Here is a 186765-nt window from a genome sequence, read left to right as displayed (position 1 = left end):
TGAAACGCTTGCACGGAAATCGAAAACCAGCTAAATAACCCTTAGTCCTGCTTCACAGGGTGGGGGAATTTGCGCGACCATAAGTGGGGGAGTTTCAACTGACCGTCCGGGGGAAGTCTGCCATCACGTTTATTCAAGCCATTTTTTTGGCGTGTACGGTCCTTTACGCAACGGACTTCACTGTCCCTGCGCATTCTTTCAAATGTCACGTCGGAAGAGCTGCGCCCACGCAAGCGCAACCTTTCAGCTTTGAGCCGAAATGCTCGAAATGGTGAATTTCGCCGCCTGACGGAGCGACGCGAGCGCGCGGCCGATGTCTTCAGCGGACTGGCGATTTGTATGTGTTATAGGTCAAAAAAACATCGGGAAAATGGCTTTTTTTGCCCGCCACCCGCTTTATGTCAGTCGATATCGGACAAAGTTGAAGCACGTTGAATTGCCGTGTCTGCAATAAGCGTTCGAGCGTCGCAATTAACGCTTCGTGCGCAGCTTATCGGCCTCCAATCGGCGGGTAATCAAGTGAATCAGAAAGGTGGCGAAATCCGGATCCTGGTAATAAAGTCGCATCGCGTCGGTCGCCGAGACCACCAGTAATTCGCATTCGCTCTTGCAACGCGCCGTGCACGTGCGCCGATGGTCCGGAGAGAAGAGCCCGATTTCGCCCAGTATCGTGCCCTGCCCCACCTCGATGCCGATCTCCTCGAGCATGACCGTTCCGCGCACCATGTAGTAAAGCGCATCGCTTCGGTCATCTTTATGAAAGAGGACATGGCCGGATTGAAAACGGGTGGGCGCCGTATAGGCCAGCAGCCGGCTGATTGAAAGCTGGCCGTCCAGCGCGTGGTGAAGTTGCACATCGCCGACCTTCTGCAAGCGCGCCGCGGCCACGCTCGCCTGGCCGCGACTTCCAACCTTGAGTGCTTTGTACACCGTATATAAGTGCACTTTTACGGTCCCTTCCGTAATGTTCAACTGTCGCGCGATCGACTTGTTCGAATCGCCGCGCGCCGCGAGCGCCAGCACCTGCAGTTGGCGAGGCGTCAGGAAGTCGGAATTGGGATCGGCCGCGCCGGTAGATTTTGGCAGCGCGTCGGTGGAAGCGGTACCGGCGGTAGCCGCGGTAGGCGCTGACACGCGTATGTCCGATGGCCGATGCCGGCCGCCGGCAGCGAGCAGGCGCAGCGCACTGATCAGTGCATTGGCGGACTCCGATTTACCCAGGTGACCTGCAACGCCTGCCGAGATGAATTGCTCGACGGTCTGGGGATCGACCGAGGTCAGCAGCGCAAGTACGGGCAGATTGGGCGCACCGTGGCGAGAAGCGCTTGCGGTAGTAAGCGCTTCCGGCAGGTAGTCGCCGTCGAGCACGAGTACGTCGACCGTTTGCCCGCTATCGACAGGGCTCAACGTGTAGTCCGCGCATTTCACTTCGGCGCCGTCCGCCATGTCGCCGAGCAGACGCGCGACGCCATCGCGAAACAAACCTGCGGGCGCAATGAAAAGGATCAGCATGAGCCGTGCACGCCACACGTGGCGCCTCGGACTGATCGACGTCTCTTCACGACAGCGAGGCAAGCATGATCGACAACCTTTTCATGTGTGCCTTGAACGCGTCGCTCGCTTCCCGATCGGTTGTCGGATTCAGGTGCGAAGTCCCGGCGAGTTCGACCTGCTCATGAAAATCGTTGGCGACCGCGCGTCTGATATCCGGGGGTAACGACCGTACGATGGAGACCAGTAAAGCCTCTTCGGCGTGAATCATGCCCAGAATCGAATGAGTATCCACGGCAGAACCTCCGTTGAAGGCGTCGTTAATACACTCTAGTACACGACGGTCAATCGCTTCAGGCTACCTGGGAGTTTCCTACAGATGGTGTCGGGCAGTCAGTGAATATCACCGCCCGACATCGTTACGGGGCGCAAAGGTTATTTTTTCCTCCTCGTACAACCGATAGATGAGTTCAAGCATTTCCCGAAGGTCCCGCGACTCGTCGAGCATTCGCGTGCTCATGATGATTGGGGAAACCAGCGTGGGGTCGTCCAGTTCCTTGTAACTCACGTCGTCTCGCTTCAGGCCATACACGCTACTCGGAACGACGGAAATTCCTTCCCCCGCTGCGACGAGGCCTAGTGCAATCTGCAACTCCCGTACTTCATATATCCGACGAGGCTTGAGGCCACGGTCTGCGAATGCCGACAGCACCTGGTCTGCATAACTGGGCCGCGGCGCCTTGGGGAAAATAATCAGGGTCTCGTTGACCAGATCGCTGAGCGCGAGGACGGCTTTGCCCAATGAGAGTGCATGGCCCTCCGGGAATGCAACGATCATCTTCTCCTCGCGAAGAATCACCCGGCGGATGTTTGGGTCCTCATGCCGGATGCGGCCGAACCCGACATCGATCTGACCGTCTTTCAGCGCGCGAATCTGGTCCATCGTCGACATCTCATGGAGGCTGAGTTCGACCGTCGTGTTCTCGTCGCGAAAGCGCCGGATGATTTTTGGCAGCATGCCGTACAACGTCGAACCCACGAAACCAACAGAGAGACTGCGTTCGATGTTGCCCACGCGCCGCGTCATTGATTCGAGTTCGGACGTCTGAGCCAGCAACTGGACGGCATGAGCATAGAAAAATTTACCCGTCTCCGTCAGCTTCAACGGGCGCGAGTCGCGCTGGAATAACTGCACCTCGAGAATCTCTTCAAGTTGCTGTATCTGACGGCTCAAAGGCGGTTGGGCCATGTTCAGCCGCTGCGCCGCGCGCGTGAAATTGCGCTCCTCGGCTACGGCGACGAAATAGCGAAGATGGCGCAGCTCCATTTCAATACCTTGTAGATATAGACCGATACTAAATCAGTGTTGGACGAGCCCTTCCGGCGTCCACTATTCTGCATTCACACTCTGTTTCAGCACCCATTATACCTTTCAAGCATATCCAAGAGGGCGCTAAACCAAGGGTTTACCCCCAAATAAGAGAGATTCAGGAGCAGACATGAGCGTCAAAGTGTTCGATACGAAGGAAGCGCAGGACCTGTTAAAGGCCGCTGCTAACGTCGGCAGCCAGGACGGCAGTGCTCGCGCCCAGCAGATTGTCCTTCGCCTGTTGGGCGATCTGTTCAAGGCCATCGATGACCTTGACATGACGCCCGATGAAGTCTGGGCCGGCGTTCATTATTTCAACAAGCTCGGCCAGGACGGCGAAGCAGCGTTGCTTGCTGCGGGCCTGGGTCTCGAGAAGTATCTCGACATTCGCATGGATGCAGAGGATAAGGCTGCTGAAATCACTGGCGGCACGCCACGTACTATCGAAGGTCCGCTGTATGTCGCCGGTGCGCCGGTGCGTGATGGCGTGTCGAAGATTGATATCAATCCGGACGAGGATGCCGGGCCGTTGGTCATCCGCGGCACCGTGACCGGCCCGGACGGCAAACCCGTCGCAGGTGCGGTGGTCGAATGCTGGCACGCTAATTCAAAGGGCTTCTATTCGCACTTCGACCCGACCGGCGCGCAGAGCGATTTCAATCTCCGTGGAGCGATCAGCACGGGTGCCGACGGCAAGTACGAATTCCGTACGCTCATGCCGGTGGGCTACGGCTGCCCGCCGCAGGGCGCGACCCAGCAATTGTTGAACGTGCTCGCCCGCCATGGCAACCGTCCGGCGCACGTGCACTTCTTCGTCACCAGCGACAAGCACCGCAAGCTGACGACGCAAATCAATATCGAGGGCGACCCGCTGATCTGGGATGACTTCGCCTACGCGACCCGCGAGGATCTGATTCCGCATGTCGTCGAAAAGACCGGCGGTACTGCGTTGGGCATGAAGGCTGACGCGTACAAGGAAATCGAGTTCAACATCGCGTTGACTCCGTTGGTTCAGGGCAAGGATAACCAGTTCGTCCATCGTCTGCGTGAGTCTGCTAGCGCCTGAGCGCTGAAAGCGGCAGCTACGCCGTACCCCTGCTGCCGCTCAATCTTTCGCAAGAATCTTTTGACACCGATGCGCGCGTGCCATGACCTGGCGCACGCGTAGGGAGAGCACTCATGTCTGCAATTATCGACAAAGCCTCGCAACTGGATGAACTGCTGCATACCGCCGTTCAGGACGACAAGCAGAACGGTGTATTCCGTTGCCGCCGCGACATCTTCACTAACGCCGATCTGTTTGAACTCGAGATGAAACATATCTTCGAGAGCAACTGGGTGTACCTGGCTCACGAAAGCCAGATTCCCGATAACAACGACTACTACACCACCTGGATCGGCCGCCAGCCCATCGTGATCACGCGCGACAAAAGCGGCGAACTGCACGCGGTCATTAATGCCTGTGCGCACAAAGGCGCCATGCTTTGCCGGAAAAAACACGGCAACAAAGGCACCTTCACCTGTCCGTTCCACGGCTGGAGTTTCGCCAACACCGGCAAGCTGCTGAAAGTGAAGGACGTGAAGACCACCGAATACCCGGTGCAGTTCAACACCAACGGTTCGCACGACCTGAAGAAAGTCGCGCGCTTCCAGAGCTATCGCGGCTTCCTGTTCGGCAGCCTCAACGCAGACGCGATCCCGCTGGAGGACTTCCTCGGCGAGACCAAGGTCATCATCGACCAGATCGTCGACCAGGCCGCAAACGGACTGGAAGTGTTGCGCGGCAACTCCTCCTACATCTACGACGGCAACTGGAAGATGCAGATGGAGAACGGCTGCGACGGCTACCACGTCAGCACCGTGCACTGGAACTACGCGGCGACGATGGACCGGCGCAAGGTCGATGGCACGAAGGCTGTGGATGCGAACAGCTGGAGCAAGTCGGTAGCCGGCGTGTACGGCTTCGACCACGGCCACATTCTGTTGTGGACCAAGACGATGAACCCGGACGTGCGACCGGTTTATCAATATCGCGAGGAAATCAAGGCACGTGTCGGCGAAGTCAAGGCGGATTTCATCGTCAACCAGACCCGAAACCTGTGCCTCTATCCGAACGTATTCCTGATGGACCAGTTCAGCACCCAGATTCGCGTGGTACGCCCGCTGAGCGTAGACAAGACCGAAGTCACCATCTTCTGCTTTGCCCCCAAGGGTGAGAGCGCAGCCGACCGCGCTACCCGCATTCGCCAATACGAGGATTTCTTCAACGTCACGGGAATGGGCACTGCGGATGACCTCGAAGAGTTCCGCGCCTGCCAGGCCGGCTATGCCGGCACCGCAGCGATGTGGAACGACCTTTCGCGCGGCGCGCCGTTGTGGGTCGAAGGTGCCGATGCAAACGCGAAAAGCATGGGCATGAAGCCGCTCATCTCAGGCGAGCGCAGCGAAGACGAAGGTCTGTTTGTGTGCCAGCACGAATACTGGGTTCAGGTGATGCGCGGCGCACTGAAGAAAGAACACGAGGAGACCGTGGCATGAGCTTCGACTACCCAAAAATCTGCGCCACTCTGTACCGCGAAGCGCGCCTGCTCGACGACCGCCAGTGGGACGATTGGCTCGCCTGCTACGCCGAGGACGTCACCTACTGGATGCCCGCGTGGGACGACGACGATCAGCTCACCGATGATCACGAGAGTCAGATCTCGCTGATGTATTACCCGGACCGCGGCGGCCTGGAAGACCGGGTGTTCCGCATCAAGACCGAACGCAGTAGTGCCTCGATGCCAGAACCGCGGACCAATCACAACGTCACCAATGTGGAAGTGCTGGCTGAACGCGGCAACGAAGTGGACGTGCGCTACAACTTCGACACGCTCAGCCACCGCTACAGAATCAACGACCATTTCTTCGGCACGATGTTCGTTACCTTGCGAAAGGTCGACGATGCCCTGTTGATTGCCAGCAAGAAAATTGTGCTGAAGAACGATTACATCCGCCAGGTGCTCGACATTTACCACGTTTGATGTCGAACCCCGGGAGGAAACCGGAAGTAGAGGAGACAACATGTCCACTTACAACATTGCACTGAACTTCGAAGACGGCGTGACCCGTTTCGTCGCATGCAAGCCGGGCGAGAAGGTGCTCGATGCCGCCTTTCGCGCGAAGATCAACCTGCCAATGGATTGCTCCGATGGCGTGTGTGGTACCTGCAAGTGCCGCGCCGAAAGCGGCAGCTATGACCTTGGCGACGATTACATTGAAGACGCGCTGAGCGACGACGAGAAAGACAGTGGCCTTGTACTCACCTGCCAGATGGTGCCGCAAAGCGATTGTGTGATCGCCGTGCCCGCCTCTTCCACTGCATGCAAGACTGAACAGAGCCGGTTCGCCGCGACGGTATCGAAGGTGGAGCCGCACAACGATGCGGCTGTCGTACTCGAACTGGACGTGGATGCAAGCGCGCCGGTATTCCTGGCGGGCCAGTACGTCAACATCGATGTTCCCGGCAGCGGCCAGCATCGCTCGTATTCTTTCTCATCCGCGCCGGGGCAATCGAAAGTCAGTTTTCTGATCAAGCGAATTCCTGGTGGCGTGATGAGCACCTGGCTCGATTCCGCGCAGCCTGGCAACAAGCTGGAACTGATCGGGCCGCTCGGTAGTTTCTATCTGCGCGCCGTGGAGCGGCCGTTGCTGTTCCTCGCCGGCGGTACGGGCCTGGCTCCGTTCCTTTCGATGCTGGAAGTGCTGGCGCGTGCCGATTCGCAGCAGAAGGTCCATCTGATTTATGGCGTGACCCGAGACCTCGATCTGGTGCTGGTCGATGCAATCGAAGCGTACCTCGCGAAGCTGCCGAATTTCACCTACACCACCGTCGTGGCTGACACGGATTCGCCCCATCCCCATAAAGGTTGGGTGACGCAGCACATGCCGGCCGATGTCCTGAATGACGGCGATGTCGACGTTTATTTGTGCGGGCCGCCGCCGATGGTCGACGCGGTGCGTAAACATTTCGACGATAACGGCGTAAAGCCCAACAGCTTCCACTACGAGAAGTTCACTCCTAACGCAGCACCGAGGACCGCATGAGCACGCAACGATTTGCCGGCAAGGTCATGGTGGTCACCGGCGCTGCACAGGGCATTGGTCGCGCCGTAGCGCTGCGTGCGGCCGCCGAAGGCGGCAAGGTGCTGTTCGTCGATCGCGCGGAGTTCGTCTCTGAAGTTGCTGCTGAAGCAAGTGGCGCGGAGACGGCAGGCTTTGTTGCCGACCTCGAGACGTACGAAGGCGCGGCATCGGCGATGGCTTTTGCAGTGAGCAATTTTGGCGGCATCGACATATTGATCAATGGCGTCGGCGGCGCGATTCGCATGCGTCCATTCGCTGAGTTCGAACCTGAGCAGATTGACGCGGAAATTCGCCGTTCACTCATGCCCACGCTGTATGCCTGCCATGCGGTGTTGCCGCACCTGCTCAAGCGTGGCGGCGGCACCATCGTCAACGTCTCCTCGAATGCCACGCGCGGTATTCGCCGCGTACCGTATTCGGCGGCCAAGGGCGGTGTCAATGCAATCACGCAGTCACTGGCGATGGAGTACGCCGAGCACAACATCCGTGTGGTTGCCACTGCGCCGGGCGGGACCGATGCACCGCCGCGACGCGTCCCTCGTAATACTGCTGGCGACAGCGAGCAGGAAAAGGTCTGGATGGGCGACGCGGTGAAGCAGGTCACGGAATCCACCTTCTTCAAACGCTACGGCAGCATCGACGAACAGGCCGCGCCGATTCTGTTCCTCGCTTCAGACGAGGCAAGCTATATCACCGGCACGGTGTTGCCGGTGGCGGGTGGTGACACCGGTTGAGGCGTGAGTGAACAGGATATTCCTTCAGCCCACTCCCCGCGAGTCCGCCGTCTACGCACACGTAGGCATCGCCGGGGAGACATCCGCGATACTTGTGCTCGACGAATAGACGCTGCGAAACGATTCAGTGAGAGCCGGTGAGGCGCCCGCCGAGCCACACGCGCAATGCCGCGATCTCCTCCTCACACACCGAATGCGGCATCGGATATGCACTCCAGGCGACGTTGCAACCTCGCGCGATCGCAAAGTCGCGCGCGGCCTCCCCTAACCGGATTGGCAACACGTCGTCGTGTATGCCATGCGCTGCAAAAATCGGCGTGCTGCTGTTTGCGGCGCTCAACCGGCTGTCCACAAAGCCTTGCGACGGTATATAACCCGACATCACGATCAGGCCGGCGAGCGCCTCAGGGTGCGTCAGTCCTGCTGAATAGGTCATCGCTGCGCCCTGCGAAAAACCCGCCAGAAAGATGTTCGAAGTCGGAATGCCGCGCTGGTTCTGCACTTCGATCAACCGCCGCACGGTCGCGCAAGACGATTCGATACCGGCTTCGTCAACTTGTCGATTAACGTCCTGAAACGACCGTATGTCGTACCACGCGCGCATCACGTAGCCATCGTTTGCCGTAACGGCAATCTCAGGTGCATTGGGAAACACGAAGCGCACAGCGGGCCCGCCGGTGAGGCGCAATTCGGGGACAAGCGGCACGAAGTCATTGGCGTCGGCGCCGAGACCGTGCATCAGGATGACGGCGAATCTGGGATCTGGCGCGGTTTCGATTTCGATGGCTGGTGATGGCTCGGTCATGTTTCGCAACTCCTCGGCTTCGGAAAACGTTCAGATGATCGGGATCGATACAAGCAGGATACCGCCGGGCGGCACCAGCGCTTCGGTTGGTAGTCGATACGGCTCATCCCGTGGGAGATACCGTAGTGCAAGAGCTGAGGCTTGCTCCTGCAACGCTAACGACCACCAATCCTGTTTGCACCGAAGCCTGCCGACGGAAAGCGGACCGCACCATTCTGTGGATCAATGGTCCGCACTGGACGGCCGGGCGTCGCGGGAACGGCATTGGTGGGCGTGCTGCGCAGCCCCGGCGCGAGGTAGATGAATTTCCACCCGCCGTAAGTCTGCTCGGTCTCGAAGTCTACGTATCGCCGCGGGAACTCCGCGCGCTTGATCGTCGGCGCCTCCGAGCTACTATACACACCATAAAAGCGATCGCCCTGCCGCAAGAAGAGCCAATCGGTCTTGCCGGTGACCGGATCCGGGTATGCCTGACGCAGGTGATGCATCGGAACCGGGAAGCGCGCGTCGTCCAGCAGATCGTCGACCGACGCGGGGTAGACGCGACCGACGCGGTAATACCGCACGATTGCCTGCCGGTACTGGTCGCCGACGAACAACAGTTGCTTCTCCTGCTCGCGCCGACGTTCCAACGACCAGACATCCAGCGCGCCCGCCAACGCGATCGACATCAACATCAGCGCGATCAATAGCGCCAGCATCACGAGTCCACGCTGGCGCGCGGCGCAACGCCTGGTTCGACGCCACGCAGCCCGCTTCGATGCCGACGAAATGCGCGCGCCGCCTCGCGCTGAGAATGCGCCGCGACTCACTTGCCTGCTCCTGCCGGATCGGCAGGCGTGCCCTGCGCACCACTCGCCGGCACGACGTCGTACACACCCGTCTTGCTTTCATCGGGCGAGGCGATTACCGCCCACTTGTCGTCGCCGTTGACCGGATCGACCGGAACCGCCCGCAGATAATGCTTCGTCACGAGTTCATCGAGCGTATCCGGGTACTGGCCGTTGTCGCCGTAGTATTTATCGATCGCATCGCGCATCACCGCGACGTTCTGCTGCCGGACCTGCTCCTTGCCGCGTTCGATGCTGTGCATATAACGCGGCAGAGCGATCGTCAGAAGCAGGCCAATGATCGCCATCACGACAACCAGTTCGATCAGCGTAAATGCGCGGAATCTGCGCGTATGAGCGGGTTTCATGATGCACCGTCACCATTGTTTGTACGGAACGCCGTTGATGCCGGCACGATCGGATTTCGACGACACATCGAACACGTCCTTGCCGGCCTGATCATTCCCGGACGGCCCATCGGCGCCGGCCTGATCCGGCGGCACACCATAGGACCGCACGTTCCAGGTGTCTTCCGCGGCCGTGTCCGGATCGCCGGAAAAAAACGGATCGCGCGGCACGTGGCGAAGGAACATCAACAGACTGCCTTTCGGATCCTTCGCGTTGGGCACACCCGTCACGAGCACGGTCAGCGACGGCGGATAGCCGGACGCCTCCGCCTCCTTGTCGATCAAACCCACGTCGCTCGAATCCTTGTATGCGTCGAGTGCCGTGCGAATCTCGCGCAACGCGGCGCTCAACTGCTGTTCCTTCTGACGCTGCACGATCAGTTCGGAGAACGGCATGATCGCGAGCGACAGGATGGCCACAAGCGCGAGCGTGATCACCAGCTCGATCAACGTGAAGCCACGCTGATCGGACCGGCTTGCGCCACGCGAGCGGACTGTGGTCGTCGGCATGGCTACGGCTCAATACCCGTTTTGAATCGAGCGAAGCGGGTTATCGTTGCCCATGTCACCCGGCGGCATCTGCAGGATCGACGGAGCGGGTGTGGGCGCCGGTGCGGGTGCCGGCGGGGAAGGCGCGGGCGGCTGGGTGGCCGCCGGCGCCGCGTTTGCCCCAGCGCCCGTTTCGGCCTCTCCTCCCGCCTGCTCCGCTGCCGGCGGCGCATTGGGAACCGGCACCGGCGCCGGCGCGGTCGATTGCGGCGCAAAGCGTCCGCCGTAGGGTGCGGGCGGCGGCGTCGTGCGCTGCGGCGGAGGTAGTTGCCCAAACGAACCGGTCGCGGGCGCCGTCGTCGAACCGTTCGCCGCCGCACCCGCCTGTGCGGACTTGCCGCCCACCGTGCCACCGCCTACGCTGCCGGGCAGCGCCTTTACAGCAGGTGCTCCGGGCACCGCCGCGGCGGCCATGACGGGATCGAGCCGAAGCTGGTCGGCGTGCACATTGACGTCGGTGCCGGACCAGACCTCCTGCGTGTCCACATCCGCCGCGAGCTGCGGCCGCACAATGTGCGGTGTGATCTGCAATACGATCTCTGTCTTCACATGGTCGCCGTTGTGGTCCGAGAACAGGCGCCCGAGGATGGGTAACTGCCCGAGGCCAGGCACCTTGTCGGCCGACCTGCGGTCCTGATCCGAAATCAGGCCGCCGAGAATCTGGCTTTCACCGTCTCTCAGACGCAGGCTTGTCGACGCGCTACGCGTTCCTATCTGATAGGCGAGCGAACTCAGACCTGTTTGCGAATTGCCGCTCTGAATCGTATTGGTGATATTGCTGACTTCGAGATTCAGTTTGATACCGACATCACCATCCCGATACACCTGCGGCTCCACTTCGAGCTTGATGCCGACATCGATGTACTGAATCATTTGCGTGTATGACGGACCGCTCGTGCTCGGCGTGCTGGAACTCGAAATCACCGGCAACTTGTCGCCGATCAGGATCCTGGCCTTCTCCTTGTTCCGGGTCCGGATACGTGGACTCGCCAGCAAATTCGCGTCGGTATCGGTGAGCTTGAAGTTCGCCGTCGCGGACAGACCGCTGACATTCAGCGCATTGATGGGAAGATGGTGCAACGCGCCCCACGTGTCCACCGTGGACGGCGTCGACATCGTGAACGAGTTCGGCCATTCGATTCCGAGATTGGACAGGCGTTCATGCGACACCTCCAGCACCTCAACTTCCAGCATCACCTCCGGTTCCGGCAGATCCTGTGCGGCGATCATCTCTTCGGCCACCTTGATAGTGTCCGGGGTGCCGCGGATCGTCACGGTATTCGCGCGCTCGTCGATCACGACTTCCTTGATCTTCAGCAGGCTCTTCAGCAGCGACTGGACCTGTTTGGCTTCGACGTTCGACAACTGGAACGTGCGTACTTTCAATTCCTGATATTCAAGCTGCTTGGCCGGAGTCGCCGGGTAAATAAAAAGCGTGTTCGCGTTGAGTTGCTTCTTGTCGAGCTGATTCTGCATCAGGATCATATCGACCGTATCCTGCAGCGACGCGTTCGTCACGAAGATGGTCGTCTTCAAATCCGCACGAACGTCGCGGTCGAAGATGACGTTCAATCCCGAAGTGCGCGACAACGCTTCGAAGACCATGCGCACGTTGGCATCGCGAAACTGCAGTGTGATCGGTGTGCGCATGATCGACGAAGCGGCGAGCCCCTCTTCCCTGTCCGCGCGTTGCTGCCGGATCTTATCGTCGATTTCCTTTTTCATCTGCAACGCCAGCGCATTGGTCGGATTCCTCAACAACACGCGGTGCACGCGATCGGACGCCGGTGCAAGCGAGCCGCGCTGCATCATGCGGTCCGCTTCCTGCAGGGTCGTAAGATCCCGGCGGTCCTGGTCGATCAGCGCACCGATCTTGCGGCCGCGTTCGCTGGTCGGATCGATCTGGCTTGCCGCGTAGAGCTTCTGGATCGCGGCATCGAACTGGTAGCTCAGACGGAACTGGTCGGCCTGATCGAGCAGCGCGTTGACCTGACTATTGCGGTCGTTCAGATAGTCGACTTTCGCCTCGGCGCCGGTCGGATTGTCCTGCCGGGCCGGCATTTGCATGCAGCCGCTGACGGCAAGCATGGCGATAGCGACCGCGAGCGCACGCTTTCTCGCGATCCCTCCGATTGGGGTGCACTGAGCACGGAACGGGACAGGTGGCAAGAGATGGTTCGCCGAGCCGCTGTCCCCATTGCGGCTCGCACCCCGTGTGCGTGAGGTTTTCATCTACTTTGCCTCTCTTGGAATGGATACGGACTGCGTCTGGTTAAGCGGTAGATAGGTCAGCACCACGTCGGACTCCGAAACCGACTCGACGCGGTACTGGTCATCAACCACTTCGCCCGGCGAAACGATCAGCAACCGCTCACCGTTGCTGAGAAATACCTGCGGCTTGGCCGCTTTCGCATCCAGCTCGCCCACGTACGTGAAAGGCACGGGCGGAGCAGTCGGCGCCGGTGCTCGCACCTCGGGTACGACCGGCACCTCGACTGGAGGCGGCGGCGGAAGCCACGAAGAGGCGGCGAACGGATTGTTGGCCGATTCGACGGACAGCGGCGCGCGCAGGGCGATCAGCTTCGCGCGTGGCGTCGCCGCTATCGTCGGCTTCGCGTTGGCAGCGCCGACGTGCGACGCTGGAACCGGGGCCGCCGCAACGGCGTGCGTCGTTGCTGGCACGGCAGATGCGGCGGACTGGAGATGAGCGGAAGCAGGCCGCGCCCGCACGTCGTCATGCCCCTTGCCGTGGAGCGCGGCAAGCACCAGCGGCGTCTGGGTCGCCGCCACCTGCGCGCGATACCCGAGGCCCACGACGGCGATCCCGCAGAACGTCAGCAACACGCGTGTGACCAGAGCGGGTTTCATGGCTGCGCTGTCCGGCAGATGCGCTCGAACGCGTTTGACCAGAGCGAGGTTCATGGCTGTGCAGTCCGGTAGATGAGCTCGAAGCGGACCCGCGCATCGAGAATATTGCCGTCGACTGCGGGACGTTCGACGTGGATCGCCTGGAGCGCCGCATTGGGCACGTTGTTCAGGACTGCCGCGAGAAAACGCCGGATCGCACTGTACTGGTCCTTGACAGGCAACAGCACCTGATACCGCGTAAAGGGCGCACCGGCTTCGGTCGTCACCTGGTATTCGGCTGAGCCGAGCGTCAGATTGCTGTCGCGGGCCTGCGCGAATATCACCGCGATATCGTTCGCGCTTTGCGTGAAACCCGGGAACAGTCCCGGCAAGGTATCGAGTGCGACTGGATCCACCGCCGCGCTACGCTCGCCGGCAAGGTGATGCGCGTTCGCAGTCCGCGCGGCTCGCGCGGGATCCTGCATCTCGCCCACTCCGTGCGTCCCGGACTCCACACTGGGCGTCGAGACGGCCACGATGGCGGCAACACCAATCACCAGCACGCCGAGCAGTCCCGGCAGGCCGAACGAGCGCTGCATCTCGAAGCGCAGCGTCAACAGCATGTCCTGCAACTGATCTGCTTTCATCATTTCCTCCAGACGGCAGTGATCTGGAAACGCACGGGTTTGCCCGGCACGTTCGTCTCGATCAGGTGATCGTTGAGCACGGCTTCCCGCAACAGAACGCTGCTCTGCAGATACTTCAGGTAGGCAATCATCGCGTCGAAGTTCTTCGCCTCGGCCGTGATACGGATCTGGCTTTGCGCGGGGTTCTGATCGATGCCGATCAGCGCGACATCGTGATCCGGATAGTCTTCGACGATCGAGAAGAGGTCCTGCCACGGCACGGTCAGTTCCCGTAGAACCGACTGGCTCTGCTTTTCCGCGAGCCGGGCAGCCGGCGTCAGCGGCGCCTTCGCCACGTGCCGGCTTGCCATTGTCTGCCGCTGGACGGCCTCCAGTTGTGCCTGCGCGCGCTCGTTTTCCGAGTGCGCATGCCAGAGCCGCGCGCCGCTTGCGAGCAACAGCACGGCAGCGGCGCACAGCAGGATCACCCCGCCCGCCGCGGGGGTGGCGCGGCGCCGGCTGAAGTCGAGGTCAAGGCGCGGGATCATTGCGCACACTCCATCAGCCGATGCGCGGGCGAGTGGTCCGCCGGCGGCGCCTGCCGGATTGCCGCGGCGAAACGCGCTTCGAACGGTGCCAGCTCGGTCTCGATTCCGAACAGAAAGATTTTGCAGTCTTCGTGCTTCAGGTTCGCCCGGGTTGCCGAGCGTTCGAACAACTGCTCGGCCAGTTCGGCCAACCGGGACGCGTCGCTCGCATCACCGGGAAACAGGCGTTGTGCATCGTAGGCGACCCAGCGATTCTGCTCGATCATGACCGCCTGCATCTGCTCGTCCGCGACGAACAACAGCAGCGCCTCACCGCCCTCGGCCGTATCGCCGATGCGATTGAGCATCTCTGGAAGGCATAACGTCAAGCGGCTAATCCCGACATGTTCGGCCGCGCTCACGTCGTGGATACCGTCAAGCAGTTCGCGCGACATCGCGCTGGCAAACAGAGCCCGGCCGCCGCGCTGCACGCCGAAACGCACCACCAGCGACGCACCGTCAATTCCATAGGTATCGGTGAAATGCGCTAACGCGATCTCTTCGAGTTCGCGCGCGCGCAGCGCGCGGAAATCGCCACGCAAGATCGCGTGATTGCCCCAGAAATCATCCAGCACCACGTGCGCGCTGCGCCTCTGCACCAACTCCTGAGGCACTGGCACGGCATCGGCGGCGGGCGTCGTGATGAGCGTGTCTGCAAGCGCTCTGCGCAGCGTATCGAGTGCACCCGGTTCAGTGCAGCACTGCTCCTCGGGAATCGCAACGCTGGCAGGCTCAGTGGCCGATGCCGATTTGCGCAGGCGTAACGGCCAAGGCACTCGCGCACCGACGACAATCTCACGTGTGCCGACTCCGATTGCAACCGGACTATTCAACCATGGTGACACGGTTAATCTCCTCGAGAGTCGTTTCGCCGCGCTTCACGAGCTCGACTGCAGCGGTACGCAGCGACTGCATGCCGTAGCGCATCGCTGCCGTCTTGATCGCCCCAAGCGGTGCGCGTTCCGACAGCAGTTGCCGCAACTCGTCGTTCATGCGTAAAGCTTCTGCGATTGCGCGGCGTCCGCGATACCCGCTGCCGCGGCACGCCGCGCAGCCCGTGCCGCGATGAAACAGGTAGCTGCCGGCGGTATCCGGATCGATGCCCGAACGGACCAGCGTGTCCGCGTCGACCGCTTCATCGGTTGTGCAATCCGGACAGCACTGCCGCAAGAGACGCTGGGCAACGACGCCGTTGAGCGCGGACACGAAGCTGTACGGATCGACCTCCATGTTCGTGAAGCGGCCGATCACGTCGAACACGTTGTTCGCGTGCACGGTGGTGAACACCTGGTGACCGGTCAGCGCTGCCTGCACGGCGATTTGCGCTGTTTCCGGATCGCGGATTTCGCCGACCATGATCTTGTCCGGGTCATGCCGCAAAATCGACCGCAGTCCGCGCGCGAACGTCAGTCCCTTCGCTTCGTTGACCGGAATCTGCAGAATGTCGCCCAGCTGATATTCGACCGGGTCTTCGATCGTCACGATCTTCTCGAGACCGTTGTTGATCTCAGTCAGAATCGCGTAGAGCGTCGTCGTCTTGCCGCTGCCAGTCGGCCCAGTCACGAGCAGCATCCCGTAGGGCATTGACGCGACCGAGCGCATGAAGCGTGTATCAGCCTGCTGAAAGCCCAGCGCCTCGAGCGTCAGACCGCCGGATGCCTGAGAAAGCTGATAGCGGTCAAGGACCCGCAGCACCGCGTCCTCGCCGAACTGGTTCGGCATGATCGACACGCGAAAATCGATGTCACGTCCCGCGTACTGCGCTTTGAAACGCCCGTCCTGCGGAACGCGGCGTTCGGAAATATCGAGTTCCGAAATCACTTTCACGCGCGACAGGACCTGGTCCGCGACATCGCGGCCCTCGACCCGGCCGACCACAGTCAGCACACCGTCCACGCGGCACTTGATCATTAACCCGTTGGCACGGCATTCGAGGTGGATGTCGCTCGCCATCATCTTCAGCGCGTCATAGATCGTCGAGTTGAGCAACCTCACCACCGGGCTGTCGTCACTACTGATGCCCTGCAGCGTCAACGCAAGCGAAGACGGATCGACTGCACTCTGGATCGGGTCGTCGAACGCGAGCGAGTCCATCGCCCGCACGTCTTTTTCGCGCACCGCGAGATACGCGCTGATGTCCCCCGCGCTCGCGAGCGCCCAGCTGTACGGCACGGTCGGCCGCGAGCGCATGCGGTGTTCGACGCAGCCTCGCGTGCGCGCGTCGAGCGGATCAGCGATGACGAACAGCAGACCCTTGCCACTGTTTGTTCCGCTTGTTCCGTCTGCCTCGCGAAAACACACGCACAGGCGGGTCGTCGCTTCGACAAACGACATCACGTCGAAATCCGGCTCGTACTGATTCAACTCGCGCATGCTGATCGGCTTCATGCGAAATTGCACGGCCAACTGGGCGCGCATCTCGTCCGCGCTTAGCGCCGTCTGCGTCATCAACTCTTCCAGCGCGCGAATACCGGAACCATGCCGCTCGCCGAGCGTTCGCAGTGCGTCGCGCAACTCGACACGCGGTTCGACTCGTGGTTCGACATTAAGGCTTGCCGGAATCGTGCTGACGGTATCCACGTGTTTTCTCCAGTGGGCCTATTGAATGCTCGATGCGATTTCGAAAATCGGCATGTACATCAGCACGACAATTCCACCGATCACCACACCGATAAAAATCATCATCGCGGGTTCGATCAAACGCGAGATCAGATCGATCGTGCGAGACACCTGCGCCTCCTGAAACGCGGCAATTCTGTCGAGAACGGGTCCAAGGCCGCCGGTCTTCTCCGCCACTGTCAGGAGTCGATAGGAAATCGGGTTGGCGAGTCCGCCCTGCTGAAACGCGTCGGATATCTTTGTGCCGTTGCGCACCTGCTGCAGGGCATCCGCGAGTGCGGCCTGGTCCGCGCGGCCGACTAGCCCGCGCGCAAGATCGAACGCGCGCACAGCGGGAATACCGCCGTCGACCAGCATGGCGGTCGTGCGATAGAACTGCGACTGGCGAAAGATACGAAAGTGTTGCCCAATGCCCGGCAGGGCAAACATGCGATCGGCAATCCAGCTCCGGACCGCCGGTCTGCGCAGCGCGAAACCGGCTGCCACCGCCAGCACAGCGAGGCTCGCGCTCAACTCCGCCCCGTGGGCGTGCACCATGCTGCCCCAGGCGATCAGCAAGCGCGAGAGCAACGGGAGCTCACGCCCGCTGTGCTCGAGCAAGGTCGCGAACCTCGGCACAACGAAACCCAGCAGGAACAGCACGACCGCCGCGCCCACCAGCAGCAGAACGGATGGATAGATCGCTGCCGACACCACCCGGCCGCGCAGTTCGTGCAGCATCGCGCTGTTGCGCGAATAGCGGGTCAAACTATCCGCGAGGCCGCCGGTTTGCTCACTGGCTTTCACGCAGGCGACAAGCACGGGCGGAAAGATGTGGCTCGCGTGTTCGAGGGCCGCGGAGAGTGACTGCCCCTCTTCCAGTAGCCGCAGCAGTTCGCGATAAACCTGTGCCGAAGCCTCGCGGCGCTCGTTGCCGCCGAGCGTGCGCAATGCGTCGACGACGCCGACGCCTGCATCGAGCAATGCCGCGAGTTCGCGCGCGAACAGTTCGACGTTGAACCTGCCGCCGGGCAAAGCCGCCCAGCTTTTCCCCTGGCGCCGCCGTCTCTCGTCGGCGCGAACCGATACGACGCGAAGGCCGCGGGCACGTGCAAGCGACGCCGCAGTCGACGAAGAATCGCTATCGATGCGAAGCGTCTGAACCGCACCACTGGTATCGAAAACACGCAGCACGAACTTCACGTCGACTCTCCTTGCAAACCACCCACTACTGCCCCGGCATCGCGTCAACCGCGCGGCGCACCGTTACCACGAAGAGACGGTCGTGTTCTCGCCGACGCCACCGCCTCGTCCATCCTTGCCAAGCGAAAACAGATCGTAGTCGCCGTGCTCGCCCGGCGAACGATACTGATAGGGGCGATCCCACGGATCCACCGGCACCGCCTTCGCCAGGTACGGCCCGCTCCAATGCGCCGCATCCTGCGGTTTGGCCACGAGCGCCTGCAGCCCTTCTTCGGTCGACGGATAGGACCCGACATCCAGCCGGTATTGATCGAGCGCCTGCCCCAGCGAGACGATCTGCGCGCGCGCGATCTTCGTATTCGACTTGCCGACCTGTTCGAAATATCGAGGGGCAACGAGACCCGCCAGCAAGCCGATGATGACCATCACCACGAGCAACTCGAGCAGCGTGAAACCGCGGCTGCGTCGCGCGCCCCTTTCAAGGCGGACGCACTGCCACGGACGCCCGGGCATGCCGGGCTTGATAGAGGACAATTCGTTGTACACGGCTCCCCCTGTAACGACCCACCGCTTCGGCGTTGCCGAAGCCGTTGAATGCATTCTTGTTCAGGTCGATACGCGCAAGAAGTAGGGAGAGCCGTCCAAAGACATGGGTAAAGACCCTCCAGTTGCGCCGCGCTTATGCGGAGGGGTAATGCACGTGCTCTTCGTCCGGCAGCGTCAGCACGCCCATGTCGATCGCGATGCGCACAAGACCTGTCACGTTCGTGATGCCCAGCTTGCGCATCAGATTCGCGCGATGCTTTTCGATCGTTTTCGGGCTGAGCTTCAGGTGCTCGCCGACCTGCCGGTTGGTGTGCCCCTCGACAACGAGTCGCAGCACCGACCGCTCGCGGCCGGTCAGCGTGTCCCAGAGGTGAGTTTTTTGCGGGGTACCGGGAGCAAGATCCAACGAAGCGGCACAGCGACCGCAAATGTCGAGACGCGTGTTGCGCTTGCCCTGCATGACAAGCCGCATCTCACCGACGAGGTCTTCGAATGACGCGTCCTTGATCACATATCCGTCGGCACCCGCGGCGAACGACTCTCGCACGTGTTCTTCGCTGCGATGAACGGTGAGGACAATGATGCGGATCTGCGGCGCGCGCCGCTTGATTGCGGCGATCGCCTCGAAACCGCTGCCGCCCGGCATCGACAGGTCCATCAGGATCAGATCGGGCATCGTCGCAAGCGCAAGACGGTATGCCTCGAGTCCGTCGCTCGCCTCGCCGACGATGCTGTAGTCGCATAGTTCGGACACCATGCGACAAAGGCCGCTGCGCAAGAGATGCTGATCCTCCGCAATCAGCACACGATGCTGTTTAGCCAATTTCGTCGCTCCTGTCTGCACCGTACGCCGCTAGTTGGACGCGACAGCGTCATGGTAGGCGCTCAGCAGTTCCGCCGGCGTCGCGAAGCCGTCAATTCGCAGCCACGGCTTTCCAGGGGCCGCTCGCACGAATGCAACCGGTGTGTGGTCCATCTTGTCGCCCCGATAGACGTTGAAGGCGCGTTGCGTCGCAACGCTGGCCTCGACGGTGCCGGTGTAGTGCTGCCACTCCGGGCCGGCGTCGAATCGGGCTGCGTACGTTCTAAGACGTGCCGGCGTGTCCTGCTCGGGATCGATCGAGATCGACACGATGTGCACCTTGTCCCGGTCGCTGCCCAACTCGCTTTGCAACTTCTCGAGCGTCTGGCTAACCATCGGGCAAATAGTGGTGCACGTGGTGTAAATGAAAGTCAGGATCACCGGCCGGCCGTCATTCAATTCATCGATCAACGAGACCGCCTTGCCGTCGTCCCTGACCAGTTTCACCGGCGGCAGCGTGTAGTCGACGGTGGAGCGCATCGTCCCCGACATCATGTGATGATGCATATGCGCGTCGGCGCCATCGGCCGCGTCTGCGGCAGACTCGCACCATGCCGCGGAACCTGCCAGTCCGGCGCCGGCTAGCAGGACCGCGCCGATCAGGACTACGTTGGTCGTTTTCATCGCTGGCTCCGGAAGTGTCATGAGCACGGCCTCGATACCCGCGTGAGCGCATGGGAGGCGCGCCACCGTGCATGTTCAGTCTCATGAATTTGCGAGCGAGCGTCATTGGATGAGAGTCCCCAAAGCGCGGTAGGGCATGTCCGCCTGCGGGAAAACCCGCCTCGTTCAGCCGGGGTGTCCCCACATCGCGACTCAGTACTTGCCCGGTTGCAGCGAGCATCGGTCGAGGCCTACAATCACTTATAGCCTTAAGGTTTCCTTAAGAAAACGCATCGGGAGCTCCAATGGATGCAAACGAGCCCACGGGATTGCAGATGAAGCTGGCCGACCTGATCGAGGCTATGCGCAAGCTTTGCATTGCAGCCCGGACCCACGAGCCAGCTACCGCCAACGTCACCGACGCGCGCGGCGCGGCACTTGCCATTCTCACGCCAGATGGAACATTTCTGTCGGCGAACCGCACTGCGGCGGCCCTCCTCGGCTACTCGAATGCCGACCTGGTCGGCAAGCAACTCGCCGACATGGCGCCGGACAGCTTCTGTGCGGCGCTCGCGAGCGAATTGGCGGCGAGCGCTCATCGAGAATTTCACTCCTTTCCTACGGTAGTCAGCGACCGCACCGGCCACCCGATCCAGCTCACGCTGCACCAGCAGTCGGTCCCCACCGGCCAGACCGGTCGCAGTGCGTTGCTGACGCTATTTGAGGAGCCGCTGACTTCCGCACCCGAACTTGCGAATGTCACGTGTTTGCCCGATGCGAGTGCGCGGGACCACCTGACGTATCTAACCATGGGGCAACAGAAAGAACGTCAGCGCCTTGCGGCGGAACTGCACGACGGCCTCGGGCAAGCGTTAACGCTCGTCAAGCTGATGGCTGAGGACGCGCTGATGCGGATACGCCGCGGGCAGGTCGACGACGCGGCCCAGTTGCTGGATGCAACCGTGCTCAGAATTCGCGAGACGATCGGCGACGTCAGGCAGATATGCGGCGAACTGCGCCCGCTGATGCTCGATCAGCTCGGTCTACCCGCCGCGTTGAGTTCGCTATGCCGGCGCACAGAGCGTAGCGCCGAAAATGTCTCAGTTGTGTTCAACTGCGACGTCGACGACGAGGACGTGCCGGAGCATCTGAAGGCCGACATATTCAGGCTCGCTCAGGAAGCGCTGAACAACACCGTCAAGCATGCGGCGGCCACGGAAGTCACGCTCGGGTTCCGGCGTATTGCGGGCGGCCTCCTGATGACGATTCAGGACAACGGCATCGGCTACGAAACTCGTCCTCTGTCAACAGAAGACGCCTGTACAACCGGGCTTGGCCTCATCGGCATGCAGCACCGGGTCGAATCGCACGGCGGCACGTTTTCAATCCAGTCGGTCGATACGAGCGGAACGCTGGTCTCGGCGGCATGGAACGCCTAATGCAAGTTCCGTTCGCGCTCAGCGCGCCCCGCCCAGCCCGTACTTGGGTTCTCCCGTGTATTCAGACGACTCGGGCGGTCTATCCGGCTCGGCCTGCAAGCGGACAGGCGTATCGTCAACGTTCGGCTCGGAGCATTTCTCGGCGAGAGAAGTCAGCAGGCCCATGCTGATAGCGACCAGGACCAGTTCCGTCAGATTGGCGATATTGAGCTTGTGCATCATGCTGGCGCGATACTTCTCAATCGTCTTCGGGCTGAGATTCAGGTACTGCCCAACCTGCCGGTTGGTGCGCCCTTCTGCGATCAGTTTCAGAACGCTGCGCTCCCGCGCCGTCAGAACGTCCCACGCCTTCTTTGGCGCGGGCGCTTCGCGGCCTGTGACGAACGAGTCGACCATGTACCCATACACGTCGGCGCTCAGATGCTTCTTCCCCTGCATCACCATACGCATCGCGATCAGGAGTTCATCGAACGAGACATCTTTCAGCACGTACCCTTCGACGCCGGCGCGCAGCGCCTCACGTACGTACTCTTCGCTCTGGTGAACCGTGAGCACGACGATTCGTATGTTCGGCGAGCGGCGTTTGATCGCCGCGCTGGCATCGATTCCGTTCATGCCTCGCATCGACAGGTCCATCAGCATCAGATCGGGATTCAGCGTCATGGCCATTTGACAGGCTTCCTTGCCGTCTTTCGCTTCACCGACGACGTCATAGCCCCCTTGCGCCGAAAGCATCGAGCGCAGACCGTTCCGTAGCAGATCGTGGTCTTCGGCGATCACGACGCGGCAATTGGTATTCATGTTTTTACCCCTGGCAGCCAGGAACCGGTCGCGACAAGGCTGTGCAGCCGTTAAACGGCGCCCACCGCATGTCTCGTCTTTTTTTACATCCCTTACCTTCGAATTCCTAACTTTCACTTGCTATGCAGCCACGCTGCACGCGCCTCCCCTTCGCAAGGTTCGCGCCATGTCTCTGCGAGCCAGCATGGATCAGTATGTGAAATTCGTACGACATTTGAAATGGCTGAAGATAGCTACGTGTATGTTTCAAATTTGAACAATTTTTCCCCGGACAGGAGATTAGTAGCAATACCGATGAAGTAGACATTACGCGCTGAATTGGGCAACGGGACAATACTTACCGATTGTCAATTCAAATCGGGAATATTTCCCCTCAACGTTTACAGCAGGCCGTAGCGTCGTTGAATTCCCACGGTTACCGGGCATTACGAATGTAACGATTTTGTACAGCCCTCCGGCGTGTCCGTTTTGCGTTTCAAAGTGTAGGGAGGTGCCCCATTGCAGATGCGCATTTCTCCACACCACAATTGAGATGCGGGGGAATACGACCATGCGCTATAGCCTTTCATCCGGACCAGGACATGCGATCCTCATTGCATGCGCGGTGCTTGGCATGGCATCACCGGGTTTGGCATGCGCAGAAATTTTTGGAGCGGTTGCGAGTAACGGGGCGATCGTCCTGACCAACGTACCGGGCAAAGCAGGGATGGCCGTCATCGTTGCCGGCGATCCGCCTTCCGAACGCGATGCGAAGCGTGCACCAGCCTCAACGTCCGAGAGCGGCGACGCGTCGCGGTTCGCCGATGTGATCGACGAAGCAAGCCGCACCTTTCGCGTTCAACCCGAACTCCTGCGCGCGGTGATCGACGTCGAATCCCGATACAACCCGAAAGCGGTTTCAGACAAAGGTGCGCTAGGGTTGATGCAAGTCATGCCGGAGACAGCACGGCGCTTTGCAGGTGGAGACATGCTCAATCCGCGAGACAACGTGCTGACTGGAGCACGGTATCTGCGCTTCCTTCTCGATCTCTTCAAGGACGATGTCGAACTCGCCCTGGCTGCGTATAACGCGGGGGAAAATGCCGTGATTCGGGCCGGCTATCGCGTGCCCTCTCTGCGGGAAACGCGTGCTTACGTGCCACGGGTTCTGGAGCGCTATCGGCGCATGCTAGCGGCCGGTTAACGTTGCGCGCTCGGCGGCAAGCCGGCGCCGGTATCGATGACATCCGGGCGTGACCAGCCGCCTGCCTCGTCGTACTGTTGCCGGGTGCGGGAACAGATTACGGAAATGCGGGAATGGTCGGCTCCGTTCCCCGGATTTCGGCCTCCGCGTGGTGGAGCTTGATCATCTCTTCAATTTCTTCGACGCGATCCTTTGGGACGTCGATCATCATCAGCAGTTCACCCCGCTCGATCGCCGCTTCGAAACGTTTTAGCCGCGTATTCGGTACATCGACACCGATCATCGTCGCCGTCCATGCGCCAAACCCGGCGCCCGCGAGCGTGAGCGCAACGACAACGCCGCCCGCAATGGTCAGGCCCGCCGGCGGATAAACCAATGCAACCAGGCCCGTCAACATGCCGGTCGCGCAACCCGCCGCCGTACCTCGCGTCAGTGCGTGAAGCAAGTCGCTGCTCTGCGCAAGCGTGGCCTCCGGCAAATCGTCGAGCCGTACGCTATGGTTGGCAATCACGTGGATATGCCGCCAGTCGACTCGCCTCACCAGAAGCTCGTCAACAATCATCCGCGCACATTGCGTGCTCGGCAGCAAAAAGTATATGCGTCTCATGGCGACCTCGCTGACCGTAGATCGGGGTCCGTCCGGACCCGTGACTACATTCTTGTGCGGAGTGGCAACGAGAGAAAGTAGGAATGCTCGCCGAACGGAATGGGTAGAGACCCGCAGTGTGTATGGCTCGTCGAACCATGCTCCGCCAAGCTGAAGCTTCGGGCGAACGATGCGGGCGCTCCGGCATTCTTTTATAGCTTGCCGTAGCTATGCAGCCCCGACAGGAACATGTTGACGCCGAGGAACGCGAAGGTCGTCACCAGCAGGCCGGTCAGCGCCCACCATGCCGCCACCGCACCGCGCAGGCCCTTCATCAGGCGCATATGCAGCCAGGCCGCGTAGTTCAGCCACACAATCAGCGCCCACGTTTCCTTCGGGTCCCAGCTCCAGTAACCGCCCCATGCTTCCGCGGCCCACAGCGCGCCCAGAATCGTCGCAATCGTGAAGAACGCGAAGCCGACGGCGATCGACTTGTACATCAGGTCGTCGAGCACATCGAGCGGCGGCAGGCGGTCTGCCAGCACGCCGCGCTCTTTCGCCAGATACGCGACGCCGACCATGGCCGACAGCGCGAAGCTGCCATAACCGATGAAGTTAGCCGGCACGTGGATCTTCATCCACCAGCTCTGCAGCGCCGGCACGAGCGGCTGGATCTGCTGGGCGTCGCGCGCGACCGAGTACCACATCAGGAAGCCGACCGCCGCGCTGATCACCAGCAGCACGAATGCGCCGAGCGCACGCGTGTTGTAGTGCTGCTCGTAGTACAGATAGAACAACGCGGTGATCAGGCTGAACAGCACGAACACTTCGTAGAGGTTCGAAATTGGAATATGGCCGACGTCCGCGCCGATCAGATACGACTCGTACCAGCGCACCATCAGGCCGACGAAGCCCATCACCACCGCAGCCCACGTCATTTTCGAACCGATCGCGGCGCCGGTCGGTGAACGCGACAGCAGGCCGATCCAGTAGAAAACGGTCGCGAAGACGAAGAGCGCGCTCATCCACAGAATCGCGGATTGGCTCGACAGGAAGTATTTGAGGAAGAACGCGTTATCCGCACGCGTCAGATCGCCGTGATAGATCTGGATCGCCAGCAGCGACAGCGCGGCGATGCCCACCATCAGCGGACGCACCGGCTTCCAGCGCCAGCCGAGTACGACGAACACCGGCACCGCGAGGCACAGCACCAGTTTGTCGTAGTAATTCATGAACGGGTGATAGCGCGACAGCGCAAACCCCGCGCCCGCGACCATCATGACGGCGAACAGCCAGTCGACGATACCAAGCCGTTTCAGGAAGGAGCGCTCGTCGAGCGGAGCCAACGTTTGAGCCGCGGTCTTTGAGACATCCCACTTAAGCACGGGCACCGGGTCCGGCGCACCGGCGTCAAGAGACGATTGGGTCAGGTTCATGGTGCTCTCCGTTGTGCCGATCGCGTCGACAGGATGCCGCCGGCACACAATTGACCGCTTTCCAGACGCGCTTCGTTCGACGGCTGGGCCCCAAGGCGCGGTTATCCAGTGTTGGTCGCCGCCCCACTAACGCGTTGCCGGACGTGACCGGGAGACCCGTTGCCGCCTTGAGCGCCCGCCTCCCGATTCGCTCCGTAAGTTTCCACTGCAGGTTGAAAAAAAAGCGCCCGCCGGGGGGAGACGGAGCGCAAACTTTCCGCCACATCGCTGCTGATGCCCCCACCCGGGGCGATCTCAACAACGACGCAGGCGTTCTTGCAGGTGCCGCTGCCGTGCAACGGTGCATCCGCGTTGCACAGATCAGACGGACGGCCTGGACTCTGAATCGCCACGCCCACGGGCGCAGCGACAGGTAAGGTAACTTGCTCATTGATCGGCCGGCGGGCTGGCCGCTGCCTCCGTCTCTGGCGGAAACGCTTCCACAAAGGCCGCTACGGCGCGCATATCCTGCGCCGACATATTGCCGCAGACCGCCTTCATGACCTCACCGCGAGGTCTTTGATCGACGTGGCTCTGGAAAACCAATAGCTGCTTGATGATGTAGTCGGCGTGTTGACCGGCAAGCCGCGGAAACTGATTCATTCCCTCGCCATGCTGGCCGTGGCACGAAACGCATGCCGCGACGCCCTTGTCCGGCAACCCGGACGCATAAATCGCTTTCCCTTCGCCAATCAGCGATTGATCGCCGGGTTCACCCAGAACCGGCTTCTGACTGGAAAAATACGCTGCGAGTTCGTCGATTTGCCCCTCGCTCAGGTGCGTAAAACCCCACATAAACCTCTGGGCGTTCGGGTCCGATCGGGCATGCACCTTGAAGTCCGTCAATTGATCGACAAGGTACCCCTTTCGTTGCCCCGCCAGCTTGGGAAAGGCCGGCGATACCGAAACGCCGTTCACGCCATGACAGTTCGAGCAGACCTGCAGAGCAATGGTCTTGCCGGCGACCGCCGGGTTATCGACCGCCCTTGACCGATCCAATTCGTGACAGCCCGATCCTGCAAGCAGCATCCCAAGGGAGATGATTTGCGCCATCTTTTTCATGTCACGAACCTCCTTACCACCAACTGTCACCAGTACGCGGCCCATAAGTAGACAAACAGTGTGTCGTTGTCCGACGCGTTGCGTCCGTTACCGTCGTAGTTAGACCGGGATCCAAGGTACTTAGTGAAATGCGTGTACTGCAGGCCGACCCGGATGTTCTGCACCGGAATCCAGAAGATCTCGGGTATCCATCCCTGCGTGGCAGGAGAAAAGTTCGCGCTGCCGGCGTAAGCCACGCTGTCGGTGCTGCCCGTCACATTGAAGAAAGCGAGGCTCACGCCATACTTGGCCTGATAGATGTACGACATTTTCAGCAGCATCGATTTGAGATTTGCCGACTGGCTGTCGCCTAAGACGAAATTATTCGGATCACTGATATTCTCATGCGTGTAGCGCGCCTGCGCAGTAATCGTATGCGGTTCCAGAAGGTACTGATACTGCGCATCCACACCGATATCGCGATAGCGGGTCACACCCTGCGTGAAGATCGGGAAAGCGTTTGGATCGTTGGGATAGACATCGGCAAGCAACCCGAACGTCCCCAGCATGATGTTATGCGGGCCCCATTCGCGAGTCAGCGCAAGCCGCCAATACGGGTTGTAGCCTTTCAGGTAGGTCTGCGGATGGGCCAGGTCTCCGGCCTTGCTGCCATGACTCAGAAACGACCAGATTCCGTCGGCGGTGCTGTACGCGGTCAGTTCCGCGTATACCAACTTGTTCCAGTACAGGTAGCCGCCAATGCCGACGACCTGCTGCGCCAATGCGCCCTCGATGAGCGGCGTAAACTGCGGCGACCCAACCGCGCTCGTCGACGAAGAAAGGTAGGGGTAGCTCCATGCAGGGGCGGTGTTAAAGACGTCCTGCACAGTCGGATTGTTGTGCAAGGTCACGCCCAGTATGAAGTCGCTCGCTTCGCCGATGATCCGTTCCACGTAACGGACATCGGTGTTGTCGGATGCCCATTTACCTATCCACCTACCGTCGCCATTCTGGTGATCGTAGTTCGTGTAGGTATATTGAGCGAACGCACCGATCTTGTCGGTGATCTTCCCCGCGAGGAAAATGCTGGCCGCATCCCATGTCAGATTGCCGTCTTTGGGCGAGATGGGATTCCCGTTAGCGTCGTTGTTGCGCCGGGTTTTGGTCACATCGACTGTTCCCATCACAGCGAGCGGGATGGTGCGCTCGCCGAGCGTATATCCGTTCAACTTGAACATGCGCCCATACGGCGTGAGCTCGGGAAACTGACCGCCTGCGTGGCACGCCACGCAGCTTTGTCCCGTTTGGCGTGCGAATATAGGCAGAGCATGTGCGGTAGATGCATGGAACAGACAAAGCGCCACGAGGGCCACCATCCAGCCATGGCGAAGCATCTGATGAAATGCAGGAATACTGATAATAGTCTTTGCCATGGCTATCTCTCCCTGCGCCGTGCTTCACCCATTTACCAACGGCGGAAAAATTCAATGACTGCGTTGCTGTGTCGCGCCTGACGGCAACAAGCGAAAAGAGAAAAAATTCTTGCGACTACGGCGACCCATTCGGGTGAGGCATTCGCGCCCCTCGCCACGTTTATATTGTGCAAACCGTCGACAGGAAACGACATGGGTCAACGTCCTATTCTTGCGGTAGGGGAGCCGCTCAACCGCGCCGACGGAAACGTCTCGTGAATTCTTGCGCGCCGGTCCACGCTTCGTCTCACGAGATCGTCACGGCACCATCCAGTCCCCATCGGCAACGAGCCTGACTCGATCGGGCCCGGCAAAGCGGACGATGTAACCGCCTTTGGATGCGAAGCGCTGCCCTGGCGCCAGCGTCAGGCGCGGGTAGTAGCCAGTCAGGATGCGTCGCTCAAGCATGTCCTGAATGCGCTCGATCAGGTAGTCCCTCTCGAACGCATCGACCATATGGCTAAGCGTCTCCGCCAGCAGACCGCACGCGAGATAGGTGTCCGCCTGGACCTGCGGCGCGACCATCGGGATTTTGCGGATCGAGAACCAGCCGAACGCATAGTCGACACGGACACGCCGTCCGTCCGGCAAGTCGAATGGATACGCGAGGCGCGTGACGCCGCGCCAGCTCGCCGACAGCGGTGTGCTATCGAGCCCGCCCAACAGCCCCGACATGAACACAGTGTCCGACGGCGGTGGCAAATGCCCAAGCGCCTCGACATCGGGCGGACGCAGCCATAGCACCAGCACGTCCGCACGCGAAATTCCGCGCAAGGAACGCGCGACGCTGTCGCCTGGCGCAAGAGCGCGGCTCGACACCGCGATGCCATGGCCCTTCAATGCGGCGGCAAGCGCCTCTGCACCCCGCTCGCCGCTGTCGCCCGTGCGATAGACCTGCCAGACCTTGGGCTTCGCTTGCATGGGCTTGCCACTGCCTTCGTCGAGAATCCGCCTCGCGAGCAACGCCGCCTCGAGCAGCACGCCTTTCGAAAAATACACGGAATAGAAATCCTGGTCGGTTTCGACCGGCACTTCCACGTTGGGAAAAAGGCACGGCACGGACTCCTGCTCGCAGAACTCGTGAACCGGCGCCCAGTTCTTGCCGCCGAGTCCCGACAGCACCGCAAACACCGGCTGCTCCGCCAGATAGCGCTTCAACTGCTCATGCCACGTCGACGGCGGTCCGCTCAGCTCCCACACATGCAACTCCCAGCGACGATTGACCATGAACATCATCTTGCGCGATGAGCGCAGCGGCGGTGTCGCACCGAGCGGAAATACGTTCTTGTCATCGAAGTACTGTTTGAGCACATCGAGCATGCCGCGTCGCTTCACGGGGTCTGCATCCGGCGTGATGATCGTCGCGAAGTGCAGCACCGTGTCAGTGACACCCGTTGCCGCACGTCGATCGAGGTGCTTCAGATAGCCGATCAGCGCTGCCATGTCGGTGTCGTTCAGCGCGTACTGCGGCATCAGATTGCCGAGCGGCTTGCCTTCCGAGTCAAGCCCTTCGCGTATTGCTCTTGCAATCGTCGCATCAGTGTAGGGCTCGCGATTGGTGCGCATGCCGGGAATGTAGGGAATATCGAGATCATCGGGGCTGTCCGCACGAGGATGGACCAGATACCGGTCAGTGATCGGCGGGATGTTGCTATTGCCCTCTCTGGATCCGAGGCCGCTGCGCCGATGGCAATTCATGCAGGCCGCGGCGGCGCCTCGCAGGTTCACGCCACCATCGTGCATCGCCTCGAGTTGGTCGCCCGAACCCAGCACGCCCTTCTGGAAGATCGCTTCCCCCGTGTTCGCTGATGTAACCTGCGGCGTTGACGGGGCAGCGTTCGCCTTGCCCACCGGCACCGTCAACGCGGCGAACAAGGCACATTGAACGAGCATGAGCACCGCGAGCGATCGTACCCGCGCGATGGCACGTCGGCTGACCCGGGCGCGGTCCATGGCTAGGGGCTCGGCCGGCTCAGGGCGGGCGGCGTCGACGGCGACGGCTCGGCGTTGATCGAGACCGAACTGTGCCAGCCTTGCGAGGCCGGCCTCGCGAACATCCCATCGTCAAGCGGCGGATTGAGCGACACCTTGTCAATCGTCAGCTTGTCGCTCTTGCCGGCCGCCACCACACCGCTTTCGATCGTGAACGGTATCTGCAAACCCTCGACGTCCTTGTAGTTGCTGTACTTCACTTCCACGGTGATCGGCCCGCGAGGGCCCCGCGCCGCGCGATCGTACTTCACGTCAAGAAAGCTCTGTGCGTCGACCCACACGTGACGGGTCACACCGGAAGGCAACTTCACGCCGAGGCGGTAAGCCTCGTGTCCGTCGACCTTTTCGATACCTTCAAGCGCGACATCGACACCCTTCGCCTGATGGTCGATCAGCAAGCCGTCGATGACCTGCTCGTCGTGCGCCGACCTCAGTTCGTCCATGGTGTACGGCCGGGCTTCCCCACTGCCCGTGGCGCTCGGACTCACTTTCCAGCCCTGTTTGCCGTTGAACATTCTGACAGCCCGCCGGTTGAGCACGGTTATCTCGAAGCGTGTCATGTTCGGACGTTTTAGCGCGAGGACAAACGGCAATTCCTCCGCGGGTGTATTCGCGCTATCGACGTGCCCGACCCAGACCATCGTCTGAATCTTCCTCCATGCGTCGAGCCCGCCCCTCGCGGCGGCGTTCTTCTCGACGATCTGATCCGGGCTCAGATCGTGCTCCGGTATCTGCTCGCTCGCGTACACCGCCGCCGTCAGGCAGCCAATGAGCACCCACAGTGCGATTCGTGTCATGGCAGTGGACCTCGCACGGATGTTGGCTAGTGGCTAGTCGCTTGTGGCTGTTGGCCCGGCACTTTGGCCATGGCCAGTTGCGGTTTCGCGAACAGGGTGTCGTCCGCCGGCGGATTCACCGTGACGTGCTCGATCATCAGCTTGTGCGTCGGCTTGACACCGCTGACTGCGGTTTCCAGCGTGTGCGGAATGACGAGCCCATTTTCTTTCTTGTAATCGCGGTAGAAAATGGCGACGTTGTGCATCCGCCCGTCGAGCTTGCGGGGTTCGCCATCGATCTTCAGTTCGAGAAAACTGCTTGCGTCGATCCAGATGCGGCGCGACGTATTGTCTTTCTCCGTCAATTTCAGCACGTACGCGCGATGTCCTTCGACAGATTCCATGCCGAGCGCTTCGACCCGCGAGCCCTTACTCGCATAGTCGATCAGCGGCCCTTCCAGGTCAGCCGATGCCGCTGCCGATTTAGCTTCTGCAGGGGTATACGGTTCGACTTCGTTGCGTCCGAGGAAGGGCCTGACCTTCCAGCCCTGCGCGCCGTCGTATACCTGGAACGCCGTCTGCTCCTTGAAGCGAATCTCGAAGCGGCTCTTGTTCGGCCGCTTCATCGTCATCGTGAACGGCAGCCTGGTGTTCTTCGTGCCACCTGCTTCGATCTGCCCCGACATCGTGATCGTATTGACCGCGTGCCACGCCTGAAGCCCACCGCGTGCCGCGACGTTCCGCTCGACGATCTGCGCCGCACTCAAGTGACTCGCCGCCGCGGCTTGTGCCGTTCCTGCGGTCGAGGCCGCGAATGCAGCCGGGCCGGATGCCAGAACACCGGCCACTGAGGCCGCCGAAATCGCCTTCAAAAGAAATCGAGACATGAGTCACCTCCCCCATTTGTGTTGCAAATCGCCGTGCCGCGATCATTCGACAATCAGTCCGTCGACATGAAGCGAACCGATGAATACGTCGACGCGCTCGCCGGGCTTGATCGGATAGCCCTTGTTGGAAAACACCATCCAGTACTCCTGCCCGGCTTCAAGCGGACCGCTCTGGCGCAGTTGGCCGATCTTGTCCATGACCGGAATCTCGAGCAGCGCGTGACTCGCTTCGCCGTATAGATAGGCGGTGGCGGTCTTCTCGCCGAGCAGATGTGCCGCCACCGGATCCGTCACGCGATAGCTGAAGCGAATCAGATTGCCCGATGCGGTGCTGCGCACGCTCAGGTTGTCGATGCCCTTCATCATCCCGTAGTAGTTCTTCGCATGCTGCGACATGTTCACCGGCAAATACGGCGAGTGCCTGAGCTTAGGCGCTGCCGGTGGGCTCTGCTGAGCCGAGGCCCCTTGAACCAGGGCCGCGGCCAGACAGACGCTGCTCGCAAACCGCAGCGCCGGCCTCATCACGGAGAAGCAAAGTTTCATTGCTGTGCCCCTCTCACTTGACGACCGGCGGCTGCGTCTGCGCCGGGATCAGCGGTGCCGCCGCTGGCGGTGTCACGGCCGGCTTCGGCGTCAACACCTGGACGAGGCCGAGCAGACTGAGCAGGCCGTCCGACGAGCCGCCCAACGCAAGCGGATCGATCGGGGTGCCGCCGCCGAGCAGGCCTGGCTGCACGAACTCGACTGCGCCGATGTCGTATCCGAGCCCCTGCGGCCGCGACGTGCCGAAGATGTCATGATTCGGCGCACCGGTCGCCGTGCCGGCATTGATTGCCGGCGAACCGGTATTGATCGAGTAGTTGCCCAGTACTACGTTGTAGCCGGTCATGCCCGACGTGAGCGCTTCGTTGAACAGCGACAACGGACCGTACGACATGTTGATCCACTGATTGCCTTCATCCGGTGTCGCCGACGGCATCAGGGTGAACAGCGGATTCGGAAGAACCGTATCGGCAATGCCCGGAGGCACCGTGATACCGATTCCGCCGGCTTCCGGCGGCACACGCGAACCGTTGCAGTACTGGTGCACCACTGCCGGATTCAGATTGCTGTTGTGCGCCCCCGGGTAGTCGGCGGCGTCAGTCAGAATCGAGTACTGCGGGTGCATCGTCAAAGCCGCTTGACGACTGCTGGCCGAGGTGTCGCCGAACGCGCCAATGTCCCAATAGACTGCGTTCGGATCGCAGAAGCCAGTCGCCTTGCCTGCCTGATTCAACGACGGGTTCAACGTGACCGCGTTCTGCAAGCCCGCGATATTCGGATTCTTTCCTCCCACGGTGATATAGAACGTACGGTTCTGCCAGAAGACATCGTTGGTCAGCACCGGGTTCGAGAACGTCGTGCAGTTGGGCAACCCCGCCGGACACGCCACGCCCGGATTGGTGAACGCGACAATGAAATTCTGCGTGTGGCGCGCGGTCTCCAGCCCAGCCGGCTCGAAAGTCGACGTCGTGATCGGCGAGCAAGTCGTTTCCGATCCCACCGTCGTGCAGTTCGGCGGCCCGACGTTGGCCTGGGTGGCCGCGGGCGTGTTGAACAGCACACCTGCGGACGCTGTCGAGTCGTTGGCGACGACCGTGTTGTTGACGAAGTTCACGGCCACCGCATCCTGCAGCGAGACACCGCCTCCCGCCCAACCGGCTACGTTGTTCGCGATGATGTTGTTGGTCACCTGAACCGAATACCACGCGCTCGGGTTACTCGGGCTGCGCTGCACATCGGTACCGTTGACGTTCTGAAGTCGCAGGCCACCGCCCTTGCCGCTTTCCGCCGTGTTGCCGACAATCAGATTGCCGTCGATCACAAGCTTCGGGCCAACGCCGTCTGACAGCTCAGGCGCGCAATCGGTGTCCACCGCAGCGTTCTCGCAGAACGTGCCGTCAGGCGGTACGCCCTGGGCGATGATGCCGCCACCGTAGGTGGGCAGCGTCGGGTTGTTGCTCTGGTTGAACAACACCCAGTTGTGCGAGATGTCGCCGTTGTAGCTGAACCCGAAGTGCGCGACACCGCCACCGTCGCCGGCACTCATATTGCCGCAGACCCAGTTGTAGTTGAAGTGATAGTAGTCGGCACCGTTACAGAAGGTCACGCCGCCCGCTGATGAAGGCGTATTCGAGTTGATTTCATCGCCGTACGACGCATTCGACGTCACCGAGTTGTGGTGAATGTTCACATGCTGGTTGAGCAGGAACGGCAACTGCGTGACGCCGTCCGCAGCGATGGTCGCTTCGGCGGTTTCCACCTGGCCTACCGTGATACCGCCTGTGAGCGTGCCTGCGTTGGCGAAGACCCGGTTGTTCGAGACCTCCGTGTAATGGTTCCAGCCGTGCAGGAAGATCCCGCCGCCGCCTTGCGAACTGTTGGTGAAGGTCATGCCGTCGATACGCGACGGATTGCACAGGAAGTTGCTCGGGTAGTTCGTACAATCCGGCGGGTTCGGCTGAAGCAGGGTCGGGCCCGCGAGCGGCGTGCAAATGCCGTTCGCGGTGCAGTTCGGGTCGGGTTGCACCACGCCGCCCACCGTCACGTCCTTTACGCCCTTGGCGAGCACGGTAATGGCCGCACCTTCATACGCGCCCATCAGCGTCGGCTCGATCAGCAGTTCAGCCAGGTTTCCGTTGAGGTTGAAATCCCATCCCGAGGCGGGTTCGAACGGTATGGCATCCACCTTGCGCTGCATCGCGGTCGAACAGGAATACGTGCCGGTCGGATCGTACGGATTGCTTGACGAAATCAGGCCGCCGTTCAATGCATCGCCGAAGAGACAGCCAACCTGTCTGCGCCACGGGTCCATCTTGCCCGACGGGTGGGTATTCGCGTTGACGGTCACCGCGGTTGCGCCGACACCTTGCAAGCGGACTGGCTTCCACATCAGCAGCATTTCGTTATAGACGCCCGGACCGACGACGATCATGTCGCCCGGGGTCGCCTTGTCGATCGCCGTCTGAATCGCGTTGCTCGTCGCGTTCTCGCCACTCACATAGGTTGGCGTCTTGCCGCCGATCGTGACCGTGACCGTGTCGATCGAGCGCTTGCCGTTGCCAGCCGTGATGACGAGTTCACCGCAGAACGTGGGGTTCAGCACATTGCGCTGCTGGATCGTGCAGCTCGACTGCGTCGGCAGCAGGATCGGCACCAGCACCTTGATCTGTGTATCGCTCCATGACTGCACGATTGCATTCACGCCGCCGATCGTCACCGATCCCGTTCCCTTTTGCGCCCCGAAGCCATAGTGGCGCGTGAGGAACTTCTGGTTGAACGGCGCGGTGGTTGCGGCCGGACCCGTGTAGGCATGGTTCGGCACCTGCGCATTGCCCTGCGCGTTGATGGTCAGCGTGTGCAGTGGAGCGCTGACCCACGGTCCGGAGCCACCGCTGATCGGATCGCCCGTTACGCTGGAGATCGCCGGCGTGGCATCCGGGTACGCGCAGTCCGGCTGGTTGTAGCCATCCGCGAAGGCCGAGACCGGCACCACGGGCGTATCCATGTACTGGGTCTGACCAGGCATGAACGGAATCTCGTAACAGAACTGGCTGTATGCCGGGTTGAACAGAGGATCGCGAATCGTCTGGCCGGGATGCGCCGGATCGGGCATATCAGGATCGTTCATGCAGGCGACCATCATCGTCGGTGCATAGCCGGTCGGGTTCGGCGGATTGACTTGCCAGGTCGAATAGTTCAAGCCGTTGAAGATGCCCCATTGATCCGTATAGGTGCGAGCGACTTCGTTGCCGCCAAAATCCTTCATCGAGATCGGCACGTTCGGCACCGCGAACTTTTCGCCGAATTGCGGCGAATACGGATCGAACTCCGAAGAGAAGTCATCCAGCATGAAGCCGGTATAGTGCGCGGCGACGTGCGTCGAACTGAAGATCCAGAACTTCGCCAGCACTGTTGACTGGTTCGTCAGGTTCACTTCCTTGCGGTCGCACAGGTGCCGGGAGGCGCCCGCGAACGGCGCGACTTCCTGCGAACCCGGGAACAAGCTGATGTAGTCGGGCACGATGCGCAGCTCACCGACGCAAGGCCAGGAAGTTTCGATGCTGCCCGTGTCGCCCTCGCCTCGCGAGTAGGTCGTGGAGCCCAGGTCCTGGGTCGGATTCTGCGGATTGTTCCGGTTATAGGTGGAGTTCACCGCAGCCTGGTCGGGCAGGATGAAGATGGCGCCAATGCCGGCGAACTGCTGCGTGACCGGCGCAATATAGTTGTCGCCGATCAGGATGTTCTTGTCTTCCTCCTTCACCAGTTCGTAGCCCGGCGGCACGATCACTTCGACCACGTACTTGCCGGCAGGCAGCATCTGCGTACCGTCGCCCGAAGGATTGGCCACACAGACCGTGCAGTTCGTCGCGGTCGGCTTGCCGGTCGTCGTATTCCGGCCCGTCACGCTGGGGAATTTGTACATCCCGTCGTATGGCGCGGGCTGCAGCTGGTTGAACGCGTGCATGCCGTCGTAGCACTTGAACTGCGAATGCGCCGGCAATGCACGATGCTGCGCATCGAGCCATTGCGGGGTGTCCTTCAACGTGAAGAAGAACGGGTCAGTGGTCTCCTGTCCCGGACAGTTCATGTTCGGCACGCCGTCGGAGCGGAAGCCCTGCGCCCAGTCATCCCAGCTGGCGGTCTTCGTCGTGTCGACCAGCGTCAGGCTGGTGGTGCCGTCCGCCGCGACGCCCTCCTGATACAGGTTCACCGTGACGTTCGGCACGTCCGGCGTCCACTTTGTGTGGATCAGCAGCGAAGGATCGTCGAACGGCCGCGTCGAAGCATAGATGACTTCGCCCCGGATGCCGCCGTTTTCAGTCGCGCCAAACTGCGCCTTGCCAAACTCGATGAAGGAACTCTGCCCGGAGAAGCCCTGCCAACCCATCGTGGTTACCCACGGCGGATCGACTCTGCCGGTCGAAGGAGTCGTACCCGAGCGGTCCTTGCAGTCCGCATCGTTGCAATACACCGCCCCCGGCACCCGTAGATTCGTCGGCAGGTGCGCGGTCGCGGATTCCAGCGTGTTGGCGTAATTGGCAGCGATGGTCGAGGTGCCGCCGCCGGGTGTGCCGTCGGGCGGGCCGCCCGCGTCGTACACCACATGTACGCCAGTCTGCTTGAAGCGCGTTTCGTCGGTGTCGACGACATACCAGTTGAACAGCGGGAACACTTCGTTAAACGACGCATAGCCGTTCAGGTCCGTGTTGTTGAAGTTCGAATAGCTGCCGTCACGGAAGCGGATATTGGTCGGAACCAGCGCGAGCCCCGGGTCGCTTGCCTGCGAGACACCCGAGCCGTTCAGATCCATGAAGGTCCGGGTGTAGAGATTCGTATGCCATTGGAGCACCGAAAGATCCCCGACATCCACGGTCTGGCCACCCGCCAGTTGTACCGCCGTCGCGAGCCCATCGACGATCTGATCGTTCCATTGATCGAAGATCGTGATTCTGAACGTGCCTGCGGGCAAGCCGCTAAAGCTGAACGTTCCGTCCGCGTTGCACTTGGTGAACGCCATATCCTCGCCGTCCGGGTCGCCGACGCTGATATAGCATTGCGTGAAACTCAGTGAGGTTCGCGAGCCGGCGCCAAACAGATTCTCGTTCGGCGGACGGCTGTAGTGCAGGTTCGTTACTCTGCCCTTGAGTCCGTTGTTGCACGTCGCACCCGCGCACAGGAGCGGCAAGCGAGCATTGATAATTTTCGGATTGGCAAAGCCGATCGCCACGTGAAAGCCTGCTGGCCCGAACTCCTGGAAGTATGCCGGCCCACCCACCTTGATGAACGCGTCGTGTGCCTTCTGTCCGTCCAGCGTGTTCGTCTGCAGCCATTCCTCTCCCCTGCCGATCCGGTCGGCTGCCGGCGTCGCGACGATACCGTAGCGGCCGGGCATCAGGTTGGCAATGATGGCCTGGCCGACGAGCGGCGAAATCGTTTTGCCGTCCGACTCGAATTTCGGACACGTCGGGACCATGCCGACGAGGCCGTCGGTCGACGTCGAAATCGGGCAGGCGTTGAGCCCCGAGATCGGATCGATGGTTCCCTGCAAGGAATTGGACAGCGGCATGTTGAACATGTCGTAAGTCATCTGTCCGGTTGCATCACCAGTGCCGCCCGCGTCGTCCCATAGCTTGATTTCGAACCCACCAAGTCCTGGCTCGCGCGCGGTGCCGAACGTATCGGTGCCGCCACTGACGTCCACCTCGCCATTCAGCGGGGCGTCGTCCTCGAAGACGAACACCGAGACCTTCGCGGTCGCCATCGGCGTCTCCTGCAACAGCACGTTGACGCTGGTCTGTCCGGGCGCGATCGGGGCGCCACCCATGGTGTGGCCGCACTTACCCGTGCCCGGCGCAAAATCCGCGCCGCCGGGACCCGACGGGCAGTCCTTGGAAATGTCGAACTGTCTTTGCGGCCCGCTCGGGTTCGCCGGATTGACCGGCTGCGGCAAGCCCGCTCCATTCCCAAAGCTGTTACCGGCGTCCCCTGGCAAGATCGAGATGTAGTAGTGCTTTGTCGGATCGAGCGCAACCTGGCTCGGATTGACCGGCACCTGTTGCGCAGCCGTCGTGCGGCACACGCCGTTGCCGATATCGCACACGGCCGGCAAGTGCGAGTTGCTCGCCGGGTCATATACCGTTTGCCCCGACTCGCAGGCGACCTTGCCGACACAACCTGCTGCCACCACCGGCATGTAGCTGGTGTGGAAATTTGCGCCGAGGCTGGGAACCGGCAGCGGCGGGCAGCTAGCCGGGCGCGTTGTCGCGGTGGTCTGGCATGCGGGATCGATCTGGAACGTACGGTCTTCCTCGATGATCCAGCGGTAGTCGGCAAGCTGAACCGCGGTCTTGCCCGGCGCCGTGCTCGGTGCGTCCAGCGGCTTGACGATAAGTCCGCTGCCGCCCTTGAACGTCACCGTCACGGTCGCGGCGGTGCTCGACGTGTTCTGCGAATTCTTTGCCGTGTATTTGAACGTCATGGTGGCAGTCGCACTGCTGCCCACCGGCGGCGTCGTCGGAATCGCGGTGAACGATCCGTCCGGATTCAGCGTGACGGTCCCGCCTGTCACTGCCCCCGAAATCGCTGCCGTAAGCGGCAGCCCCTTCGGATCCGAGGCATTGGCTAGCACGCCGGGCGCGCCGATCTGCAGCCGCGACGCGATGTTGCTGACGTAAGTGCCATTGCTGGCCACTGGCGGCCCAGACAGACAGCCGTTGCCGGCGCTGCAGGCTGATAGCGTGACCGTCGCCGATACCGCGGGATTGCCGTTGGCCTGATACACAAAGCTGTCAGCTGTCGTACCGGCATTCGGCACATAGACGAACGTGCCATCCGGGTTCAGCGTCAGTGCGCCGCCGGTGGTCGTTGTCTTGACCTCTACGCCGTAAACATTCACGTCCTTGGCTTTCACGCCCTTGGCCGGGTCCGACACGGTCAGCGTGGTGCCAGGGACAAAGAAGTAGGTGGAGGAATTGGCAATCGCATTCTGATTCGCCGCACCCGACGTCGGCAGCGCGCCGCCATTGACGGCAACATAGCCCTGCATCCCGCCGTCACGCTGATTGTTGGTGGACAGGCTCAGTTCGCGGTCAAATACCGGAAGCGCCGTTGCGCCTGTGGCCGGTGCGTTCATCATCACATCGTAGGTCTTGCCGGCCGCCAGAAACACTTCGGACTGGACTCGCGGATTGCCGGGCAACACATTGCCGTCCTCGGCGATCAGCGAGAAACCGGAAGCGACAGGATTGCCGGTTTGTGCACCGACTACGGACGGAACGTGCATCCGCAAACCTGCATTCACGAAACGCACGAGCACCTGGCCCGTAGCAACGGGCGCGGTAGCGGCAAACGAAGAGCCGCCGGGATTGGTCCGGTCGAAGGCGACGCCGTTGATCAGGTAGTAGCGCGGATCGTAGTTCACGGTCGGCGGATAGCAGGTGCCGAACGCCGTCGACTTCGAATCGCCGCAGCCGCCAGGCTGCCCCGACCATGCCAGGGTTTCGCTGAAGCCCGCCGTCGTCACCGCCGCTGCGACGGCCGTGTTCTGCACCGGATCGATTTCGCTCAGCACGAGCGGTACGTCGGCGTCATAGCAGATAGCCGGATTCGTATAAGCCTGATACAGCTGCGACGCTACCGGGCAGCTTACGGTGCCGCCGACCGGCGCTTTCACCACCAGCACGCCGTATAGCCCCATCGGCCCCTGGATTGACGGATGCGTTCCCGACTCGATCAGATAAGTGCCAGGGCTGAGATTGCTCCACGTAAGCGAGGTTGTCTTGCCAGTCGCCACTTCGGTGGCAAACGACTGGACACGTGGCCCTTGCGCGGGCGGTGTGAAAGTCGCGCCGCTCGCGGTAGTGGCAATCGGCCAGGTTGTCGCGGTTTGCGTCGGATGCGGCGGACTCGGCATGCTGGTCGCCGTCGTCCCCAGGCCGCCGCCCAACTGCCCCACTACGACGAGCGAGGTCGGCACGGCACCGGGCAAGCTATTGGTGAGGTTGACCGTCAGCGGTCCTGGCGGCACGGTGATCACGACAGGCGACCAGTTCGCTCCGGCGCCCGGGTTCGCCGCCGCACAGGTCGCCGGCGCAACCGCGGCCGGCGTACACGTGTAGCCCCACATCGGCACCGCTTGCCCGTCGGGCAGCGTGGCAGTCGTCGCCTTCGCTGTCAGACTGACGACTTGAGCACAAGATATGCTGCTGGCAGTCAGCAGAATCGACGCCATGACCCCTGCCTTGAACACGTCGAAGAGGGTCGCCTTAAACTGAGTGGATCTCATCGCGCTTCTCCCCGCCTCTAATTGGATTCGTCAATCAGGAAAACCTGTGGATCGACGAGCATCATCATCATCATTCCGCCTGGGAAGATGTTGTTCGTGGTGATCTCGCGCTCGTTATGCGAGTGCCACATGAATGCGAACCCTGCTTCTGTCGTGGGTGGATTCACGACCGTCCCGCTCGGCGGCGTGGTCCCGGTGGGCGCAGTGGCGCGTACGGTCGCGTCGGGCCCAAGATAAGGACTGCCGCCATACCAGAAGCCGTTGGTCAGCACGTGCGAGTCCGGCAGGGTGACCGGCCCGCCGCTACCCACGTTGCCGAACGGATGCGCTTCGAGTGCCTTGCCGTGATCGGCGCACCACTCGTAGTAGTTCGGCGCCAGCGGGTCGGCCGTGTAGTAGCCGTTCACGTCCGGGATGCAGACAACCGGCTTGCCGAGATAAGCCGCGTATTTCGGATCGGTATCGGTGTACAGATCCCCAGGCTTATGCCCATAGACATCCCAGTTCAGGCCCTTGCCCGTCCAGTAGAAAATTCCGTCCATCGTGAGACCCGGCGTCGTGGTCGTCGTGAACAGCAGCGGTCCGGCCACCTTGGTCGGGTCCGTCTTGCTCAGGATCATGTTTCCATCGCGCGCCAACACCCGCACGTGATTGCCGTGCTCGTGGAACGGATGCTGCCAGCGGCCGGTGCCGATAATCCGCAACAGAACCAGTTCACCCGGGTGCATGTGCGGATTGCCGTTGTAGGGCTGATGCGGATACTGCACGGCGTAGTTCGGGTCCATGTCGTCCGGCATCGAGCGGCCGTTGACCATGAAATAGGCCGGGTGGTAAGGCTCTGTCTCGACGGTCATGCAGCCGTTCGGTGCCGTGCACGCGTTCGCCGCCTGCTGTTCCGCCTGCGCATGAATGCGCGGATCCATTTCGGAGAACTGAAAAAGATACTCACGGTCGTAGCAGGCTGCGCTGTGGTTATAGGCCGCGCCGGCATTGCGGAAGTCGGGTTGCCCATCCGGCAGCGTCGCCGCGACTGCCCGGCAACCAGTAGGCACCGCAACCGTGCCGGGTGAGGAGGTCGGCAAAACGATGATCGCGCCATACAGGCCCATCTCGATCTGCAGATCGCCTTGCGTGCCGCTGTAGTAGGCATGCGTGCCAGGTGTCGCCGCAACGAAGCTATACGTGACCGTGCTGCCGTGGGCGGCCTCGCGGGTCAGCAATCCCGGCGAGCCGGTGAGCGCGGCAGGACAGGTCCCGTCGGGGTTCAGTGCCGCGGCGCAGACCTGGAATCCCGGAAAGAGGATCGACGTGTTGCCCGCCGCCGCCGGCAGGTTATTGGTGAGCGTCACCGTGACGACATCGCCCTGCTTCACGATTAGCGTCGGACCGGGAATCTGCATGCTCGGACAGTTCGCGCCTGCGATCGTGGACGGCGAAAAGCCGGCCGGCGCCGTGCGGCATCCATAGCCCCACGAATAAACGCTCGCGCCGTCGGGTTGGGTGATGCGGTTCGCCTCGGCACTCAGGTCGAAGTGCGTCCCCGTGATGCCGGGCGCGGCGGCTTGCGCGTGCATGCAGACAAGCGTGGCGAGCATCGCCGCACCGAACCGTGCAAGCCGCCCAAGACGCGCGAGCGTGGCGATCCATGTGTTGTGATTGATGTGTCCCACGGCTCTTCTCCTAGGTGCAGGACTTCTTGGTCGGGTCCACTGCGTTGCAGATGTGGACCTCGGTCATCAAGCCGCCGAAGTTTTCCTGGTCGTTGGCCAGGTGATCGAGATTCGGGGTGTACAGGTAAAAGATCGCACCCGGCTTATATTTCGTCGTGTCGCTGGCGTCGAGGATCACGTCGATCGATTCGCCACCGCCCAGCGTGATCGAGTTCGTGTTGTAGGTCATGTCGTTGCCGGACATGTCGCGCAGCAAGCGGGCGTTGATACCGACCACGTGCATCGGAATGCCAAGCGACGCCAGCGTCTGATACTCGGTGACGTCCAGGTCCGAGATCCGCAGCAGCGCCCTGCCGCCAGCCGGAATGTTGATCAGCGTCGGCAGCGGTTGCGAAAAATGCGGTGTACCGTCGGCGACCTGTGTCGACAGCGGGTTCGGATTCACGGTGTCCGGATAGCTGCGTCCGTTCAACATGAAGAGCTTGTCCTTCATGTCGGTGAACGGCTCCGGATTGAACGTCATGCCAATGAAGTGGAAGTTCGGATCGAAGCCGTGTATCTGCACCGGGTATTCGACATCGTAGGCCGTCGAGCCATCGCCGTCGTTGTACGCGTAGAGCGTCGGCTTGCCGCTCTTGTTGTTGACGTGGAGAACGCTGTTCGCAGGTGGCAGCGGTGTCGTGCACAGAATGTCAGTGCCGCATTTCGTGCGCAGATCCAATTGCTGCTGCTGCAGCGAGCTGTACAGCGACGCACCACCGGGAACGCGATTCTGGCGCGGTCGCACGAAGATCTGGCCGACCATCCCCATCTGCAAATGTTCCGGCGGCGTGATGTGGCAGTGCCAGAAGTAGGTGCCGGCATCCGGCGCGAGATAATAGTACGTGAAGCTCGCGCCGATGTTGATCGCCACCGACGCATCCGGCACACCGTCATAGAACGACGAGGCATTCGGATAGCCGTGGAAATGCACAGTGTGCCGCTCGAACAGGTCGGGGCGCATGATCATCCCGACGTTCGTCAGCGTGAGGAAGAACTCGTCGTCCTCGTCGATCGCCATCGTCGGCGCCGGCTCGTTGCCGTTCATCACGCCGATATCCATGATGGGTCGTGGATCGACGTGGCCGGTCAACTGGCCCGGCGGCACCGATTCCGGATCAGGCACGAGGCCGACCGCGCCGTTGTAGGTCGGGTCCGACCTTGGGTCGCCGACGGTGTTGAACACCGAGGCGAACTCGGTGCCCGGAAGGCCCGCCTTGATGTCGGCGAGCCCGGACAACGGGCCGAAAGCGAACAGGTAGGTCTGCACGCCGTTCGCCATCGTTGCGTAACCATCACCGCCCGAGATCTGCTGGCACTTGATCGCGCCGTTGACGACGCCGGTCGACGTGGAGGTCTGTCCGGTGTAGGACGGCCCGGTGTAGGCGGGCTCCCCTGTACCAGGCGGCAGTGCCGTCGGATGCGCCGGCGTGGTTGGCGGGCATTGCACCCGGAACGACTGGCCGAACGAAGGAACTGCAAATAGCAGGAACAGCAGCGCGACAACACTGCTGCGATAAACGCGGGTACTGAACATATGACCTCCGTCCCAGGGGTCAGCCGGTGCGATACGCGCCGGACGTCATGCTCTACTGCGAATGCGGGCTGGTTACGTTGTTACATCAGCCCGTATCTGGATTCTGAACAAGAGCGACGGAGCCTGGGATGGGTCACCCCCCTACACTTGCGGTAGGGCAAACCCAGTGACGTTCTTCGGATTTGGCCGGCTAGAGTGGGCTCAGAAAGAAATTGCAATTTATGTGTGCTCTTCCTAATATCCACCAAACGTCCGGATGGGTAGAATTCCTACCATCAGCATGCTGCATTGCAATATGCAACCGTCGGCGCTTTGACCACGCGCTCAGACGGACAACACCCACGTCCTTGGCCTTTATCGCTCAAGGGCTTGACGCAATCACGAGTGGGGCGCGCCATGGAGTTTCTGGAAAAAAACGCCGCGACGGAATTAATTGAGCGGAAGGATCACGCCCTCGAACATGTTGGGTTGGATGGCGAGAAGCGCACGTATTTCCCAGCTCGGTCAATGTGGTTGAGGTTGGAACAGCTTCATGTGGCGCAACAGCTCGCAGAGCCTCTGGACGCAGACAAACAGCCAACACTTTCCACGTCGCTGCACGGAGTGGCGCATCTCGATGGCCAGGAGCTGTCGATCATTGGCGACGCTGAACACGCGATGCACGCCGTTGAGGTGTCCTTCGAAGCACGCGACGTCAGCAAGGCTGACCGGTTAGGTCTGCGCGAGTTGGAGGACGAACTCGGTATTTCGTTTGCCGACGTGCCGCTCGGTACTGCTCGTCTCGGAGTCAATCTGGCCGACGCGGAGACGGGCGAACCCGATCAGTGGTGGCTCGCCTGCCACATTCCCGAAGCCTGTATACATGCGCTTTCGAAGGCGATGTCAGATGGCCAGTTTGGCGCAGTCGAGTTGGGACTGGCGCTGCGACACCTCTACACGGCCGAAAGCGCTATGGCTAACCCTCGGCGCGAGCCCAACTTTTTTCTCAGGCCCAACAAAAGCGACGGCGCAATCGAATGTCCGGAAATCGCAATTGGCTACGTCACCCACCTTCGTATTGACCTCGCAACTGCTCAATTGCGTACCGCGACGGCGAGCGGCGACCGCGGTGATGAATTAACGGCGAACCCTGTCGCGGACGCCGTGAACTCGCTCGCTGTTCGGCTCACCAGCCTCATGACCACGGTGAGATGGATTGGCTTCTTCATCGGCATATTGCTCTTTCTTGAAGTTCTCGAGAGGCTCTGATTCGCCAGAATTGAGCTCGCAGAGCTCCCAGAAAAGTCAGATGAAATAGAAAATCTCCAAATTTTCCAACAGGTTACTGACCGACCTTCGCCAATTTAGAATTCGGCGATCGCTCTTTATCAGTCGCCGTAACTCGTTGATTTAAAAAATAATTACCCCCCTATTCCCACTCGATCGTCAATCCGGTGGCTATACCCTTGCGCTGCCGGATGGCACGCGGTCATGATCTACCCCGCATGAACTCCCACACCAGCCGGGAACGGCATGCAAACCTGCCGGCAAACTCCGGACCGTTATCAACGGTGACAGAAGCAGGCAATCCACGAATCTCACTCACGCGCTGCATTAAGCGAGACACCTGAAATCACGGTCGAGCTTTTTGAAAATAGAGTCTCCTGGGCGCAAGTACGCAGCAGAAAACATTTTGCTTGCCTCTGTCCCTGAAGAGCGTTCAAACCCCTCGATTGGCGCATCGACGATCTGTACGCGCTAGAACGTATAGGCGACGTTCAGGAAGACGTTAAGCGGATTGAGCCGGAGCGTGGATTTGGAAACGATCTGCGTTCCCGTTGCGGTCTGCCCGTATAACGTAAGGTGGGTTCTCACCGGAACGTAGCCAAGAGAGGTTCCGACCGACCAGTGTTTTGTAATCGCGTAATTTGCCCCGACCTCGAATACAGGATTCCACGATGAACTGAGTGTCGCACGTGCCGAGCCGCCTGGACCAAGGCTATCAGTGACAAATTGGCTATTGGTTGTCCGAACCTGGGTGAACCACGTATAGTTCACGCCGAGCCCCAGGAACGGACGGAATTTCGATTCGGCTGAAAACAGGTGGTATCGAAGTTCGATGGCGGGCGGCATGGGCCTTGTTGTGCCGAGCTTGCCATACTTCTGCAGCGTCCCGTCGCCAATGAGATTCACCTTCATTGGTAGTCCAAAAAGCATGGCGACACCCATGTTGTCCGTGACGTAGTACTCAGTGGTAATTCCCACCGTATCTGTTGAGCTCGCATGCGCTCCGCTACCAGATAGCTGCTGATTCACCGCTACCCCGCCAATGCTTTCCACGGTTAGTGGCGTTGCGTCGCCCTGCGGCGCAATGTGAAGCCATCCTGTCGACAGCGTTATGCTTCCAGCCGACTGCGCATTGGCATTGTCGATAAACCCAGCCGAGCAGATGCAAGCCGCCATACCGACCGAACTGATCGTGCGTTTGTAATCCTTCATGTCTCTTCTCCTGTCTCTTTGTCTGGAAAATCTTGTTGATCAGTGTGCTTCCATTCGAACTGCTAAATTTATTACTGTCCGTCTTTCGTATAGCTAGACCGCCGCCTACCCCCATCGCCCTTCACTCTAGTAAGCGTGCATAGCCAGGCGTTCCGTCTCGATGCCGGAAGAAAGAGAATTCCAAACGAATAGATGTACTAAATCAAATACGCTGGTGGCCATCTCAACGCGGCATCGCGGCGGGTACTTCCGATCACCCTCTAATCCGGTCGCACGACCGAACACGTCCCTATGATGTCGTGGTTCGTGTCACGTTGGCCTGCCCTACGCATCTGTTGCTGCTGGGTCCGTCCCCGTCGGTTGCTCCGCCCGTACTGGCCTCGCGGCGGCCGAGATCGAAAATGCGAACGGAAAGCGTCCGAGCGCGGAAGTCGCCAATGCTTCGAACGCGGGGTCGCCAAGTTCGACGTGAAGTGAAATTCCACGCGAGGTGTCATCAATGAGGCTAATGGTTGCATCCTCTACACCAGCCTCTACGAGGGCCGACTCCAGGGCGTCTGCCATTTCTCGCCGTTTTAGCGCAGGCTTGAAGATCTTGCCGACGCCCGTCAGCGGCATCGCATCCACGATCCGTATCCCCTTTGGCAACGCGGCGCGTTCGTTTATCTGATGGCGCAGAAACTCGGCCAATTCCGCTTCCGTTGCCGTTGTACCCGGCTTTAGCTGGACATAGGCAACCGGCAGCTCGCCTGCGTGCATATCGGGACGGCCTACGGCTGCCGCGATCTGGACTGCGGGATGGCGATGCAGTGGTTCTTCGATTGCCGCAGGGTCGATGTTGTGCCCGCCCCGGATAATCAGCTCCTTCTGCCGGCCGGTGAGCCAGAAGTAACCGTCGGGGTCGCACCGTCCGATATCTCCGGTATTGAGCCAGCGGCCGCCGTCGCCACTTTCCATCCAGATGCCACTGTTCTGCTCCGGCCGGGTATAGCCAACGAACACGTTTGGCCCGGAGATAACCAGCTGGCCGACCTCATCCGCAACGCAATCCCGTACATACCGGCCGGTTTCATCGACCACCACTGCTTTCATTGCCTGACCTGGCAGACGAAGACCAATCGAACCGACCCTGCGCTCGCCAAGCGGAGGGTTCACGCTGCTAACGCAGGTACCTTCCGTAAGGCCGTAGCCCTCAAGGATTCTTATTCCTGTACGATCCTGGAAAGTGCGAAGTAATTCCACCGGCATGGGGGCGGCGCCACACAGTCCATACTCGAGCGAGCTGATATCGTGCTCGCCAACTGGAACGTCCAGCAGCGATCCGTAGAGTGTCGGGACAGCGCTGAAGAAGTTGATGCGGTAATGCTCGACAATTTCCCAGAAACGCTTTACAACGCCTTCGCCCCGATAACCTTGCGGTGTGCCGAGCACGACGTGGGCACCACGCGAGAACGCCAGCAGACCTGTCACCATCACGGCGTTCACGTGGAAAAGCGGTAGTCCGCAAAAAATCGCTTTTCCCGGACCAATGCTTTCGCCGAAGAATTGCCCCGCGTTCCACGCATTGGCCACTTCGTTGCCGTGCCGTCGAACCGCAATCTTCGGCAGCCCGGTGGTACCGCCCGTGCAAAAGAACGACGACACATCATCGATGCTCAGTCGACGCGTGCTGCTGAGCGCCACCCCGGACTCCCCCGCGATGGCGGTGCTGAAATCGTGGATGCCGACATGCGCAGGAACGGCACCGTGAACGCCGCCAGGCCCATGCAGTTTCGAAGACTCGCCACGTTGAAGCATCCGGGCCGCAAATCCCTTTTCGCCCGGCATGCGGTCGGCCGGATTCACCAGCACCAGATGCTGAAGGGAAGGCACCGTGCGCAACACCGCTTGCACCTTTTGCCAGAGGTCAGTTCCGGGAAACGGCGCCAGGGTCACGAGCACGCTCACACCTGAGGCGTTGAGCAGTTCGCCGATGGCTTCACTCTCAAGCAGCGGATTGATCGCGCAGACAATCCCGGCGGCTTCCCCGCCCCAGATCACCAGGTGCGTTTCAGGGAGATTGGGCAGAACGTATGCAACAACCGAGTCGCGCTGTACTCCCAGGCGCGCAAACATGTTCGCGGTTCGCGTGACATCGCGCACGAGTTCACCATACGTCCAGCACTCAGCGTTCCGGTGGTCGTCGGCCGTTGCAAAGAACGAAAGTGCGGGTGCCACTGGATTGATGGCGGCGCCCCGGCAAATCATCTCGTAGGTACTCGACGGAAGATCCGCCAGTTGCCCCTGCGTTTCAATGGCAAGGACATCGTGTACGTTTGCGACGCCTTTCATGCCGCCTGTTCCATAACGACGTTATGCTGTACGCCCAGATCGATCGAGCGGTCATTGCTGACGATATTTGCCTCCACGACGTCCCCCACCCTCAGGTACTGCGGCCTTTCCTCCTGCATCTTCAGGAAAAGACGCCATTTTTCCGCTTCAGGCAGCTGCGCCGCGGCGCGCATCTTTTCCGGTGACGGAATGCTCAGGGCACAACCGGAGGGCGTGCCGGTCGCGAGCAGGTCCCCGGCGCGCAGGTCGTGTATGGCGGAAATCTCCGTCAAGGTCTCTGCCGGGCCGTAGACAAGGCCCGCCGTGGAGTCATTCTGGCGAACGGTTCCGTTTACCGTCAGCGTCAGCACGAGCTCCTTCAGCTTTGGAATATCCTGTTTCGCGAGGAGGCAAAGGTAAGGGCCGACAGGGCCAAAAGTGCGATAACTCTTGCCCTTGTAGAACTGCATCTGTGGAATCTGGATATCGCGCGCGGAATAGTCGTTGACGATCACGGCGCCCGCGATGTAGTCATGCAGGTTGTCGTCGGTGACGATCTCGCGGGACGTAACGTCGCGTTTGAGGACAAGACCGAGTTCGATCTCATAGTCGAGGAACTGGACTTCATTTGGCTTCACGACGGGCGAATCGGCTGGAACGATGCAGCTCGTCGCCTTCGTGAAGATCATGTTGAATTTCTTCACATCCGGGTCCATGCCGGACTCGATCATATGCTGGCGATAATTCGCGCCCTGGCAGATGAACTGCTGATTGGCGGTCACTGGCGACAACCATTGCACTTCCGATTCGGGAATCGTCGGAGCGCTCAGCACGAACAGCCGTTCGACCGGATTGGCCTCGATAAACTCGGCGGTCGTCTTGAACTCGCCGGGAATCGGCGTGATAGTGCCATTAGCGACCACGCCCCACTGGGCGCGGCCATGGTGCAGGTAATGCAGAACGTGAAGTGCCATTTATCTATCTCCGGATTCTATGGAAAGGGTTGGTTCAAGCGAAAAGCTTTGCCAGCGTCCGCAGCTTGCTCAGCGTCAGGTCGGGGCTGCGGCGCAGGTTCCTGAAAAGCGCCACGATGCTCGAAGGTGTGAATTTGGGCTTCGTGAAACTGCGCGGCATTGTTGGTCCCCATTGCGCCATCGCCTCACGACTCACGCCATGGACACCGGTCGGTGCATCGGCCGTAAAGAGATCGCCGTCGCAATAGTGCTCATGTTTGTCGCCCCACGGGTCCTGCCAGTAGTCGAAGATCTGGCTGCCCAGGATATGGCGTCCGATTCCCCACGCGTGCGTCCACCCCCTCTCGCGCAGGACGCGCTGGCCCATGCCGACCGCGTCTGCATCGACGACTTCGTAGGCGCTATGGCTGTAGGTGGGCAGGAAGCCTTGTGCGAGCGCCAGCGTATGGTGATCGGCCGGTTTGTCACCAAGATCAAGCCGCATGAACGCGACGACGGGCGAGCCATCGGGAAGCACCTGCACATCGCTCGGGATAAACCCGAAATGCTGCGTATACCATGCGCAGGTTTCCTGATAGTCGGCGAGTTCAAGCACGACATGTCCGAGCCGGATAACTTCGGGCGCGCGCTCGGGTGGTCGCTGCGTCCCGTTAATCCGGACGGCCGCATCTACGGAGTTAAACGCCAATGGCGGCCGATGGGACAACGTCGCGACTGGCGCCTGGCCCCATATCGCATCGACACGAAAGCCGGAAGGGTCGGTCAGCCGTACCATATAGCCGCCGCCTGGCAATGGCGAGCGTTCGACCTCAGATGCGCCAGGCACTCTTGCAAGCGCATCAAGATCGGCCCTGTCGTCGACCTGTAGCCCAAAGCCAATGAACCGGGATTTCGACGCCTTCCGGATGACATAGCAGAAGTGCGAAGCACTCGTTCCCCGCAGAAGCAATAGTGCTTTACCGCGCGATACGGTTCGTAGCCCGAAATCATTGAGAAATTGCTCGGCCTTCCCGAGGTCCGGCCGCTCGAATATCAGATAGGCCAATGCCGACGCTTTCGTCGTGGGATCAGGGTGACGAGCCGGCTGTGCAGTGGTCAGTTTCATAACGAATAAGAAATCAGGCGGTTCGAATAGCGGTTTCGACTTCCGGCGTCCGCAGGCTCAAGGGATTACCCAGCAAGGCGAGACTCTCGCGCACAATACGGTTTGCATCGGTTGCCGGGCCGTCGTGGACGATCGTCTTGTCGGGCCGCACTACGGCAGCCCACCCGAGGGGCACCAGCCCGGGAAGAAATACGCCTTCGAGATCTTCCCAGCTGTCGCGCGGGGCACGATGCAGTCGTTGCCCCCGGTGGGCAATCTGGACAACGCGCCCTCCGGCACGCGCAAAGGCTGCGGCCGTCGCGTGCTCGAGCGTAGCCGCCGCGTCCACGCCAAACCCGATCAACGCGAGACCCGGCCCGAGCACGTCGTCGCTCAGACGCGTGGTGCCATCCGAACCTCTCACCCAGCCTTGCGCGATGACTGCGCCACGAACGAGCTTCGTCGACGAGCGGCCCTTGACGAACAGCCCGCGGCGGAATGCATTCTTTGGCTTGATCTGCAGCTCCTCGAATTGCGCGCGTAGGCGAGGTACCAGTCTCGACAGACGCATCAACCCGTGGGTCAATAAGGCGACGACGCCACTCCGGGGCATGACGAGCTTGCCCATGAACTTCGCGAGGTTGATCATCGCCTTCGCGTGGGGGCGCCGCTCCTCGTCATAGGTATCGAGAATCTCTGGATGGGCACGTCCTTGCACCACCCATGCGAGCTTCCAGCAAAGGTTGGCGGCGTCCCGAAGACCTGCGACCAATCCCTGCCCAACGAATGGGGGCGTGATGTGGGCCGCGTCGCCCGCCAGGAACACCCGGCCCTTGCTAAATGCATCGACAGCGCGCGCATGGAAGCGATACACGGCCTTGCGCTCGATGATCATGTCTTCCACCCTGCCCCAGGGGGAAAGCAAATCCCGGATACACGTCTCGGATTCCATATCCTCGCGGCGCTCGCCGGGCCGAAGCATGAACTCCCAGCGTTCGCGACCGCCAGGCGCGACCATATGCGGGATCGGCCGGCGGTGATCGCAGATGAACTCGATGTGATCGATCGGACGCGGTACGTTGCGGGCATCGATGATCAGCCAGTCCTCGGCGAATGTCTTGCCCTTGAATTCCTGCCCAATGAGCTGGCGTACCAATGAACTCGCCCCGTCCGCGCCGACCAGATAGCGGGCCCGGACCACATGTGTGCGCCCCTGGCCAAGATCTAACGCTGCGAGCACATGATCCCGTTCTTCTGTGAAGCTCTTGAGCTCAACCCCCAACGCGACATGCGCACAGTCGTATGTCGCGAGCCGGGCGCGTAGGCACCGCTCAAGGTCTGGCTGGTAGAAGGTGACGAGCTTCGGATGACCATCCAGGCTGCCCAGCGAATTCACCCTACCGAACAGTCCCAGCATTGGCGACCTCATGCGGACGTACGGTATGGCGATCGTCTCGAAATCGCTCTCCGCAACGCCGGCAAGCTGAAGGATGCGCAGCGCTTCGTTGTCGAGCGCGATCGCACGGGGCGCCATGAATACTTCAGTCGACTTGTCGACAACCATCACGTTCACGCCGTGCTGTGCCAACAGATTGGCAATCGTTGCACCCACCGGTCCGCAACCCACCAATAAAACGTCTACGGCTCGCGGAAATGCCCCGATCGGCGCACAACCCTCGCCATCCCGGCTGTGCGGCGCGGAACCATCTTTTGCTGCTGTCTCCACAGTCACTCCGTCTGTTGTTTCTTAGACCGGCGCTACATGGCCGTTAGTGACATTAAATTCATAAATGATGATTTTGTCAACATAGACAATAGCATCTATACTTCGGCATGGCCAAAACTGGACCGATCATGCCGAACACTTCAAATCGCCCGACAGCAAAGCGCCCTTCCCGTGCGGCGTCAGTTGCCCCGGTTGCCGTTCCCGAAGAACGCGAGCCGCGTGGTGCCCGTCGTAAGCGCGAGACGCGCGCCCGCCTCCTCGACGCGGCCCTCAGGCTGATGGCCGAAAAGGGCATGGAAGGCGTAGCCATCAACGAAATCACCGAGGCCGCCGACGTCGGGTTCGGATCGTTCTACAACCACTTCGAGTCGAAGGAAGCCATCTACGCGACGCTTGTAGACAACGTGTTCGAGGAGTTCGCCGACATGCTCGATCGACTCGCGGGGGGCCTGTCCGACCCCGCAGAAGTGATCGCCGTCTCGGTGCGTCATACCCTGATGCGTGCGCGGCGCGACCCCGTATGGGGACGCTTCCTGATACGCGAAGGGTTTTCTGCGGGTGTGCTGAGCCGCGGGCTGGGTCAGCGGCTGCTGCGGGATATCGGAAATGGAATCGCCGCCAAGCGCTTTATAGTCGCCGACCCCTTCATCGGCTTTCTTTCGGTTGGCGGCACGGTGCTCGCGGCAGTTGCAGCCGAGCTGAATTTCGTCGCGCCGAGCGCGCCGGCGGCGCAGTTACTCGACGAACTTGGCTTCAGCGGAGAGCACTTCGCCGAGCGCACGGCGGCAACGCTTCTGCAAACACTCGGACTCAAGCGCGCCGAGGCGGAGAAGATTGCAATGCGAGCGTTGCCGCTCATCGAGACGAAAGTCGATGGGGAATGAGGCCGGCGACGACAACGTAGGTTACGGAATTGGGGTCACCAACCCGATACGATGAGTAAATGTGTAATCAACGCCGCGGATAGCGGATAGCAGATCGCACTCGCAGGCTCTCCCCGACCTCACGAAGTCAAGGTCATTCCCTTGACGTCACGTGCAGCTGATCGTCCGGTAATTCGCCCATCGCCTGGAAGAGTGCGGCGGTATCGCTCATGCGCTGGCTCCCGGCGCGTACAGCGCCAAGCTGCGCGTTGAGAAACCGCTGCTCGCTAGCGTGCTGCGCCGTTGACGGCAGGGAACCCAGACGGGCGCGCGACGCCGTTTCGTCGAATGCGGCATGGGCTGCCTGTGCCGATCTTTCGGCAGATGCCAGCGTCTGCGCGTCATTATCCAGTGCGGCAAGCGAATCGGCGACATCCTGGAATGCCGACAGAACTGTCGACTTGTAGTGCAGAACCGTCGCAGCGTAGGTATCAATCGAGGCTCTGCGTTGCGCGAACAACGCCCCACCATGGAAGAGCGGCTGGGACAGGCCCGCACCGATCGCCCAGAGCCCGCCTGCACCTGAGAGCATCGCGGGCCAGCTAAAGCCCCCGCGGCCCATCGAGGCCGTCAGTGACAGGCTCGGAAAGAGTTGCGCGGTCGCAGCGCCAACGTCGGCCGCGGCGGCCTTCACGGCGGCATCGGCTGCCTGAATGTCCGGACGCGAACGCAGGAGCTCCGAAGGCACGACGACCGGCACGTGGTCAGGCAACGCCATGCTGTCGAGGTCGGGAACGGTCGGTGCGTTATCGGGCGTCCGGCCCATCAGTACCGCCAGCGCGTGGACGGCTGTGGCGCGCTGCTGGTGTAAGGCCGGAAGACTCGCCGCGATCGAATCTGCCTCCTGCGTCGAGTTGAGCGCCTGCACGTGCGAAATGGACCCGAGCGCGTACCGTTGCTGATCCTCGTTTGCAGTTTCGCTCGCCACGGCGACGAGCCGCTCGGTGAGCGCGATCTGGCGATCGAGCGCCGCCACATTGATCGCCGTGCCGACGATGTTGGCGGCGAGCGCGCGCCGAGCCGCTTCCAGTTCATATGCCTGCACATTCACGCGATCGGTAGCCGCCGCATTGGCGTAGCGCGTCGCACCGAAGAGGTCGAACGTGTAGTGCGTTTGAATCTGCCCGGCAAAGAAGTTATAGCGGACCTCGCTTGGGCCGATGCCGGGCACGACCGGTGAACGCGCGCGCTCGACCTGGGCGGCAGCGTCGACCGACGGAAGCGTGGACGAACCGATTTGCCCGCGCAGTTCTTCTTGCGCGGCGGAGAGCGTCCGCTGCGTGGCCGCAAGCGTCGGGCTGTTGCGCAGGCCTTCGTCGACGAGCGCATCGAGCGCGTCGGACCGGTAAAGCCGCCACCATTGCGGAACGGCCGTCGAGCCGATATCGAATTGCTGCGCAACGCCATCCGCCACGACTGTCTTCGACGGCTGCGCCTGCGCGCCGTAATGCGTGGGCGAAGGCATCACCGGGGGCTCCCCGCTGGGGGCAAACGAGCAGGCCGTCAGTGCGAGCGCCGTAGCCACGGCGATAACGGATGTCTTATAGCCAAAGTTCATGATGAAATCTCCGTATGCTCGACGACGACCGGGTGCATCCCGCGCTCGTCGCGCCGGATCCTGAAGCACGTCGCGTAGAGCGCCGGCAGGAAGAAAATGGTCAGTGCCGTGGCAATCGTGATACCGCCCATCAGCGCGGTCGCCATGGGCCCAAAGAAAGCTGAGCGCAAGAGCGGGATCAAGGCGAGCACGGCGGCGGCGGCCGTCAGCATGATCGGCCTGAAGCGCCTCACGGTTGCACCGATAATCGCGTCGAAGCGCCCATGCCCCGCCGCGATGTCCTGGTCGATCTGGTCGACCAGAATCACGGAGTTGCGCATGACGATGCCGAACATGGCAATCACGCCGAGCAACGCGACGAACCCAAAGGGTTTGCCGAACAGGAGCAGCGCGGCCACGACGCCGATCAGCCCGAGCGGTGCCGTCAGCACGACGATAAACGTCCGCAGGAAACTCTTGAGCTGGATCATGAGTAGCGTCAGCACGGCGATGATCATGAGCGGCATCTCGGCGTTGATCGAGGTCTGGCCTTTCAGGCTTTCTTCGACGGAGCCGCCCACCTCGATTCGATAGCCGACTGGAAGCGTGGCTTTCTGCCCGGCGAGCGCGTGCTCGATATCGCGGGTCACGTCGATGCCCTGCGCGTTGCCCCGAATGTCGGCCTGCACGGTGATCGTCGGTTGCCGGTCGCGCTGCCAGATCACCCCATACTCAAGCGTGTTCCGAACATGTCCGAGGGAACCGAGAGGAACCGGGCCGTTCGGCGTCGGAATCGCCAGGCTCATGAGTTGCGCAGGATTGACACGTTCGCTCTTCGGCGCGCGCAGATCGACGTTGATCAGCTTGTCCTGCTCACGGAACTGCGTGACCGTGTAGCCAGAAAGCGTCATGGCCAGGAAGTTCGATACGTCCTCCGACGACACGCCAAGCTGGCGCGCCCTGTTCTGATCGATCTCGAACGAGATCGACCGTTCCGCCGGCTCGTCCCAGTCGAACTGGACATCGCGCGTGCGGGAATCGGCGCGGACCTTTTCGGCGACCTTTTCAGCAATTGAGCGCACGGTCACAATGTCGTTGCCGCTCACCCGGAACTTGATCGGAAAGCCCACGGGCGGGCCGTTCTCGAGTCGCGCCACACGCGTGCGCACGCCGGAGAACTCTCTCCCAAGTTTGGCATCGAGCCAGTGCATCAACTCATCACGGTTTTCAACGCTTCTGGCCGTGATCACGAACTGCGCGAAGTTTGGCTGCTGAAGCTGCTGGTCGAGCGGCAGGTAAAAGCGCGGTGCGCCGGTGCCCACAAAGTCCACGAAATGCTCGATCGCAGGCTGGCCGTCGAGCGCCTTTTCGAGGCGCTTCGCCTCACGCAGGGTCGCCTCGAACGAAGCACCTTCCGGCAGCCGCAGGTCCACAAGCAGCTCCGGCCGTTCAGAGTTGGGGAAGAACTGTTGCGGCACGCGCGTGAAGGCCGCCATCGCGATCGCAAAGAGCATGGCAGTGACGCCGAGCACGGCCCAGCGACGCTCGATACACCACGCGACCCACCCCGACAGGCGCCGGTAGAAGCCGGTGCTGTAAACATCGTGCTCGTGATGGTGTCCGCCACTCTCGTGGCTCTTGCGCTCGGGCAGCATGTGGAAGCCCAGCAAGGGGACCAGCACGACGGCAGCGAACCACGATACGATCAGCGCAATGGCCGACACTTCGAAGATCGAACGCGTGTATTCGCCCGTACTCGATTTCGCGAGTGCGATCGGCAGGAAGCCCGATACCGTCACGAGCGTGCCAGTCAGCATCGGGAATGCCGCGCTCGTGTAGGCAAAGGCCGCCGCGCGCTTGCGACTCCACCCCTGCTCGAGCTTCACGGCCATCGTTTCGACGGCGATGATCGCGTCGTCGACGAGCAGCCCCAGCGCGAGCACGAGCGTGCCAAGGGAGACCTGGTCCAGTCCGATATTGAACACATGCATGCAAAGCGCCGTCACGGCGAGCACGATCGGAATCGAGATCACGACGACCATGCCGGTGCGCAGGCCGAGCGAAACGAGGCTCACGACCAGTACGATAGCTACCGCTTCGCCGACCGATCTGACGAACTCGTCCACTGAATGCTTGACCGCGTGAGGCATGCTCGAGACGGGAGCCAGCTTGAGGCCCGCCGGCATGGCCGCCTGCAGTTCGGCGGTTTTAGCGTCGAGCGCCTTGCCGAGGCTGATCACGTCGCCGCCTTTTTGCATCGTCACGCCGATGCCGAGCACCGCCTGCCCCCCGACGCGCATCTGGGTGACGGGCGGATCGTCATAGCCGCGCGTGATCTTCGCGATGTCACCGAGCCGGAACGTGCGTTTGTTCACGGTGATGAGCGTGTCGGCGAGCGCCTGCACATCCTTGAACGCGCCGCTCGGTCGCACGAACACCCGGTCGTCCGCCGTCGTAATGGTGCCAACGGGCGTAACGGTATTTTGTGCATCGATTGCCAGGGCGAGCTGCTGCGGCGTGATAGAGAGCCCCGTCAGCTCTGCATTCGATATCTCGACGAAGATGTGTTGGTCCGGGTCGCCAAAGTAGTCGACCTTGGCGACGCCGGGCACGCGCAGCAGGATCGTGCGCAACTGGTCCGCGTAGTCGTGCAGTTGCGCAGGCGTAAAGCCGTCACCTTCAAGCGCGTAGATGTTTGTGTAGACGTCACCAAACTCGTCGTTGAAAAACGGTCCAACCGTCCCCTTGGGCAGCGTCGCCGAGATGTCGCCCACTTTCTTGCGCACCTGGTACCAGGTCTCCGGGACCTCCTTGACGGGGGCCGAATCCTTCATGGCGAAGAAGATCATCGACTCGCCGGGCCGTGAGTAGCTCTTGATGTTGTCGACATACGGTGCCGCCTGCAACTGGCGGCCGATCCGATCCGTGATCTGTTCTTGCACCTCGCGGGCAGTCGCGCCCGGCCAGTAAGTTTTAACCACCATGGTCCGGAACGTGAACGGCGGGTCTTCCGACTGGGCAAGCTGCGTATAACCGATCACGCCGAACAGGGTTGCAAGCCCGATCAGAAAGATCACCAACTGCTGATGGCGCAACGCCCACGCGGAGAGATTGAAGCCACCTTCGCCATGTGCCTCGGAGTCGGACGTGGTGACGGTCGCGCTCTCTTGAGCGGTTTCACTGTCGCGTGCGTTCATGACGAAAAATCCTCGGGATGCAACGGGGCCACCACCTGGACGTGTTGGTCTGCGCTCACTGCGTGCACGCCCTGCATCACGACGCGGTCGCCGTCGTGCAAGCCGCCGGTGACAGAGACCGTGCGTTCGTCGTAGCGCGCGATGCTGACAGGGCGCAGCTCAAGGGTGTCGCTGCCGGCGCGCACCACCCACACAGCGGGGTCCTCGCCTTTGTGAAAGAGCGCCGTCACAGGCAGCGCGAACGGACGTGCCGTGGCCGCGTCGCTGGCGGCATCGAACGCAACATTCGCCGTCATGCCGAGGCGAACGTCGGGGCTCGGCGCGGCCAGCGTGAGCTTCACGCGCCAGGTGCGGCTTTGCGGGTCGGCGGCAGGCGACACCTCGCGCACGCGCGCCTCGAAGGTCTTACCAGGCAGCGCAGACAGGCTCACCCGCGCATTGCTGCCGACGGTTAATGCGCCAAGCGTCCGCTCGGACGCGTCGCAGACAACATCCACGTCTCCCGTCCAGTCGAGGTGATAGACGGCTTGATCTGCCTGAATGTTCTGGCCGGTGTCGGCGTCCTCCGACGTGATGACGCCGTCGTGGTCTGCCGTAAGCGTGGCGTAGCGCAGGTGATCCGTGGCGAGCGCCATCTGGGCGAGCGCCGAATCGCGCTGCGCGAGGGCGGAAGCGTAGGCGTCCTGGGTCTGCTCCATCTGCGCGGGTGCAATGAGGTTGGCCTGCGCCTGAGCGCGGTCGCGATCGAGCTGCTGTTTGGCGTACACGAGACGATGTTCGGCGGCGTCGAGCTGTGCTCGCGCGTTGAGCAGGTTGTTGCGCAGGTCGGTAGGGTCGAGCAGCGCAACGGTCTGTCCGGACTTGACGGTATCGCCGATGCGCACCCGCCGTTCGGTGACCTTGCCTCCAATCCTGAACGAAAGAGGCGTCGAATACCGCGCCTGTATCTGAGCCGGCAACGAGGCGCTCGCCGTGCGCCCGTCGGGATGAACCGTGACAGCAACGACGGGCTTGGCCTCGGGAGCGACGATTTCGCGCTGGTGGCAGGCCGCTAGCAGCATTGCGCCGCAAGCCGCAATGAGAAGACGTCCTCGGTGAGATGGTCGGGCGGCGGACGACAGGAAGGGGCGCGCAAGCATCTGCGCGTTAAGACAGGAAAGTTTCACGATGTTCACAAAGCAGGTGATGGTCTAGCAATAAAAATGGGCGAGGCATCGGAAGACACGGTGCATCTAGCGGCATGCCTTGCCAAGCGCGTTAGCGCTCGATTCGGCATCCCTATAACTTAGTATTCCTACTCGCTGCGACTGATACAAACCGCTTGCAACTCTTCGTACTTCGTCATCGCACGCGGCCACTCCCCACGAAACAGCTAGAGAACGAACATAAAAATAGATCCTCGCCCCGAGCCCGGCGCTGGTGGATCTGAACGGCAATGGACGGCCCATCTTCAGCGCTGCAACACGCTGCTCCGGGCACCGTCGGAATTCAATTCGTCTGTCCATACGGTCGCTGATCCGTCCGCGACAGTGACATTACACCCCATAACTGATGATATTGTCAATTATGACACATAAATCTACAATACGACGTTACAGAAATCTGGAACCGAGATGCCTGATACCCCGAACTCCCGTGCAACCCGGCAGCACACACAAAAGCTGCCAGCTCCGGCCGAAGCGACCGAAGGACGCCAGCCGCGCGGCGTCCGCCGCAAGCGGGGGACCCGAACCCGCCTGCTCGACGCTGCGCTCAGGCTAATGGCCGAAAAAGGGATGGTTTCAGTGGCCATCAACGACATTACCGAGGCCGCGGACGTCGGTTTCGGCTCCTTCTACAATCACTTCGCGTCGAAGGAAGGGATCTTCGCCGCGGCTGTCGAGTGGGTATTCGAGGAGTTCGCCGGTACGCTTGATCGCCTGGCCAGCGGACTGTCCGATCCGGCCGAAGTGGTCGCTGTCTGTGTGCGCCATACGCTAATGCGCGCCCGCCGCGAGCCGGTGTGGGGACAGCTCCTGATTCGCGAGGGTTTTTCGGTGCATGCGCTGAACTGGGGTCTCGGTCAGCGTTTGCTGCGTGACAGTCAAAGTGGCATTTCCGCGAGACGCTTTGTCGTCTCGGACCACTTTCTGTGTCTCATTTCCGTTACGGGCATCATCTTCGCGGCGATCGCCGCTGAAATGCACTTTTCCGCCTCCGTCACACCAGCCGTCCAAGGGCAGAAGCCATCTGGACTCGGAGAACAGCATTTCGCGGAGCGCGCTGCGGCGGTCGTGCTACAGGCACTTGGACTTAAGCGCGTCGAGGCGGAGAGAGTTGCGCGGCTGCCGTTACCGGGTTAACCGGGAATCCGATAGAGGGCGGCGAGACCAAGGGCGAGGCAGCCGTGATCGGGAGAAGCGGCGCTGACAACGAAGGAGGAGTGGGGAGACGTCTGCCGGATCGTGTGTCGCCCGGCACCGTGACCTCTTCGCCCCATACTACGGCGCTTCGAACATCAGTCAGCCATGGCCTTTCGCCCTTCGCCTTTGGATTCGTAGCAATCCAGCCGTCCAGCATATCTGCCCACGCCTGGAGCATCGTCCTCCGCTGCTCTGCATACTCCGCCTTGTTGTAGACCGCGCGCACGCCGCGCTGTTCGTGAGCGAGGCATTTCTCGATCCAGTCGGTGTTGAACCCTGCTTCGTGCAATAGCGTGCTGGCCGTCCGACGCAGATCGTGCACAGTGAGTGGATCAAAATCTGTCCCGTCGTCGCGTATCAGCTTGTCTGTTCCAATGCACTGAAAAACACGCGGATTTCGGCAGGCGACAGTGCCCGATCACGCGGCTTGAAGCTGGCGATGACAGCCGGGTGGATGGCCTCCGCAGGATTGTCCACCTTTAGTCCCCGCGCCTGCACGAAACGGTAAACCTGCAGAGCGATGTCACGCGCCTGCACGGCAGGGGCCGCGGCGCCCCTCCCCTTGATCTTCTCGCAGCGCGCCATCAATCGTGCTGGCGTGATCTCTTCCAACTTCAGCCGGCCAAATTCCGACGCGAGATTCCGCTCCTATAACAATTTGCGCATCGCTCGTGTGGAGTCGGCAGGAGCAGTCTCCATAAAGTATTTCTCCGCCCACTTACCAAACGTTAGCGTCTCCGTCGCGTCGACCCGTTTCTCGACTTTCGCACGTGAAAGACTCTCTCCGCGTTGGATTGCTCCGTAGGCTTGGTCGCGTCGAAGCCGGGTTTCCGGGAGGCTATAGCCATTCCGAATCCGAGTTCGTCTGGCTTGCGTGGCTTCCGTGCGGAAAGTGATGGATCGTACCGGCCGATAACCAGGGTTTCCCGGCGACCCTTCACCCGGTAGCAGTACCGGGAAGCTCACCCCGCCAGACGGCGTCACTGCCGCATAGAGCCCCCACTGATCGGCAACCTTGTAGATCTTCTTGGCCGGCTTCAGCGCTCGCAACTGCACGTCTGTGAGCATAGGGGCTCCTCGAACGCATATCGTCAGACTGATTTGAGCCTGAATTCAAGAAGGATTCGCCAGGCACAGTAGCTCGACACGGATACACGCCGGCACAAATGGCCGCTCTGATATCGAACATGCGTTTGTGCCGGGGGATGAACAGCATCATCGCATCCAGCCATGATTCGTAACCCTAACCGGCTGTAGCCGTCACATTGGCCCGCGCCTTATGCAGTTTTTTGTAGCTGTCGATCAGGCGGTGGTGCCTATCGAGACCCTCCAGTTTCATACTCGTTGGCGTCAATCCATAGAAGCGCACGCTGCCGTCCACTGAGCCCATTACCGCGTCCATCCGAGCGTTGCCAAACATCCGACGGAAGTTGACCGCGTAGTCGTCCAGTTCCAGGTCGTCATCGAGCAGCACCTCCAGCACCACATTCAAGGCCTGGTAAAACAATCCGCGCTCGACCGTGTTGTCGTTGTACTGCAGGAAAGCGCCCACCAGTTCTTGCGCTTCCTCAAATTGTTGCAAGGCGAGATGAATCAGCAGCTTCAACTCGAGAACTGTTAGCTGCCCCCAGTCCGTATTCTCGTCAAATTCGATGCCGATCAAAGTGGCAATATCGGCGTGCTCGTCCAGCTCGCTGTTCTCCAACCGCTCAAGCAGTGCTGCCAGGCCGGCATCGTCCAGGCGATGCACGTTCAGAATATCGGCGCGGAACAACAGCGCCTTGTTTGTGTTATCCCAGATCAAATCTTCTACCGGGTAAACTTCCGAATAATCGGGCACCAGAATCCGGCAGGCTACGGCACCCAACTGGTCATACACCGCCATGTAAGATTCTTTGCCCATGTCTTCGAGAATGCCGAACAAGGTTGCTGCTTCGTCGGCGTTGGAGTTTGCACCCTGGCCAGAAAAATCCCACTCGACAAACTCGAAATCCGCTTTTGCGCTGAAAAAGCGCCACGACACTATGCCGCTGGAATCAATGAAGTGCTCAACGAAGTTATTGGGTTCAGTCACGGCGTTACTGACGAAGGTGGGCTGAGGTAAATCGTTCAGGCCTTCAAAGCTACGCCCCTGCAGCAATTCCGTCAGACTTCGTTCCAGCGCCACCTCGAAGCTTGGGTGCGCGCCGAACGAGGCAAAGACACCGCCTGTTCGCGGGTTCATCAAGGTGACGCACATCACCGGGTAGGTCCCACCCAGCGACGCATCCTTTACCAGCACCGGAAAGCCCTGCTCTTCCAATCCCTGAATCCCGGCCAGAATGCCAGGGTATTTCGCCAGCACTTCGTGCGGCACATCAGGCAAGGCGATTTCGCCTTCCAGAATTTCGCGCTTTACCGCCCGTTCAAAAATTTCGGACAGACATTGCACCTGCGCTTCGGCCAGCGTATTACCGGCACTCATGCCATTGCTGACATACAGGTTTTCGATCAGGTTGGACGGAAAGTACACCACTTCGCCGTCCGACTGCCGCACGAACGGCAGCGAACAGATACCGCGCTCTACATTGCCGGAGTTGGTGTCGATCAGATGCGAGCCACGCAACTCCCCATCCGGGTTGTAAATCTCCAGGCAGTACGCATCCAGAATCTCAGCCGGCACCGCGTCCTTACGGCCGGGCTTGAACCAGCGCTCGTTCGGGTAATGGACGAACTCCGAGTTGGCGATGTCTTCGCCCCAAAACGCCCCGCCATAGAAATGGTTGCAATTCAGGCGCTCGATAAACTCTCCCAACGCGGACGCCAACGCGCTTTCTTTGGTCGCGCCCTTGCCGTTGGTAAAACACATCGGCGAGTGTGCATCGCGGATATGCAGCGACCACACATTGGGAACGATATTGCGCCACGAAGCGATTTCAATCTTCATGCCCAAGCCCGCCAGAATGCCCGACATATTGGCGATGGTTTGCTCCAACGGCAGATCCTTGCCCGCAATATAGGTGCTGGCGTCAGAAGCCGGAGTCAAGGTCAGCAAGGCCTGTGCATCGGCATCCAGGTTTTCTACCTCTTCAATGACAAACTCGGGTCCGGCTTGCACTACTTTTTTGACCGTACAACGGTCGATAGAACGCAAAATACCTTGCCGGTCTTTGTCGGAGATGTCCGCCGGCAACTCAACCTGAATCTTGAAAATCTGCTGGTACCGGTTTTCCGGATCAACAATATTGTTCTGCGACAGACGGATATTTTCGGTGGGAATATTGCGAGTTACGCAGTACAACTTCACAAAGTAAGCCGCACACAAGGCCGATGAGGCCAGAAAATAATCGAAGGGACCAGGCGCCGAGCCATCGCCCTTATAACGGATAGGCTGGTCGGCCACGACTGTGAAGTCATCGAACTTGGCTTCAAGACGCAGCTTGTCGAGAAAGTTGACTTTAATTTCCATGGGGAAATTCCAAAAATGGTACTCAAAACAAAATATAAAGCCCTGTAAAAAACAGGGCTTTAATAGTCAGTCAATTAGCGAATGATGTTTCCTGGCGGGAGTTCTATTCCCACTCGATCGTTGCCGGCGGCTTCCCCGAGATGTCATAGACAACCCGGTTAATCCCGCGCACTTCATTGATGATGCGGTTCGATACATGCCCCAGCAACTCGTGCGGCAGATGCGCCCAATGCGCGGTCATGAAGTCCAGCGTCTGCACAGCGCGCAGCGCCACGACATACTCGTAAGTGCGGCCGTCGCCCATCACGCCCACGCTTTTCACCGGCAGGAACACCGCAAAAGCCTGGCTCGTCAGGTCGTACCACGACTTGCCGGTTTCCTTGTCGATAAAGGTACGCAGCGTCTCGATGAAAATCGCGTCCGCGCGACGCAGCAGATCGGCGAAATCGCGGCGCACCTCGCCGAGAATCCGCACGCCCAAACCCGGGCCCGGGAACGGGTGGCGATACACCATTGCCGGCGGCAAACCGAGCTTCACGCCGAGTTCGCGCACTTCGTCCTTGAACAGTTCGCGCAGCGGTTCGAGCAGCTTCAGATTCAGCGTCTCCGGCAGGCCGCCCACGTTGTGGTGGCTCTTGATGGTCTGCGTCGCCTTCTTGCCCTTACCGGCCGATTCGATCACGTCCGGATAAATCGTGCCTTGTGCGAGCCACTTCGCATCCGTCAGCTTGTTAGCTTCGGTCTGGAACACTTCGACGAATTCCGCGCCGATGATCTTGCGCTTCGCTTCCGGATCGGTCACGCCGGCCAGCTTCGACAGGAACACTTCGCTCGCGTCGACGTGGATCACCTTGACGCCGAGGTTCTCAGCGAACGTTGCCATCACCTGCTCGGCTTCGTTCAAACGCAGGAGGCCGTGGTCGACGAACACGCAAGTAAGCTGATCGCCGATAGCGCGATGCAGCAGCGCCGCTGCCACCGACGAATCCACGCCACCCGACAAGCCCAGAATCACGTGCTCATTACCGACCTGCTCGCGAATCTTCGCGACGGCTTCGTCGATGTAATGGCCCATTTCCCAGTCGGGATTCGCGCCGCAAATCTGCAGCACGAAACGTTCGAGCATCGCGCGGCCTTGCACCGTGTGCGTCACTTCCGGGTGCCATTGCAGGCCGTAGAAATGGCGTGCTTCGTCGGCCATTGCCGCGATCGGGCACGAGTCCGTCGAGGCCATCAACTGGAAGCCCGGCGGCATTTCCAGCACCTTATCGCCGTGGCTCATCCACACCTTCAGCATGCCGTGACCTTCCGGCGTGGTGAAGTCGCTGATGCCTTCGAGCAGGCTCGTATGGTTGCGTGCGCGCACTTCGGCGTAGCCGAACTCACGCAGGTGGCCGATATCGACCTTGCCGCCGAGCTGCTCGGCCATCGCCTGCATGCCGTAGCAGATGCCCAGCACGGGCACGCCGAGTTCAAACACCGCTTGCGGCACGCGCGGCGTATCCGTTTCGGTGACGGAGCTCGGGCCGCCGGAGAGGATCACGCCCTTCGGTGCGAAATCGCGAATGAACGACGCATCGACGTCGTACGGATGAATTTCCGAATACACGTTGGCTTCGCGAACGCGACGTGCAATCAGTTGGGTGACTTGCGAACCGAAGTCGAGGATCAGGATCTTGTCATGCATGGCAGCGGACGGAGTCAAAAGTGAACGGATACGGGATACCGCGCATGACGCGCGGCGTTGAATTCAAAGCTGTCCACGTGGGGACGATCGAGCATGAAGCGTGACGATGAAGCGCGCTGGACCATTCAGCACCGCAGACACTTGCCTGCGGCGCGTGCGAACGGAATCCGGTTGCTTCGGCAGGCGTTCTGGCGCTGGGCGCATCAACCATGAAACGGCGGCCGGGGCGCACCAGGTGCGTCGGCAGCGGCGTTACGGGCATCGTCGCGCGCAACCGAGGCCTCGGCCCGTGCGGCGCGTTCAGAAGCCGTCAGACCCGGTTCGTCGACCGCCGGGTAGACCGGCGCAGCCGAAACTGGACTGACGGGCCGTGTGACCGGCACAACGGGCTCGACGACCGGCTCGGCGCGATAGACCGGCTCTGCCGTCACGCGACCGGAGTCGCGCCTGTTGGCAGCGTCTTTGGCGGCATCTTTCGCGGCCTGCTTTTCGGCGCGCTCAGCAGCAGCGGCCTCAACCAGCCGCACCCTCTCACGCCGCCGCACCGCGCCCGACAGGCGCACACCACCGAGGCCAACCACGAGCAGCACGACACCGGTCAGCACCGCGATGATCTGCCCGAAGCCGGTCAGCGCCGGCGTATGCAGCCCGAGCAGCCAGACCAGCATCAGCACACCAGTCAGCCAGTTCACATGGCCGACGACCTTGGCGACCGTCGACGTGAGCGAACCGTCGATCGACGCGTGCAAAGCAAGCCACGCGAGTCCGATCAGCGCCACGCCAAACCCCTGACCGACCAGAGCCGGCTGGGTTTGCACCAGAAGCAGCGCGTTGTACAACGAAGTCCAGGGCGTCAGCAGAAACAGCAGGCCGAACGCAAGCAGCAACAGTGCATCGAGGATGAGTACAGCGCGCAGCAATGGCTTCATTGGCGTTTAGTCCACGTGGTAGTTGGGCGCTTCCTTAGTGATCTGCACGTCATGCACGTGCGACTCGCGCAAGCCCGCGCCCGTGATCTGCACGAACTCGGCCTTGTCGTTCATCTCCGCGATCGTGCGGCAACCGCAGTAGCCCATGCTGGCGCGCACGCCGCCGATCAACTGGAACAGGATCGCGTTGACCGAGCCCTTGTAGGCGACGCGGCCTTCGATACCTTCCGGCACCAGCTTGTCGATGTTCGCGGAGTTGTCCTGGAAGTAGCGGTCTGCCGCGCCGTCTTTCATCGCGCCGACCGAACCCATGCCACGGTACGACTTGTACTGACGGCCCTGGAACAGGAACACGTCGCCCGGCGCTTCTTCAGTGCCGGCGAACATGCTGCCCATCATCACGGAATTCGCGCCGGCGGCCAGCGCCTTGCTGACGTCGCCCGAGAAACGCACGCCACCGTCGGCGATGACCGGCACGCCCGTGCCCTTCAGCGCTTCCGACACGTTCGAGATCGCGGTGACCTGCGGCACGCCCACACCGGCGACGATACGCGTCGTGCAGATCGAGCCCGGGCCGATACCGACCTTCACGCCGTCTGCGCCGTACTCAACGAGCGCCTTGGCTGCCGCAGCGGTAGCGATGTTGCCGCCGATCACTTCGACGTGCGGGAATTTCTGTTTGACCCACTTGACGCGCTCGAGCACGCCCTTGCTATGGCCGTGCGCCGTGTCGACGACGATCACGTCCACACCCGCCTGCACCAGCAGCTCGACGCGCTCTTCGTTATCTTCGCCCACGCCGACCGCCGCGCCTGCGCGCAGCTTGCCGTGTTCGTCTTTACACGCATCCGGGTGTTCGGTTTGCTTGGTGATGTCTTTTACCGTCATCAGGCCGCGCAGTTCGAATGCGTCGTTGATGACCAGCACGCGTTCGAGGCGGTGGCTGTGCATCAGCGCCTTGGCTTCGGCGAGCGGCGTGCCTTCCTTGACGGTGACGAGGCGCTCACGCGGCGTCATGATGTTGCGCACCGGCTCGTCCAGACGCTCTTCGAAGCGCAAGTCACGGTTCGTGACGATACCGATCAGTTGCGAACCTTCGACGACCGGGAAACCCGAAATGCCATGCTGGCGCGACAGCGCAATGACGTCGCGCACCTTCATTTGCGGCGGCACGGTGATCGGATCGCGCACGACGCCCGATTCGAAGCGCTTGACCTTGGCAACTTCACGCGCCTGTTCGGCCGGCGTGAGATTCTTGTGGATGATGCCCACGCCACCCATTTGCGCCATCGCGATCGCGAGACGGGCTTCGGTGACGGTGTCCATAGCGGCGGACACGAGCGGCATATTCAGGGAGATGTTGCGGGTCAGCCGGGTCTTGAGGCTGGTGTCGCGCGGCAGAACATCGGAGAAAGCCGGGACGAGGAGCACGTCATCGAACGTGAGTGCTGTTTGGATCAGACGCATGGCAAATCCTATAGGCGCAAAAGCGAATTATACGCGATACCTCCCTGGTTTTCACTGCACTAACAGCAGCTTAGCGAATTTCAGGGGATTTTTTTCGTGACTTTGCACCCTTCGATTTCGCTTCTGCGTTCGCCTCGAGTTCGATCCGGTTTCGTTTGCGCGTTCGGGCGCATGGACGCCGCACCTGGCCCGGGAATGGGTATTTCGGGGCACTTGCGTGCCGCCGGGCCAGCGTTCGGAAGTTAAAAAGCGCCTGAACACGCCGGATAAAACCGCCGCATTGCAGAATCAAACAAGACGCCCTGCCCGTCGAACGGCTATTCTGCCGACCATTCCAGTTTTTCTTGCAGGGGCAGTCGATGCAGCGCGGTGTGGCATATGGAGTAATGGCCGGGGCCTTATGGGGCATGGTGTTTCTGGTGCCGCGCGTGCTGCCCGATTTCTCGCCGCTGTTGCTGAGCGCCGGCCGCTACACGATGTACGGCATCGTCTCGCTGGCCGCCGCGCTGCCGATGGCGCGCTCGCTCGTCAAACGCCTGACCCGCGAGGATCTCGGCGCACTGGTCAAACTGGCGCTGGCCGGCAACCTGCTCTACTACCTGCTGCTGACCGCCGCGGTCCAGATGATCGGCATCGCGCCGGCCTCGCTGATCGTCGGCGTGCTGCCGGTCACCGTGACGCTGCTCGGCCGGCGCGACCACGGCGCCGTGCCGCTCGCCCGCCTCGTATGGCCGCTTGCGCTGGTGGTGGCCGGCATCGTCTGCATCAATATCGACGTCTTCACGGTAGCCGACAGCACGCCCGTCAGTATCGCGACGAAACTCCTCGGCCTCGGCTGCGCAGTCGGCGCGCTCGCCTGCTGGACCTGGTTCGCGGTCGAAAACGCCCGCTATTTGCAGCGCCAGACGCATTTCAGCGGCAACGAGTGGTCGGTACTGTGGGGTGTGGTGACCGGCGCGCTCGGCGCGGGATTGTGGCTGGTGGTCGCCGTCATGCCGCCTGGCAGCCTGCAGGGCCCGCTCGGCGACGAGCGCTGGCACACCTTCTGGATGCTGAATCTGGGCCTCGCCATCGGCGCGTCATGGCTCGGTAACGGGCTATGGAATGCCGCGTCGAAACGGCTGCCGCTCACGCTGTCCGGCCAGATGATCGTGTTCGAGACGCTTTTCGCGCTGCTCTACGCGTTTATCTACGACCAGCGCCTGCCGCGCCCACTGGAAACGGCGGCGATCCTGCTGCTGGTAGCCGGGGTGTGCTGGTCGGTGCGCCAGCATGCGGACGACGATACGTCCGGGGCGGCGTCGTTTGAGGAGAAGGCGCAGCCTTCGGTGCATTGAGACGATTGGGAACGATTCAGACGGGTTACCCTCGGCGTTGCCCTGCCACAGCCGCGGCCACGGGACGAGCCTAGCGCGAATCCTTGTTCAGCCAGCGGCGCCCTTCGATCGAGCCCGCCTTCCGGGTCTTCTCGACGCGCCGTTGGCGCGACAGCTTCGGATCCACCAGCAACGGCCGGTAAATCTCGACACGATCATGGTCGGCAAGCACCGTATCCAATGGCTTGAGCTTGCCGAACACGCCGACCTTCTGCATGCCCAGATCGATCTGCGGATAACGCTGCAAGATACCGCTCGCCTCTATCGCCTGCTGCAGTGTGGCCCCTTCCGGCAAGTCCACGGCAATCAGCGCCTGCTCACCAGCAAGCGCGTAGCAGACTTCAATCGACAAGCGCGCGCTCATGCCTTACCGTAGCGCTGATCGGCGCGCTTCACGAACGATTCGACGAAGGTATTGGCAATGTGGCTGAACACCGGCCCAATGATCTTCTCGAGAATGATGTTGGTGAATTCGTAGTGCAACGCGAATTCGATCTTGCAGGCGTCGGCCCGCAGCGGCGTGAAACGCCAGAAGCCGGTGAATTTGCGAAACGGGCCGTCCGCGAACTCCATATCGATGCGCGTGGGCCGCTCCATGCTGTTGCGCGTGGCGAAATGCTGCTTGATGCCCTTGAAGTTGATATCGATCTTCGCCTCCATGCCGGTTTCGTCCTGGCGGCGGATTTCGACTCCCCCGCACCAAGGCAGGAAGTTGGGGTAATCGGCGACGTCGGTGACGAGGTCGAACATCTGTTCCGCCGAATGGCGGATCAACACGGTTTTCTGGACATCTGCCATAAATTGAACAGCGCGTGGCAAGGGTGGACAAGCGCCGCGGGCTTTCCTTGCCCCGCTTTGCTAAAATCGTGATTTTAAACGAGTTGGGCACTTTCCATTCATGAGCATCATTGACAACAGAAAAGCCTTCTACGACTACTCGGTCGAAGAACGCTACGAAGCGGGGCTCGTGCTCGAAGGATGGGAGGTCAAAGCCTTGCGCGCCGGCCGTGGCCAGATCAAGGAAGGCTACGTGGTCATCAAGAATAACGAACTGTTCCTGATCGGCACGCACATCAGCCCGCTACCCGAAGCCTCGACCCACATCAATCCGGACCCGGTGCGCACGCGCAAGCTGCTGCTGCACGCCGAGGAAATCAGCAAACTGATCGGCAAGGTCGAACAGCGTGGTTATACGCTCGTGCCGTTGAACTTTCATTACAAGGGCGGTCGCGTCAAATGCGAGATCGGCCTCGCCAAGGGTAAGAAGCAACACGACAAGCGCGAAACCGAGAAGAAGCGCGACTGGGAACGCGAGAAGGCGCGCCTGATGCGCTCGCCGTCGTAAAACTGCGATTCAACGAAAAATGGCCCGCAAATTCGCGGGCCATTTTCATTCGGCAAGGAAGAACGTCAATCAGCGCGCGTCGACCGCGCCCTTCCCCTTGTTCACGATGGTCAGCGCCGAGGCGATCATCGAACTCATATCTGCCAGGTTGCCCGGCACGATCAGCGTAGTGCCCTGCTTCGCCAAGTTGCCGAATGCATTCACATACTGCTCGGCCACTTTCAGGTTCACCGCTTCCATCCCGCCGTTCGATTGAATGGCCGCGGCGATCTTCTGAATCGCCTGTGAGTTAGCCTCAGCCACCGCCAGAATCGCCGCAGCCTGACCCTGCGCCTGATTGATCGCCGCCTGACGCTCGCCTTCGGACTTCTGGATCGACGCCTCACGCCCGCCCGAGGCAATATTGATCTGTTCCTGCTTACGCCCTTCGGATGCCGCGATCAGCGCGCGCTTTTCGCGCTCGGCGGTGATCTGCGCCTGCATGGCGTGAAGAATTTCCTTGGGCGGCGTCAGGTCCTTGATCTCGTAGCGCAGCACCTTCACACCCCAGTTGGACGCCGCTTCATCGAGCGACGACACGATGCTGTGATTGATGAAGTCACGCTCTTCAAACGTCTTGTCGAGTTCAAGTTTGCCGATCACGGAGCGCAGCGTGGTCTGCGACAACTGCGTAATCGCGAACACGAAGTTGCTCGAACCGTACGACGCCTTCATGGGATCGGTGACCTGAAAATACAGCACGCCATCCACCTGCAATTGCGTGTTGTCGCGCGTAATACACACCTGGCTCGGCACCTCGAGCGGGATTTCCTTGAGGATGTGCTTGTAGGCGATCCGGTCGACGAACGGAAACGCGAAGCTCAGGCCCGGCGTCAGCGTGCGGTGATAACGGCCGAGCCGCTCCAGCACCCACGCATGCTGCTGCGGCACGATCTTGAGCGTCTGCGCCGCCAGCACGATCACGATAAGCAGAAGCACCGCCCCGACAATGGTTGAATCCATGACTGACCTCCGGTCCGTAGTTCGAATAGTTATGCATGGCGCTGTGCGCGCATTGGCGCGCGCTCAGGCCGCGGTTGCTCTTGCTTTCGCCTGCCGGCTGGCCACGACGACAAGGCAACTGCCGCGCATCTCGGCGATTTCATAGAGCTGAGCATCTTCGGGCTCGCCCGCGGCCAGTTCGACGTCCCATGCAGCCCCGCGGTAGTTGACACGCGCCCGGCGCTCGTGCCACGCCGGCACGTTCAACGTCTGGCCGATGTCCAGATTGACGTCAGGGTTCTTCGACGCCTCCTTACGCGTCCTGCGGCCAAAGCGCGAACGCCGCAGCACCAGGACCGCCGCCAGCGCCACCACAGCCGCAACCGCGAACTGCACATCGGAAGCGGCGCCCGCCATATGCGCAATGGCGGCCGCGACACAACCCAACGCGATCATCAGCAAATAGAAAGTGCCGCTAATCAATTCCAGCACGATCAGCACACCGGCCCCGATCCACCAGAACAATCCACCTGGCGCCATGTTGATCTCCACAAAGCAAAACACCCCGGATCTACCGGGGTGTTTATAGCACGAAGCAGGTGCATATTACCGGGCGGTGCAGCACGCTTTTACGTGCTTTTGACATACCGCACCACCCTTTATGCACACTGCTTATTGGGCTCGATTACTTCACCAGCGATTTCGCCAATTGCTGCCACGTCTCGACGATCGAGTCCGGGTTCAGCGAGATCGACTTGATGCCTTCATCGGTCAGCCATTGCGCAAAGTCCGGATGATCCGAAGGACCCTGGCCGCAGATGCCGACGTACTTGTTCAGTCGCAGACACGTGTCGATCGCGCGCTTCAACAGGAACTTGACGGCCGGATCGCGTTCGTCGAAATCGACTGCCAGCAGTTCCATGCCGGAGTCGCGGTCGAGGCCGAGCGTGAGCTGCGTCAGGTCGTTCGAACCGATCGAGAAGCCGTCGAAGAATTGCAGGAATTCTTCGGCGAGAATCGCGTTCGACGGCACTTCGCACATCATGATCAGGCGCAAGCCCTTCTCACCGCGCTTCAGGCCGAACTTCTCCAGCAGACCAACCACGCGCTCCGCCTGCTTCAGCGTACGCACGAACGGCACCATGATCTCGACGTTGTCGAGGCCCATCTCTTCACGCACCTTCTTCAGCGCGATGCATTCCATCTGGAACGCTTCGGCGAAGTCGTCAGCGATGTAGCGCGATGCGCCACGGAAGCCCAGCATCGGGTTTTCTTCGTCCGGCTCGTAACGCGAACCGCCGATCAGCTTCTTGTACTCGTTCGACTTGAAGTCCGACAGACGCACGATCACGGGCTTCGGATAGAACGCCGCTGCGATCGTGGCGATGCCTTCGGTCAGCTTGTCGACGTAGAACGCGCGCGGCGATGCATGGCCACGCGCCACGCTTTCCACGGCCTTCTTCAAGTCCTGATCGATGTTCGGGTACTCGAGAATCGCCTTCGGGTGAACGCCGATGTTGTTGTTGATGATGAACTCGAGCCGCGCCAGACCCACGCCTGCGTTCGGCAGTTGCGAGAAGTCGAAAGCCAGTTGCGGGTTGCCGACGTTCATCATGATCTTCACCGGAATCGACGGCAGTTCGCCGCGCTGCACTTCGGTGATTTCGGTTTCGAGCAGACCGTCGTAGATCTTGCCTTCGTCGCCTTCCGCGCAGGACACGGTCACCAGCGCGCCGTCCTTCAGCAGGTCGGTCGCGTCGCCGCAGCCGACTACCGCCGGCACGCCCAGCTCACGCGCGATAATTGCCGCATGGCAGGTACGGCCGCCACGGTTCGTGACGATTGCGGAGGCGCGCTTCATGACCGGTTCCCAGTTCGGGTCGGTCATGTCGGCCACCAGCACGTCGCCCGGCTGCACACGGTCCATTTCCGACGGATCGTGAATCACGCGCACCGGACCCGCACCGATCTTCTGGCCGATTGCGCGGCCGGTAGTCAGCACGTTCGATTGGCCCTTCAGCTTGAAGCGTTGCTCGGCCTTGCCCGCTGCCTGGCTCTTCACCGTTTCCGGGCGCGCCTGCAGGATGAAGATCTTGCCGTCGCGGCCATCTTTGCCCCACTCGATGTCCATCGGACGCTCGTAGTGCTTTTCAATGATGACGGCGTATTTCGCGAGTTCGATCACGTCTTCGTCGGTGATCGAGAAACGGTTGCGCTGCTCGTGCGCGACGTCGACGGTCTTCACGCGGCCTTCTTCGCCCGCCTTGGTGAATTCCATCTTGATCAGCTTCGAGCCGATCGAGCGGCGGATGATCGGGTACTTGCCTTGCGCGAGCGTGGTCTTGAAGACGTAGAACTCGTCCGGATTCACGGCGCCCTGCACGACCGTTTCGCCCAGGCCGTAGCTCGACGTGATGAAGACGGCGTCCTTGAAGCCCGATTCCGTGTCCAGCGTGAACATCACGCCGGCCGCACCGACATCCGAACGCACCATGCGCTGCACACCGGCCGACAACGCGACTTCAGCGTGGGTGAAGCCCTTGTGGACGCGATAGGAGATCGCACGGTCGTTGTACAGCGACGCGAACACGTGCTTCATGCGATCAAGCACCTCGTCGATGCCGACCACGTTGAGATAGCTTTCCTGTTGACCCGCGAACGATGCGTCCGGCAAGTCTTCTGCCGTTGCCGACGAACGCACGGCAAACGACAACTCTTCAGGCGAGCTGTTTTGCAGGGTGTCGAAGCCTGCGCGGATATCCGCTTCGAGACGCGGCTGCATCGGGGCGTCGACGATCCATTGACGGATCTCCTTGCCCGCTTCGGCAAGCGCTTTCACGTCGTCGACGTCGAGCGTTTCGAGACGTTTGGCGATGCGTTCGGTCAGATTGTTGTGATGCAGGAAGTCACGGAAAGCCAGCGCCGTAGTGGCGAAGCCAGTCGGCACGCGCACGCCTGCCTCGGCGAGCTGACTGATCATCTCGCCAAGCGACGCATTCTTGCCGCCGACAATCTCCACATCGGTCATCCGCAACTGCTCGAACGGAACTACATACGCCTCTTCCTTTGCGACGGTAACTGCGTTAGTCATACAAGCCCCTAAGTGTGAAAGAAATTCACGGCTGTGCAAGTGGGCTTGAACGCGAGACGCCCATTGGAAGCGTGACCTCGCGTCTTGCACAACCTGTTGGAGAAGCAATCGCTGCAAATGGCCGCACGTGCCAAAAAGTGCCGGATGCGCGACGTAGAAAGCGGTTGGACGAAATTACCGATCGATCCAGCCTGATCTCTCAATTTACCGCAAGTTACCAGCGCAAAGCGTGGCGTTGACCGACCGTTCGCGGTAAGTTAGACGCCAATCGCCTGCAATTGCTTATCCAACAGGTTGCCGCTATTCTACCGTGCCGACTCTCAAAATGTGACAGTCGGACGAGAATTGCGCCTCGAATCGCGCCCCGGACCGGTTGACGGGCTCTTGCGAGGCTCTCGCGAGGACCCACCACCTTCCGGACGCAATTGCGGTGCCCACGGCGCGCTGACATGACGCCGCTGCAATCTCCGGTTAGCCACCGTGCAGCGACATCCATGCAGCGATGTTTCATTCGAGCGCTTTTTTCCGCTCACGTTCCCCAGCCCCACTGATGCCGCCCACCGTATTCATCGTCTCCGACGGTACCGGGATCACTGCCGAAACCTTCGCGCATTCGATCCTCTCCCAGTTCGACCAGAAATTCCGCCTGGTTCGCGTGCCCTTCGTCGACTCGACGGAAAAGGCCTACGCCACGCTAGAAAAGATCAACGAAGCGATCCAGCAGGACGGCCGCCGTCCGATCGTCTTCACGACGCTGGTGGACAGCGCGTCGAATCAGATCGTCAAAGGCTCGAATGCGCTCGTGCTGGACATGTTCCAGACCTTCGTCGAGCCGCTCGAGCAGGAACTGGAGCTCAAGTCGAGCCACGCGATGGGCCGCGGCCACCAGAACGCCGATACCGAGGAATACAAGAACCGGATCGAAGCGATCAACTTCTCGCTCGCCCACGACGACGGTCAATCGAACCGCAATCTGGCCGATGCCGACGTGATTCTGGTCGGCGTGTCGCGCAGCGGCAAGACGCCGACGAGCCTGTATCTGGCCATGCAGTACGGCGTGAAAGCGGCCAACTATCCGCTGATTCCGGAAGACTTCGAGCGCGGCAAGCTGCCTACGCCGCTATTGGCGCATCGGCAGAAGATGTTTGGTTTGTCGATCGATCCGCAGCGATTGTCGGAGATCCGTAACGAGCGCCGCCCGGGCAGCAAGTACGCCGCGCCGGAAAATTGCCGTTACGAGATCAACGAAGCGGAAGCGATGATGCGGCGCGAAGGGGTCAAGTGGTTGTCGTCGACGCATAAGTCGATCGAAGAGATCGCGACGACGATCCTGCAGGAAATCAAGCTGGATCGGCCGGCTTATTGAGCGACGACCAGTTTTGCCGGCGTGCGTGCTTGGTGCTGAGGTGAGCGCGGAGATCGCCTCAGCCCTGAAGTCAGCGCACTGTCACGCGCGGCGCTGCTGGCGGCACTGTTCGAACACGCAGACAGCCGCGGCGGCCGCCACATTCAGCGATTCCATGCCGCCCGGCTGAGGAATCGTCACCCGCAACGAAACCACATCGCGCCAGGTCTGCGAGACGCCCGCCCCTTCGTTGCCGAACACCCACGCGAGCGGCCCGCTCAGATCGCAGTCGTAGATCGCCTCGGCACCGTGCGAATCCGTAATGACGATGGGCACCGCGAGGCGCTCGATCAATACCTGCGCCTCGACATCCTCGTGGATTTGCAACAGGAAATGCGCGCCCATGCCCGAGCGCAATACCTTCGACGACCACGCGTACGCGGTGCCCGGTGCGCAAAACACCTGTTGAATACCGGCGGCCGCCGCGCTGCGCAGAATCGACCCGACGTTGCCGGCATCCTGCACGCCATCGAGTACGAGGCAGGTTTCTCCGACCTTTTCCGGCAACGGCGTATCGAGCTTTTCGACCAGCAGCAGAATCCCGACCCCGTGCACGACGTTCGACAGCTGGCCGAACAACGCATCGGGCAGCGTGACGATACGGTGCTCGTCGATGCGCGACACGATCGCCTGCGCTTCGTCGTGGCGCAACGCGCCCTCGGTGACGATGCACATTTCCGGCTGCCCGGCGACGTCGAGATACGCGCTCGCGAGATGGAACCCTTCGAGCAACGCGTGACCGCTGCGACGCTGCTGATGCGTCGAGCCGGCCAGTGCCTTGAGGCGCTTGTAGAGCGGATTGTCCCGCGAGGTGATGGCTTTCACAGGCAGCGCAGACAGTGAGATTGAGGAAAGAGTGGGCGACGCGCCGGACCACGCGCAGCGCTTACGCGCCGCTGCGTTCGCCGAAGGCGTCGTCGTCGAGCATGGCGTCGGTGAGCGTTCCGGACACGATGATCATGTCGCCCGCCGGCAGTGGTTTCGAAGCCATGCCAAAACGCTGATGCGCTTCACGCACCGGTGCGAACGAACGCCGATGATGCTCGCAGGGCCCATGTTCACGCAACGCCGCGAGATGCTGCGGCGTGCCGTAACCGGCATGCGCGTTAAAACCGTAGACCGGATAGGTTTGATGCAACTCGAGCAGCATCCGGTCACGCGTGACCTTGGCGAGAATCGACGCCGCCGAAATGCTTTTGATCAGTGCATCGCCGCCGATCACAGCCTCGCTGCGAACGCTCAGCGTCGGGCAGCGATTGCCGTCGATTTTCACGAGCGTCGGCACGACCGAGAGGCCTTCGACCGCCCGCTTCATCGCCAGCATGGTGGCGTGCAGGATGTTCAGCGTATCGATTTCTTCGACGCTGGCCGACGCGATGCAGTACGCGAGCGCCCGGTCGACGATCTTGTCGTACAGCTCGTCGCGCTTTTTCGCGGTGAGCGCTTTCGAATCGTCGAGGCCGCGGATCATCGGCTTCGACGGGTCGAAAATCACCGCCGCAGCGACCACCGGGCCAGCCAGCGGCCCGCGCCCTGCTTCGTCGACGCCGCAGACGATGTCGTCCGGCGTCTCGAAGTCCAGACCGACCTGCCGCGCTGCCGCGCCTGCAACGGTCGCAGCCTTGCGGCGTGGCGCGCGTGCGCTAGTCACGGCCGCGCCTTCCGCTTTTCAACGACGCTCGCCACGACTTCCGCTGCCCGCTGCGCGGTGTTCTGCTTCAGCACGTGATGCATCTCCGTGAAGATTTCCGTCAGCGTGCGCCGGTTGGTCTCGTCGCGCAACTGTTTCAGCGTCGCTTCGGCAAGCGCCTGGGGCGTCGCGAAGTGCTGCAGAATTTCCGGCACGACGAAGCGCCCCGCCAGAATGTTCGGCAAGCCGACATACGGCAGATAGCCCTGACGGCGCATGATCTGGCCAGTCAGCCAGGGCACCTTGTACGAGATCACCATCGGCTTTTTCAGCAGCGCGGCTTCCAGCGTCACCGTGCCGCTCTTGACGAGGATCGCATCGGCCGCCGTCATCGCGATTTGCGCCTGACCGTCGGTAATGGTCAGCGCGAGACCGGGATGCGCATCGACCAGCGGCCGCAGCATTTCGCGCAGTGCGGGCGTGGCTGCCGGCATCACGAAACGCAAACTGGGCTCCTGGTGCTGCATCATTTCCATCGCGGCAAAGAACGTCGGACCGATCAGATCGATCTCCGAGCGCCGGCTGCCCGGCAACACAGCGATGATCGGACCGCTTTCGGCGAGGCCGAGCGTGCGGCGCGCGCCAAGCGTGTCGGGTACCAGAGGAATTTCGTCGGCAAGCGGATGGCCCACGTATGAAGCCGCGATGCCGGCCTTTTCCAGCAGCGCCGTTTCAAACGGGAACACGCACAGCATGTGGTCGACCGCTTTGGCGATCTTCTTGATGCGCCCACCTCGCCACGCCCAGATCGATGGGCAAACAAAGTGAACCGTCGGAATACCCGCATCGCGCAACGGATGCTCGAGGCCGAAATTGAAATCGGGCGCGTCCACGCCGACGAACACCGACGGCGGTTCCGCCAGCAATTGGCGCTTCAGTTCCTTGCGGATGCCGAGGATCTCTGGAATATGCCGCAGTGCTTCGACATAGCCGCGCACCGTCAGCTTCTCCATCGGCCAGTGGGCGTCGAACCCCGTGGCGATCATGCGCGGGCCGCCGACCCCATAATACTGGGTACCGGCGGGCAAACGGCTCGCGAGGCCGTCGAGCAGCGACGCCGCCAGCAGGTCGCCGGACGGCTCGCCTGCCACCATCGCGACGCGCAGGGGACTCGGGTTCAAAGCCATCGGTTAGCGGATGATGCCGCGTTGCGACGCTTCGACAAACGCGAGCAGCGTTTGCACCGGCGCATCGCCATCGCCACCCGCGGATGCGAGTTCGCGCAACTGCACCTTCGCTTCTTCAAGCGACAGGCCGTTCTTGTACAGCAAGCGATACGCGGAGCGCAGCGCCGAGATCGCATCTGCGGAGAAACCGCGGCGGCGCAGACCTTCGACGTTGATACCGTGCGGCTCGGCCTTGTTGCCGGCAGCGATCACGAACGGCGGGATGTCCTGCACGAGTGCCGAAGCGCCGCCCAGCATCGAATGCGCGCCGATGCGCACGAACTGATGCACGCCCGACATGCCGCCGATAATCGCATGGTCGCCAATCGTCACATGGCCGGCCATCTGCGCATTGCTCGACAGAATCACGTTGTTGCCGACGTGGCAGTCGTGGCCGATGTGCACGTAGGCCATGATCCAGTTGTCGTCGCCCAGTGTGGTGACGCCCGAGTCCTGCACCGTGCCGGTGTGGATCGTGGTGAATTCACGGATCGTGTTGCGATTGCCGATCACGAGCCGGGTCGGCTCGTCCCTGTACTTCATATCCTGCGGACGGCCGCCGACCGATGCATAGTGGCCGATGCGGTTGTCTTCGCCGATCGTGGTGTGACCTTCGATCACGCTGTGCGAACCGACCGTGGTCCGTGCGCCGATCGTCACATGTGCGCCGATGACGGCATACGGTCCGATTTCGACGGATTCGTCGAGTTGTGCGCCCGGTTCGACGATCGCAGTGGGATGAATCCTGCTCATGCGTCCTCGCTTCTGATTCTGTTGCGTTGTCTGGATGGGCGTAGCCGGAGTTCGCAGCGCTCGGGATAAGCCGCTGACCGTCCGGACACCGGCTTCAAGCGTCTTTGTCCGTGTGCCGCACCGCGCACATCAGATCGGCTTCCGCCGCCACGACACCATCCACTTCGGCGCGCGCCTTGAACTTCCAGATGCCGCGCATATGACGCTCGAACGTGCAGTTCAGGATCAACTGATCGCCCGGTTCCACCACGCGCTTGAAACGCGCGTTGTCGATGCCCACGAACAGATACAGCGTGTTCGACGGATCGCTCGGCTCTTCAGAAAACGTCAGCAGGGCTGCCGTTTGCGCGAGCGCTTCGAGGATCAGCACGCCGGGCATCACCGGACGGGTCGGAAAGTGACCCTGGAAATACGGCTCATTGATCGACACGTTCTTCAACGCTTTGATGCTCTTATGCGGCTCGAGTTCGAGCACCCGGTCGACCAGCAGGATCGGGTAACGATGGGGCAGCAGCGTGAGAATCTTATGAATGTCGAGATTGATTTTTTCGGTGCTCATGGTGTTTCTACTCACGCATTGACTGCGCGATGATGACTGCGGATGCTGGTGCAGGTGGGTTGGTAACGCGTGCTGCCGACGCTTGCCGAAACCCGGCGGCCATGCCACCCGGTCACGGCAACCGACTTTGCTTCCTGATGCTTGCCCGCTATTTTACGCGGTACCGGCCGGTTGGCCCGCGGATTGTTGTGCGGGTTGACCCGCGGGTCAGCGTGCGGGTCTGCCTGCGGGTCTGCCTGATACCTCAGGCTTTGTCGCCTGCGGAATTGCTTGCCGCGCTGGCTGGCTGGCCCGCCGAGGCGGCATTTTCAAGCGCCTTGATACGATCGCGAAGTTTGTCGATGTTACGCAGCAAAGCAGCGCTCTTGTTCCAGTCGGCGTGGTTCACAGCCGGGAATGCGCTGGTGTACAGGCCAGGCTTCAGCAAGGACTTCGAGACGCCCGACTTCGCCGTGACGATCACATAGTCAGCCAGCGTGACGTGCCCGGCGATCCCAACCGCGCCGCCAATCATGCAATGACGGCCGATCGTGGTACTGCCCGCAATGCCCGCACAGCCGGCGATCACGGTGTAAGCGCCGACCTTGCAGTTGTGGCCGATCTGCACGAGGTTGTCGATTTTCACGCACTCTTCGATGATCGTGTCAGCCATCGCGCCGCGGTCGATGGTGGTGTTCGCACCGATTTCAACGTCCGCCGCGATCGACACACCGCCGACCTGCGGAATTTTGACCCAGCTGCCGGTACGCGCGTCACCTTCACCCACGAAATCCGGCGCGAAGCCAAAGCCGTCAGAGCCGATCACCGCGCCGGCGTGCACAATCACGCGCTCACCGATTTTGCAGCCGTAATACACCGCGACGTTCGGATACAGATGTGAGCCTGCACCGATTTTCGTGCCGCGGCCGATCACCACGTTGGCGTCCAGACGCACGTTTTCGCCGATCACCGCGCCCGCTTCCACCGTGACGTGCGGACCGATCACCGCGCTTGCAGCAATCTGGGCCGACGGGTCGATCGTCGCGCTCGGGTGCACACCGGGCACCGCCTTGGGCGCTGCCATGTCGATGAACGTCTGCGCGACGCGCGCGAAGTAAGCGTACGGATTCGGCGTGACGATGAAGTTACGGCCTGTAAGAGAGCTGAGTTTCGAGAGATCGTCGGCATTGATCAACACCGCGCCTGCACGGGTCGTCTCGACCTGCGACAGGTACTTCGGATTGGCGAGGAACGCCAGCTGGTCCGGGCCTGCCTGGTCGAGCGGCGCCAGACTGCCGACGCGCTGCGAACCCTCTCCGACTACTTCACCGCCGAACCGCTGGACGATGTCCTCAAGCGTAAATGCCATGCCTATCCTCTGTCTCCGATCCCATGCGAGATGGTTGCTGCACAATCAGTCCAACTTGTCAGTTCTACGGCCTTGCGCTACAACCCGGCCGGCGCCCAGCGCGCGGCGCGTGCGTTCAGTTGCCTGAGGCTGCCAGTGCCTTGAGCACCTGATCGGTAATGTCGATGCGCGGGCTCACGTACACCGCTTCCTGAACGATCAGGTCGTAGTGCTGCTGCTCGGCGATCTGTTTGATCACCTTGTTGGCCCGGTCGAGCACCGCCGCCAGCTCTTCGTTGCGGCGCTGGTTCAGGTCCTCGCGAAACTCGCGCTGCTTGCGCTGAAAGTCCGTATCCAGCTGCGACAGATCGCGCTGCTTCTGCGCGCGATCGGCGGCCGACATCGACGCACCGTTCTTGTCGAGCGAGTCCGACATCGACTTCAGCTTCTGCGCCATGTCGGCCAGATCCTTGTCGCGCTTGGCGAACTCCGCCTCGAGCTTGACCTGCGCAGCCTTCGCCGCAGCCGATTCACGCAGGATACGGTCCGAATTCACCGCAGCGATCCTGGCTTCCTGGGCGTGCGCGACCCCTGCTACGCCGACACCCAGCGTCATTGCCAGCGCCAGCGCGCAAGCCACACGTTTCGAAAACATACCGGTTCGCAAAGTCATCCTCTCGATACTGTAGTTTGGCCGGGCCCACCGCCGGAAGCCGCCCGTAAAGGCCCGGGCCGCCCTCCGCCGGATCAGAATGCCGTCCCGATCTGGAACTGGAACTTCTGATACTGGTCGCCCGTGTGCTTCGTGAGCGGGAAGCCCAAGCTGAGCTTGAGCGGGCCGATCGGCGAGATCCACGCAAGACCGACACCGTAGCCATAACGCAGGCCGTTCGCGCCGATGCTGTTGCCTTCCGTACCCCAGACGTTACCGCCGTCCAAGAACGTGAAGACACGCAACGTGCGGTCGTAGCCGGTGCCCGGCAGCGGGAACGTCAGCTCGACGTTACCCACCAGCAGCTTCGAGCCGCCGATCGGGTCGTTCGTCTTCGCATCGCGCGGACCCAGCGAGCTCGGCTCGTAGCCCCGCACCGAACCGATACCGCCCGCGTAGTAGTTCTTGAAAATCGGATATGGCTTGCCGCCGAGGCCGTTACCGTAACCGCCCTGGAAGTTGAAGCCCAGCACGAAACCGCGCGAGAACGAATAATAGTACTGCGCGTTGATGTCGGCCTTGTAGTACTGCGTGCCGCCGATCGGCGTGCCGTATTCGGCGTTCGCCTGCGTGAAGTAACCACGGCTCGGCACCAGTGCGCTGTCACGCGCGTCGCGCGACCAACCCACCGTGATCGGCACGTTGTTCGACACACGGCCGAATTCGTGCACGTAGTCGATATAGCTTTGCGGCGTGTTCGCGTCGATATCCAGCTGGTTCTGCTCGAGACCCGCGCCGAAGTACACCGTGTCGACTTCGGAGAACGGAATACCGAACTTCAGGTCGCCACCGATCGTGACGATCTTGAAGCTCGAATCCGTCGAGTAGTACAGCGGCTGGTACGTACGGTAGTAGACGTCGGTAATCCGCTTGATGCCGTCGACCGTGAAGTACGGGTCGACCTGCGTGACCGTCAAGGTACGGTAGGTCTTGGCGGTATTCACGTTCACCGCGAGACTCGTACCCGAACCGAACACGTTGTCCTGTGACACGCCGGCCGAGAGCACCACCTTGTCCGTCGACGAGAAGCCCGCACCCAGCGTGATCGCGCCGGTCGGCTTTTCAGCCACCTTGACGTCCACATCGACCTGGTCGGGCGTGCCTTCCACCGGCACCGTGGTCACGTCCACGTCGGTGAAGTAGCCGAGACGGTTGATCCGGTCTTTCGACAGGGCGAGGCGGTTCGAATCGAACCACGAGCTTTCGAGCTGGCGCATTTCGCGGCGCACCACTTCGTCGCGGGTGCGCGTGTTGCCGACCACGTTGATGCGGCGCACGTACACACGGCGGCTCGGGTCCACTTGCAGCGTCAGGTCGACCTTATGGTGCTCCTGATCGATCTGCGGCTGCGCGTTGACCGTGGCGAACGCATAGCCGTATTCGCCGAGCTTATCGACGATCGCCTTGGTGGTGGCTTGCAGCTTTTCAGCCGAGAAGCGGTCACCCGGTTTGATCTTGATGAGCTTGCTCAGCTCCGGCTCGCGGTCGAGCAGGTTACCAGCCAGCTTGATGCTGTTGATCGTGTACGGCTCGCCTTCGTGCAGCGTGACCGTCAGATACATGTCCTTCTTGTCCGGCGAAATCGACACCTGCGTCGAGTCGATGTTGAACTCGAGGTAGCCTCGATTCAGGTAATACGAGCGGACGTTTTCGAGGTCGCCGGTGAGCTTGTCTTTCGCGTACAGGTCGTTCTTCGTGTACCACGAGAACCAGTTCGGCGTGGACAGCTGCATTTCGTCGCGCAGCGTACCCGTGCTGAACGCCTTGTTGCCGATGAAGTTGATCTGGCGGATCTTCGCGCTCGGACCTTCGGCCACCGAGAACAGCACCGACACGCGATTGCGGTCGATCGGCGTGATCGTGGTGGTGACTTCAGCGGCGTAGTAGCCGCGCGTCAGGTACTGGCGCTTCAGTTCCTGCTCGGCCTTGTCGACGAGTGCCTTGTCGTAATAACGGCCTTGCGACAAACCGACCGCGCGCAGCGCCTTGGTCAGGTTTTCCTTGTCGAACTCGTGAATGCCGGCAAAGTCGATCGTGCCGATAGCCGGACGTTCCAGCACCTGCACGATGACGACATTGCCTTCCGTCGCGATCTTGACGTCGTTGAAAAAGCCCGTGGCGTACAGCGCGCGAATGGCTTCGGAAGCCTTGTCGTCGCTAAAGGTGTCGCCTTGCTTGATGGGCAGGTACGCGAACACGGTACCGGGTTCGACGCGTTGCAATCCCTCGATCCGGATGTCTTGCACCACGAAGGGCGTCGTTGCGTGAGCAACCAGCCCATGCGCGGCAAACGCCGCGGCTATAACCGTCTTTGGAACAAAGCGATGAGGTTTAAACAACGTGCTTCCCCAGTGTGTATAGCTGCATCAGGTCGGGCGGTCGCCATCGTGAACGCCGCCAGACACTTTAAAAATGGATTAAACGAGCCAGATCGTTGAACAGCGCAATCGCCGACAACGCGACGATGCAGGCGAGACCCGCCCTCTGAAAAACGAGTTGCCAGCGATCGGAGACAACTTTGCCGGTTACAGCTTCAACCAAATAATATAACAGATGACCCCCGTCCAATACCGGAATTGGTAACAGGTTCAGTACGCCGAGGCTAATACTGACAAGGGCCAGGAACGACAGGAATGCAGAAGGACCTAGACGTGCGCTCTTTCCTGCGTAATCGGCGATCGTCACGGGGCCAGAAAGATTCTTGAGCGATGCCTCGCCGACGATCATCCGTCCGAACATCCGCACCGAATAAACGGCCAGATCCCACGTACGGCGCGCGCCCAGTTGCAGGCTTTCGACCGGCCCGTAACGCACGTCGATCGACGGCACCTGGGTGGCGAGTTCCGCACCGATACGGCCGATCTGCTGCCCGGTCGCGTCATCGCGCTGCGACTGCGGGACGATGCGAACGTCTTCCAGCTTGCCCGCGGCTTGCCCATCACGCTCTACCTGCAGCGTCACGGGTGTGCCCGCGTGCGATTTTACATAAGCGATGAAGGCCGTGGCATTGTCGGTAGGGATACCGTTGATCGCGCGCAGACGGTCGCCCACCGCAAGGCCTGCCTTTTGCGCCGCGCTACCCGGCTGCACCCCGGCGACCGTCAGCTTGCCGCCGCCCGGCTCGAAACCAAGGCGCGACATAAAGTCGTCGTCGACGTCTTTCTCAGTGATGCCACGCAGATCCAGCTGGAAATCCGAGGTGCCGTGAGCATCTTTTGCGCTCAGCACGACGCGCTTGTGATCGAATGCCGCGCCCAGCAATTTCCAGCGCAGGTCGGACCACGACCGCACTCGCTCGGATTCGCCGGCGTTCTCTGCACGCACCGCAACAATCGTTTCGCCACCGTCGAAACCGGCCAGCGCGGCCGGCGTATTCGGTGCAGGCGCAGCCACTACGGCCGCCGGCTCCGTCACGCCCGTGGCGAACACAAGTGCGAACAGCACGATGGCAAGCAGGAAATTCGCGACCGGACCGGCCGCGACGATCGCGAAACGACGCCACACCGATTGCCGGTTGAACGCGTGCGGCAAGGCTTCAGCGGGAATCGGCGCCCCGCCGGTCTCGCGCTCGTCGAGCATCTTCACGTAGCCGCCCAGCGGCAGCGCGGCAATCGTCCATTCGGTGCCCGTCTTCGGGCTCACCCATTGGAACAGCGGCTTGCCGAAGCCGATCGAAAAACGCAGCACCTTGACGCCGCACAAACGCGCGACGCTGTAATGCCCGTACTCGTGGACGACCACGAGTACGCCAATCGCGACCGCGAAGGCAAGCAGTTCGATCAGCAGGTTCATAGGCGCCTCACTGGACGGCGCGTTCCGTGCGACGGGCGCCGTCAGGCAGGCGCGCGATGAAGTCGGCAGCGGCGCGGCGCGCGGCCGCGTCCGCTTCGATCACGTCTTCCAGCGCGTGCGCGCTGCGGTTCGGCAACGCATTGAGTACGGCGTCGACGACCTGAGCGATTGCCATGAAACCGATCTGGTGCGACAGGAACGCCTCCACAGCGACTTCGTTCGCGGCATTGAGCGCCGCGCTCGCGAGGCCTCCCTCGGCCAGCGCCTTCACCGCGAGCGCAAGACACGGGAAGCGCGTGTAATCCGGTTTTTCAAACGACAGCGATGCGACCTGCAGCAGATCCAGTTGCGCCACGCCCGAATCGACGCGGTCCGGAAATGCCAGCGCATGCGCGATCGGCGTACGCATGTCGGGATTGCCCAGTTGCGCGAGCACCGAGCCGTCGGCGTACGACACCATCGAATGGATCACACTTTGCGGGTGAATCAGCACTTCGATACGCTCGCCCGGCAGATCGAAGAGCCAGTGCGCCTCGATCACTTCGAGGCCCTTGTTCATCATCGTGGCCGAGTCGACCGAAATCTTACGGCCCATAACCCAGTTCGGATGCTTGCAGGCCTCGTCCGGCGTGACGTCGACCAGCGTGGCCGGTTCGCGCGTGCGGAACGGGCCGCCCGAGGCGGTCAGGATGATCTTCGAGACGCCGCCATGCTGCGCGGCTTCGCGGGGCAGGCACTGGAAAATCGCGTTGTGTTCGCTGTCGACCGGCAGCAGCACGGCACCGTTGTCACGCACCGCGTCCATGAAGATTGCGCCGGACATGACCAGCGCTTCCTTGTTAGCGAGCAGGATGCGCTTGCCGGCGCGCGCGGCAGCGAGACTCGGCGCGAGGCCTGCCGCACCGACGATTGCCGCCACCACCGTATCGCAGCCGTCACTCTTCGACACGTCGACGAGCGCCTGCGGCCCGTACGTGACCTCTGTCTTGCAACCCGCTTCGCGCAACTTCGCCGCGACCTGCGCGGCCGTGTCGGCGTCGCCGACTACCGCGACTTCAGGCTGAAAGCGCAGGCATTGCTCGACGAGCTTGTCACCGTTGCGATGCGCCGTGAGCGCGTAAACCGAAAAGCGTTCGGGATGACGCGCGACGACGTCGAGCGTGCTGTCTCCAATCGAGCCCGTGGAACCGAGCAATGTCAGACGTTTTTGCATATCTCTTTCTCTAGCCGAGCAGCAGCATGGCAAGCGGCAGCACCGGCAACAATGCATCGATGCGGTCGAGTACGCCACCGTGCCCAGGCAACAGGCCGCTTGAATCTTTCACTCCGGCCTGGCGTTTCATCATGGATTCGAACAGGTCGCCCACCACGCTGAATGCCACCAACAGGGTCAGTGCGAGCAGCGTACGTACGGCGCCCCATTGCGCCAGCAGCGCAGAATACAGGGTCGGCTCGAACGCGTGCAAAAAGACCGCCGCCGCCGCGACGATCATCACCACCAGCCAACCGCCGATCGCGCCCTCCCAAGTCTTACCCGGGCTGATGGCAGGCGCCAGCTTGTGTTTTCCGAAAGCTTTTCCGGAGAAGTATGCGCCGATATCGGCCAGCCATACCAATAGGAGCAGCGACAGCACGAAGGCCACGCCCTGCATGCGCGCGGCGACGAGAGCATGCCAGCACGCGACGAATACCACAATGCCGGCAACGAATAGAAACGCGCGCCATGCGCCTTGCGCGAGGGTCGGCTTGCGCAGGAGCACATACGGCCCCGCGATCACCCAGAAAATAGCGGCCGCCTGAAAGAGCGGCCGGGGTTCCTCCACGCCGGTGCCGAGTCGCGTGCTCGCGACCAGCGCCACCGCTGCGACCAGCGCGTAAATGACCGGGCCCGCGCCGCCGAGCTTCAGCAGACGCGCCCACTCCCACGCGGCGAACACGACGACGAAGGCGATCAGCGCGCCGAACGCGCCCACCGGCGCGAACAGCGTGACCGGCAGGAAGATCGCCAGCAGGATGATCGCCGTGATGACACGGGTTTTTAGCATGGAAGCGAATCGACGTTCTGCGATTGCGGCTCGAGCTGAGCACTGGTGCGGCCGAAGCGGCGCTCACGCTCCGCGTAGGATGCGATGGCGTGGCCGAGCGCGTCGGCGTCGAAATCCGGCCAGAACGTGTCGGTGAAGTAGAACTCGGTGTAGGCGAGTTGCCAGAGCAGGAAGTTGCTGACGCGGCGCTCGCCGCCGGTGCGGATAAAGAGGTCCGGCTCCGGCGCATAGGCCATCGACAGGTGTTCGGCGAACGAGTCCTCGTTCACCTCGACCGCCTTGCCCGCCAGCGCCGATTGTTCGGCGAGCTTGCGGGTGGCCTGCATGATGTCCCAGCGACCGCCGTAGTTGGCAGCGATGGTGAGCGTGAGACGGGTGTTGCGCGCGGTTTTGGTCTCCGCGCGCTTGATCAGATCGCGGATGCGGGTATCGAACTTCGACAGATCGCCAACCACGCGCAGACGGATGCCGTTCGCGTGCAGCTTGCCGATCTCGCGCTCCAGCGCGGTAACGAACAGGCGCATCAGGAACGACACTTCGTCGTTCGGGCGGCGCCAGTTTTCCGAGCTGAAGGCAAACAGCGTCAGGTATTCGACGCCCTGCCGGGCGCAGGCCTCGACGGCCGCACGCACTGCGTCGACGCCGCGCGTATGGCCGGCCACGCGCGGCAGACGGCGCTGGGTCGCCCAACGGCCGTTGCCGTCCATGATGATCGCGATATGTCGCGGCACCGCGGCGACATCAGGCACGCGCACGGTTGAGCTGGTATAGGTCATGGCCGTCGGGACAGTGACTGCAAAAAAAGAAGTGGAGATCTGAAAGGTGCTGAGCCAACCGGCCTCAGACCGTCATGATCTCGGCTTCTTTGGTCACTACAAGCTTGTCGATTTCCGTGACGAACTTGTCCGTCAGTTTCTGAACGTCGTCACCTGCACGGCGCTCGTCATCCTCAGAAATTTCTTTGTCTTTCACGAGCTTCTTCAGTTGCTCGTTTGCATCACGGCGCAGGTTACGGACAGCAACCTTGGCCGTTTCCGCCTCGCTCTTGACCACTTTGGTCAGTTCGCGGCGGCGTTCTTCAGTCAGCGCGGGCATCGGCACGCGGATCACGTCGCCCTGCGTAGCCGGGTTCAGACCGAGGTCCGACTCGCGGATTGCCTTCTCGACGACCTGGACCATCTTCTTTTCCCACGGCTGCACGCCGATCGTGCGTGCGTCGATCAGCGTCAGATTCGCGACCTGCGAAATCGGCACCGGCGAACCGTAGTAGTCGCACTGGATGTGATCGAGCAGGCCCGTGTGTGCACGGCCCGTGCGGATCTTCGACAGGTCGTTCTTGAACGCGTCGATGGAACGCTGCATCTTTTGTTCAGCGCCCTTCCTGATATCAGCCACAGACATTTTTAAACCTCCGAACCTTCAAAACGGTGCGAGCCGGCCAGCGCGCGCACTATGCGGCGGCCTGGGCTCGCGTTAAAGCCCACGTTATGTGAACGAGAGTTTACACGTGGACGAGGGTGCCCTCGTCCTCGCCTTGTACGATGCGCTTGAGCGCACCCGGCTTGACGATCGAAAACACCCGGATCGGCAGCTTCTGGTCACGGCACAGCGCGAACGCCGTGGCGTCCATCACCTGCAGATTGCGGCCGATGGCTTCGTCGAAGCTGATCGTGGTGTAACGGGTCGCGCTCGGGTCTTTCTTGGGATCGGCCGAATAAACGCCGTCCACCTTAGTGGCTTTTAGCACGACTTCCGCGCCGATTTCCGAACCGCGCAGCGCGGCGGCCGTATCGGTCGTGAAAAACGGGTTGCCGGTACCGGCGGCGAAAATCACGACTTTGCCTTCTTCGAGCTGGCGAATCGCACGCGGGCGGATGTAAGGCTCGACCACCTGGTCCATACGCAGCGCGGATTGCACGCGCGCTTCGATGCCGGCGTGGCGCATTGCGTCCTGCAGCGCCAGCGCGTTCATCATGGTGGCCAGCATGCCCATGTAGTCGGCCGTGGCGCGATCCATACCGGCCGCGCCGCCCGCGACGCCGCGGAAAATATTACCGCCGCCGATCACCACGGCCAACTGCGTTCCGAGACGGACCACTTCGGCCACGTCCGCTACCATTCGTTCGATGGTCGCGCGATTGATGCCGAAGGCATCGTCGCCCATCAGAGCTTCACCGGAGAGTTTGAGCAGGACGCGTTTATAGGCAGTGGGCATAGAGGTATCCAGATCGCGCAGAACAGGGCAACAACAAGGGACTAATGTAGGGGTGAAATGCTGATTCGGGCAAGCGTCGCCAAATTGACGAACCCTGGGGTCCGCCAGCGGCGTGCGCCGCGAGGGTCACCCGCGTGCAGCCTTGCGGCGCTGCCGACCGCGGCAAAGTCTTGCTCCGCCGCGGGTCCAACAGTACTAACTGAAGCTTAAGCGAGACTTATTGTTGCTTTGCAGCAGCGACTTGAGCGGCCACTTCAGCTGCGAAGTCGTCCTGCTTCTTCTCGATGCCTTCGCCGACCACGAACAGCGCGAACTTCTGCACGCTCGCGTTGCCAGCCTTCAGCATCTGTTCGATCGTCTGCTTGTCGTTCTTAACGAACGTCTGGTTCAGCAGCGACACTTCCTTCAGGTACTTCTGCACGCTGCCGTCGACCATCTTGGCGACGATTTCAGCCGGCTTGCCCGATTCAGCAGCCTTCTGCTCAGCAATGCTGCGCTCCTTGGCGATCAGATCCGCCGGGACGTCGTCCGACGACAGCGAGACCGGCTTCATGGCGGCGATGTGCATTGCCACGTCCTTGCCGACCTGCTCGTCCGCGCCGGTGTACTCGACCAGCACGCCGATACGCGTGCCGTGCAGGTACGCTGCCAGCTTGTTCGAGGTTTCGAAACGCACGAAACGGCGGATCGACAGGTTTTCACCGATCTTGCCGACTAGCGCCAGACGCACTGCGTCAACCGTCGAGCCGTCCAGCGGCAGTGCCGACAGGGCAGCGACGTCAGCCGGGTTTTGCGTAGCGACCAGTTCAGCGACCGTCTTCGAGAAAGCCAGGAAGTCGTCGTTCTTCGAAACGAAGTCGGTTTCGCAGTTCAGTTCGACCAGCGAACCAGCGTTGCCGCCGATGAACGATGCAACCACGCCTTCAGCCGTCACGCGCGATGCTGCCTTGCTGGCCTTGTTGCCCAGCTTCACGCGCAGCAGCTCTTCAGCGCGCGCCATGTCGCCTTCAGCTTCCGTCAGCGCCTTCTTGCATTCCATCATCGGCGCGTCGGTCTTTGCGCGCAGTTCTGCAACCATGCTTGCGGTAATTGCCGCCATCATTTGCTCCTTGAGTTCCGTCTTGTCACACGCCGCCCGGACTTCGATACCGGCGGCAAGAATTCGTTTCAACGTCGCACGTATTTTTTACGGACTACGTTTCAGCACTACTCACAGCACACCACTACTTTGTCGCGGCTTAAAAAAAGGGGGCCTGTAGAAAGCCCCCTTTTTTGCCGGACACGGGGCAGCTTTACGCTTCCGAGTTGACCTCGACGAACTCGTCGCCGTCACCACCGCGAGCAGCTTGCACCACTTCGTTGACCGCGTTAGCACGGCCTTCGACGATTGCGTCAGCCACGCCAGCCGTGTACAGAGCGACAGCCTTCGAAGCGTCGTCGTTACCCGGGATCACGTAGTCGATGCCTTCCGGCGAGTGGTTCGTGTCGACCACGGCGATGACCGGAATGCCGAGCTTGTTCGCTTCGGTCACGGCAATCTTGTGGTAGCCGACGTCGACCACGAAGATCGCGTCCGGAATACCGCCCATGTCTTTCACGCCGCCGATCGACTTTTGCAGCTTGGCCATTTCGCGTTCGAACAGGAGCGCTTCTTTCTTGCTCATGCGTTCGGTTTCGCCGGCTTCCAGCGATGCTTCCATGTCCTTCAGGCGCTTGATCGAGACCTTCAGCGTCTTGAAGTTGGTCAGCATGCCGCCGAGCCAGCGTGCGTTGACGTAAGGCATGCCAGCGCGTTGCGCTTCTTCAGCGATCGTGTCGCGCGATTGACGCTTCGTGCCGACGAACAGGATCGTGCCGCGATTCGCCGCCAGTTGACGCGCGTACTTCAGCGCATCGTTGTACATCGGCAGCGTCTTTTCGAGGTTGATGATGTGAATCTTGTTGCGATGGCCGAAAATGAAGGGGGCCATCTTCGGGTTCCAGAAGCGCGTTTGGTGACCGAAGTGGACACCGGCTTCCAGCATTTGACGCATGGTAACTGCCATGAAAATCTCCGCGAGGGTTGGGTCTTAAGCCGGCTGCCGTATCTGCCGCGCTGCCTTTTTTGGCTGAACGCGACGGACACCCTGGGTGCGCCGGCTTGCGAGTCTGCTGCCTTGGTGCTGCCTTACCTGTAGCGCAGGCAACTATCGCTACGAGGTGCCTTTCCTGTCAGTTTGCGCTCATCAGAGTGACCAATGGAGCAACAAAATAAGACAGAGATCGACTTAGCCAAAGATTATAGCACGTGACTATCGGCCGACTCAACCTGCGCGGTAGCTCCCGTTTGCCGCAGGCGGGTTGCACCTCCTCGCCCACCACCATATTGCAAAACCATGGCAAAACCCTGCGGCAGCTGGAATATGGTGCGATAATCTTGCAATAAATCGCATTTCAGGCCCGACTCATGGCTATTACGCTCAACCATCGAGGATAGTATTTCGATCTGGCGCGTACTGGCGCTAAACCCTTGCCAATTAGGGCTTTCTGGGTAGACAGCTAAATCAATCTGGCGCGTTCTGCGTTAAAATTTGGTGGAATTCTGGTGGAATTTTTCCAAGGAACCCCGCCATGCCCGCCGCCCCTGTCCTGTCATTAGTAACGCCCACGCAACAATCGAAGTTGCAACCGGACAGCCCCAAGGAACTCACCAAGGCCGACATTGAAAAGGCCCTGCCCGGTTCAAAGCTGGGGCATCGAAACCGCCTCTATCTGTATACGTCCCTCAAGGGTGTGCGGACGTGGCGCTGGGCGTACCGGCTGTTTGATCCTGCCAAGGGCGCGGACGGTCAATATGAGGTCAAGGTGGGCGTGTGGCCCGCCATGTCGATCAAGCAGGCAGAAGCAGCACAGGCCAAAGCATGGGCCGATTACGTGCAGAAAGGCCAGCACCCGCCCCAGCACCGCACCGCCAAAGCCGCAGACAAGGCCAAAGCCGTTGAGGCGACAAAAGCCGCCACGGTCTGGACTACGGTCGAAAGCTGGTTCAAGGCCAGCCGCTCGGGCTGGGTGCCGTCCTACGCGTTGCAGGTCGAGACCTATCTAACCCGGTACTGCGGCCCCGATACGGCCTTGGGTGCGCGTCCTGTCGCACAGGTCACCCGCAAGGAAATCAAGGACGCCATCGTGGCGATTGCCGCGAACACCCCCAGCGTGGCGCGGCTGATCAAGCAGTGGCTGAATGCCTCACTCGAACACGCGGCAGACGGCGGCGAGATAGCAGTAAATCCCATGGCGGGCATGAAAACCAAAACCGCCGCCCCTGCCCCTGAAACCGTCAACAGCCCCGCGCTTGGCCCGTCCGAACTGCGGACCCTCGTACAGTCCGTGAATGTCTACAAGGGTGATCGGCGCATCCGGTTGATGCTGCTGTTGCTCGCTCACACGTGCGTGCGGTCGTCGGAGTTGCGGTGTGCCGACTGGTCGGAGTTTGATCTACCGGGCGCACGGTGGACGATCCCAGCGGCCCGTATGAAAATGAAGCGCCTGCATATCGTCCCGCTCAGCCGTCAGGTGGTGGCGCTGCTCGGAGAGCTACAGCACGTCAGCGGAACAACCGGCCTGCTGTTCAAGAATGAAAACGACCCGGCGCGACCCATGCCGCAATCGTCGGCGCGTGAGGCCGTCTACCGGCTTACGGCGAAGGAATTTACCCCACACGGTTTCCGCAGCACGTTCAGCACTCAGGCCAATGAAGCGGACATTGAACCGCGATACGTCGAGGCGGTACTGGCACACGGCAAAAAGAACAAGGTCGAGGCGAGTTACAACAAGGCGACATACTACGGCCAGCGTGTGGAGTTGATGCGCTGCTGGTCGGATTATCTGGACGCACTGGTAACCGGCCCCTTCCTGCCATAACGGCTCGATATGACAAGCAGCGCTATTAATAACGCGCTAGAATGATTCACTTGTAGTTAGATCGCGCTAATTATTTTCCGGCGCGTGTTGCTTGCTAACGACGGAATGGAGTCCGGCCAGTAAGGGGACTCGTATGTCCGTGAAATTTGTAACGCCAGCCAAGCCAGCGCCTGCTGCTCCGCAGACAGACGCACCGGCCTACCGGGTTCAGCCGAAACCCGTCACTCTCGAATACCTACGCGGTCCGGGTAGCGTACGCGTCCAGCACCTGATGTACCTGCTCCACTGTTCGTATAGCACGGTGTTCAAACGACTGGCACGCGGCCACATTCCCGCACCCACTGGCGGCGATCCACGGCCTTACTGGTCGAATGAGGTCATCCGCAAGCACTTGGGTATCGAATCTGCTGCGCGGTAACTGCTTGATCGCACAGACAGCGATACTCATAGCGTGGTCACGCCCGAATCATGCGAAGGGTTTGCGATGTTCTTCTCCATTTCAAATAATGTAGCCGTGGCCTTGATAAAACGAGTGCAATTTTCGTTGGTGGCCCGGTCGTCCTTCGCCACGTGCATAATTTTATTTCTGGCATCGAACAGCGAGTTAAGATGCGCCTCGTTCAGTTTTTTAAGCGCCACCTGCCCTTCTTTAGTTAATAGATTGGGAAGAAATTTTTTACGGTACTGGTTAATGTTGGCTTCCTCGATCATCGCACGCATATCGGCATCCAGATTTTTCGGCAGGGTCCTCAGCACTATCGTTCTCATAAAAACCTCGCAGGCAATGGCGAGGTCGATTATCGCGCGACGATATTCGTGTCGAAGAAAATATTCCCGCGCATCATTTAGCAGAAGGATATAAACAGGCACCTCCTCGCAGGCCTGAAGAGAGGCCTGCGTGTCGGCCCATCCCGTGGTAGTGACTTCTCTATGCGAGACAATTCTGATTTGCCCGGCAATCGACCACACTATTTGCTTCGATTCGGCATCAAGCAGAAAATTCTGCCATAGGATATTGGGACCTGGGAGCGGCGGTCGGCCAATGCGATGGTTATCGCATCGCCATCTCATGACCGTAAGCCAGTATTCAAATGCGTTACTGGCAATGTCATCGGTACGTTCGCCAATTTCTTTCAGCCGGGGTTTAACGTCTTCTGGAATCAAAGCCGCACCAATCGGATTTTTGCCTAACACCACCGAGGGCAGGGCAACACTTTCACCGGGTTTCACGCTCACGTTGACGACCCCGACATTCACCGTGAGAAGGACTTTTTTTTCGCCCTCCATCCGGTATGAAGATGTTCCCGCGATATAAAATTCATCGGGGTGTTCAGCAATACTTTCGGCCTTCGGCAGGGTAATGGTGACGGTCGCATCTTTATAAGGGAATACATGTGACTTTCCCATTAACGCGAATTCGACCGTCAAATTGTTTATCTGGAATCGATGCTTTGATTCGAGTTGTATTTCTTTGGACTCTTCCATACTTTCTCCGGTGCCATTGACAGCGCGGGACTGGCAGGTCACTGCTGCACAGACTAGAACGGCAACCACGAAAGGTCATTGCAGGCCCATATCCGTGGTAGCCGGTGTTCGGTGTCGCACGACAGCGCGCATTGCTTCATTGCTGTAGCCGGATCAACGTTCGGTGGTGTCGTGCAGCGCGAAGTGCACGCGATCATATCGGGATCGGTGATTACCTTGCTGTCGGTCTGTCCGCGTGCACGTGCAGCGGCGGGCCCCAGCGGATCGACGTACTGCATGCGGGGCACCAGATACGCCTGCAAGTGGTTAAGCTGGTCCTGTCGGCTTTGCGCTATGGATGCGGGCATGCCCTGCGGGATTTGAGCAATTTCCTGCTGCATCACGCCGATGCAGTACGCGGCCTTAAGGTCGGTGTCTGTCGGCGGCTGCTGCGCATACGCGGTAGCAAACAACCCCATACAGAGCATTCCAACTGCCACTGTCCTGTTGTTCATCGCCACCCCGCCTGTGCTTGTTGGTCTGCCTTAATCATACAGCGCACCATCCACGGTGATCCCGTGTGGTTCGGCGGCGGGTAGCGCCTGCGCAATTCAAACGCGTGGGCTGTGCTATGTTGGCCGTTCGTGTATTCCCAAGGTGTTGATCATGTCCACCGCCGAAGAACAGCGCGCTGAAGAACAGCAGGCCATCGCCCGCGAACGCCAGACCTTTGATCGACGGCAGAAGGCGTTCATCAACGTCACCAGACAGTTTGCACCCCATGGCAACGGATCACCGTCTCAGGATGATCTGGACGAACTGGACGCGGCTGATGCCGAATGGCAGGCCGCTACCGCAGAGATGGACCGTATCAGCGAGGAAATACGAACAGGCAAACGGCGGTAGCTGCGCAATTGATTGCGACGCCGTGCACGGTTTACCTTTTGACAATTCCTCTGCATAGTTGGCGAACATCTGACTGTGCGGGGGCGGAGCGTGAAAACTGCAATAGTGTGGGTAACGACAGAACAGAAGGCCGATGCAGACCTAGCCTGCGCGGGAATACAGGGGCTAGAACGGCCCTTTCAAGTGGTGGAGAACCCCGCGCAAACCACCACTACGCACAGCGAAACCTACTGGCGCTATGAAGTCCCGGAAAGCGCACTGGAAAAGCATCCGGAATGGCGAATCGTAAAAGGCTAACGCTTCGCGGGTAGTTCTACGCAATCAATTGCGCAGCCATTTCATCCGTCTGTTGTCCAGCATAATGAACATCAACGTCTGGACCGCCTTACCCATCAAGTCCCCGGCACTTTCGCCGGTTGTCTGCGCGTGAAAATTCCACCAGCACTCCACCAGACACCACCAAATGCATATGGGTGAAGCTCGCGACAAGTGTTGTCGGCGGCTGGCTGAAAATTTCTTCAAGCGCACGCACGGGGCTGGTCCGCTTTCCGGCCTTGCAGGACAGATGGACGAACATGCACCTATGTACTCTGCGGTGCATGAATGCTGCTGGTGCGCCTATCGTGTGTGTTTCGCTGATCGAACTGCAAAGGCGCGATTCAGGAACAACCGTTGAACGTGTTTGCACTGCGTACCTGTTTAGTGCTGTTTGCACGTGCTTAACTGCCCTTAGTGGGTCTCTTTGCTCTCCCCTATGTGTGCGTGAAACTTCACATGCTTCCGGCTTCGCCGCCCGCCCCAAAAATTGAGTTTTGGCCTGTTTAACGGGCTTTTAGGGGTCTACTGTCGATGTTGATTTATCAACGCCTGTACTTCGCTCTCCCGCGCACGGTCACTGCCGATGTACCACACGTAGCAATCTGCGTCCGGGCGGTAACAGCACGTGATTAGGTGGCCGTGCAGCAGGTGGATTATTCCCCGCTGGCCCTCTGGGTGTTGATCGTCGTATAGGGTGGACGTGCGTGCCTGCTGTCTGATCTGTTCTAGGCTGTACATGTCTCTCTCCATGCTTGCTCAACATTCAAAACCTTCTCGCCCGCAAAACCCGCTGGCGCTGCTGGTGCTGCTGCGCAATTGATTGCGCTGGGGAGTACGCGTGTATGTCCTCGCATTTCCTCGCGTAGCTGTCCGTGTGTCATGGTGCTAACGCGCTTTGGGCGTTTCTTCGGCAGACAGTTTGCGGGCGCACTGGTGAACTCCATACGATCAAATTTCGCTTTCCAGTCGATAACAAATGTACGTACTGGCTCTTGATAACCCAGTTGTGGTCCACATGTAGTGCTCATGGCTGGCTCGTCTGCCTTCGGGCTGGCTATGGCAGGGAAAGGCAGGTTTGGCGAGGTGGGGCGCGGCCCGGTGGGGTCAGGTGGGGCAAGGCCCGGTTTGGCAGGCATGGGCAGTGCAGAAAGGGGCGCTTCGGCGTCCTTTTCTTTTTCTGCCGCCCGCATTTTCTGCCCTATTCGGGTCACCGTGCTGGGTGACAGTCCCATGGAGTGCGCAATCTGCCCAAGCGAATCACACGCGCTGATGCGCCGCCGTACTTCTGCGATTGTCCCGGCTGATAACACCCATCGGGCTTTTCCTCTTGGCGTGATTACCCGCGCCAGATTGGGATTGTCGTGCGCGGGTTTCCTGTCGGCCTTGGTTTTTTTCTTTGCTGGCTCCGCTGGCGGCGGTAGCGAATGTGCGCCGGGACGGTCCCATGGGCGGTATGGCTGGCCTTCATACACCCGCGTCTGTGCCTGTTTCACGCACGACAAGGCAAATACTCTTAGCGGCTCCATGATGCCTCTCTAGACTATGCTAGGGTGATCGGTGTGGCGTGCTACACGGGCTTTTTCGAGCGAGATACTTACCTGCTCTGCCGTGGATCGGCGCTCATTGATGAACCAGATTGTCTGCCCCCGGTGATACTCGGCATCAATACGCAACCTGCCGGATACAAAGACGACATACCCTAACTGCTCGGCTTCTGCTGCCAGCATTGCCAGTGTTTCCGCTACCGTTTTGAGCATGGTTGTTCTCCCTGCTGTATCACGTCGAGCAAGTGCGAGATTTTGCTGGCAGGCACTTCAAAATTATCTGCAAACCACCGCAGACCGGATGGTCTTAACGGGCAGACTTCACACAGAATTCGCGTGTTGTCTGGCCCCAGCACGACGACTACCGAACCGTTACGGCGTGCAGCTACTGCCAGTGATAACACTGACTCCTTGGGTTTTCTGATATTCATGTTCTTTGCTCCCTCGCGCAATTGATTGCGTGCTCATGCACTGACTGATGACATATCCAGCCGCTTGCACTCAGCCATAAAGCGCTCTGCCACGTCGAGTAATGCGGCCTCTGCGGCATCCTGCTTACCCACCAGCACATTCAATGGCACTGGCCCATGCCCCAGTTTTGCCGTTCGCTCGATAGCTTCGAGTAACTGCGTATAACCACCGGGTGCGTAATACAACGTGCCCCACTGCTCACTCAATCTCACCAGCGTCTCGTACTGCTCCCGGCCTTCGGTCTGTACGTGCGTCGCGAGTACCGGCAACAGGTCCGCCCTATACCGGTCGAACTTGGCTAGTTCATCGGATACACTGATTTCCTTCGGGGTGGCCGGTGGTTTGCCTTCATCCAGAAACGCCCGCACTTCATCCTCATGCACGAACTGCCCGTACACGATCCATAGGAATGAATCTGCGGGGCTGTCGTACAGGCAGGTGATAGGCGTGGACTCCACCACTACGGTGACCCCGCGAATACTCTGCGCTGCTCCGGTCGTACCGCACACCATCGTGCAGGTAAAGCGCTGGGCCTTCTGTTTAAGCCCCTCCAGCGAATGATTTTTCATTGCCGACTCCCTATGCGGTAATGACGATGCTGCTGGCGCTGCGCTGAATGCAGTACAGGCCATGCGTGTACGCGGCATTGGGATTGACAGGCGCGTAGCCATTCGCAGAGCGCACCGTACAAATGAGGGCGCCGGGATTGGCGAGCGTGCCAGCGGTGGTGTCATAGAACGAAACATCAATCGGCGCACTGCCGGTGAAAGACCCGGTGTACAGCGGCCCCCCATTTACTGGCGGGATTGCATTACCGGGATTGCTCAAAATCGGCATGATGTTCGCTACGCTGGTAAGCGTGCCGCTTCCATCTACTAGCTGGCTGGCGGCTGGTCCGTTGATCGGAGTCGGAATGTTGATGGTTGCCATGATCGCTCCTTATTTCACTGCGCTACGTTGATCGGCCTTCGGCGGTGTGCCGTTGCCAACATATCCACTAGATAGCTTGCCAGTCACAGGCGTAGCTGCACCCGGTGCAGGCGCGCTGCCGTATTGCTGGCTGGCTGTGCCCTTCTGGTGGATTGCCGAATCTGAACCGGCATTGGTTGCCGGGTTACGGCCAGACGATTTGTCGCTCATGATGTTCTCCAAATAAGTACAACTAAAACATCTGCTCAAAACAACACGGGTGATTCACCTTCAAAGGTAGCCATGACGCCGTAGAAAAAACAGTCTGCGAGATCATCAGCGCGCTTGTATGCTTCCTTGTCGCCCAGACGAAAGCCGGTCACCTGCGTGAGCAAGTGATTTCTGGTGCTGCCTTTGAATTCAACTACCTTGTCAAACGCGTACTGGCTCAGTTTCACTTTCTGTTCAAAGACCGGACCCATGGCGATCTGTGCGCGCCCACTCTTGCCTATCTGCGTAAATTCAGCAGGAATCCCATGGGTGTTCCACCCTGCACGCTCGCCGTGTTGAATCAACATAGAACCGCTCTGCTTGTCTTCGATGTAGATGCCCATCAACGAGCCAAAGCGGGCTTTAGTCTCCTTCGCCAGCGTTTCAAGACGCGCAAAGATCGACGGTATCCACGCAACCTGTAGGTCACTCCTGATCTGCAATAGCTCATAGTCCAGAATCGTCAGCGGCGCACCCGATCCATACTTGTTGATTGCCCAGTAGATAACGCCAGTTCCATCGTTTTCCTGTCCGTCCTTCACGGCGGTGTCGATAGTCGCAAACACAAATTCACAGTTCTGCGGGTAGGCCACACCCTGACCGTCAACCAGTAAATCAGTGGCCCTGAACAACGATTCGCCAGTCCAGTTGACGAATTCCGCCATGTATTCCTGCTGATACACCAGCGGCGGCTTGGTACGCTTTAGCGCTGCTACTTCTTCAGCGGGAAGAAATGGATTGGTTGATGTTGGCTGGTGGAACTCCCGCCACACTGTCGGCCAATTTTCACTAGCAATCTTGTTGTTGCATAGCTTGTAGAAAAAATTATCCTCGGTAATGTCCTTCGGCGTCCCGCACACAATCGCGCTGCCGCCGTAGTCCAGTAACGTGGGCTCGATTGCCAGATTAAAAATTTCCTCAAGTCCCGGAATGAAACCCGCTTCATCAACAATGGCCTTGTGATACTTGCGGCTACGGCCCGCGTTCGGGTCAAGGCATGTCCAGATATCAATCTGCCCGCCAGTGATTAGCTCAATGGTGAGGTCGGTCTTGTTGGATGACTTGGTAGCCGGTTTGAGTGTCCGCACAAGATTCGCGTACATTTCCGTGACACGCTTGTAGTCCGGTGCAAAAACGCCAACACGCTGCCCCCTCAGTGCGTCATAACCTGCAATCACCTCTATCAGCGCACTCTTGCCCCAGCGCCGCCCACAACGAATGACGGTGCGTTTTGCCAGACCCCGATATACGTCTAGCTGGGTGTGGTGCAGCGGCATTAGCTGAACAGTGCGCTCAGTCATTGCCCTGCTCCCCATCCTGCGCAATTGATTGCACAGGCGCACCAACGATCTTTAGAACAGGCTGGCCCGGTGGCGTATATGGTTTGCTGGGCGTGCCTGCTGGCGCTGGCGGTGCATCGGGTGCGCCAATGATATTCAGCGTGACCGTCCCGCCACCATCCTCAAGCCCTTGGAATTCAGACAGCAGGCGCGCGGCCATCCACTTGGTGTTATCGCTATCCAGTTTCGCTGCTGCCAGCCGGTCTGCCGTGCTTACCTTCTGCTGGCCTTCGAGCGCACGTGCGCCAGCAGTGGGCAAATCCTCAACCATCGCACGAACCTTGATAGACTCGGCCCGGCGGTATGTATCGAACAGTTTGTCGTCTACCTGCATCCGACGACGCACGGTAGTCACGTTAGGCAAGCCCGGTCGTCTGCATGCTTCTGCTAGTGTCTCGCCCGCTGCAACATACTGGAAAATTCGCTCGAAAATCTCCGGTGCATAACCAACATTCGTGATTCTCTTGCGCGTCCGCTTGGCCTTAGCCGGTGGCGTCTGCGCTTCCGGTTTCTGCGCAATTGATTGCGTGGCAATCTGTGATTGCGCGGACTTGTTCGTAAATTTCACTGGCACGGCTCACCCCATCAATCATAGTGGCCTCCATGCCGGGTTAGTCATCGGTGCTGCTAGTCTTTACGGCTCTTCACCAATTCGGTTAGCTCGTCAGCGGCCAGGCGTAGCCAGTAAGCTGCGCAACGCACATTAGCATCTGCCTCGGCGGGGTCGCCTGTACGTGCACGCTCTACCAGCTTGTGTACGCCGATGATTGTCGCCTGTACGTTGGCGAGATGTTCGGGGCCACTTCTGCTGCGCCCTTGGAAAACTGCTTCATGTTCGGTCGTCACTTCGCGCCCCCATCTCTGCAACAAAATCGCACCCAGCCCAGTTTTCAATGCTCACTGCTTCACCCTCTGTAGGTTCCCTTCGAGGGTTACCAGATTCGCGGCGATGAAATCGTGAAGGTGCGCAAGCTCCAGATTGTTCGGGTTGTCGCGCAACATCAGTTCACACGCCAGCTGTACTTCAATGAGTAGCGCTTCACAGTCGGCTAATCGTTCGGCACGTGGAGAACGCACGCGCCACACGCCTCGCTCTGCGAGGTCCATCGCGGCGGAGAACAGGTTCATTTGCCTAACCTCCGCATGCTTTGCGAAGCCGGTCTAGTTCGGCCTGCTGCGCACGCTTGTACTCTATGAGAGACAGTCGGCCCTTACTTTTCGCTGGCCGCGAACGGCCACGAATTGAGTGGCCCTGTCCACGGTTTGGCCGGTTTTTGCTTGCGTTCATGATCTGCGCTCCCCTTGCTGTGCTGTCCTGTCTTGCTTGCCTGATACCGCGCCTTGTCTCGTTCGTTGAGCCGTTCTTTATTCCTCTGGTAGTACTCGCGGTTCAATGTTGACTTGCATACCAAGCAATAGCTCGTCAGACGGTCTGACGACTGTCGGTCGAACCCGAACTCGTAAGCAGGTTTCGTGAAGCCGCAGCGGGTGCAGTGCTTAAGCATGGTCGGCTCACAGAATTATCGGCAGTTTCACAGGTGCGCCGCCGATTGTTTTCGTCAGCAGCGCAGGCGCTTTATAGGCGTTCATCCAGCTAGATTTCCTGCCGAAAAATTCGGTTTGCTCACGACCCACTTGGTCTTTCGTCGTCACGGCTCGCAACGTGTCGGACTGGTGCGCCTGCTCAAAGGTTGCGGCCTTCACCAGTTCCGCAGTTCTGGCTAGGCATTCAGCGGAACTCTGAGGGGAGGGTTCGGCACGAACTGACAGTGGCACTGTGCGTGGCATCGCGCGCTGTAACTGCACCACCAACGAGCGGCGGAATTCGCTAACCGTCGCCGCATCGTTCCGGCAAACGTCGATAAGCGTCGTACGCAAGCCAGCGGCCTGAATCGGCGCTAGGTACTCATTGGCCACACGATCAAATTCAACGGTTACTGCTAGGTCTTGGCGAGCGGTCATATCAAACCTCCGGCAATTGGAAATCGCCTGATGCCAGTTGCTCGGCGGTCACACGTCGCGCGACCCATGCAGCCTGCTGCTGGGGTGTTTGCGGCGTCTTGCAAATCCGCTGTTGCTCGAACATTTCGCCGCAATATGGGGCCATCCACGTGCTGCGCTTCGTCGCACCCGGCGCAAGCTCAAACGTGCGAATCGGTCGATTGCTTTCGTCCATCTTTTCGACCATGCGCAGACCATCGCCGCTATCAGCGCGTGCGTCATCGCGCGGCGGCGGAACTTTATTTCTAACCAAATACTCCACGCCCGTTGCTGTGAGTCGTTCGCGTGGTGGGTCTTCGGGATACAAGCCCGAAACAACTTCCCAATATCGTTGACGGGTTGCCATTACTAGCTCCTAGAAAATCTTGAACGGGTTTGCTGTTGCACCGCTTGCGCGTAGTCGTTCACCAATTGCTGATCTGTCTGTAGCCACGTGTAGAACGCCCGGCGACTCACTCCCGCGCTTTCACACGCTGCGATTAGTGGCTGGCCGTTCGATACGCTCGCCAGAATCAGCCGGATCGTTGCATCCGATACGAATCTGCGCGGGCTGATCATGGTTTCCTCAATCACGGCGTACTCCGATGCTCACTTGTGCATATCCTATTGTGCTGGCTCATAAATCGTTTGTACAACTATCTATAGCGCAGTTATGGCGATAGTCAAATCAGCGTGCCTCTGCAATTCAATTGCGCAGAAGCGCCACCTGTAAAACGCTCCGTACGCCATTAGCACTGCTTACCCCCACACACCCATCAACCGTACCCCACCGTGCCCGACAAAAGTCCAGATTCAAGCCGCTATAGCCTTGGGGACGTTCAGCAGTTCTTCTACGCGCTCCCTCACCGCTTCGTTGTCGAGCCATTCAATCATCGCGGGCGTGATCCACGACCAGCTAGTGAGGTACTGACGCAACGTCCTGCCATCTAGCTGGCCGTCTGTCTGCTGTGCGTGCCAGTAGTCCGCGTGTCCGAACATCGCGGCCACCAATCCGGGATTTTCCTCATAGAGCGGAATCGACAGTTTCATCGCCTTCGGGGCCATGGCGTTTAACTTGATCTGCTGGCTGCTGCTGAATTTGCCTTGCTCGGCGACGTAGGCCCTGTACTTGCCGAAAAACATTTCCCTGTGGCTCACGATGACGAACACGCTCCAATCTGCGTCATTACCGATACCCAGCGTGTACTTTTGGTAACGCTGCAAGGTTAGCCAGCCCATGAACGCCAGCGGGTCTAGTCCGGCCTTGGTCAATTCGAATTCCAGACGCTGGGCGGTCTTATGATCGTCCGGCGTCAACTCAGCCAGCACACAGGGGGTGTTCTCCCCGTTGTCGTTCGCTTGAATGAATTGCAGTTTCTTTTCAAGGCAGGCATTCAGGAAAGGTTCAGAGGCTTGTTCTTTCTTCGGGTCTACGCCTTTCCCTGACTGCTCGCTGATCTTTTCAGGGCTGATGCTGGCGGGGGTGTTTCCTGCCCCCGCGTTTTGTATATTTCCTTCTTCAGTATCTGAAACTACTAAAGCATCTTGTACTAATGCTGGGGGTTTATCCCCACTGCTCAGTGGGGGTTTATCCCCACCAAGAATGATTCTCATCTGGATTAGCTGATCTACAGTAGGCCAGCAATCAAGCCCATTGCCGCGCGCACACACACCAAGGCGAAAATGTTCAATGGTCTTGCCGTAGTACTTCTGAATACGTCCGTAATACCGGCCACGCTGATGCACGGCCACATCTGCCCGTTCAAGTGCGCCCATTGCACTGCGGAACTGATCTTCGGTTAATTCGCATGCGCGGGCGATATCTTTGCGTGTCTGAACCCACCAGTAACCCCGATCACCCCAGCGGCCCCCTTCCCTGATTACTTCGAGACGCGCGGGATTAGGTCCGGGTTTGTTGCGCTGGGCGTGGTACACCAGATAGGAATACAGCTTCGCGGCGTTGTATGGCGAGCGGGTGTACTTGCTGAAGAACTCGATATATTCGAGTCGAGGGCGAACGAATGTAGGCTCTTTGGCCGGTTTAACGCAGTTATCCGGTTTGTCTAATGCCGGACTGGCGTTTGCAATCAATTGCGCAGCATCTTGGGAAAGGTGCTTTTGAATAGCTTCGTTACTCATGATGACCGCCAATAGCTCAGGTTAGTAAAAACTACTACCGTTCTGTGTGCTAGTGGCATATACTATTGCCACGACATGATTTTTTTAGCCGCGAACTCCTCTTACCGGGAATCGCGGTTTTTCTTTTATGCGTGCTGGTACTTCGATGGCATGCCGTAAATCACGGCCACCAGCCCGATAAACAACAATACAGCGATGGCCGATAGCAACATCGTTACCGGCTGTAGTCCACCTGAAAGAGCTAGGACAATCCATACGGCTAATGCCTCTGCTCCCAGAGTCAGCACGAATGCCACCAGCGTGCGTTTAAAGTTACTCATGGCACACCTCCTTGGCTTGCGCGTTGTTCTGTGAAGCGAAAAACTGATTAAGGGCAATACGCACCGTTCCGGCCAGCGTTGCGCCTGTCCGTTCGGTGTAGTCGATAATCTGTTTCTTCTGATCCAGCGTCAGTACCAAGCTGGTTTGAATCTTGTTCGGATCGAGTGCCACGGTTTCACTCCCTGAAGTGGGGTTGCGGTTTAACCATCGTATAGGTATTGAAACCAAAGAAAAGCCCGGTAATCCGGCTCTATCTCACCTAAAAAAACTCGCTCGCACGAATAACCGAATAAATCACGCAAAACTACCCCACTACCAGCGTAGTACTAGGATAGATATTTATTTTGTAACAGAGCTAGACCATGTAGGTCGTCGGCATCGCTGCGCAATTGACTACACGCGCTCGTCAGTTTCCGACTGCTGATAGCAGTCTTCACAAGGCCGGAAACTGAATGGTTTCATCGCTCTTTCTGATACGGTGAAGGCTCACCTAACAGCCTGACTGGAGAACAACATGATTGAATGGCTAGGGCTTTTTTACGGGATAGCCAAAGACGTGAAAGATTGGCTGAAGTGGGAAGAACAGACCAAACAGATAGACGGCCAGTGGCTAGACCGGTCAGGGTTTGCAAACCACATGAAGGCGTCTGGAATTGATCTCTACTGGAGCCGCCCTGACAGCATCCCCACGCGCGAGCTAGATGGCTGGTCGGTGCTTTGCGAGTTAGACCAGAAGAACCGCATCCGTTACCGGCTGGTTCGGTACGATGGCACGACACTGCTGGGCAAACCAGCCAAAGGCGATTGACCCGCGCAATTGATTGCGCCAGCGTCAGCGGTTATGCAAGGCGCATAAAGTACCGTAGATGCGAGGTGGATACTTGATTACGTCATTTTTGCTGGGTACGCTCATGCGTTCCGGGAGTTGATACCCCCGGCGTGTGTTTGCTGGCCTATCCCCCGGTGGGGGTGGGCTATTTTTTTGCCGTGTGCCTTGTCCGCCCGCGCAATCAATTGCGTGGACGACCGGCACATTATTCACTGCGCATGAACTGCTGTGCGGTCGAAAAACTGCGCTATTTGTCGGTTAAAATCGGCTCTCCCTAGTTGAGTACAGAGCATGCAATGGCGACTACCTGCGGTGACTTCGGCAAGGCTTTCACGGCAAACATGAATGCACTGGGCTTGCCTGCCCCTAGCAGTCTGTTCGGCTCGATTCAGGCGGCGGCGTCGAATGTCGCCACCATGCTGGGTGCGCTCAAGACACTGGGACCGGGTGCGACCGTTGCAGAGTTGATCGGCGCGACTACTGCACTAGAGGTGCTATCGGTCGTCGGCGCGCTAAGTGCATCGTTCTACGTAGGCGCGTGCATCGGCTCGCTGGTTGTCGCCGCGAATGCCGCCATGAAGTGCACCAGCGGGACCGCTGCGGCTACTGCACGGGCTACAGCGGCCCGCGTGGGGCTGGTCATCCCCGATACGATGCTGGCCTTCATTCAACGTCACCCCGAAGTCATGATAGATAGCCCGTCACGCGGTAACTACGCGTTTCTGGCATCGCGTGCGCAACCGTCCAGCCAGAAGGCCGCAGCATGAAGTGGGCACTAGATAAGGTGGCGCTTCTGCTGGCGGCTCTCGCGTGCGCCGGTGCCGCGTGGGGGCTGATTCACTACAGCGGGCAATGGTTCTATCTGCTGCTGTTCGTGCTGGCGTTTGCGGGGCTGTACGCCGATAACCAGCGACTAAGGAACCGGTTGAAAGAACTGGGCGAAGACCCCAGCCAACGTGATCCTAGCCGCCGCGCTCGTCGTTGATTCCCGCACATGGCACTATCGACAAGCGGCCCACCGTTGAGTACGCATGTGCCGGTGCTACGCCGCCAGCGGATGCGCTTGAGTGTTACCGGCCCTCTCGTTGATCACCCATGGCTGTTTGTTCGGTGGCAGTCGCATAGATGGATTCGAAGCTCTTGCCCACGTAGCTCTCCGAATCAATGAGATAGAATTTGTGCAACAAACGTCGGCTAAGGTACCTATATGCCACCATCAGAAAGATTCCGGCCGACAGAATGGGCGCCACCCCCGCAATGACTGCCCCCGGTTGTTTCATTACTATCGCGGCGAAAATCCCCAGATGACTCCCGTTGTTCATGAGGGCTATGAACAGAAACCACGCCGAAAAGGCGAGACATAAGTTCCCTACAAATCCGTCCGTCTCCATTTTCATTCGAAAGCGCCGGTTGTATTGGCGGTCGTTCGCGAGCATGTGTATCTGTCGCCAGTGCCTTTCCGTGCGCCGGGATCGTGACTGCGTGGCACGCCTACCCACGGTCACTATCGATCTATCTATCCCGTCTTTCAGATACCCGCTAACGATGTTCAGCAATATCCCAACTACCACCGTTGAAATGAGCCACGCCGGGGTGAGCATTGTTGCTAGAAAATTTTGCATGACGTCACGTGGGTTTTCGAGATAGGCAAATAGATTACCGGCTGACTGCTTTTGAAATAAAGCCCTTGCATACCATCAAGGTGCGCGTTGAACACTGTCCAGCGACTTCGCGAGCATGCTTAGAAAGCTTAGATACTCCACGGTACGCTCCGGATGATCGGTTACCAGCCCGTGCGCCCGTGGGTTGCGTAGCGCCATTACCGCACCTTCGAACAGGTGCATCATTCCCTCCTGCTCACTTTTTTCGCTTTCAGTTTGCAGTTCGTTGTATCTGAGAATCGGGGATTTCAGACTGAACACCGTCCGCATAAGCGCGGTGCCGCTCAGGTCGTTTTTCAAGCTTCGGCGCTGCACAAGCATTTCCAGCACCTTGCAGGCCGTTTCCACTGCCGCTGAATAATGGCCGTTTTCGAAAAGCTGGGAGCACTCGCTGGCAATGTCGGGGTGTAGGTCGAGGTCACCGAAAGCGCGGCGAGCTTTGGTCGCGGGCGTGTCGCCGCCGTCCTCCAGATTTTCTTCAAATAGCTCAATGATCGTTCGGAGGTTTGCTAACTGCCTCTCCTTGCCACGGACAAGGCCCGCAATAACTTCTCGATTCGGAATCTCCCCTTGCCCCAAGAACAAACCCGCAGTATCCAGTCCACTTGTCTTAAACCGGCTGTACTCAACCGTGTCAATACCAAAGATGCTCGCCACGGTGTCTTCCAGCTTGGTATCAAGGGCTTTAACCTGTGGATCAAATCGCTGCCGGATAGCCTGCGGATTGAACGCATCAAGGTCTGCGATGCGCCGCTGTAGCTTGGGAATTGCCGCGCGCATCTGCTCCGGCGTCAGGTTGGCGGGTCGTAGCTGCGCTGCGGGAACTGCTTTTCTGGTCACCATGTTTCCCCCGGATCGTTATCGGTGTATCAGCAGCAGATTAGCTCAATTTGATCCCTTTTTTATCGGATCGTCCCCTCCAACATCAACAGCGGATGCAATTGATTGATTGCTGGAACTAGAGAATGCCGGTCGCACGTAAGGCGAACAGCACGACTCGCACGACCCCATAGACGATTGTCAGCGCGCCTACGACGATGCAAACCCGCACGCCAAACAGTAGCGGCTTCGGATATTGGGGAATAACCTGAAACTGCATGGACTTGGCGGGGCCATCTTTCGAACGCACGCCAGCTAGATTAGGCGGCGTGATGTGACTGAACACCTGCATCTGTAAAAACTCTTTCGGCCCGAGCGAACCAATGTTGATCGTATAAGTGCCGTCCGCTCCTGTCGTTTCTTCAAAGGTGCGCGGAGGGTTCAACTGAAAATGGTCGGGTTTGGTCCGATGGATGATTTCAACGTCTTCAGCGGTCTTGCGTCCAAGGTTTTGGACAGTCAGGGTGGCCGTTTGGACGTTTATCGGTTGCGGCTGGTCGGGCAGAGGCACACGAAAGATAAAGTTATGGGGAATCCAGTAGCGAAGTTTGGCTCCCGGCGCAAACAGGCGTTGGATTCCCAGAAACACCAGTCCCACAATCCCGGTAATGATCGCCCCAACTATCTTGTCCGATACCCCATCCAGTCCGGTCATACCGGCCCCTCGCTTGTGGTTTTGATGGCTCGAAGTCTGCCACAAACGCAGACCGACCCCGAGCAAGTAAAAAACAGGACTGGCGAGTTTCGGACGGCTTCAGGCCCCATACAGGCGCGGCCCACCACCTACGTCCGGAATTTGTGCAATTGATTGCGCAAGCCCGTCAGGCAGTCCAGACGACCGAACCCAGCTTATAATACGTTTTTGGCCCCAAATGCATGGTGTAGCGTGGTCTGACTGTGGAAATTTTCGTTTCACGGCCCCGCTAAAACCCTGCTGGCTGGCGGTTTCGCGTCGTCGCGGTGGAATTCTGGTGGAATTTTCGTAAACCCAGACCACCCGAAATTCGGAAACCCCTATTCCACAAGGCTTCTGAGGGATTTATGGCTATTACGCTCAAAAACGAACACGATATCGCGCAGATGCGCGTCGCCTGCAAGCTCGCTAGCGAAGTGCTCGACTACATCACGCCGTTCGTCACGGCCGGCATCACGACCGGCGAACTCGACCGGCTGTGTCACGAATACATGCTCCAGGTGCAAGGCACGGTTCCGGCGCCGCTGAACTATCAGCCGCCCGGCTATCCGCCTTACCCGAAAGCCACCTGCATTTCGGTCAACGACGTGATCTGCCACGGCATTCCGGGCGACAAGACGCTGAAGAACGGCGACGCACTGAATATCGACGTCACCGTGATCAAGGAAGGCTATTTCGGCGACACCAGCCGGATGTTCATCGTCGGCGAAGGCTCGATCATGGCCCGGCGCCTCGTGCAAACCACCTTCGAATGCATGTGGCTCGGCATCGATCAGGTGCGCCCGGGCGCCCATCTCGGCGACATCGGCTACGCCATCCAGAAACATGCCGAAGGGCAAGGCTACAGCGTGGTGCGCGAATATTGCGGCCATGGCATCGGCACGGTGTTTCACGAAGACCCGCAGATTCTGCACTACGGCCGCCCCGGCACCGGGCTCGAGCTGCAGACCGGCATGATCTTCACGATCGAACCGATGATCAACGCCGGCCGGCGCGACATCCGCACCATGCCGGACCAGTGGACCGTGAAAACCAAGGACCGCAGCCTGTCGGCACAGTGGGAACACACCGTGCTCGTCACCGAAACCGGCTACGACGTGCTGACTGTCTCGGCCGGCACGCCCGCGCGTCCGCCGGTTGTCGCAGCCACGGCCTGAACGACTTCCGACCCCACCCGCCCGCCTGCCAATGAGTAGTGTTCCAGCCGTCGCCCAATCCCATGCCACGTCGCTCAAGGCGGACTATAAAGTGGCCAAAGCCCAGTTGCTGGAACGCTTCAAGACAGCCTCCAACGTCGACTCGCTGATGGCCGCTCTCGCGCGCGCCACGGACGAGTCGCTGCGCGCCGCGTGGAATACCTGCGAGTTGCCGCCCGAACTGGCGCTGCTTGCGGTCGGCGGCTACGGGCGAGGCGAACTCGCGCCGCACTCCGACATCGACATTCTGGTGCTGCTGCCCGACGCGCCGATCGCGCACCTGGAAGCGCGCATCGAGCGTTTTATCAGCCTCGCGTGGGATTTGGGGCTCGAACTCGGCAGCAGCGTGCGCAGCGTGGTGCAGTGTGTCGAAGAAGCCGCGAACGACGTCACCGTGCGCACCTCGCTGCTCGAAGCGCGGCGCATTACGGGCAGCGCCCCGCTCTTCGACGACTTTGCGAAGCGCTACCGCGAAACACTCGACCCGCGCGCGTTCTTCCAGGCCAAAGTGCTGGAAATGCGCCAGCGGCACGCCAAGTTTCAGGACACGCCGTATGCGCTCGAGCCGAACGTCAAGGAAAGCCCAGGCGGCCTGCGCGATCTGCAACTGATTCTGTGGATTACCCAGGCGGCCGGGTTCGGCAGCAGCTGGCGCGAGCTCGAAGCACGCGGCCTGATCACCGAGCGTGAAGCGCGCGAACTGCGCCGCAACGAAGGCTTCCTGAAAACGCTGCGTGCCCGCTTGCATGTGATCGCCGGCCGCCGCCAGGACATTCTGGTGTTCGACTTGCAAACGCCGGTGGCCGAAAGCTTCGGCTATAAGCCGACAGCCACCAAGCGCGCTAGCGAACAGCTGATGCGCCGCTATTACTGGTCCGCCAAAGCCGTTACGCAGCTCGCCACCATCCTGATCCAGAACATCGAAGCGCAGCTTTTCCCAAACACGAGCGGCATCACGCGCGTGCTGTCGGACCGTTTCGTCGAGAAACAGGGCATGCTGGAGATCGCCAGCGACGACGTCTTCCAGCGCGAGCCGAACGCGATCCTCGAGGCTTTTCTGCTCTACGAACAGACGCCGGGCGTGAAGGGTTTGTCGGCGCGTACGCTGCGCGCGATCTACAACGCCCGCGACGTGATGGACCAGCATTGGCGGCGCGATCCGGAAAACGGGCGCCTGTTCATGGATATCCTGAGGCAGCCGGCCGGCATCACGCACGCGCTGCGCCTGATGAACCAGACCAGCGTGCTCGGGCGCTATCTGCTGAACTTCCGGCGCATCGTCGGGCAGATGCAGCACGACCTGTATCACGTATACACGGTCGATCAGCACATCCTCATGGTGCTGCGCAATCTGCGCCGCTTCGCGGTCGCCGAGCACGCGCACGAATATCCGTTCTGCAGCCAGTTGATCGCCAATTTCGACCGGCCGTGGGTGCTGTACGTGGCGGCGCTGTTTCACGACATCGCCAAAGGCCGCGGCGGCGACCATTCCACGCTCGGCATGGCCGACGCGCGGCGCTTCTGCCGCAACCATGGCATCGAGGGCGAGGACGGCGAACTGGTCGTCTGGCTGGTTCAGCAGCATCTGACCATGAGCCAGGTCGCGCAGAAGCAGGATACGAGCGACCCCGAAGTCATCAAGCGCTTTGCCGAACTGGTCGGCAACGAGCGCCGGCTCACCGCGCTTTACCTGTTGACCGTGGCCGACATTCGCGGCACCAGCCCGAAAGTCTGGAACACGTGGAAAGGCAAGCTGCTCGAGGATCTCTACCGCGCAACGTTGGCGGTGCTCGGCGGCGCACGGCCTGACGCGCATTCGGAACTGAAATCGCGCCAGGAAGAGGCGCTTGCGCTGCTGCGCCTCGAAACCGTGCCGGAAGGCTCGCAAAAGGCGCTATGGGACAAGCTGGATATCGGCTATTTCCTGCGCCACGACGCCGCGGATATCGCGTGGCAGACCCGTGTGCTGTACCGGCACGTCGAAACTGCGACGCCGATCGTACGGGCGCGTCCTTCGCCGATCGGCGAAGCGCTTCAGGTGCTGGTGTATGTGAAAGACCAGCCCGATCTGTTCGCCGGCATTTGCGCGTATTTCGACCGCAATGGCTTGTCGGTGCTCGATGCGCGGGTCAGCACGACCCGTCACGGGTACGCGCTCGATAATTTCCTCGTCGCGCATACCGAAGAAGACGTGCATTATCGCGATATTGCCAATCTGGTCGAACAGGAACTGACCGCACGCCTCACCGGTGACGGCACCCTGCTTCCGGGACCGTCGAAAGGCCGTTTGTCACGGCTGTCGCGGACCTTCCCTGTTACGCCGCGCGTCGATCTTCGGGCCGACGAGCGCGGCCAATATTACATCCTGTCCGTGTCTGCGAACGACCGGCCAGGCCTTCTTTATTCAATCGCGCGCGTGCTGGCCGAGCACCGGGTCGGCGTCGCGTCGGCGCGGATCAATACGCTCGGCGAACGTGTCGAAGACGTGTTCCTGCTGGATGGACACGGTCTGTCGGACAACCGCCTGCAAATTCAGGTCGAGACCGAACTGCTGCGCGCGATTGCAGTGTGAGATTTCATGCGAGTCAAATTAACAGCCAAGCACCCGCGGCCGGCTTCGTCCGAACGCGCCCCTGTCCGTACCGGAAGCAACTCGGCGCGTAAGCCGACGCGTCCGACCGGGCCACGGCCGTCTACGCCGACGGCCGGGTTTAACGGGGCGCGGGGCGAAGGCGCAGCGGGTGGTGGCAAGCGGCCGGCGGGTGCAGGTAAACCGGCAGGCGCCGGGGCGCGTGCGCCGCGGGCTGAAGGATCGTTTTCCCGCGAGCGGGATGCTGGCGCCGCGCGCCGGGCGCCGTCGGATCGGCCGCCGCGGCGCGAAGGGGCCGGCGGTGCGCCGCGCCGGTTTGAGGGCAGTGGCGATCGTGCTCCGCGTCGGGACGAGGGTGAACGTGCGCCGCGCCGGTTTGAAGGTGGTGGCGATCGTAGCGAACGTGCGCCGCGCCGTGCTGATGGTGAACGTAGCCAAGGCGCTCCGCGTCGATTTGAAGGCGGCGGCGATCGTGCGCCGCGTCGGGACGAGGGTGCTCGTGCGCCCCGTAAGTTTGAAGGTGGCGCTGATAGGAGCGAACGCGCTCCGCGTCGCGCTGACGGCGAACGTCCTCAAGGCGCTCCGCGCCGGTTTGAGGGCAACGACCGCGCGCCGCGTCGTGACGATGGTGAGCGTGCGCCCCGCCGGTTTGAAGGTAGCGGCGATCGTAGCGAACGCGCTCCGCGTCGCGCGGACGGTGAACGCAGTCAAGGTGCTCCGCGTCGGTTTGAGGGCAGCAGCGACCGTGCGCCGCGTCGTGACGTTGGTGAGCGTGCACCTCGCAAGTTTGAAGGCGGTGGTGATCGCAGTGAACGTGCTCCGCGTCGCACTGACGGTGAACGCAGCCAAGGCGCACCCCGCCGGTTCGAAGGAAGCCCGGACCGAAGCGAACGCGCGCCCCGCCGCTTCGAAGGCAACACCGATCGCAGCGAACGCGCACCGCGCAGTTTCGACGGCAACCGTGCCCCGCGCCGCGACGACGGCGAACGCCGCTCGTTCAGTGGTCCGCGCCAGGGTGCAGGCCGTCCGTCGGAAGGTGGACCGCGTGGCGAGCGTCCGGCGCGTGACGCCTCGGATCGGCCCCGCTTCGGCAGCGACCGCGGCGCCCCGCAGGAGCGCCGTACCGGCGAGCGCGGCCCGCGCAGCGACAGCGCAGCACCGCGCCGTTTTGAAGGCGAGCGTGGCGCCTCCGAGCGTGGCGAGCGCACTTTCGCGAAGCCCGTCAAGAGCGGCTACGGTGACCGCACGGACCGTCCGGTACGCGCACCGCGCGACGACCGCGGCGAACGCGCCCCAGCCAAACGTGAATTCGGCGATCGTCCGCCGCGTGCCGGCGAACGTAACGAACGTAGCGACCGGGGCGAACGCCCTGCTCGCAGCTTCGACAAGGCGCTGCCGGCTGCCGGCCGCCGCTTTGGCGACGACAACCGCCCCGCCCGTGCCGACAAGCCGCGTGGCCCGGCGTCCGCAGCCAGAGCCGAACGCGACGATGACGCCGATGCCGCTCCGCGCACGCCGCGCCGCGATTACGAAGACGCGCCGGGCACCCTGCGCCTGTCCAAGCTGATGTCGGAACTCGGCCTGTGCTCACGCCGCGAAGCCGACGAGTGGATCGAAAAAGGCTGGGTACTAGTCGACGGCGAGCGGATCGACACGCTCGGCACCAAAGTTCGTCCGGACCAGCGCATCGAGATCGACCCCGCCGCCGAAGCCGCGCAAGCGAGCCAGGTGACGGTCCTGATCCACAAGCCCGTGGGCCTCGTATCGGGCCAGGCGGAAGACGGCTATCAACCGGCGATCACGCTGGTCACGCCGGAAAACCGCTGGGAAGGCGACAGTTCGGACATCCGCTTCTCCGTCTCGCATCTGCGCCAACTCGCGCCGGCCGGGCGCCTCGACATCGATTCGACGGGCTTGCTGGTGTTGACTCAGGACGGTCGCATCGCCAAGCAGCTGATCGGCGGCCATTCGGAGATCGACAAGGAGTATCTGGTGCGCGTGTCGTTCGGCGAGCACACCACCGACGTCGAAAGCCACTTCCCGCCGGAAAGCCTTGCGCTCCTGTGCCACGGCCTCTCGCTCGACGACGTGCCGCTGAAACCCGCCCAGGTCAATTGGCAAAACGGCGAGCAACTGCGCTTCGTGCTGCGCGAAGGCAAGAAACGCCAGATCCGCCGGATGTGCGAGCTGGTCGGCCTCGAAGTAATCGGCCTGAAGCGCGTGCGGATGGGTCAGGTAATGCTGGGCGCACTGCCGCCGGGTCAATGGCGCTATCTGTCGGCGGACGAGTCGTTCTGATGCCGGGAGCTTGACGCTCAAACAGCGAGAGACTCAGGGTGCCCGCGCACTGTGACGCTCGCCCAACAAAAAACCCACGTGAAAACGTGGGTTTTTTTATACCTGCGGCGCACGCGCGCAGAACACGGCAGCATCAGTCGTCGCTATTCGGATCCATATCCGGAAACAAAACTTCCGTGAAACCGAACTTCGCGAAATCGTTGATCCTCATGGGGTATAGCTTGCCGATCAGGTGATCGCACTCATGCTGCACGACACGTGCGTGAAAGCCCTCGGCGACGCGGTCGATCGGCTTACCGTACTGATCGAAGCCGTGATACTTGATCATCGAAAACCGGCTCACGGCGCCGCGCAGGCCCGGCACGGAAAGGCAACCTTCCCAGCCCTCTTCCATATCCTGCGACACCGGCGTGATGGTCGGATTGATCAGCACCGTCTCCGGCACCGGCGGCGCATCCGGATAGCGCTCGTTGTGCCCGAAGCCGAAGATCACCACCTGCAGATTGACGCCGACCTGCGGCGCGGCGAGCCCCGCGCCGTTCGCGTCGTGCATGGTCTCGAACATGTCTTTGATGAGTTCATGCAACTCCGGGGTGTCGAAGTGATCGACCGGATCGGCAATTTGCAAAAGGCGCGGATCGCCCATCTTGAGAATTTCGCGGATCATAACTGCCCCTCCAGGAGCTTACGCATACCATCTTCGTCGAGTACGGGAACGCCGAGTTCCTCGGCTTTCGCCAACTTGCTGCCCGCTTCGGCCCCGGCCACCACGTAGTCCGTTTTCTTCGACACCGAACCGGCCACCTTCGCGCCGGCCGCTTCAAGCATTTCTTTCGCCTCTTCACGGGCGAGCGTCGGCAACGTGCCGGTCAGGACGACCGTCTTGCCGGCCAGCACGCCTTGCGGCGCCTTGGGCGCGGGCGGTCCTTCCGGCCAGGTGACCTTGCCCGGTGCGCGGAGTTGCTCGATTACCGTGCGGTTGTGTTCTTCGGCGAAAAACTGATGAAGCGACTCGGCCACCACAGGACCCACGTCGTTCACCTCCAGCAATTCTTCGACCGAGGCGTCCATGATCGGATTCAGCGAGCCGAAATGCTTGGCGAGATCTTTCGCTGTCGATTCACCCACATGTCGGATACCGAGCGCGTAAATAAAGCGCGCCAGCGTGGTGTGCTTGGCCTTTTCGAGCGAGTCGAGCAGATTCTGCGCGGACTTTTCAGCGAAGCGGTCGAGTTCAGCAAGCGTCGCGAAGCCGACGTTGAACAGATCGGCCGGCGTGCGCACCAGGTTCTGCTCGACGAGCTGATCGATGATCTTTTCGCCGAGACCGTCGATATCCAGCGCTCGCCGCTGCGCGAAGTGCCACAACGCCTGCTTGCGCTGCGCCGGGCAGAACAGCCCACCAGTGCAGCGCGCAATCGCCTCGTCCGGCAGCCGTTCGATGCTCGAGCCGCACACCGGGCAGTGTGTGGGCATGACGAACTCGCGGGCGTCGTCCGGGCGGCGGTCGAGCAGCGCGCTCACCACTTCGGGAATCACGTCGCCGGCACGCCGCACGATCACCGTGTCGCCGATGCGAATATCCTTGCGGCGCACTTCGTCTTCGTTATGCAAGGTTGCGTTCGTGACCGTCGCGCCGCCGACGAACACCGGCTCCAGCCGCGCAACCGGCGTGATCGCACCGGTGCGGCCGACCTGAACGTCGATTGCGACGAGCTTGGTCAGCGCTTCCTGCGCGGGGAATTTGTGCGCGAGAGCAAAACGCGGCGCGCGCGAGACATAGCCGAGCGCGTCCTGCTCATCGCGCCGGTTGACCTTGTAGACGACGCCGTCGATATCGTAAGGCAGCGTATCGCGCTTTTCGCCTACCGCGTGAAAGAACCCCAGCAAACCTTCGGCGCCCTGCACCACCGCGCGCTCGCCATTCACCGGCAAGCCGAGTTCCTTGTACCAGTCGAGCAGTTCGCTATGCGTGGCCGGCATTTCGATGCCTTCGACCACGCCGATTCCATAGGCAAAGAACGACAGCGGCCGTTGCGCGGTGATCTTCGAATCGAGCTGCCGCAAACTGCCCGCCGCAGCGTTACGCGGATTAGCGAATTCCTTCTGCTCAGCAGCCCGCTGGCGCTCGTTCAGGCGCTCAAAATCGCGCTTGAACATGAGCACTTCGCCGCGCACGTCGAGCACCTGCGGCACGCGTTTGCCCTTGAGCTTGAGCGGAATGGAACGGATCGTGCGGACGTTTTCGGTGACGTTCTCGCCCGTGGCGCCGTCGCCGCGCGTGGACGCCTGAACGAAGTTGCCGTCGACGTAACGCAGCGAGATGGCAAGGCCGTCGAACTTCAGTTCAGCGGCGTATTCCACCGGCACCGGCGGTTCGCTCGCGTTCTTGCCGAGCGCGTCGCCGACGCGCTTGTCGAACGCGATGATGTCTTCGTCGGCAAAACCATTGTTCAGCGAGAGCATGGGCTGATCGTGCACGACCGGCTCGAAACCGCTCGACGCCTCGCCGCCCACACGCTGAGTGGGTGAATCCGGCACGATCAGGTCCGGATGCTCCGCCTCGATTCGCTCCAGCTCCTTGAACAGCTTGTCGTACTCCGCGTCCGGCAGGTCGGGCTGGTCGAGCACGTAGTACGCGTAATTGGCGCGTTCGAGTTCCGCGCGCAGCCACGTGGCCCGCTCGGCGGGCGTGCTGGTTGCAGGGTTGGAGGCGGGGGTTCGGGCCATGCTGTCGGAAGCTTCTTCAAAGGAATTCAGACATTGGATTATCGCAGGAAGCGTGCCCCTTTACATCGGCCGAATGGCCAGTTTCGTGCGTTCGTTATTCCGCCCCAAACGCCGCCTCAAACGCCAACGGCCGCACAGTGTGCGGCCGTCGAATACTGCGCGATTGCGGAGCCCTTACTGGCTGAACAGACGCCGCGTGGCCGGCGAACCCGCCGGAATACCCGCCTGCTCGAGCTTCGCGTAAAGCGTCATCAACTGCTTTTCGATCGCCAGCAGCGCGGTTTCCGGCAGCGGACGGCGCCCATCGTCGACCACCCGGCCGCCAATACGCTCAGCCAACGATTTCGCGTAGTCGCACATCAGGCGGAACGGCAGGATGTCTTCGTCCGCGACCGGCACGTCGAGCACCAACGTGATCATCTGGCCGCCCTTGTAAGTCAGATCGTCGCGCAGGAAATTGGTGTCACCGAATTGCAGCATGAACACCGGGCTCTGCTTCGCGTCGAGTTTGACGAAGCGCGTGCCGTCGCGCGAGAGCAGCAAGCCGTCTTGCGAAGCGACGGCCTGGACATAATTGGCCGACCACGGCGCGCCGTCGGAGAGCACGTTGATCGACAGTTGCGCATCGCACTGCGCGGCGAAGCCGTCAAGCTCACGCGCCATCGCGACCGTTTCAAGCATGTCGGGAAATTCCGGCGACGCGTCGAGCGCGTCGGCAAACTGCTGCACGCCGGTCACAAACTCGGAGAACTCCAGTTCGTTGAGCGCGCCACTCCGATTGGCCAGTTGCGCGGCCGCGCGGAGCTCTTCATAGCGCGCGCCGTTCTGCAGCAATTCCCACGCGCCGCCTTCGAGCTTGCCTTCGATATGCACCGGCTTGCTGCCGGCGCGGCGCAGACGCTGCGCAAGCGGAATCACCTTGTCGCCGGCCACCGGGCCGTTCAAACGAATCGGCACGATGCAGTCGATGCGGCGATCCACGATAGCCGGCGGCGCCGACGAAATCGTCGTGGCGGCGGGCAGGATCGGCTCATCGACGGTCGCGGCGTGGCCGCTTTCCGCTTCAGCAATGCCTTCCGCTTCGGGATAGCCATTCGGCGTAGTCGTCTCGGCCTGAATATCGGCCGGCGTATCGAGCGGCGCGGCGGTTGCGCCAAAAGTCGGTTCGACGCGCGCCGCCGCGGTCTCCGCCGCCTGTTCCGAACCCACCACCGGCTCGCGCCGCGTGGTCGGCCGGGCCGGTTCGATAAACGGGCTCTGCTCCTCCTGATCGTCCCGCGCGAAACTTTCGGCGGTATCGGCCGGCATTGGACGCGGCATCTTGCGGCGCACCTTCGCGCCTTGCCATGCGTTGTACACGACCACGCCCCCGACCACCACGGCACCCGCGCCGATCAAACCGAGTGTCAACTCGTCCATGCATGCTCCATCAGCAATTCTTCTGTCTGCGCGGCTTTGCGCCCGCCCCACGTGTCGCGCGGCCGATGGCCGCAGCGCTGAACGCGGGCGCCCGCGATGATCAACCTAAACGAAAACTTAAACGATATTCTGGGCGAAACCAGCCGCTGTTTCCATGTCGACCGCGACGATCCGCGATACGCCCTGCTCCTGCATGGTCACGCCGATCAGTTGCTGCGCCATTTCCATCGCGATCTTGTTGTGCGAAATGAACAGGAACTGCGTCTTGTCCGACATCGCGCGCACGAGGTTCGCGAAGCGTTCCGTGTTGGCGTCGTCGAGCGGCGCGTCCACTTCGTCGAGCAGACAGAACGGCGCGGGATTCAGCTGGAACATCGCGAACACCAGCGCGGTGGCGGTCAAGGCCTTCTCGCCGCCCGACAGCAGGTGAATCGTCGAATTCTTCTTGCCCGGCGGCTGCGCCATCACCTGCACGCCGGCGTCGAGAATCTCGTCGCCGGTCATGATCAGCTTGGCCTGGCCACCGCCGAAGAGACGCGGGAACAGCTCACCGAAATGACGGTTCACTTCGTCGAAGGTGCCTTGCAGCAACGTGCGCGTTTCGCCGTCGATCTTGCGAATCGCGTCTTCGAGCGTTTCGATCGCGTTGTTCAGGTCGGCCGATTGCGAATCGAGGAACGTCTTGCGCTCGGTCGCCGCCTTCAATTCGTCCAGCGCAGCCATATTGACCGGACCCAGCGCCGTGATGGCGTTGTTGATCCGCGTGACTTCGCCTTGCAGGTAGGACGGCTTCATGTCCGGCGTGAGTTTGGCCTGCAACTCCGCCTCATCGACGCCGGCTGCCGCCAGTTGCTCGATGAACTGCTCGCCGTTCAGGCGCGCGGCCTGTTCCTTCAACTGCAATTCGTTGATGCGGTCGCGCAGCGGTTGCAGCGCACGCTCGGCGGTCAGACGGGTTTCGTCGGCGGCACGCAGCTTGGCCGTCAGGTCGTCCAGTTCCAGACGCGTGGCGTGCAGCGCTTCTTCCTTGACCGCACGAATATCGAGCGCGTCCTGCAAACCGGTATGTGCGGTTTGCTCGTTGATCGTTTCCAGTTCGGCGCGCGCATCTTCCAGCGACGCGGCGACACGCTCGCTCTGCTCGTGCGAGACCTGGATGCTGCGCTTCAATTCGTCGATGCGGTTCGCCATGTTGCGCGCGGCGAAGCGCGCGTCGGTGGCGGCCCGATCGAGATCGCGCGATTGGGCGCGCGCGGCAGTAAGCGATTCGTCGAGCGCTTCGAAGGCCATCTGGTGATCTTCGAAACGCGCCTGCAATTCGGCGAGTTCGGAATCGTGACGCTCGAAGTTCGCTTCCGATTCGCCACGCAAAGCGCGCTGCTCTTCGATCTGCGCGGTGATTTCTTCGAGCTCTTCGCGAATTTGCGTGCTGCGCTGCGTGTAACGCTCATGCGCTTGCGCGAGCTTGAGCACGTCCATCTGCAAGGCGTGCACGCGTTGGGTCGCACGCTCCGACTGTTGACGCACATCGGTCAACGCTTGCGCGGCTTGCGTGTGCGCGGCTTCGGCACGGATCGCGGCAGCCTTGGCCTCATCGGCGAGCAAGGCCTGCGCGCGCACCTGACGGCCCAGGTTTTCGATTTCCTGCTGACGGGCCAGCATGCCGGCCTGTTCGGAATCGGCGGCATACAGCTGGACGCCGACGCGCGTCACTACATGGCCGGCCTTGACGACGAACGAGCCGCCTTCCGGCAATTGCGCGCGCATAGCGAGCGCCTGCTGCAGATCGTCAGCAACGAAGGCGAGGCCAAGCCAGTCATTCAGCACGGCGCGAATGCCCGCGTCGTCGATACGAACCAGCGACAACAACGGACGCAAGCCCGCCGGCGCAGCAGCCGGCTGACCAGCTGCGGGCGGCGCGTAGAACGCGAGCTTGGCGGGCGGCGCGTCAGTAGCGAACGCCTTGACCCAGTCGAGGTTCGACACTTCGAGGGCGGCGAGGCGCTCACGCAGCACCGCTTCGAGTGCGGCTTCCCAACCGGCTTCAACGTGCAGCTTCTTCCACAGACGCGGCAAGCCGCTCAGCTCGTGCTTTTCGAGCCACGGCTGGATCTTGCCTTCGGTCTGAACGTTTTCCTGCAGTTGCTTGAGCGCGGCAAGGCGTGCGTCGAGCTGATGAATCTGCGCGCTTTCCGACTGCACGCGCTCCTGAGCGGCGCGCCGTTCACCGTCGAGACGCGGCAGCGTTTCCTGCGCGTCGGCAAGACGGGCCTGCGCGTCGTGCAGGATTTCTTCGTGTTCGGCGAGCTGCGCGCGCATGTCTTCGAGCTGCGCTTCGTCGGGGGCATCCAGACCGCCCGCTTCCGACTTCAGCCGTTCGTGACGCTGCTGCAACTGCTGCAATTGCTGATCGGCATTGCGCTGATGCGCGGCTTCGAGCTTGAGTGCCTGTTCGGTCTGCGCGATACCGCCGCGCTCGGCGTTCAGTTCGGTCTGCGCATCGCGCCAGCGCGCTTCGAGCGCCGGCATCGCGTCATGCTTGGCGGCGGCCTCGTCTTCGGCCAGCGCGGCCTTTTCGTCGGCGACGGCCAGTTGTTCTTCAGCGTCTGCGAGATCGTCTTGCGCCTTCTGCGCTTGCGACTGCCACTGCTCGCGCTGCGCGGTCAACGCGGCAATCTGCGCCTGCGTGCGGTTGCGCGATTCGACGATGAACTTGATCTCGGCCTCGAGGCGGCTGACTTCGGCATTCGCCTCGTACAACGCACCTTGCGCGCCCTGCATCGCGTCGCTGGCGGAGTAATGCGCGACGCGCAGCGTTTCGAGTTGCGCTTCGACTTCGCGCAGCTTCGCGGTTTGCGCTTCGAGGTCGATCTGCGCCTGTTCGATCGCGCGTTGCTGGCGTTCCTGCTCGCCGCCGGCTTCGTTCTTGCGCAACAGCCACAGCAGGCGCTGCTTCTCTTCGCCGTCGGCCTGCAAATCCTTGTATTTGGTCGCCACGATTGCCTGCGCCTCGAGCTTCTCGAGGTTCGCACTGAGTTCGCGGACGATGTCTTCGACGCGGATAAGATTCTCGCGCGTGTCGTGCAGACGGTTCTCCGTCTCGCGGCGGCGTTCCTTGTACTTCGACACGCCCGCGGCTTCTTCGAGGAACACGCGCAGCTCTTCCGGCTTCGCCTCGATCAGGCGCGCGATCATGCCCTGCCCGATGATCGCGTACGCACGCGGCCCGAGGCCGGTGCCGAGGAAGATGTCCTGGATGTCGCGGCGGCGCGCCGGCAGGTTGTTGATGTAGTAGCTCGAGGTGCCGTCGCGCGTCAGCACGCGCTTGACGGCGATTTCGGCATACTGCCCCCACTGCCCGGCGGCGCGGCCGTCGGCGTTGTCGAACACGAGTTCGACGCTGGCGCGGCTACCCGGCTTGCGCGCGGTCGAGCCATTGAAGATCACGTCCTGCATCGACTCGCCGCGCAGCTCGGAAGCGCGCGATTCGCCGAGCACCCAGCGCACGGCGTCGATGATGTTGGACTTGCCGCACCCATTCGGTCCGACCACGCCGACTAGCTGGCCGGGGACCTGGAAATGCGTGGGATCGACGAATGACTTGAAGCCAGCGAGTTTGATCGAGGTCAGACGCACGGCGATTTCGCTGTTTGAAAAGGGAAAATAAAAGGTGGCTCGTGAAGGCCGCGCCAGCCGTTCGCCGATGCAGCGAAACGGCCCGCGAACCCCCGCGACACGGGCGCCAACTGCACGCGATGAAGCATGCGCCGGCTAATGAGGGGCAATCATACCATCGCGCGCGAGCGGTTCTTAGCGTCCTTACGGTCCGCACCGAGGTCGGCATCGCGGTCGACGTCTCGGTCAACATCAAGACCCGCATCCTGATTGGCCGGATCGGGCGGTAAAGCCTTGGTCCGGTGCACCCAACTGGACAATGCCGACGCCAGTACGATGCACGCGCCGCCTGCCCATTCGCGCGGACCCGGCGACTCGCCGGCGAACAGCCACGCCGACAGGGCCGTCACCACGATCTCGAACAGCATGATGATCGAGGCCCGATTGGCCGGCACGCGCGCGAGTCCGTACTGCACGAGCATATTGTTCGACGCCAGCAGAAAACCGAGGCCGAGCACCAGTAACGCGGCCGTGCCGAGATGCGCGCCGGTGGGCGGTGCGGGCATCGCCTCGAACAGCGATGCACAGGCGCTGAAAATCGCCGCGCCGCCGAAGATCGTCGCGGTGCGCATTTCGGGCTTCATCTCAGGCAGCACGCGGCTCGTCTTGAGGATCAGGACATTGCTCATCGCGAAACCCATGCCGCCCGCGAGGCCAGCCCATTCGGCGAGGTTGCCGGGCACCGGGAGGCCCAGTTGCGGCGACCACAGCATGGTCATCGCGCCGGCGAGCGACAGCGCGGCGAGGCCTGCGCCCGACCAGGTCAGCCGTTCGTGCAGGATGAAGTGCGCAAAGAGCGCGGTCCAGGCAGGCGTGAGATAGAACAGCAGCAGGACGCGCATCACCTCGCCGTGGATCGAGCCCCACACGAAACCGAGATTGGTCACGCCGGCGGCCAGTGCAAGCGCCGGCAGCAGCCAGTGCCAGCGCACCGTCTTGAGCGCACGATAGCGCACCAGCAGAACGAACAGGCAACCGGCGGCGCTCGTCAGTGCGCTTGCCGCCGTGCCGGTCACGCCGAGCGCATTCAGCATGCGCAGCGGGTACCAGATCATCCCCCATACCGAGGCGCCCAGCATGATCGCAAGCGTCGGCCAGCCTGTGCGAAGCCAGTTGCTCATGATGTAAGGCTCCCGCGGCGGTTGCTGCTCCTGCGGGCGATGCTGCTGACTTTACAGACGGCGGGGTTCTTGCGCCCGCTTCGTCCGAATCGTGCGGATGTCTCCATTGCTGCTACAAACATTGCTGCTCCTGCTTCTTTTTTGCGCGAACCGTCTGCGGTTCGCGTCGTTCCCGCTGCGTCGCATTGCCTGCGCCGCCTGGCGGGTTGCGCCGCGTCTTACACGCCGGGCGCCACCATGAATTTCCCGTGCGCGCCGCCACGCTATAATCATTCGCTCGCCGCCGCTGCCGCCCTTTTCGCGTGTTTCATGCGTTTTACGGTCAGCATGCGTGCCAGCATTCCTCTGCGCCCATCTTCGATCAGGCTCGATCCGCCCAGTGAACCCGCTACTCGACTCCCTTCAGCCCTATCCGTTCGAAAAGCTGCGTGCGCTTTTCAAGGACGTCACGCCGCCGGCCGGCCTCGCGCACATCAGCTTCGGCATCGGCGAACCGAAACATCCCACGCCCGCGCTGATTCGCGACGCGGTGATCGCCTCGCTCGGCGGTTTGTCGGCGTATCCGGCCACCATCGGTTCGCCGGCACTGCGCGAATCGATCGCGAAATGGGCGACCCAGCGCTACAACCTGCCACCGGTCGATCCGGCCACCCAGGTACTACCGGTAGCGGGCTCGCGTGAGGCGCTTTTTGCGCTCGCCCAGACGGTCATCAACCCCAAGCTCAATGCTGACGGCGAGCCTGCGATCGTACTCTGTCCGAACCCGTTCTACCAAATCTATGAAGGCGCGGCGCTTCTGGCCGGCGCGCAGCCGTACTTCGTGAATAGCGACCCGGCGCGCAACTTCGCCTGCGACTATTCGGTGATACCAGCCGACATCTGGGCGCGCACGCAGCTGCTGTACGTGTGCTCGCCGGGCAATCCCACGGGCGCCGTACTCACGCTCGACGACTGGCGCGAGCTGTTCGCGCTGTCGGACCGTTACGGCTTCGTGATCGCCTCGGACGAGTGCTACTCGGAAATCTACTTCGACGAAGCCAATCCGCCGCTCGGCGGCCTGGAAGCGGCCCACAAGCTTGGCCGCGGCTTCGAGCGCCTCGTGATGCTGTCGAGCCTGTCCAAGCGCTCGAACGTGCCAGGCATGCGTTCGGGCTTCGTGGCCGGCGACGCCGCGATCCTGAAAGACTTCCTGCTATACCGGACATACCACGGCACGGCCTTGTCGACGGTGTTCCAGAGTGCCAGCATCGCGGCCTGGAATGATGAAACGCACGTGCGGGAGAACCGCGCGAAGTACGTGCAGAAGTTTTCCACCGTGACGCCGATGCTCGCCGAGGTGCTCGACGTACGCTTGCCGGACGCCGCGTTCTACCTGTGGGCGGACGTCTCGCGCACGGGCCTCACGGACACCGAGTTCGCCCAGCGCCTCTACGCCGACTATAATGTGACGGTTCTGCCGGGCTCGTTCCTCGCGCGCACTGCGCATGGCGTAAACCCCGGCCGCAATTTCGTGCGCATGGCGCTCGTCGCCGATGTCGACGAATGCACGCAGGGCGCACAACGGATCGTCGATTTTTGCCGCGCGCTCGCGGGTTGAGTTTTTCGCGAATTTTCATATTCGGCAACCCCGCGCACCGCACTCCCTTCTTCAGACTTCAACTCTTCAGAAAAGCACGCATATGTCGCAACAACTTCAGCAGATCATTGATACCGCCTGGGAAAACCGCGCCGACCTGTCGCCGAAGGCCGCCCCGGCCGAGGTGCGCGAAGCCGTCGCCCACGCCATCGAGCAACTGGACAAGGGCGCGCTGCGCGTGGCCGAAAAGAAGGACGGCGACTGGGTCGTCAATCAATGGCTGAAGAAAGCCGTGCTGCTGTCGTTCCGCCTGGAAGACAACGTGGTGCAGCCGGCTGGCGGTTACTCGCAGTTCTACGACAAGGTGCCGTCGAAGTTCGCCAACTACACCGCTGAAGACTTCGCCGCCGGCGGCTTCCGCGTGGTGCCGCCCGCCATCGCGCGCCGCGGCTCGTTCATCGCGAAGAACGTCGTGCTGATGCCGTCGTACACCAACATCGGCGCCTATGTCGATGAAGGCACGATGGTCGACACGTGGGCAACTGTTGGTTCGTGCGCGCAGATCGGCAAGAACGTCCACCTGTCGGGTGGCGTCGGCATCGGCGGCGTGCTGGAGCCGCTGCAGGCCAACCCGGTCATCATCGAAGACAACTGCTTCATCGGCGCGCGTTCGGAAGTGGTGGAAGGCGTGATCGTCGAAGAAAACTCGGTGATTTCGATGGGCGTGTACCTCGGCCAAAGCACCAAGATTTACGACCGCGAAACCGGTGAAGTGACGTACGGCCGCATTCCGGCGGGCTCGGTGGTGGTGGCGGGCAACCTGCCGTCGAAGGACGGCTCGCATAGCCTCTACTGCGCCGTGATCGTCAAGAAGGTCGACGCCAAGACGCGCGCGAAGGTCGGCCTGAACGAGCTGCTGCGAGGCGACTGATGGCACGCGGCACCAAGACCGTCGTCTACGGCATCCCGAACTGCGACACCGTGAAGAAAGCCCGTGTGTGGCTGGAAGAACATAACGTCGAGTTCGAGTTCCACGACTTCAAGAAACACGGCGTAACCGAGCCGCTGGTTCAGGACTGGCTGAAGGACGTGAAGCTCGACGCATTGCTGAACCGTCGCGGCACGACCTGGCGTGGCCTGTCTGACGACATGAAGGCGGCGGCGGAAACGCAATCGGGCGCGATCGCGTTGATGATTCACAAGCCGTCGGTGATCAAGCGGCCGGTGCTGGTGGTCAACGGAAAGGTCAAGTCGCTCGGCTTTTCCGCGGACGAATACACGGCGCTGTTTGCCTGACGCCGATTGTTAGCGCGCAGTCCCGCTTGCGTGACTCGACGCGCGGGACTGAACGCCAGGCTCAGCGCCTCGCTCGAGCGCAACGGGTAGTAAAACGCGGCCTCGCCGCGTTGCTTAAAAGCTGTTGCCGGCTGCGGTGTCCAACCGCCAGCCGGCATTTTTTCATTTCAAAGTGGCTTGTACTGAATCCATGTCCGGCACCCTCGCCCTTACCGAACAACTGATCGCGCGCGCGTCTGTCACGCCCGACGACCAGCATTGCCAGCGTCTCCTGATCGAACGCCTGTCCGCGCTCGGCTTCGAGCACGAGACGATCGAATCGAACGGCGTGACCAACCTGTGGGCCGTCAAACGCGGCGTCGACGGCACGCGTGGCAAGCTGCTCGCGTTCGCCGGCCACACGGACGTCGTGCCGACCGGCCCGCTCGAACAATGGCACTCGGCGCCGTTCGAGCCGACCCATCGTGACGGTAAGCTCTACGGCCGCGGCGCGGCGGACATGAAATCGTCGATCGCCGGCTTCGTGGTGGCAAGCGAGGAGTTCGTCGCGGCGCACCCGGCGCATCGCGGCTCGATCGCATTCCTGATCACGAGCGACGAAGAAGGCCCCGCCACCGACGGCACCGTCAAGGTCGTCGAGGCGCTGCAGGCACGCGGCGAGCGCATGGACTACTGCATCGTCGGCGAACCGACCTCGAGCGCGCAGTTCGGCGACATGGTGAAAAATGGCCGGCGTGGTTCCATGTCGGGCAAGCTCATCGTCAAGGGCGTGCAAGGCCATATCGCCTATCCGCATCTGGCGAAAAATCCGGTGCATCTGCTCGCGCCCGCGTTGGCCGAGCTGGTCGCCGAACGTTGGGACGACGGCAACGAGTACTTCCCGCCCACCACCTGGCAGGTGTCGAACATCCATAGCGGCACTGGCGCGACCAACGTGATTCCGGGCCATGCGGACGTGATGTTCAATTTCCGCTTCTCGACGGCGAGCACGGTGGAAGGCTTGCAGGCTCGCGTCCATGCGATCCTCGACAAGCACAACCTCGAATACGACCTGCAATGGACCGTGAGCGGCCTGCCGTTCCTCACACCGCGCGGCGACCTGTCGAACGCCCTGGCTAAGGCCATCAAGGACGAAACCGGCGTCACGACCGAACTGTCGACCACCGGCGGCACCTCGGATGGCCGCTTCATCGCCCGCATCTGCGAGCAGGTGATCGAATTCGGCCCGCTGAACGCCAGTATCCACAAGATCGACGAACATATCGAAGTCGCACACATCGAGCCGCTGAAGAACGTGTATCGCCGCGTGCTCGAACAACTGATCGCCTGACCAAGGAATTTCTGCGATGACGCTCCCGTTTTCCACTGTCCGCGACCTGCTGCGTTTCGCGGTGTCGCGCTTCAACCAGGCCGAGTTGTCGTTCGGCCACGGTTCGGCCAACGCCTACGACGAAGCCGCTTATCTGATCCTGCACACCCTGCATCTGCCGCTCGATCTGCTGGAGCCGTTCCTCGACGCGCGTCTCTCCCCGGCCGAGGTCGACGCCGTGCTGAACGTGATCGAGCGCCGCGCGGGCCAACGCGTGCCGGCGGCGTACATCACGCAGGAAGCATGGATGCACGGCTTTCGCTTCCACGTGGACGAACGCGTGATCGTGCCGCGCTCGTTCATCGGCGAGTTGCTGCAGGACGGTCTGCAGCCGTATGTCGAAGATCCTGAACAGGTCGGCGCCGTGCTCGAACTGTGCACCGGCTCCGGCTGCCTCGCGATCCTCGCGGCGCACGCCTTCCCGAATGCGGATATCGACGCCGTCGATCTCTCGGCGCCCGCTCTCGAAGTGGCCACGCGCAACGTCGCGGACTACCATCTGGACGACCGCATCGCCCTCTTCGAAGGCGACCTGTACGCGCCGCTCGCCGAGCGCCGCTACGACGTGATCATCAGCAATCCGCCGTATGTGAACGCCACTTCCATGCAGGAACTGCCCGCGGAGTACAAGCACGAGCCGGATATGGCTTTGGCAGGCGGCGCGGACGGCATGGATATCGTGCGCCGGATCATCGCCGAAGCGCGCAACTGGCTGACCGAAGACGGCGTGCTGGTGGTCGAGATCGGCAACGAGCGCGCGAACGTCGAAGCGGCCTTCGGCGGCCTCGATCTGGTCTGGCTGTCGACGAGTGCCGGTGACGACAACGTGTTCCTGATTCAGGCCGCGGATCTGCCGGTATAACGTTTATCGCTGAACCGCCGGTTGCTGGATCGCTGGTTGCCGGACTACCGGACCGCTTTATCGCACGACACGCGCGGCAGACGTTCATTGCCTGCCGCGCGTGTCGCAGCTCATAACCAGCCCACGCCAGCGCCGCCCGCACACGCCGGCACCACCCGTCTCTCCCCCGCCCGCACACCCCGCATTCGCGGAATCCCCGAAGAAGCTGAACCATCACACCACCCCAACGCACGCACGTTCGGTAAGATGGGCGCGGTCAGCTGCACGCTGCGCCGTCAGGCAGCAGCGGCGGCGCCCTGCCAACCCTTCGTCCGCCTATGGAATTCGACCTGCTTCACATCGGCACGCTGGTCGCCCTCGCCCATATTCTCGGCGTGGTGGCGGCGTGCCACGCGATTCTGAACACCCGCACATCGCAAGGCGCGGTCGCATGGGCCGTCTCATTGGTCGCCATGCCGTATCTCACGCTGGTCCCGTATCTGTTCCTCGGCCGCAGCAAATTCCAGGGTTACGCGGACGCTCGCCGCATCGAAAACGAATTGCTGCGCACGCGCGCCCATCCTCAGGCATGGGACACGCTGGCCTCGTCGGCCGGGCTGCCTACCCAGGAACTTGGCGCAAGACTCGTGCATTCGCTCACGCGCCTCGGCGGCATGCCGTTCCTGCCGGGAAATTCCGTGCGCACGCTGGTCAACGGCGCCGCCACTTTCGAGGCGATCTTCGAGGCGATCGAAGGCGCACGCAATTACGTGATCGTGCAGTTCTTTATCGTGCGTGACGACGCGCTCGGCGAGATGCTTAAAGACGCTTTGATCGCGAAAGCGCAGCAAGGCGTGCGCGTCTATTTCCTGTACGACAGCATCGGCAGTTTCGATCTGCCCCACCGCTACGTGGCGGCGCTGCGCGCGGCCGGCGTGGAGACGCACCCGTTCGCCACCAATCGCCGCTTCGTGAACCGCTTGCAGCTGAACTTCCGCAATCACCGCAAGATCGTCTCGGTGGACGGTGAGCGGGCGTTTGTCGGCGGACATAACGTCGGGGTCGAATATCTCGGCAGCAAGCCGCCCCTGTCGCCATGGCGCGATACGCATATCGAAGTGCGCGGCCCGGCTGTCGCCAGCATCCAGTTCGTGTTCACCGAGGACTGGCACTGGGCGACCCAGCAGTTGCCCGAGTTCGCGATGCCGGCTTTCCAGCCGGACGACGAAGGCATGCACTGCCTCGTCGTGCCGAGCGGTCCGGCCGACAAACAGGAGACCTGCTCGCTCTTCTTCGTCGAAGCGATCAACGCGGCACGCGAGCGGATCTGGATCACCACGCCCTACCTCATCCCCGACGAAGCCGTATTCTCCGCGTTGCGCCTGGCCGTGCTACGCGGCGTGGATGTGCGCATTCTGATTCCGTGCCGGCGCGATCACCGCGTGGTGTTCGCCGCCTCGAAACTGTATGCGTACGACTCGCTGCGCGCGGGCATCCGCATCTTCCGCTACCAGCCGGGCTTCCTGCATCAGAAGGTCGTGCTGATCGACAGCGCGGCGGCGGCCATCGGCAGCGCCAATCTCGACAACCGCTCGTTCCGCTTGAACTTCGAGATCATGGTGCTGACCGTGGACCGCGGCTTCGCCAAAGATGTCGAAGCAATGCTGCTCAAAGACTTCGCGGAGTCGCTCGAAATCGACCGCACCGAGTACCGCAACGCGAGCGCGCTGCGGCGCGTGTTGATGCACGTGGCGCGGTTGTTCTCGCCGATCCTGTAGCGTCCCTGCCACCGCGCCGTGCGTTACAACTGCTTTTCGATGTCCTCGACAATCGCCTCGGGCTTGGTCAGCGGCGCATAGCGCTTCACCACGTTGCCGTCGCGGCCGATCAGGAACTTGGTGAAATTCCATTTGATCGCTTCGAGCCCCAGCAAGCCCGGCGCTTCGCCCGTCAGGTAGCGGAACAACGGATGCGCGTTGGCGCCGTTCACATCGATCTTGTCGAACATCGGAAAGGTCACGCCGTAATTCTTTTCGCAGAAACTGCCGATCTGCGTGGCGTCACCCGGTTCCTGCTTGCCGAACTGGTTGCACGGAAAACCGAGCACCGCGAGTCCGCGCGCCGCGTAAGTGTCATAAACCTTTTGCAGACCCGCGTACTGTGGCGTGAACCCGCATTCGCTTGCCGTATTGACGATCAGTAAGACCTTGCCCTGATAGCGCTCGAGGCTCACTTCCTCGCCGCCGAGCGTGCGTGCAGAAAACGAATAAATCGATGTCATATGCTCTCCCCGTGAAAGCCGTCAGTCTATGCCAAAAGCCGCGCCGGTACAGTCGGCCGAATGGCCAATCCTGGCCGGGCGCCCGGTGTCAGCCCCAGCAGTCTAAAATAGCGTTTTTCTTCAGTCGGCCTCTTCGTGATCCGCTTTAACCAGTTCAGCCTCGCGCGCGGCACCAAGCCGCTCTTTGAAAACACCACGTTCACCCTCAATCCCGGCGAGAAGGCCGGTCTGGTGGGGGCGAACGGCGCGGGCAAGTCGACGCTGTTTGCCGTTCTGCTCGGCGAACTGCACGCCGACGGCGGCGATTTCTCGATCCCGCCGAACTGGCAGATCGCCCACGTGGCGCAGGAAACGCCCGCCGCGGACAAAACCGCCCTCGCCTACACGCTCGACGGCGACGCCGCGTTGCGCGCGATCGAAGCCTGCATCGCCGAAGCCTCGGCCGCGCATGACGGCGCCGCGGAAGGCGAAGCGCACGCCGCGTTCGCCGACGCCGACGGCTACACCGCGCCCGCCCGCGCCGAGGCCTTGCTGCTCGGTCTCGGCTTCACGCTCGAACAGACGCGCGAGCCGGTCAGCAGCTTTTCGGGCGGCTGGCGCATGCGGCTGAATCTGGCGCAGGCGCTGATGTGCCGCTCCGACCTGTTGCTGCTCGACGAACCGACCAATCACCTGGACCTCGACGCGATCGTCTGGCTCGAAGACTGGCTGCACCGTTATCCGGGCACGCTGATCGTGATCTCGCACGACCGCGAATTTCTCGATTCGGTCTGCAACGTCACGTTGCATCTGGAGCATCGGCAGATCAAGCGTTACGGCGGTAACTACTCGCAGTTCGAAATCCTGCGCGCGCAACAGATCGCCTTGCAGCAAAGCGCGTATGAGAAGCAGCAGCGCACGGTCGAACATCTGCAGAGCTACATCAATCGTTTCAAGGCGCAGGCCACCAAGGCACGGCAGGCGCAAAGCCGCGTGAAGGCGCTCGAAAAGATGGAGATGATCGCGCCGGCGCATGCGTCCTCGCCATTCACGTTCGAATTCCGCACGCCCGATTCCGCACCGAATCCGATGATGGTGATGGAAGACGTGCGCTGCGGCTATCGCGGTGAAGACGGCGAAATCCCCATCGTCGACCATGTGATGCTGTCGATCCAGAACGGTCAGCGCATCGGCCTGCTCGGCGCAAACGGCCAGGGCAAATCGACGCTGATCAAGACGCTCGCCGGCACGCTCGAAGCGCTCGGCGGCCATGTGCGCGAAGGCAAAGGCCTGCGCATCGGCTACTTCGCGCAGCACCAGCTCGAAACGCTGCGTCCGGACGACACGCCGCTGCAGCATCTGGCGCGTCTTGCACCGGATACGCGCGAACAGGAATTGCGCGACTTCCTCGGCAGTTTCAACTTTTCCGGCGAGATGGCCACCGCGAAAATCGCGCCCTTCTCGGGCGGCGAAAAAGCCCGTTTGGCGCTCGCGCTGATCATCTGGCAAAAGCCGAATCTGCTGCTGCTCGACGAGCCGACCAACCACCTGGATCTCGAAACGCGTCACGCGCTGACCATGGCGCTTGCGCAATTCGAGGGCACGCTGATTCTGGTGTCGCACGACCGGCATCTGCTGCGGGCCACCACCGACGTGTTCATGCTGGTGGCCAAGCATCGCCTGCAGGAATTCGACGGCGATCTCGACGACTACCGCGACTGGCTGCTGCAACATGCCGCCGACCAGCGCGCGGCGCTCAAGGCGGGCACGGCGTCGAGCGCCGCTGACAGCGCAGACGGCGGCGTCAATCGCAAGGAGCAACGCCGTCTCGAAGCGGAAACGCGTCAGAAGCTCGCACACCTGAAAAAACCGCTACAAAGCCGCATCACCAAGATCGAAAAGGAAATGGACACGCTCAACGCGGAAAAGGCGAAGCTCGATGCATTCGTCGTCGATCCGGCCAGTTACGAGCCCGAGCAGAAGAGCAAACTGACGGAGGCGATCCGCCGTCAGGCAGATGTGAACGCGCGCCTCGAAACGCTCGAAGCCGAATGGCTCGAGACTCACGAGGAACTCGAACAAATCGGCTAGCGGCAGGCTGTTCGCGGTCCGCGCCGGCATCGATCGGAGGTAGCCCTTGTCACCCGTGAGCTCGTCTGCGTCCTCGTCTGAGTCGCCTGCTGCTTCAGCCGCGCCATCGGTTGCGTCGTCGTCCACAGCGGCGCCTGCCCCGCTGCAAGGCCTGCGCGTGCTGGACCTGACGCGCCTGCTGCCGGGTCCGGTCGCCGCCTTGCGGCTTGCGGAACTCGGCGCAGAAGTGCTCAAGATCGAAGCGCCCGGCGCGGGCGACCCCACCCGCACGATGATGCAGTCGTCCGGCGACCGCGTGGCAGGCCGCCCCGGCGCGTTTTACCGGCTGGTGAATCGCGGCAAGCGCGAAACGCGCCTCGACCTCAAATCGGATGCGGGACGCAATGTATTGCGCGCGCTGGCGGCCGAATCAGACGTGTTGATCGAAAGTTTCCGTCCCGGCGTGATGGAGCGCCTCGGCGTCGGCTACGAAACCCTGCGCGCGCTCAATCCGAGGCTGGTGTACTGCGCGATCAGCGGTTACGGCGCCAGTGGTCCGTTTGTCGACCATGCCGGCCACGATCTGAACTACATCGGCTACGCGGGCGTGCTCGATCAGTTGGCGAGCCGCGACGGCACGCCGATTCTGCCGAATTTCCAGATTGCCGATCTGCTCGGCGGCGCGTTGAGCGCGGTGACGCAGATTCTCGCCGCGCTATGGCACGTGTCGCGTGGCGGCGAGGGCCGCTTCGTCGACGTATCGATGACGCACGCCACCTATGCGCACAACGTCGTCGCGCAAGTGGCGCTCGCCAATGAGGGCGCCGCGCCCGCAGCCGGCGCCAGTCTGCTGAACGGCGGCGTGCCCTGCTACAACCTGTATCGAACGCTCGACAATCGCTGGCTCGCCGTCGGCGCGCTCGAACTGAAGTTCTGGGAAACGCTGTGCATGGCGCTGGACCGGCCCGAATGGGCGACGCGGCATTGGAGCCTCGGCCAAGCGATCGGCGGCCCGGACGCCGCAGCGCTGACGCAGGAATTGGCCGACCTGATCGGCAAGCGGCCGCTGGAAGAATGGGTATTGCTGCTGGAATCGCTGGATTGCTGCGTCTCGCCGGTGCTGACACCGGCGGAAGCCGCGCAGCATCCGCTGTTCAATCGCGAGGCGTATGCGTCGATGACCGAAGGCCAGAACAGTTAAGCACTACCCCGCCGTGCAAAACCTCAGCGCCGCACTGCCGTCTGCCGCGGCAAAACCTGGCGCGGCGTTTTTTCGTCGTCGTACAGGACATGCTTGCGGCCTTCCACGTGACGGTTGATCGTCGCGCGGACTTCGGCAGCGGTTACATCTTCGGCCACCACCCGGCGCGAAATTTGCCCGGTCGTGTCGATCCACTCGACAATCCGGCAGGCACCACCCCAAGGCTGGCGAATCGGCTCGGAGACGCGGCAGCCGCGCACCTGCATGGGCCGCTCGGCCGCGGTTTCGTATGACTGTTTCAAGGCGCGATCCTTTTTCGGGCATCAGAAGGGATGCAATACCCTGCCAGCTTAGGAAAAAGGAATGTCGGGTAGGTTACAGCCAATATGGAGATATTTACTGGCCATTACGGGCGGACAGGCGCCCGCAGGCGCCGGAACCCCGTCTAGTCAAGCATGCGGACCCGATCGATGGCCTGTTCGATCCGCTCCACCGCAACAACTTGTAAGCCTTCAATCGGCTGTTTCGGTGCGTTGGCCTTTGGAATGACCGCCACCGAAAAGCCCAGTTTGGCGGCTTCCTTAAGACGATCCTGACCACGCGGCGACGGCCGGATTTCGCCGGCGAGGCCCACTTCGCCGAATACGACGAGCCCCTTGGGCAGTGGCTTGTTGCGCATCGAAGAATGAATCGCGAGCAGCACGGCGAGGTCGGCGGCGGGTTCGGTGATCTTCACGCCGCCCACCGCGTTCAGGAACACGTCCTGGTCGAAACAGGCAATGCCGGCATGCCGGTGCAGCACCGCCAGCAGCATCGCCAGACGATTCTGTTCCAACCCCACGGCAAGGCGCCGCGGATTCGGCGCGTTGGCCGCATCCACCAGCGCCTGCACTTCGACCAGCAGCGGCCGCGTGCCTTCCTGCGTCACCAGCACGCACGATCCCGGCACGGATTGCTCGTGCTGCGACAAAAACAACGCCGACGGATTGGCGACACCGCGCAAGCCCCGCTCGGTCATCGCGAACACACCGAGTTCGTTGACCGCGCCGAAGCGGTTCTTGATCGCCCGCACGAGGCGATACGACGAATGCGTGTCGCCCTCAAAGTACAGCACCGTATCGACGATGTGCTCGAGCACGCGCGGCCCGGCGAGCGCGCCTTCCTTGGTCACGTGGCCGACCATGATGATCGTGGTGCCCGACTGTTTGGCGATGCGCGTCAATTGCGCCGCGCACTCGCGCACCTGCGCGACCGAGCCAGGCGCCGAGGTCAGCGCGTCGGAGTAAACGGTTTGAATCGAGTCGATCACGGCGACGTCCGGCCGCTGCTCGGCGATGGTCGCCTGAATTTTCTCGAGCTGGATTTCCGCCAGCAGCTGCAATTCGCTCGCCTTCGAGCCGGGCTCCAGCAACGAAAGTCGTTGCGCACGCAACGCAATCTGCGCGGCCGATTCTTCGCCGCTGATATAAAGCGCGCGTTTGTCCGCGGCAATTTCCGCGAGCGACTGCAGCAGCAGCGTCGATTTGCCGATACCCGGATCGCCGCCGATCAGCACCACGCCGCCCGGCACCAAACCACCGCCCAGCACACGGTCGAACTCGCTGACGCCGGTCGAAAAGCGCGGCACGTCGGACGCTTCGATATCGGCGAGACGCCGCACCGGCGCACTCTTCGCGAGCGACTGGAAGCGATGCGTGGACGGCGCCTCCGCAACCGATTCCACCAGCGTGTTCCACGCATTGCATGAGGGGCACTGCCCGGCCCACTTCGGCGACTGACCGCCACATTCACTGCAGATGTACAACGTCTTCTGTTTAGCCACGCGCCCTTGCCTGTGTTGCTGTTCTTTGGATTGATGCGGTCGCCGGGGTCCTCATTGAGCCGCTCCAGCTCACCGGGGACCTCACTGCGACCGTCTTTGGGATTGACTTTGCACCGTCGTTGAGACCGCCTGCACGCGGCCTGCCAGTGCCGCGCCTTACTCCGCGCGCACCGGCACGCGCGGCGCCACCGCGCACATCAGCTCGTAGCCGATCGTGCCGCACGCCTGCGCGACGTCGTCGATCGGCAGGGACGTGCCCCACAGCTCGACGCGTGAGCCGACATTGGCGGTCGGGATCGGCGTCAGATCGACGGTCAGCATGTCCATCGACACCCGTCCGACGATCCGCGTGCGCACACCGTCGACGATCACTGGTGTGCCTTCCGGCGCGACCCGCGGATAACCGTCCGCGTAACCGCAGGCCACCACACCGATGCGCATCGCCCCGCGCGCCTTGAACGCCGAACCATAACCGACCGTATGACCTTCGGCGAGCGTCTGCACGGCGATCAACTCGGAGGCGAGCGTCATGGCCGGTTGCAGGCCGGTGCCGGCAATAGCGGCCGTTACGCCGGAGGGCGACGCGCCGTACATGATGATGCCCGGGCGGACCCAATCGAAGTGGGCTTCGGGATGCCACAGCGTCGCCGCCGAATTCGACAGGCTGCGCGCGCCGGCGATCCCCTGCGCACCGCGCTCGAACGCTTCCAGCTGATGGGCGACGCCGCGTTCGCCGTCGGCATCCGAGAAATGAGTCATCAACGTAATCTGGCCGACGCCCTGGCAGGCCCGCGCGCGCTCCCACGCGGCGCGGAATTTTTCCACCGTATAACCGAGGCGGTTCATGCCGGTGTTCATCTTCAGCTGGATATTGACCGGCTTGGACAGGCGCGCCATTTCGAGCATGCGCAGTTGTTCGTCCGAGTGCAGCGCCGTAGTCAGGCTGTAGCGGTCGATCACGTCGATATCGGTCGGACGAAAGAAGCCTTCGAGCAGCAGAATCGGGCCCGCCCAGCCCAATTCACGCAACTTCACCGCTTCTTCAAGGTCGAGAAGACCAAAGCCGTCGGTTGCGCGCAAGCCGGGAAAAGCACGCGCGAGCCCGTGCCCATAGGCGTTTGCCTTGACCACGGCCCAGATCTTGGATTTTGGCGCGTAGCGCCGGGCGACGGCGAGATTATTGGCGAGTGCGGCAGTGTGGATCGTGGCTGAGAGGGGGCGCGGCATGGGTAATTTTCGTAAAGACGCTTGCGAATCAGGAGCTTACAGGGCGTTTTCAGTGCTCGGCAGCCCGCTGGGCGGTGCGATCAAGGATTCTGCTAGTCCGAATCCAGCTATTTTCATGATATAAAGCCGTGCGCACAACCCATTTCGAACGGTATAAGCCTGGACGCTTTGCACACGGCCGGGGCGGACAGACCGCAGCGAGGACAGCATCGCATCAGATGAAAAAAGGTTTTTACACCATCATGGCCGCGCAGTTTTTTTCGTCGCTGGCCGACAATGCGCTTCTGATCGCTGCTATCGCACTGCTGAAAGATCTTCACGCCCCGAACTGGATGACGCCGCTGCTCAAGTTGTTCTTTGTGCTGTCGTACGTCGTTCTGGCCGCCTTCGTGGGGGCCTTCGCCGACTCCCGTCCAAAGGGACAGGTGATGTTCGTCACCAACACCATCAAAGTGGTCGGTTGCATCACGATGCTGGTGGGCGCGCATCCGTTGCTCGCCTATGGCATCGTCGGCTTTGGCGCGGCAGCCTACTCGCCCGCCAAATACGGCATTCTGACCGAACTGCTGCCGCCTGACCGGCTGGTCGCGGCGAACGGCTGGATCGAAGGCACCACGGTCGGCTCGATCATTCTCGGCACCGTGCTCGGCGGCGCGCTCATCAGCCCGCACATTGCCGCGCCGATCCTCAGGCATCACATCCCAACGGTCAACACGCCCGCTGAAGCGGCGATGCTGGTGATCATGGCCATCTACGTGATCGCGGCGCTCTTCAATCTGCGCATTCCCGACACCGGCGCGCGCTATCCGAAACAGGAACGCGGCCCGATCAAGCTGGTCACCGATTTCGCCGACTGCTTTCTCGTGTTGTGGCGTGACAAGCTCGGTCAGATCTCGCTCGCCGTCACCACGCTTTTTTGGGGCGCCGGGGCGACGCTGCAATTCATCGTGCTGAAGTGGGCCGAGGTGTCGCTGAACATGTCGCTTTCGGAAGCCGCCATTCTGCAGGCGGTGGTTGCGGTCGGCGTGGCAGTCGGCGCGATTTACGCCGCCTCGCGCGTGCCGCTGAAGAAGTCGCTGACGGTGCTTCCGGTCGGCATCATGATGGGTATCGCCGTCATGCTGATGGCCTTCTACACACGCGATCTGTTCCCCTCGCATTGGGGCCTGTATTTCGGTCGCGTGCATGTGCCGGGCTATCTGATCGTCGCGTATATCTTCCTGATGATCGTCGGCGGCCTGTCAGGCTTTTTCGTGGTACCGATGAATGCGCTACTCCAGCATCGCGGCCACGTGCTGCTGTCGGCGGGACACTCGATCGCCGTGCAGAACTTCAACGAAAACCTCTCGGTGCTCGTAATGCTGTGCCTGTATGCCGTGCTAGTGTGGCTCGACGTGCCGGTCACAGCGGTGATCGTGCTATTCGGCACCTTCGTCTGCGTGATGATGTGGTTCGTGATGCGCCGCCACCAGGCGAATCAGCGCGCGTTCGACTCGGTCGCGCTGATCGGCGAAGTCAAGCACTGACCCGCGGCGGGCACTGCGCTTAGTAGTGCCCGCGCCTTCCCCCTTTCCTCGCTTTGCCATGACTCAACCCATTCCCAATGTGCTGACGATCGCCGGTTCCGACTCGGGCGGCGGCGCCGGCATTCAGGCCGATCTGAAGGCTTTCTCGGCGCTCGGCGCCTACGGCGCGAGCGTGATCACCGCGCTCACCGCGCAGAACACGCGTGGCGTCACGGCAATTCATGCGCCGGAGCCCGCCTTCATCACCGCGCAACTCGATGCGGTGTTCGACGACATCCGAATTGACGCCGTGAAGATCGGCATGCTGGCGAATGCGGGCATCGCGCGCGCGGTCGCCGAGGCGCTGCGGCGGCACAAGCCGAAGCACGTCGTGCTCGACACGGTGATGATTTCGAAGAGCAATCACGCGCTGCTGCTGCCGGATGCGGTTGCAGCGGTGCGCGACGAGTTGCTGCCACTGGCCGATCTGCTGACACCGAATCTGCCGGAAGCCGCGGCTTTGTTGGGCGTGCAAGCTGCCACTGACGAAGCCGGGATGGTCGAACAGGGTGAAGCGTTGCGTGCGCTCGGCGCGCGGGCGGTGCTGATGAAGGGCGGTCATTTGAGCGCGGCGGACAGTCCCGACTGGCTCATACAGGAAAGCGGCACGCTGCGTTTGGGCGGCCCGCGCGTGCCGGTGAAGAATACGCACGGGACGGGCTGCACGCTGTCGTCGGCGATTGCGGCACTGATTCCGCAGCGCGCCGATCTGGCGAGCGCGGTCGCCGATGCCAAGCTGTATCTGACCGGTGCGTTGCAGGCGAGCGACCGGCTGGACGTCGGTGGCGGCGTCGGGCCGGTGCATCATTTTTATCGGTGGTGGTGAGGGGCTGAGACAGGGGCGCGCATGGCTATGCTACTTCCGCGCGAAAATCTGCGCTTGCTCTGGCCAATCGTCCGGTACGATGAAGCCGCGCGAAAGTTCTGCAACAGTACTCACGCCGTCACTGGCGAACGCCGCGACCATCGTTGGTCCATGCTGATGTGATGTTTGTTCGGCAAGCTTCTGCTGATCGACGAAAGCAAACCCTGCGGTCTCCGCTTCACCCTCTCTATGCCGCCGCGGCGCGAGCCATTCCAACCGTGGCAAAACACGCCACATTTGCGCATGCGCCTCGGCAAAGTCTGTCCATTCGCTGCGGGTCACCCACCAGCCACGTCCGTGCGACGGATCGAGTTCGACAGGATCGGCCGGTGTCTCGCCGGCACGATAAAACAGCCAGCCTTTGATGAACATCTGCGGCGTCCACGGCCCTGCGTGGCCCACGGAGGCGAACTCTTCGCGCGCGCTCAACGGCAGTTGATGATTCAGCACATGCGCGAGCTTCAGATCGAAGCGGTCTTTCAGATTCGGGCCGACGTAATCGGCCAGGCGCGCCGCCGACTGCGTGGTTAACTGCGTGCGGCTTTCGCCCGCATGCAGATAGCACTTCACCGCCAGTTCCCAATGCAGCCGCGCGCCCTGCTGCGTCTGCACTAGAAAATCGCATTCACCGAGCGTGACGCCCGAGCGCCGTAACGGCACGCCGGCCGCGACCAGCCGCGCCGCCGGCCCGTGTTGCAGGAACCATCCGAGCAACCGCTCGGCGTAGCGGCCAAGACGCGTGATACGCGTCGCGGCGAGATCGCGGTGCAGGTCGGCCGGGTCGGCGTCCAGCGCGCATAGCCAGTCGACGGTTGCATCAGCTTCCTGCTGCGTGTCGAAAGGACTTGCGAGCGCGCCCACCGGCGGTTGCGCGCGCAACAAATCGGCGCTCAGCAGCAACCATGCAAGATCGCGCACGGCCGGTTCGCGCAATGTATCGAGGAGCTTCCCGAGGACCGCTGCGGATGTGCCGGGCGCGGCGGCGAAGCGCGCCGCCGGCCCGTTCACGTCCGTCACTTTGCCGCGTTGGACGGCACGCCGCCCGCCGCGAGCCACGTGTCGCGCGCGAGGCACAGGTCCGCCCAGGCCTTCGCCTTGTCGGGCAGGCTACGCAGCAGGTACGCCGGGTGATAGGTGACGATGACCGGCACGCCTTCATATTCGTGCACGCGGCCGCGCAGCGACGAAATGCTCGCTTCGGTCCTGAGCAGACTTTGCGCGGCGAAGCGGCCGAGCGCGACGATCACTTTCGGCTTGACCAGCGCGACCTGGCGTTGCAGATAAGGCTCGCAACGCGCGACTTCGTCCGGTTCGGGATTGCGGTTACCCGGCGGGCGGCACTTGATTACGTTGGCGATATAGACGTTGCTGTCGCGCGCGAGCGTCAGCGAACGCAGCATATTGTCGAGCAGCTTGCCCGCCTGGCCGACGAACGGCTCGCCCAGGCGATCTTCGTTCTCACCCGGGGCTTCGCCGATCAGCATCCAGTCGGCGTTGCGATCGCCGACGCCGAATACCGTGTTCGTGCGTTTCTCGCACAGGCGGCAGCGTTCACACGCGGCGACCTGCTGGCTCAATGCATCCCAGTCGAGCGTCTGGATCGACGAGGGCTCGGGCGCCTCGCGGCGCGCTTCAACGGGAGCGTGAGCGTGGGCCGGCTGATCGTCGAACCATGCGAAATCGTCGTCGGGCGGTGCGTCGAACGACGGCGGCTCGGGTGTGCGAGGCTGCTGCGATGGCTGCCGCGCTTCGACCGGCTCCTGCATGCGTCTCTGCTGCTCCTGCGCCGGCGGAGCAAGTCGCTCGCCTTGCTCCCGCTCCTCCATGGACCGTGACGAATCACTTGCACGTGCCGGAGACTGACGATCGAATCGATCGCGCGTTTCGGCAGGTCGCGGCGCTTGATCCGCGCGAACCGGCGCACGGCGCTCACCCTGCAGTTGTGCAGAATCGGCTTGTCCAGCTTCGCCGGTTCGCATCGCGGGCCGCGCAGCGTCCCGGCCATCCTGAGCGAGCGTGGAAGACGATGGTTCACTCCCCGCCATCCGCGGATCTTCGCGACGCGCTACCTGATCCGCCAACCCAGCACCGCCCTGCTCGGCACTGGCTTCGACTGAGGATTCCTGCGCCGCCGACATCCCGCGACGCACCCACAGCGGCGCGAGTCCGAACTCTTCCAGTACCGATTCATGCAGCGCCATCTGCGCCCTCCGTGGCAAACGAGAAACGCATCACGATGGCGTCCTCCCGGCTGCGATGCCGCGCCGGATAATAGTTTTTGCGCCGGCCAATCGACGCAAAGCCAAAACGCTCGTAAAGCCGGATCGCCCGATGATTCGAGGGCCGCACTTCGAGCAGCAGACCCTCGAGTTTTTCAGCGCGCGTAATGCGCACCGCTTCGCGCAGCAGCGCAAGCCCGGCACCAGCACCTTGCGCGGCAGGCGTCACGCACAAATTGAGCAGATGCATTTCATCGACCACCGGCATCAGCACGCAATAGCCGATCAGCGAGCCGGTTACGTGACGCATGCAGATGCCGAAATAGCCATTGCGCAGCGAGTCGCCGAAATTGCCGCGGCTCCAGGGGAATTCGTAGGCGATTTTTTCGATAGCCGCGACCTCGTCCAGATCGGCTTCGGTCATCGGCGACATATAACGGTCCGCCAGCAACACCCCGCTCATTGCCGGCCCTCACCTTGATCCGTTTCATGTGCCACCTTGGCAGCCTGTTCGGCCTTGGCGGCTTTTTCGGCGACGCGCTCCGCCGTGGTCTGGGCAACCTTGTCGCGAATGTATTCCGGCGCTGCCTGATCCGCGGGCACGGTGCGGCCGGCGCGAAACGCGCGCAACGCCGCATGCGCGAGCGGTACAGCATGCGGCAGCGCTTCGCCGTCGACGGTTCGCGCAGCCGCGACGGCGGGCAGCCGCGCGCCGAAGGCCGCAGCAGCATTGCCTGCCAGAGTGAAGGCGACGTCAGGCAACACGAGCCGATCCGGCGCGTCGAGCGAAGCCGCCTGTAGCGTGCGCCATTCGCCAACGGCCGCGTCCCATGCGTAGTCGGCCCAATAGATTTCGTCCATCCGGGCGTCGAGCGCGGCAAGCACGCGGGTCGCCGACGGATCGCGCAGCCGTGCGCTTTCCGCGCAGGCCAGCAGCGTGCTGACCGGCACGACCGGCAGGTTCAGGCCGAACGCGAGGCCTTGGGCAACACCCGTCGCGGTGCGAAGACCCGTGAATGAGCCAGGGCCGGAGCCGAAGGCGATGGCGTGGCAGTCCGCCAGTTTCAGGCCGGCTTCGTCGAAAAGTTCGCGAATTGCGGGCAGAAGGCGCGTGCTGGAGACTGCGCCGGTTTGCTCGTGGCGCATCCAGATCCGGGGTTCGGCGTTGCCTTGGTCCGCTGTCTGGCTCGCCGCGCCGCCAACGGCGGACAGGAGCGCTACCGAGCAGAATTCGGTCGAGGTATCGAGAGCAAGAAGCACAGTTTGAGTCATGGACCGTATTGTAATCGGCACGGCGCGTGCAGATGCGGTTTTGGGTGTGCCAGCCGGGAGGGCAAGAATGTTTGGAATAAGCCCTCGGCCCCGCCGCCGCATGCAGTTGTTATGATCATCGGCCCAGCCAGAACCAACCCCGCCAGCCGGGCAAAAAACACCATGACAGACATCAACGCGCAATTCGTCCAGGCCCAGGAAGATGCCAAGCAACTGCCCGAACGTCCGGGCAACCTTACCCTGCTGCGCCTTTATGCCCTCTACAAGCAGGCCATCGACGGCGACGTCCACGGCGACAAACCCGGCTTCACCGATATCGTCGGCAAATACAAGTACGATGCGTGGGCCGCGCTCAAAGGCACCGCCCCGGACGCGGCAAAGCAGCAATACGTCGAACTGATCGAAGCCCTCAAGAGCGGCACCGCTGCCTGAGTCTGACCCCGCGGCTAAATCCTCCGTCGGGACGGCAGGCCGCGGCGGCCCCGCTGGCAAGTCCTTAGGAGCAGGCCCAGCGGGCCGGCTCCTTAAGCCCATTCGGGCACCCAGATGGAAGTTTTCCGCCAGGAAACTTCCTAACAGTGGCGCAGTGCAACAAAACCCTATACAATGCTGCCTGCGCTTCACTGCTTTGCCCGGCTTTCCTCTAGCGGCCTTTGCGGCGCAGCGCCTCGTAGCGTTTAGCTCCAATCCAGTTTAGAACCTGTCCCCTCCTGCCTAGCCCCCTACGGGCGATCATGTCCCAGGCTGGCGGCACGCCGTGTTGGCATGTCGCATCCGATACAGCTTCTAACGAAAAGCTCGCCTTCATTGTCGCGAGCTGCCCCCGTTTTTCGATTTGCTCGCTGCTTCTTTGCTCGCTGAATCCGACGACTTGGGTATGCCGATTGGCGCCGACGTTTTAATTCCCTGTGTACCAAGGATTCTCATGACTTCGAGCAATACCCCCAGCAGCCCGTTGAACGCCATCGCCGATCAAGCTCTCGGTTTCGCCGACGCACCCGCACAAGCCGCAGCTGTTGCTGCCGCTCCGGAAGCTGTCGCCGCAGAAGCCGCAGCGCCGACCGGCCCGTCGTTCGCGTCGCTCGGTCTCTCCGCGGATGTCGTCTCCGCCCTGACCGCCGCTGGTTATCAAAACCCGACTCCGGTTCAGCAACGCGCGATCCCCGCTGGCATCGCCGGCCGCGATCTGATGGTCTCGAGCCCGACCGGTTCGGGCAAGACCGCCGCGTTCATGCTGCCCGCCATCGAACGTTTTTCGCAACTGCAAAAAGCACAAGCCAGCCAGCCGCGTGAGCCGCGTCCGGCTGACGGTGCCCGCACGCGCCGTCCGCAACCGGTTGCCCGTCCGACCATGCTGGTTCTGACGCCGACCCGCGAACTCGCGATGCAGGTCACCACCGCTGCTGCCACGTACGGCAAGCACCTCAAGCGTCTGCGCACCGTCAGCATTCTGGGCGGCGTCGCTTACGGTCAACAACTGATGCTGCTGGCAAAGAACCCGGAAATCCTGGTTGCTACGCCGGGCCGTTTGATCGACCACCTGGAACGCGGCCGTATCGATCTGTCGCAACTGCAGATCCTCGTGCTCGACGAAGCCGACCGCATGCTGGACATGGGCTTCATCGAAGACATCGAAACGATCGTTGCCGCTACGCCGGCTTCGCGTCAAACCATGCTGTTCTCGGCTACGCTCGACGGCAAGATCAGCTCGCTGACCGGCCGCCTGCTGAAGGATCCGGAACGCATCGAGATCGTTCAACGCCTCGAACAACGCACCAACATCGCGCAAACCGTCCACTATGTTGACGACCGCGATCACAAAGATCGTCTGCTCGACCATCTGCTGCGTGACGAAGGCCTCGACCAGGCTATCGTCTTCACGGCAACCAAGATGGACGCAGACCAACTGGCTGGCCGTCTGGCCGATGCCGGTTTCGAATCGGCGGCTCTGCACGGCGATCTGCCGCAAGGCGCACGTAACCGCACGATCAAGGCTCTGCGCGAGCGCCGTGTGCGTGTGCTGGTGGCAACGGACGTCGCCGCTCGCGGTATCGACATCCCCGGGATCACGCACGTGTTCAACTACGATCTGCCGAAGTTCGCTGAAGACTACGTGCACCGTATCGGCCGTACCGGCCGTGCTGGCCGCTCGGGTATCGCAGTGAGCCTCGTGCACCACGCGGAACAAGGCGCGTTGAAGCGCATCGAGCGTTTCGTGCGCACCCCGCTGCCGGTCAATGTCGTCGCAGGCTTCGAGCCGCGTAAGTCGGCTCCGTCGGGTGGTGGCCGTCCTGGCTTTGGCGGCCGTGGCCGTCCGGGCGGTGGCAACGGTGGTGGCCGTCGCTTCGGTAGCGGCAGCGGCGCAGGCAAGCCGGCTGGTAACGGCGGCGGTTCGCGCAGCGGTAGCGGCAATGGTGGCGGCTGGGCCGGCAAGTCGGCTGGCGGCGGTTCGCGTGAAGGCGGCTTCGGCGGCGGTTCACGTGAAGGCGGCTTCGGCGGTGGTTCGCGTGACGGCGGCTACGGCGCACGCCGCAGCGACGGCCCGCGTACGGCGCGTCGCGGCAGCTAAGCAGCGATTGCCTGGCAGTCACCAGGCAAGCCTATTTACGCGGCTCGTTTAGCGCGTAGGGCGGCCTGAAAAGACACGAACGGCCTCGCGCAGTTCGTCAGTCTGAAAGGAACCGGTGCTCAGGCACCGGTTTTTTTTCGTCCACACTTTGGGCACCGGTGAAATTTCACAATGTGGAAAATTTTTTTGCGTCGTAAAAAATCGTGCTGCAAAGCACAACAGGCTCTATTGCAAGATGGGAAAAGACGTTTCTTAATGCGAAACGTGTTATTCAAGCCATTGATTTTTAACAAAAATAAATATTAGGAAAACGCTCCTCGGCAGCTATTGCGCGACGGTCGATTTGCCTAGACTCTTATATAAGACTTCACGAAACGAAACGCCTCAAACGGCCAGCCGCTTCGACGAAGAGACAAGAGTCACTTATCCATTACAGGCAACCAAGGAGCACACCATGTCGCGCGAACAACAAGCCAAGCAACTCCAACAGCAATGGGAAACCGATCCGCGCTGGAAAGGCGTGAAGCGTACGTACACCGCCGAAGACGTGATCCGTCTGCGCGGCTCGCTGCAAGTGGAGCACACGCTTGCCAAGCGCGGCGCGGAAAAGCTGTGGGAAAGCGTCAACAACGAGCCGTTCGTGAACTCGCTCGGCGCGCTGACCGGCAACCAGGCAATGCAACAGGTCAAGGCCGGCCTGAAGGCGATCTATCTGTCGGGCTGGCAAGTGGCGGGCGATGCGAACGTGGCCGGTGAAATGTACCCGGACCAGTCGCTGTATCCGGCGAACTCGGTGCCGCTCGTCGTGAAGCGCATCAACAACACGCTGACGCGCGCTGACCAGATCCAGTGGTCGGAAGGCAAGAACCCGGGCGACGAAGGCTATATCGACTACTTCGCACCGATCGTGGCCGACGCGGAAGCCGGTTTCGGCGGCGTGCTGAACGCATTCGAACTGATGAAGGCCATGATCGAAGCGGGCGCCGCAGGCGTGCACTTCGAAGACCAGCTCGCTTCGGTGAAGAAGTGCGGTCACATGGGCGGCAAGGTGCTCGTGCCGACCCGCGAAAACATCGCCAAGCTGACCGCCGCGCGTCTGGCCGCCGACGTCTCCGGCACGTCGACCGTGCTGCTGGCTCGCACGGACGCGGAAGCCGCCGACCTGATCACGTCGGACGTGGATGACAACGACAAGCCGTTCCTGACGGGCGAACGCACGGTGGAAGGCTTTTATCGCACGAAGCCGGGTCTGGAACAGGCAATCTCGCGTGGCCTCGCCTACGCACCGTACGCCGACATGATCTGGTGCGAAACCGGCAAGCCGGACCTTGAGTTCGCGAAGAAATTCGCCGACGCGATCCACAAGGAATTCCCGGACCAGCTGCTGTCGTACAACTGCTCGCCGTCGTTCAACTGGAAGAAGAACCTGGACGACGCCACCATCGCCAAGTTCCAGCGCGAACTCGGCGCAATGGGCTACAAGTTCCAGTTCATCACGCTGGCCGGCTTCCACGCGCTGAACTACTCGATGTTCAACCTGGCGCACGGCTATGCCCGCAACCAGATGACCGCCTTCGTCGAAATGCAGCAGGCTGAATTCGCTGCGGCCGAAAAGGGCTTCACCGCGGTCAAGCACCAGCGCGAAGTTGGCACCGGCTACTTCGACGCCGTGACGCAAACGGTCGAGCGCGATGCATCGACGACCGCGCTGCACGGTTCGACGGAAGACGAACAGTTCTTCGACAAGAAGGTCGCTTAAGTACCCTGCAGTCTGATCGCGGGAACGGCAAGGCAGACGAAAAAGCGGCTCCGTTAGAGAGCCGCGGTCAGGGAGGAGCAGCCATCAGGGCGGAAGCACGCCGGTCTGCCCTGATGGCTGGAATCTGGGAGAGATGGCGGCAGTGCAGAGAAAGTCAGCACAACGCATTGTGCGGCGAGCATCGGACGCGCCGGCCTCATCGCCGGCGCGTTTTTTTTTGCTATGCCGGTTTTGCCCGTGACGGGAATCGCGAGCGCGCGCCTCAGCGGTACACGATGACCGGGATCTTCGTATGCGTCAGGACCCGCTGCGTCTCGCTGCCGATCAGCAAACTGCCGAGGCCGCGCCGTCCATGCGACGCCATGAAAATCACGTCGCAGGCACCCTGCTCGGCCGCTTCGATGATGCCGAGATACGGCGCCGGATGCACGCTGGTGCGACTGTCGAACGCGACGCCGACACGGCGCGCGGCCAGCTCGACTTCTCTCAGGTGCACGTGCGCCTCACGCTCGCTGCGCTGCAGAAACTCGACCGGCGGCTCGATCACCACATCGGAGAACGGCGAGTACGGATATTGCGGCAGACACGCGTAGGCGGTAACGCGAGCGCCGACGGCCTGCGCGAGATCGATGGCGCCGTCTATCGCTTTGCGTGACAGGTCTGAACCATCGGTCGGAACCAGGATGTGCCTGAACATGATGCCCTCCGTCGCCGGCTGCGTGCAGCGCGGCGTCAGCGTCCCACGAAGCGCGGCTTGGAAACCGCTTCAATCGATTGTAGGTCGCAGAAACGCGCTCAAGGCTGTCGTGCGGGTCTGTCCGCATATCGAAAACCCGCTGCGCGGGGCCGCGTGGCAGTCGTGCGTCGCGGTTGCGGAGGACGGCATAAGGGGCCGTTGCGCCTGATCAACGGGCCGCCGGACGCCGGACCGCAGAGGCAACTCAGCCGCCCTCGCCCCAGTAATCAGGATGGCCGTACGTATGCTTGAGAAAGTCCAGAAACAGCCGGACCCGCAGCGGCAAATGCCGGCGCTGCGGAAAAACCGCATGGATGCCGATCGGCGGCGCGGCGAACTCGTCGAGCACGCTCACCAGCCGGCCAGCCGCGATATCCGTGCCGACCTCCCACCACGAGCGCCATGCGAGCCCGTAACCCTCGAGGCACCACTCGTGCAGCACGGCGCCGTCCGAGCATTCCATCGTGCCGGACACCTTGATCGAGACGACCTTGTCCCCCTGCTGGAACATCCAGCCGCGCTGCTGGTTGGCGCTCGCGCCAAGCGCGAGGCAGTTGTGATGCGCGAGATCGGCCAGGGTATGCGGCGAACCGCGCCGGCTCAGATACGACGGCGAAGCCACGCACACGCGGCGGTTCTCACCGAGCTTGAGCGACACCAGCGACGAATCCGGCAATTCGCCCAGGCGCACGGCGCAGTCGAAGCCCTCGTTGACGAGGTCGACCAGCCGGTCGGACAGGTCGAGCGTAATCGATACATCCGGATGCGCCACGGTGAAGGCCGGCACCAGCGGCGCAACGTGCCGGCGGCCAAACCCGGCCGGTGCCGACAGCCGCAAATGGCCGCTCGCCTTCACGCCACCCGCCGACACGCTGGCTTCGGCGTTCTGCATGTCGTGAATGACGCGCTGGCAATCCTCGAGAAACGCCGAACCCTCGAAGGTCAGCGTGATCTTGCGCGTGGTGCGCACCAGCAGCTTAACGCCAAGACGCTCTTCGAGCGCATCGATGCGGCGGCCGATGATCGCGGGCGCGACGCCTTCGGCAAGCGCCGCGGCGGACAGGCTGCCTTTTGCCGCGACGGTAACGAAAGTCTCGATCTGCTTGAAACGATCCATGGGGAGCGGGGCCGCGACGCCTCGAAGGATGTCCCCTTGGGGGCGTTTGTGCAGGAAAGTGGTCGGTGCGCGTCAGATTAGGTGTATGAAAGTAAAAGATCAAGTGATGTTTAGCCTCTTTTTTAGCGTGGAGCATCACTAATACAATCCATCCTGACCTCTGATAGGAGTGCACGGCAATGTCGGCCACAACGACACCCTTCCCCAAAGCAGTGATTTTCGACGCGTACGGCACGCTTTTCGACGTGCATTCGGTGATCGCTGCCGCGGAGCAGATGTTCCCGGGCCACGGCGAGCCGCTCTCACAGTTGTGGCGCCAGAAACAGATCGAATACACGCAGCTGCGCACACTCGCCGATCCGGCCGGTGCGCCCGGCGCACATTACCGGCCGTTCTGGGACATCACCCTCGACGCCTTGCGCTTCGCCGCCAAGAAACTGCATCTCACGCTCGGCCGTGCGGCAGAGAAGCGTCTGATGGACGAATATGCGTGCCTGTCCGCTTTTCCCGATGCCGTGCCCGCGCTGCGCCAGTTGCGCGACGCGCCTTCGGCATCGTCCGGAACCGAATCGGCAGCCGCGTCTGCGAGCAACAAAGCCGGGGCAGGAGCAAATTCAACAAGGCCCGGTCTCGCGATCCTCTCGAACGGCAATCCGCAAATGCTGGACATCGCCGTGAAGAGCGCCGGCATGACGCGCCTGTTCGACCATGTCCTGTCCGTCGACACGGTACGCGCCTACAAACCCTCGCCCGTGGCCTACACGCTCGGCACGCAAGCCTTCAACGCCGAGCCGCGCGAGATCGTCTTCGTGTCGTCGAACGGCTGGGACGTGGCAGGCGCGGGCTGGTTCGGCTTCACAACCTTCTGGCTTAACCGGCAAAACGCACCAGCCGAAGAACTGGGCGTCACGCCGCACGGCGCGGGCGGAGGCATGAACGATCTGCTCGCTTTTCTGAAGTCCCTCGCGTCGTCCGGCCGCAATAGCGGCACGGGCAGCACCGGCAATCCCGGTGGCAGCCGCACACGCCACAGCCCTGGCGCATGACAGCTACCACCTCGATCCCGCGACGCAACTCAACCGCATCTCAACATTTGCACCTTTGCAATCTGACCGACCAAGGAGAAACCATGGCGAATCCGCTGTCATCGCAATCATCGCTGTCGCTGCCGCAGGGCATGGAAATCACGGCTGAGATCAAGCCGGGCTACGAAGCAATTCTCACCCGCGAAGCGCTTGATCTCGTCGCCGCGCTGCATCGCACGTTTGAACCGCGCCGCCAGCAACTGCTGCAGGCGCGTGTGGAACGCACCAAACGACTCGACGCCGGCGAGCGCCCCGACTTTCTCGCCGAAACGAAAAGTGTGCGCGAAGGCGACTGGAAGATCGCGCCGCTGCCGCAGGATCTGCAGTGCCGCCGCGTGGAAATCACCGGACCGGTCGAGCGCAAGATGATCATCAACGCGCTGAATTCGGGCGCGGATTCGTACATGACCGACTTCGAAGATTCGAATGCGCCGAGCTGGGATAACCAGATTACCGGCCACATCAATCTGAAGGACGCGGTGCGCCGCACGATTTCGCTCGAACAGAACGGCAAGTCGTACACGCTGAACGACAAGATCGCCACGCTGATCGTGCGTCCGCGCGGCTGGCATCTGGACGAAAAGCACGTGACGGTTGACGGCAAGCGCGTCTCCGGCGGCATCTTCGATTTCGCACTCTTCATGGTTCACAACGCGAAGGAACAGCTTGCGCGCGGCACGGCGCCCTACTTCTATCTGCCGAAGATGGAGAGCCATCTGGAAGCGCGTTTGTGGAACGACATCTTCCTCGCCGCACAGGAAGCCGTCGGCGTGCCGCGCGGCACGATTCGCGCGACCGTGCTGATCGAGACGATCGTCGCCGCGTTTGAAATGGACGAGATCCTGTACGAGCTGCGCGAACATAGCTCGGGCCTGAATGCCGGCCGTTGGGACTACATCTTCTCGGCGATCAAGAAGTTCAAGAACGACCGCGATTTCTGTCTCGCGGACCGCTCGCAGATCACGATGACCTCGCCGTTCATGCGTGCGTACGCTTTGCTGTTGCTGAAGACCTGCCATCGCCGCAATGCGCCGGCAATCGGCGGCATGAGCGCGCTGATTCCGATCAAGAACGATCCGGCCGCGAACGACAAGGCAATGGGTGGTGTGCGCTCGGACAAGGCGCGCGATGCCGGCGACGGTTACGACGGTGGCTGGGTCGCGCATCCGGGTCTCGTGCCGATCGCGATGGAAGAATTCGTCAAGGTGCTCGGCGACAAGCCGAATCAGATCGGCAAGCAACGCGACGACGTGCTCGTCACGTCCGCCGACCTGACGGACTTCCGTCCAGAAGCGCCGATTACCGAAGGCGGTTTGCGCAACAACATCAACGTCGGCATTCACTACCTGGGTTCGTGGCTCGCGGGCAATGGCTGCGTGCCGATTCACAACCTGATGGAAGACGCCGCCACCGCGGAGATCTCGCGTTCGCAAGTGTGGCAATGGATTCGCTCGCCGAAGGGCAAGCTCGAAGACGGCCGCAAGGTCACGGCCGAGCTGGTGCGCGAGTTGTCGGCAGAAGAGCTCGACAAGGTGAAGCAGGCAGTCGGCGGCGATACGAAGCCGTACGATCGCGCTGCACAAATCTTCGAAGAGATGTCGACGTCGGAGCAGTTCACCGACTTCCTGACGCTGCCGCTGTACGAGGAAATCTGAGGCATCTGTGCTTCATGCATCAGCAATAACGACGTCGTACCAAGCCCGCTTTCAGCAGCCACGCAAGACGAAAGAGCGGCCTGGGTCGCAAGGCTGACCGACCGGGCGGCCCGACAGGTGTATGCCTGCCGGGCCGTTTTTTTGTGTGCTCGTTGTGCGCCTGTTATGCGCTCGCGATGTGCGCGTCATGCATTGGTTATGCTGCGGCGCGCTCGCCGTGGGCCAGCCATACAACCTATCAACGCGTGCTGCGGTACTCGACCCAATCACCCGACCTGATTTCCGGCAGGCCCTTCGCCGCTTGCGGCGCGACCGGATAGAAGCGGCAGTTCACGACGTTACCGTCGACTTTCACCATCACTTCCCGCGCGAGGAATCGATCTTCGACGCCGGGATACACGGCTTCGATCTCGTCGAGCACCGCAACCAGTTCATCGTCGATTTCGTAGACGTCGCCGGTGACGTCCACGCCCGCTTCGTCAACCACCAGACCTGGATACATGCCGAAGTCGAATAGATGGCCGCGCACCGTGGCCGTGCCGAGCAGATTCGGTGCGGCGATCTCGTTGCGCGCCGCAGCCTCTCTCAGGTCGTTCACTTCACCGGCCCGCAACGTGCCGTATACAAAAACGGTCTGCATCGTCGTTTGCTCTCCTTGATGATGAGTTCGGATTACCCCGGCTGTTGCCGGGGATTCAGTTCAGCGGCGCGCCCGCCACCAGCACGCCGTCGATATCCACATAGATCCATTCGCCCGGACGTACCAGCGTGCCCGGCAATTGCACCGGCACGTCGCGCTCGCCGGTGCCGAGCTTCTGGCCGCGCCGTGGGCAGGTCGTCAGCGCCGCCACGCCGACATTGACTTCATTGAGCTCCAGCGCATCGCGCACGCAGCCGTTCAGTACGATGCCCGCCCAGCCATTCTGCTCGGCGATTTGCGCGAGGTTGCCGCCCACCAGGGCGCAACGCAGACTGCCACCGCCGTCGACTACCAGCACGCGACCAGCGCCCTTCTCCTCGAGCGTGGCGCGCACGAGCGCGTTGTCTTCGAACACCTTTAGCGTGACCGCTTCGCCGCTGAAACACTCGGCACGGCTGAAGAGATGAAAGACCGGTTCGAGCACGCGCAGTGTGCCCAGCGCCAGTTGGTCCTCGTGTGCGTCGCACAAATCGGCGGTTGCAAAGCTCATGACCTTCTCCTCGGGATCCGTGGACTCGGGACATTATGCAACGTTGACTCCGACGTAACACCTACAATGAGAGGCTCGCGGTGGTTTTGGGTCTGCGCCTTTGGGCCCGCGCGCTCAGGTCCGCGCTTGATGGCTCTACGCGTGAGCGCTCCCTGTATGCGGGTTGCAGGTTGCGCGCATACACCACTGCGTTTTTTGCGTTCCATCCATTGGATCGATCTTCAAGATGAATTCGTCCACTGACTCAGCCCTGTCGAGCCAGGTCCACTTCGCCGACATCCCGCCCGAGTTCCAGCCGACTCAAACGCATCCGATCCGTGTGCGCTCGCGGCTGATGCCTTCGGGCTGGCGTATCGCGCGACACACGCATGCATGGGCGCAAGTGGCCTATGCATCACGCGGCGTGCTGCGGGTTGCGACGACCGGCACGACATGGATGGTGCCGCCATCACGGGCGATCTGGGTGCCGCCGCACGTGACACACGAAGTGGTCGCAGTCGAAGATGCGTTTCTGCGCACGCTCTACATTACCGAAAGCACCGTCCCGGCCGGACTGGATACGCCGCGCGTGGTCGAAGTATCGGATCTGCTGCGCGAAGTCATCGCCGCGCTCGACACGCCAGGCATTTCGGCGACGCGCGAACAGTTGCTAGGCGCACTTGCACTCGATGAGCTGACGCGTTCGGAGCCGCTCCCGCTATCCGTGCCGATGCCGAACGAAAAGCGTTTGCGCGCGTTGTGCGAGGCCGTGATCGCGGACCCGACGCATGGCGAGTCGCTCGAACAGTGGGCATCGAGCGTGGGAGCGAGTACGCGCACAATTGCGCGGCTGTTTCGTCAGGAGTTGGGCGTGAGCTTTTCGCAATGGCGTCAGCAGGCCATTCTCGCGCGTGCGATTCCGCTGTTGAGCCAGGGGCGGCCGCTTTCACATGTAGCGCAAGAGCTGGGCTATCAGAGTCAGAGTGCGTTCTCGGCGATGTTCCGGCGGGCATTCGGTGAAAGCCCACGGGCGTTCATCGAGCGTGGCGCTGAACATCGTGTAGAGAGCGGGGATCGCGGCGATACCGAGGCGGACGAAGAGACCGCGCAAAAGTGACGGCGTAAAGCGTAACCGCCAGCCACTCGCCGCAGTGCGTCAAACGCGCCGCGCCAGATGACGGATCGCCCCGAGTTGCGCCAGACGCGGCCCCGCCAGCTTGTACCCCTTGCGTTGGTACAGCCGCGCGGCAGGATTGTCGACGAACACGCGCAACTGCAACTCGCGCAGCCCGCGCTCACGCGCCCATTGATGCGACATATCGAGCAGATACGTGCCGGCGCCGAGACGCCGATGCCCTTCGGCAATCTGCACGTCGCGGATATGCAGCGAATCGCCTTCCTGGGTGATGCGCAGCACACCGATCGGCGTACCGTCCACTTCGAGAATGAAATTCTCCGACTCGCGCCAACTGCCGAGAAACAGATCGCCACGCCACACCAGATGGTGCCGGCGATAGTAGCCGCCCATGTTATTGCGGGTCAGCGCCTCGGCGAACTCGAAATCGTCCATGCTGGCCGGGCGCAGATGAAACGGTGACGGAGCTTCGGTTGGATCGAACATGGTGGAACGACGAAGATGAGTCGGGTCAACGGTAAAACAGGCCGCGCGCGCTGGCAATGGCTGTTTGTCCCGAGCATACCCGGACGATACCCAGACAGACCGGCTGCGGAAATAAAAAAAGCCCACTTCTTTCGAAGTGGGCTTTTTAAAATCTGGCGGAGCGGACGGGACTCGAACCCGCGACCCCCGGCGTGACAGGCCGGTATTCTAACCAACTGAACTACCGCTCCAGATTTTTGCACCGTGGCTTATGAGCCTGGCTCATTTGCCACTTGCACCGCTCATACTGCTAACCGAGCGACGCCGATGTTGCTGGCGTCCCCTAGGGGATTCGAACCCCTGTACTCACCGTGAAAGGGTGATGTCCTAGGCCTCTAGACGAAGGGGACAACGTACTGCTTACACCTTTAATGAAAAAGCCCGTTCAGGTTTGTATGAACGGGCTTTGTCTGGCGGAGTGGACGGGACTCGAACCCGCGACCCCCGGCGTGACAGGCCGGTATTCTAACCAACTGAACTACCACTCCAGTTTGCCTATCATGACTTGCGAGCGTTGGTTTTTTCTCTGCAAGCTGCGCTGCTTTACTACTACCAAGCGACGCTGATGTTTGGCGTCCCCTAGGGGATTCGAACCCCTGTACTCACCGTGAAAGGGTGATGTCCTAGGCCTCTAGACGAAGGGGACATAATCTTTTCAGATCTGTCTTTATCTTGCTGCTAATTCACGCTAACTTCGTTTTCGTCAGCAGCAAAGACCGATATTCTAACTACGTTACAGCTGTTTGTGAAGTCTTTTTTGCTACAAGCTCCAGACTTCGGAACGACTTCACTCTGCTCTGATGGTGGAGGTAAGCGGGATCGAACCGCTGACCTCTTGCATGCCATGCAAGCGCTCTCCCAGCTGAGCTATACCCCCCTTGCAGAACAGAAACGAGATTTTAGAGGCCAATTTGCGCTTTGTAAATACCCTTTGCGCAATTGCATGCGACTTTTTTCGCAAGTCGCATGCAAACCCTCTCAATGCAAACGCGAACGCGCTTAAGCCAACGCTTTTTCAATACGACCCACGACAACATCGCGGCCAAACAGCATCAGCACGCTGTCGATCGAAGGCGTATGCGTGGTACCTGCCACCAGCAGACGCACCGGCATGGCCAGTTGCGGCATCTTCAGCTTGTGCGCACCAAGCGTAGCCTTCAACGCCGCAGCGATCGCTTCCTTGGTCCACTCGACCGTCTTGAGCGAAGCGGCCAGATCAGCAAGCGCCGGACGCACGACATCCGTGACGTGCTGCGCGAGCGCCTCGGCTTCAGGCGCCGGCGTGCGATAGAACATCGCCGCGTTTTCGGCGATTTCCTTCACCGTCGACGCACGGTCCTTCAGCAAGCCCACCACCGACGTCAGATCGGCGCCCTGCGCAATAGCGGCTTCGTCGATATCCAACCCGGCGAAGAAAGGCTTGGCGAGCTCGGCAAGGCGCGCGTTGTCCGCTTCCTTGATGTAGTGCGCGTTGAGCCAGTTCAGCTTGTCATGGTCGTACTGAGCCGGCGACTTGCCCAGATGCTCCAGATCGAACCATTCGACGAACTGCTCACGCGTAAAAATCTCCGCGTCGCCATGCGACCAGCCCAGACGCGCCAGATAGTTGACCACCGCTTCCGGCAGAAAGCCGGCGTCGCGATAACCCATCACGCTCATCGCGCCGTGACGCTTGCTCATCTTCTCGCCCTGCTCGTTCAGGACGGTCGGCAAGTGCGCGTAGACCGGCGGCTCGGCGCCGAGCGCACGCAGAATGTTGATCTGACGCGGCGTGTTGTTCACGTGATCGTCGCCGCGAATCACGTGCGTGATGCGCATGTCAAGATCGTCCACCACCACGCAGAAGTTGTAGGTCGGCGTGCCGTCCGGGCGCGCGATCACGAGGTCGTCGAGTTCTTCGTTCGAGATCTCGATGCGGCCTTTCACAGCGTCGTCCCACGCGACTACGCCAGAGAGCGGGTTGCGAAAGCGCAGCACGGGCTGCACGCCGGCCGGCGGCTCCGGCAGGACCTTGCCGGGTTCCGGGCGCCACGTGCCGTCATAGCGCGGCTTTTCGCCGGCCTCGCGCTGGCGTTCGCGCAGGGCGTCCAGTTCTTCCGTCGACATGTAGCACGGGTACACGAGCCCCGCGTCCTGCATCTGCTTGAGCACTTCGCGATAACGGTCCATGCGCTGCATCTGGTAGAACGGGCCTTCGTCGATATCGAGGCCGAGCCATTCCATACCTTCGAGAATGGCGTCGACCGCTTCGGTACTGGAACGCTCGACGTCGGTGTCCTCGATCCGCAGCACGAAGGTCCCTTTCATCTTGCGCGCGAACGCCCACGGATAAAGCGCGGAGCGAATGTTGCCGAGGTGGATGAAGCCGGTGGGACTCGGTGCGAAACGGGTACGGACGGAGGTGGTCATTAGCGGTTACTCGGAAGACAGGCGCCGGCGCCGTGGCGAACATTGCCAGTGAAGCGCGGCAGCGGACCGCGTCCATGCAGCAGAAAGCTGCCTTGCACAGACACGAAGGAAATAAATTCAAGAGCCGAATTATACCTTCCGAACACGCGGTGCCTGCCCTCGTCCGAATGGCCAGTGGCAGCGCACAAGACGCGCGGGAAGCGCGCCACGGGAGGCCTGAGCGTTTCCACTGCAACGTTTCATTACCGGAGCGACGCGTGCCCGGAGCTTTGATTTATGATGTGCGCGCGCTGCGGGTGGGGATAGAACCACAGCGCATGGAATCGCCAGCGGCCATTCCGTCCGTTTGACTATCCGCCTGATCGCGGCACCGGTTGCGCCGAGCGCGCCGCCCCTGCCGTTGCTGGAGAACCCGTTGAAACCGTCATCCCCTCGCCTCGCCCGTCGCAACTTCTCGTTGGCGGCCGCCTCCGCGCTGCTCGCTGCCTGCACCACGACCGGCGGCAGCAAGACCGATAGCACGCCGGTCGCCACCGCGCCCACAGTCAACCCGCCACCGCTCGACAAACCGCAGCGGCCGATCCGCGTCGGGCTCGCGCTAGGCGGCGGCGCCGCGCGCGGCTTCGCGCACATCGGCGTGATCAAGGCACTCGAGGCGCGCAATATCCAGGTCGACCTCGTGGCCGGCACCAGCGCGGGTTCGGTGGTCGGCGCGCTATACGCCTCGGGGATGAACGGCTTTGCGCTGAACAAGCTCGCGTTGACCATGGATGAAGCGTCGATCAGCGACTGGGCGATGCCGTTTCGCACGCGCGGCTTTCTGCAAGGCGTCGCGCTGCAAAACTACCTGAATACGACGCTCAACAACCGTCCGATCGAGAAGATGACCAAGCCGCTCGGCGTGGTCGCCACCGACCTGAAGACCGGCCAGCCGATCCTGTTCCAGCGCGGCAACACCGGCATTGCGGTGCGCGCATCATGCAGCGTGCCGTCGATTTTCGAGCCGGTGAACATCGGCGGTCACGAGTATGTGGACGGCGGCCTGGTAAGCCCGGTGCCAGCCTCATTCGCGCGCAAGATGGGCGCGGATTTTGTGATTGCCGTGGACATTTCGCAGCGCCCGGAAAGCGGCCTCACAGCCAGCTCGTTCGACGTTCTGATGCAGACTTTCACGATCATGGGCCAGACGATCAAGGCTTATGAACTCGACAAGTACGCCGACATCGTGATCCGGCCGAATCTGGCCGCGATGAGCGGCAGTGATTTCTCGCAGCGCAACGCAGCGATCCTGGCCGGCGAGGAAGCCGTGGCGAAGATGATGCCCGAGTTGCAACGCAAGATGGCCGCAAGCCGCGCCGCGGTGTAACCCGGCAGGATCGCGCCGGTTATACCGGCCGGCGCGTGGCAGTTGCAGTTGTCTTCGCGCACGCAGCGCCGACCCAAGCCGGCGTATCGCGCGGGAGATTCCGCCCCACATCGGCAAGCACCCAAACGCAAAAAGCCTGCTTCATTCGAAGCAGGCTTTTTTATCGCACCAAAACCGCCGGTGCGGACTGAATCAGTTACTGATTGCCGCCGATCGACGCATTCACGCGCTTGCGCAGATCTTCGCCTTCCTGATAGGAGGTTTCGATCCGGCGTGCACCAGTAAAGCGCTTTTCCCAATACCCGCTATCCATATCGTCGACGCGGATCGTGCTGCCCGTGGAAGGCGAATGCACGAACTTGTTGTCGCCGATGTAGATGCCGACGTGCGAGAACGTGCGGCGCATCGTATTGAAGAACACCAGATCGCCCGGCTTCAGGTCGCTAACGCGAACCTTTTCGCCGACGCGGCTCATTTCCTCGGCGCGGCGCGGCAGTGCCATACCGAGCGTGTCCTGGAACACGTAGCGAACGAAGCCGCTGCAATCGAGCCCCGAATCGGGCGTATTACCACCCCAACGGTAGCGAACGCCAATCATGTTCAGCGCGCCGACCACCACGTCGCCCGCTTTGCCGGCCATGCCGGACAGGAACGATTTGGCGCCGCCGTCGCTGTCAGGCGCGGCCGATTGCGAATTGAGGGGGGACAAAGAATTCGACCCGCTGGGGGTCGAATATGAGGCATTCTGATTAAAACTGCTTACTTCGTCGGCGAACGCGCCGGGAGCTGCTGCCATCAAGACGCCAATGAACATCCCGGCGACGACGCGCGTGCAAGCCTGGGTTAGGTTTCTGTGCTGCATTGGTCGGTATTTTTTGCCTAAAAATCAGTGGGCTACGGAAAAAAGTTTGGTCGATACTAGCCAGTAAGTATTCACGTGTCAAAACAAATAGAAAAATACAATCGAGACACGCACCCAATTGGTGAAAGAGTGCAAAATCAGTGGTCAAGCGCCGCTTTCAGCAGCTTTCGGGTGTAAGGGTGTGCCGGTGTCGCAAAAATCTGCTCAACGTCACCGCTTTCGACGATCGATCCGTTTTGCATGACCGCGACACGATGCGCCATCGCCCCGATTACAGCCAGATCGTGACTGATGAAAACGAAGCCGAGGTTGTACTTCTGTTGCAACCCGGCGAGCAGTTTCAGCACCTGCTGCTGGATCGACACGTCGAGCGCGCTGGTCGGCTCATCGAGGATCAGGATGCGCGGCTCCAGCACCAGAGCGCGCGCGATCGCAATCCGCTGACGCTGGCCGCCGGAGAACTCATGCGGATAGCGGTACAACACCGTGCGGTCCAAGCCGACTTCGCGCAGGACCGACACCACCTTGTCGCGCCGCGCCTGCTGACTCATTTGCGGCCGGTGCAGCGCGAGCCCTTCGCCGACGATCCGCTCAATGGTTTGCCGCGGCGAAAGCGAGCTGAACGGGTCCTGAAAGACAACTTGCATATTCGACCGTAAGGCGGTCTGTTCGGCGCCGCGATAGCTGCCGAGCGCCCTGCCCTGAAACTCGATCTCGCCGTGCACCGTGCGTTGCAGGCCGAGCAGGGCCATTGCCAAAGTCGATTTACCCGAACCCGATTCGCCGACGATCCCCAGTGTCTCGCCCTGGCGCACCGACACGTTCGCATCGGCGACTGCGCGAAAGTGCCCCGAGCGAAACCAGCCGCTCAAGCCCGGCAGCTTCGTTTTGAAATCGACTGAGACATCGCGTGCTTCCAGCAGCACCGGCGAGATCGGCAGCACCGGCACCACCGTGCGTTGTGGGCGGCTCGCCAGCAGACGTTGCGTGTACGGATGCTGCGGCGACTCGAACACCTGCTCGACCGACCCGCTTTCCACGAGTACGCCCTGCTCCATCACCGCGATGCGTTGCGCGAAATGGCGCACCAGATTCAGGTCGTGCGTGATCAGCAGCACGGCCATGCCGCGTTTCTCGGCTTCGTCGCGTTGCAGTTCCAGCAGCAGCTCGACGATCTGCGCGCGGATCGTCACGTCGAGTGCCGTTGTCGGCTCGTCGGCCAACAACAGGCGTGGGCGGCACGCGAGCGCCATCGCGATCATCGCGCGCTGCCGCTGACCGCCCGAGAGCTGATGCGGATAGCTGTTCACCCGCTTGCCGGGCTCGGCGATGCCCGTGCGCCCCAGCAACGCCACCGCGCGCTTGCGCGCCTCGTTCGCCGTGACGCCGTCGTGCACAACGATCGTCTCCGCAATCTGGTCACCGACCGTATAGAGCGGATTGAGGGCCGTCATCGGTTCCTGGAAGATCATCGCGATGTCCGAGCCGCGCATGCCGCGCATCTCACGCTCGCTTTTCGCAAGCAGATCCTGCCCATCGAAACGGATCGACCCGCTCACCTGCGCGTCGCTCAACAGACGCAGGATCGACAGCGCGGTCACGCTCTTGCCCGAGCCCGATTCGCCGACCAGCGCGACCCGCTCGCCGCGTTGAATCGCGAGCGTCACGTCGTTCACCGCGACCGTGTCGCCGAAGGTCACATGCAGATGATCGAGTTCCAGCAGCGGCGGCGTCACAGCCTGTTTTGCGTCGTTCTGTACCATGGCGCTCACTGGTTGCCTCCTGCGCGCATGGCATCGGATATGCGCGTGTCTAGCGCGTTGCGCAGCGCGTCGCCCATGAACGTCAGCAGCAATAGCATCGCAACCAGCACACCGAACGTGGACAGCGAGATCCACCACGCGTCGAGATTCGCTTTGCCTTGCGCGAGCAGCTCGCCGAGACTCGGGGTCGGCGACGGCACGCCGAGGCCGAGAAAGTCGAGGCTGGTAAGCGCGAGAATCGCGCCGCTCATGCGGAACGGCAGAAACGTGATCACCGGCGTCAGACTGTTGGGCAAGACGTGGCGCCACATGATCTGCCAGTTCGAGAGCCCCATCGCTCGAGCCGCACGCACATAGTCCTGATGACGGTTGCGCAGAAACTCCGCGCGTACGTAATCGGACAACCCGATCCAGCCGAACAGCGACAGCAGCACAATCAGCAGAATGAACCCCGGCTCGAAGATCGACGAGAAAATGATCAACAGGTAAAGCTCCGGCATGGCGCTCCAGATTTCGATCAGGCGCTGCCCAATGATGTCGATACGTCCTCCGAAGTAACCCTGAACGGCGCCTGCTGCAATCCCGAGCACCGTGCCGATCAAGGTGAGCACCAGCGCGAATTCCACCGACACGCGAAACCCGTACAGAAGACGCGCGAAGAGATCGCGGCCACGGTCGTCGGTACCGAACCAGTTATCGCGCGACGGCGGCGCCGGGTTCGGTGCCTTCGAGAAGTAATTCAGCGTGTCGTAGTAGTAGCGGTTCGGCGGGTACACAGCGAAATTACCCGGCGTGTCGAAGCGATGCTTGATATACGGATCGAGATAATCGGCGGGCGTTGGGAAGTCGCCGCCGAAGGTGGTCTCCGCGTAGGTCTTGAACATCGGAAAATACAACTGCCCTTCGTAGCGCACTACGAGCGGCTTGTCGTTCGACCACAGCGGCCCGGCAAGGCTCGCGGCAAACGCGACGACGAAGATGATCAAACTCCAATAGCCAAGACGCTGCTGGCGAAAACGCTGCCAGACGCGGCGCGCGGGCGTAGGTGACACGAACGCGCGAACCGGTTCGGTGCGCGCCGCCGCATCGGTTGAAAGACGGGCTCGATTCATCAGCGCTCCAGTTGTTCGAATTGGATGCGGGGATCGACCCACACATAGCAGAGATCGGAAATCAGCTTGGTCGCAAGACCAATCAACGTGAAGAGATAGAGCGTGCCGAGCACGACCGGATAGTCCCGCCGCACCACCGATTCGTACGACAGCAGGCCAAGTCCATCGAGCGAAAACAGCGTCTCGATCAGCAGACTGCCGGTGAAAAACGCACCGATGAACGCCGCCGGGAAGCCGACGATCAACGGGAGCAACGCGTTACGAAACACATGCTTCCACAGCACGCGCTTTTCCGACAAACCTTTGGCGCGCGCGGTCAGCACGTATTGCTTGCGTATTTCGTCGAGGAAGGCATTTTTCGTCAGCATCGTGACGACCGCGAAACTGCCCACCACCGAGGCCGTGATCGGCAACGTGATGTGCCACAGATAGTCGACGATCTTGCCGCCAAGACTCAATTGCGCCCAGTTATCCGAAGTGAGATTGCGCAGCGGGAACAACTGCAGGAAACTGCCGCCGCCGAACAGCACCAGCAGCAGCACGCCGAGCACAAAGCCCGGAATCGCATAGCCGACCAGCACGACGAGGCTCGTCGCGATATCGAAGCGCGAACCGTTGCGCACCGCTTTGGCGATGCCCAACGGCACCGATATCAGATACGTCAGAAAGAACGTCCATAAGCCGATGCTGATCGACACCGGTAACTTCGAAACGATCAGCGACCACACGCTCTGGTGGCGGAAATAGCTTTGGCCAAGGTCGAACGTCGAGAAGCGTTTGAGCATCAGGACGTAGCGCTCGAGCGGCGGTTTGTCGAAGCCATACAGCACTTTCAGCTGCGCGATCTGCTGCGCGTCGACACCGGTATGCGTGCGCAGGCCGAACGGCGCGCCGTTTTCCGCGCCTTTGCGCAGCTCGTGCTGCATCTGCTCGACCGGGCCGCCCGGAACAAACTGGATCACAACGAAGGTCAGCGTCAGCACGCCGAGCAAGGTCGGGATCATCAACAGCAGGCGTTTGAGGATGTAGCTCCACATGGCGTCGTTTCCGGTGCGAAGGCGGTGAATGAATGGACGCGTTCAGTTCGACTGTGCTTGCGGCGCTTGCGGCTGTGCATACCACCACATCGACGTGATCCAGCCTTCCGCGCCATAGTACAGAGGCAGCGTCTTCGGCCAGGCGAGACCGCGCTTGAACGCCACCCGGTGCGAAGCGCTATACCACTGCGGAATCACATAGTAGCCATGCATCAGCACGCGGTCGAGCGCGTGCGTCGCGTCGATCAGTTGCTCGCGCGTCTGCGCATGCACGAGCGCGCTCAGGATCGCGTCGACGGCCGGCGACTTCACCCCGATCACATTGTCCGAACCGTTGGTGTCCGCGGCCTTGCTACCAAAACGGTCGATCTGCTCCGAGCCGGGCACCTGCACATCCGCCATGCGGATCGTGGTCGTGTCGAAGTCGAATGCGTCGAGCCGTTTCTGATAGACCGCGAAGTCGGATACGCGAAACGTCGCGGTGATGCCGAGTTTCTGAAGATTGCGAATGAAGGTCGCGACGATCGGCTCAAACTGCGCGGACGAGCCGGAATCGTCAAGAATCTCGAACTGGAATGGCTCGCCTTTGGCGTTGCGCAATGCGCCGTCACGATAGGTCCATCCGGCTTGCTGCAACAACGCGCGCGCTTGCAGCAGATTGGCGCGCAGCGAGCCCGGCGGATCGGTGTCGGGCTGCTTTGGCGGCAGACCGAATACGGCCGGATCAAGTTTGGCGCGCCACGGGTCGAGCAGCGCCAACTCGCCAGGCGTTGGCATGCCCTTCGCCTGCAATTCCGTATTGGCGAAGAAACTGTCGATGCGCGTGTACTGATTGAAGAACAGTTGCCGGTTCAGCCACTGAAAGTCGAGTGCGAGATCGAGCGCCTTGCGCACCCGCACGTCCTGAAACAATGGCCGCCGTGTGTTGAGCACGAAGCCTTGCATGCCGGTGCCGTTATGTTGCGGGAATTCCCGTTTGATCAGCTCGCCGCTATCGAACTTCTTGCCGACGTCGCGCCGCACCCAATTGCGCGCGACATACTCGACCAGTGCGTCGTACTCGCCGGCCTTGAACGCCTCGAGCCGCGCGGTGCTATCCGAATACAGCTTGTAGACGATCCGATCGAAATTGTTCATGCCGACCCGCACCGGCAACGTCGCACCCCAATAATTCGGATCACGTCGGTAAGCAATCGTGCGGCCGTTCTCGTACTGATCGATCAGATAGGGGCCGCTTGCGATCGGCTTCTCGAACGCCAACTGGTCGAACGCGATGCGGCTGCCGTCCGGCTTCATCCCCCACTTACGCGAAAACACCGGCATGCTGCCCACGAGCAACGGCAACTCGCGATTGCGTTGATGAAACTCGAAACGGATCGTATGGGGATCAACAACCACTGCTCGCGTGATCTCGCCAAAAATCGATGCGAATTGCGGCGCGGCCTGCGGGCTTTTCAGCGTGTCGAGCGAAAACTTGACGTCGTCCGCCGTGACCTGATCGCCGTTCGAAAAGCGCGCGCGCGGGTTGATGTGAAATGTGGTCGACAGGCCGTCGGGCGTGATCTTGATGTCGTCAGCGAGCAGGCCATAGGCGGACGCCACTTCGTCGCTACTGCCGATGGTCAGGCTCTCGAACATCAGGTCGACGCCCGGTGCGGGATTGCCGCGCAGTGTGAACGGATTGAATTTATCGAAGCTGGTAAGCCGGCTCGGATTGGCCAGCACCAGCGTGCCTCCCTTTGGCGCATCCGGGTTGACGTAATCGAAGTGCTTGAAATCCGCGGGATATTTCGGCTCGCCGTATTGCGCAATCGCATAGACCGCCTGGGCCTCGGGCGCGACGAGCAAACCGGCGAGGAGCGACACGCCGCACAGCGCAACAGCGCACGCCGAGCGCGAGGAGCGCGGCACAACCGGTAGACCGACACGCGATAGCCTGTGAATCACGCTGCACCAAAGTGCACGAGGCGTTTGAACCCATCGCGAGCCAGTTGTCATAAGGGCCTTGTTGGTCAGTAGGCAATTGCGGTGTGAGGGAATTCTACCCAATAAAACTGCGCAATCCGCACATCTCATCTGCAAGACGTTTGCGTGCGTGGTGCGCAGACCTCATTGGGAGAATTCATGGGTGTCCCCGCTGACAAGCGCGTCCTGCTGACCGGCTTGCGGAGTTGAATCGGCGTTTTCGACTCAGCCCGCAGGTTTCGCGAGCACAAAAAAAACCGCCCTTCTGGGGGCGGTTTTTTTCAACGGGTCAACCGTGGCTTTTTGATGGCTTAGTGCCAGCCGCGACGATTGTCGTAGTGGTCACGGCCGTAATCGTAGCGGCCCGGGGGATGATGCCGATACCAATCGTCACGCGCCCAGTAGCGGCGGCCGTCCCAGTATCGGTCGCCGTGCCAACCGATGACGATCGCCGGGCCGCCGTAGTACACGGGAGCCGGTTGATAGACGACGGGAGGCGGCGGGGGCGGCGGCGGTGCGTAGACCGGAGCCGGCGCCACGTAGACCGGCGCGGGAATGCCGATATTGACACCAATGTTGAGCCCGCCGGCCATTGCAGCACCCGACGCAGCCAACCCGAGAACCCCGATCAGAAGTGGAACAAGACGTGCGGACTTCATTGATCACCCTTTTGAAGAATGTGTGTTGTTGGCCGAAATATAGCGCAAGGCAGCCGTCCGCGTATTTCAACTTTGTAATAACTGATGCACAACATCGCACGGGTGGCCGCCTCGTTACGTCTCGTTACATTGGACAAAGGTTTGGTGAAAAAGTGGTGGCGGTGTAATCGGGCCGCCTTGTTTGTTGGCCGGTTAGTCGCTCGTCTGCGGGCAAGTTGCTCATCGTTCACCGCCCTCGCCGCTGCGGGGTAATTCTGGCCGCCGCTTTCGCGCGTGCCTGGTCATCCGGTCGCCGGCTTCACGATCCGCTCTGTAGCCGCGGCAATGGCGGCGCACTCAAATCAGTAGGATGTCGAATCATTCTTACGGCACGTGGCGGGCCTGACCTGACTGCAAAACCCGTCCGCTCCATCCGCCTCAATCGCCCCTGCCTTCCCGCGCGTTCGCGCCGCCCCGTAGGCGCAATTCATATCGAATCGCAAGACGGCGTGGCGTCGAGAAGCATCGCCTCCCGTCCAAGCCACCTCACCACCTGCCCCCTCCGCCGCGATCGCCCCGGCCCAACCACACTCATTCGCGAAGGCCAGCAAAACGAACATTGGATGTTCGAAAGAACATTTAAACAAAGTTTAGAAGTCAGCGGTCGTCCGACCTCATTACCAACCAAACGGGGTAACAAAGGCCTAATTCAATAGATATTTCAACCAACTCAACCACTTAACCCATGGTTTTCCCTAGTATCCGACGGCGCTGCCAGTGATACGATGACTGACACTAAACGCAGATAAATGTTCGAATTCGCGCATGCTTGCCGTCCAGCGGCCAGTCAGCGGACACATTGGGTACGGAGACAGATTTTGAAAACAATCATTGGTTTGCGCTGGTGGATCATCGCGCTCGTGTGTGCCGGGACGATCGTCAACTATCTGTCGCGCAACGCCCTCGGTGTGATGGCGCCTCAGTTGACGCAACTGTTGCACATGAGCACCAAGCAGTACTCGTATGTAGTCGGTGCGTTCCAGGTCGGCTATACGATCATGCAGCCGGTATGCGGCCTGATCATCGACCTGATCGGCCTGAGGCTCGGCTTTGCGCTGTTCGCCTGCCTCTGGTCGCTGACGGGCGTGCTGCACGGTTTCGCGACCGGCTGGCTATCGCTTGCGGCCTTGCGCGGACTCATGGGCTTGACTGAGGCCGTCGCCATCCCGGCAGGCATGAAGGTGGTCGCCGAATGGTTTCCCAATCGTGAGAAATCCGTGGCGGTGGGCTACTTCAATGCGGGCACCTCGCTCGGTTCGCTGCTCGCCCCGCCTCTCGTCGTCTTCCTGTCGCTGAGATATGGCTGGCAAAGCGCGTTTGCGGTGACCGGTGCGCTCGGCTTCGTCTGGGCTGCCGCCTGGTATGTGCTGTATCGCTCGCCGGCCGATCACGCGCGCATCAGTGCGGCCGAGCGCGAGACGATCGTCAGCGGACAAACCCCGGGCGCGCCGCAACGGCGCAGCATCCGCGAAGTCCTCCGTACGCGCCGCTTCTGGGCGATCGCGCAAGCGCGCTTCTTCGCCGAACCGGCGTGGCAAACGTTCAGCTTCTGGATTCCGCTTTACCTCGCGACGCAACGCCACATGGATCTGAAGCAGATCGCGATGTTTGCGTGGCTGCCATTTCTTGCCGCCGACCTCGGCGGCCTCTTCGGCGGCTACCTGTCGCCGTTCCTGATGAAGCATTTGCGCATCCCGCTGATCGGCTCGCGCATCGCCGGTGTCGTGCTCGGCGCTTTCATGATGCTCGGACCGGCCTGTATCGGCCTCGTCGCCTCACCGTATCAGGCGATCGCGCTCTTCTGCGTGGGCGGCTTCGCGCATCAGATGATCTCGGCGCTCGTCAACACCTTGGCAGCCGACGTCTTCGACCCCAGCGAAGTCGGCACCGTCGCCGGATTTGCCGGGATGTCCGCGTGGATCGGCGGCCTGGGCTTTTCGTTACTAGTGGGCGCGCTGGCCGATACGATCGGCTACACGCCGCTCTTCGGCGCCCTCGGCGCGTTCGATCTCATCGGCGCCACGCTGCTGATCATTCTGATGCGCGGCGTCAAACGCGACGCCCGTCCGCACCAAGTCGACAACAACGCCAGCCCTGCTGCGTGACCTCACTCGAAGACCCATCATGCGTTCACTGACGAATCTGAAGCACCCGCCGCATTTTTCACTGTCTTCCCATACCGGTAACCACGTCGTGCTCAGCACGCAGGACAACTGCCGGATCGAACTGTTCGTTCTCGCCGACGACATCATCCGGGTACTCGTGCTGCCGGACGGCGAAACGCATGGTCCGCGGACCTGGTCCATAGCGCCAGGTGCTGACGACGTTCCGCTCGAAGGCCGTGATCGCCGTGACATGAGCGGCTTCGCCCCGCAGCCATTCACGCTTTCAAGCGACGCCGGGCACGTCGTGGTCGAAACGGCACGTATCCGTTTGACCGTCACGCTAGACGGCGGATTCTGCACGTGGGACATCCTGCACGACTCGACGTGGCATCGCGTGATGAGCGATCGGAAGACGCAGGCGTACAACTTCGGCTGGTGGGACGAGCGCGTGTACCACTACATCGAGCGTCGCAAGGACGAAATGTATGTGGGTCTCGGCGAGCGCGCCGGATCGCTGAATCACGCGGACCAGTCCTACGAAATGCGCAATATCGACGCGATGGGTTATAGCGCGCGCACGACCGATCCGCTCTACAAGCACATCCCCTTCTACGTGACGTGGCAGCCGGAAAGCGCCACGGGATTCGGCCTGTTCTACGACACGCTTGCCGACTGCCGCTTCGACATGGGCCGCGAGCTCGACAACTATCACGGGCACTACCGGCACTTTGTCGCCGAGCATGGCGATCTCGACTACTACTTCATCGCATCGGCGGGCACGCCCTTGCACGCGGTGCGCCGCTTTACGTGGCTGACCGGGCGTCCGGCCTGGATGCCGAAATGGGGACTCGGCTACTCCGGCTCGACGATGAGCTACACAGACGCGCCGGACGCGCAGCAGCGCATGGGCGAGTTCATCGAACGGTGCAGCGAGCACGACGTGCTGTGCGATTCGTTCCATCTGTCGTCGGGCTATACCTCGATCGGTCCGAAGCGTTACGTGTTCAACTGGAACCACGAGAAGTTTCCGGACATCGACGGCTTTGTGCGAGGTTATCTCGAGCATGGCGTGCGTCTGTGCGCGAACATCAAGCCCTGCCTGTTGCAGGACCATCCGGCCTTCGACGAAGTGGCGCGCGCCGGTTTGCTGATCGCGTCGAGTGACGGCGATCCGGCTTGGGTGCAGTTCTGGGACGAAGTCGGCGCCTATCTGGACTTCACGAATCCCGCCACCATCGACTGGTGGAAAGCACGCGTGAAAGACAGCCTGTTGAAGCACGGCATTGCCGCCACCTGGAATGACAACAACGAATTCGAAATCTGGTCGCCCAACGCAATTGCCCAAGGCTTCGGCCAACCGTATCCCGCGCGCGAGGCGAAGGTACTGCAAACGCAATTGATGATGCGCGCATCGCACGACGCGCAGCGCGAATACGCGCCCGACCGCCGGCCATTCCTCGTGTCCCGCTCCGGCGGCGTCGGGATGCAACGCTATGTGCAAACCTGGTCCGGCGACAACTACACCTCGTGGGAAACGCTGCGTTTCAATCTGAAGATGGGCCTCGGGCTCGCCATGTCCGGCGTGTCGAACAGCGGCCACGATATCGGCGGATTCTCGGGTCCGGCGCCCGCTCCGGAGTTGTTCGTCCGCTGGGTGGCCTTCGGCATCTTCCTGCCGCGCTTCAGCATTCATTCCTGGAACGACGACGGCACGGTCAATGAGCCGTGGATGCATCCCGAGGTCACGCAGCAGGTCGCAGCGCTGATCAAACTGCGCTACCGGCTGATTCCCTACCTCTACGAATTGCTATGGCAATCGCACAGCGCGTACGAGCCGGTGCTGCGCCCCATGTTCGCGGAGTTTCCGCACGATCCGCGCTGCCTCGCGGATGGCGACGACATGATGCTGGGCTCCTCGATGCTGGTTGCACCGGTGGTCGAGGCGGCCCAGTCGACGCGCGACGTCTATCTGCCGACCGGTGCACGTTGGGCGTCGTACTGGAGCGGCGAGGTGTTCGAAGGCGGTCAGACGGTGACCCTGCCTGCCCCATTTGAGCAGCCGGTGGCCTTGCTGCGCGAAGGCAGCGTGATTCCGCTGAACATCGCTGAACAACACTTCGGCCGTCCCGCCGACGAACGTGCGTTCATCGCGTTGCCGCACGCCGGCGCAGGCATCGCTCGCGGCGGCTGCGTCGAAGACGACGGTGAAAGCGAAGCCTGGCGCACAGGTACGCAAGGCCGCTGGGACGTCACGATTACAAGCGATGTGAGCACGCTGCGCATTTCAATCGTGCGGGAAGGCTGGGTCCAGCAACCGCAGCAGGAAGTTCGACTGCTCGTGCCCAAGGATGACACGCGCGCGGCCGTCTGCATCGACGGCGCGCTGGTGGCCGACCACACCGCCGACGGCTGGCGATGCCTGACGATTGCCATCGCCCACTAACACAGCATGCATCACCGACCTGAAGACCAACGATTCCCTATCCGATCCGGAGACCCGCTAGCCATGAACTCATTGAAGCGCGCGCGTACACGCGCACTCGTCCTCTCGTGCCTGCCGTTTGCGGGCGTCGTGCTATCAAGCGGCGCGTCGGCGCAAAGCAGCGTTACGCTGTACGGCGTCGTCGACAACGCGTTCACCTATGCCAGCAACCAGAAGGGACACTCCAACTTCTACATGAGCCAGGGCAACCTGCAGGCGAGCAAGTTCGGCCTGCTCGGTGCTGAAGATATTGGCGGCGGCACGAAGGTGATTTTCAGGCTTGAAAGCGGCTTTAACTCGCTGACTGGCGCGCAGAGCAGCGCAGGCTTCATTTTCAATCGGCAAGCGTATGTCGGGCTCAACAACGACCGGTACGGAACGGTGACACTCGGCCGCCAGTACACGCCCTACTTCCAGATGGTCGGCGCACTCGGGCCGACGGGCGTATTAACAGGCGCGACAGGTGCGCATCCGGGCGACCTCGATGCGCTCGACACCACGTTACGCCTCAACAATTCGGTTACCTATCTTTCGCCGAACCTCGCCGGTTTGCAATTCAGCGCGCAGTACGGCCTGGGCGGTGTGCCGGGCAGCGTGGCCAACGGCAGCCAGTTCAGCGCAGCGGCTCGCTACGACTACCAGCCGTTCGCGATCGCGGTGGGCTACCTGAAACTGAAAGACATCGCGACGAGCCAGGCACTCGGCAGCTATGCGGTCAACTCGCCGGTAAACAGCGGTTATGCGACGGCACGCAGCGCGCAGTTGTTCGCCGCGGCGGCGCGCTACACCCACCAGGACCTGATGGTCGGTGTGAACTATTCGAACGTGCAGTACGCGCCGGGCAACGGCTCGTTCTTCACCGACGAGGGCGTATTCAATACGTACGGCGTGATTTCCACGTACCGGATCACGCCGGCCGTGACGGTCGGCGCCGGCTACAGCTACACGCAGGCGAGCAAAGCGAATGGCATCAGCGATGCCGCGCGCTATCAGCAGGTCTCGCTCGAGCAGACGTACAACCTCTCCGCCCGCACCACGCTATACGCACTGGAGGCGTATCAGCATGCGCGCGGCAAGACCCTGGTCGCGGCGGGCAGCACGGGCACGAGTATCACTGACGCAGTGGCTGTGGTCGGCGACTCGCAAAATACGACGCCGTCGTCGGGGCCGTCGCAATTCGTCGGCATGGTGGGGTTGCGGCACGCGTTTTGAGCGGTGAGAAAAGCCTGCACAGCACGCCGCAGGCTTTCCGACACTTTTGTCATGCCGCGCGCGGCGCGGCCTTCAACAACGACCACAGCAGATAAGGTCCGCCGATCAGTGCGGCCATCAAACCCGCGGGCATTTCGTTGGGGAATAGCAGCAGGTTGCCGCACCATTGCGCGAGCACCATCAGTACTACGCCTACCGCTGCCGAGGCGAGCAGTTGTTCCCGCGCGCGGCACACGCCCATTGATCGCGCGATATGCGGCGCCATCAGACCGACGAACGACAACGGTCCAACGATCAACGTCGAAGTGGCCGTGAGCAGCGCGGTCAGCAGCAGCACGGCAAGACGCGCAACGTCGACACGCACACCCAGCGAGCGGCTCGCGCCTTCACCGAGCGACAGAAGTTCCAGCCAGCGGGCCAGCAAGGGCGCGGCACCCAGACCAACCAGCGCGACCAGCACCGCGACGGCAGCCGCCACCGGCTGCACGTAATAGGTCGAGCCGACGACAAAGTTCAGCAGGAGCGCAGCACGAGCGTCGCCGCTCGCGGTCACCGTCCCGCTGACCGCCTGAAATAGCGCGCCGATGGCAACGCCGATCAGCAGCAAGCGCTCCGGTGCGTACATGGCGCGACGTCCGACCCACAGCAGAAACAGCAGCGTGACGATCGAACCAGTGAGACACGACACGAACAGCTCGAGCGGTCCTGGCGCGGCAAACAGAAATACGGCGGCAACGATGCCGAGCGCCCCGCCCGAACTCACGCCGATCAGGTCGGGACTCGCGATCGGATTGCCGGTCATGCGCTGCACCAGCGTTCCCGCCAGACCGAGCATCACGCCCGCAGCAATCGCGGCCGCCGTGTGCGGCACGCGCCAGAATGCGAGCGCCTCCAATTGGGCGACGCTGACGATCCGCCAGCCGTCGAGCCCGCGCCCGATCAGCATCGACAGGAAGATGGCGAAAGCGGCGAGCAAGACCAATCCCACGATCAATCGCAGCGGCCGCTTGTGCCTGATCAGCGCCACGCTGTCACGCACGTCCGATCTCAGGTCGGGGCGCGACTTGAGTTGCCGCAGCAGCCACAACAGCATCGGTGCGCCAATCAGCGACGTGACGGCGCCCGTCGGAATGAGTTGCGAACCGAACACGCCGGTGATGGCCACTGCCTGCACCATTGCGTCTGTCAGCCATAGCAGCGCGGCGCCGAGCACAGGCGCCCAGAAGAGACGCTGCTGGAAGCGCCGCGCGCCGGCGAGTCGTGCCAGCGTCGGCGCGGCGAGTCCGATGAAACCGATCACGCCGACCGCGCTGACGACGCACGCCGTCAGCGCAACCGCGAGGCCGAGCGCTGCGAAACGCGTCCGCATCAACGAGACGCCCAGGCCACGCGCGGTGCTTTCTCCGGCTTCGAAGAGGCTCAGCGGACGGCGCAGCAGGAAAACCGCCGCACCCGCCACCACCAGGCGCGCGAACAGCGCGGCGCTAGCGTGCCAGCCTTGCTGGTCCAGTGCGCCGCCGCCCCAGATCATGAGTCCCGCCAACAACTGGAAGTGCGAGATCGCGAGCGCCAGGGTCAGCGAGCCGCAATAGAAACTGACGATCATGCCGGACAGGATCACCGCGAGCGACGCGAGCCGTTGCCGCCATGCCAGGGCGAACACCAGCAGCATCGCCAGCGCCCCGCCAATGAGCGCGATGAGCTCGCGCTGCGCGGCGATCCACGCCGGCGCCCAGAGGGTCGCGATCGTGAGCGCCAGATAGGCGCCGGGAAAGATGCCGAGCGTCATAGGCTCGGCAAGCGGATTGCGCAGCACCTGCTGCGCAATCGCACCCGCAAGCGCGAGCGCGGCGCCGCAGATCAAGGTCATCGCGATGCGCGGCAACGCGCTGTCATGGACGATCAGTTGACGAAGATTGCCGGGTTCGGGCGCCATGATCGCGGACCAGAGACTTGCGCCGGCGAGCTGCGTTTGCAAGACCCAAAGGGTCAGCGCGATGGCCGCGAGGACGACGAGCGAGGTCACCGGCAGGAGAATGTTGCGCGGCGCCGCAGCCTGTGCAGCCGGTGCGGAATGGCTGATTCGCGTATCGCCCACATTGCGCGCATCGGAGCCGCGCTCTTGCTGGCCAGAAGGAGGCAGATGTTTAGATGGCATGGCTGCTTTGCATGGCGTTGGCGACAGCGCGGGCAAAACGCTGGACAGAGATCAACGCGCCCGTCGCCGAGATGACCGGTAAGGTCGCCGTTCTGCCGGTCTGCGAGAACGGCAACTGCCGCCACACCGGATTACGCTGCAGGCCGGCCATGTTGCCGCGCGCCCCCGAACCGACCCACAGGATGCGCGCGTCGGGCGCCGCCGCGAGACGGTCCAGTTCGACGATATACGCGGATCCGCTCATGCCGGACCCGTTGCTACCACGCTCCAGCGCGGTCACGGCGGCGTTGCGAATACCCAGTGTCTGCAGGATTTCGTCGAACATGCTGCCGGTGCCGAAAACGCGCAGATGACGGTCGTCCACGAGCTGCGCGACATAGACGGCGGGATAGCCACCAGTAGGCGTCGCCGCGTCGAGGGTCGCACGCGACTGCGCGAGCACGCCGCTCGTCGCATTCAGCAGCGCTTCAGCCTTTGCTTCGACGCCGAGGTGCCGGGCGAGCGTCATCGCTTCGCCGCGCATCGCACGGTACGGTTGCGGGTCCATCGTGTAAGCGCCGAGTGTCAGCGTCGTCGCAATCCGTTCGAACGAAGCCCGCACGCTGGCGTGCGCGGGCGTGATCACCATCAGGTCAGGCCGGAGTTCGTAAAGCAGATCGTAATTCGGCTGGAACAGCAGTCCCACATCGACAACACCCCGTGGCAGCGGCGGCTCGACGACGCTGCTGACGTACCACGCGGGCGCCGGGACACCGACGGGCGCCACGCCAAGCGAAAGCAGCATTTCCGTCAGATCCCAGTTCAGGACGATGATCCGCCGCGGCGCACGGCTTGCAGCGTCTAGCGTGGCGCCATGCGCGGCAGCCGTCATCCCCAGCGCGGCGGCCGCCAACGCCCGCAGGGACAGGCGGCGTTTCTCGGACACAGGCGCGGTCAGGCCGTCGACGCTCATTGCGGAATGCCCACAACCCGGCCGCTGGGATCGCGCAACACGTTCATCGGCACGCCGTAGATGGCCTGCAGATTTGGCGCGGTCATGATGTCGCCGGGCGTGCCCTGCATCAGGATGCGTCCATGGCGCAGCGCGACGATGTGGTCGCAAAAGCGCGCGGCCATGTTGATGTCGTGCAATACGACAACGGCCGCGATACTGCGTTGCGCGCAAAGCGTGCGCACCAGATCCAGCACCTCGACCTGATGAGCAATGTCCAGCGCGGACGTCGGTTCGTCGAGCAGCAGACAGCGGCTGTCCTGCGCGATCAGCATGGCCAGCCACACGCGTTGCCGTTCACCGCCGGACAGGCTGTCCACGAGACGGTCCGCGTAATGCGTGACGTCCGTCATCTGCATGGCCTGCTCGACCTGGCTGTGATCGTCGTCGCCGAATATGCCGAGACTGCCGTGCCACGGGTATCGGCCGAGCGCGACGAGTTCGCGCACCAGCAGGCCATCCGTAGACGGGGTGTATTGCGGCAGATGGGCGACACGCTGCGCGAATTCGCGCGGTTTCCACGACGCAATCGGTTTGCCGTCGAAACGGATCGAGCCCCCACCCTGCACATGATGACGCGCGAGCAGACGCATCAAACTCGTCTTTCCTGATCCGTTATGACCGATGAGACCGGTCACGCACTCGCGCGAAATCGACAGATCGATGTCATCCAGCGAGCGCGTGCCGCCGATGTCGAACCGGACCTGGTCCAGTTCGAAAAGTGGCGGCACAGCGGTGGATTCGGTAGCGGACAAACTGGTATTGACCATGAAATTCTGGCTATACCCGCGGCTGGCGGCCGCGGGAAACAAAGTGGACGGTTCAGGCGCGCGCCGGGGCGCGAGTGGGCAGCGAGGTGGTGGCTTGAGCGTGAAAAGGATCGGCAGGCTGTGCGCCGCCTGCGCCCTCTTCGACCACCTGGCCAAAATCGAGCTTGATATAGCGGTCCGCGAGATGGAAATAACGGTCGTCATGTGTGATGACCACCACCGTCTTGCCTTTCGCCTTCAGCTCCGGCAACAACCGTCGATAAAACACGTCCTTGAAGAGCGGGTCCTGATCCGCGGCCCATTCGTCGAACAGATAGAACGGCCGGTCCTCGAGATACGACACGAGCAAAGCGAGGCGTTTGCGTTGGCCTTGCGACAGTTCCAGCGTCGAGAACACGCCGTTCTCGATCTTGACTTTGTGGGCGAGTTGCAGATCTTCGAGCAGCGCATGTGCGGCCGCATCGACGTTATCGAGCCGGATGCCGAGCAGCGTATCGAACAGAAAGAAGTCGCTGAAGACGACAGAAAAGTGCTGCCGGTAGGCGTCGCGCTGCGCTTCGTCGACTTCCTTGCCATTGAGCAGAATCCGTCCGCTTTCGGGCGTGTAGAGCCCGACGAGCATCTTCGCCAGGGTCGTCTTGCCGCTACCGTTGCCGCCGATCAGATAGACGAGCTCGCCAGGACGGAAGCTCAGATTGACCGGCCCGAGCGTAAATACGTCGTTCTCTTTTTCGCGGAAATACCGGTGCGTGACGCCTTCGAGCACGATGCTCTCGAACGCCGTGGCTTGCGGCGCGGCGATCGTCCGCTCGATGGGCAGCTCCGCGTTCACCTGCTCGACGCGTTCGAGCGCCACACGCGCCGTGCTGAGATTCGGAATCGCGGAAAGCAGGCCTTCGATCGGCATGATCATGTACAGGAAGATCATCGCGTAACCAGACATCACATGCGGCGTGACGGGCAGATGACGCGTCAGAACGAACAGCACGCAGCCGATGAACGCAAAGAAGATGAAGCTGCCCCAGCTCGCCGCGGCCGCATAGAGCACATAGCCGCGGGTGCGCTGTACGCGCACGGCCTCGACATTGGTCGCCAGCGTCTCGTCGATGAACTCGCGCATCCGCGCACGATGCAGCTTCAGTTCCTTGGCGCCGTCGAACAGCGCACGGAAATGACGCACCAGCGCATCTTCGCGGCGACGTGAACTGCGCAGATGGAACATGCCGCGCGTGTTGGCCACATGAAAGCCAGCTGAACCGATCAGCACCGTGACGGCGGCGAATACCAGAACCTGCCACGACAGTAAGCCCAGATAAACGAGGCAGCCTGCAATCACCGCACCGTTCATTACGAGCCCGGGCAGACCGACGAACAGCACGACGATGGCATCCAGATCCTGCGTCAGCACGCCCAGCGAACGCGCCGACCCTTGACGTTCCACGAACGCAAAAGGCGCGGCCGCAATGCGATTGATGGTCTTCATGCGCAGACTCGCCTTGGCGTTCTGCCCGAGACTCATGAAGAGCGTCTGCGAAGCGGTCCGCGTGATGAGCACGACGACACCGATCATGAGAAAACGCAAACCGAGTTCGACCAGCTGTTCGCGCGAGGCAGACAGCGCCTGGTTGATGAGCGCGACCATCGCCGCGTTTCCGAACCCGCTGACAAGGCTCATACCGATTGCCAGCAACAAGCGCTGACGTGAACCCTTAACCAGAAACCAGAGAGTGTGCATAGAGATCGAGTGGAGTCTTTTCTTGAGACGTGGTCAGTCTTGTGGCGCGGGAACAGTCAACGTGACACGCTGTGATCTGTCTTCTTCGCGTTCGATATCGGCTTGATCGAACGGTGCGTTCCGCCATGTCTTGCGTGCGTAGTCGAGTGTGCCTTCAGCGCTCGCGGGCGATGCGGGATCGTCGGACTCCGAAGGCGCGAGCAAGGTCTTTGCGATCACGCGCGATTGCGGTCCGAAGCTGACGATCTGCATATAGCTGTTGCCGATTGCCGCGCCATCCATCGAGGCAGAATCGCTTTTACCCGCCCCCACGTGCTCAATCGGACAGGCCGACACGAAGTAGCCGCTTTCGCTGCAGCCGCCGAACAGGGCAACGCGTTTGCCATTACGCGACGTGTAGAGCGACGCGCCGGTGGGCGCATCGACAGCGAGCCCCGCGCGTTGCAACGCCAGCACCGCCGCGCCCAACGCCTGTGCGACGCGCGGATCGTCAGCACGCAGACGCTCAGGTGTCGACAGCGGCGCGGACATCGAAAACGGTACGGCATAGCGCTGATCGACCGGGATCGCCTCGATACGCGACCAGAACGCCTCCCACAGCACCGCACCGTGCGAGTTTGTTTCGGCATTCATTGGCCAGGCTCGCAGTGTCTTGCACGCCGCGGCCAGGTGGACCGTCTGCGGCGCGGCCAACGCCGCACCATCGGATCGATCCTTGTCGATCTGCACGACGGGGTCCGGAGCCGCGCACACGCTTTGCAAAACCTGCGGCAGAAAACGCTCGGCGCTCAGGGTACGGGTATCGAGCACGCGTGTGCCCAACGCCGTGAGCGTGCGCTGGCCGGCCGGCAAGGCCATCCACGAACGGGCAATCTCGTGTCCGAGTTGCGCGCGCAGCGACAACGCCGCATTGGGGTCGCCCGCCACACGCGGATAACCGGAAAGCGGCTGTTGCGGATTGGCGAGACCGTAGCTGTTGTTCATGTTCGCCACGTAGTCGGTGCGCAGCAACGACGGCATGTCGTCGACCGGCAACGCACCCGCGCGAATCGAGCCCTTGCTCATCGGCCACTGGCAGGCCGAGCGCGAACCGTCGAGGAACGGCACGCCCGGCAATTTGGCGTCGAACGCCGCCCCGAGCGGTTTCGCCGTGCAGGTCGCGGCGAACGCGTCGTCGACGTTGGGCATCGAGCCGATGTCGGCGAACCACACGCGCGGGTCGTCGCGGCCGATCGCTACCGTGTTGACCCACGGCGTTGCGGCGAGGCGCTTTTGCGTGGCGATGAAGTCATCGAGCGACGACGCCTGCCCCCAGCGAAGAAAGTTTTCGAAGATCGCGTAGTTGTCCGCATTCGAATCGCGCACCGCGAACGCCTGCGTGCCGTTCCAGGCGAGCGCCGGCGACATGGCATGCAGATCGACCACGGGGCCGAAGCGCGAGCGATAGAACGTACGCGTGATCGACTTCGATGTACCGTCGGCCTGCTTTGCCTCGACGGTGATCTGCTGCTGCGTCATCGGCTCTTCACGCCCGTCGATCTGATAGACCGTCGGCTTGCCGGGCACGAGCGACAACTGGAATAGGCCAAACCGGCGAGCGCTGGACACCGTATGCGTCCAGGCCACATTGCGGTTGTAGCCGATCATCACGACGGGCACGCCCAGAAAGGAAACCCCACTCACGTCGAGCTGGCCCGGCAGCGTGAGCTGCGCCTGATAGAAGCGGTCCGGCCCTTGCCAGAACCAGTGAGGATTGCCGAACAGCACGCTTTGCCCGCTGCCCGTCACGTTCGCGCCGAAAGCGATTGCGTTGCTGCCGGCATCGCGTACGCCGCCCGCCTGCAGATACGTATTGCCGAGTTCGGCGCCGAGGCTCGCAACGCGTTGCGGCGCCGCCTGTCCGAGTTGCACGGCGGGCGGATGAGCGTCGGCGAGCGCCTCGATGAAGCCCGTGTAGCCCCCCACAAAATTCGCGGCGGCCAGACGTCGATAGATGTCGGTCTCGGAGATGTCGCGCACCCAGCGCTCATTCCTGCATGCGGCATGCGCTTGCGTGTCGGGTGCCGCGCGCAGCGTCGCCAGATAGCGGTTGTAGCCTTGCGCAAAACCCGCGATCAGTTGCCGCACATTGTCCGGCTGATGGGCGCGGTAGGCGTCGGTCTGGTCGCGTCCATCGAGCAGGCGAAAGAAGAAGTCCGCATCGATATTGCGTGGCGAACCGAACGTCGCGCGCGTCGGCGGCTTCGCGTCCGCACCGAAAAACGCCGAACGCTCGCCACGATACGTGACGAACGCATCGGCGAGCGTGCAGAGATTGTCCTGCGCCTGCGCATAACCGTAGCCGTAACCGAGCGCGGTCCAGGACCGTGCTTCGATGTGCGGTACGCCATCCGCCGTTCGACGGATCACGACCTGCGCGCCTGCTTCGTCAGAAGCCGAGGCGCGAGGCGGCGTCGGCTTCTGCGCGAGGCAGCCGGCAAGAAGCGCCGGAAGCAGCGCCGCGCACATCATCCGTCGAAAGACCTGACGGGACCGCGCGGGCCTCTTCCTGACATCATCCAGCCGCGATGCGCCGGGGCGAAACGCCCCTGTGGCCTGCAATTTAAGTCTTACCATTGATACCTGACAGTTCCAAGGACTGAGCGATCCGCGCCGTAGTAGCACTGCGTTGCGCTATTGCAATAAGCGATGTATTCACGGTTGAACAGGTTGTTCGCATTGATCGCGAAACGCCAGTTGCGCAAGTCGTAATGCACCATCGCGTCCACGAGGAAGTGGCTCGGCACCTTGAAGGTGTTGGCCGTATCTCCATACGAAGCGCCGATGTAGCGGGCGCCGGCACCAAACCCGAGGCCACGGTAGTCGCCACCGTGCAACGTGTAGTCCAGCCACAACGACAACATATTGGTCGGACTGCCGTTCGGCGGCGCCTTGCCGAGCGATTCATCGTCTGCCGCCGCGGAGGTGACCCGCTGGTTCAGGAATGCATACGAAGCGATGATGTTCAGGCTGTCGGTGAGACTAACGCGCGCTTCGGCTTCGAAACCGCGCGAACGGATCTCGCCCGTTTGGACCGTGTAGCCCGGATGCGCATCATCATTCGTTTCGACGTTCGTCTGACGCAAGTCGAACGCCGCGACCGTGAACAGCGCGTTGTAGCCCTTCGGCTGGTACTTCACACCCACTTCATACTGTTTGCCACGCGTCGGCTGGAACGGCGTACCGTCGAACGTTGCGCCGGCATACGGCTGGAACGATTTCGCGAAACTCGCGTAAGGCGCGATCCCCGAGTCGAACTCATAGCTCAGGCCAGTGCGCCACGTGAACGCGTGCTGCTGGCTATCCGACCCAACGCCGTCGGTCGTATTCGAATTGCGCGCCCAATCCTGGCGGCCGCCGATCGTCAACGTCCACTTCTTGTAGCGCAGTTGATCCTGCGCGTAGAGACCGTATTGCGTCTGCGCGATGTATTGCTTCGTGGTATCCGGCACGTACGCGATATCGCTGTAGTCCGGCGCGAAGATGTCGATCGTGCCAAGCGAAAAGCCGCGGCTGATGCGGTTCATCACACGCTGCACGTCAAAGCCGAACAACACCGTGTGATTGACCGGGCCGGTGTCGAACCTGGCCTCGGCCTGCGTATCGACGGTGAAGTTCGTCAGGTGCTCGTCGTTGTTGTTGGTGAAGAGACCTGCCGTACGCTGATCGTCGGCGAGCGAGCCGAAAATCGAGTTCTGGTAATACTGGATGTCCTGATGCAGATAGCGGACATTCTGGCGAACCTTCCACGTATCGTTGAAGGCATGCTCGAACAGGTAGCCAATCGAGAACTGCTGGCGCTTGAAGCGGTCAGTGTCCGGGTTGCCAAGATAATCGTGCGACGAGATGTGGCCGTTGACGTTCGGCAGGATCGTGCCCGCTGCGGGAACCGGATTGAACAGGCCGCCCTGCGGGTCGTACTGGTAGCTGCCGAGCACCGTGAAGCTCGTGTCCTTGTCAGGCTTGAACGTGACCGACGGCGCAATCGCTATACGCTGCTCCTTGACGTGGTCGGTCTGCGTGTCGGCATCGCGTACGAGGCCCGTCACGCGATACAGAATCGTGCCGTTCTGGTCGACCGGGCCGCTCAGATCGAACATGCCCTGATAGCGGTTGTAGTTGCCGACCTGGACCTGCACCTCGTGGAAGGGATAGGCCGTCGGCAGCTTGCTGGTCATCAGCAAGGCGCCGCCTGGGCTCGCCTGACCGTACAGCACCGAGACCGGTCCGCGTACGACATCGATGCGCTCGAGAAAATACGGATCGATCCGCGGCGCCGCATACCATGTGGTGCGCATCAGGCGCATGCCGTCAAGGTAGGTATCGTTGTCCAGATCGAAACCGCGCGATGTAATCTGCTCGAAACGGGTGTCGTTGTCCTGAGACGTGACGCCGGGCACGTAGCGAATCGCGGCATCGATCGTCTGGGCGGCCTGCGCGTCCATCTGATCGCGCGTCACAACCGAAACGGACTGCGGCGTCTCGATCAGCGGTGTGTTCGTCTTCGAGCCAGCGGTGCTACGCTTCGCGACATAGCCGAATGTCTCGGTTTCGTCCCCAGCGGGCGCGGACACGACGACAGCCGGCAGAGTATTCGAGCTTGCCGCATCGGCGGCCGTGCTGCTCGCCCCGCTGGCGGCCGCCCCTGTCGTCTGCGCATGAGCCGCTGCGGCGGCTGCTATCCATACCGCGGCCATCGCCCAATGCATCCGCGTCATCCGATTCGTTCCCCGATCGCACATCTCCAGAACCCTTCCAGTGTGTTTAAGTTGGTCAATGATTTGGTCAATAATACTAATACAAATGAGAATCGTTCTTATTTTAGTTCGTAACTATTTGCTGAAACGTGGGAGACGTGGAATGATAACGATGGTGGTAGCACGCTGTCTTGCCATCGAATGTCGCGAAACGGACATTTTTTGGCAGTCTGCAATCAGGGAAATCTATGGATCCGATCTGGAGAGAGCAATTCGGCTTTGAATATCGGCGGCAGCCGCGCCCTGTCATGGCGCGCGGCTCGAAGTATCCGAACGGCCATCGCGAGATCTGGCATTCGCACGAGCAGGCGCAGTTGTTCTATGCGATGGAAGGCGCCGTGCGGGTTCTGACGCCGATGGGCAGCTGGATGCTGCCGCCCATGCGCGCCATCTGGCTGCCGCCCGGCGTCGATCACGAGTTGCACGCGATTGGCGAGGTCAATTCCTATAGCGTGTATCTGGAACCGGATGCGGCGCCCTGGCTGTGGCCGGCGTGTCGCGTCGTGCTGGTTACGCCGCTGATGCACGAACTCACCATCGCCCTTGCGGAACAGCCGCATGATTACGGCCCGGATAGCCTGGGTGCGCACATTGCCCCGCTGCTGTTGGCGGTCCTGCGCGATGCAGAGGCGACGATGCAAGGCGGGCTGCCGCTGCCGAGCGATCGCAGATTGAGGGCGATCTGCAGCGCACTGCTGATGGCGCCCGCGAACGACGACACGCTCGACGAATGGAGTGCGACGGTCGGCGCAAGCGCACGCACGCTTGCGCGGCTGTTCCGGCAGGAGACGGGTTTGACGTTCGGACAGTGGCGGCAGCAGTTGCGTCTCGTCGAGGCGATGGCGAGGCTGGCCGTCGGCGACCCGGTTTCGAAGGTCGCCGACGAACTCGGCTATCAGAGCAGCAGCAGCTTCATTGCGATGTTCCGCCGCGAGATCGGTGAAACGCCGAATCGCCTGTTGCGGCGTACCTGAGTTGCTTGGGCCGATGAATCGGCCCAGGGCGAGCATTCGGCGTTTTTTGTGTCGCGCTAGCGGCGCGTTTCGAACCAGTTGCGGAGGTCGTCGTGCAGCACGGCCTGCCGCAAAATATTCGAGTGCGATGCCTCGACCAGCGTCTCCCGATAGCCGCCCGCCGTGTGACGCGCCCAGTCGAGTCGACGCTCCGGACCTTCCTCGCTCTGCGACGCGCGCCACATCGTGATCGGCGACGCAATGTGCGGCAACGTGTGAGCGCGGATCAGATCGACGTGATGGGCGTCGACACGCATCGCGAGTTGCAGCGCACGATCGAAACCACCGGCTGCCGCGGCCGGTGCATCGTCCTCCGCGGACTCCCCGACGTGGGCTGCGTTGCGCGACCCTCGCGTCGACGGCGGCAACGTGAAGTGAGAGGCCGTGTCGCCGAGACCGACCAGATCGGCCGATTCGCCTAGCGATTCGAGATACGCCGCCATCGCGACGGCGACACGTCCGCCAAACGACCACCCCAACAATCGATACGGTCCATGCGGCTGAACCGCGCGCATCCGCTCGACGTAGTTGGCTGCGAGCGCCTCGAAGCTCGGCGCGGTCCACTCGCTGTCGGAAAACATCGGCGACTGGATTGCGTAGACGGTCGCCACACCGTTCAGTGTTTGCGCGAGGTGGCAATACTCGGCAACGAGCCCGTATCCGGGGTGGATGCAGAACAACCGCGCCGGTGCGCGCAGGCTGTTAAGCGCGAGCATGCCTGCGGGCAAGGGCACGCCATCCTGGGCCGTGCGCTTCGTGCGGGCTGCGTGTATCGCCGACTCGGCGTTCAGGCGCTGTGCCCAGATGCCTGATTCGTCGTCGCTGCCGGCCGGGTAGCGGGTTGAGAAGAGCGCTGATGTGGCGTGCGCGGTTGAGTCATCAGCGTGCGACTGATGTTCATGCGTGCGGGCTGCGTTGATCATGTTTTGAAGTTGCTGCATGAAACGTGCTGCACATGCTTCGACTTCCTGCTGCGTGAGCCGGTCCGTACGGTAGCGCCAGTTCACCTGCAGTTCACCGTCTGCTACCAGTGCGTCGAGTTGCAGCGCCTTCGCCTGCGTATCGTTGAGGCCCGCCTGCACCGAGTCGCCGCCCCGCTCTTCTGCGAACGCGAAGCGTGCCGTTTCCGGCAGGCTTGCGTCGAACTGGCCCAGATAGTTGAAACCCACCGTGGCCTGCGGCAGTCCTGCCAGTGCCTCGCGTGCCGTTTCGTCCAGCGAAGCGCGTGCCTGCAGCAGGCCCCAGTGCAGACCGCGCTGTGGCACTTCTCCCAGTGCGGTGCGCACTGCGTGCAGCGTGTGACTGGCGTCGCCATCCGCTTCCAGTACGACCGGATAGCGTGTCGTGAACCAGCCGACCGTACGCGTCAGGTCGATGTCATCGAGGATGTCCTCGCGGCCATGGCCTTCGAGTTCCACCAGCACCCGTGGCTGCGCACTGCGTTGCGCCAGCGTACGGGTGAGTGCGGCCAGCAGCAGGATTTCGGGTGTGAGACCGGGGCGGCCGGTTCCGTGTGCGCCGTCGTATAGCAGGGCCGAAGTCGTCTGCGTATCCAGACGGATTGTGTGGGTTGCGGTTGGTGTGTTTGTCGCCGTGTTTGTCGCCGTGTTTGTCGCCGTGTTTGTCGCCGTGTTTGTCGCCGTGTTTGTCGCCGTGTTTGTCGCCGTGTTTGTCGGTGTCGCTTCCGCAGCCGGCCACGCCACCACATCCGTGAGCCGCTGCTGCCACCAGCCCAGTTCCGCAAGCCGCTCCGCCTGCATGCCGTAGTCGTGCTGACG

The 186765-nt window shown here is 61.6% G+C and carries 154 protein-coding genes, 5 tRNA genes and 2 pseudogenes; 43 read left to right on the top strand and 118 right to left on the bottom strand.

The genetic code is table 11. The annotated features are described in order from the left end of the window. Window positions 1-471: 471 nt before the first annotated feature. The 3 genes from KHO33_RS26645 to KHO33_RS26635 all read right to left on the bottom strand — a co-directional run bounded on the left by KHO33_RS26645 (window position 472) and on the right by KHO33_RS26635 (window position 2818). Window positions 472-1512: a LuxR C-terminal-related transcriptional regulator gene (locus KHO33_RS26645; RefSeq protein ID WP_200565896.1), complete on the bottom strand. Its 1041-nt coding sequence runs from the start codon at window positions 1510-1512 to the stop codon at window positions 472-474. A 46-nt stretch (window positions 1513-1558) separates the two neighbouring features. Next, on the bottom strand, window positions 1559-1786 hold the full coding sequence (locus KHO33_RS26640; protein WP_054035211.1) for a hypothetical protein: 228 nt from the start codon (window positions 1784-1786) through the stop codon (window positions 1559-1561). A 108-nt stretch (window positions 1787-1894) separates the two neighbouring features. After that, entirely contained in the window at window positions 1895-2818 is a 924-nt protein-coding gene (locus KHO33_RS26635) for a LysR family transcriptional regulator (protein ID WP_200565895.1), read from the bottom strand. A gap of 172 nt (window positions 2819-2990) precedes the next feature. On the opposite strand from KHO33_RS26635, the gene catA reads away from it, so the two are divergent. The 5 genes from catA to benD all read left to right on the top strand — a co-directional run bounded on the left by catA (window position 2991) and on the right by benD (window position 7719). Next, a complete protein-coding gene (catA, locus tag KHO33_RS26630) occupies window positions 2991-3926 on the top strand; it encodes a catechol 1,2-dioxygenase (protein WP_200565894.1) in 936 nt (311 codons plus the stop codon). A gap of 113 nt (window positions 3927-4039) precedes the next feature. After that, window positions 4040-5398 carry a Rieske 2Fe-2S domain-containing protein gene (locus tag KHO33_RS26625; protein ID WP_200565893.1) on the top strand — a complete coding sequence of 453 codons (1359 nt, stop codon included), beginning with the start codon at window positions 4040-4042 and terminating at the stop codon, window positions 5396-5398. Next, a complete protein-coding gene (gene benB, locus KHO33_RS26620) occupies window positions 5395-5883 on the top strand; it encodes a benzoate 1,2-dioxygenase small subunit (protein ID WP_200565892.1) in 489 nt (162 codons plus the stop codon). The genes KHO33_RS26625 and benB overlap by 4 nt, the downstream gene beginning before the upstream one ends. 40 nt (window positions 5884-5923) lie before the next feature. Then, entirely contained in the window at window positions 5924-6946 is a 1023-nt protein-coding gene (benC, locus tag KHO33_RS26615) for a benzoate 1,2-dioxygenase electron transfer component BenC (RefSeq protein WP_200565891.1), read from the top strand. Next, a complete protein-coding gene (gene benD / locus KHO33_RS26610; RefSeq protein ID WP_200565890.1) occupies window positions 6943-7719 on the top strand; it encodes a benzoate diol dehydrogenase BenD in 777 nt (258 codons plus the stop codon). The genes benC and benD overlap by 4 nt, the downstream gene beginning before the upstream one ends. Window positions 7720-7843: 124 nt before the next feature. On the opposite strand, the gene KHO33_RS26605 is transcribed toward benD, so the two are convergent. From KHO33_RS26605 to KHO33_RS26540, 14 genes are all read right to left on the bottom strand, one after another. Next, on the bottom strand, window positions 7844-8524 hold the full coding sequence (locus KHO33_RS26605) for an alpha/beta hydrolase (protein WP_054035204.1): 681 nt from the start codon (window positions 8522-8524) through the stop codon (window positions 7844-7846). 155 nt (window positions 8525-8679) lie between these two features. After that, complete coding sequence (locus KHO33_RS26600) at window positions 8680-9225, bottom strand: type II secretion system protein (RefSeq protein ID WP_234480646.1); 546 nt, start codon at window positions 9223-9225, stop codon at window positions 8680-8682. Window positions 9226-9332: 107 nt separating this feature from the next. Next, window positions 9333-9722, bottom strand: coding sequence for a type IV pilin protein (locus KHO33_RS26595; protein WP_093633280.1), 390 nt, complete (start codon window positions 9720-9722; stop codon window positions 9333-9335). 9 nt (window positions 9723-9731) lie between these two features. Then, on the bottom strand, window positions 9732-10271 hold the full coding sequence (locus KHO33_RS26590) for a type II secretion system protein (protein WP_200565889.1): 540 nt from the start codon (window positions 10269-10271) through the stop codon (window positions 9732-9734). 9 nt (window positions 10272-10280) lie between these two features. After that, window positions 10281-12542 carry a secretin N-terminal domain-containing protein gene (locus KHO33_RS26585; RefSeq protein ID WP_200565888.1) on the bottom strand — a complete coding sequence of 754 codons (2262 nt, stop codon included), beginning with the start codon at window positions 12540-12542 and terminating at the stop codon, window positions 10281-10283. Beyond that, complete coding sequence (locus KHO33_RS26580; protein WP_234480645.1) at window positions 12543-13232, bottom strand: hypothetical protein; 690 nt, start codon at window positions 13230-13232, stop codon at window positions 12543-12545. Further along, a complete protein-coding gene (locus KHO33_RS26575; RefSeq protein WP_200565906.1) occupies window positions 13229-13804 on the bottom strand; it encodes a hypothetical protein in 576 nt (191 codons plus the stop codon). Before KHO33_RS26575 ends, KHO33_RS26580 begins: the two co-directional genes overlap by 4 nt. Beyond that, a complete protein-coding gene (locus KHO33_RS26570; protein ID WP_200565887.1) occupies window positions 13804-14331 on the bottom strand; it encodes a hypothetical protein in 528 nt (175 codons plus the stop codon). Before KHO33_RS26570 ends, KHO33_RS26575 begins: the two co-directional genes overlap by 1 nt. Next, window positions 14328-15215, bottom strand: coding sequence for a hypothetical protein (locus tag KHO33_RS26565; protein WP_200565886.1), 888 nt, complete (start codon window positions 15213-15215; stop codon window positions 14328-14330). Before KHO33_RS26565 ends, KHO33_RS26570 begins: the two co-directional genes overlap by 4 nt. Beyond that, entirely contained in the window at window positions 15196-16818 is a 1623-nt protein-coding gene (locus KHO33_RS26560; protein WP_234480655.1) for a GspE/PulE family protein, read from the bottom strand. The genes KHO33_RS26565 and KHO33_RS26560 overlap by 20 nt, the downstream gene beginning before the upstream one ends. A gap of 150 nt (window positions 16819-16968) precedes the next feature. Beyond that, window positions 16969-18171, bottom strand: coding sequence for a type II secretion system F family protein (locus tag KHO33_RS26555; protein ID WP_200565885.1), 1203 nt, complete (start codon window positions 18169-18171; stop codon window positions 16969-16971). 63 nt (window positions 18172-18234) lie between these two features. Beyond that, window positions 18235-18684: a type II secretion system major pseudopilin GspG gene (gene gspG / locus KHO33_RS26550; protein ID WP_200565904.1), complete on the bottom strand. Its 450-nt coding sequence runs from the start codon at window positions 18682-18684 to the stop codon at window positions 18235-18237. Between the two features lie 166 nt (window positions 18685-18850). Further along, on the bottom strand, window positions 18851-19540 hold the full coding sequence (locus KHO33_RS26545; RefSeq protein WP_200565884.1) for a response regulator: 690 nt from the start codon (window positions 19538-19540) through the stop codon (window positions 18851-18853). Between the two features lie 30 nt (window positions 19541-19570). Continuing rightward, window positions 19571-20203: an SCO family protein gene (locus KHO33_RS26540; protein WP_200565883.1), complete on the bottom strand. Its 633-nt coding sequence runs from the start codon at window positions 20201-20203 to the stop codon at window positions 19571-19573. Between the two features lie 284 nt (window positions 20204-20487). On the opposite strand from KHO33_RS26540, the gene KHO33_RS26535 reads away from it, so the two are divergent. Then, on the top strand, window positions 20488-21621 hold the full coding sequence (locus tag KHO33_RS26535) for a sensor histidine kinase (protein WP_200565882.1): 1134 nt from the start codon (window positions 20488-20490) through the stop codon (window positions 21619-21621). Window positions 21622-21639: 18 nt separating this feature from the next. Here KHO33_RS26535 and KHO33_RS26530 read toward each other — a convergent pair whose 3' ends face one another. After that, on the bottom strand, window positions 21640-22422 hold the full coding sequence (locus tag KHO33_RS26530) for a response regulator (RefSeq protein WP_200565881.1): 783 nt from the start codon (window positions 22420-22422) through the stop codon (window positions 21640-21642). A 613-nt stretch (window positions 22423-23035) separates the two neighbouring features. Here KHO33_RS26530 and KHO33_RS26525 point away from each other — a divergent pair. Beyond that, window positions 23036-23605, top strand: coding sequence for a lytic transglycosylase domain-containing protein (locus KHO33_RS26525; RefSeq protein WP_328822810.1), 570 nt, complete (start codon window positions 23036-23038; stop codon window positions 23603-23605). Between the two features lie 97 nt (window positions 23606-23702). Here the strand turns inward: KHO33_RS26525 and KHO33_RS26520 are convergent, their stop codons facing one another. The 11 genes from KHO33_RS26520 to KHO33_RS26470 form a co-directional block, all read right to left on the bottom strand. Continuing rightward, entirely contained in the window at window positions 23703-24212 is a 510-nt protein-coding gene (locus tag KHO33_RS26520) for a DUF1269 domain-containing protein (protein WP_200565879.1), read from the bottom strand. A gap of 191 nt (window positions 24213-24403) precedes the next feature. Next, window positions 24404-25627 (bottom strand): c-type cytochrome biogenesis protein CcsB, encoded by a 1224-nt coding sequence (ccsB, locus tag KHO33_RS26515; RefSeq protein WP_234480643.1) that lies wholly within the window; start codon window positions 25625-25627, stop codon window positions 24404-24406. 426 nt (window positions 25628-26053) lie between these two features. Further along, window positions 26054-26728 (bottom strand): c-type cytochrome, encoded by a 675-nt coding sequence (locus KHO33_RS26510; RefSeq protein ID WP_200565878.1) that lies wholly within the window; start codon window positions 26726-26728, stop codon window positions 26054-26056. Window positions 26729-26754: 26 nt separating this feature from the next. Beyond that, window positions 26755-28140 (bottom strand): cytochrome C, encoded by a 1386-nt coding sequence (locus KHO33_RS26505; RefSeq protein ID WP_234480642.1) that lies wholly within the window; start codon window positions 28138-28140, stop codon window positions 26755-26757. Between the two features lie 297 nt (window positions 28141-28437). Continuing rightward, window positions 28438-30072, bottom strand: coding sequence for a c-type cytochrome (locus KHO33_RS26500; protein ID WP_234480641.1), 1635 nt, complete (start codon window positions 30070-30072; stop codon window positions 28438-28440). Window positions 30073-30134: 62 nt separating this feature from the next. Beyond that, window positions 30135-30968: a LolA-like protein gene (locus KHO33_RS26495; protein ID WP_200565876.1), complete on the bottom strand. Its 834-nt coding sequence runs from the start codon at window positions 30966-30968 to the stop codon at window positions 30135-30137. 26 nt (window positions 30969-30994) lie between these two features. Next, a complete protein-coding gene (locus KHO33_RS26490; RefSeq protein ID WP_200565875.1) occupies window positions 30995-31834 on the bottom strand; it encodes a LolA-like protein in 840 nt (279 codons plus the stop codon). A 42-nt stretch (window positions 31835-31876) separates the two neighbouring features. Beyond that, a complete protein-coding gene (locus KHO33_RS26485) occupies window positions 31877-32377 on the bottom strand; it encodes a hypothetical protein (RefSeq protein WP_234480640.1) in 501 nt (166 codons plus the stop codon). A 13-nt stretch (window positions 32378-32390) separates the two neighbouring features. After that, window positions 32391-40661 (bottom strand): choice-of-anchor Q domain-containing protein, encoded by an 8271-nt coding sequence (locus KHO33_RS26480; protein ID WP_200565874.1) that lies wholly within the window; start codon window positions 40659-40661, stop codon window positions 32391-32393. A 17-nt stretch (window positions 40662-40678) separates the two neighbouring features. After that, entirely contained in the window at window positions 40679-42331 is a 1653-nt protein-coding gene (locus tag KHO33_RS26475; RefSeq protein WP_200565873.1) for a multicopper oxidase family protein, read from the bottom strand. A 10-nt stretch (window positions 42332-42341) separates the two neighbouring features. After that, window positions 42342-43907, bottom strand: a complete 1566-nt coding sequence (locus KHO33_RS26470; RefSeq protein WP_200565872.1) for a multicopper oxidase domain-containing protein — start codon at window positions 43905-43907, stop codon at window positions 42342-42344. A gap of 396 nt (window positions 43908-44303) precedes the next feature. Here KHO33_RS26470 and KHO33_RS26465 point away from each other — a divergent pair, with 396 nt between their 5' ends. Continuing rightward, window positions 44304-45155, top strand: coding sequence for a hypothetical protein (locus KHO33_RS26465; protein WP_200565871.1), 852 nt, complete (start codon window positions 44304-44306; stop codon window positions 45153-45155). 489 nt (window positions 45156-45644) lie between these two features. Here KHO33_RS26465 and KHO33_RS26460 read toward each other — a convergent pair whose 3' ends face one another. The 5 genes from KHO33_RS26460 to KHO33_RS26440 all read right to left on the bottom strand — a co-directional run bounded on the left by KHO33_RS26460 (window position 45645) and on the right by KHO33_RS26440 (window position 52416). Continuing rightward, a complete protein-coding gene (locus KHO33_RS26460; RefSeq protein WP_054035201.1) occupies window positions 45645-46385 on the bottom strand; it encodes an OmpW/AlkL family protein in 741 nt (246 codons plus the stop codon). 324 nt (window positions 46386-46709) lie between these two features. Next, window positions 46710-48716 (bottom strand): acyl-CoA synthetase, encoded by a 2007-nt coding sequence (locus tag KHO33_RS26455; protein WP_054035200.1) that lies wholly within the window; start codon window positions 48714-48716, stop codon window positions 46710-46712. Continuing rightward, complete coding sequence (locus KHO33_RS26450; RefSeq protein WP_200565870.1) at window positions 48713-49669, bottom strand: fumarylacetoacetate hydrolase family protein; 957 nt, start codon at window positions 49667-49669, stop codon at window positions 48713-48715. Before KHO33_RS26450 ends, KHO33_RS26455 begins: the two co-directional genes overlap by 4 nt. Window positions 49670-49703: 34 nt before the next feature. Next, window positions 49704-50774: a VOC family protein gene (locus tag KHO33_RS26445; RefSeq protein WP_200565869.1), complete on the bottom strand. Its 1071-nt coding sequence runs from the start codon at window positions 50772-50774 to the stop codon at window positions 49704-49706. Window positions 50775-50787: 13 nt separating this feature from the next. Then, entirely contained in the window at window positions 50788-52416 is a 1629-nt protein-coding gene (locus KHO33_RS26440) for a bifunctional 3-(3-hydroxy-phenyl)propionate/3-hydroxycinnamic acid hydroxylase (RefSeq protein WP_268963356.1), read from the bottom strand. Window positions 52417-52607: 191 nt separating this feature from the next. On the opposite strand from KHO33_RS26440, the gene KHO33_RS26435 reads away from it, so the two are divergent. Next, complete coding sequence (locus KHO33_RS26435; RefSeq protein WP_200565867.1) at window positions 52608-53363, top strand: TetR/AcrR family transcriptional regulator; 756 nt, start codon at window positions 52608-52610, stop codon at window positions 53361-53363. Between the two features lie 133 nt (window positions 53364-53496). Here KHO33_RS26435 and KHO33_RS26430 read toward each other — a convergent pair whose 3' ends face one another. Genes KHO33_RS26430 through KHO33_RS26420 form a run of 3 tightly spaced genes read right to left on the bottom strand, consistent with a single transcriptional unit; the run spans window position 53497 to window position 59197 of the window. Beyond that, on the bottom strand, window positions 53497-54960 hold the full coding sequence (locus KHO33_RS26430) for an efflux transporter outer membrane subunit (protein WP_200565866.1): 1464 nt from the start codon (window positions 54958-54960) through the stop codon (window positions 53497-53499). Next, window positions 54957-58136, bottom strand: coding sequence for an efflux RND transporter permease subunit (locus KHO33_RS26425; RefSeq protein ID WP_200565865.1), 3180 nt, complete (start codon window positions 58134-58136; stop codon window positions 54957-54959). Before KHO33_RS26425 ends, KHO33_RS26430 begins: the two co-directional genes overlap by 4 nt. Further along, window positions 58133-59197, bottom strand: coding sequence for an efflux RND transporter periplasmic adaptor subunit (locus KHO33_RS26420; protein WP_328822809.1), 1065 nt, complete (start codon window positions 59195-59197; stop codon window positions 58133-58135). Before KHO33_RS26420 ends, KHO33_RS26425 begins: the two co-directional genes overlap by 4 nt. 552 nt (window positions 59198-59749) lie before the next feature. Here KHO33_RS26420 and KHO33_RS26415 point away from each other — a divergent pair. After that, the gene (locus KHO33_RS26415) at window positions 59750-60478 is read left to right on the top strand and encodes a TetR/AcrR family transcriptional regulator (protein ID WP_054035197.1); all 729 of its coding nucleotides are present in this window, start codon (window positions 59750-59752) and stop codon (window positions 60476-60478) included. 184 nt (window positions 60479-60662) lie between these two features. Here KHO33_RS26415 and KHO33_RS26410 read toward each other — a convergent pair. From KHO33_RS26410 to guaB, 5 genes and pseudogenes are all read right to left on the bottom strand, one after another. Beyond that, window positions 60663-61606 (bottom strand): annotated as a pseudogene (locus KHO33_RS26410) (tyrosine-type recombinase/integrase); the annotation flags it as partial. Between the two features lie 175 nt (window positions 61607-61781). After that, window positions 61782-63986, bottom strand: coding sequence for an OsmC domain/YcaO domain-containing protein (locus tag KHO33_RS26405; RefSeq protein WP_200565864.1), 2205 nt, complete (start codon window positions 63984-63986; stop codon window positions 61782-61784). A 103-nt stretch (window positions 63987-64089) separates the two neighbouring features. Then, the gene (gene guaA / locus KHO33_RS26400; RefSeq protein WP_093633319.1) at window positions 64090-65673 is read right to left on the bottom strand and encodes a glutamine-hydrolyzing GMP synthase; all 1584 of its coding nucleotides are present in this window, start codon (window positions 65671-65673) and stop codon (window positions 64090-64092) included. Between the two features lie 203 nt (window positions 65674-65876). Further along, on the bottom strand, window positions 65877-66602 hold the full coding sequence (locus tag KHO33_RS26395; protein ID WP_200565863.1) for a hypothetical protein: 726 nt from the start codon (window positions 66600-66602) through the stop codon (window positions 65877-65879). Window positions 66603-66608: 6 nt separating this feature from the next. Beyond that, window positions 66609-68069 carry an IMP dehydrogenase gene (gene guaB / locus KHO33_RS26390; RefSeq protein ID WP_054035195.1) on the bottom strand — a complete coding sequence of 487 codons (1461 nt, stop codon included), beginning with the start codon at window positions 68067-68069 and terminating at the stop codon, window positions 66609-66611. A gap of 359 nt (window positions 68070-68428) precedes the next feature. On the opposite strand from guaB, the gene KHO33_RS26385 reads away from it, so the two are divergent. Continuing rightward, window positions 68429-69406 (top strand): DMT family transporter, encoded by a 978-nt coding sequence (locus tag KHO33_RS26385; protein WP_200565862.1) that lies wholly within the window; start codon window positions 68429-68431, stop codon window positions 69404-69406. Between the two features lie 70 nt (window positions 69407-69476). Here the strand turns inward: KHO33_RS26385 and KHO33_RS26380 are convergent, their stop codons facing one another. Both KHO33_RS26380 and KHO33_RS26375 read right to left on the bottom strand, forming a co-directional pair. Further along, window positions 69477-69809 carry an RnfH family protein gene (locus KHO33_RS26380; protein WP_200565861.1) on the bottom strand — a complete coding sequence of 111 codons (333 nt, stop codon included), beginning with the start codon at window positions 69807-69809 and terminating at the stop codon, window positions 69477-69479. Then, complete coding sequence (locus tag KHO33_RS26375) at window positions 69806-70243, bottom strand: type II toxin-antitoxin system RatA family toxin (RefSeq protein ID WP_028199353.1); 438 nt, start codon at window positions 70241-70243, stop codon at window positions 69806-69808. Before KHO33_RS26375 ends, KHO33_RS26380 begins: the two co-directional genes overlap by 4 nt. Window positions 70244-70343: 100 nt before the next feature. Between KHO33_RS26375 and smpB the strand changes: the two genes are divergently transcribed. Further along, complete coding sequence (smpB, locus tag KHO33_RS26370) at window positions 70344-70790, top strand: SsrA-binding protein SmpB (RefSeq protein WP_054035193.1); 447 nt, start codon at window positions 70344-70346, stop codon at window positions 70788-70790. 69 nt (window positions 70791-70859) lie between these two features. Here smpB and KHO33_RS26365 read toward each other — a convergent pair whose 3' ends face one another. The 3 genes from KHO33_RS26365 to ppsA all read right to left on the bottom strand — a co-directional run bounded on the left by KHO33_RS26365 (window position 70860) and on the right by ppsA (window position 74862). Then, window positions 70860-71792 carry an SPFH domain-containing protein gene (locus tag KHO33_RS26365; RefSeq protein ID WP_054035192.1) on the bottom strand — a complete coding sequence of 311 codons (933 nt, stop codon included), beginning with the start codon at window positions 71790-71792 and terminating at the stop codon, window positions 70860-70862. Between the two features lie 63 nt (window positions 71793-71855). Further along, the gene (locus tag KHO33_RS26360; RefSeq protein WP_200565860.1) at window positions 71856-72311 is read right to left on the bottom strand and encodes an NfeD family protein; all 456 of its coding nucleotides are present in this window, start codon (window positions 72309-72311) and stop codon (window positions 71856-71858) included. 145 nt (window positions 72312-72456) lie between these two features. Further along, the gene (ppsA, locus tag KHO33_RS26355) at window positions 72457-74862 is read right to left on the bottom strand and encodes a phosphoenolpyruvate synthase (protein WP_093633324.1); all 2406 of its coding nucleotides are present in this window, start codon (window positions 74860-74862) and stop codon (window positions 72457-72459) included. 550 nt (window positions 74863-75412) lie between these two features. Between ppsA and ppsR the strand changes: the two genes are divergently transcribed. After that, entirely contained in the window at window positions 75413-76228 is an 816-nt protein-coding gene (gene ppsR / locus KHO33_RS26350) for a posphoenolpyruvate synthetase regulatory kinase/phosphorylase PpsR (protein ID WP_054035190.1), read from the top strand. Between the two features lie 81 nt (window positions 76229-76309). Here the strand turns inward: ppsR and KHO33_RS26345 are convergent, their stop codons facing one another. From KHO33_RS26345 to rpsB, 16 genes are all read right to left on the bottom strand, one after another. Further along, the gene (locus KHO33_RS26345; protein WP_200565859.1) at window positions 76310-77092 is read right to left on the bottom strand and encodes a TrmH family RNA methyltransferase; all 783 of its coding nucleotides are present in this window, start codon (window positions 77090-77092) and stop codon (window positions 76310-76312) included. 61 nt (window positions 77093-77153) lie between these two features. Beyond that, a complete protein-coding gene (rnhB, locus tag KHO33_RS26340) occupies window positions 77154-77918 on the bottom strand; it encodes a ribonuclease HII (protein WP_200565858.1) in 765 nt (254 codons plus the stop codon). Then, window positions 77915-79084, bottom strand: coding sequence for a lipid-A-disaccharide synthase (gene lpxB / locus KHO33_RS26335; protein WP_054035189.1), 1170 nt, complete (start codon window positions 79082-79084; stop codon window positions 77915-77917). Before lpxB ends, rnhB begins: the two co-directional genes overlap by 4 nt. A gap of 3 nt (window positions 79085-79087) precedes the next feature. Further along, window positions 79088-79876 (bottom strand): acyl-ACP--UDP-N-acetylglucosamine O-acyltransferase, encoded by a 789-nt coding sequence (lpxA, locus tag KHO33_RS26330; RefSeq protein ID WP_054035188.1) that lies wholly within the window; start codon window positions 79874-79876, stop codon window positions 79088-79090. 94 nt (window positions 79877-79970) lie between these two features. Then, window positions 79971-80435, bottom strand: coding sequence for a 3-hydroxyacyl-ACP dehydratase FabZ (fabZ, locus tag KHO33_RS26325; RefSeq protein ID WP_006048683.1), 465 nt, complete (start codon window positions 80433-80435; stop codon window positions 79971-79973). A gap of 244 nt (window positions 80436-80679) precedes the next feature. Beyond that, the gene (gene lpxD, locus KHO33_RS26320) at window positions 80680-81783 is read right to left on the bottom strand and encodes a UDP-3-O-(3-hydroxymyristoyl)glucosamine N-acyltransferase (RefSeq protein ID WP_054035187.1); all 1104 of its coding nucleotides are present in this window, start codon (window positions 81781-81783) and stop codon (window positions 80680-80682) included. A gap of 115 nt (window positions 81784-81898) precedes the next feature. After that, a complete protein-coding gene (locus KHO33_RS26315; protein ID WP_171925998.1) occupies window positions 81899-82435 on the bottom strand; it encodes an OmpH family outer membrane protein in 537 nt (178 codons plus the stop codon). A 74-nt stretch (window positions 82436-82509) separates the two neighbouring features. Continuing rightward, on the bottom strand, window positions 82510-84813 hold the full coding sequence (gene bamA, locus KHO33_RS26310; RefSeq protein WP_054035186.1) for an outer membrane protein assembly factor BamA: 2304 nt from the start codon (window positions 84811-84813) through the stop codon (window positions 82510-82512). Between the two features lie 67 nt (window positions 84814-84880). Further along, window positions 84881-86266, bottom strand: a complete 1386-nt coding sequence (rseP, locus tag KHO33_RS26305) for an RIP metalloprotease RseP (RefSeq protein ID WP_200565857.1) — start codon at window positions 86264-86266, stop codon at window positions 84881-84883. A 7-nt stretch (window positions 86267-86273) separates the two neighbouring features. Then, the gene (locus KHO33_RS26300; protein ID WP_200565856.1) at window positions 86274-87479 is read right to left on the bottom strand and encodes a 1-deoxy-D-xylulose-5-phosphate reductoisomerase; all 1206 of its coding nucleotides are present in this window, start codon (window positions 87477-87479) and stop codon (window positions 86274-86276) included. Window positions 87480-87489: 10 nt separating this feature from the next. After that, window positions 87490-88311: a phosphatidate cytidylyltransferase gene (locus tag KHO33_RS26295; RefSeq protein WP_054035185.1), complete on the bottom strand. Its 822-nt coding sequence runs from the start codon at window positions 88309-88311 to the stop codon at window positions 87490-87492. Next, the gene (uppS, locus tag KHO33_RS26290; protein ID WP_115780231.1) at window positions 88305-89087 is read right to left on the bottom strand and encodes a polyprenyl diphosphate synthase; all 783 of its coding nucleotides are present in this window, start codon (window positions 89085-89087) and stop codon (window positions 88305-88307) included. The genes KHO33_RS26295 and uppS overlap by 7 nt, the downstream gene beginning before the upstream one ends. A 64-nt stretch (window positions 89088-89151) precedes the next feature. After that, a complete protein-coding gene (gene frr / locus KHO33_RS26285; protein ID WP_054035184.1) occupies window positions 89152-89712 on the bottom strand; it encodes a ribosome recycling factor in 561 nt (186 codons plus the stop codon). Window positions 89713-89812: 100 nt separating this feature from the next. Then, a complete protein-coding gene (pyrH, locus tag KHO33_RS26280; RefSeq protein ID WP_011488865.1) occupies window positions 89813-90526 on the bottom strand; it encodes a UMP kinase in 714 nt (237 codons plus the stop codon). Window positions 90527-90743: 217 nt separating this feature from the next. Continuing rightward, on the bottom strand, window positions 90744-91625 hold the full coding sequence (tsf, locus tag KHO33_RS26275; RefSeq protein WP_097389605.1) for a translation elongation factor Ts: 882 nt from the start codon (window positions 91623-91625) through the stop codon (window positions 90744-90746). Between the two features lie 193 nt (window positions 91626-91818). Continuing rightward, window positions 91819-92571, bottom strand: a complete 753-nt coding sequence (gene rpsB, locus KHO33_RS26270; protein ID WP_054035183.1) for a 30S ribosomal protein S2 — start codon at window positions 92569-92571, stop codon at window positions 91819-91821. Between the two features lie 565 nt (window positions 92572-93136). Between rpsB and KHO33_RS26265 the strand changes: the two genes are divergently transcribed. Next, window positions 93137-94426, top strand: a complete 1290-nt coding sequence (locus KHO33_RS26265; protein WP_200565855.1) for a tyrosine-type recombinase/integrase — start codon at window positions 93137-93139, stop codon at window positions 94424-94426. 133 nt (window positions 94427-94559) lie between these two features. Beyond that, window positions 94560-94844 (top strand): hypothetical protein, encoded by a 285-nt coding sequence (locus KHO33_RS26260; protein WP_200565854.1) that lies wholly within the window; start codon window positions 94560-94562, stop codon window positions 94842-94844. A gap of 26 nt (window positions 94845-94870) precedes the next feature. Here the strand turns inward: KHO33_RS26260 and KHO33_RS26255 are convergent, their stop codons facing one another. Together KHO33_RS26255 and KHO33_RS26250 are read right to left on the bottom strand one after the other, a co-directional pair. After that, window positions 94871-95911 carry a hypothetical protein gene (locus KHO33_RS26255; protein ID WP_200565853.1) on the bottom strand — a complete coding sequence of 347 codons (1041 nt, stop codon included), beginning with the start codon at window positions 95909-95911 and terminating at the stop codon, window positions 94871-94873. Window positions 95912-95964: 53 nt separating this feature from the next. Continuing rightward, window positions 95965-96405 carry a hypothetical protein gene (locus KHO33_RS26250; protein ID WP_200565852.1) on the bottom strand — a complete coding sequence of 147 codons (441 nt, stop codon included), beginning with the start codon at window positions 96403-96405 and terminating at the stop codon, window positions 95965-95967. A gap of 151 nt (window positions 96406-96556) precedes the next feature. On the opposite strand from KHO33_RS26250, the gene KHO33_RS26245 reads away from it, so the two are divergent. Further along, window positions 96557-96796, top strand: coding sequence for a hypothetical protein (locus KHO33_RS26245; RefSeq protein WP_200565851.1), 240 nt, complete (start codon window positions 96557-96559; stop codon window positions 96794-96796). Window positions 96797-98649: 1853 nt separating this feature from the next. On the opposite strand, the gene KHO33_RS26240 is transcribed toward KHO33_RS26245, so the two are convergent. From KHO33_RS26240 to KHO33_RS26180, 14 genes are all read right to left on the bottom strand, one after another. Next, window positions 98650-98871: a hypothetical protein gene (locus KHO33_RS26240; protein ID WP_200565850.1), complete on the bottom strand. Its 222-nt coding sequence runs from the start codon at window positions 98869-98871 to the stop codon at window positions 98650-98652. 251 nt (window positions 98872-99122) lie between these two features. After that, complete coding sequence (locus tag KHO33_RS26235; protein WP_200565849.1) at window positions 99123-99698, bottom strand: hypothetical protein; 576 nt, start codon at window positions 99696-99698, stop codon at window positions 99123-99125. Window positions 99699-99708: 10 nt separating this feature from the next. After that, complete coding sequence (locus KHO33_RS26230) at window positions 99709-100059, bottom strand: hypothetical protein (RefSeq protein WP_200565848.1); 351 nt, start codon at window positions 100057-100059, stop codon at window positions 99709-99711. Window positions 100060-100068: 9 nt separating this feature from the next. Beyond that, entirely contained in the window at window positions 100069-100269 is a 201-nt protein-coding gene (locus KHO33_RS26225) for a hypothetical protein (protein ID WP_200565847.1), read from the bottom strand. Between the two features lie 35 nt (window positions 100270-100304). Next, window positions 100305-101609, bottom strand: a complete 1305-nt coding sequence (locus KHO33_RS42185; RefSeq protein WP_234480639.1) for a hypothetical protein — start codon at window positions 101607-101609, stop codon at window positions 100305-100307. Next, complete coding sequence (locus KHO33_RS26215) at window positions 101602-102216, bottom strand: terminase small subunit-like protein (RefSeq protein ID WP_200565846.1); 615 nt, start codon at window positions 102214-102216, stop codon at window positions 101602-101604. Before KHO33_RS26215 ends, KHO33_RS42185 begins: the two co-directional genes overlap by 8 nt. 59 nt (window positions 102217-102275) lie before the next feature. Next, on the bottom strand, window positions 102276-102542 hold the full coding sequence (locus KHO33_RS26210) for a hypothetical protein (protein ID WP_200565845.1): 267 nt from the start codon (window positions 102540-102542) through the stop codon (window positions 102276-102278). Window positions 102543-102545: 3 nt separating this feature from the next. Then, entirely contained in the window at window positions 102546-102776 is a 231-nt protein-coding gene (locus KHO33_RS26205) for a hypothetical protein (RefSeq protein WP_200565844.1), read from the bottom strand. 384 nt (window positions 102777-103160) lie between these two features. Then, window positions 103161-103610, bottom strand: coding sequence for a hypothetical protein (locus KHO33_RS26200; RefSeq protein WP_200565843.1), 450 nt, complete (start codon window positions 103608-103610; stop codon window positions 103161-103163). A gap of 1 nt (window position 103611) precedes the next feature. Beyond that, entirely contained in the window at window positions 103612-103995 is a 384-nt protein-coding gene (locus KHO33_RS26195) for a hypothetical protein (RefSeq protein ID WP_200565842.1), read from the bottom strand. Window positions 103996-103997: 2 nt separating this feature from the next. Beyond that, the gene (locus KHO33_RS42980; protein ID WP_407946198.1) at window positions 103998-104207 is read right to left on the bottom strand and encodes a terminase small subunit-like protein; all 210 of its coding nucleotides are present in this window, start codon (window positions 104205-104207) and stop codon (window positions 103998-104000) included. Window positions 104208-104441: 234 nt separating this feature from the next. Further along, the gene (locus KHO33_RS26190) at window positions 104442-105767 is read right to left on the bottom strand and encodes a hypothetical protein (RefSeq protein WP_200565841.1); all 1326 of its coding nucleotides are present in this window, start codon (window positions 105765-105767) and stop codon (window positions 104442-104444) included. A 125-nt stretch (window positions 105768-105892) separates the two neighbouring features. Next, window positions 105893-106087 carry a hypothetical protein gene (locus KHO33_RS26185; RefSeq protein WP_200565840.1) on the bottom strand — a complete coding sequence of 65 codons (195 nt, stop codon included), beginning with the start codon at window positions 106085-106087 and terminating at the stop codon, window positions 105893-105895. After that, on the bottom strand, window positions 106080-106259 hold the full coding sequence (locus KHO33_RS26180; protein ID WP_200565839.1) for a hypothetical protein: 180 nt from the start codon (window positions 106257-106259) through the stop codon (window positions 106080-106082). Before KHO33_RS26180 ends, KHO33_RS26185 begins: the two co-directional genes overlap by 8 nt. A gap of 343 nt (window positions 106260-106602) precedes the next feature. On the opposite strand from KHO33_RS26180, the gene KHO33_RS26175 reads away from it, so the two are divergent. The 3 genes from KHO33_RS26175 to KHO33_RS26165 all read left to right on the top strand — a co-directional run bounded on the left by KHO33_RS26175 (window position 106603) and on the right by KHO33_RS26165 (window position 107902). Next, window positions 106603-106896, top strand: coding sequence for a hypothetical protein (locus KHO33_RS26175; RefSeq protein ID WP_200565838.1), 294 nt, complete (start codon window positions 106603-106605; stop codon window positions 106894-106896). A gap of 317 nt (window positions 106897-107213) precedes the next feature. Next, on the top strand, window positions 107214-107684 hold the full coding sequence (locus KHO33_RS26170) for a hypothetical protein (protein ID WP_200565837.1): 471 nt from the start codon (window positions 107214-107216) through the stop codon (window positions 107682-107684). Next, a complete protein-coding gene (locus KHO33_RS26165) occupies window positions 107681-107902 on the top strand; it encodes a hypothetical protein (RefSeq protein ID WP_200565836.1) in 222 nt (73 codons plus the stop codon). The genes KHO33_RS26170 and KHO33_RS26165 overlap by 4 nt, the downstream gene beginning before the upstream one ends. A gap of 712 nt (window positions 107903-108614) precedes the next feature. Here KHO33_RS26165 and KHO33_RS26160 read toward each other — a convergent pair. Next, the gene (locus KHO33_RS26160) at window positions 108615-109421 is read right to left on the bottom strand and encodes a TIGR02391 family protein (RefSeq protein ID WP_200565835.1); all 807 of its coding nucleotides are present in this window, start codon (window positions 109419-109421) and stop codon (window positions 108615-108617) included. A 115-nt stretch (window positions 109422-109536) separates the two neighbouring features. Next, on the bottom strand, window positions 109537-110112 hold the full coding sequence (locus KHO33_RS26155) for a hypothetical protein (protein ID WP_200565834.1): 576 nt from the start codon (window positions 110110-110112) through the stop codon (window positions 109537-109539). 347 nt (window positions 110113-110459) lie between these two features. On the opposite strand from KHO33_RS26155, the gene map reads away from it, so the two are divergent. The 3 genes and pseudogenes from map to KHO33_RS42975 form a co-directional block, all read left to right on the top strand. Then, window positions 110460-111308 carry a type I methionyl aminopeptidase gene (gene map / locus KHO33_RS26150; protein WP_268963355.1) on the top strand — a complete coding sequence of 283 codons (849 nt, stop codon included), beginning with the start codon at window positions 110460-110462 and terminating at the stop codon, window positions 111306-111308. 31 nt (window positions 111309-111339) lie between these two features. Continuing rightward, window positions 111340-113919, top strand: a complete 2580-nt coding sequence (locus KHO33_RS26145; RefSeq protein WP_054035160.1) for a [protein-PII] uridylyltransferase — start codon at window positions 111340-111342, stop codon at window positions 113917-113919. A gap of 534 nt (window positions 113920-114453) precedes the next feature. Next, window positions 114454-116235 (top strand): annotated as a pseudogene (locus KHO33_RS42975) (pseudouridine synthase); the annotation flags it as partial. 133 nt (window positions 116236-116368) lie between these two features. Here the strand turns inward: KHO33_RS42975 and def are convergent. The 5 genes from def to KHO33_RS26115 all read right to left on the bottom strand — a co-directional run bounded on the left by def (window position 116369) and on the right by KHO33_RS26115 (window position 125180). Continuing rightward, complete coding sequence (gene def, locus KHO33_RS26135; protein ID WP_054041000.1) at window positions 116369-116902, bottom strand: peptide deformylase; 534 nt, start codon at window positions 116900-116902, stop codon at window positions 116369-116371. Next, window positions 116899-118965 (bottom strand): NAD-dependent DNA ligase LigA, encoded by a 2067-nt coding sequence (ligA, locus tag KHO33_RS26130; RefSeq protein ID WP_200565832.1) that lies wholly within the window; start codon window positions 118963-118965, stop codon window positions 116899-116901. Before ligA ends, def begins: the two co-directional genes overlap by 4 nt. 174 nt (window positions 118966-119139) lie before the next feature. After that, a complete protein-coding gene (locus KHO33_RS26125; protein ID WP_200565831.1) occupies window positions 119140-120384 on the bottom strand; it encodes a cell division protein ZipA C-terminal FtsZ-binding domain-containing protein in 1245 nt (414 codons plus the stop codon). 117 nt (window positions 120385-120501) lie between these two features. After that, window positions 120502-124020: a chromosome segregation protein SMC gene (gene smc / locus KHO33_RS26120; RefSeq protein WP_200565830.1), complete on the bottom strand. Its 3519-nt coding sequence runs from the start codon at window positions 124018-124020 to the stop codon at window positions 120502-120504. Window positions 124021-124169: 149 nt separating this feature from the next. After that, window positions 124170-125180, bottom strand: coding sequence for a DMT family transporter (locus KHO33_RS26115; RefSeq protein WP_054041005.1), 1011 nt, complete (start codon window positions 125178-125180; stop codon window positions 124170-124172). Window positions 125181-125559: 379 nt separating this feature from the next. Here KHO33_RS26115 and dapC point away from each other — a divergent pair, with 379 nt between their 5' ends. From dapC to cls, 6 genes are all read left to right on the top strand, one after another. After that, window positions 125560-126777, top strand: a complete 1218-nt coding sequence (gene dapC, locus KHO33_RS26110; protein ID WP_054041007.1) for a succinyldiaminopimelate transaminase — start codon at window positions 125560-125562, stop codon at window positions 126775-126777. Between the two features lie 82 nt (window positions 126778-126859). Further along, window positions 126860-127687 carry a 2,3,4,5-tetrahydropyridine-2,6-dicarboxylate N-succinyltransferase gene (gene dapD / locus KHO33_RS26105; RefSeq protein ID WP_054041009.1) on the top strand — a complete coding sequence of 276 codons (828 nt, stop codon included), beginning with the start codon at window positions 126860-126862 and terminating at the stop codon, window positions 127685-127687. Next, window positions 127687-128052: an ArsC family reductase gene (locus KHO33_RS26100; RefSeq protein WP_054041011.1), complete on the top strand. Its 366-nt coding sequence runs from the start codon at window positions 127687-127689 to the stop codon at window positions 128050-128052. The genes dapD and KHO33_RS26100 overlap by 1 nt, the downstream gene beginning before the upstream one ends. Before the next feature lie 190 nt (window positions 128053-128242). Next, on the top strand, window positions 128243-129382 hold the full coding sequence (gene dapE / locus KHO33_RS26095) for a succinyl-diaminopimelate desuccinylase (protein ID WP_054041013.1): 1140 nt from the start codon (window positions 128243-128245) through the stop codon (window positions 129380-129382). A 16-nt stretch (window positions 129383-129398) separates the two neighbouring features. After that, a complete protein-coding gene (prmB, locus tag KHO33_RS26090) occupies window positions 129399-130283 on the top strand; it encodes a 50S ribosomal protein L3 N(5)-glutamine methyltransferase (protein ID WP_054041015.1) in 885 nt (294 codons plus the stop codon). A gap of 317 nt (window positions 130284-130600) precedes the next feature. Further along, complete coding sequence (cls, locus tag KHO33_RS26085; protein ID WP_200565829.1) at window positions 130601-132040, top strand: cardiolipin synthase; 1440 nt, start codon at window positions 130601-130603, stop codon at window positions 132038-132040. A 23-nt stretch (window positions 132041-132063) separates the two neighbouring features. On the opposite strand, the gene KHO33_RS26080 is transcribed toward cls, so the two are convergent. After that, window positions 132064-132543 carry a glutathione peroxidase gene (locus KHO33_RS26080; protein ID WP_054041016.1) on the bottom strand — a complete coding sequence of 160 codons (480 nt, stop codon included), beginning with the start codon at window positions 132541-132543 and terminating at the stop codon, window positions 132064-132066. Between the two features lie 135 nt (window positions 132544-132678). Between KHO33_RS26080 and KHO33_RS26075 the strand changes: the two genes are divergently transcribed. After that, window positions 132679-134613: an ATP-binding cassette domain-containing protein gene (locus KHO33_RS26075; RefSeq protein WP_200565828.1), complete on the top strand. Its 1935-nt coding sequence runs from the start codon at window positions 132679-132681 to the stop codon at window positions 134611-134613. A gap of 142 nt (window positions 134614-134755) precedes the next feature. Beyond that, a complete protein-coding gene (locus tag KHO33_RS26070; RefSeq protein WP_054041055.1) occupies window positions 134756-135793 on the top strand; it encodes a CaiB/BaiF CoA transferase family protein in 1038 nt (345 codons plus the stop codon). Window positions 135794-135816: 23 nt separating this feature from the next. Here the strand turns inward: KHO33_RS26070 and KHO33_RS26065 are convergent, their stop codons facing one another. The 3 genes from KHO33_RS26065 to alr all read right to left on the bottom strand — a co-directional run bounded on the left by KHO33_RS26065 (window position 135817) and on the right by alr (window position 138842). Further along, on the bottom strand, window positions 135817-136095 hold the full coding sequence (locus tag KHO33_RS26065; protein ID WP_154567293.1) for a DUF2866 domain-containing protein: 279 nt from the start codon (window positions 136093-136095) through the stop codon (window positions 135817-135819). A 143-nt stretch (window positions 136096-136238) separates the two neighbouring features. Beyond that, a complete protein-coding gene (gene radA, locus KHO33_RS26060; RefSeq protein ID WP_200565827.1) occupies window positions 136239-137615 on the bottom strand; it encodes a DNA repair protein RadA in 1377 nt (458 codons plus the stop codon). 156 nt (window positions 137616-137771) lie between these two features. Further along, entirely contained in the window at window positions 137772-138842 is a 1071-nt protein-coding gene (alr, locus tag KHO33_RS26055; RefSeq protein WP_200565826.1) for an alanine racemase, read from the bottom strand. A 218-nt stretch (window positions 138843-139060) separates the two neighbouring features. Here alr and lplT point away from each other — a divergent pair, with 218 nt between their 5' ends. Further along, complete coding sequence (lplT, locus tag KHO33_RS26050; RefSeq protein ID WP_200565825.1) at window positions 139061-140368, top strand: lysophospholipid transporter LplT; 1308 nt, start codon at window positions 139061-139063, stop codon at window positions 140366-140368. A 58-nt stretch (window positions 140369-140426) separates the two neighbouring features. Next, window positions 140427-141233: a bifunctional hydroxymethylpyrimidine kinase/phosphomethylpyrimidine kinase gene (thiD, locus tag KHO33_RS26045; protein WP_054041020.1), complete on the top strand. Its 807-nt coding sequence runs from the start codon at window positions 140427-140429 to the stop codon at window positions 141231-141233. Between the two features lie 30 nt (window positions 141234-141263). Here thiD and KHO33_RS26040 read toward each other — a convergent pair whose 3' ends face one another. Genes KHO33_RS26040 through tsaB form a run of 4 tightly spaced genes read right to left on the bottom strand, consistent with a single transcriptional unit; the run spans window position 141264 to window position 144763 of the window. Then, window positions 141264-142289 (bottom strand): DUF1853 family protein, encoded by a 1026-nt coding sequence (locus KHO33_RS26040; protein ID WP_200565824.1) that lies wholly within the window; start codon window positions 142287-142289, stop codon window positions 141264-141266. After that, entirely contained in the window at window positions 142286-143473 is a 1188-nt protein-coding gene (locus KHO33_RS26035; RefSeq protein ID WP_200565823.1) for a uracil-DNA glycosylase, read from the bottom strand. The genes KHO33_RS26040 and KHO33_RS26035 overlap by 4 nt, the downstream gene beginning before the upstream one ends. After that, window positions 143460-143954 (bottom strand): ribosomal protein S18-alanine N-acetyltransferase, encoded by a 495-nt coding sequence (gene rimI, locus KHO33_RS26030; protein ID WP_093633354.1) that lies wholly within the window; start codon window positions 143952-143954, stop codon window positions 143460-143462. Before rimI ends, KHO33_RS26035 begins: the two co-directional genes overlap by 14 nt. Next, the gene (gene tsaB / locus KHO33_RS26025) at window positions 143951-144763 is read right to left on the bottom strand and encodes a tRNA (adenosine(37)-N6)-threonylcarbamoyltransferase complex dimerization subunit type 1 TsaB (RefSeq protein WP_200565822.1); all 813 of its coding nucleotides are present in this window, start codon (window positions 144761-144763) and stop codon (window positions 143951-143953) included. The genes rimI and tsaB overlap by 4 nt, the downstream gene beginning before the upstream one ends. Before the next feature lie 162 nt (window positions 144764-144925). Here tsaB and KHO33_RS26020 point away from each other — a divergent pair, with 162 nt between their 5' ends. From KHO33_RS26020 to aceA, 3 genes are all read left to right on the top strand, one after another. Then, window positions 144926-145195, top strand: coding sequence for an acyl-CoA-binding protein (locus tag KHO33_RS26020; RefSeq protein WP_054041059.1), 270 nt, complete (start codon window positions 144926-144928; stop codon window positions 145193-145195). Window positions 145196-145688: 493 nt separating this feature from the next. Beyond that, entirely contained in the window at window positions 145689-147332 is a 1644-nt protein-coding gene (locus KHO33_RS26015) for a DEAD/DEAH box helicase (RefSeq protein WP_200565821.1), read from the top strand. Between the two features lie 454 nt (window positions 147333-147786). Continuing rightward, window positions 147787-149091, top strand: a complete 1305-nt coding sequence (gene aceA, locus KHO33_RS26010; RefSeq protein ID WP_054041024.1) for an isocitrate lyase — start codon at window positions 147787-147789, stop codon at window positions 149089-149091. A 262-nt stretch (window positions 149092-149353) separates the two neighbouring features. Here aceA and KHO33_RS26005 read toward each other — a convergent pair whose 3' ends face one another. Both KHO33_RS26005 and KHO33_RS26000 read right to left on the bottom strand, forming a co-directional pair. Beyond that, window positions 149354-149788 carry a universal stress protein gene (locus tag KHO33_RS26005; protein WP_175053195.1) on the bottom strand — a complete coding sequence of 145 codons (435 nt, stop codon included), beginning with the start codon at window positions 149786-149788 and terminating at the stop codon, window positions 149354-149356. A 244-nt stretch (window positions 149789-150032) separates the two neighbouring features. Continuing rightward, on the bottom strand, window positions 150033-150944 hold the full coding sequence (locus KHO33_RS26000) for a LysR family transcriptional regulator (RefSeq protein WP_093633358.1): 912 nt from the start codon (window positions 150942-150944) through the stop codon (window positions 150033-150035). 179 nt (window positions 150945-151123) lie between these two features. On the opposite strand from KHO33_RS26000, the gene KHO33_RS25995 reads away from it, so the two are divergent. Then, window positions 151124-151990 carry a (S)-2-haloacid dehalogenase gene (locus KHO33_RS25995; protein ID WP_200565820.1) on the top strand — a complete coding sequence of 289 codons (867 nt, stop codon included), beginning with the start codon at window positions 151124-151126 and terminating at the stop codon, window positions 151988-151990. A gap of 83 nt (window positions 151991-152073) precedes the next feature. Then, window positions 152074-153684, top strand: a complete 1611-nt coding sequence (gene aceB / locus KHO33_RS25990; protein ID WP_200565819.1) for a malate synthase A — start codon at window positions 152074-152076, stop codon at window positions 153682-153684. A 238-nt stretch (window positions 153685-153922) separates the two neighbouring features. On the opposite strand, the gene KHO33_RS25985 is transcribed toward aceB, so the two are convergent. Together KHO33_RS25985 and rraA are read right to left on the bottom strand one after the other, a co-directional pair. Next, on the bottom strand, window positions 153923-154324 hold the full coding sequence (locus tag KHO33_RS25985; protein ID WP_200565818.1) for a gamma-glutamylcyclotransferase family protein: 402 nt from the start codon (window positions 154322-154324) through the stop codon (window positions 153923-153925). A gap of 55 nt (window positions 154325-154379) precedes the next feature. Next, window positions 154380-154874, bottom strand: coding sequence for a ribonuclease E activity regulator RraA (gene rraA / locus KHO33_RS25980; protein WP_054041028.1), 495 nt, complete (start codon window positions 154872-154874; stop codon window positions 154380-154382). A 226-nt stretch (window positions 154875-155100) separates the two neighbouring features. Between rraA and KHO33_RS25975 the strand changes: the two genes are divergently transcribed. Beyond that, window positions 155101-155970 (top strand): AraC family transcriptional regulator, encoded by an 870-nt coding sequence (locus KHO33_RS25975; protein ID WP_200565817.1) that lies wholly within the window; start codon window positions 155101-155103, stop codon window positions 155968-155970. Between the two features lie 39 nt (window positions 155971-156009). On the opposite strand, the gene KHO33_RS25970 is transcribed toward KHO33_RS25975, so the two are convergent. From KHO33_RS25970 to gltX, 7 genes are all read right to left on the bottom strand, one after another. Next, window positions 156010-156474, bottom strand: a complete 465-nt coding sequence (locus KHO33_RS25970; protein ID WP_054041032.1) for a GNAT family N-acetyltransferase — start codon at window positions 156472-156474, stop codon at window positions 156010-156012. 153 nt (window positions 156475-156627) lie between these two features. Then, window positions 156628-156704: transfer RNA gene (locus tag KHO33_RS25965), tRNA-Asp, on the bottom strand. Window positions 156705-156787: 83 nt separating this feature from the next. Next, window positions 156788-156863 (bottom strand) — tRNA-Glu (locus tag KHO33_RS25960). A gap of 61 nt (window positions 156864-156924) precedes the next feature. Then, window positions 156925-157001: transfer RNA gene (locus KHO33_RS25955), tRNA-Asp, on the bottom strand. An 82-nt stretch (window positions 157002-157083) separates the two neighbouring features. Beyond that, window positions 157084-157159: transfer RNA gene (locus KHO33_RS25950), tRNA-Glu, on the bottom strand. A gap of 155 nt (window positions 157160-157314) precedes the next feature. Beyond that, a tRNA-Ala gene (locus KHO33_RS25945) sits at window positions 157315-157390 on the bottom strand. 122 nt (window positions 157391-157512) lie between these two features. After that, window positions 157513-158922, bottom strand: coding sequence for a glutamate--tRNA ligase (gene gltX, locus KHO33_RS25940; RefSeq protein ID WP_200565816.1), 1410 nt, complete (start codon window positions 158920-158922; stop codon window positions 157513-157515). A 415-nt stretch (window positions 158923-159337) separates the two neighbouring features. On the opposite strand from gltX, the gene KHO33_RS25935 reads away from it, so the two are divergent. After that, the gene (locus KHO33_RS25935; protein ID WP_054041061.1) at window positions 159338-160288 is read left to right on the top strand and encodes a patatin-like phospholipase family protein; all 951 of its coding nucleotides are present in this window, start codon (window positions 159338-159340) and stop codon (window positions 160286-160288) included. Between the two features lie 196 nt (window positions 160289-160484). Here KHO33_RS25935 and KHO33_RS25930 read toward each other — a convergent pair whose 3' ends face one another. From KHO33_RS25930 to KHO33_RS25905, 6 genes are all read right to left on the bottom strand, one after another. Then, the gene (locus tag KHO33_RS25930; protein WP_054041036.1) at window positions 160485-161150 is read right to left on the bottom strand and encodes a C40 family peptidase; all 666 of its coding nucleotides are present in this window, start codon (window positions 161148-161150) and stop codon (window positions 160485-160487) included. 137 nt (window positions 161151-161287) lie between these two features. Then, window positions 161288-162913 carry an ABC transporter ATP-binding protein gene (locus tag KHO33_RS25925; RefSeq protein WP_200565898.1) on the bottom strand — a complete coding sequence of 542 codons (1626 nt, stop codon included), beginning with the start codon at window positions 162911-162913 and terminating at the stop codon, window positions 161288-161290. A 5-nt stretch (window positions 162914-162918) separates the two neighbouring features. Beyond that, window positions 162919-164025 carry an ABC transporter permease gene (locus KHO33_RS25920; RefSeq protein WP_054041037.1) on the bottom strand — a complete coding sequence of 369 codons (1107 nt, stop codon included), beginning with the start codon at window positions 164023-164025 and terminating at the stop codon, window positions 162919-162921. Beyond that, on the bottom strand, window positions 164025-165062 hold the full coding sequence (locus tag KHO33_RS25915) for a microcin C ABC transporter permease YejB (protein ID WP_054041039.1): 1038 nt from the start codon (window positions 165060-165062) through the stop codon (window positions 164025-164027). Before KHO33_RS25915 ends, KHO33_RS25920 begins: the two co-directional genes overlap by 1 nt. Before the next feature lie 42 nt (window positions 165063-165104). Then, window positions 165105-167060, bottom strand: a complete 1956-nt coding sequence (locus KHO33_RS25910; protein WP_200565815.1) for an extracellular solute-binding protein — start codon at window positions 167058-167060, stop codon at window positions 165105-165107. A 278-nt stretch (window positions 167061-167338) separates the two neighbouring features. Beyond that, the gene (locus tag KHO33_RS25905; protein WP_115780276.1) at window positions 167339-167686 is read right to left on the bottom strand and encodes a hypothetical protein; all 348 of its coding nucleotides are present in this window, start codon (window positions 167684-167686) and stop codon (window positions 167339-167341) included. 857 nt (window positions 167687-168543) lie between these two features. Between KHO33_RS25905 and KHO33_RS25900 the strand changes: the two genes are divergently transcribed. The 3 genes from KHO33_RS25900 to KHO33_RS25890 all read left to right on the top strand — a co-directional run bounded on the left by KHO33_RS25900 (window position 168544) and on the right by KHO33_RS25890 (window position 173524). After that, window positions 168544-169830, top strand: a complete 1287-nt coding sequence (locus tag KHO33_RS25900) for an MFS transporter (protein ID WP_054041045.1) — start codon at window positions 168544-168546, stop codon at window positions 169828-169830. A 19-nt stretch (window positions 169831-169849) separates the two neighbouring features. Further along, window positions 169850-172273: a glycoside hydrolase family 31 protein gene (locus tag KHO33_RS25895; RefSeq protein ID WP_200565814.1), complete on the top strand. Its 2424-nt coding sequence runs from the start codon at window positions 169850-169852 to the stop codon at window positions 172271-172273. Between the two features lie 63 nt (window positions 172274-172336). Continuing rightward, window positions 172337-173524 (top strand): porin, encoded by a 1188-nt coding sequence (locus tag KHO33_RS25890; RefSeq protein ID WP_200565813.1) that lies wholly within the window; start codon window positions 172337-172339, stop codon window positions 173522-173524. A 49-nt stretch (window positions 173525-173573) separates the two neighbouring features. Here KHO33_RS25890 and fhuB read toward each other — a convergent pair whose 3' ends face one another. The 6 genes from fhuB to KHO33_RS25860 form a co-directional block, all read right to left on the bottom strand. After that, window positions 173574-175682, bottom strand: a complete 2109-nt coding sequence (gene fhuB / locus KHO33_RS25885; RefSeq protein ID WP_200565812.1) for a Fe(3+)-hydroxamate ABC transporter permease FhuB — start codon at window positions 175680-175682, stop codon at window positions 173574-173576. After that, entirely contained in the window at window positions 175672-176634 is a 963-nt protein-coding gene (locus KHO33_RS25880; protein ID WP_200565811.1) for an ABC transporter substrate-binding protein, read from the bottom strand. Before KHO33_RS25880 ends, fhuB begins: the two co-directional genes overlap by 11 nt. Further along, window positions 176631-177443 carry an ABC transporter ATP-binding protein gene (locus tag KHO33_RS25875; RefSeq protein WP_200565810.1) on the bottom strand — a complete coding sequence of 271 codons (813 nt, stop codon included), beginning with the start codon at window positions 177441-177443 and terminating at the stop codon, window positions 176631-176633. Before KHO33_RS25875 ends, KHO33_RS25880 begins: the two co-directional genes overlap by 4 nt. 52 nt (window positions 177444-177495) lie before the next feature. Next, window positions 177496-179178: a cyclic peptide export ABC transporter gene (locus tag KHO33_RS25870; protein WP_200565809.1), complete on the bottom strand. Its 1683-nt coding sequence runs from the start codon at window positions 179176-179178 to the stop codon at window positions 177496-177498. Window positions 179179-179211: 33 nt separating this feature from the next. Further along, complete coding sequence (locus tag KHO33_RS25865; RefSeq protein WP_200565808.1) at window positions 179212-181689, bottom strand: penicillin acylase family protein; 2478 nt, start codon at window positions 181687-181689, stop codon at window positions 179212-179214. A gap of 98 nt (window positions 181690-181787) precedes the next feature. After that, entirely contained in the window at window positions 181788-183935 is a 2148-nt protein-coding gene (locus KHO33_RS25860) for a TonB-dependent siderophore receptor (RefSeq protein WP_234480638.1), read from the bottom strand. A gap of 227 nt (window positions 183936-184162) precedes the next feature. Between KHO33_RS25860 and KHO33_RS25855 the strand changes: the two genes are divergently transcribed. Next, the gene (locus KHO33_RS25855) at window positions 184163-184948 is read left to right on the top strand and encodes an AraC family transcriptional regulator (protein WP_200565807.1); all 786 of its coding nucleotides are present in this window, start codon (window positions 184163-184165) and stop codon (window positions 184946-184948) included. Between the two features lie 56 nt (window positions 184949-185004). On the opposite strand, the gene KHO33_RS25850 is transcribed toward KHO33_RS25855, so the two are convergent. Further along, window positions 185005-186765 (bottom strand): thioesterase domain-containing protein (locus KHO33_RS25850; protein ID WP_236074698.1); only part of this gene is annotated, 1761 nt, incomplete at its 5' end.

Source organism: Paraburkholderia nemoris (genome assembly GCF_905221015.1).
Taxonomy (GTDB): domain Bacteria; phylum Pseudomonadota; class Gammaproteobacteria; order Burkholderiales; family Burkholderiaceae; genus Paraburkholderia; species Paraburkholderia nemoris.
The sequence above is the reverse complement of the archived record's forward strand: the minus strand, read 5'-3'. Positions and strand labels throughout refer to the sequence as shown.

Coding starts and splice junctions, on each gene's coding strand:
- KHO33_RS26645 (WP_200565896.1), bottom strand. CDS start 1,512: ATGCTGATCCTTTTCATTGCGCCCGCAGGTTTGTTTCGCGATGGCGTC.
- KHO33_RS26635 (WP_200565895.1), bottom strand. CDS start 2,818: ATGGAGCTGCGCCATCTTCGCTATTTCGTCGCCGTAGCCGAGGAGCGC.
- catA (WP_200565894.1), top strand. CDS start 2,991: ATGAGCGTCAAAGTGTTCGATACGAAGGAAGCGCAGGACCTGTTAAAG.
- KHO33_RS26625 (WP_200565893.1), top strand. CDS start 4,040: ATGTCTGCAATTATCGACAAAGCCTCGCAACTGGATGAACTGCTGCAT.
- benB (WP_200565892.1), top strand. CDS start 5,395: ATGAGCTTCGACTACCCAAAAATCTGCGCCACTCTGTACCGCGAAGCG.
- benC (WP_200565891.1), top strand. CDS start 5,924: ATGTCCACTTACAACATTGCACTGAACTTCGAAGACGGCGTGACCCGT.
- benD (WP_200565890.1), top strand. CDS start 6,943: ATGAGCACGCAACGATTTGCCGGCAAGGTCATGGTGGTCACCGGCGCT.
- KHO33_RS26605 (WP_054035204.1), bottom strand. CDS start 8,524: ATGACCGAGCCATCACCAGCCATCGAAATCGAAACCGCGCCAGATCCC.
- KHO33_RS26600 (WP_234480646.1), bottom strand. CDS start 9,225: ATGCTGGCGCTATTGATCGCGCTGATGTTGATGTCGATCGCGTTGGCG.
- KHO33_RS26595 (WP_093633280.1), bottom strand. CDS start 9,722: ATGAAACCCGCTCATACGCGCAGATTCCGCGCATTTACGCTGATCGAA.
- KHO33_RS26590 (WP_200565889.1), bottom strand. CDS start 10,271: ATGCCGACGACCACAGTCCGCTCGCGTGGCGCAAGCCGGTCCGATCAG.
- KHO33_RS26585 (WP_200565888.1), bottom strand. CDS start 12,542: ATGAAAACCTCACGCACACGGGGTGCGAGCCGCAATGGGGACAGCGGC.
- KHO33_RS26580 (WP_234480645.1), bottom strand. CDS start 13,232: ATGAACCTCGCTCTGGTCAAACGCGTTCGAGCGCATCTGCCGGACAGC.
- KHO33_RS26575 (WP_200565906.1), bottom strand. CDS start 13,804: ATGAAAGCAGATCAGTTGCAGGACATGCTGTTGACGCTGCGCTTCGAG.
- KHO33_RS26570 (WP_200565887.1), bottom strand. CDS start 14,331: ATGATCCCGCGCCTTGACCTCGACTTCAGCCGGCGCCGCGCCACCCCC.
- KHO33_RS26560 (WP_234480655.1), bottom strand. CDS start 16,818: ATGACGCAGACGGCGCTAAGCGCGGACGAGATGCGCGCCCAGTTGGCC.
- gspG (WP_200565904.1), bottom strand. CDS start 18,684: ATGCCCGGGCGTCCGTGGCAGTGCGTCCGCCTTGAAAGGGGCGCGCGA.
- KHO33_RS26540 (WP_200565883.1), bottom strand. CDS start 20,203: ATGAAAACGACCAACGTAGTCCTGATCGGCGCGGTCCTGCTAGCCGGC.
- KHO33_RS26535 (WP_200565882.1), top strand. CDS start 20,488: ATGGATGCAAACGAGCCCACGGGATTGCAGATGAAGCTGGCCGACCTG.
- KHO33_RS26530 (WP_200565881.1), bottom strand. CDS start 22,422: ATGAATACCAATTGCCGCGTCGTGATCGCCGAAGACCACGATCTGCTA.
- KHO33_RS26525 (WP_328822810.1), top strand. CDS start 23,036: ATGGCATCACCGGGTTTGGCATGCGCAGAAATTTTTGGAGCGGTTGCG.
- KHO33_RS26520 (WP_200565879.1), bottom strand. CDS start 24,212: ATGAGACGCATATACTTTTTGCTGCCGAGCACGCAATGTGCGCGGATG.
- ccsB (WP_234480643.1), bottom strand. CDS start 25,627: ATGAACCTGACCCAATCGTCTCTTGACGCCGGTGCGCCGGACCCGGTG.
- KHO33_RS26510 (WP_200565878.1), bottom strand. CDS start 26,728: ATGAAAAAGATGGCGCAAATCATCTCCCTTGGGATGCTGCTTGCAGGA.
- KHO33_RS26505 (WP_234480642.1), bottom strand. CDS start 28,140: ATGGCAAAGACTATTATCAGTATTCCTGCATTTCATCAGATGCTTCGC.
- KHO33_RS26500 (WP_234480641.1), bottom strand. CDS start 30,072: ATGCTCGTTCAATGTGCCTTGTTCGCCGCGTTGACGGTGCCGGTGGGC.
- KHO33_RS26495 (WP_200565876.1), bottom strand. CDS start 30,968: ATGACACGAATCGCACTGTGGGTGCTCATTGGCTGCCTGACGGCGGCG.
- KHO33_RS26490 (WP_200565875.1), bottom strand. CDS start 31,834: ATGTCTCGATTTCTTTTGAAGGCGATTTCGGCGGCCTCAGTGGCCGGT.
- KHO33_RS26485 (WP_234480640.1), bottom strand. CDS start 32,377: ATGAAACTTTGCTTCTCCGTGATGAGGCCGGCGCTGCGGTTTGCGAGC.
- KHO33_RS26480 (WP_200565874.1), bottom strand. CDS start 40,661: ATGAGATCCACTCAGTTTAAGGCGACCCTCTTCGACGTGTTCAAGGCA.
- KHO33_RS26470 (WP_200565872.1), bottom strand. CDS start 43,907: ATGTTCAGTACCCGCGTTTATCGCAGCAGTGTTGTCGCGCTGCTGTTC.
- KHO33_RS26465 (WP_200565871.1), top strand. CDS start 44,304: ATGGAGTTTCTGGAAAAAAACGCCGCGACGGAATTAATTGAGCGGAAG.
- KHO33_RS26460 (WP_054035201.1), bottom strand. CDS start 46,385: ATGAAGGATTACAAACGCACGATCAGTTCGGTCGGTATGGCGGCTTGC.
- KHO33_RS26455 (WP_054035200.1), bottom strand. CDS start 48,716: ATGAAAGGCGTCGCAAACGTACACGATGTCCTTGCCATTGAAACGCAG.
- KHO33_RS26450 (WP_200565870.1), bottom strand. CDS start 49,669: ATGGCACTTCACGTTCTGCATTACCTGCACCATGGCCGCGCCCAGTGG.
- KHO33_RS26445 (WP_200565869.1), bottom strand. CDS start 50,774: ATGAAACTGACCACTGCACAGCCGGCTCGTCACCCTGATCCCACGACG.
- KHO33_RS26435 (WP_200565867.1), top strand. CDS start 52,608: ATGCCGAACACTTCAAATCGCCCGACAGCAAAGCGCCCTTCCCGTGCG.
- KHO33_RS26430 (WP_200565866.1), bottom strand. CDS start 54,960: ATGAACTTTGGCTATAAGACATCCGTTATCGCCGTGGCTACGGCGCTC.
- KHO33_RS26425 (WP_200565865.1), bottom strand. CDS start 58,136: ATGAACGCACGCGACAGTGAAACCGCTCAAGAGAGCGCGACCGTCACC.
- KHO33_RS26420 (WP_328822809.1), bottom strand. CDS start 59,197: ATGCTGCTAGCGGCCTGCCACCAGCGCGAAATCGTCGCTCCCGAGGCC.
- KHO33_RS26415 (WP_054035197.1), top strand. CDS start 59,750: ATGCCTGATACCCCGAACTCCCGTGCAACCCGGCAGCACACACAAAAG.
- KHO33_RS26405 (WP_200565864.1), bottom strand. CDS start 63,986: ATGGAAATTAAAGTCAACTTTCTCGACAAGCTGCGTCTTGAAGCCAAG.
- guaA (WP_093633319.1), bottom strand. CDS start 65,673: ATGCATGACAAGATCCTGATCCTCGACTTCGGTTCGCAAGTCACCCAA.
- KHO33_RS26395 (WP_200565863.1), bottom strand. CDS start 66,602: ATGAAGCCATTGCTGCGCGCTGTACTCATCCTCGATGCACTGTTGCTG.
- guaB (WP_054035195.1), bottom strand. CDS start 68,069: ATGCGTCTGATCCAAACAGCACTCACGTTCGATGACGTGCTCCTCGTC.
- KHO33_RS26385 (WP_200565862.1), top strand. CDS start 68,429: ATGCAGCGCGGTGTGGCATATGGAGTAATGGCCGGGGCCTTATGGGGC.
- KHO33_RS26380 (WP_200565861.1), bottom strand. CDS start 69,809: ATGAGCGCGCGCTTGTCGATTGAAGTCTGCTACGCGCTTGCTGGTGAG.
- KHO33_RS26375 (WP_028199353.1), bottom strand. CDS start 70,243: ATGGCAGATGTCCAGAAAACCGTGTTGATCCGCCATTCGGCGGAACAG.
- smpB (WP_054035193.1), top strand. CDS start 70,344: ATGAGCATCATTGACAACAGAAAAGCCTTCTACGACTACTCGGTCGAA.
- KHO33_RS26365 (WP_054035192.1), bottom strand. CDS start 71,792: ATGGATTCAACCATTGTCGGGGCGGTGCTTCTGCTTATCGTGATCGTG.
- KHO33_RS26360 (WP_200565860.1), bottom strand. CDS start 72,311: ATGGCGCCAGGTGGATTGTTCTGGTGGATCGGGGCCGGTGTGCTGATC.
- ppsA (WP_093633324.1), bottom strand. CDS start 74,862: ATGACTAACGCAGTTACCGTCGCAAAGGAAGAGGCGTATGTAGTTCCG.
- ppsR (WP_054035190.1), top strand. CDS start 75,413: ATGCCGCCCACCGTATTCATCGTCTCCGACGGTACCGGGATCACTGCC.
- lpxB (WP_054035189.1), bottom strand. CDS start 79,084: ATGGCTTTGAACCCGAGTCCCCTGCGCGTCGCGATGGTGGCAGGCGAG.
- lpxA (WP_054035188.1), bottom strand. CDS start 79,876: ATGAGCAGGATTCATCCCACTGCGATCGTCGAACCGGGCGCACAACTC.
- fabZ (WP_006048683.1), bottom strand. CDS start 80,435: ATGAGCACCGAAAAAATCAATCTCGACATTCATAAGATTCTCACGCTG.
- lpxD (WP_054035187.1), bottom strand. CDS start 81,783: ATGGCATTTACGCTTGAGGACATCGTCCAGCGGTTCGGCGGTGAAGTA.
- KHO33_RS26315 (WP_171925998.1), bottom strand. CDS start 82,435: ATGACTTTGCGAACCGGTATGTTTTCGAAACGTGTGGCTTGCGCGCTG.
- rseP (WP_200565857.1), bottom strand. CDS start 86,266: ATGAACCTGCTGATCGAACTGCTTGCCTTCGCGGTCGCGATTGGCGTA.
- KHO33_RS26300 (WP_200565856.1), bottom strand. CDS start 87,479: ATGCAAAAACGTCTGACATTGCTCGGTTCCACGGGCTCGATTGGAGAC.
- KHO33_RS26295 (WP_054035185.1), bottom strand. CDS start 88,311: ATGCTAAAAACCCGTGTCATCACGGCGATCATCCTGCTGGCGATCTTC.
- uppS (WP_115780231.1), bottom strand. CDS start 89,087: ATGACCTATACCAGCTCAACCGTGCGCGTGCCTGATGTCGCCGCGGTG.
- frr (WP_054035184.1), bottom strand. CDS start 89,712: ATGTCTGTGGCTGATATCAGGAAGGGCGCTGAACAAAAGATGCAGCGT.
- pyrH (WP_011488865.1), bottom strand. CDS start 90,526: ATGCCCACTGCCTATAAACGCGTCCTGCTCAAACTCTCCGGTGAAGCT.
- tsf (WP_097389605.1), bottom strand. CDS start 91,625: ATGGCGGCAATTACCGCAAGCATGGTTGCAGAACTGCGCGCAAAGACC.
- rpsB (WP_054035183.1), bottom strand. CDS start 92,571: ATGGCAGTTACCATGCGTCAAATGCTGGAAGCCGGTGTCCACTTCGGT.
- KHO33_RS26265 (WP_200565855.1), top strand. CDS start 93,137: ATGCCCGCCGCCCCTGTCCTGTCATTAGTAACGCCCACGCAACAATCG.
- KHO33_RS26260 (WP_200565854.1), top strand. CDS start 94,560: ATGTCCGTGAAATTTGTAACGCCAGCCAAGCCAGCGCCTGCTGCTCCG.
- KHO33_RS26255 (WP_200565853.1), bottom strand. CDS start 95,911: ATGGAAGAGTCCAAAGAAATACAACTCGAATCAAAGCATCGATTCCAG.
- KHO33_RS26250 (WP_200565852.1), bottom strand. CDS start 96,405: ATGAACAACAGGACAGTGGCAGTTGGAATGCTCTGTATGGGGTTGTTT.
- KHO33_RS26245 (WP_200565851.1), top strand. CDS start 96,557: ATGTCCACCGCCGAAGAACAGCGCGCTGAAGAACAGCAGGCCATCGCC.
- KHO33_RS26240 (WP_200565850.1), bottom strand. CDS start 98,871: ATGCTCAAAACGGTAGCGGAAACACTGGCAATGCTGGCAGCAGAAGCC.
- KHO33_RS26235 (WP_200565849.1), bottom strand. CDS start 99,698: ATGAAAAATCATTCGCTGGAGGGGCTTAAACAGAAGGCCCAGCGCTTT.
- KHO33_RS26230 (WP_200565848.1), bottom strand. CDS start 100,059: ATGGCAACCATCAACATTCCGACTCCGATCAACGGACCAGCCGCCAGC.
- KHO33_RS26225 (WP_200565847.1), bottom strand. CDS start 100,269: ATGAGCGACAAATCGTCTGGCCGTAACCCGGCAACCAATGCCGGTTCA.
- KHO33_RS42185 (WP_234480639.1), bottom strand. CDS start 101,609: ATGACTGAGCGCACTGTTCAGCTAATGCCGCTGCACCACACCCAGCTA.
- KHO33_RS26205 (WP_200565844.1), bottom strand. CDS start 102,776: ATGAACCTGTTCTCCGCCGCGATGGACCTCGCAGAGCGAGGCGTGTGG.
- KHO33_RS26200 (WP_200565843.1), bottom strand. CDS start 103,610: ATGACCGCTCGCCAAGACCTAGCAGTAACCGTTGAATTTGATCGTGTG.
- KHO33_RS26195 (WP_200565842.1), bottom strand. CDS start 103,995: ATGGCAACCCGTCAACGATATTGGGAAGTTGTTTCGGGCTTGTATCCC.
- KHO33_RS42980 (WP_407946198.1), bottom strand. CDS start 104,207: ATGATCAGCCCGCGCAGATTCGTATCGGATGCAACGATCCGGCTGATT.
- KHO33_RS26190 (WP_200565841.1), bottom strand. CDS start 105,767: ATGAGTAACGAAGCTATTCAAAAGCACCTTTCCCAAGATGCTGCGCAA.
- KHO33_RS26185 (WP_200565840.1), bottom strand. CDS start 106,087: ATGAGTAACTTTAAACGCACGCTGGTGGCATTCGTGCTGACTCTGGGA.
- KHO33_RS26175 (WP_200565838.1), top strand. CDS start 106,603: ATGATTGAATGGCTAGGGCTTTTTTACGGGATAGCCAAAGACGTGAAA.
- KHO33_RS26170 (WP_200565837.1), top strand. CDS start 107,214: ATGGCGACTACCTGCGGTGACTTCGGCAAGGCTTTCACGGCAAACATG.
- KHO33_RS26165 (WP_200565836.1), top strand. CDS start 107,681: ATGAAGTGGGCACTAGATAAGGTGGCGCTTCTGCTGGCGGCTCTCGCG.
- KHO33_RS26160 (WP_200565835.1), bottom strand. CDS start 109,421: ATGGTGACCAGAAAAGCAGTTCCCGCAGCGCAGCTACGACCCGCCAAC.
- KHO33_RS26155 (WP_200565834.1), bottom strand. CDS start 110,112: ATGACCGGACTGGATGGGGTATCGGACAAGATAGTTGGGGCGATCATT.
- KHO33_RS26145 (WP_054035160.1), top strand. CDS start 111,340: ATGAGTAGTGTTCCAGCCGTCGCCCAATCCCATGCCACGTCGCTCAAG.
- def (WP_054041000.1), bottom strand. CDS start 116,902: ATGATCCGCGAAATTCTCAAGATGGGCGATCCGCGCCTTTTGCAAATT.
- ligA (WP_200565832.1), bottom strand. CDS start 118,965: ATGGCCCGAACCCCCGCCTCCAACCCTGCAACCAGCACGCCCGCCGAG.
- KHO33_RS26125 (WP_200565831.1), bottom strand. CDS start 120,384: ATGGACGAGTTGACACTCGGTTTGATCGGCGCGGGTGCCGTGGTGGTC.
- KHO33_RS26115 (WP_054041005.1), bottom strand. CDS start 125,180: ATGAGCAACTGGCTTCGCACAGGCTGGCCGACGCTTGCGATCATGCTG.
- dapD (WP_054041009.1), top strand. CDS start 126,860: ATGTCGCAACAACTTCAGCAGATCATTGATACCGCCTGGGAAAACCGC.
- KHO33_RS26100 (WP_054041011.1), top strand. CDS start 127,687: ATGGCACGCGGCACCAAGACCGTCGTCTACGGCATCCCGAACTGCGAC.
- dapE (WP_054041013.1), top strand. CDS start 128,243: ATGTCCGGCACCCTCGCCCTTACCGAACAACTGATCGCGCGCGCGTCT.
- prmB (WP_054041015.1), top strand. CDS start 129,399: ATGACGCTCCCGTTTTCCACTGTCCGCGACCTGCTGCGTTTCGCGGTG.
- cls (WP_200565829.1), top strand. CDS start 130,601: ATGGAATTCGACCTGCTTCACATCGGCACGCTGGTCGCCCTCGCCCAT.
- KHO33_RS26080 (WP_054041016.1), bottom strand. CDS start 132,543: ATGACATCGATTTATTCGTTTTCTGCACGCACGCTCGGCGGCGAGGAA.
- alr (WP_200565826.1), bottom strand. CDS start 138,842: ATGCCGCGCCCCCTCTCAGCCACGATCCACACTGCCGCACTCGCCAAT.
- lplT (WP_200565825.1), top strand. CDS start 139,061: ATGAAAAAAGGTTTTTACACCATCATGGCCGCGCAGTTTTTTTCGTCG.
- thiD (WP_054041020.1), top strand. CDS start 140,427: ATGACTCAACCCATTCCCAATGTGCTGACGATCGCCGGTTCCGACTCG.
- KHO33_RS26035 (WP_200565823.1), bottom strand. CDS start 143,473: ATGGCGCTGCATGAATCGGTACTGGAAGAGTTCGGACTCGCGCCGCTG.
- rimI (WP_093633354.1), bottom strand. CDS start 143,954: ATGAGCGGGGTGTTGCTGGCGGACCGTTATATGTCGCCGATGACCGAA.
- tsaB (WP_200565822.1), bottom strand. CDS start 144,763: ATGACTCAAACTGTGCTTCTTGCTCTCGATACCTCGACCGAATTCTGC.
- KHO33_RS26020 (WP_054041059.1), top strand. CDS start 144,926: ATGACAGACATCAACGCGCAATTCGTCCAGGCCCAGGAAGATGCCAAG.
- KHO33_RS26015 (WP_200565821.1), top strand. CDS start 145,689: ATGACTTCGAGCAATACCCCCAGCAGCCCGTTGAACGCCATCGCCGAT.
- aceA (WP_054041024.1), top strand. CDS start 147,787: ATGTCGCGCGAACAACAAGCCAAGCAACTCCAACAGCAATGGGAAACC.
- KHO33_RS26005 (WP_175053195.1), bottom strand. CDS start 149,788: ATGTTCAGGCACATCCTGGTTCCGACCGATGGTTCAGACCTGTCACGC.
- KHO33_RS26000 (WP_093633358.1), bottom strand. CDS start 150,944: ATGGATCGTTTCAAGCAGATCGAGACTTTCGTTACCGTCGCGGCAAAA.
- KHO33_RS25995 (WP_200565820.1), top strand. CDS start 151,124: ATGTCGGCCACAACGACACCCTTCCCCAAAGCAGTGATTTTCGACGCG.
- aceB (WP_200565819.1), top strand. CDS start 152,074: ATGGCGAATCCGCTGTCATCGCAATCATCGCTGTCGCTGCCGCAGGGC.
- KHO33_RS25985 (WP_200565818.1), bottom strand. CDS start 154,324: ATGCAGACCGTTTTTGTATACGGCACGTTGCGGGCCGGTGAAGTGAAC.
- rraA (WP_054041028.1), bottom strand. CDS start 154,874: ATGAGCTTTGCAACCGCCGATTTGTGCGACGCACACGAGGACCAACTG.
- KHO33_RS25975 (WP_200565817.1), top strand. CDS start 155,101: ATGAATTCGTCCACTGACTCAGCCCTGTCGAGCCAGGTCCACTTCGCC.
- KHO33_RS25970 (WP_054041032.1), bottom strand. CDS start 156,474: ATGTTCGATCCAACCGAAGCTCCGTCACCGTTTCATCTGCGCCCGGCC.
- gltX (WP_200565816.1), bottom strand. CDS start 158,922: ATGACCACCTCCGTCCGTACCCGTTTCGCACCGAGTCCCACCGGCTTC.
- KHO33_RS25930 (WP_054041036.1), bottom strand. CDS start 161,150: ATGCAGCACAGAAACCTAACCCAGGCTTGCACGCGCGTCGTCGCCGGG.
- KHO33_RS25925 (WP_200565898.1), bottom strand. CDS start 162,913: ATGGTACAGAACGACGCAAAACAGGCTGTGACGCCGCCGCTGCTGGAA.
- KHO33_RS25920 (WP_054041037.1), bottom strand. CDS start 164,025: ATGAATCGAGCCCGTCTTTCAACCGATGCGGCGGCGCGCACCGAACCG.
- KHO33_RS25915 (WP_054041039.1), bottom strand. CDS start 165,062: ATGTGGAGCTACATCCTCAAACGCCTGCTGTTGATGATCCCGACCTTG.
- KHO33_RS25910 (WP_200565815.1), bottom strand. CDS start 167,060: ATGACAACTGGCTCGCGATGGGTTCAAACGCCTCGTGCACTTTGGTGC.
- KHO33_RS25905 (WP_115780276.1), bottom strand. CDS start 167,686: ATGAAGTCCGCACGTCTTGTTCCACTTCTGATCGGGGTTCTCGGGTTG.
- KHO33_RS25895 (WP_200565814.1), top strand. CDS start 169,850: ATGCGTTCACTGACGAATCTGAAGCACCCGCCGCATTTTTCACTGTCT.
- KHO33_RS25890 (WP_200565813.1), top strand. CDS start 172,337: ATGAACTCATTGAAGCGCGCGCGTACACGCGCACTCGTCCTCTCGTGC.
- fhuB (WP_200565812.1), bottom strand. CDS start 175,682: ATGCCATCTAAACATCTGCCTCCTTCTGGCCAGCAAGAGCGCGGCTCC.
- KHO33_RS25880 (WP_200565811.1), bottom strand. CDS start 176,634: ATGAGCGTCGACGGCCTGACCGCGCCTGTGTCCGAGAAACGCCGCCTG.
- KHO33_RS25875 (WP_200565810.1), bottom strand. CDS start 177,443: ATGGTCAATACCAGTTTGTCCGCTACCGAATCCACCGCTGTGCCGCCA.
- KHO33_RS25870 (WP_200565809.1), bottom strand. CDS start 179,178: ATGCACACTCTCTGGTTTCTGGTTAAGGGTTCACGTCAGCGCTTGTTG.
- KHO33_RS25865 (WP_200565808.1), bottom strand. CDS start 181,689: ATGATGTGCGCGGCGCTGCTTCCGGCGCTTCTTGCCGGCTGCCTCGCG.
- KHO33_RS25860 (WP_234480638.1), bottom strand. CDS start 183,935: ATGACGCGGATGCATTGGGCGATGGCCGCGGTATGGATAGCAGCCGCC.
- KHO33_RS25855 (WP_200565807.1), top strand. CDS start 184,163: ATGGATCCGATCTGGAGAGAGCAATTCGGCTTTGAATATCGGCGGCAG.